General features: G+C 36.0%; 170 protein-coding genes, 7 tRNA genes, 1 pseudogene, 3 riboswitches and 2 other annotated features (2 of these 183 cut by a window edge). Of the genes and pseudogenes, 139 read left to right on the top strand and 39 right to left on the bottom strand.

What is annotated here, in order from left to right; all coding sequences use genetic code 11:
- The 7 genes from AB3U99_RS01450 to AB3U99_RS01480 all read left to right on the top strand — a co-directional run.
- Positions 1-86, top strand: the end of a protein-coding gene (locus tag AB3U99_RS01450; RefSeq protein WP_400245020.1) for a GNAT family N-acetyltransferase. Its footprint begins 460 nt before the window's first position; 86 of the gene's 546 nt are visible here — the last part of the coding sequence; its start codon lies beyond the left edge, outside the window; the stop codon is at positions 84-86.
- Positions 83-562, top strand: coding sequence for a GNAT family N-acetyltransferase (locus AB3U99_RS01455; protein ID WP_400245021.1), 480 nt, complete (start codon positions 83-85; stop codon positions 560-562). The genes AB3U99_RS01450 and AB3U99_RS01455 overlap by 4 nt, the downstream gene beginning before the upstream one ends.
- Positions 563-567: 5 nt before the next feature.
- Positions 568-1041: a GNAT family N-acetyltransferase gene (locus AB3U99_RS01460; RefSeq protein ID WP_400245022.1), complete on the top strand. Its 474-nt coding sequence runs from the start codon at positions 568-570 to the stop codon at positions 1039-1041.
- A 107-nt stretch (positions 1042-1148) separates the two neighbouring features.
- Positions 1149-1595, top strand: coding sequence for a MarR family winged helix-turn-helix transcriptional regulator (locus AB3U99_RS01465; protein ID WP_400245024.1), 447 nt, complete (start codon positions 1149-1151; stop codon positions 1593-1595).
- A 90-nt stretch (positions 1596-1685) separates the two neighbouring features.
- A complete protein-coding gene (locus AB3U99_RS01470; RefSeq protein ID WP_400245025.1) occupies positions 1686-2552 on the top strand; it encodes a permease in 867 nt (288 codons plus the stop codon).
- A 32-nt stretch (positions 2553-2584) separates the two neighbouring features.
- Positions 2585-2719: a hypothetical protein gene (locus AB3U99_RS01475; protein WP_400245026.1), complete on the top strand. Its 135-nt coding sequence runs from the start codon at positions 2585-2587 to the stop codon at positions 2717-2719.
- Positions 2703-3197: a GNAT family N-acetyltransferase gene (locus AB3U99_RS01480; protein ID WP_400245028.1), complete on the top strand. Its 495-nt coding sequence runs from the start codon at positions 2703-2705 to the stop codon at positions 3195-3197. Before AB3U99_RS01475 ends, AB3U99_RS01480 begins: the two co-directional genes overlap by 17 nt.
- 47 nt (positions 3198-3244) lie before the next feature.
- Here the strand turns inward: AB3U99_RS01480 and AB3U99_RS01485 are convergent, their stop codons facing one another.
- On the bottom strand, positions 3245-3715 hold the full coding sequence (locus AB3U99_RS01485) for a GNAT family N-acetyltransferase (protein WP_400245029.1): 471 nt from the start codon (positions 3713-3715) through the stop codon (positions 3245-3247).
- Between the two features lie 193 nt (positions 3716-3908).
- On the opposite strand from AB3U99_RS01485, the gene AB3U99_RS01490 reads away from it, so the two are divergent.
- The 5 genes from AB3U99_RS01490 to AB3U99_RS01510 all read left to right on the top strand — a co-directional run bounded on the left by AB3U99_RS01490 (position 3909) and on the right by AB3U99_RS01510 (position 7149).
- A complete protein-coding gene (locus AB3U99_RS01490; protein WP_400245030.1) occupies positions 3909-4550 on the top strand; it encodes an FMN-dependent NADH-azoreductase in 642 nt (213 codons plus the stop codon).
- 178 nt (positions 4551-4728) lie between these two features.
- Positions 4729-5154: a DMT family transporter gene (locus AB3U99_RS01495; RefSeq protein WP_031535137.1), complete on the top strand. Its 426-nt coding sequence runs from the start codon at positions 4729-4731 to the stop codon at positions 5152-5154.
- Positions 5155-5166: 12 nt separating this feature from the next.
- Positions 5167-5880 (top strand): Crp/Fnr family transcriptional regulator, encoded by a 714-nt coding sequence (locus AB3U99_RS01500; RefSeq protein WP_400245031.1) that lies wholly within the window; start codon positions 5167-5169, stop codon positions 5878-5880.
- A gap of 3 nt (positions 5881-5883) precedes the next feature.
- Positions 5884-6360, top strand: a complete 477-nt coding sequence (locus AB3U99_RS01505; RefSeq protein WP_400245032.1) for a DMT family transporter — start codon at positions 5884-5886, stop codon at positions 6358-6360.
- A gap of 66 nt (positions 6361-6426) precedes the next feature.
- Positions 6427-7149, top strand: a complete 723-nt coding sequence (locus AB3U99_RS01510) for a YjjG family noncanonical pyrimidine nucleotidase (protein WP_400247928.1) — start codon at positions 6427-6429, stop codon at positions 7147-7149.
- A 191-nt stretch (positions 7150-7340) separates the two neighbouring features.
- Here AB3U99_RS01510 and AB3U99_RS01515 read toward each other — a convergent pair.
- Both AB3U99_RS01515 and AB3U99_RS01520 read right to left on the bottom strand, forming a co-directional pair.
- Positions 7341-7553: pseudogene (locus AB3U99_RS01515) on the bottom strand (hypothetical protein); the annotation flags it as partial.
- A 615-nt stretch (positions 7554-8168) separates the two neighbouring features.
- On the bottom strand, positions 8169-9161 hold the full coding sequence (locus tag AB3U99_RS01520) for a LacI family DNA-binding transcriptional regulator (RefSeq protein ID WP_400245033.1): 993 nt from the start codon (positions 9159-9161) through the stop codon (positions 8169-8171).
- Positions 9162-9439: 278 nt separating this feature from the next.
- Here AB3U99_RS01520 and AB3U99_RS01525 point away from each other — a divergent pair, with 278 nt between their 5' ends.
- The 4 genes from AB3U99_RS01525 (at position 9440) to AB3U99_RS01540 (ending at position 14993) form a co-directional block, all read left to right on the top strand.
- Positions 9440-10708, top strand: coding sequence for an extracellular solute-binding protein (locus AB3U99_RS01525; RefSeq protein ID WP_400245034.1), 1269 nt, complete (start codon positions 9440-9442; stop codon positions 10706-10708).
- 69 nt (positions 10709-10777) lie between these two features.
- Positions 10778-12067, top strand: a complete 1290-nt coding sequence (locus AB3U99_RS01530) for an ABC transporter permease subunit (RefSeq protein WP_400245035.1) — start codon at positions 10778-10780, stop codon at positions 12065-12067.
- Position 12068: 1 nt separating this feature from the next.
- The gene (locus tag AB3U99_RS01535) at positions 12069-12929 is read left to right on the top strand and encodes a sugar ABC transporter permease (RefSeq protein ID WP_400245036.1); all 861 of its coding nucleotides are present in this window, start codon (positions 12069-12071) and stop codon (positions 12927-12929) included.
- Positions 12930-12947: 18 nt separating this feature from the next.
- A complete protein-coding gene (locus AB3U99_RS01540; RefSeq protein ID WP_400245037.1) occupies positions 12948-14993 on the top strand; it encodes a beta-galactosidase in 2046 nt (681 codons plus the stop codon).
- Positions 14994-15046: 53 nt separating this feature from the next.
- Here the strand turns inward: AB3U99_RS01540 and AB3U99_RS01545 are convergent, their stop codons facing one another.
- The 4 genes from AB3U99_RS01545 to AB3U99_RS01560 all read right to left on the bottom strand — a co-directional run bounded on the left by AB3U99_RS01545 (position 15047) and on the right by AB3U99_RS01560 (position 20522).
- Entirely contained in the window at positions 15047-15943 is an 897-nt protein-coding gene (locus tag AB3U99_RS01545; protein ID WP_400245038.1) for an SDR family oxidoreductase, read from the bottom strand.
- Positions 15944-15991: 48 nt separating this feature from the next.
- A complete protein-coding gene (locus AB3U99_RS01550; protein WP_400245039.1) occupies positions 15992-16612 on the bottom strand; it encodes a cupin domain-containing protein in 621 nt (206 codons plus the stop codon).
- Between the two features lie 331 nt (positions 16613-16943).
- Entirely contained in the window at positions 16944-18668 is a 1725-nt protein-coding gene (gene cysI, locus AB3U99_RS01555) for an assimilatory sulfite reductase (NADPH) hemoprotein subunit (protein ID WP_400245040.1), read from the bottom strand.
- 30 nt (positions 18669-18698) lie between these two features.
- Positions 18699-20522 (bottom strand): assimilatory sulfite reductase (NADPH) flavoprotein subunit, encoded by a 1824-nt coding sequence (locus AB3U99_RS01560; protein WP_400245041.1) that lies wholly within the window; start codon positions 20520-20522, stop codon positions 18699-18701.
- 600 nt (positions 20523-21122) lie between these two features.
- Between AB3U99_RS01560 and AB3U99_RS01565 the strand changes: the two genes are divergently transcribed.
- The 13 genes from AB3U99_RS01565 to AB3U99_RS01625 all read left to right on the top strand — a co-directional run bounded on the left by AB3U99_RS01565 (position 21123) and on the right by AB3U99_RS01625 (position 35251).
- The gene (locus AB3U99_RS01565; protein ID WP_400245042.1) at positions 21123-22019 is read left to right on the top strand and encodes a LysR family transcriptional regulator; all 897 of its coding nucleotides are present in this window, start codon (positions 21123-21125) and stop codon (positions 22017-22019) included.
- 182 nt (positions 22020-22201) lie between these two features.
- Positions 22202-22789, top strand: coding sequence for an ECF transporter S component (locus AB3U99_RS01570; protein ID WP_400245043.1), 588 nt, complete (start codon positions 22202-22204; stop codon positions 22787-22789).
- Between the two features lie 218 nt (positions 22790-23007).
- A riboswitch (SAM riboswitch) is annotated at positions 23008-23114 on the top strand.
- A 211-nt stretch (positions 23115-23325) separates the two neighbouring features.
- Entirely contained in the window at positions 23326-23445 is a 120-nt protein-coding gene (locus AB3U99_RS01575) for a YezD family protein (protein WP_400247929.1), read from the top strand.
- Positions 23446-23604: 159 nt separating this feature from the next.
- Complete coding sequence (locus AB3U99_RS01580) at positions 23605-24321, top strand: phosphoadenylyl-sulfate reductase (protein WP_400245044.1); 717 nt, start codon at positions 23605-23607, stop codon at positions 24319-24321.
- Between the two features lie 19 nt (positions 24322-24340).
- The gene (locus AB3U99_RS01585) at positions 24341-25417 is read left to right on the top strand and encodes an anion permease (protein ID WP_400245045.1); all 1077 of its coding nucleotides are present in this window, start codon (positions 24341-24343) and stop codon (positions 25415-25417) included.
- Between the two features lie 108 nt (positions 25418-25525).
- Positions 25526-26674, top strand: a complete 1149-nt coding sequence (gene sat / locus AB3U99_RS01590) for a sulfate adenylyltransferase (RefSeq protein WP_400245046.1) — start codon at positions 25526-25528, stop codon at positions 26672-26674.
- Between the two features lie 14 nt (positions 26675-26688).
- Positions 26689-27294, top strand: a complete 606-nt coding sequence (gene cysC / locus AB3U99_RS01595; protein ID WP_400245047.1) for an adenylyl-sulfate kinase — start codon at positions 26689-26691, stop codon at positions 27292-27294.
- A gap of 113 nt (positions 27295-27407) precedes the next feature.
- The gene (cobA, locus tag AB3U99_RS01600; protein WP_400245048.1) at positions 27408-28181 is read left to right on the top strand and encodes a uroporphyrinogen-III C-methyltransferase; all 774 of its coding nucleotides are present in this window, start codon (positions 27408-27410) and stop codon (positions 28179-28181) included.
- Complete coding sequence (locus tag AB3U99_RS01605) at positions 28181-28948, top strand: sirohydrochlorin chelatase (RefSeq protein ID WP_400245049.1); 768 nt, start codon at positions 28181-28183, stop codon at positions 28946-28948. The genes cobA and AB3U99_RS01605 overlap by 1 nt, the downstream gene beginning before the upstream one ends.
- Positions 28923-29534 (top strand): bifunctional precorrin-2 dehydrogenase/sirohydrochlorin ferrochelatase, encoded by a 612-nt coding sequence (locus tag AB3U99_RS01610; protein ID WP_400245050.1) that lies wholly within the window; start codon positions 28923-28925, stop codon positions 29532-29534. The genes AB3U99_RS01605 and AB3U99_RS01610 overlap by 26 nt, the downstream gene beginning before the upstream one ends.
- A gap of 281 nt (positions 29535-29815) precedes the next feature.
- Positions 29816-32521, top strand: coding sequence for an ATP-binding protein (locus AB3U99_RS01615; protein ID WP_400245051.1), 2706 nt, complete (start codon positions 29816-29818; stop codon positions 32519-32521).
- Between the two features lie 69 nt (positions 32522-32590).
- Positions 32591-34648 carry a PAS domain S-box protein gene (locus AB3U99_RS01620; protein WP_400245052.1) on the top strand — a complete coding sequence of 686 codons (2058 nt, stop codon included), beginning with the start codon at positions 32591-32593 and terminating at the stop codon, positions 34646-34648.
- A gap of 171 nt (positions 34649-34819) precedes the next feature.
- Entirely contained in the window at positions 34820-35251 is a 432-nt protein-coding gene (locus AB3U99_RS01625) for a VOC family protein (protein WP_400245053.1), read from the top strand.
- Between the two features lie 390 nt (positions 35252-35641).
- On the opposite strand, the gene AB3U99_RS01630 is transcribed toward AB3U99_RS01625, so the two are convergent.
- Positions 35642-36820: a DHH family phosphoesterase gene (locus AB3U99_RS01630; RefSeq protein ID WP_400245054.1), complete on the bottom strand. Its 1179-nt coding sequence runs from the start codon at positions 36818-36820 to the stop codon at positions 35642-35644.
- A 145-nt stretch (positions 36821-36965) separates the two neighbouring features.
- Complete coding sequence (ileS, locus tag AB3U99_RS01635; protein WP_400245055.1) at positions 36966-40064, bottom strand: isoleucine--tRNA ligase; 3099 nt, start codon at positions 40062-40064, stop codon at positions 36966-36968.
- Between the two features lie 79 nt (positions 40065-40143).
- Positions 40144-40392: a binding site (T-box leader), on the bottom strand.
- A gap of 187 nt (positions 40393-40579) precedes the next feature.
- Between ileS and AB3U99_RS01640 the strand changes: the two genes are divergently transcribed.
- The gene (locus AB3U99_RS01640; protein WP_400245056.1) at positions 40580-41008 is read left to right on the top strand and encodes a DUF2871 domain-containing protein; all 429 of its coding nucleotides are present in this window, start codon (positions 40580-40582) and stop codon (positions 41006-41008) included.
- 71 nt (positions 41009-41079) lie between these two features.
- On the opposite strand, the gene shc is transcribed toward AB3U99_RS01640, so the two are convergent.
- Complete coding sequence (gene shc, locus AB3U99_RS01645) at positions 41080-42984, bottom strand: squalene--hopene cyclase (RefSeq protein ID WP_400245057.1); 1905 nt, start codon at positions 42982-42984, stop codon at positions 41080-41082.
- Positions 42985-43124: 140 nt separating this feature from the next.
- Positions 43125-43340 (top strand) — a binding site (T-box leader).
- Positions 43341-43787: 447 nt separating this feature from the next.
- On the opposite strand from shc, the gene aspS reads away from it, so the two are divergent.
- Together aspS and AB3U99_RS01655 are read left to right on the top strand one after the other, a co-directional pair.
- On the top strand, positions 43788-45083 hold the full coding sequence (gene aspS / locus AB3U99_RS01650) for an aspartate--tRNA(Asn) ligase (RefSeq protein ID WP_400245058.1): 1296 nt from the start codon (positions 43788-43790) through the stop codon (positions 45081-45083).
- A gap of 268 nt (positions 45084-45351) precedes the next feature.
- Positions 45352-46236, top strand: coding sequence for an SMP-30/gluconolactonase/LRE family protein (locus AB3U99_RS01655; RefSeq protein WP_400245059.1), 885 nt, complete (start codon positions 45352-45354; stop codon positions 46234-46236).
- 94 nt (positions 46237-46330) lie between these two features.
- On the opposite strand, the gene AB3U99_RS01660 is transcribed toward AB3U99_RS01655, so the two are convergent.
- On the bottom strand, positions 46331-46750 hold the full coding sequence (locus tag AB3U99_RS01660) for a universal stress protein (RefSeq protein WP_400245060.1): 420 nt from the start codon (positions 46748-46750) through the stop codon (positions 46331-46333).
- Between the two features lie 22 nt (positions 46751-46772).
- Positions 46773-48236 (bottom strand): SulP family inorganic anion transporter, encoded by a 1464-nt coding sequence (locus AB3U99_RS01665; protein WP_400245061.1) that lies wholly within the window; start codon positions 48234-48236, stop codon positions 46773-46775.
- Positions 48237-48380: 144 nt separating this feature from the next.
- Between AB3U99_RS01665 and AB3U99_RS01670 the strand changes: the two genes are divergently transcribed.
- On the top strand, positions 48381-48920 hold the full coding sequence (locus AB3U99_RS01670) for a recombinase family protein (RefSeq protein ID WP_400245062.1): 540 nt from the start codon (positions 48381-48383) through the stop codon (positions 48918-48920).
- Positions 48920-49078 carry a hypothetical protein gene (locus tag AB3U99_RS01675; protein WP_400245063.1) on the top strand — a complete coding sequence of 53 codons (159 nt, stop codon included), beginning with the start codon at positions 48920-48922 and terminating at the stop codon, positions 49076-49078. Before AB3U99_RS01670 ends, AB3U99_RS01675 begins: the two co-directional genes overlap by 1 nt.
- On the opposite strand, the gene AB3U99_RS01680 is transcribed toward AB3U99_RS01675, so the two are convergent.
- From AB3U99_RS01680 to AB3U99_RS01695, 4 genes are all read right to left on the bottom strand, one after another.
- Entirely contained in the window at positions 49065-50153 is a 1089-nt protein-coding gene (locus tag AB3U99_RS01680; protein WP_400245064.1) for a helix-turn-helix domain-containing protein, read from the bottom strand. The two genes, AB3U99_RS01675 and AB3U99_RS01680, sit on opposite strands and share 14 nt — an antisense overlap.
- Positions 50154-50371: 218 nt before the next feature.
- On the bottom strand, positions 50372-51727 hold the full coding sequence (locus AB3U99_RS01685) for a 6-phospho-alpha-glucosidase (RefSeq protein ID WP_400245065.1): 1356 nt from the start codon (positions 51725-51727) through the stop codon (positions 50372-50374).
- A gap of 1 nt (position 51728) precedes the next feature.
- Entirely contained in the window at positions 51729-53303 is a 1575-nt protein-coding gene (locus tag AB3U99_RS01690) for a PTS transporter subunit EIIC (protein ID WP_400245066.1), read from the bottom strand.
- 720 nt (positions 53304-54023) lie between these two features.
- Positions 54024-54824 carry a MurR/RpiR family transcriptional regulator gene (locus AB3U99_RS01695; RefSeq protein WP_400245067.1) on the bottom strand — a complete coding sequence of 267 codons (801 nt, stop codon included), beginning with the start codon at positions 54822-54824 and terminating at the stop codon, positions 54024-54026.
- Positions 54825-54984: 160 nt separating this feature from the next.
- Here AB3U99_RS01695 and AB3U99_RS01700 point away from each other — a divergent pair, with 160 nt between their 5' ends.
- Entirely contained in the window at positions 54985-55974 is a 990-nt protein-coding gene (locus tag AB3U99_RS01700) for a DUF3231 family protein (RefSeq protein WP_400245068.1), read from the top strand.
- A 65-nt stretch (positions 55975-56039) separates the two neighbouring features.
- Here AB3U99_RS01700 and AB3U99_RS01705 read toward each other — a convergent pair whose 3' ends face one another.
- Positions 56040-56789 carry a MurR/RpiR family transcriptional regulator gene (locus AB3U99_RS01705; protein WP_400245069.1) on the bottom strand — a complete coding sequence of 250 codons (750 nt, stop codon included), beginning with the start codon at positions 56787-56789 and terminating at the stop codon, positions 56040-56042.
- Positions 56790-56960: 171 nt separating this feature from the next.
- Here AB3U99_RS01705 and AB3U99_RS01710 point away from each other — a divergent pair, with 171 nt between their 5' ends.
- The 4 genes from AB3U99_RS01710 to AB3U99_RS01725 all read left to right on the top strand — a co-directional run bounded on the left by AB3U99_RS01710 (position 56961) and on the right by AB3U99_RS01725 (position 60409).
- Positions 56961-58391: a glycoside hydrolase family 1 protein gene (locus tag AB3U99_RS01710; RefSeq protein WP_400245070.1), complete on the top strand. Its 1431-nt coding sequence runs from the start codon at positions 56961-56963 to the stop codon at positions 58389-58391.
- 31 nt (positions 58392-58422) lie between these two features.
- Positions 58423-58725: a PTS sugar transporter subunit IIB gene (locus tag AB3U99_RS01715; protein ID WP_400245071.1), complete on the top strand. Its 303-nt coding sequence runs from the start codon at positions 58423-58425 to the stop codon at positions 58723-58725.
- 90 nt (positions 58726-58815) lie between these two features.
- Positions 58816-60162, top strand: a complete 1347-nt coding sequence (locus AB3U99_RS01720; RefSeq protein WP_400245072.1) for a PTS sugar transporter subunit IIC — start codon at positions 58816-58818, stop codon at positions 60160-60162.
- A gap of 13 nt (positions 60163-60175) precedes the next feature.
- A complete protein-coding gene (locus AB3U99_RS01725) occupies positions 60176-60409 on the top strand; it encodes a hypothetical protein (RefSeq protein WP_400245073.1) in 234 nt (77 codons plus the stop codon).
- Between the two features lie 78 nt (positions 60410-60487).
- Here the strand turns inward: AB3U99_RS01725 and ptsG are convergent, their stop codons facing one another.
- Positions 60488-62071 (bottom strand): glucose-specific PTS transporter subunit IIBC, encoded by a 1584-nt coding sequence (gene ptsG / locus AB3U99_RS01730; RefSeq protein WP_400245074.1) that lies wholly within the window; start codon positions 62069-62071, stop codon positions 60488-60490.
- A gap of 316 nt (positions 62072-62387) precedes the next feature.
- Positions 62388-63713, bottom strand: coding sequence for a 6-phospho-alpha-glucosidase (locus AB3U99_RS01735; protein ID WP_400245075.1), 1326 nt, complete (start codon positions 63711-63713; stop codon positions 62388-62390).
- A gap of 157 nt (positions 63714-63870) precedes the next feature.
- On the opposite strand from AB3U99_RS01735, the gene AB3U99_RS01740 reads away from it, so the two are divergent.
- From AB3U99_RS01740 to AB3U99_RS01750, 3 genes are all read left to right on the top strand, one after another.
- Positions 63871-64692, top strand: coding sequence for a MurR/RpiR family transcriptional regulator (locus AB3U99_RS01740; RefSeq protein ID WP_400245076.1), 822 nt, complete (start codon positions 63871-63873; stop codon positions 64690-64692).
- A gap of 2 nt (positions 64693-64694) precedes the next feature.
- Positions 64695-65813 (top strand): glycerate kinase, encoded by a 1119-nt coding sequence (locus AB3U99_RS01745; RefSeq protein ID WP_400245077.1) that lies wholly within the window; start codon positions 64695-64697, stop codon positions 65811-65813.
- A 322-nt stretch (positions 65814-66135) separates the two neighbouring features.
- Positions 66136-67110 (top strand): rhodanese-related sulfurtransferase, encoded by a 975-nt coding sequence (locus tag AB3U99_RS01750; protein WP_400245078.1) that lies wholly within the window; start codon positions 66136-66138, stop codon positions 67108-67110.
- Between the two features lie 178 nt (positions 67111-67288).
- Here the strand turns inward: AB3U99_RS01750 and AB3U99_RS01755 are convergent, their stop codons facing one another.
- Entirely contained in the window at positions 67289-67894 is a 606-nt protein-coding gene (locus AB3U99_RS01755; RefSeq protein WP_400245079.1) for a TetR/AcrR family transcriptional regulator, read from the bottom strand.
- A gap of 196 nt (positions 67895-68090) precedes the next feature.
- On the opposite strand from AB3U99_RS01755, the gene AB3U99_RS01760 reads away from it, so the two are divergent.
- Complete coding sequence (locus tag AB3U99_RS01760; protein WP_400245080.1) at positions 68091-68849, top strand: SDR family oxidoreductase; 759 nt, start codon at positions 68091-68093, stop codon at positions 68847-68849.
- 412 nt (positions 68850-69261) lie between these two features.
- Here the strand turns inward: AB3U99_RS01760 and AB3U99_RS01765 are convergent, their stop codons facing one another.
- The 4 genes from AB3U99_RS01765 to AB3U99_RS01780 all read right to left on the bottom strand — a co-directional run bounded on the left by AB3U99_RS01765 (position 69262) and on the right by AB3U99_RS01780 (position 72463).
- Entirely contained in the window at positions 69262-69951 is a 690-nt protein-coding gene (locus AB3U99_RS01765) for a metal-dependent hydrolase (protein WP_400245081.1), read from the bottom strand.
- A 172-nt stretch (positions 69952-70123) separates the two neighbouring features.
- A complete protein-coding gene (gene modB, locus AB3U99_RS01770) occupies positions 70124-70804 on the bottom strand; it encodes a molybdate ABC transporter permease subunit (protein WP_400245082.1) in 681 nt (226 codons plus the stop codon).
- Positions 70785-71576, bottom strand: coding sequence for a molybdate ABC transporter substrate-binding protein (gene modA / locus AB3U99_RS01775; protein WP_400245083.1), 792 nt, complete (start codon positions 71574-71576; stop codon positions 70785-70787). Before modA ends, modB begins: the two co-directional genes overlap by 20 nt.
- Positions 71573-72463 carry a dihydrodipicolinate synthase family protein gene (locus AB3U99_RS01780; RefSeq protein WP_400245084.1) on the bottom strand — a complete coding sequence of 297 codons (891 nt, stop codon included), beginning with the start codon at positions 72461-72463 and terminating at the stop codon, positions 71573-71575. The genes modA and AB3U99_RS01780 overlap by 4 nt, the downstream gene beginning before the upstream one ends.
- Before the next feature lie 142 nt (positions 72464-72605).
- On the opposite strand from AB3U99_RS01780, the gene AB3U99_RS01785 reads away from it, so the two are divergent.
- The 4 genes from AB3U99_RS01785 (at position 72606) to AB3U99_RS01800 (ending at position 74198) form a co-directional block, all read left to right on the top strand.
- Positions 72606-73043: a hypothetical protein gene (locus AB3U99_RS01785; RefSeq protein WP_400245085.1), complete on the top strand. Its 438-nt coding sequence runs from the start codon at positions 72606-72608 to the stop codon at positions 73041-73043.
- Positions 73044-73202: 159 nt separating this feature from the next.
- A complete protein-coding gene (locus AB3U99_RS01790; RefSeq protein ID WP_400245086.1) occupies positions 73203-73850 on the top strand; it encodes a sigma factor-like helix-turn-helix DNA-binding protein in 648 nt (215 codons plus the stop codon).
- Entirely contained in the window at positions 73807-73971 is a 165-nt protein-coding gene (locus AB3U99_RS01795; protein WP_400245087.1) for a YvrJ family protein, read from the top strand. The genes AB3U99_RS01790 and AB3U99_RS01795 overlap by 44 nt, the downstream gene beginning before the upstream one ends.
- Positions 73968-74198 carry a hypothetical protein gene (locus AB3U99_RS01800; protein ID WP_400245088.1) on the top strand — a complete coding sequence of 77 codons (231 nt, stop codon included), beginning with the start codon at positions 73968-73970 and terminating at the stop codon, positions 74196-74198. Before AB3U99_RS01795 ends, AB3U99_RS01800 begins: the two co-directional genes overlap by 4 nt.
- A gap of 83 nt (positions 74199-74281) precedes the next feature.
- On the opposite strand, the gene AB3U99_RS01805 is transcribed toward AB3U99_RS01800, so the two are convergent.
- From AB3U99_RS01805 to AB3U99_RS01815, 3 genes are all read right to left on the bottom strand, one after another.
- Entirely contained in the window at positions 74282-75262 is a 981-nt protein-coding gene (locus AB3U99_RS01805; protein ID WP_400245089.1) for a polyprenyl synthetase family protein, read from the bottom strand.
- 3 nt (positions 75263-75265) lie between these two features.
- A complete protein-coding gene (locus tag AB3U99_RS01810; RefSeq protein WP_400245090.1) occupies positions 75266-75817 on the bottom strand; it encodes a Gx transporter family protein in 552 nt (183 codons plus the stop codon).
- A gap of 315 nt (positions 75818-76132) precedes the next feature.
- Positions 76133-78004, bottom strand: coding sequence for an FAD-dependent oxidoreductase (locus AB3U99_RS01815; RefSeq protein ID WP_400245091.1), 1872 nt, complete (start codon positions 78002-78004; stop codon positions 76133-76135).
- Between the two features lie 409 nt (positions 78005-78413).
- Between AB3U99_RS01815 and AB3U99_RS01820 the strand changes: the two genes are divergently transcribed.
- The 13 genes from AB3U99_RS01820 to tuaH all read left to right on the top strand — a co-directional run bounded on the left by AB3U99_RS01820 (position 78414) and on the right by tuaH (position 91878).
- A complete protein-coding gene (locus tag AB3U99_RS01820; RefSeq protein WP_400245092.1) occupies positions 78414-79463 on the top strand; it encodes an FAD:protein FMN transferase in 1050 nt (349 codons plus the stop codon).
- 19 nt (positions 79464-79482) lie between these two features.
- Positions 79483-80424 (top strand): 1,4-dihydroxy-2-naphthoate polyprenyltransferase, encoded by a 942-nt coding sequence (gene menA, locus AB3U99_RS01825; protein WP_400245093.1) that lies wholly within the window; start codon positions 79483-79485, stop codon positions 80422-80424.
- Positions 80425-80479: 55 nt separating this feature from the next.
- Positions 80480-81283 carry an energy-coupling factor transporter ATPase gene (locus tag AB3U99_RS01830; protein WP_400245095.1) on the top strand — a complete coding sequence of 268 codons (804 nt, stop codon included), beginning with the start codon at positions 80480-80482 and terminating at the stop codon, positions 81281-81283.
- Complete coding sequence (locus tag AB3U99_RS01835; protein WP_400245096.1) at positions 81268-82125, top strand: energy-coupling factor transporter ATPase; 858 nt, start codon at positions 81268-81270, stop codon at positions 82123-82125. The genes AB3U99_RS01830 and AB3U99_RS01835 overlap by 16 nt, the downstream gene beginning before the upstream one ends.
- Positions 82122-82913 (top strand): energy-coupling factor transporter transmembrane component T family protein, encoded by a 792-nt coding sequence (locus AB3U99_RS01840; protein ID WP_400245097.1) that lies wholly within the window; start codon positions 82122-82124, stop codon positions 82911-82913. Before AB3U99_RS01835 ends, AB3U99_RS01840 begins: the two co-directional genes overlap by 4 nt.
- Before the next feature lie 547 nt (positions 82914-83460).
- Positions 83461-84120 (top strand): sugar transferase, encoded by a 660-nt coding sequence (locus AB3U99_RS01845; protein WP_400245098.1) that lies wholly within the window; start codon positions 83461-83463, stop codon positions 84118-84120.
- Positions 84121-85563: a teichuronic acid biosynthesis protein TuaB gene (tuaB, locus tag AB3U99_RS01850; RefSeq protein WP_400245099.1), complete on the top strand. Its 1443-nt coding sequence runs from the start codon at positions 84121-84123 to the stop codon at positions 85561-85563.
- Between the two features lie 35 nt (positions 85564-85598).
- A complete protein-coding gene (gene tuaC, locus AB3U99_RS01855) occupies positions 85599-86828 on the top strand; it encodes a teichuronic acid biosynthesis protein TuaC (protein WP_400245100.1) in 1230 nt (409 codons plus the stop codon).
- The gene (locus AB3U99_RS01860) at positions 86825-87754 is read left to right on the top strand and encodes an NAD-dependent epimerase/dehydratase family protein (RefSeq protein ID WP_400245101.1); all 930 of its coding nucleotides are present in this window, start codon (positions 86825-86827) and stop codon (positions 87752-87754) included. The genes tuaC and AB3U99_RS01860 overlap by 4 nt, the downstream gene beginning before the upstream one ends.
- A 30-nt stretch (positions 87755-87784) precedes the next feature.
- A complete protein-coding gene (tuaE, locus tag AB3U99_RS01865) occupies positions 87785-89224 on the top strand; it encodes a teichuronic acid biosynthesis protein TuaE (RefSeq protein ID WP_400245102.1) in 1440 nt (479 codons plus the stop codon).
- A 29-nt stretch (positions 89225-89253) separates the two neighbouring features.
- Positions 89254-89919, top strand: coding sequence for a hypothetical protein (locus AB3U99_RS01870; protein ID WP_400245103.1), 666 nt, complete (start codon positions 89254-89256; stop codon positions 89917-89919).
- Between the two features lie 15 nt (positions 89920-89934).
- A complete protein-coding gene (gene tuaG, locus AB3U99_RS01875) occupies positions 89935-90684 on the top strand; it encodes a teichuronic acid biosynthesis protein TuaG (RefSeq protein ID WP_400245104.1) in 750 nt (249 codons plus the stop codon).
- 21 nt (positions 90685-90705) lie between these two features.
- Positions 90706-91878 carry a teichuronic acid biosynthesis protein TuaH gene (tuaH, locus tag AB3U99_RS01880; protein WP_400245105.1) on the top strand — a complete coding sequence of 391 codons (1173 nt, stop codon included), beginning with the start codon at positions 90706-90708 and terminating at the stop codon, positions 91876-91878.
- 57 nt (positions 91879-91935) lie between these two features.
- On the opposite strand, the gene AB3U99_RS01885 is transcribed toward tuaH, so the two are convergent.
- Positions 91936-92358, bottom strand: coding sequence for an Rrf2 family transcriptional regulator (locus AB3U99_RS01885; protein ID WP_400245106.1), 423 nt, complete (start codon positions 92356-92358; stop codon positions 91936-91938).
- A gap of 304 nt (positions 92359-92662) precedes the next feature.
- Between AB3U99_RS01885 and AB3U99_RS01890 the strand changes: the two genes are divergently transcribed.
- From AB3U99_RS01890 to murB, 4 genes are all read left to right on the top strand, one after another.
- Positions 92663-94051, top strand: coding sequence for a protoporphyrinogen oxidase (locus tag AB3U99_RS01890; protein ID WP_400245107.1), 1389 nt, complete (start codon positions 92663-92665; stop codon positions 94049-94051).
- Positions 94052-94274: 223 nt separating this feature from the next.
- Positions 94275-95855 (top strand): histidine kinase N-terminal 7TM domain-containing protein, encoded by a 1581-nt coding sequence (locus tag AB3U99_RS01895; protein WP_400245108.1) that lies wholly within the window; start codon positions 94275-94277, stop codon positions 95853-95855.
- 255 nt (positions 95856-96110) lie between these two features.
- Positions 96111-96929, top strand: coding sequence for an ABC transporter ATP-binding protein (locus AB3U99_RS01900; RefSeq protein ID WP_400245109.1), 819 nt, complete (start codon positions 96111-96113; stop codon positions 96927-96929).
- Positions 96930-97217: 288 nt separating this feature from the next.
- Positions 97218-98114: a UDP-N-acetylmuramate dehydrogenase gene (gene murB, locus AB3U99_RS01905; RefSeq protein ID WP_400247930.1), complete on the top strand. Its 897-nt coding sequence runs from the start codon at positions 97218-97220 to the stop codon at positions 98112-98114.
- A 112-nt stretch (positions 98115-98226) separates the two neighbouring features.
- Here murB and AB3U99_RS01910 read toward each other — a convergent pair whose 3' ends face one another.
- Positions 98227-98838 carry a VanZ family protein gene (locus AB3U99_RS01910; RefSeq protein WP_400245110.1) on the bottom strand — a complete coding sequence of 204 codons (612 nt, stop codon included), beginning with the start codon at positions 98836-98838 and terminating at the stop codon, positions 98227-98229.
- A gap of 161 nt (positions 98839-98999) precedes the next feature.
- Between AB3U99_RS01910 and AB3U99_RS01915 the strand changes: the two genes are divergently transcribed.
- Positions 99000-99932 (top strand): aldo/keto reductase, encoded by a 933-nt coding sequence (locus tag AB3U99_RS01915; RefSeq protein WP_400245111.1) that lies wholly within the window; start codon positions 99000-99002, stop codon positions 99930-99932.
- 422 nt (positions 99933-100354) lie between these two features.
- Complete coding sequence (gene ilvD / locus AB3U99_RS01920; protein WP_400245112.1) at positions 100355-102031, top strand: dihydroxy-acid dehydratase; 1677 nt, start codon at positions 100355-100357, stop codon at positions 102029-102031.
- Positions 102032-102117: 86 nt separating this feature from the next.
- Here the strand turns inward: ilvD and AB3U99_RS01925 are convergent, their stop codons facing one another.
- Positions 102118-103149, bottom strand: coding sequence for an AI-2E family transporter (locus AB3U99_RS01925; protein WP_400245113.1), 1032 nt, complete (start codon positions 103147-103149; stop codon positions 102118-102120).
- A gap of 446 nt (positions 103150-103595) precedes the next feature.
- Between AB3U99_RS01925 and AB3U99_RS01930 the strand changes: the two genes are divergently transcribed.
- The 7 genes from AB3U99_RS01930 to AB3U99_RS01960 all read left to right on the top strand — a co-directional run bounded on the left by AB3U99_RS01930 (position 103596) and on the right by AB3U99_RS01960 (position 111131).
- On the top strand, positions 103596-103727 hold the full coding sequence (locus AB3U99_RS01930) for a MerR family transcriptional regulator (RefSeq protein WP_400245114.1): 132 nt from the start codon (positions 103596-103598) through the stop codon (positions 103725-103727).
- 69 nt (positions 103728-103796) lie between these two features.
- Entirely contained in the window at positions 103797-103925 is a 129-nt protein-coding gene (locus AB3U99_RS01935) for a hypothetical protein (protein ID WP_400245115.1), read from the top strand.
- 202 nt (positions 103926-104127) lie between these two features.
- Positions 104128-105432 (top strand): hemolysin family protein, encoded by a 1305-nt coding sequence (locus AB3U99_RS01940; RefSeq protein ID WP_400245116.1) that lies wholly within the window; start codon positions 104128-104130, stop codon positions 105430-105432.
- A 229-nt stretch (positions 105433-105661) separates the two neighbouring features.
- A complete protein-coding gene (locus AB3U99_RS01945; protein WP_400245117.1) occupies positions 105662-107083 on the top strand; it encodes a PTS mannitol transporter subunit IICB in 1422 nt (473 codons plus the stop codon).
- A 363-nt stretch (positions 107084-107446) separates the two neighbouring features.
- Positions 107447-109531, top strand: coding sequence for a PRD domain-containing protein (locus AB3U99_RS01950; RefSeq protein WP_400245118.1), 2085 nt, complete (start codon positions 107447-107449; stop codon positions 109529-109531).
- 15 nt (positions 109532-109546) lie between these two features.
- On the top strand, positions 109547-109975 hold the full coding sequence (locus AB3U99_RS01955; RefSeq protein WP_400245119.1) for a PTS sugar transporter subunit IIA: 429 nt from the start codon (positions 109547-109549) through the stop codon (positions 109973-109975).
- Positions 109976-109979: 4 nt separating this feature from the next.
- Positions 109980-111131 carry a mannitol-1-phosphate 5-dehydrogenase gene (locus tag AB3U99_RS01960; RefSeq protein ID WP_400245120.1) on the top strand — a complete coding sequence of 384 codons (1152 nt, stop codon included), beginning with the start codon at positions 109980-109982 and terminating at the stop codon, positions 111129-111131.
- A gap of 67 nt (positions 111132-111198) precedes the next feature.
- Here AB3U99_RS01960 and AB3U99_RS01965 read toward each other — a convergent pair whose 3' ends face one another.
- Positions 111199-111363, bottom strand: coding sequence for a hypothetical protein (locus AB3U99_RS01965; protein WP_400245121.1), 165 nt, complete (start codon positions 111361-111363; stop codon positions 111199-111201).
- Positions 111364-111548: 185 nt separating this feature from the next.
- Here AB3U99_RS01965 and AB3U99_RS01970 point away from each other — a divergent pair, with 185 nt between their 5' ends.
- From AB3U99_RS01970 to AB3U99_RS02040, 15 genes are all read left to right on the top strand, one after another.
- Positions 111549-113648, top strand: a complete 2100-nt coding sequence (locus AB3U99_RS01970) for a transglycosylase domain-containing protein (RefSeq protein WP_400245122.1) — start codon at positions 111549-111551, stop codon at positions 113646-113648.
- A 634-nt stretch (positions 113649-114282) separates the two neighbouring features.
- Complete coding sequence (gene qoxA / locus AB3U99_RS01975) at positions 114283-115212, top strand: cytochrome aa3 quinol oxidase subunit II (RefSeq protein ID WP_400245123.1); 930 nt, start codon at positions 114283-114285, stop codon at positions 115210-115212.
- A complete protein-coding gene (gene qoxB / locus AB3U99_RS01980; RefSeq protein WP_400245124.1) occupies positions 115202-117154 on the top strand; it encodes a cytochrome aa3 quinol oxidase subunit I in 1953 nt (650 codons plus the stop codon). Before qoxA ends, qoxB begins: the two co-directional genes overlap by 11 nt.
- Complete coding sequence (qoxC, locus tag AB3U99_RS01985) at positions 117154-117756, top strand: cytochrome aa3 quinol oxidase subunit III (protein ID WP_400245126.1); 603 nt, start codon at positions 117154-117156, stop codon at positions 117754-117756. Before qoxB ends, qoxC begins: the two co-directional genes overlap by 1 nt.
- A 6-nt stretch (positions 117757-117762) precedes the next feature.
- Entirely contained in the window at positions 117763-118068 is a 306-nt protein-coding gene (gene qoxD / locus AB3U99_RS01990) for a cytochrome aa3 quinol oxidase subunit IV (RefSeq protein ID WP_031536248.1), read from the top strand.
- A 404-nt stretch (positions 118069-118472) separates the two neighbouring features.
- Entirely contained in the window at positions 118473-119429 is a 957-nt protein-coding gene (locus AB3U99_RS01995; RefSeq protein WP_400245128.1) for an ABC transporter permease, read from the top strand.
- Positions 119416-120372, top strand: a complete 957-nt coding sequence (locus tag AB3U99_RS02000; protein ID WP_400245129.1) for an iron chelate uptake ABC transporter family permease subunit — start codon at positions 119416-119418, stop codon at positions 120370-120372. Before AB3U99_RS01995 ends, AB3U99_RS02000 begins: the two co-directional genes overlap by 14 nt.
- Positions 120366-121124, top strand: coding sequence for an ABC transporter ATP-binding protein (locus AB3U99_RS02005; RefSeq protein ID WP_400245130.1), 759 nt, complete (start codon positions 120366-120368; stop codon positions 121122-121124). The genes AB3U99_RS02000 and AB3U99_RS02005 overlap by 7 nt, the downstream gene beginning before the upstream one ends.
- A 288-nt stretch (positions 121125-121412) precedes the next feature.
- Positions 121413-122369 (top strand): siderophore ABC transporter substrate-binding protein, encoded by a 957-nt coding sequence (locus AB3U99_RS02010; RefSeq protein WP_400245131.1) that lies wholly within the window; start codon positions 121413-121415, stop codon positions 122367-122369.
- A gap of 188 nt (positions 122370-122557) precedes the next feature.
- Positions 122558-123547 carry a Gfo/Idh/MocA family protein gene (locus tag AB3U99_RS02015; protein WP_400245132.1) on the top strand — a complete coding sequence of 330 codons (990 nt, stop codon included), beginning with the start codon at positions 122558-122560 and terminating at the stop codon, positions 123545-123547.
- Between the two features lie 41 nt (positions 123548-123588).
- Positions 123589-124485 (top strand): ROK family protein, encoded by an 897-nt coding sequence (locus tag AB3U99_RS02020; protein ID WP_400245133.1) that lies wholly within the window; start codon positions 123589-123591, stop codon positions 124483-124485.
- 202 nt (positions 124486-124687) lie between these two features.
- Positions 124688-125374 (top strand): response regulator, encoded by a 687-nt coding sequence (locus AB3U99_RS02025; protein WP_400245134.1) that lies wholly within the window; start codon positions 124688-124690, stop codon positions 125372-125374.
- Positions 125364-126785 carry a sensor histidine kinase gene (locus AB3U99_RS02030; protein WP_400245135.1) on the top strand — a complete coding sequence of 474 codons (1422 nt, stop codon included), beginning with the start codon at positions 125364-125366 and terminating at the stop codon, positions 126783-126785. Before AB3U99_RS02025 ends, AB3U99_RS02030 begins: the two co-directional genes overlap by 11 nt.
- A gap of 273 nt (positions 126786-127058) precedes the next feature.
- Positions 127059-128555, top strand: a complete 1497-nt coding sequence (locus tag AB3U99_RS02035) for a S1C family serine protease (RefSeq protein WP_400245136.1) — start codon at positions 127059-127061, stop codon at positions 128553-128555.
- A gap of 187 nt (positions 128556-128742) precedes the next feature.
- Positions 128743-129627 (top strand): peptidylprolyl isomerase, encoded by an 885-nt coding sequence (locus AB3U99_RS02040; protein ID WP_400245137.1) that lies wholly within the window; start codon positions 128743-128745, stop codon positions 129625-129627.
- 96 nt (positions 129628-129723) lie between these two features.
- Here AB3U99_RS02040 and def read toward each other — a convergent pair whose 3' ends face one another.
- The gene (def, locus tag AB3U99_RS02045) at positions 129724-130305 is read right to left on the bottom strand and encodes a peptide deformylase (RefSeq protein WP_400245138.1); all 582 of its coding nucleotides are present in this window, start codon (positions 130303-130305) and stop codon (positions 129724-129726) included.
- 224 nt (positions 130306-130529) lie between these two features.
- On the opposite strand from def, the gene AB3U99_RS02050 reads away from it, so the two are divergent.
- The 8 genes from AB3U99_RS02050 (at position 130530) to AB3U99_RS02085 (ending at position 137705) form a co-directional block, all read left to right on the top strand.
- Complete coding sequence (locus AB3U99_RS02050) at positions 130530-131252, top strand: hypothetical protein (RefSeq protein WP_400245139.1); 723 nt, start codon at positions 130530-130532, stop codon at positions 131250-131252.
- Positions 131253-131698: 446 nt separating this feature from the next.
- Positions 131699-131935, top strand: a complete 237-nt coding sequence (locus AB3U99_RS02055; protein ID WP_400245140.1) for a hypothetical protein — start codon at positions 131699-131701, stop codon at positions 131933-131935.
- Between the two features lie 352 nt (positions 131936-132287).
- Positions 132288-132830: a helix-turn-helix domain-containing protein gene (locus AB3U99_RS02060; RefSeq protein WP_400245141.1), complete on the top strand. Its 543-nt coding sequence runs from the start codon at positions 132288-132290 to the stop codon at positions 132828-132830.
- Between the two features lie 145 nt (positions 132831-132975).
- Complete coding sequence (locus AB3U99_RS02065; protein ID WP_400245142.1) at positions 132976-134082, top strand: ABC transporter ATP-binding protein; 1107 nt, start codon at positions 132976-132978, stop codon at positions 134080-134082.
- Positions 134072-134872, top strand: coding sequence for an ABC transporter permease (locus AB3U99_RS02070; RefSeq protein ID WP_400245143.1), 801 nt, complete (start codon positions 134072-134074; stop codon positions 134870-134872). Before AB3U99_RS02065 ends, AB3U99_RS02070 begins: the two co-directional genes overlap by 11 nt.
- Positions 134869-135672 carry an ABC transporter permease gene (locus AB3U99_RS02075; protein ID WP_400245144.1) on the top strand — a complete coding sequence of 268 codons (804 nt, stop codon included), beginning with the start codon at positions 134869-134871 and terminating at the stop codon, positions 135670-135672. Before AB3U99_RS02070 ends, AB3U99_RS02075 begins: the two co-directional genes overlap by 4 nt.
- Positions 135669-136742 carry a PotD/PotF family extracellular solute-binding protein gene (locus AB3U99_RS02080; RefSeq protein WP_400245145.1) on the top strand — a complete coding sequence of 358 codons (1074 nt, stop codon included), beginning with the start codon at positions 135669-135671 and terminating at the stop codon, positions 136740-136742. The genes AB3U99_RS02075 and AB3U99_RS02080 overlap by 4 nt, the downstream gene beginning before the upstream one ends.
- 177 nt (positions 136743-136919) lie before the next feature.
- On the top strand, positions 136920-137705 hold the full coding sequence (locus AB3U99_RS02085; protein WP_400245146.1) for a divergent polysaccharide deacetylase family protein: 786 nt from the start codon (positions 136920-136922) through the stop codon (positions 137703-137705).
- A gap of 213 nt (positions 137706-137918) precedes the next feature.
- Here the strand turns inward: AB3U99_RS02085 and AB3U99_RS02090 are convergent, their stop codons facing one another.
- From AB3U99_RS02090 to mgtE, 5 genes are all read right to left on the bottom strand, one after another.
- Entirely contained in the window at positions 137919-139424 is a 1506-nt protein-coding gene (locus AB3U99_RS02090) for a mechanosensitive ion channel (protein WP_400245147.1), read from the bottom strand.
- Between the two features lie 179 nt (positions 139425-139603).
- The gene (locus tag AB3U99_RS02095) at positions 139604-140263 is read right to left on the bottom strand and encodes a potassium channel family protein (RefSeq protein WP_400245148.1); all 660 of its coding nucleotides are present in this window, start codon (positions 140261-140263) and stop codon (positions 139604-139606) included.
- 189 nt (positions 140264-140452) lie between these two features.
- Complete coding sequence (locus tag AB3U99_RS02100) at positions 140453-140905, bottom strand: Dps family protein (protein WP_400245149.1); 453 nt, start codon at positions 140903-140905, stop codon at positions 140453-140455.
- A gap of 280 nt (positions 140906-141185) precedes the next feature.
- Positions 141186-142355, bottom strand: a complete 1170-nt coding sequence (locus AB3U99_RS02105; protein ID WP_400245150.1) for an FtsW/RodA/SpoVE family cell cycle protein — start codon at positions 142353-142355, stop codon at positions 141186-141188.
- Between the two features lie 645 nt (positions 142356-143000).
- On the bottom strand, positions 143001-144359 hold the full coding sequence (gene mgtE / locus AB3U99_RS02110) for a magnesium transporter (protein WP_400245151.1): 1359 nt from the start codon (positions 144357-144359) through the stop codon (positions 143001-143003).
- 233 nt (positions 144360-144592) lie between these two features.
- Positions 144593-144691: riboswitch (purine riboswitch) on the top strand.
- 62 nt (positions 144692-144753) lie between these two features.
- On the opposite strand from mgtE, the gene AB3U99_RS02115 reads away from it, so the two are divergent.
- The 22 genes from AB3U99_RS02115 to AB3U99_RS02220 all read left to right on the top strand — a co-directional run bounded on the left by AB3U99_RS02115 (position 144754) and on the right by AB3U99_RS02220 (position 168306).
- The gene (locus tag AB3U99_RS02115; RefSeq protein WP_400245152.1) at positions 144754-146088 is read left to right on the top strand and encodes a 5'-deoxyadenosine deaminase; all 1335 of its coding nucleotides are present in this window, start codon (positions 144754-144756) and stop codon (positions 146086-146088) included.
- A 464-nt stretch (positions 146089-146552) separates the two neighbouring features.
- Positions 146553-147329, top strand: a complete 777-nt coding sequence (locus tag AB3U99_RS02120) for a hypothetical protein (RefSeq protein ID WP_400245154.1) — start codon at positions 146553-146555, stop codon at positions 147327-147329.
- Between the two features lie 12 nt (positions 147330-147341).
- Positions 147342-148076 carry a DNA/RNA nuclease SfsA gene (gene sfsA / locus AB3U99_RS02125; RefSeq protein ID WP_400245155.1) on the top strand — a complete coding sequence of 245 codons (735 nt, stop codon included), beginning with the start codon at positions 147342-147344 and terminating at the stop codon, positions 148074-148076.
- Positions 148077-148160: 84 nt separating this feature from the next.
- A riboswitch (cobalamin riboswitch) is annotated at positions 148161-148359 on the top strand.
- 129 nt (positions 148360-148488) lie between these two features.
- Positions 148489-149448: an ABC transporter substrate-binding protein gene (locus AB3U99_RS02130; protein WP_400245157.1), complete on the top strand. Its 960-nt coding sequence runs from the start codon at positions 148489-148491 to the stop codon at positions 149446-149448.
- Positions 149435-150469, top strand: a complete 1035-nt coding sequence (locus AB3U99_RS02135; protein WP_400247932.1) for a FecCD family ABC transporter permease — start codon at positions 149435-149437, stop codon at positions 150467-150469. The genes AB3U99_RS02130 and AB3U99_RS02135 overlap by 14 nt, the downstream gene beginning before the upstream one ends.
- A 2-nt stretch (positions 150470-150471) precedes the next feature.
- Positions 150472-151938 carry a heme ABC transporter ATP-binding protein gene (locus AB3U99_RS02140; RefSeq protein ID WP_400245158.1) on the top strand — a complete coding sequence of 489 codons (1467 nt, stop codon included), beginning with the start codon at positions 150472-150474 and terminating at the stop codon, positions 151936-151938.
- Entirely contained in the window at positions 151935-152897 is a 963-nt protein-coding gene (cbiB, locus tag AB3U99_RS02145; protein ID WP_400245159.1) for an adenosylcobinamide-phosphate synthase CbiB, read from the top strand. Before AB3U99_RS02140 ends, cbiB begins: the two co-directional genes overlap by 4 nt.
- Positions 152872-153963, top strand: a complete 1092-nt coding sequence (cobD, locus tag AB3U99_RS02150; protein ID WP_400245160.1) for a threonine-phosphate decarboxylase CobD — start codon at positions 152872-152874, stop codon at positions 153961-153963. The genes cbiB and cobD overlap by 26 nt, the downstream gene beginning before the upstream one ends.
- A complete protein-coding gene (locus AB3U99_RS02155) occupies positions 153933-154490 on the top strand; it encodes a bifunctional adenosylcobinamide kinase/adenosylcobinamide-phosphate guanylyltransferase (protein ID WP_400245161.1) in 558 nt (185 codons plus the stop codon). Before cobD ends, AB3U99_RS02155 begins: the two co-directional genes overlap by 31 nt.
- The gene (locus tag AB3U99_RS02160) at positions 154487-155995 is read left to right on the top strand and encodes a cobyric acid synthase (RefSeq protein WP_400245162.1); all 1509 of its coding nucleotides are present in this window, start codon (positions 154487-154489) and stop codon (positions 155993-155995) included. Before AB3U99_RS02155 ends, AB3U99_RS02160 begins: the two co-directional genes overlap by 4 nt.
- Positions 155992-156786: an adenosylcobinamide-GDP ribazoletransferase gene (gene cobS / locus AB3U99_RS02165; RefSeq protein WP_400245163.1), complete on the top strand. Its 795-nt coding sequence runs from the start codon at positions 155992-155994 to the stop codon at positions 156784-156786. Before AB3U99_RS02160 ends, cobS begins: the two co-directional genes overlap by 4 nt.
- Complete coding sequence (locus AB3U99_RS02170) at positions 156756-157370, top strand: histidine phosphatase family protein (protein ID WP_400245164.1); 615 nt, start codon at positions 156756-156758, stop codon at positions 157368-157370. The genes cobS and AB3U99_RS02170 overlap by 31 nt, the downstream gene beginning before the upstream one ends.
- Positions 157319-157756 carry a bifunctional adenosylcobinamide kinase/adenosylcobinamide-phosphate guanylyltransferase gene (locus tag AB3U99_RS02175; protein WP_400245165.1) on the top strand — a complete coding sequence of 146 codons (438 nt, stop codon included), beginning with the start codon at positions 157319-157321 and terminating at the stop codon, positions 157754-157756. Before AB3U99_RS02170 ends, AB3U99_RS02175 begins: the two co-directional genes overlap by 52 nt.
- 214 nt (positions 157757-157970) lie before the next feature.
- Complete coding sequence (locus AB3U99_RS02180; protein ID WP_400245166.1) at positions 157971-158570, top strand: cob(I)yrinic acid a,c-diamide adenosyltransferase; 600 nt, start codon at positions 157971-157973, stop codon at positions 158568-158570.
- Positions 158551-159033, top strand: coding sequence for an ECF transporter S component (locus AB3U99_RS02185; protein ID WP_400245167.1), 483 nt, complete (start codon positions 158551-158553; stop codon positions 159031-159033). The genes AB3U99_RS02180 and AB3U99_RS02185 overlap by 20 nt, the downstream gene beginning before the upstream one ends.
- Complete coding sequence (locus tag AB3U99_RS02190) at positions 159033-159746, top strand: ATP-binding protein (RefSeq protein WP_400245168.1); 714 nt, start codon at positions 159033-159035, stop codon at positions 159744-159746. The genes AB3U99_RS02185 and AB3U99_RS02190 overlap by 1 nt, the downstream gene beginning before the upstream one ends.
- A gap of 249 nt (positions 159747-159995) precedes the next feature.
- A complete protein-coding gene (locus tag AB3U99_RS02195; protein ID WP_400245169.1) occupies positions 159996-161069 on the top strand; it encodes a D-alanine--D-alanine ligase in 1074 nt (357 codons plus the stop codon).
- 261 nt (positions 161070-161330) lie between these two features.
- A complete protein-coding gene (locus AB3U99_RS02200) occupies positions 161331-162692 on the top strand; it encodes a UDP-N-acetylmuramoyl-tripeptide--D-alanyl-D-alanine ligase (protein ID WP_400245170.1) in 1362 nt (453 codons plus the stop codon).
- A 214-nt stretch (positions 162693-162906) separates the two neighbouring features.
- Positions 162907-163599 (top strand): alpha/beta hydrolase, encoded by a 693-nt coding sequence (locus tag AB3U99_RS02205; protein ID WP_400245171.1) that lies wholly within the window; start codon positions 162907-162909, stop codon positions 163597-163599.
- 1074 nt (positions 163600-164673) lie between these two features.
- Positions 164674-166140: a DEAD/DEAH box helicase gene (locus tag AB3U99_RS02210; RefSeq protein ID WP_400245172.1), complete on the top strand. Its 1467-nt coding sequence runs from the start codon at positions 164674-164676 to the stop codon at positions 166138-166140.
- A 266-nt stretch (positions 166141-166406) separates the two neighbouring features.
- Positions 166407-166886, top strand: a complete 480-nt coding sequence (locus AB3U99_RS02215; RefSeq protein ID WP_400245173.1) for a PH domain-containing protein — start codon at positions 166407-166409, stop codon at positions 166884-166886.
- Complete coding sequence (locus tag AB3U99_RS02220) at positions 166879-168306, top strand: PH domain-containing protein (protein WP_400245174.1); 1428 nt, start codon at positions 166879-166881, stop codon at positions 168304-168306. Before AB3U99_RS02215 ends, AB3U99_RS02220 begins: the two co-directional genes overlap by 8 nt.
- Positions 168307-168369: 63 nt before the next feature.
- Here the strand turns inward: AB3U99_RS02220 and AB3U99_RS02225 are convergent, their stop codons facing one another.
- Entirely contained in the window at positions 168370-169095 is a 726-nt protein-coding gene (locus AB3U99_RS02225; protein ID WP_400245176.1) for a rhomboid family intramembrane serine protease, read from the bottom strand.
- A 109-nt stretch (positions 169096-169204) separates the two neighbouring features.
- Here AB3U99_RS02225 and acpS point away from each other — a divergent pair, with 109 nt between their 5' ends.
- The 13 genes from acpS to AB3U99_RS02290 all read left to right on the top strand — a co-directional run bounded on the left by acpS (position 169205) and on the right by AB3U99_RS02290 (position 180142).
- Positions 169205-169552 carry a holo-ACP synthase gene (gene acpS, locus AB3U99_RS02230; RefSeq protein ID WP_400245177.1) on the top strand — a complete coding sequence of 116 codons (348 nt, stop codon included), beginning with the start codon at positions 169205-169207 and terminating at the stop codon, positions 169550-169552.
- 237 nt (positions 169553-169789) lie between these two features.
- On the top strand, positions 169790-170800 hold the full coding sequence (locus AB3U99_RS02235) for an outer membrane lipoprotein carrier protein LolA (RefSeq protein WP_400245178.1): 1011 nt from the start codon (positions 169790-169792) through the stop codon (positions 170798-170800).
- Between the two features lie 157 nt (positions 170801-170957).
- Positions 170958-172127, top strand: a complete 1170-nt coding sequence (gene alr, locus AB3U99_RS02240; protein ID WP_400245179.1) for an alanine racemase — start codon at positions 170958-170960, stop codon at positions 172125-172127.
- Between the two features lie 346 nt (positions 172128-172473).
- Positions 172474-172755, top strand: a complete 282-nt coding sequence (locus AB3U99_RS02245; RefSeq protein ID WP_016201247.1) for a CopG family ribbon-helix-helix protein — start codon at positions 172474-172476, stop codon at positions 172753-172755.
- A 4-nt stretch (positions 172756-172759) separates the two neighbouring features.
- A complete protein-coding gene (gene ndoA, locus AB3U99_RS02250; protein WP_016201246.1) occupies positions 172760-173110 on the top strand; it encodes a type II toxin-antitoxin system endoribonuclease NdoA in 351 nt (116 codons plus the stop codon).
- 549 nt (positions 173111-173659) lie between these two features.
- On the top strand, positions 173660-174016 hold the full coding sequence (locus tag AB3U99_RS02255; RefSeq protein ID WP_031540168.1) for an STAS domain-containing protein: 357 nt from the start codon (positions 173660-173662) through the stop codon (positions 174014-174016).
- Positions 174017-174019: 3 nt separating this feature from the next.
- A complete protein-coding gene (locus tag AB3U99_RS02260; RefSeq protein ID WP_400245180.1) occupies positions 174020-174421 on the top strand; it encodes an anti-sigma regulatory factor in 402 nt (133 codons plus the stop codon).
- Positions 174422-174432: 11 nt separating this feature from the next.
- Positions 174433-175443, top strand: a complete 1011-nt coding sequence (locus AB3U99_RS02265) for a PP2C family protein-serine/threonine phosphatase (RefSeq protein ID WP_400245182.1) — start codon at positions 174433-174435, stop codon at positions 175441-175443.
- A 55-nt stretch (positions 175444-175498) separates the two neighbouring features.
- Positions 175499-175831, top strand: a complete 333-nt coding sequence (locus AB3U99_RS02270; RefSeq protein ID WP_400245183.1) for an anti-sigma factor antagonist — start codon at positions 175499-175501, stop codon at positions 175829-175831.
- Positions 175828-176298, top strand: coding sequence for an anti-sigma B factor RsbW (gene rsbW / locus AB3U99_RS02275; protein ID WP_341191555.1), 471 nt, complete (start codon positions 175828-175830; stop codon positions 176296-176298). The genes AB3U99_RS02270 and rsbW overlap by 4 nt, the downstream gene beginning before the upstream one ends.
- Positions 176276-177073 (top strand): RNA polymerase sigma factor SigB, encoded by a 798-nt coding sequence (gene sigB, locus AB3U99_RS02280; protein ID WP_400245184.1) that lies wholly within the window; start codon positions 176276-176278, stop codon positions 177071-177073. The genes rsbW and sigB overlap by 23 nt, the downstream gene beginning before the upstream one ends.
- Positions 177070-177666 (top strand): PP2C family serine/threonine-protein phosphatase, encoded by a 597-nt coding sequence (locus AB3U99_RS02285; protein ID WP_400245185.1) that lies wholly within the window; start codon positions 177070-177072, stop codon positions 177664-177666. The genes sigB and AB3U99_RS02285 overlap by 4 nt, the downstream gene beginning before the upstream one ends.
- 286 nt (positions 177667-177952) lie before the next feature.
- Positions 177953-180142, top strand: a complete 2190-nt coding sequence (locus tag AB3U99_RS02290; RefSeq protein ID WP_400247934.1) for a Tex family protein — start codon at positions 177953-177955, stop codon at positions 180140-180142.
- 103 nt (positions 180143-180245) lie between these two features.
- Here AB3U99_RS02290 and cmpA read toward each other — a convergent pair whose 3' ends face one another.
- The gene (gene cmpA / locus AB3U99_RS02295) at positions 180246-180362 is read right to left on the bottom strand and encodes a cortex morphogenetic protein CmpA (protein ID WP_109767903.1); all 117 of its coding nucleotides are present in this window, start codon (positions 180360-180362) and stop codon (positions 180246-180248) included.
- Between the two features lie 226 nt (positions 180363-180588).
- Here cmpA and AB3U99_RS02300 point away from each other — a divergent pair, with 226 nt between their 5' ends.
- From AB3U99_RS02300 to AB3U99_RS02335, 8 genes are all read left to right on the top strand, one after another.
- On the top strand, positions 180589-181065 hold the full coding sequence (locus AB3U99_RS02300) for a SprT family protein (RefSeq protein WP_400245186.1): 477 nt from the start codon (positions 180589-180591) through the stop codon (positions 181063-181065).
- 159 nt (positions 181066-181224) lie between these two features.
- A tRNA-Asn gene (locus AB3U99_RS02305) sits at positions 181225-181299 on the top strand.
- A gap of 4 nt (positions 181300-181303) precedes the next feature.
- A tRNA-Ser gene (locus AB3U99_RS02310) sits at positions 181304-181394 on the top strand.
- Between the two features lie 19 nt (positions 181395-181413).
- Positions 181414-181485 (top strand) — tRNA-Glu (locus AB3U99_RS02315).
- 26 nt (positions 181486-181511) lie between these two features.
- A tRNA-Asp gene (locus tag AB3U99_RS02320) sits at positions 181512-181588 on the top strand.
- 16 nt (positions 181589-181604) lie between these two features.
- Positions 181605-181679: transfer RNA gene (locus AB3U99_RS02325), tRNA-Gln, on the top strand.
- A 1-nt stretch (position 181680) separates the two neighbouring features.
- Positions 181681-181756 (top strand) — tRNA-Lys (locus AB3U99_RS02330).
- Positions 181757-181774: 18 nt separating this feature from the next.
- Positions 181775-181816: transfer RNA gene (locus tag AB3U99_RS02335), tRNA-Leu, on the top strand (it continues 43 nt past the right edge of the window).

The raw sequence follows: 181816 nt of genomic DNA on the forward strand, positions 1-181816 counted from the left end.
GATATATAGAAAAAGGGGAGGTTTTCTTTGCCTCTAAGCCTGTTGGACATCAAAAATATCTTTGTATGGAGAAGGAATTAATATGAATATTACCGCTATTACCGAAACGAACCGTGAAAATGTAAGATCATTTTTCCAATCTCATTGGGGAAGCACTGAAATGGTACTTTCTACAGGTATTTATGATTGCAGTGCTTTAGATGGATGTATTGCCTGGAATAAAGAAGGAGAAATGATTGGTTTAATAACCTACATTTTAAGAGATACAGAGTGTGAAATTATCTCTTTAGACAGTGTCGATGAAGGAAAGGGCGTTGGGACAAGGCTTTTACACACGGTTGAACAAACAGCCAAACAAGTCCCATGCAATCAGGTCAAAATAATTACCACAAATGATAATGTACTCGCATTAAAGTTTTACCAAAAAAGAGGCTATTACTTATCGGAATTGTTAGTGGACGCAGTAAAAAAAGCTAGAAAGATTAAACCAGAAATACCTTTGCTTGGGAACCATGGTATTCCTATTAGAGATGAAGTGGTGCTTGTAAAGACGCTGAGGTGATTAATTTGGCTATAACATTGGAACTTTATCAAGAAAAATATAAGCAGGAACTAGAAGAATATTTTTTATCGGAGGAGCAGTTATACTATACTAGTATGCCACTTGATGCTTTAGAGAAATGTATAACAGAAGAAGATCGTCATCCCATCGTCATTTTAAAGGACGGTGCGGTTGCTGGTTTCTTTGTCCTACATGGATGGGAGGGAGTAAGGGCGTATAGTGAGAATAAAGAGGCTATTCTAATGCGGGCTTATTCTATCCAGCATTCTTTTCAGGGACAAGGGGTAGGAAGGAAATCTATGGAGTTATTAATCCCCTTTGTGAAAGAATATTATCCAGCAAAAAAAGAAGTAATTTTGGCTGTTAATGTGAAAAATACTAGAGCGAAATATGTTTATCAGAAAGCAGGGTTTGAAGATACTGGAGGAAGAGTGGTGGGAAGAAAAGGAGAACTAATTATTTTCAATCGGAAAGTATAGATAGGACTGTTCTTAAAGAACAGTAAAAAATAAATAGTTGCAAAATGCAAATAATTAGCTATAATAAAAATAGCTTCAATATTTTAACAAAGGAAGGAGGCGGTATGATGGAAAATCTTCGTGAGATTTTACAAATTACTATGAGAAGATTTGGTGTGCTTGATAAGAATTGTTGTTCTATTGGGAATACGGAAATATCTCTTGTTCAAAGCCATATTTTATATGAAATTGATAAAAGAAATAATCCGTCTATGCAAGAAATAGCAGAGATTATTGGAATGGACATTACAACCTTTAGCCGGCAAATTCAATCTTTAGCAAAAATGGAATTAGTAAATAAACAACAGTCAATGACAGATAAAAGAGTATATGTACTCCAATTAACAACGCAAGGAAAAGCAATTGCAACTTCCATTGATACGCAAATGAATCAATATTTAGAGGAAGTTTTCTCCTTTATGTCAGACTTTGAAAAAGAAACCGTTATTCGATCATTAAAGTTATTAAATAGTTCCATGGCAAAAAGCAGTATGTGCTGTCATCCAGTTAAGTAATGAGGAAAATAAGTGGCTGTGTTAGACATCATTCCTAATATAGCCTGGATATAATACTTGTGTTTTACAAATAAAAAGGAGGGATGTTAGATGTGGTACGAAGTGCTGAAAAACTTCGCATGGTTAGTAATGGAATTAACTGTTCTTTTTGTGGTTGTATCTTTTGTTGTTAATTTGCTACAAGGCTTTGTTCGCTATGACAAAGTGGAGATATGGATGAAAAAGACTCCACCCATTGTTAGTGCGCTTATTGCAGTTGTTTTTGCTTTTATCACCCCTTTTTGTTCCTGTTCTACCATACCAGTTGTGGTGAATTTATTGAAAAATAAAATCCGTTTTAGCACCGTTATGATTTTTCTATTTACTTCACCAGTGCTAGATCCAACTATCTTAACCGTAATGGCTGTTCTAATGGGATGGAAAGTAGCTCTCTATTATACAGTAATCACGACGATTCTTTCGATTGTCCTTGGCTTTGCGCTAGAGAGATGGGGATTTGAAAAAGAAGTGAAAAATGTCATTATAAAAAATGCGCATCAAGAAGAGAAGGGGTTTAGTTTAAAAAATACGGTTTCTGAAATTTTAACCTTAATGAAAACTGTTTATCCCTTTTTGTTAATAGGGGCAGGTATTGGAGCGGTGATAGGAGGAATCGTACCAACAGAGTTTGTGGCAACCTACTTAGGCGGAGAGAATTGGTGGTTGATTCCGCTTGCTGCAATAATCGGTATTCCTTTATATATTCGGCTATCGTCGATGATTCCGATTTCCCAAATTCTGATTGCCAAAGGGATGGCACTTGGACCGGTAATGGCAATGATGATTAGCTCAGCAGGAGCAAGTCTCCCGGAATTAAGCTTATTAAATAGCATTTTTAAGCGAAAATTAGTGTTTGCGTTTGTATTATCCGTTTTCTCGATGTCCACGATTTCAGGCTTTTTGTTTTATTTTATATAAGGGAAACCAATTCGTAGGAGGAATGATTTATCATGAACATTTTTAAAAAAATAATCAAAAAAGAGCAGAAAAATGATTGCTGTAACATTATGATAGAAGAAGTAGGAGAAAAGCAAGAGAACTGCTGTGAGGTGAAGGAGGAGAGAAAGGATGAGCGTAAAGCTTGAGAAGATTTTGAAGGAGTATTGGGAAGAGATAGCAACTATCTATAGATTGGGCATTCAATCCAGACAAGCCACTTTTGAGACTAATGTTCCAGATTGGGAGAAATGGAGCAGTAGTAAAGATTTGTCTACCAGTTTTGTTTTAATAGATGAAGAGGCGAATAGAGTGATTGGTTGGGCTGCTATCAGTAAAGTATCGAATCGCTGTGTATATCAAGGAGTTGGGGAGCATAGTGTTTATTTACATCCTGATTATCATCACAAAGGTTATGGGAAATTCTTATTGAGTAAATTAATTGAACATTCTGAATCGAATGGCTACTGGACACTACAATCAGGTATTTTTCCAGAAAATATTGCGAGTATCCAGCTTCATAAAAGCTGCGGATTTAGAAGTGTTGGGATTCGTGAGAAAATTGGAAAGCTAGACGGTGAGTGGAGAGATGTTGTATTGATGGAAAGAAGAAGTACGAAATATTGAATTTTTAAGTCGAGAAGATGGATGGATACCTTCTCGACTTTTTCAAATTATACGGAAGGCTGCTCTAAATCCAACGTCATAAACACACTATTCGGATCTTCCTCATAATCCGAAAATGGCCCGCAATACTCAAATCCTAATCTTTCATACAGTCTTTTGGCAGGAAGGAAAGCATCCATGGAACCTGTCTCTAAACTTAATCGGCTATAGCCGCGATTTTTGGCTTCTGCGATAATATGAAGAAGTAGCTTTTTTGCTATGCCTTTACGCAAATGATGAGGAGATGTCTTCATAGACTTTATTTCGCCGTGCTTATTATCTAGTTCTTTTAATGCACCGCAGCCGGTTAGCTCCGCGTCCTCCCACGCACTCCAAAAGGTTACTTCTGGTTTTCTCAATCCTTCCACATCAAGAGCATGTATGCTTTCAGGAGGTGAATGGAGGGTCATGCTATGTAAGTGATCTTCCAATAAAGCAATGACTTCTTTTGAGGTAACATGATCGATAATAATTTTCATCCCATCAATCCTTCTAATTATTTATTTCTATTTTACTTTTTTCCTTATTAGAGTGGAATGGATTATGCATAATTTAACTGGAAATATTTAATGAAATATCTTTATTTAAAAATATTTGCCTTAGAGGTATTTTGTTTGTTATGATATTCACATTAGTTTTAAATTTGTAAGAGGGAAAGGAAAATGCAATAAAATGAATGTATTAGTAGTAAAAGCAAACAATCGCCCAGCTTCTGAAGCTGTATCAAGCAAAATGTATGAAACGTTTATGGAGTCTATCAAAGGTGCTGAAAACCTTAATGTAAATGTATATGATGTATATGCAGAAGATACTCCTTACTTTGGTCAAGAATTATTCGATGCTTTCGGTAAAGTACAAAGCGGAACAGAATTAACAGATATAGAGCAACGTTTATTAGCTGCAAAACAAAAAGCAATGGATGCTTTAACTGCTGCTGATTTAGTAGTATTCGCATTCCCGCTTTGGAACTTAACCATTCCAGCTAAATTACAAACATTTATTGATTATGTATATGCTGCAGGTTTTGCATTTAAATTTGATGCAGAAGGTAACATGATTCAATTAATGACAGATAAAAAAGCGATCCTTTTAAATGCTCGTGGCGGCATTTATTCTACTCCAGAAGCTGCTTCTTCTGAAATGGCTGTTACCTATATGCGTGCAGTATTTGGCGGCGTATTTGGAATGGAAATCATTGAAGAGGTTATTATCGAAGGTCATAACGCAATGCCTGATAAAGCTGCTTCTATCATTGAAGAAGGTCTACAAAAAGTTGCTGCTGCTGCAAATAAATTAGTAGCACAACCTGTTTAATAGATAATTATCTAGATTTAATAGATAAACTCCGTCTGAAATTAAGTTTTCAAACGGAGTTTTTTTATGGGAAAAAGTTTATACTAGGATAAGTGAATATTTAGGACATATGTCCTTTTCCTATTTTTAGAAATCGATTATCTTTAAAAAGGAAATTAAATAGCAAGGAGTCGAACAAATGAGAGGTATTTTATTTGCGTTTATGGGTGGTGCATTTATTACCCTGCAAGGAGTGGCGAATGCAAGGATTAGCCAGGATATTGGTTCATGGCAGGCAGCTACCATTACTCAGTTTACTGGATTTGTGCTAGCACTTTTAATTTTACTAGTAGTGAAAGAAGAAGCCTTTTCAAAATATAAACAAGTAAAGCCATTATATTTAGCCGGGGGATCCTTTGCATCGGTCGTTATTTTCAGCACAATTACAGCGATGCACTTAGTGGGAGCTACACTAACCATCTCCACTGCTTTAATTGCACAGCTGTTTATTACCTTTATTATAGATAGCAATGGTTGGTTCGGTTTGGAAAAGCAACAGATGAAAACGCCGCAGTTTATAGGGATTGGCATGATGATATTAGGTGTTCTTTTATTAAAAATGTAAGGAGAACGATCCGTGAAAGAAATTGGAAACCTAGAGCAGATAGAAGAATATATGCGTAAATTTCAATTAGAAGCCATTTTTCCGGAAAAGTTGAAAGTGCATTTACACCTTTATGCTTTTAACCAAGGGGAATTTATTTGTACACAAGGGCAGGCATCTGAATATCTTTACATTCTGGTAGATGGGAAGATGAAAATATACACAACGACAGCAGAAGGAAAAACGTTAATTCTTTCCTTTAAAACACCAATAGAAATGGTTGGAGACGTTGAATATGTACGAAATACAGATATTCTTAATACAGTTGAAGCGATAACAGATGTAGTAGTAATAGGTGTCCATAAACGACATTTAAAGCAATATGCGAGTGACTATGCACCATTCCTACAGTTTTTGCTGGATATCATTACAAAGAAATTCTATATCAAATCAAGCTCAATGCGATTCAATTTGTTCTATCCAGTAGAAGTAAGATTGGCTAGTTATTTATTGTCTGTTTCTTTTGATAAAGAGGATCCTTTATACAATAAGGAACGAAATGAAATTAATTTAAAGGATACAGCGAACTTAATTGGCACTAGTTATCGACATTTAAATAGAGTGATACAGCAATTTTGTCAGGATGGTCTGATTGAACGGAAAAAGGGATTTATTGTTGTGAAAAATCGGGATGGTTTAACAAGCTTAGCTGGAAAAAGTATTTATGAAGAAGGATTGGGTGAATAAAACATGATATATGGCTTACTTATTGCGTTTATTAGCGGTAGTCTTGTTGGGGTACAAAACATCTTTAATAATCGTGTCAATCAAAAGGCAGGTCTTTGGGCTACGACTACTTTAGTATTAGCGCTAGGATTTATTGCTTCCTTTATTCTTGGCTTTATTACAGAAGGAACGGGGCTTTTCCATCTGGAAAATATGCAGACGTGGTACTGGTTCAGCGGGATTATCGGTGTTGGTGTTGTTGTTTGTATGACAAAAGGGATTAGGAATTTGGGAGCAACGTATGCTGTTTCGATTTCCTTGTCCTCTCAACTTGTTTTTGCTTTACTATTCGATTCTTTAGGCTTATTGGGATTAGAGAAGGTTCCATTTACCCCACAGCAGTTAATAGGGGTCCTAGTCATTATCGGTGGAATTCTTGTTTTCAAAATGGGAGGAGCATCAGAAAAGAAACAGCCTGTGAAAGAACTGGCGAAACGATAGGAGAGTATTTGTATGCAGGGGATAAGGAAAGATGATGGCAAAGCAATCGCGAAGAATAATCAAGCAATGGAGGAAGTAAGGGACGTAAAGAAGTATCAAACTTTGCTTTTCGATGTAGATGATACACTGCTGGACTTTGCAGCTACGGAAGACCAAGCTTTTCGGTTATTGCTGCAGGAGCAAGGAGTCTCATATAGTGAAGAATGGAAAAGACAGTATCAACAGCTAAATCAAGGACTTTGGAAAGCATTTGAAGAAGGGGAAATTACGCGTGATGAGGTAGTTAATACAAGATTCACCTTATTCTTTGAGAAGATGGGCAAACAAGTAGATGGAGCTTTATTAGAGCAAAGCTATCGCGAATATTTAGGAGAAGGAAAACAGTTGCTAGATGGAGCGATGGACTTAATCGTGAAGGTTTCAAACCACTTTGATTTATATATTGTGACGAATGGCATGTCGATAACGCAAGAAAAGCGATTAAAGTCTTCTGGACTATATTCATTTTTTAAAGCCATTTTTGTATCGGAGGATACGGGCTATCAAAAACCAATGAAGGAGTTCTTTGATTACTGCTTTGACCGAATTCCTCAATTTAACAAGGAAACAGCTTTAATTATTGGTGATTCATTAAGCGCGGACATCCAAGGTGGGTACAATGCGGGAATCGATACTTGCTGGATCAATCCACTAAAGAGGGATAATAACATAGATGTGCAGCCAACATATGAAATCGCAAAATTAGAAGAGCTTCTGCTTCTTTTAGGCTTTAGCCAAGAACCCTCGTGACTTCAGTCGTGGGTTGTTGACAGAGAGAAAGACAATCGAACCATTAATGGAACGATTGTTTTTTATTATCTTTGTCTAATTATCTAAAAATGCCAATACAGGTTATAGAAAGTAGAAAAATGAGGTTTCTGTCAGCAAGTATCATACCAATGCCAGCTTTTTTTAAAACCTTATCAATTTTGTGTTTTTTTCTAATAGAACTTATACATTGTCATCGGAATACTAAAATAAAATGATTTGAGTATAATTCCAGGGAATTCGGAATGTTGGCGTATTTGATTATAAGCAACGCAAGTGATTGGGAATAATAAATAATCAAATAAGATATAAATTTGAAAAGGCTTTAGTAGAAACCAATCAGGGGAATTCCTCCATTTTTCAGGAGTAACAATGCTATCCACAAAACTGGATAAATATCCTTTCTAAAGATAACTGGTAAAAGTCCAATTCCCAAAAAGAAAAGGAATCTTAATATTTTCCGTTCCACTTTCATCACCTGTCTAATTAGCAATATTTCCGTCCTTATGGTAGGGATAGTTTTTTAATAGTTTATCCAAAGGGAGAGAAAAGAAAATATGAAAGAGGCTGGGACAAAACAAAATAGCCAACCTGTAAAGACGAACCATCCTTAATTTAGCTCTTAAATAAAGGCTACTTTTTCATGCTAGTTATTTATGATTTTAAATATAGTCAGTGTAAAAACTAATTCGTTATTAAAGATTGTTTTTCTATAAACTATTATGGAAATAGAAAAAATTAATTAATTGGAAAAACGGAGCAGCCTGAATACACGTAGACAAAGTCCGAGACCCTGCAGGAGCGTGAGCGACGAAGCGGCTCGGCGCTCGCCCCATGGAAAGCAAAGTGTATTCAGGCTGCGGATAATAACACCATCTTTACTGAAACAGCCTTTTATAAACCGATATAAACCCGAACAATCATATGGAACTACCGTATAGTTGTTCGGGTTTATCTATGGCTGGAATACTTATGGCCCAGCCTCAAGAAAATCTTCTTTTTTATAATGCGCTTTTCCGTTTAATTAATTCCGATTGAAGCAAAACAGTCTTTGGAATTTTCCGTTGATCTAGAATCTGTTCGAGGAGTAAAGAAACACCTGTTTTGCATAGTTCCGGTATATCAATATGAAAGGTAGTCAAAGGCGGTGATACATACTTCGCAACACTGATATTATTCACGCTTATGATACTAACTCTGTTTGGAATGGATATATTATATTCGTTAAAAGCCTGAAGACTGCCAACTGCAATCGGATCAGAAGCAATAAAGAAGGCTGTTGGCAATTCCTCTTTTAAGTCATCAATTACTTTTTTTGTAACCGTGTAGCCATCATTTACGGAAAAATGTCTTTCGCCAAAAATATACCTTTCATCGTGTATTCCTAAATCCTTCACATACTTCCGAAAAGTTATTTCGCGAATATCCATTTCATCCTCATTTGTATCAGGGTTATGATAGGTTCCACCAATAAATCCGATTTTTTGATGCCCTTTTTCAACGAAATAATCAATTGCTTTTTTAGTTATTCTTACAGTATCTGGCAATACAGCATCATATAGGTCTGGAACGGGATTTGTATCAATGAAAACCCCTTTCTTTGTTTTCTTTCTTAGTTTCTGTATCTCTTCTGTTGAAAATGCGCCAACAGCAATAAAGCCAGAAATATCGTTGGGAATACTTTTTATGCCGTCCCCGTGTTTAAATAAATGCAATTCGATATTATGATTAATCGCATTTTTCTCTAGCTCCAATCGCATTTGTTTAAAATAAACATCCTCTAACTCCTCTTTTTCTGTAATCCAGTATAGGAGTGCTACTTTTTCTATTAATGGTTGAATACTTTTTCTTTCATATCCTAATTCAAGCGCTGTATCTAAAATTTTCTTTTTCGTTTCTGGTGAAATGGAGAGGGTTGAATCATTGTTTAATAATCTTGAAACGGTCGATGGAGAAAAACCTGCTTTTTTTGCAATATCTTTTATGGTGACCATGTAAACCTCCTAAAAGCACTGTTCTACAATACTCTCATTATAAGCCATTTGTTGATAAATTAGTAATGTTTTTTAGTAAATTATTTTCCTTGGGTTTTTTCCTGTTAAGTAAATGTTTAATCCGTTATTTTATATGTTGTTAAATTTATTTGGTATTGAATGATTACTTATTAGATAAAAAATATTACTAAATATATTTACAAAAAAATCGATGTGTAGTATTATTTTTTTAGAAAACGTTTTCAGAACAATATAAAAAGCAAAGGGTGGAAAAAAAGATGAAAAAAAGGCTTACAACATTACTTTTGAGTAGTTCTTTAGCTTTGGCGTTAGCAGGTTGTGGACCATCTGATGATACAAGTAACGATACATCTTCAAAGAAAAATAAAAATGACTATGACCTTCTTGTGTGGGAAGATCAAAGTAAATCTGATGGAATTGCAGATGCAATTAAAAAATTTGAAGAAGAAAATAATGTAAAAATTAAAGTGGAAGAAAAAGCTTATGCCGATCAATTAGAGGATTTGCGATTAGACGGACCTGCGGGTACAGGAGCTGATGTCATTACAATTCCAGCTGATCAGATTGGAACAGCTGTAACAGAAGGCATTTTAAAAGAAATCACAGTGGATGATTCCCTAAAGTCAATGTATACAGAGGCAGCGATGGATTCTCAAATTGTAGATGGCAAAGTGTACGGACTTCCTAAAGCGGTAGAAACAACTATTTTGTATTATAACAAGGATTTAGTTAGTGAAGAACAATTACCTAAAACAACAGAAGAATGGTATGAATTCTCTAAAGGAGTAACGAAGGACGGAAATTATGGACTATTAGCCTTATGGGATCAAATCTATTATGCGAACGGTGTTTTAAGTGGATATGGTGGTTATGTATTCGGGCAGGATAGTGCAGGAGCATATAATTCAGAGGATATCGGTTTAGCGAATGAAGGTGCCATTGAAGGAGCAGGATATATTTCTAAATTTTATAAAGATGGATTATTCCCATCAGGTATTATTGGAGAGCAAGGTATAAATGTTCTTGACTCCCTATTTACAGAAGGGAAAGCAGCAGCTGTTATTTCTGGTCCATGGAATCTAGAACCATATGCAAAAGCAGGCATCAATTATGGAGTAACAGAGCTTCCAATGTTGGCTAATGGAGAGCATATGGGCTCATTTATTGGGGTTAAAAGTTATAACGTAAGCACTTATAGTAAAAACGCAGAATTAGCGGAAGAATTAGTTGAATTCTTAGCAAATGAAGAAAATTCTAAATCGCGTTATGGAATTACGAAAGAAGTACCAGCAGTAAAGGCATTAGCAGAGGATCCAGCTGTAACTGAGAGCGAAAATGCCAAAGCGGTTGCGAATCAATCGCAGTATTCTCAATTAACACCAGGCATAACAGCAATGGATGCAGTTTGGCAGCCAGTTGACTCTGCACTTCAAACGATTGCTACTGGAAAAGCAAAACCAGAAGAAGCTTTATCAACGGCTGTAGAGACAATCAAAGGTTCGATTGCTGCAAATAGTGGAAACTAACTAGGGACAATAAGGGGCAGTATTAAAAAATACTTGTCCCTTTTAATAGGAGAGAGGTGAAGTTTAGGTATGAGCTTCCAAGCAAATCCAGTTGATAAGGATACAAAGTTAGCAAAAAAGGCTGCATTATTATCGATTATTCCGGGATTTGGCCAGTTTTATAATAAGCAGTGGGGTAAGGGGGCATTCTTCCTTGTCTTTTCGGTCGCCTTTATTCTTGTTTTTAAGGATTTATTTAATATGGGATTATGGGGAATTGTTACCCTTGGTGAACAGGTGCCCCGCGATAATTCTATTTTCTTACTTGCAGAAGGTATCATCGCTTTAATTGTTATTCTTTTCGGATTAGCTTTTTACTATTTAAATATAAAAGATGCGTATGCGATTGGAAAGAGGAGAGAAGAAGGCTTTGATATTCCGTCTATAAAAGAGCAGTATCAAGTTCTTTTGGCAGAAGGATATCCATATATCATCACAAGTCCAGCCTTTATTTTACTTGTGTTCTCTGTTATTTTTCCTATTCTATTTTGTTTTGCGCTTGCTTTTACTAATTACGACTTATATCACTCAGCACCAGCTAACTTAGTAGATTGGGTAGGGCTTGCGACATTTAAGAAGATTTTTACAGTAGATATATGGCGCGCTACTTTCTTTGATGTTTTAGGATGGACGTTAATTTGGACATTAATTGCGTCCACGCTTCAAGTAGCAATCGGGATTTTCTTAGCAGTAGTAGTTCATCAAAAGGAATTGCGCTTTAAGAAATTCTTCCGAACAATTTTAGTATTACCATGGGCAGTTCCGGGATTTGTAACAATTTTAGTTTTTGCAGGGATGTTTAATGATAGCTTTGGAGCTATTAATAATTCTATCTTGGCATTCCTAGGAATAGATGCGATTCCTTGGCTGACAAGTCCGAATTGGACGCGACTTGCATTGTTGCTTATTCAAGGATGGTTAGGGTTCCCGTATATATTTATTGTAACGACAGGGGTACTTCAATCCATTTCAGATGATCTTTATGAAGCAGCTACTATCGATGGGGCATCGCCAATTCAAAAGTTTAAAAATATAACATTGCCACTTATTTTATACTCAATGGCCCCGATTATTATTACGCAATACACGTTCAATTTTAATAACTTTAATATTATCTATTTGTTCAATGCTGGAGGACCAGCAGTTCCAGGCTCTACTGCAGGAGGTACAGATATTCTTGTTTCTTGGATATATAAATTGACGATGCAGAACAGTCAATATGCCCTTGCTGCTGCATTAACCATTCTACTAAGTATTTTTGTTATTACCATTGCTCTATGGCAGTTTAGAAGAACGAATTCGTTTAAGGAGGTAAAATAAGATGGCGAAAAAAACAGTCAGTATCCAAAAACAGCGAACTATTCGAATGACGCTAACTTACCTTCTTTTACTCTTTGTATGTGCCATTATCATTTATCCGTTAGTATGGACGATTGGGGCAAGCTTTAATCCAGGTAATAGCTTGGTCAGCACGAGTATTGTCCCTGATAATCCTACTGTTGTTCATTATAAAGATCTCTTTCAACAGGATGGGACACTTTATTATGGAAAATGGTATATGAACTCAATGAAAATTAGTATTCTAACAATGGTATTTTCCATTCTATGTGTATCCTATACGGCATACGCTTTCTCCCGTTTCCGGTTTAGAGGAAGAAAAAATGGTTTAATGCTATTCTTGCTATTACAAATGATTCCACAATTTTCGGCGTTAATTGCAATCTTTGTTTTAGCACAAATGCTTGGATTGATCAATAGTCATTGGCTGTTAATATTTATTTATGTTGGTGGCCAAATCCCGATGAATACGTATTTAATGAAGGGATATATTGATTCTATTCCACTCGACCTTGATGAAAGTGCGAAAATTGATGGAGCTAGCAACACAAGAATCTTTTGGAGAATACTCATGCCTTTATCTAGACCGATGCTTGCAGTAGTTGCCATGAATGGATTCACTGCTCCATTGGGTGATTTTGCCATATCTTCAGTAATATTGAGAAATCCAGAGTATTATACACTTCCGATAGGATTATATAAATTAGTCAGCGACAAAATGGGTGCAAGCTACACCACCTTTGCAGCTGGAGCTATTCTTATAAGTATCCCGGTTGCGATTGTATTTGTAGCTTTACAGAAGCATTTCGTATCTGGATTAACAGCAGGCGGAACAAAAGGATAAATATCGGAGGGCATAAAGATGACAGATAGAACAGTAGCAGATAATCGCTTATTACATGGTGGGGATTACAATCCGGATCAATGGCTTGATTATCCGGAAATTTTGAAAGATGATTTACGACTGATGAAATTAGCCAAAGCAAATACATTTACTTTAGGTGTATTTGCATGGAGTGCGCTTGAACCAACTGAGGGGAAGTTTCAGTTTGACTGGCTTGATGAAAGGATCGATTCCATTCATCAAATGGGCGGAAAAGTAATTTTAGCTACTCCAAGTGGGGCGAGACCTGCTTGGATGTCTAAAAAATATCCAGAGGTATTAAGAACCTCTGAAAACCGTACCAAAATGCTACATGGGGGACGTCATAACCATTGCTTTTCTTCCCCTATTTACCGTGAAAAAGTAGCAATAATCAATAGAAAGCTGGCAGAGCGCTATGGAAATCATCCTGCGCTATTAATGTGGCATATTTCCAATGAATATAGTGGTGATTGCCATTGTGAGCTTTGTCAAGATAACTTTCGTAAGTGGTTGAAAACAAAGTATGAATCGTTAGATAAACTAAATCATGCTTGGTGGGGCCCTTTTTGGAGCCATACTATTACAGACTGGTCAGAAATTGAATCACCGTCTTCCATTGGAGAAAGCATGGTTCATGGATTGAATTTAGATTGGAAACGTTTTGTTACTGATCAAACAATTGATTTTTACAAGCATGAAATTGTGCCATTAAGAGAAATTTCACCAACTATCCCAATTACAACAAACTTTATGGCAGACACACACGATTTAATCCCATTTCAAAGTTTGAATTACAGTGAGTTTGCGAAGTATGTAGATATTGTCAGCTGGGATTGCTATCCAGCATGGCATAATGATTGGGAAGAAACGAAGGACTTAGCTTCAAAGGTTGGTTTTATCAATGATTTGTATCGCTCTTTAAAACAACAGCCATTTCTCATTATGGAATGTACACCAAGTGGCGTAAACTGGCATGATGTAAATAAAACGAAAAGACCAGGTATGCATTTACTTTCCTCCATGCAATTTGTCGCTCATGGCTCAGATAGTGTTCTGTATTTCCAATGGAGAAAATCAAGAGGCTCATCAGAGAAATTTCATGGTGCGGTAGTGGATCATGACAATAGTGAAAGCAATCGCGTTTTTCAAGATGTTTCATCAGTTGGAGAAGCACTAGAGAAGATAGGGGAGGTACAGGGCACGCAGAAACAAGCGAAAGTGGCCATTGTTTATGATTGGGAAAATAACTGGGCCTTAAATGATGCACAAGGATTCTCCAATGCAACCAAGCAATATCCGCAAACGCTCCAAAAGCATTATCATAGTTTCTGGAAGAAGGATGTTAGTGTAGACATTGTTACGCTAAACCAAGAGCTTACTTCCTATGATTTGGTGATTGCACCAATGCTATATATGATGTCTAATGAAACCATTTCTAAGTTAGAAAACTATGTTGCAAATGGCGGAACGCTTGTAAGTTCTTATATTAGTGGGCTTGTTAATGAGACGGACCTCGCATATTTGTCAGGCTGGCCAACGTCATTAAAACGTATATTTGGGATGGGAGTAAATGAAACAGATACACTTTATCCAAAAGATCGAAATGGGCTTACTTATAACGGAAAGCAATATGAAATAAAGGATTACTGTACTATTTTAGAAAATGAAGAAGCTGAAGTGTTAGGCACTTATATGGAAGACTTTTATCAAGGAACTCCTGCTGTTGTAAAAAATAGCTATGGGAATGGAAAAGCTTATTTTATAGGTGCTAGAACGGAACAAGCATTTTTAGATGATTTTTATGAGGATATCCAAAAAGAAATAAATCTTCAAGTGGAAAACAAAATTGTCCATGAAGATGGTGTATCGGTCCAAAGAAGGGAATCAGATGAGCATTGCTATTTATTTGTCATGAATTTTACAGAACAACAGCAATTGATTACGGTAAAAGAGCCTTTATTTGATCTGCTTACAGAGGAAACAAAGCAGGAAAAAGTAGAACTTTTACCTTATGAAGTAATGGTATTGAGAAAAGAAAAGTAATTAGCGAGAACAAAAAGACGACAGGGGAGATGCTGTCGTCTTATTTGTATGGTTTAGGTAGTAACCATAGCACCGCCATTTACATGAATCGTTTGCCCCGTCATAAAAGAGCCATCATCAGAGGCAAGCAGTACGTATACTGGGGCAATTTCGTATGGCTGGCCAGCACGTTTCATCGGCACATCCGAACCTAACGTAGCAATACTTTCAGCTGGTTGCGATGAAGGCTGGATGGGTGTCCAGAATGGGCCAGGTGCGACAGCGTTCACTCGGATTCCTTTACTGACAAGGCTGTTAGCTAGTGCTCGTGTATAACTAACAATGGCCCCTTTTGTTGTTGTATAATCAATCAATTGGCTTACGCCGATATAGGCAACGAGTGATGTTGTATTAACAATACTAGCTCCTTTTTTTAAATGAGGTAAGGTTGCCTTTGTTAAGTGAAAATAAGCGTGGATGTTGACATCAAATGTTAATTCCCATTGTTCATCTGATATCGCTGTTAAGTCATCCTGGAAAAATTGAACAGCTGCATTATTAACCAAAATATCAATTCCCCCAAATGTTTCTAGCGTTTTTTGGACAATGAATTCACAATGTTCTTTTCTTCTCAGATCTCCTGGAATAAGTAAGCAAGAGCTTCCATAATGCTCGATTGCCTGTTTGGTTGTTTTGGCATCTGTATGCTCATCGTAATAGGCAATAATAATCTTTGCTCCTTCCTTCGCAAATGCCACTGCAACAGCTCTGCCGATTCCACTATCTCCACCAGTGATAATGGCGGTTCGTCCTTTTAATTTTCCGGTTCCGATATATTTAGGATTATCAAAAATGGGCTGGGGATCCATCAAGTATTCAGAACCAGGCTGCCTTGATTGGTGTTGAGGCGGAAAAGTCCATTCAATTTCTTCACATTTTGTTTCAGTTCCATAATACTTCTTATTCGTCACAGAATTAACCTCCATGTGCTTTTTTAGGCTACTTAGTAAACCTTGGCTTTAATATGGGTAAGGTGGGGAGGAAAGGTCGAGATAAGGATGGGTTGTAGGTGAAGGCTGCGTGGAATGATAAGGCTGGTTCGTTATTCCTCCGTTTTGATCACACCCTGGTGGTGGCCCAAGAATAGTAGATTGATTAATTGGTGTTATTGCATTTGCATAGGCTGATTCATTTACACAATAAGCTCTGTTAGCAATCTCTTTCGGTAAAAAACGTAAAAAATCGGAACCAAACACAATATCCGGTTTCGGTTGATCAAAGATAGTAAGGAAATGCGTATTGTTTCGCAATGCTACTATCCAGTGGAACCAACCTTTTGGAAATTGGGATGCTTGCCCGGGCTTCAGATGGTAAGTCATAATGCTCTGAGTAAAGGGATTGAAGACAGACGTCATAGCTTCCCCACTAATGACAAAAACAAGTTCATTCACATTTGTGTGCCAGTGCGGCTGAACAATGATTCCCTGATTTAGATGTACATTGAATAATCCAGTATGTATAGCCGGCATTTGATCAGAAAATAACTGCGTAATGTAATTATAAGGATCTCTTCTATAATTAACAGACTGGGTTGAATCACCAAAGAGCTGAAAGGAAGGAGAAGCTGGGTTAACAGACATGACATAGCCTCCTATTTTTAAAATGAAAATTTAACATGGATTACTAGCTTAAATATATACAAATCTAGGTTGGCCTATGAGTGGAAAATTAGTTTGTTTTGTACGGAGGCGAGTTTGAGTAGTAAAGTTGGGTAAAAAGTGTGGAGAAATGTAGTGGCAGGAAGAAAAATGGAGTGGAAATAAGAAGAGGAGTGAATGGGTAATTGAAAAATCAGCCGAAGCTACCAGTATATGATCCAAACTTCGGATATATAATCAAACCCACCACCCCACAAAAAAAAACACCACCCAATCAAAAATGATTAAGTGGTGCCATCTATTTATCTATCTATCAATCATGGAAATTAGTACCATCCGTTACTTCTTGTACAATCCCTGCACGAATAACGAAATCGCCAAAGTGTTCATTTTCTATACGTTCTTTTGCGTAACGAGGGAGCAATACACGAAGCTCAGAAAGGATTTCTTCCTCGCCAACATTTTCACGATATAATTTACTTAAACGGCTTCCGTTAAAGGCAGCGCCTAAGTACATATTGTATTTTCCAGGACCTTTCCCAATAAAACCAATTTCACCTAAAGCATGGCGAGCACAGCCATTAGGACATCCAGTCATACGAATGGTAATCTCTTCTTCACGCAACCCGTTTTCATCGACAATTTCCTCAATTTTATCAATTAAGACTGGTAAATATCTTTCTGCTTCTGCCATCGCTAAACCACATGTTGGAAGAGAGACACAAGCGATTGAATTACGGCGCAGTGCGGAGAAGCGTTTGCCATCCATGATGCCGTATTGCTCAATTAAATTAGTAATATGCTTTTTATTGCGGCTTGACACATTCGCAATGACTAAATTTTGATTGGCTGTTAATCGGAAATCGCCAGTATGTACTTTAGCAATTTCGCGTAACCCGGTCATTAAAGGATAGTTTTCATAGTCTTTAATACGGCCGCCTTCCACAAATAAAGTGAAGTGCCATTTTCCTTTGATTCCTTTTTCCCAGCCATAGCGGTCTCCGTTATGATTGAAGTGGAATTCTCTCGCTTCTTGCAGCTTCCAGCCTAAACGATTCTCTAATTCTTCAACAACATTCTCTAAGCCGAGGCGATCTACGGTATATTTGAAACGTGCATTTTTACGAACAGAGCGATTTCCGTAATCACGTTGAATGGTAATTACTTTTTCAGCTAGCTCTAAAATTTGTTCTGGTGTACAGAAACCAATTACTTTTGCTAGCTGAGGATAAGTTGCTTTATCTCCATGAGTCATCCCCATTCCGCCGCCGATTGCCACATTGAATCCAACCAATTTTTCATTTTCCGTAATAGCGATAAGCCCAAGATCTTGGGAAAATACATCAATATCATTGGAAGGAGGTACCGCAATTCCAATTTTAAATTTTCTAGGTAAATAAAGTTTTCCATACATTGGCTCTACTTCCGTTTCCTCCACACTTGGAGAGAAGGCCACTTTTTCCTGATCTAACCAAAGCTCATGATAGGCTTGTGTACGAGGTAATAAATGGTCGCTTAACTTTTGGGACCATTCATAAACCTCTCCATGGAGCTCGGACTGATATGGGTTCGGGTTACACATAACATTACGGTTTACGTCTCCACAAGCTGCAATCGTATCTAGTAAGGATTGATGGATATCTTGAATAGTTTGTTTCATATTCCATTTTAAAATGCCGTGCATTTGGAAAGCTTGGCGCGTAGTTAATTTTAAGGTGTTATTTCCATATTTCTGTGCCAAATCATCCATTGTCAGCCATTGATCAGGAGTCGCCACTCCACCAGGAGTTCGAACGCGGAGCATAAATTGATAGGCGGGCTCCAATTTTTGTTTTGCTCGCTCATTTCGAATATCGCGATCATCCTGTAAATAACTTCCGTGAAATTTCATCAAACGGTTATCATCTTCTGAAATACCTGAGCTTAATTCTTCTTCCATCGATTCTTTCAAAGTGCCACGTAAATAGTTACTTTCTTCTTTAATTCGTTCCACATCACTAGGTGGTCCATCTGGAGCTTTCAATACTTGTTTCGCCATTTTAGTAAACTCCTTTCCTGCAAAAATTAATTAATAAACATCACGTTGATAACGTTTGTTTTGATTCATCGCTGCTACATATTCCTCTGCTTGTTCTAATGACATTTGGCCTTCTTTTTGAATAATAGTAAGAAGTGTTTGATGCACATCATGTGCCATATGCTTTTCATCTCCACAAATATAGAGAACCGCTCCTTCTTCTAGCCAGTCGAATAGTTCTTTACTATGTTCAAGCATACGATGCTGCACATAGACCTTTTCTGCAGTATCTCGAGAAAAAGCAATATTCATCTTTGTTAATACGCCATCTTTAAGCCAATTTTGCCATTCTGTTTGATAAAGAAAATCTGTCACAAAATGCTGGTCTCCAAAGAAGAGCCATGATTTTCCTTTTGCGCCGATTTCTTCTCTTTCTTGTAAGAACGAACGGAATGGTGCAACCCCTGTTCCTGGACCAACCATAATAATAGGTGTGTCTGGATTGGCAGGAAGCTTGAAATTTTCATTGTTTTGTACATAAATTGGTAGTTTGTCACCAGGTTGAATACGTTCAGCAATTTGAACGGAGCAAACACCATTGCGGTCTCGACCGTTTGCATGATAACGAACTGCACCAATGGTTAAATGTACTTCATCCGGATTTGCTTGGTAACTGCTAGCGATCGAATAAAGACGTGTCGGCAGTTTGCGAAGCAAGGATACAAATGTTTGTGCCTCTATTTTTAACGGTCCAAAATCTTGGATAAGGTCTAATAAGTCACGACCATTCATATATGCTTTTAATTTATCCTCGTTCCCTTTAGCTAGCAGTTCATCTAGAGATGGATTTGATGCTATTTCGGAAAACTTTTGCAATAGTGGCTTTGTTAAAACAGTAATTTCATAGTATGTTAATAAAGCTTCACGAAAAGCAAGAACTTCTCCTTGTTTGTTTATTGTTACACTCTCTGTTGGAGAGAAACCTAATTCTTTTATTAAAAGCTCTACTAGCTCTGGATCGTTATTCGGGAATATTCCTAGGCTGTCACCTGGTTCAAAGGTAATTCCAGCATCCTCAATAGAAAGCTCTACATGCAAGGTCTCTTTATTTGAACCACGACCATTTAGCTTGATAATGTCTAATACTTCAGCATAATAAGGATTACTGCGAGAATAGCCAGAATCTTGAATGGAAAGTGGTGTCGAGCTTATTGCATTAGAGACTGTTGATTCTAATTGGAGATTTAACCCACTAACCACACCTTCAAACCATTCACTTGCTGGTTCATCAAAATCGAGATCACAATCCACACGTGGGTATAGTCTTGTTCCGCCTAACTCTTCTAAACGCTCATCAAATTGCTTTCCTGTTTCACAAAAGAATTCATACGAACTATCGCCGAGCGCCAAAACAGAGTAATGGAAATCCTCTAACTTCGGTGCTCTTTTGCCAAGCAGGAATTCATGGAAAGCTATTGCTGTATCTGGTGGGTCACCCTCGCCATGTGTACTTACAATAATAAGAAGATTTTGTATCTTCTTGAGATTATTGGGCTTAAAGTCACTCATTGATTGCACAGTAACATTAAATCCTAATTCTTTTAAGCGGTTGCCGTGATTTTTGGCAAGGTTTTGGGTATTACCAGTTTGAGATCCAAAAAGAATCGTAATGTCTTTTGTAATTGGATTTGCTGCTTTTTTTTCAGCTATTTCAGTAGTTAAGCTAGGTTCTCCTGCTGTTGTGACTGCCGTCGCGGAAGCAGATAAATAGCCACTTAGCCAAATTTTTTGTGATTCTGTTAAATTTGGTAAAAGGCGGTTTAATAATTCTGTTTGTTCTTGATTAAACGGACTGTTTATTACTTGAAGCTGCAACACTTTCACCTCACAAGGATAATAACATTTCATGTCGAAGTTTGATTAGTAAGATAATTCTAGAGATTCATTTTATAATGAAAAAGGAGGATTGTCACTGTATTTTTATTAATCCCATCAGACAAATCGGATTAGAAAAACAAAAGTGCCTGTTTCTTTTTGGAACAAGCTGGGGGATGATGTTTTTCTAAAAGATTTTTCACTTTTTCTATTAACCTGCACGCAGGCGTCTACGTATAATCTGGCTGTTTCGTATGTTTAAGCTTTTTTTATTGAAAAATTAAAAACCAGCCTTTTACAAAGATAATCTAATAGTGGATTAACAAACTTGTGACTGAAAGTTGGATAGGCGCCAAGACAGTTATACAAGCCAAACAAAGGAAAAACGCCTAAACCATCCTCATATTACACGTATATTAATTGTACTTTACTGCAAATAAAAGAATTAGTAAAATACATATTAATTATTGTAACTATTAGGATTATTAATAGCTGAACCACTATAGCTCTTTGTTACTTATCAGGAAGGAAAATTCATTGAGAAGAAGTAACAAAAGAATCCATTAAACAAATAAAGGCTAATCGTAGGAGGAGAAAACCATGCAGTACGATGCATTAAAAACATTTGTGACGCTTGTGGAAGTGAAAAATTTTACAAAGACAGCAGAAATGCTACTTATGTCTCAGCCAAGTGTTAGTTTACATATAAAAAATCTCGAAAAAGAATTTCAAACAAAATTACTGGAACGGTCGCCGAAGTATTTAAAGGTAACGCCAACAGGACAAATGTTATATGACTGTGCGGTTCAGATGATTCGCCTCTATGAACAGACAAGACAGCATATTATGGAGCACCATCATGCAATCAAAGGGGAGTTGAAAATAGGGGCAAGCTTTACGATTGGCGAATATATTCTCCCATTCTTATTACTTGATTTGCAAAAGCAGCATCCAGAATTGCAAATACAAGCTACGATTGGAAATACAGAAGAAATTGTTCAAGCAGTTAGATTATATGAAGTAGATATTGGCTTAATTGAAGGCCAGACAAATGATAAGGAATTGGACGTTATTCCCTTTATGGAGGATGAGTTATTTATTGTTTCATCTGTTCACCATCCGTTGGCTAATCGAGAAGAAGTTTCGATTTCAGAACTTCATGATCAAGCTTGGATAACAAGAGAGGTTGGCTCTGGGACAAGGGAATATTTAAATCATGTTATCCGTTCCAATGGCTTAAGAGCAGAATCATTTCTTACGATCAGTAGTAATCAAGGTATTAAAGAAACACTTATTAATGGAAAAGGTCTTTCTCTTTTATCTAAAAGTGTGATTGAAAGAGATGTAAAAAGCGGGAACCTATCTGTTATTCCGGTAGTAAACACTCGATTTACAAGAAGACTGTCCTATTTATTTGCTCCTATTATGAAGGAGAAACAAAATGTTCTTACATTTATTGATACGCTTAAAAAGACTTTTCCTTATTCAGAAAAATAATAGGCTATAGGCGAGATGCATAACTACAAGTAATTAGCATCATCCTAAGAAAAAAAGCAGAATAATCCTTCTATATACATAGAAAAATAGCTGGTTTTTGTAGTATGATAACAAAGGAATTTTATTAATAGAAGGAAAAGCGAAGCAGCAGCTTTTTCTAGAATAAGGAGAACTACTTGCCTATGAAGAAAAGAAACAAAACAACTCGCTTGGTTCTACTAGGGCTACTTACCGCAATTATTATTATTCAAACTTTTGTTCCACTATTAGGATATATTCCGATTGGCCCACTCAGTTTAACTATTATTCAGGTTACGGTAATTATAGCCGCTATTGTATTAGGGACATTAGATGGTGCGATAATAGGGGGAGTCTGGGGATTAATAACCTTCATTCGCGCTTTCATCTATCCAACAAGCATTCTAGCTCCGATTATTTTTACCAATCCATTAATATCTGTTTTTCCAAGAATAATGATTGGAGTAGTGGCAGGACTTTTATTCTATAAGGTATTGAAGGGTAGAATGAATGAGACGCTAGCAATGAGCATTTCTGGTGTTGTCGGATCTTTAACTAATACGATTCTTGTTATGGGCTTTGTCTATTTATTTGTGCGAGAGCCGTATGCAAATGCAATTGGAGTAAATGTAGAGGATTTGCTTCCAGCAATATTAGCTATAGTAGGAACAAATGGAATTCCAGAAGCAATATTTTCTGGTATCATTACACCGATTATTGCAAAGCCGTTACTAAAAATAAGAAAAAGATAAGGTATCGAAAAATAGCGGATTGCTAATCGGCTATTTTTTTTTGAAAAAAAGGAATTATTTTTAATATTGGTCCATGCACAAAGTGAAATAATTTTTATATACATAAAGAAGGAGTATTCCTCCTAAAAAGGTGGGGAATAAACTTGTAATTCCGACTAAACAACTAGAAAAACTTATTGACAATAATAGCAATTATGATAAAATTTAGAAAATAACGATGCTTATCAAGAGAGACTGAGGGAATTGGCCCAAAGATGTCCGGCAACCTACTAAAACGCAAGGTGCTAAATCCAACAAAATGGATTGCCATTTTGAAAGATAAGGTAAGGAATAATTACCTGATATCTTTCCAAATGGAAGGATTTTTTTATCTTTAAGGCGTTTCGTTTACGGAACATAAATATTTTTATAAAGTCATCTGGAAAGCGTTTATGTGATTCTAGAAATATCTAGCATGCGCTATTTATGGATTTACAAAAGGTTCACCTTTTTTAAGGAGGGATTTGTTGGTGGGGGAAACAAATCAGCTGGACAAAGTGAAAGCTCAATTAGAAGAAATTCTTCGAACAATGAAATATGGATCTGTCACTTTAGTGGTGCAAGATGGAAGAATCATCCAAATTGAGAAAAATGAAAAAATACGCTTAGGAAAATAACAGGAAGCATCCAGTAAGGAGCATTCTGATAATGGCGGATTATAAAGAAGCTGACTAGATAAACTAGAGGCAACTTTAACTAAGGAAGTGGGTTAAAGCTGCCTTTTTATATAAAATGGCATATAATCTACATTCCATTATGGTATTGGAGGTTTGTTTATGAGTGAGTTATTAACCTATGAAACAATTGATACGTATCCTCCTGTTGACTTTTCTAGTGAAACGGAGACAAAGGGAGCTTTAGAGGTTTTAAAGTGGGCCTATGATACGTACAAAGATGATATTGTCTATGCTTGTAGCTTTGGAATTGAAGGAATTGTGCTAATCGATTTAATCTCGAAAATAAAAAAAGATGCTCATATTGTCTTTTTAGACACAGATGTACATTTTGATGAAACCTATGAATTAATAGAAAAAGTGAAAAAGCGGTATCCAGATTTGCAAATAGAAATGAAAAAACCAGCTATTACATTGGAAGAACAAGCTGCTCAATATGGAGAGGAGCTTTGGTTATCCAATCCAAATAAATGCTGTGAAATTCGGAAGGTTATTCCTTTAAATGAAGTGCTATCTGAGCCGATTGCTTGGATATCTGGACTTAGAAGAGAACAATCCGAAACAAGAAAAAACACACAATACCTTAATAAGGATAATAAATTTAAGTCGATTAAAGTTTGTCCACTTATTCATTGGACATGGAAGGATGTTTGGAGATACGCCCATAAGAATTCGTTAGATTACAATATTCTTCATGATAAAGGCTATCCTAGCATTGGCTGTAGAACATGTACACAGCCAGCCATTAATATGGATGATTTACGTTCTGGAAGATGGACAGGAAAAGGAAAAACAGAATGCGGGTTACACTTACAATAATGAGTAGAGGTACAGGGGTATGATCGTTATTTTAGCAGGTATTATGTCATTGTTTTTTGCAATGAACATTGGCGCTAGTGGTGCAGCAGCAAGTCTTGGTGTTGCATATGGATCAGGCGCTATTCCCAAAAAGAGAGTAGCTTTGCTTATATGTGCAGTTGCAATCTTTTTAGGGGCAGTTATTGGAGGAAGTGAAGTAGTAAAAACAGTTGGAGAAGGGTTAATTCCAAGTAATATCCTTGATGCCAAAATCGTCTTAATCATTTTATCTTCCGCTGCGCTCTCCTTATTTATTGCTAATATAATGGGGATTCCCCTATCAACAAGTGAAATTACAGTTGGTAGTGTAGTAGGAGTAGGTGTAGCTTTTAAAAGCTTATATATTGCGAATATATTGTGGATTGTCTTCTTTTGGATTCTTGTTCCAATCGTTTCTTTTTTAATTGCTTTAGGAGCTGGGAAATATATAAGAAAGCTAGAAAGTCAAAATGAATGGATTCGAAATCCAGGCAATGAAAAATATTTATCTATTTTTGTCATTATTGTTGGATGCTTTGAAGCTTTCTCTGCAGGGATGAACAATGTCGCAAACTCTATTGGACCATTAGTAGGTGCTGACATGATATCTATGCAGACGGGAGTAATTGTTGGTGGGTTTTTTATTGCAATTGGAGCCTTTTTGTTAGGCGGAAGAGTACTGCAGACGAATGGAAAGAAAATTGTCCAATTTAGCAAGCTTGAGGGAGGACTAATTTCAGGAACAGGTGCAACATTAGTAATGATTGCTTCTATATTCGGAATGCCAGTGCCGTTAACACAGGTTACAAGTTCTGCAATTATAGGAATAGGTGTATCGAAGAATGGATTTGGAATGTTGAAAAAGAAATTGGTGCTCAGAATATTTAAGGTATGGATTGTTTCGCCAGTCTTATCATTAGTTATTTCTTATAGTCTAGTTCAATTATTTATAGAAGCAGATATCTATAATGTGCTTATTATTCTCAGTGTATGTATTGCTACACTTGGAATTATAAGCTTAATGAAAACCATTCGAGAAGATAACAGCACCATTTATGAAGACGGCGGCGGGATTTAATATTACGAACTCCGTAATAGCAAAAATGTCTTATTAAAGGTTTACTCTCGATAATCAAATATGATTATTTTTACTATAAACAGCAAAAAAAGAAAGGTGTGCTAAAAAATGTCATTGAGTCAACCACATGGTGGAAAATTAATTAATTTATACGATCCTAAATTTGATGTATCTGAACTAAAGGTAGAACTAGAAATTGACACTATTGCACTTAGTGATCTGGAGCTGATTGGAAACGGAGCATATAGCCCGCTAACAGGATTTCTATCACAAAAAGATTATGAAACAGTTGTAGAAAATATGCACTTATCTACTGGAGAAGTGTGGAGTATTCCTATTACATTACCTATTTCAAAGGAACAATCAGAAACGATTGAACTTCACGATACAGTAAAACTAGTACATCAAGGAGAAGTCTATGGTGTACTTACAGTAGAGGACATTTACATTCCAGACAAAGATAAAGAGGCAGTGTCTGTTTATCGTACAGATGATTTAGCACATCCTGGTGTGAAGAAAATGTTTGACCGAGGAAATATTTATCTAGGCGGACCAATTAAACTAGTAAAGAAAGTAGAAAAAACAGATTTTAGTAGTTTTTACTTGGAACCAGCAGAAACAAGAGCAGTGTTTGCGGAAAAGGGTTGGAAAACAGTAGTAGGATTCCAAACAAGAAATCCAGTTCATCGTGCCCATGAATATATCCAAAAATCAGCGCTTGAAATTGTTGATGGTCTATTTTTAAACCCATTGGTAGGAGAAACAAAGTCTGATGATATTCCAGCAGATGTTCGTATGGAAAGCTACCAAGTGCTATTGAAAAATTACTATCCAGAAGATCGGGTTTTTCTAGCTGTATTCCCAGCTGCAATGCGCTATGCAGGCCCAAGAGAAGCGATATTCCATGCGATGGTAAGAAAAAATTATGGCTGTACTCATTTTATCGTAGGTCGTGATCATGCTGGAGTTGGAAGTTACTATGGAACCTATGATGCACAAAAAATCTTTGATCAATTTACCCAAGATGAGCTAGGCATTAATCTTTTATTCTTTGAACATAGTTTCTATTGTAAGAAATGTGAAAACATGGCTTCTACAAAGACTTGCCCACACGGCAGCGAGCATCATGAGATTTTATCTGGCACAAAGGTTCGTGAGCTTTTAAGAAATGGAGAAATTCCACCAAGTACATTTAGCCGTAAAGAAGTAGTGGAAGTGTTAATCAAAGGATTACAAAAACAAGAAATCCATTCTTAAAGGAGCGAGAAGTTTTGAGCCAAAGTACAAATATCACATGGCATGATCATGCTGTAACAAAAAAGGATAGAAGAGAAAAGAATAAGCATCATAGCTATGTCCTATGGTTTACAGGGTTATCTGGCTCTGGAAAATCAACGGTTGCAAATGCTGTCGCCAAAAAATTATTTGACGATCAGACAAATAGCTATGTCCTAGATGGAGATAATATTCGTTTCGGAATTAATAAAGACTTAGGATTTTCTGATGAGGATCGAAAAGAAAACATCAGAAGAATTGGTGAAGTAAGTAAACTTTTTGTAGATAGTGGGCATGTAGTACTAACTGCCTTTATTTCTCCATTTCGAGAAGATCGTGATAGGGTAAGAGCTTTATTAGAAGAAAACGAGTTTATTGAAGTATATATAAAGTGTTCCATAGAGGCTTGTGAAGCAAGGGATCCGAAAGGCTTGTACGAGAAGGCAAGAAAAGGGATCATTAAAGATTTTACGGGGATTAGTTCCCCATATGAGGAGCCGCTCCATCCAGAAATAGTAGTGGACACAGAAAAATATTCTATTGATGAGTGTGTGGAACAAATCGTACAATATTTAAAAGAAAAAGAATATTACATCTCTTAATGTAGGGAAAAGGAGAAACCTGGGCGTGGTCTGTGGAATTACTATCCGTTCATCGGTATTTCCTTTCCCCTCTTTTAATTAACCTAAGAGAAACAACGAGAAGGGTGGATAAAATGGGGAAAGTATATCTAGTTGGTGCAGGACCAGGAGATCCAGATTTAATAACGGTAAAAGGACTAAAATGTATCAAAAATGCAGATGTTATCTTATACGATCGCTTAGTAAATCGTGAGTTATTAGAATACGCCAAGCCCAAGGCCGAATTGATTTATTGTGGCAAGCTTCCCCATCACCACGCCATGAAGCAGGAACTGATCAATCAAACGCTAGTTAAGCATGCCAAAAAAGGAAAGACAGTGACAAGGCTAAAGGGTGGTGATCCATTTGTATTTGGAAGGGGAGGAGAAGAAGCGGAAGAATTAGCAAAAAATCAGATTCCCTTTGAAATTGTGCCAGGAATTACAGCAGGCATTGCTGCCCCAAGCTATGCTGGTATCCCGGTGACGCACCGTGATTATGGATCCTCCTTTGCCTTTGTAACCGGGCATATGAAAAATGGGGAGGAAGACCATATTAAATGGGAAGCACTTTCGCAAATTGATACCCTTGCTATCTATATGGGAGTAAAAAATCTTCCATATATTCAGTCGAAGCTGCTCTCTTTTGGAAAAAATAGCACTACCCCAGTTGCCTTAATAAATTGGGGAACAACTTTTAATCAAAAGACGATTATAACGGATTTACAGCATGTGATAGAAGATGCGAAAAAAGGAAAAATTGAAAATCCATGTATGATTGTAATTGGAGAGGTAGTAAAAATGCGAGAGAAAATCCAATGGTTTGAAGAAAGCTTTGGAGAAACCATGCCAAAAGAGGTGGTTTTATAATGGAAGCAGTATTATTCATCTGTCATGGAAGCAGGGTGAAGGAAGCCAGCGCACAGGCTATCTCCTTTGTGAAGAAGTGCATGGAGAGCAATGGATTTAAAGGGATACAAGAATATTCCTTTTTAGAATTGTCGGATCCTTCCATAGAAGAGGGGTTTCGAAATTGTATAGAAAAAGGTGCCACTATTGTTCATATCATACCTGTTTTGCTTCTCACGGCAGCTCATGCTAAAAAAGATATTCCGGAAGTATTAGAAAAGCTTTCGACAGAATATCCCCATGTTCAAATAAAATATGGCAAACCAATTGGTGTTCATCCTCAAATGGTTGATATTGTTGCAGATAAAATTAAAAGTACATCACTATATAAGAAAACAAAGGAGAAAGTACTTGTTATTCTTGTTGGACGTGGCAGCAGTGATCCAGATGTAAAACGGGATCTTTGCAAAATCGCTTCCCTAATCGAAAAGCAAGTAGACAGAATTGTTGTACAGGATTGCTATTTAACTGCTGCACAGCCTAGCTTTGAAGAAGCGCTTCAAATGGCAGAGCTGTCTATCTATCGCCATGTATTAGTAATTCCATATCTTCTGTTTACCGGAATTTTAATGAAGTCGATGGAAAAAACAATAAATAAAATAAAAAGTAGCGATAAAGAATACGACCTCGCTCCTTATCTAGGCTATGATCCATTAATAGCAGGGATATTAAAAGAGAGAATAGATGAAATGATGGTAGGTAATGAATATGCTCTCATTACTAGTTGATATAAAAGATAAACATTGTGTGGTAGTTGGTGGCGGCAAGATTGCCTATCGAAAGGTAATGATGCTTTTAGAGGAAGAAGCGAATGTAACAGTAATCAGTCCTAAAGCATGCACCGAAATAGAAGAACTTTCAAAGGATGAGAAAATAAAGCTGATTCGAAGAAAAGCAGCTGAAGAAGATTTTTCCCATGCTTTTCTAACCGTTGCTGCAACCAATGATCTGCAAGAAAATCGTCGTATCACGCAAAGGCTTAAATCAATTAGCTTAGTAAATGATGCTTCTGCCTATGAAAAGGGAAATTGTCAAATCCCAGCTAGCTTTAAAAAAGGACGGCTACATTTAAGTGTTTCTACGAATGGAGCAAGTCCAAAACTGGCTAAGAGGATGAAAGAAGAATGGCAGCAGACATATGACGATAACTATATTGCGTATATGGACTTTTTATACGAAGTTCGAAACCTTTTAAAGCAAAAATCACTTCCTTCTGAAGTATCCCATGCTATCTTAGATGAAATATTAGATAATGCCTATAAAGATTCAGGTGAATTACGACATATTTATTATGAAAAGCTCTTAAACCTCTAAAACAAATGAAATGGTTTAGGGGCTTTTATGTATGCTTCCTTTTGGACTGCAGTTATAATGTTTGAACTACTATCCCCTTACTAGGAAGTAGACTTTACTTCGCTCCTAACATTTGTTTGTTCTCATATTGGCTTCAAGTTTCATCCAATTATCATATTGTATCCTTGTCATGTTTAACATATAATTTTTGTATAATGGTATTATTTTCATAACTTTTAAATAAATCGCAACCAGTTTAAACATGCCTTTCCTTTTAAATTGGTAGATTGATAGGAGGATACATGAGATTTAGTACAAAGCTTTATTTTGGTTTAGGAATTATCTTTGTTTTAATTACCATCCTAATTATTGTACTTATGGGTATGCTTCGGCAGCAAAATGACAACATGCATGTACTTGTTAATGACAAAACAGAAAGAATAAATGCTGCTTATATTTTAAAAAATGAAATTAATAACTTAAGTAGAGAGATCTATGAATTGTCCTCGCAATCTTCTAAAGATTTAAATGGTATAACAATTAGTCATATGGAAGAAACACGAAAGGAAATAAATAAAGCGTATAATTTCTTAACGGATAAAGACAAAAGAGAAGAAACGCAGGAATTATTATTACAGTTTTCGACAATTTATGATGCCTTTGAAGAAAAGGGTCAGCAAATAGTGGAAGCAGAAGACAAAAAAATGGATTCGAATTTTTGGACCAGAGAAAATGATGAAAAAAATAGTCTATTAAAAATTGCTAGCTCCCTTTATTCTATACAGCTAAAAGAAATGCAAGATAATCTAGTAAGTTCAAAGAAAACCTACGATATTGTTGTATTGATGACATATATTTATATAATTGTCGGAGTTGTCTGCAGCATTGCCATTGCCCTTTATTTAATAAGAGGATTAACAAGAAACTTAAATAAAGTTACTACTGTCATGTCTGGTGTCTCTTATAAAAAGGGAATAAAATTTCCCCGACTAGAAATTGATTCAAAGGATGAAATAGGAGCAATTGCGCATGCTTTTAATGAAATGGTAACGACTTTGGAAAAGTATTCTCGTGATGAAATGGAAAGCAGGGCAAAAGCAGAAGAAAAAAGCTGGCTTGATTCACGTTTGGCAGAAATTACAACTAGTTTTTCGATGGCAGAAACAATGGAGTCGCTTGCAGATTATTTTATTAGTCAGATTACACCAGCAGTAGGAGCTCAATATGGCATTTTTTATTTAGTAAATAAACAGGGACAGTCGTGCTATCTAGAGGAAATAGCTCAATATGCTTTCCATCATCAAGGAAGGTCGTCTATTATTCAGCTTGGAGAAGGGTTAGTAGGACAAGCTGCGAAGGAAAATAAAAGTATCAGTCTTATAGACATTCCTAAAGAATACATAAAGATTAAATCTGGTTCAGGAGAGGCGGAACCAAAACAAGTTCTTATTTATCCTATTTCCTATGAAGGGAAAGTATTAGCCATTGTGGAACTTGCCTCCCTACAATATTTTAGACCTGTTCAACAAAGCTTACTTAAAGAGGTGGTGGAATATTTAGGTATATCCATTCACGGGATTTTCAATCGACTGGAAGTAAAGCGATTATTGGAGGATGAGCAACGTTTAACAGAGGAGCTACAAAGTCAATCAGAAGAGTTGCAGGCTCAGCAGCAGGAGTTAATGGCAATTAACGAGGAGCTACAGGCACAATATCGAGTTTCAGAGGAGAAAAATGCGGAACTTGAAAATATAGGGAAGGAATTAGAGGAAAAAGCGAAACAGTTAGTCTATAGTTCCCAATATAAATCTGAGTTTTTGGCAAATATGTCTCATGAACTTAGAACTCCTTTAAATAGCATGCTAATTTTATCACAAATGTTAGTGGAAAAAGAGAATGAAAATTTAAATGCAAAACAAATCCAATACTTGCAAACAATTTATTACTCGGGCAATGAATTATTAAGGTTAATTAATGAAATATTAGATTTGGAAAAAATTGAGACTGGTATGATGGAAATAATAGAGGAGCCAGTGATGATGGAGGAGATTCAAAATTGTTTGAAAAACCAATTTTCTCCTATTGCCAATCAGAAAAAACTCGATTTTCTCATAAAAATTGAGAAAGAGGTTCCTGCTTTTATTGAAACAGATGCACATCGGTTAAATCAGGTATTAAAAAATTTATTGTCAAATGCCTTTAAATTTACGGAAAGGGGAAGAGTGGAATTGTCTGTTCGAATGGAGGAGTCTTCCAAGTTGACTATAGCTAATGATGCTGTACTATCCTTCACCGTGAAGGATACAGGGATTGGTATCCCAGAGGACAAAATGAAGATTATTTTTGAGCCTTTTAAACAAGCGGATGGAACAATCAGCAGAAGATACGGGGGAACAGGTCTCGGTTTATCAATCTGTAAGGAAATTTCTCACTTGCTTGGAGGGAGACTAGAGGCAACTAGTATTGAAGGAATGGGAAGTTCTTTTTCTATCTATTTGCCTATTAAGGGACAGAAGCATAAAGATACTGTATTAGCCAATGAGAGATTACGGAAGGAAGAGAGTTTCCGACAGGCTGCATCAGCCACTGAGGAAGTAAAAGAGACAATTCAATCTAATGAGAATGCTAATTTGACGGGAAAAAAGGTACTGATTATAGATGATGATATCCGGAATATTTTTTCCATCCATGCAGCATTGGAAGAGTACAATATTGAGATACTTTTTGCGGAAAATGGCAGGGATGGCATAAGTCTTTTAGAAGCAAATCCGGACGTTGATCTTGTGTTAATGGATATTATGATGCCAGAAATGAGTGGCTTAGAAGCTATTTCCATCATAAGGGAAAAGGAGGATTTTAAAACATTGCCCATTATTGCATTAACTGCAAAAGCGATGAAACATAATCGAGAACAATGTATAGAAGCAGGTGCATCTGATTACATTAGTAAACCAGTTAATTTAGAACAATTATATTCGCTTATTCAAGTTTGGCTTTATAAAGAATAGAAGGACGATACTGGTATTTAAGTAACGTTGGTAAATGGATTGTTAATAGATAGGAGGCACCATATAATTATGCAGTATTCGGCTCAATCTATAGAACAAAAGAAAAATCTAACTTCTTCAGTATCGGAACCAATCTATATTTTAATGGTAGATGATTTACAAGAAAACCTGTTGGCGTTAGAAGCAGTGTTAAATAATCCTCGTTATCAGTTAGTTTTTGCTAAATCAGGGGAAGAAGCATTGAAATTCATTTTGACATATGATTTTGCTGTTATTTTGCTTGATGTCCAAATGCCAGGGCTGAATGGATTTGAAACAGCAAAATTGATTAAAGAGCGAAAAAAGTCACGTCATATTCCTATTATTTTCATTACCGCTATCAGCCAAGATATTCAACATATTATGCAAGGATATCAAGTAGGTGCAATTGATTATATTGTAAAGCCATTTAATCCAGAAGCCTTGAAAAGCAAAGTAGCCCAGTTTGTGCAAATCTATGAAAGTCATACGAAAAGCCTTCATGAGATGAATTGGCAAACAACGTCTGAATTGGAAAAAATGAATAAGGAACTTAGAATAACCAAAATGGGTTTGACTAAAAATGCAGTATTCTCTTCTATCTTACAAAAAGCATTGCAGGATACGATTGTCACTTTTGATGAAGAAGGAACCATTATTAGCGTAAATCCAAGTGTAAGAAGAATGTTTGGCTATGTAGAAGAAGATTTACTAGGTTCTTCTATTGAAGTGCTTTTACATTCGATTGAATCGGAAGTTTCTTTAGAGACGCCTATTACCTTTAATATGTTAGTTCCTAATTTTATTGGTAGAATGATAGAAGCAAAAGCTAAACGAAAGAATAATATTGTTTTCCCTGTTGATATATACATTGGGGACGCAATGGTTGAGGATTACCAACTATTTGTTTGTACGATTCGAGATATTTCCGAAAGAAAAGAGGTAGAGCTCTTAAGAAAGCAACAAGTCGACCAACTAGAACATGTCGTGGAAGAAAGAACGCTAGAGCTACTATCAATGAATCATAAGCTACATAGAGAAAGAGAAGAAAAATCAAAGGTAACAGATGACCTAATGCTTTCAGAAGGACGGTTTCGGCAAATATTTGAAGCAAGCCCATGCTTGATGGCAATTCGTTCCCTGCAAGATCCAACTTTTATTGCTGTTAATAAAAATTGGGTGAAAAGCACAGGATATTCGATCGAGGAGCTAAAGGAAGACGGCTATCATTGGGAGATTTTCAAAGATGTAAATGGTATAGAAGAGAACTTTTATGAAGAAGACTGGCAGGTCCCTTTAAAAAATCAAAGAGTCTTTTTCACGATAAAAAATGGGGAACAGAAGCAAGGGTTATTATCCACTGAAATTATAACAATTAAGAATAAAAATTGTATGTTGATTTTATTAAATGATATAACAGAGAGAGTGGCTTTTGAAAAAGAAATGGCGAGATTAGATCAATTAAATCTAGTTGGAGAAATGGCCGCTGGAATCGCACATGAAATTAGAAATCCGATGACAACCGTCCATGGATTCCTGCAAATTGGAAAATCTAATCCGTCCAACCTATCATTGGAGCATATGGATTTAATGATTGATGAATTGGATCGGGCGAATAAGATTATTAAGGAATTTCTTACGTTAGCTAAAAATAAGACGAGCGATAAGAGAAGGCATTCGTTGAATAGAATTATTGAAATTATTTATCCATTAATTAATGCAGAGGCTTTATTAACCGGGAAAAAAGTAAATCTTCAATTGGAAGATTGTCCTGAACTCTATTTGGATGAAAAAGAGATAAGGCAGCTTTTACTTAATCTGGCTTTAAACGGATTAGAGGCAATGGAGGCAGAAGGAATTCTTACAATAAGAACATTCTGCAAAGAAAAGCATCTTGTGTTGGAAATCATCGATAGCGGAAATGGTATAGATGAGGAAATATTAAAGAAGCTAGGTACACCTTTTTTTACAACGAAGGACAATGGTACAGGACTGGGACTTGCAGTGTGTTATCGAATAGCGGAACGTCATATGGCAAGAATGAATGTTCAGACAAGCGAGAAGGGGACGAAATTCTCTGTATACTTTGAAATATCGGAAGGAAAATAGGGATTTGCTTAGCTTAGCTAGCAGTTCTTCTATTTTTCTTTTTTTGTCGGAGAATTTCCGTTCTGTTGAGTAATAAGTAGCCTTTTTTTATTTTAGAGCAATATTTTTACAAGGAAATATTGCGTAACCATCGAATTAATAAGTATAAAGAGTAAGAAGGTGGGGATTTGTATGGTTCTACAAAGGGTTTCATTACTTACATTAGGGGCTATGAGATTACCAGAATTGCGTAAGTTTTATCAACTTCTGGGATGGGAGGAAACGGAAGCTAGCTCAGACGATTATGCTGTCTTTAAGACCGCTGGCGTTTTCTTAACATTGTTTCCTCTAGAGGAATTAGCGAAGGATGCTGGGATAGAGCTTCAAAATCCGATGGAAGGCTTTAGAGGGGTTACCTTTGCGATCAATGTAAATGCACCTGAAGAAGTAGATAGTGTTATGGAAAAGGTGAAAGTGGCAGGCGGAAAAATTCTCAGAGAGCCAAGTGACGCCTTCTGGGGCGGCAGAACCTCTTATTTCGCAGATCCAGAAAATAATCTTTGGGAAGTAGCTTGGAATCCGAGCTCCGTTTTTGATGAAAGAGGAGCAATGATTGATTTTTAAGAAGGAAAGCAGAGGGCAGCCGTTTAGGATTAGCCCCTGGATGCCAGGAGTAGTTGCTAAATGGACTTGAGAAATTTAATTAACAGGAGGCTGGGCCAAAACGAAATAACTAATCTTTAAAGACGAACAATCTCTAATTTAGCTCTTAAATAAAGCTTCTCATGATGGTTATTTATGTTTTTAAATATAGTCAAGTGTAAAAACGAAGTCGTTCCATTGCGCTACAGACGCACGATGCGCAGGGGAGGAAGCTGAGCCTCCTCCGCTCCATTTCACTTCGTTTTTAAACCTTTTTCTAAAACGATAAAAACGATTATTTATGAGTATTAATTGTACAAATGTTCGTGCATATTGTTAGTTGAAATGCTTATGTCCCAACCTCTTTACCTATTATTTATGTTTTACAAAATCCATCACGTAACGAATATATTTATCGTCTCTTGCCAGCCATACTCCATAGTTTCTGCGTAGGAAGATTTCTCCTTGCAAGAAAGTGGAGAATGTTTGTTGGAGCTTTGTTTTTTTATGGTTAATTGCCCACTGGTTTTTACTCACTTGATAAAGGAAGAACACTTCGTCCTGCTTGTTTTCAAACAGAGTACCAAGTGGAGAATCCTTCTTATTGTATTCATTCTTTTTCGGATCTTCACGTAGTGGTTCTAATGCAAAAGTATCTAAGCAGTAATTTTGGTAGGCCTTATCGGTTAAGTTGCAGCCAGATGCCTTTACATGACCGCCACCTCCATAGGTGCCTGCTACTTTTGATACATCTACATGATCGTGAATCGTACGGAAACCAAGTTTTTTCCCGCCAATATTAACAATTGCTATGTAATCTAAATGAGGATATTCCTTTCCAAGCTCATTCCCTAATTCAGAATGGTATTGTTCGGCATAAACCACGCCAGCATATAAACCGTCAATCTCTTTTTGGACAAGTTCCCTTCTTTTGCGGCGAATGTAACGCTCAATTTTCTTTTCTTCCATGTCTAGTATTTGTACTTCTAGCTCATCAAAAAAGAAATGCTCATTTGCCTTTAAGCGTGTTACCATTTTTTCAACAAATTCGTCAAAAGAAATAAGATAAAAAAGTGCATTTAAACGTTGTGCTGCTAGATTATTGTTCTTTTCCCAATCCCATGTGTCATATTGTCTTACTAACTCAACAAATTCTGCAACTGCTGGAGTGGGAGCCATGTATTCATTTTTGACAAGGTATTCATATAATAAAGAAGTGGCACTAGTTAACGTTCCTTCTTCATCTTGAACAGATACATATCCCCATTCAAAATCATTTAAATGAAGAGCTGTCTTATGATGGTCGATAAGCTGTACTTTCCCGCCCTTTTTATAATAGTCATCTAGTCGAATCGTATTTTCTTCATTGACAGAAAGATCGGTAATAAAGAGAAAGGTATCTTCTATTTTTTGATCTAAGAACTTTTCTACTTCTTGATTCAGAAAGGAAACGGAATTATAACGAACTTCTACGTCTTCGCCGAAAGCAAGTTTTGCAATAATGCCGCAGCCGACCCCATCAAGGTCATTATGCGATAATAGTTTGTACATTTTTTTCACCCCTGCCCAATAGTATAATCTAATATGGAAAAAATAGAACAGCTAACAGCTAATTTCTTTTAGAAAAACTACTAAAAGAAAAGAAAAAAGGTGTCTCAAGTAGGTTTTACCTAGCTTTGAGACAGCCTTGATATGGTTATTTCAAGCCAATGTATACAATTTCACCGTCTATTTGAATTTCTTTCATATTCTTTATTCTTTTAAAGAAAAGCTGATGGATAATAACTCCTTTATGGATAAGAAAATCATATTCCATCATCGTTTTGATAAACGTTGTAGAACCATCAATAAATAAATCGATTTTTTTATCAATGGGCAGATTTCTTTCTTTCCGCAAATCCTGAATAGACCGAATGAGTTCCCGAATGTTGCCCTCCTTTTTTAATGCTTCTGAAATGGTAGTGTCGAGCATCACGGTGAAATGTTTATTAGAGGCCTCTTCATAACCGGGCAAATTCGTCTTTCTTTGAAGTATTATTTCTTCATCTGTTAAGGTAATGCTTTCTTTACTTTCTAGTTTAACAGATAAATATCCTTTATTTATAAAGAAATTTATCTGTTCTTCTGTAGCATTCTGTAATGTATCTTTTGCACTCTTTACGTTTTTTCCTAGCTTCGGTCCTGCTTTTTTAAAGTCAAGCTTTAAGGAATATTGAACGTAATCATCTGCAGAATCTACCCAGTTAATGTGTTTCACATTCAGTTCATCTTTTATAATCGGTTCAAACTGTAAAAACTCGATATCCTCGGTAGTGTTTGCCGAAACAATCAGTAAAGTTGCTAACGGTTGTTTTGTTTTTATTTGATATCGGTGGCGTAGGCTTCTCCCTAGTTCAACCAGCTCTTTAACTTTTTCCATTTGCTCCTCTAAACGCTTATCCATCAACCCTGAAATGCTAGCAGGGAAATTAGTTAAATGAACGCTTTTCCCTGTTAAGGCAAGATGAATACTTTCAGAAGTGAAAGGAATAAAGGGAGCTAGCAATTGTGATAAGTGAATTAATACGGTATAAAGCGTTTGAAAGGCAGAAACTTTGTCTTCTGACATTCCTTCTGTCCAAAAGCGTTCTCGATTTCTGCGAATATACCAATTGCTTACATCATCCATTAATTCGCCGATTTTTCTGGCTGCGTTGGTAACTTGATATTGCTCCATCTCGGTATGTGCAATCAGTGTTGTTGTTGCTAATCGAGAGAGAATCCACCGATCCATAATAGGAATCGTCTGAATCTGGATCCTTGGTAAATTAGGGTCAAAGTGATCTATTTCAGCGTATAAAGAGTAGAAATGAAATAAACTTAGGAATGTATCAATGATTTTTGATTTTGCCTCTTGGACATTTTTTTCCGAGAACCTCTTTTGGTTCCATGGGGCGCTATCTGCCACAAGCGCCCATCGCAGGGCATCCGCACCATATGTTTGGATAAGTTCGACTGGATTTAGCGCATTGCCCTTGCTTTTGGACATTTTTTGTCCATGTTTATCTAATACATGCCCTGTAGCAAGGACATTTTTATACGGAGCTTCTCCCGAATAAAGGACGGAAACTGCTAAAAGGGAATAAAACCATCCTCTTGTTTGATCAATCCCTTCTACTACGACATCTGCTGGAAACTGTTGTTGAAACAATTCGCTATTTTCAAATGGGGTATGATATTGAGCAAAGGGCATGGAGCCACTATCGAACCATACATCAATTACCTCTGGTGTCCGGTACATATCTCCACTGCAGGATGGACAGGTAAAGACAACCTCATCTACATATGGTTTGTGCAATTCTAAATCATCAAAGGGAGCTTTGCTATATTGTTTTACTTCAGCCATACTTTTTGGAGCAAGCTCCATGTGACAGGAAGTACATTGCCAAACATTTAATGGAGTTCCCCAATATCGGTTACGGCTAATATTCCAATCGACTAAACCATCAAGGAAGTTTCCAAAGCGACCATCCTTTATATGCTCAGGGTACCAAGTTACTTCTTGATTTTTAGCAATCAGCATTTCTTTTGCTGCAGTTGTTTTAATAAACCAGCTTTCTGTAGCATAATACAAAAGCGGTGTGTCGCAGCGCCAACAATGCGGGTAAGAATGTTCAAATTTCTCTTTATGAAATAACAATCCTTTTTGATGGAGCAGCTTGATTATCTCTACATCAACCTTCCCGTCTTTTACAAAGGAACCGGCTAATGGTGTAATGCTTTCCTTATATCTTCCCCTTTCATCCACTACATGGACAAAAGAAAGATTGTTTGTTTGCACAAGACGATAGTCATCTTCTCCGTACGCCGGAGCGATATGGACAATTCCTGTTCCGCTATCGTTTGTGACGAAATCGCCATGATGAATGGTATGCCCTTGTTCTACATGAACGTATGAAAAAGGTGCTGTATAGGAAAGCCCAACTAATGCTGAACCCTTCAAAGTTTCGAGGACTTCCCCTTCTAATCCAATTACCGGCTGTAATCTATCTTTTGCAACGATGAATATTTCTTCCCCTACTTTTACCCTAACGTAGTCTAAATCTTTGTGAACCGCTAAGGCGACATTTGCTGGCAATGTCCAAGGAGTCGTTGTCCAACCGAGTACATATTCGTTTTCTTTTGTGGCGAGCTTAAATTTAACCGTTGCGCTCAAATCCTTTACATCTTTATAGCCTTGGGCTACCTCATGGGAGCTCAAGGAAGTTTGGCAGCTTGGGCAGTATGGAGAGACGCGATGCCCTTTATATAACCAGCCTTTATCATGAATAGTGCCAAGAATATTCCAAACCGATTCGATATATTCATTACTCATGGTCATGTATGGCTGATCCATATCAACCCAATATCCTAATTCTTTCGTAAAGGTTCGCCATTGTTTTTCATAGGAAAATACACTTTCTTTACATTGTTCAATAAATGGAATGATGCCGTACTTTTCGATTTCTTGTTTTCCAGAAATACCGAGTGCTTTTTCGACCCCTAATTCAACAGGGAGTCCGTGTGTATCCCAGCCGGCTTTACGAATGACTTTTTTACCGTTCATTGTTTGAAATCGGGCGATAATATCTTTGATGGTTCTGCCAAGCGCATGACCGACGTGTGGAAGACCGTTGGCGGTTGGTGGTCCTTCGTAAAATACAAAAGAATCATTGTTTTTGCGCTGTTCGATGGATTGTTGAAAAATCTGTTCCTTTTCCCAAAAATCAAGTATTCTTTTTTCTCGATCTCTGTCTGATTCTCTTTGATTTTCCATGAATATCCCTCCATTTAATAAGTAAACATTCCAGTATAGAAAGATATTTTTAGGAAATAAAAAAACACCCGTCCCTTAAGTAAGGGACGAGTGTATTATTCATAACCCGCGTTACCACCCAAATTCTGTTTGGCAAAAAGCAAACAGCGCTTAGTCAACGTACTAACATACGTGTTCCTTTTAACGGTGGAAATCCGTCAAGACTTACTAATTGTTCAGCCTTGCATCTCAGAGATGATTTTTCTGTTTCGTTTACCTTACTGGCTTTCACCATACCCAGCTCGCTAAAAGGGACACAAAACGTACTTTTTCTCTTCATCGATTTCTATAAATTGGAATGTTTTGTATAGGATAGCACTTTTGAATGGGAATTTCAAGTGACATTTGCCTATATTTAGCAAAGGAGGAAAGCTCGATAAATAGGATATTTTAGCCACAAAACTGTCATAGTATCACGATTGGGATTTTGTTAGAATGATAGGTAGTGATTATTAGGTTTGAAAGGAAGTAGAGAGATGAAGAAAGTATTAAATATAGCCTTCTTTTATGCAATTTTAGGTTTAGTTAGTGGTGTTTACTATAGAGAGTTTACGAAAATGAGAGATTTCGCAGGGGAAACGCAGCTCTCTGTTGTTCATACTCACTCATTTGCTTTAGGAATGATGATCATGCTAATCGTCTATTTATTCTGTTATACGATGAAAATACATACACTCAAAAATTTTGACGTATTCTTTTATTTTTATAATATTGGTGTTCTATCAACGATTGCGTTAATGGTTATTAGAGGAACACTTCAAGTGCTTGAATTTGATTTATCCAGCGGTTTAGATTCTGCCATCTCTGGAATTGCCGGATTAGGGCATATTTCTGTTACGATTGGTTTAATTATGTTTTTCCTTCTTTTGAGAAAGAATCATAATGAGAATATTCGAACGAAATAGGGAAAAAGTGTTTTTCCGAAGTTTAAACGAACTACAAGATAACTTCGGAAAAAACATTCTAGATTCTTTGATCAAACATTTGCCTCTTTGTTTACTACATTGTTTATATAATGGGAAAGAGCCAATAAAGGAAAAATCTTATTATAGCTATGATAATAAATGTAGAATTGTTTTGGTAAACCAATACCTGTAGGATAAGTAAGGGCCCGTTCTTCTTTCTTTTCTTCCAATAAATAACTGATCCCCCTTTTCACTTCTGTGCTTTCCCTTTCCCCAGCCGCAATTAAGGCATCAACAGCCCAAGCAGTTTGAGATTCCGTGCTAAATGGTAGAGGAACATAGGTTGAGATTTCACAGCTCCTGCACGACTCTCCCCACCCACCATCTGAGTGTTGGATTTTTTTCAGCCAAGCAATTGCTTTCTTGATTGCTGGGTGATTTTCTTTAATACCAACTGCTGTTAACCCCGTTATTGCTGCCCAAGTACCGTAAATATAGCAAACACCCCATCTGCCATACCAAGAGCCGGTCTTTTCCTGATTATCAATTAACCAACTGACGGCCAGCTTTACATGAGGGTGTGTGTAGTTTAGATGGGCAAAGTTTCCTAAGTATTCTAGTACTCTTCCAGTTAAATCAGCAGTAGAAGGATCCACGGCAGCATCCTTTGCATTGTCGATCGGCACCATTTTGAGAATTTCCCAATCGGTATTCTTTTCGAAGGCTCCCCAACCTCCATCTTTATTTTGCATGGATAATAAATAGTTTGTGCCTTTTTGCCAAGCGTGATGAACAGTCTTGTTTGTTGAGGCTGTAGCGGTTAAGGCCCGTAGAACGGCCGATGTATCATCATTGTCTGGGTTATTCGTGTTAATATCAGAAAAGCCCCATCCTCCTGGTTCCGTATTCGGGTTATGAACCTGCCAATCCCCTTTTTTTGTATGTTGTTTTGCTAGCAAATAATTGGTTGCTTTTTTTATTGGAATAGAATCAGTAGATATACCAGCTTGCTGTAAAGTATAGCTAATTAATCCTGTGTCCCAAACCGTACTGGTGGAATTCTCTAGGTGACTTTGCTCGCCCTTTTTATCGATAAGGGATGTGAGACCAGCTATTGCTTTTTGAATAACAGGGGAATTCTTTTTATAGCCAAGGGCAAGCAAAGCATAAATCATAAAGAAAGTTGCGCTTGCATAACTGTAGAGTGTTCCATCCTCTTCTAATCGATCCAGCATATATTTTTCTGCATATTGAAAGCCTAAGTGATGAAGATAGGCTGGAAACTTTCCAATTCGTTTCATTTCTTTCCAAAGGAATGAAAGGGGAGATCGCTCGTCTTCTAGGTGAGTATAGAATGGATAAAGGGATATATCTCTTGCAAATAGGTCATCTAACTGTGGCTTGTTTTTTGTTTGGATAGTGAATTTTTTATTAGCTGCTATTAACATCGGAATGAAGTGAATCCGAGCATAGGCACTAAATTGATAGAAATTAATAGGCTGAAAGGTTGGCAATAGTAAAAAAGTCATCGGAATGTATATCATATGGGACCATGGAAAAAGACCATTTACCGAAAGCATCCATTTTATCATAAAATGAGCCTTCGCCAGGCCGCCATTTTTTAAAATAAATGCTTTTGCCTTCTTCATTTGGTTGTCTTCCTTCGAATAAAGGCCAGAATATAATAGAGCGGTGTAAGCAATAATGGTTGCAGACAGATGGCCGTTTGGTTCATCGCTATATGCCTTCCAATAGCCTTCCTTATACTGGGTAGCACGCAATGTCTTTGCTAAAAAATGGATGTGTTCTTCCTCTGTGTGAATGTTTAATGCCCGAATGGTGATGATATAAAAAGCATCGGTCATTAAGCTTCCTTGAAACCGAAAATGAAAAGAACCGTCAGGCTGCTGTAGTTTGACAAGCTCTTGGATGCGTTTTTGTTGCTCTTTTTCAACAGAATGTAGAAATGTATTCAATAAGATCACCTCAAATGTAACGTCGTATTAGTAAACTTTATGCTTCCTAAGGAAAGTCATATTCAGAAATATTTATATTTTCTTTTTTTTGTGGTTGAAATTGGAAAGAGAGAGGTCTATAATAAACATAATTTAATCGAGCGAACATGTTGATCAGAAGGAGTATCCTAAGAAGCTTTTTCGAAAGAGAGCAGTCGGTAGCTGAAAAGATTGTGCAAAAGTCTTAGGAGAAGACATCTGTGAGTGTTACTTTGAACGTTTTACTACTAGTAGAGGTAACCGGCTATCACCGTTATGATACAAGTGGTTTCTGAATGGAACAATTTGGGTGGTACCGCGGATAATCCGTCCCTTTTATAGGGGCGGATTTTTGTGTTTTTTGGAATAAATTTAACTAGCGCAGGCATAACATAATTGTCTAGCTCCGGGCACCCAGGGGCTGATGGGCTTCCCAACCGTTCCCTACGATAAGTCAACATCGAATCGCTATCGCTCTTCGTGACCCGTTATCTCAGGAAAGGTCGCTCCACCCCACACGCCCCTAAACGTGTGCCCTGCGCTTTTCTAATTGTCTAGCTCCGGGCACCCAGGGGCTGATGGGCTTCCCGACCGTTCCCTACGATAAGTCAACATCGAATCGCTATCGCTCTTCGTGACCCGTTATCTCAGGAAAGGTCGCTCCACCCCACACGCCCCTAAACGTGTGCCCTGCGCTTTTCTAATAAGGAGGTGAGTACCGTGGATGATGATGATGATAACGATATGAATCGAAATAATTTACTAATTTTAGGAGGAATAATTATATGGAATCTTCCAAAAGGGTACTTATCTCTGAGTGTGAGCTATTTATTGGGAAAGAGGTTGTTTTAAAGGGCTGGGTGAAGAAGATACGCCAGCTAGGAAAAGTAGGCTTCTTGTTATTGAGAGACCGCACTGGGTTGCTGCAATGTGTATTAGAGCAAGAGCAGAATCAGGTGAAAATAGAGACAGAAAGTGTTGTTCAAGTAACTGGAATTCTTGTAAAAACAGATAAAACAGCAAATGGAGTGGAACTTCAAGTTAGTGAAATTCTCGTACTAGCTGAAGCTGATTTATTGCCATTTGAAATTAATAAGAAAAAACTGAATGTAGGCTTAGATCATCTACTGAATCATCGAGTTCTATCATTAAGACATGAACAAATAAACGCAATATTTACGATTCAATCCATGTTCGTAAAAGGTTTTACAGATTTTCTCATGCAAGAAGGTTTTACCAGAATTTTCACTCCAAAAATAGTTTCACAAGGAGCAGAAGGTGGGGCCAATGTTTTTACCTTTAACTATTTTGATAAAAGTGCCTATTTAGCACAATCCCCTCAATTTTATAAACAAATGATGGTAGGTGCGGGCTTTGAACGGGTGTTTGAAATTGCCCCTGTATATAGGGCGGAAGAGCATAATTCGTCTAGACATTTAAATGAATATATTTCGTTAGATGTAGAAATCGGATTCATTGAAAATGTGGAGGAAGTAATGGAGATGGAGGAGCGAGTTCTTCAATATGTTTTCCAATATGTGAAGGAGCATTGTCAGAAGCAGCTGGACGAACTTCAGGTCGACATACCAGTATGGAACGAAATCCCTAAAATGACATTAGCAGAAGCACAGGCTATATTAAAAGAGATATATCAAAAAGACTCTCCAGAAGGAGATTTAAATACAGAAGGGGAAAAATGCATCGGAAACTATGTTAAGGATAAATATGGAAGTGATTTTGTGTTTATAACAAACTATCCGAGAGCAACAAGACCGATGTATACCATGCCAAATAAGGAAAATCCTGAGCTGACAGATTCTTTTGACCTTTTATATAAAGGGAGTGAAATTACCTCTGGCGGACAAAGAATTCATCGTAAAGGAGAGCTAATCGCTTCTTTTCAAGAAAAGGGTCTAAATCCGAATGAATTTAAGGCTTATATCGATTCCTTTGCATATGCCATTCCCCCTCATGGAGGGTTCGGGATTGGTTTAGAACGGATTATGATGAAGTTCCTAAACCTTGGGAATATTCGCGAAGCAAGCGCATTTCCGAGAGATTGTGATAGGCTTATTCCATAAAAGATTATTTAAGTCTAGTACCCATAAATAAAAACTAGCGCCTTACTCGTAAATTCGTAGGTTAATTTGGTTATGTTTTCTAGAAAACATAACCAAAGCAGAGCTACATTACGAAAGGAGCTAGTTTTATTATAATATCCCGAATTTGATTGATTGAAACATAGAAACGAGCATATTTTTATAAAAATTTAATAATATGGGTTTCTTTTCTATCTAGAAAAGGTATAGGACAAGGAGATAGATTATACATAGTTGGAGGGGGAAACATATGATAGAGGATCTAGAACTAGTGCTTGATGCAAAAGCAATGCTTGGAGAAGGACCATGCTGGGATTTTAGAAACAATATTTTATATTGGGTAGATATTGAAGGAAAAAAAGTACATATGTATAACCATATTTCTGGTGAGCACAAACAGGTTCAACTAGAACGCGAAGTATCGGCTATTATCCCGTGTATAAAAAAAGATACAGAATTTATTGTTACCTTAGATAATGGCTTTCATTTCTTAAATATAGAAACGGAGCAACTAGACTTTATTGCCGATCCAGAGCAAAATTTAGAATATAACCGCTTTAATGATGGAAAATGCGATGCTTACGGTCGTTTATGGGCAGGAACGATGTGCCGAGATGGTAAGACGAAAGATGCCGCACTTTATTGTCTGGACAATGCTGGGAAACTGACGAAAAAAATAAGCCATTTAAGTATTTCGAATGGCATGGCATGGACAAGTAATAATAAATATTTATACCATATTGATACACCTGCTCAAACAGTAACTCGATATGAATATGATGTGGAAACAGGAAATTTAGGAAAAGCAAAACGGATTATTGATTTTTTAGAGGAAGAAGGATTCCCTGATGGCATGACGATCGATAGCCAAGGAATGCTATGGATTGCTCATTATGGTGGGGGAAGAGTGTCTAGGTGGAATCCAGAGAGCGGAGAGAAATTAACGGAAATTCTCTTGCCAGCCCCAAATGTTACTTCTTGTACATTTGGAGGAAAAAAACTAAATGAATTATATATAACCACTGCAAGATCTGGTTTGGATGAAGAGAAGTTAAAACAGTATCCTCAATCAGGAGGATTATATAAGGTAAAGCTAGATATAACAGGAATAAAAACTTATTTGTATCAAAATTAATGCTTAATGTTTGATAATCGGACATGAAGTATTGCTATGGAAATAAAAAAAGAGCTAATCAAAAAGGATTAACTTTTTGATTAGCTCTCTTTTCTTATTTAACAACTAATACTGGACATTTTACTCGTTTGATCACTTTATGGCTAACACTTCCCAATACCATTTCTTGCAAGGAATTTAATCCGCGGCTGCCAATGACAAGTAAGTCAAAGCTATTTTGATTTGCATACTCGACAATTGTAGGGCCTGGCTCTCCATGAAGAAATAGTAGTTTATAAGCGATATTATTGGATTGTAAGTATTCTTCCATTGATACGAATTTTTTCCGCCTAGTAAGTTCTAAATCAGCCTTCCCTTGAGCGTGCAATACATCATATTTCGTTTGAGTGATATCTAGGACATGAACAACTGTAATTACAGCATTCTCCTGAAGGGAAGCTAATTTCACTGCTTCTGTTGTTGCTCTTAACGAGTTTTTTGAACCATCAATTGCTAAAAGAATAGTAGAATACATGATTTACGCTCCTTTTTCTGATTTAGTGATCAGATAGTTTCGCATTTTGTTTTGGAAATACAGCAAGTTTATCTACAATCTTTTTACTTGCAGAATCTAAGCCGGTAATGGTAACTGTATTTTGATTTTCCTTTAGCTTTAACGCAATTTTATCAATGGCACCGACTGCAGAATCATCCCATACATGAGAATTAGTAAAATCAATGGAAATCTGTTTATTTTTAATCGTTGTATCAAATGCTTGAACAAAGCTATCAACAGAAGCAAAAAATAGTTGTCCTTCCACTGCATAGTTGTAGCCTTGCGACGTTTCCTGTTTATGCATCTTCACATGGGAGATCTTCGCAGCAAATAAGACTGCACTTAAAATAACTCCAGCAATTACTCCTATTGATAAATTATCGGTTGCGACAACAATTATCACGGTTACGAGCATAACGATTGCATCTCCTTTTGGAGCAGTAACTAAATATTTGAAGGAAGACCAGTCAAAGGTACCGATACAAACCATAATCATGATTCCAACTAGGACAGGCATAGGAATTTGTACAACGAGACTTCCTAATACCATTATCAAAAACATAAGAAAGGCACCTGCGATAAATGTGGAAAGTCTGCCTCTTCCGCCAGACTTTACATTGATAACTGATTGACCAATCATCGCACAGCCAGCCATTCCGCCGAAGAATCCTGTAACGATATTAGCAATTCCTTGTCCTCTTGCTTCTCTGTTTTTATTGCTATCTGTATCTGTTGCGTCATCCACGATAGAAGCCGTTAATAAGGATTCCAATAGACCAACAATCGATAAAGCTAGCGCATATGGAAAAATAATCGCTAACGTTTCAAAGGAAAACGGTACATTTGGAATAAAGAAAGATGGCAATGATTGCGTAATTTTTCCCAAATCACCGACAGTAGCTACATTTACATTTCCAAAAATAGCAACAGCGGTTAAAATAACAATAGCAATTAGCGGTGCTGGAATGACTTTTATAAATCGCGGCAAGATATACACAATTAATAACGTGATGATTACAAATAAATAAGTAATATTTGTTACGTTAATAAGATGTGGCACTTGAGCCAAAAAAATTAAGATCGCTAAAGCATTAACAAATCCAATCATCACTGCTCTCGGGATAAACTTCATGAGTTTCGCAATTTTTAATACGCCGAAAAGAATCTGAATTATCCCTGTAAGGATTGTAGCAGCAAATAAATATTCTAAACCGTAATCTCTAACTAAAGGACCCATCAACAGTGCCATTGCTCCTGTTGCTGCCGAAATCATACCAGGTCTTCCACCTGTAAACGAAATAACTACAGCCATCGTAAAGGAAGCATACAATCCGATCATCGGATCTACCCCTGCAATGATAGAAAATGCAATCGCCTCTGGTATTAATGCAAGGGCAACGACCATTCCTGATAAAATATCCCCACGGATATTTGAAAACCAATCCCTTTTTATTTTTTCAATCAAATGATTCACCTCAATATCTTTCTGTTTGATACAAAGTAGTCTACCATGATTTTTCCCAAAAAGGAATATGTTTTGGGAAAGTTTTTACAAGAAGAGAATTTCTATCTATAATAATGAGAATAGATAATGTTGGAGGCAATTAAGATGAAATATGGTTATATGCGACCTACTATTGCAGATACTAGCTGCGAGCAGCAGTTAAAAACACTTAAACCTATATGCGAGCAAGTGTATCAAGAAGAACATGATTCGGCAAAAAATAGATCAAAGCTATCGGAAGTAGTATCCTCTTTAATAAAAGGAGACAAGATTGTTGTAGCACAGTTATTTACAATAGCAGATTCGAGTAGGCACTTGATGGAGTTATTAGAGATACTTGAGAACAAAGGTGCTTATCTGCAGTCTATAAAGGAAGACATTGATACAGAAAGAAAGAATGAATATTCATTAACTGAAATGCTGTCCTATTTAATAGAGTTCCAGAATGAGATTATTCGGGAAAGAACAAAAAAAGGCATGGAATATGCGAGAAAGCATGGGAAAGCAAGTGGTAGACCCAGAAAAGCTGATGAAAATGTAAAAAAAGCAATGGAGATGTATCAGTCTAAAAAATATACATTGAAAGAAATAAAAGAAGAAACAGGAATTAGTAAATCTACATTATATAGGTATTTAGAGCATTAATGGTGGATTTCATTTTTAAAGAGTGGAAGGAAGAAGCGGAGTTTATCAAAGGAACGAAAGCAAGAAATAAGTCGTTCATCCTAGGAATGAACGACCAAGTCGAAGTGAAAACGAGTTTCTTTTTAGAAAGATATAATACTGCATTTATTTTGACTTAAGTAACTGTTTTACGATTCTACCTAAAGAATTTTCCTCCATAAAAGGAGCTAGCTTTGCTAGTGATTGTGGAGACAGTCTATCAGCATCCATATTGGATAATAATTGATCAATAGCATCCTCTTCTAAAAAAGGAGCAAGTTCAATCAGCTGTTCTAATTCTATTTCTCCATTCACTGCTTTATCCACTAGTTCATTAAAGGAAGCTTCTCCTATAAAAGGAGCCATTTTTTGTATGAAAGACCATTCCCCCTTACTTGATGCGATTGAAACTAAGTGTTCAATCGTATCTTCTTCTAAAAAGGGAGCCAAACTAATTATATGTTCCTCATTATACATGTCATCTATTCCTTGCAAGACAAGATTATTTAAAGCTGTATCACTAATAAAAGGAGCCATATTTGTGATGAACTTCCAAGTTAATTGCCCATTTTGCACTTTCCATATTAAGTTGTCCAGATATTCTTCATCTAAGAAGGGGGCAAGCTGGACTAATTCTATAGGTTCAATCGAGTCACTAATCACTTGATTTGCGATTGACTGTAGGGTGCTAGAAGATACAAAAGGGGCAATTCGCTGAACAATCTTCCAATCTATTGTTTCTTTTGTTGCTTGTATGACGATTTCATCTAATGCTTCTGTTGACAAAAAAGGAGCTAGATGAACAATTGTGTCTAGATCCCAAGCGGTTCCATCCATTTTTTCAGATACTTTACTTAATTGACTAGTTTTAATAAGAGGGGCGATATCAATCAGCTCCTTTATGTCGGCAGCTCCTGAATTAATTAAATCCGCTACTTCCTCGGTTTGGTCGGCCGATAAATGCTCAACCATTTTTCCAATTTGCTTAGAAGGTTTTGGTTGTTTATTTCCAGCGTTCATTAAGAGATCAATAGATACCTCCAATTCATTCGCAATAATGGGAATGGTCATAATATCAGGAAGGGATTCTCCTCTTTCCCATTTGGATACCGCTTGGTGACTGATATTTAATTTATCTGCTAATTCAACCTGTGTTAGGTCTTTTTCTTTTCTCAATTTTGATATATATGCCCCAATTTTTCGTGAATCAACCATACTTCTCATCTCCTCTACTTTTCCAGTGCGCACTGTCTAATTCGATACTAGCATACTTGCCAAAACATGCCTATCAACGGTTAGTTGAATAGCTGAAAGATAGTGATTCTACTGGTGGTAGAATTGTTTTTGCATGATGGTTTCTAGTGGAAAGCAATACAACATTAGAACATAAAAAATCCACAAAGAGTCTCAACTCCTTGTGGACTTTTATAATCTTACACTAGTACGCCTTCTTTATATTCTTTTGTTAATGTTGGCCAGAATTCTTTATTTGCTTCAATCAAATCATCAAGGACTGCTTTCGCGACTTTAGCAGAAGGTAAGGTCTTATTTAAAGTGAATGCTTGTAACGCTTTTTCATAAGAACCTTCCACAATTGCTTCCACTAAGATTTTTTCAGATGCTAATTGCTGGTCAATCATTGCTTTGTAAAAGTAAGGAATGTCTCCAACAAACTCAGGTTTAGGACCATCACTTGTAATAAGCGCAGGCACTTCAATCATCGCATCCGCAGGTAAGTTTGGAATTGTTCCATTGTTTTCTACCATTACTAAATATCTTTTTCCTAGATTTTGTGCAAGAGATACTGTTACATCTACTATAAATGTTCCATGAACACCAACTGCAAAGGAATCCTCTAAAATACCAGTCTCTTCATATTTATCTACTGTTTCAAACAATGTTTTTTCACGGCCATCCATTACTTCGTTCGCACGTGTGTATTCCTTATTTGAAGTTTCCACAATATAATCTGGGAACAGATAGTATTGTAGATATGGATTTGGCAGATATTCTGGAAAATGATCCATGATTAGTTTAATATTCTTAAAGGTTTTAATCCAAGAAGAATCAGCATGACGATAGTCAATTTTTGAAACATCTTCTGTTAGTAATCCATGTTTATATACATGCTCACGAATTTCTGGCAATCTTTCTACCCCATCAACTTTAATGCTTGTAAACCAGCCAAAGTGATTTAAACCAAAGTAGTCAACATCTAATTCTTCTCTTTCGACACCGAGGATTGCTGCGATATTACGCATTGTTGCAACAGGCATATCACAAATGTTTAAGACTCTTGAATTTGGTCGAAGCTTACGAACGCCTTCTGCCACAATGGATGCTGGATTGGAGTAGTTTACAATCCATGCTGTTTCTTTAGCATATTTTTCTACATAATCGATCAGCTCAATCATTGGAGAGATGGTTCTTAGCCCATATGCTAATCCGCCTGGTCCACAAGTTTCTTGTCCAACTACATGATGAGAAAGAGGGATTTTTTCATCGAGTTCACGCATTGCATATTTTCCAACTCTCATTTGGGCAAATACAAAGTCTACATCTTCAAAGGCTGTTTGTGGATCTGTTGTATCAATGACTTTAATTTTATCTGTATATTCTTCAATAACGGCCTTTGCAGCTACAACCACTTTCGATTGTCTTTCTCCATCAATATCGTAGAAGCGAATTTCAGAAAGTGGTAGATCTTCTAATCGGTCCATTAAGCTACGAATAATTCCTGGTGTATAAGTGCTTCCTCCGCCTGCAACTGCTAATTTATATGTTTTCATCTTAAATTCCTCCTAATTGTTGGTCTACTTGGTCTCGAACAGATTTAACATTTAAACCATATACTACTTGGACATTATTTCCTGATTTGATAATTCCTTTGGATCCTGTTTGTTTCAATGTTAGTTCATCTACTGCATTTGGATCTTTTAAAATCAAGCGTAATCTTGTATAGCAATTATCAACATTTTCAATATTTGCTTTTCCGCCTAATGCATGAACAATAGTTGCCCCTAAAGCTGATGGCGAATCATTTGTCGTTACACCAGATACAGCTGCTTCTGCATTAGCTAATCCATTTGTTTCAGCTGCTACTGTATCATCTTCTCTACCTGGTGTTTTTAAATTCAATTTAAGAATCAGGAAGCGGAAAAGGATAAAATAGATAGTTGCCATTAATAATCCTACTAAGATAAACATTGGCCAGTTGGACTTGGTTGTTCCAAGCGGTAAATTATATAGTAAGAAATCAATAAATCCATTTGCGCCAATTGCATGTACGTTAAAGATACTTAAGAGCATCATCCCCACACCAGAAAGAACAGCGTGTATGACAAACAAGATTGGTGCGGTGAAAAGGAAAGCGAATTCTAAAGGCTCTGTAACTCCTAGTAAGAAGGAGGTAAAGGCTGCTGGAAGTAGAATCGCTTTGGCGATCGTTTTCTTCTTTTTATCTGCAGTTACGTACATTGCTAGTGCTGCTCCCATAAGTCCAAACATTTTACTTAACCCGCGAGCGTCCCAGTTAACCGTACTGCTTAAAACTTTAATGCTTGAATCTGCCATTTCGGCAAAATAGATATTTCTAGCTCCATAAATAATTTCGTTTCCGATATTTGCAACTCCACCTAATTCTGTGTAAAGGAATGGAGTATAAACTAAGTGATGTAAACCAGTTGGGATGAGAATTCTTTCTAAGAATCCATAAATAAGTAAGCCAACTACCCCCAAATTTTTAATGCCGCTCGCAATAGCTGTAATACCATCTTGTACGAATGGCCAAAATTCTGCGGCAAGTGCTCCTAAAATCATGGCACTAGGAATGGCTAAAATAGCAACGAAGCGATGTCCAGAGTAAATAGCCATAACACCTTTGAATTCTGTGTCACAGTATTTATTGTGCAAAATTCCAACTAGGGCACCTAGAAGAATTCCAGAAAAAACACCCATTTCCAATACTTGAACATTTAATACCATTGCTTGACCAGATAATTGCATTTGCTCTGGAGCTACTAAGCTACCAGTCAAACTTAATATTTGATGCATTGCATTTATGAAAATAACGAAGGTAACTAACCCAGTTAAGGCAGCGTACCCCTTATCTTTTTTAGCTAAGCCAATCGGGATACCGACAGCAAAGATTAAAGCTAGGTTTTGCAAAATCGATACAGCGGAGGAAGAAATAAATTTCCCTGTATTTTGGATTAGTGGGTTTTCTAAAAATGGAATATATTGTGCTAAGTTTCCGTTTCCGAAAACATTCCCAAATGCGATAAATAGACCGATAATTGGTAGAATGAGAATTGGTGCAAATAAAGATTTCCCGAAGAGCTGCAGACCATTTACGACCTTTTTCATCTATAAAACCTCCCTTTGTTAGTAAGCGTTGTCATATCTTTTTAATAACCAAAGTATATAATTGAATAGGTAATTTTGAAAGGGGTTGCAAGTATTGTGTACAATGTCTTTCAATCCTGTAACATGTTACAAAGTTTTAAGGAAAGAGGCTGGGACATAAGCATTTCAATTAGTAATAAACACGAATATCTATGTAGACGCATTATTGTTCGTGTTTTTTGTTTTAGAAAGAAGGTTTCAAAAAAGTCTGTTGCTATTATCCGCAGCCTAAAATACACTTCGCTTTCCATGGGGCGAGCGCCAAGCCTCCTCGTCGCTAGCTCCTGCGGGGTCTCGGACTTTCTCGCAGCTCCCATAGGAGTCTGCGTGTATTCAGACTGCTCAGTTCTTCCATATAATTAAATTTTTCTATTAAAAAATTTTTTAGAATAGACTTTAAAAAACGAAGTGGAATGGAGCGGAAGACACTCGACTCCTGCGGGAAGTAGAGCAATCTTTATCCTCACAGGCTTTGCCGAGGAGGCTTAGGTTGTTCCTCTGCGCATCGAGTGTTTGTAGCGCAATGGAACGACTTCGTTTTTACATGTGACTATATTTAAAAACATAGATAACCATCATGAGAAAGTAGCTTTATTTAAGAGCTACATTAGAGATTGTTCGTCTTTACAGATGGGCTATTTAGTTTTGTTCCAGCCTCAACTATATAATAAGTAAAGGCCATTAATATTCTTTAATAATCCCTCTTTTAATCGCTACGATTAAAAGTAAATCAATGAGCATAAACATATTGGATTCAAAGGAGGTTACTTCGAATTCTTGTTGAGACTCAATGGTAGGGTCGAGGACGGTAAAGACAATATCAGCAATTTTGGCGGTTGAGCTTTTATTATTTCCGGTAAAAAGGATTGTTTTTACTCCTTTATCCTTTGCGATTTGCACTTTCTCTAGTACTTTAGCAGTTTCACCTGAGCGAGAAAAGGCAATTAGTAATTTGTATTTTTGAATATTATTGAGGAAAATCGCTCTACTGTCACTTGTAGTTGAATTGGAAACATAATAACCAAAGAGCTCTAATTTTTTTGCAAAATAGCTAGAAAAAAGCGTAGAAAAGCCTGCACCATAAAAGTAAATCATTTTATTTTCATTAATTTGCGCAAGAAATAGTTCAATGCTTGTTTCATCTAGAGAATCGATTGTTTGTTTATAATTTTGTTTAAAGGAAGAAACAGCATCTATCAGTGGTTGATGAATACTATCTACGTATTCTACTTCTTGATCAAGCATTTTTGTTACTTTTAAATTTAGGTTGTAAATAAATTCACTATAGCCACTAAAACCAAGTTTTTTGCAAAGTCGGATAATCGTTGCTGTGGATACAAATAGATCATTAGCAGCTGCTCGAATGCTTAGTGTCTCTCCTGCTAATTTCTTCTGGATGAGGAAATGGGTGATCACCTTCTCTGCTTCGGTTAGGTTTTTATCATTTGCATAATCAAGAAACAGCATATCTATATTTTTCAAGCTTCTCATCATTCCTTGTTCGTATTTTCGTCATGTATGTATTCTCTTATTATAATGAATATGTAGGGCATTATGTTTTACTTTTTTGATTGGGTAAGCATATTTTCAAAAAGGATGCCAATACTACTAAACACACTGTAAATTCTGGAGGTTTTACTTCGTGGCCCAATCAAATATAAAATTAACATCCTCAGAAATCGCTTCTCTGTGGACATCTTATCTGAATAATTGTATGTCAAAACAGGTTCTAACGCATATGCTTCAGCATGTAAAGGATCGAGAGATATCTAATGCGATTCGTTTTTCTTTTCAATTTGCCCAAAAACAAGAAAAGCGTTTTATAAAGATTTTTCAAAAGGATAATTTTTCTATCCCTCAAGGGTTTACAGAAGCAGATGTTAATACAAATGCTCCTGCATTATTTACAGAAACCTTTTGTTTAGCATATATTAACCAAATGGCGAAAGTAGGTTTAGTGGCTTACGGAGGATTTCTTGCGATGAGTACAAGGGAAGACTTGATTGCTTTTTTTCATCATGGATTACATAATACTTCAAAGTTATATCATTTAACGAACTCCATTTTAGAAAAAAAAGGCTTGTTAATTAGAGCACCTTATATTTCTATTCCAAAGAAAATTGATTATATAGTTAACAAAAAATATTTAAGTGGTTTCTCCTTATTTCATAAAAAAAGACCCTTAAATGCCGTGGAGGTTTCGCATCTTTTTATGAATTCTCAGACGAACAATATGGGGTTGAAGATTGCATTAGCCTTTGCGCAAACCACTACTAATGGAGATGTAAGTGCATACATGTTAAGAGGAAGAGCTATTTCCCAAAAGCATTTAAAATTGTTTATGGATGCTTTAGTGGATGAGGGGATTCAAAGTCCGAGTTCTTCGGATAAAGGGATTACTGATTCTACCGTACGTACATTTTCGGATAAGTTAATGATGTTTCATATTAGTTTATTGAGCGCTTCTGGAGTTGGAAATTATGCATTAGCAGGAGGAGCTAGTCAAAGAAGTGACCTTTTGCTCAATTATGAAAGACTGTCGATGGAAATTGCTCAATATGCAAAAGATGGGGCAGATTTGATGATCGAAAATAATTGGATAGAACAGCCGCCACCAACTATGCAAACATAATTAATGAGTGGTCTCGAGAATTTCAAAAGGGAAATCCTTAAATATGGAATTTCCCTTTTCCTATTTTATGCTTCTAGTTCAGTTGTACGGTTTTTACTGTTCTTTTTAACAGTGTGAGCGCTTTCCTCGAGTATATACATTACCGGTAATTGGGATGTAATATTCGATTCTCCTATATAAACTTCTGTAACATAATAGGCAATGTTGATATCGGAAATTTTTGCTAATTGGCAGTTTTTGCTGTTGGTAATACTGATGATGTTGCAGCCTTCTAATTTTAATTGATTTGCAAGATGTAGCGTATGATCCGTTTCACCAGAAACAGATAATATAATTGCTGTACTATTTTTCAATTCTTTACTGTTAATCGGATAAAAGGGATCTTTGATAAAAGTAGAAAATTTTCCTAAGCTGGAAAAGTATCTTGCTCCATACTCTGCTAAAATTCCTGAACTGCCTGTTCCTACGAATATGACTTTATTTGATTGAATTACCATTTCAGCTGTTTCTTGTATGTACGTTTCGAAATTCCCCTTCATAGTCCGTTCCAAAAACTCAGAAAGATAGTATTTCGTCGATTTTAAGTTTTCTTGTTCATTTCTATCTAAATATAATTTTAATTTAATCTTAAACTCGGAAAAGCCATCACAGTTCAGTTTTCGGCAAAACCTTAGAATACTAGATGTGGAGACGTGTGTTTCATCAGATAATTCTCTAATACGCATGTAAATAACCTTATCGATATTTTTTGTAACATAGTTATAGAGTAGCATTTCCAAATCATTAAAGGATTGGATCATTTCATTTGTGAACAAATTTTTTTCCTCCTACTCTAATTATTAGTCTTCCTATATTCTCCATTTATTATAAAACAGGTTGTGACTAAAATGTAACAAATTCCTTCTGAAGAAAAAAGATACTAAGTGTTTATTTTTTCTTGTATTATATTTGAAAGCGTATACAATTTAGAAGAAAGGAGGAATAAGATGTCTGAGAAAGAGTGCTTTCCAGAAAATTTTCTGTGGGGATCAGCGTCTGCAGCCTATCAAGTAGAGGGAGCATGGAATGAAGAGGGAAAAGGTCCATCTGTCTGGGATAATTTTACGAAAATTCCAGGAACAACTTTTCAAGGAACAAATGGCGATGTGGCAGTCGATCATTACCATCGTTACAAAGAAGATGTCGCATTGATGGCTGAAATGGGGTTGAAAGCTTATCGATTCTCTATTGCTTGGAGCCGAATTTTACCTGATGGAAGAGGGAAAGTGAATAAAGCTGGGCTACAATTTTACAATCAGTTAATTAATGAACTTATAAAATACAATATTCAGCCCATTATCACTATCTATCATTGGGATGTTCCGCAAAAGTTGATGGATCTGTATGGTGCTTGGGAATCGAGAGAAATCATCCATGATTTCAATGAATATTGCATCCTCCTTTATAAGCATTTTGGTGACCGAGTAAAGTATTGGGTTACACTTAATGAACAAAATGTCTTTATTTCTTTAGGGTATGATCAGGGATTGCATCCGCCAGCTGTGAAGGATAAGAAAAGAATGTTTGCTGCAAATCATATTGCCAATTTGGCAAATGCAAAGGCGATTCAATCTTTTAGAAGATATGTGCCAGATGGAAAAATAGGTCCCAGCTTTGCCTATGGTCCTGTTTATCCGTTTGACTGTCATCCTGATAATATCCTCGCCTATGAAAATGCAGAAGAGCTTAATAATCACTGGTGGCTAGATATTTATGTTTGGGGAAGGTATCCAAAGACGATGTGGAAGCTATTAAGTGAGGCGGGAATTGCGCCAACGATGGAGGAAGGTGACAGTGAATTATTAGCGTTTGGACGTCCTGATTTTCTCGGAATTAATTACTATCGTACAGGGACGGTAGAAAGGAATCCTGTAGACAGAGCGGTAGAAGGGGGAGAGATGAATACAACAGGACAAAAGGGGACTACAAAGGAGCATGGAATTCCAGGTTTGTTTAAATCCAAAAAAAATCCTTATTTAAACACAACTAACTGGGATTGGGAGATTGATCCTCAAGGTCTACGGATTGGACTTCGGAGATTGACGAATAGATACCATTTACCATTATTGATTACGGAAAATGGTCTTGGTGAATTTGATCAATTAGAAGAAGGAGAGATTAATGACGAGTACCGTATTGATTATCTTCGTTCCCATATACAGGCATGCCAAAGTGCGATAAATGAGGGTGTTGACTTAATTGGATATTGTACTTGGTCCTTCACTGATCTATTAAGCTGGCTTAATGGCTATCAGAAAAGATATGGCTTTGTTTATGTTGATCGAGAGGAACAGGACGAAAAGGAATTAAAAAGAATAAAAAAGAAAAGCTTTTATTGGTATAAGAAAGTGATGGAAACAGAAGGAAGAGAACTATAGTTTTTGGTTTGAAAAATAAGGAGGGAATAAAATGAAGAAATTACTTTTAGTATGTGCAGCAGGGATGTCCACAAGTTTATTAGTAAATAAAATGAAGGATGCGGCAAAAGAAAAAGGAATGGAACTGGAAATTTTTGCGTTGCCAGTGTCGGAGTGCCAAAAAGTGGCTCATGAAGTGGATGTTGTTTTATTAGGGCCACAGGTTCGCTACCAAAAACCACAAGTAGAAGAAATTATAGCTGGAAGAGTACCAGTGGAAGTAATTGATATGAGAGCATATGGAACGATGAATGGAAAGGCTGTCTTAGAAAGAGCATTAGAATTAATGGCATAGCGGATAAGCAACTTGCAACTAGAGAAACCTGCAAAATAAACCATTTTTTCACTGTGAAAATAACGATAATTATTTAGGGGGAGTTATATAATGGGTTTTATGGCGGCTTTTGAAAAGTTTGCGGAGAAAACATTAGTGCCAGTTGCAGCAAAATTAAACTCACAGAGGCATATAGTTGCAATCCGTGATGCATTTATTCTATCTTTTCCAATTACACTTGCAGGTTCATTAATTGTCTTACTAAACTTTGCCGTTTTAGCTCCAGATGGCTTTATTGCAAAAATCTTATTTTTGCATAAACTATTTCCAAATTTAGCAGATTTGCAAGCGGTTTTCTCACCAGTTTTAAATGGATCTGTTAATATTTTGTCCATGTTTATCGTCTTCCTCGTTGCCAGAAATATGGCGATTTCACTCAAAGCTGATGAATTATTAAGCGGACTTACAGGTCTTTCTGTATTTTTCATTATTTATCCACCGTATACAAATGTAGATGGGGCAAATTTCTTAACGACTCAATGGGTCGGTGCTCAAGGATTATTTGTTGCATTAATTGTTGGGCTATTAGTCGGAGAGCTTTTCAGCAGATTATCTAAGTCGAAAAAGTTGCAAATTAATATGCCTGATTCTGTACCTCCAGCTGTTTCTCGTTCCTTTAAGGTATTATTCCCAATTATTATTATTACGGTTTTATTCGCTATTGTAAACGCTTTAATAAATGCTGTTTATCCAGATGGTCTGCACGGATTTATTTATGCAGCGATTCAAACACCATTAAAAAGTCTAGGTACAAATATCGTTTCTCTTGTTATATTAGCGATTGTTTCCAACCTTTTATGGGTATTCGGTATTCATGGTCCAAATACGATTGCTGCTATTCGTGAAGCGATGTTTGCAGAGGCAAACTTAGAAAATCTTAACTTTGTTGCGGAGCATGGAACAGCTTGGGGAGCTCCATATCCTGTTACTTGGGCGATTAACGATGCTTTTGCGAATTATGGTGGCTCTGGAATGACGCTAGGATTACTTATTGCTATCTTTATCGTTGCGAAAAGGCAGGATTACAGAGATATTGGTAAATTATCAATTGCGCCAGGAATATTTAATATTAATGAACCAGTAATTTTTGGTTTACCAGTAGTATTGAATCCGATTTTAATCGTGCCGTTTATTCTTGTCCCTGCCATTAATATTATTATCGGATATGTTGCCATTGTATCTGGATTAATTCCGCCAATTGCCTATTCTGTACCGTGGACTACTCCAGGACCTCTAATTGCCTTCCTTGGCACAGGTGGAAACTATATTGCGCTATTACTTGGATTTGTTTGTTTAGCTGTCTCGACTCTTGTGTATTTACCATTTGTTATAGCAGCAAACAAAGCCAATGCAGTAAGCTATGGAGGACAAAAAAGTGATTCGGATGTCTCCGCATAAAGTGTGAGAAAAAATGAATCAATATACTATCCAGTTTCTATGTGGACAAATAAACTATGTCCGTGCTTTTTTTGAAAATTATCAGGATGATTATATCACAGCTAGAATAAAGGTTATTAATAAGATTAAAGCTGATCTAGTAGTTGATACAACCTTGTCCCCTGAACTTGCCATATGTTATGTAGAGAAAACATTCCAGCAGTCAAAATACGGTTGTGCCCTGCACTTTAATGTATCTATGAAATAATATAAAAATGATCGAAAAAAGGTTTTCTCAAAGCATAGAACTTTGGGAAAGCCTTTTTCGATAAAGTAAGATAAAAATTTATGCTGTTTCGTTTTGATCAATGATATCAATAATTTGGTTTTTTAGTACTTCAGATGTAGGACCAAAAATAGCCTGAATTCCGTTTCCTACATCTAGGACACCCTTTGCTCCAAGTAGCTTTAGTTGTTCATGATTTACTTGTGACTTATCAATTATGCCAACGCGAAGTCTTGTAATGCAGGCATCTAAATTGTTGATGTTTTCTTTTCCACCAAGAGCTTGCAATACTAGAAAGGCTTTTTCTTCTTTAGAAGCGTTTGTTTTTCCTCTATTTTTATAATCTTCTTTTGAGTAGAGTTTATTAGAGCTTTCATCTCCACGGCCTGGTGTCAAAAGATTCCACTTTCCGATTGCAAACCTAAATACAAAATAATAGATAATGGCCATAATTAAACCTACTATTATTACATACCACCATGGTTCACCTACCCCTGGAAGTATTCCAAATAAGGTAAAGTCAATAACTCCTGCTCCTCCAGCATATCCAATGTTTACGTCTAAAATATACATTAACATAAAGGAAAGGCCAGCCATTAAAGTATGGAAGACATAAAGTAATGGAGCAACAAATAAGAAAGTGAATTCTAATGGTTCTGTAATACCAGTTAGGAAAGCTGTTCCTGCAGCAGTCAATAATAATCCGCTTACAGCTTTCTTATTTTCTGGTTTAGCCATATGATACATTGCTAAGGCAATAGCAGGTATTCCAAATAAAATAAATGGGAATTTTCCAGCCATAAATCGTCCAGCTGTAATTTCCACAGCAGCATTTACTTGTTTATCAGCTAATTGAGCCATATACATTGCTGTATCTCCTGAGACAATTTGACCAGCAAGAGTTGTGTAGCTTCCGCCAACTTCTGAAAAGCGAATAGGAATATAGAATATATGATGTAACCCAAATGGAATTAACCCACGCTCTACAACTCCGTAGATAAACATATAGAATGGTGGTGTGTGTTCACCAGATAGAGCTTTTCCTAAAGTAAAGATTCCATCTTGAATATATGGCCAAATAAAAGCTAATAGGCTTGCAATGACAATGGAAACTGCAGCAGTAACGATAGGGACAAATCTTGCTCCAGCAAAAAAGGATAACATTTCTGGTAGTTCAAAATCATGGAATTTCTGATATAACGTAGCAGCAACAAAACCCATAATAATTCCACTAAATACACCAATTTGGAGGGTTGGGATACCTAGCTCTGTTGTATAGCCAGGAACAGAAGCTGCAGATTCTGGTGTAATACCAAGAATGATACCAATCACCGTGTGCATTACTAGATAGCCAACAAATGCAGACATTCCAGCGGCTGCTTTACCACCGGTCCAACTACCGGCAATTCCTACTGCAAATAAAACACCGAGATTAGAAAAAACAGCATTCCCAGCTCCTTTCATTAAAGAAGCGAAAGTTTGCCATCCAGAAGCTTCTAGAAAAGGTAGGTATTCCATTAGATAAGGAGATTGTAAACTTATACCGATACCCATTAACAAACCAGCAGCAGGCAATAAGGATATAACAACCATAAATGATTTTCCCACTCGTTGGAAAAAATCGAAAGAAAAGATTTTTTTCATGGTAAGACTCCCTTCAAATAATTAATTATAAGTTAATTTAATGACTCTAATAAAAATCGTGTTAATCAGTATAAAAACGCTACTCTTTTAGCAATAAATATCGAAGTAAGCTTAGTGCAAGTTTGTCTTGGCATGCCACTTAGAATTCTAATAAAACTAACAGAAAAATATAGAAAAGACTAAAAAAGATATTAATATTAAATAATTGTAAGCGCATTCCATCACGTGATAAGAGGAACTAGAGAGAAATTGCTCTCTAGTTTAAATTGTTTTTTGTGAAAGTTAAAAATAAAATTAATTAATCTTACATATTGAATTATTTTAGTTCAGGCCAATATTCTTTATTTGCCTCGATTAGAGCATCTAAGATTTCTCTAGCTTTTAGAGCTGATACAACCGTTCTATTTAAAGTTAAGGCTTGTAATGCTTTTTGATAAGATCCCTCTATATAAGCTTCAGCCGTTAGTCTTTCATATGCATATTGTCCTTCGATTAATCCTTTATAGAAGGTTGGAATCGTTCCGACAGCATAAGGTCTTGGTCCATTGGCTGTTAAGCTTGCAGCCACTTCAACCATTGCATCATGTGGCAAGTTCTCGATTATGCCATCATTTTTCAAGATTACTACAAAATTATCTCCTTTATTAAAAGCAATAGATTCTGCAACAATTAAGATGAATTCCCCATGTGCATCATTATGAACAACATGGGAATCCTTGGCAGTACCAACAGAAATAATTCGATTACATTCTTCAAATACGCGTTTTTCCCTGCCGTCCATTACTTCGTTTGCTCTCGTATAGGATGGGTTAAGCTTATTTAAAACCTTATCTGGATATAGATAATATTGCAAATAAGTATTAGGTAAATAATCTGGAAAATCTCTTACCATTTGTTCAACCATTGCATATGTTTCTAACCATGATTTATCCCGTTGCTCGTAATCAACTGGGCGAAAACCACCTTCTAAAATCATTTCTCTTAATTCAGGGAGTAGGTCATTTCCTTGTTGATCATATAGATGGGTAAACCAGCCAAAATGGTTAAGACCAAAATATATTGGATCAAATTCTCTTGGATCTCTATCTAACAAACGTCCATAAGAACGAAGCAGGTTCTCAGGCTGATCGCAGATATTTAGAATTTTATTATCTTCAGGAAAAATGCGTTGTAGGGCATCGGCAACAATTGCAGCAGGATTCGTATAGTTTAGTATCCATGCATTTTTATTCTTTTCACGAACATCCTTAACTAACTGAACCATATCGCTGATAGATCGCATTCCATATGCAAATCCTCCAGGACCGCATGTTTCTTGTCCGATTAGGCCTAGGCTTAAAGGGATTTTCTCATCTTTTTCTCTCATTGTATAGCCGCCAGTTCTCATTTGGACAAAGACAAAGTCAATGTCTTCAGCGAATGCCTTTTCTTTATCAACTGTATAATCAAATTTAATTTCTGGATATTCTTCTTGAAATAAAATCTTTGCAAATTCACCGATTGTTTTTTGGCGATTTTCATTTACATCAAACATTACTAATCTATTGATAGGAAATGTTTTTTGGCGAGCGCAAATTCCTTTTAAAAGTCCAGGTGTCCAAGTACTTCCACCACCGACAACTAGTACATTGAATTTTTTCATAAATTCCACTCCTAAGTTTCGAATTTATTTTTGTTTTCGTTTTCATAAGTTATACTAACAAGATGTCATAGTAAGTTTTAAAAAGTTTCATAATATGAAATTTTTTTGAGAAGAGTAGATAATTAAGGTATATATATAGTAGAAGAGGGTTGATCAAATGTATAATTTTATAGCAAAGCTGTTAAACTTTATTGAATCCTCCACTGATCAGTCAAATTCAGATATTGTTATCGCGGAGTACATTTTGAGAAATACGTATGAACTCCCAAATAAATCGATATATGAAGTAGCAGATGCGTGTCATACATCTCCAGCCACTATTACACGTTTCTGTAAACGTTTTGATGATATATCTTTTAAGGAATTAAAGGAATATGCAAGGACATTTATTGAGTTTAATCATACAGAGCTTAATTTAGATAAGATGAAGGATAATTTCTATCCAGAAAAACTGAATGAGTACTTTAATGATTTAACTAATTCCTTAGAACAAACAAAAGAATTAATGAAGTCTAAAAACTTAATGGGTGTTATAAAAAGGATTCATGAAGCAGAAAAACTTGCTTTTTTTGGAGTAACTTTTTCTCATCTTTTAGCTCGTAATGCACAGTTTAAATTTATAAGATTAGGAAAATATGTAACGGCATATAGTAATCATGAGAATCAAATCTCGGACGCTCTTTCTCTCAGAAAAGGAGATTTCGCTTTGGTTATTTCTTTTTCAGGTGATACAAGATTTATCGTTCGCTTGGTGAAAGTACTAAAAGGACAGGGAATCCCTATAATGGCGATAACAGGGAGAGAAGATTCTTTTTTGGCAAGAAATGCAGAAGAAATCATTCTTGTGAGTGATAAAAGTGATTCTGATTTTAAATCACCAATAATCGAAGAGATTAGCATGTTAAGTGTTATTAATTCTATTTACTTAGTATACTCGTTATTTTTAAATAGCTTAGAGGACCATAGAATGGAGGAATAAAAATGAAGATCATTTTGGCGCCAGATTCCTATAAGGGCAGTGCAACAGCAGTTCAAGTAGTATCTTCCATGAAAAAGGCTATTGAAGACATTTCGCTAACAGATATAATTGTTGAAAAACCAATGGCAGATGGTGGAGAAGGAACGGTAGATGCCTTATTAACCTCAGTAGGAGGAGAAAAAATACAGATATCATGTACTGGTCCATTGGGGGAAAAAATAGAAACATATTATGCGATAACAGAGGATAATACAGCAGTCATTGAAGTTGCCAATATAGCAGGTTTAGTTCAAGTTCCTCTTCCGTTAAGAAATATCAATCATACTACAACTTATGGTGTTGGTGAGGTTCTGTTAAATGCTATAGATAAAGGATGTAATCGGATTATTATTGGTTTAGGCGGTAGCGCCACGAATGATGGCGGATTAGGAATGCTACAAGCTTTAGGGATAAGAGTATGGGATGAAAAGGGTGATTCCCTAAGTATCTATGGAAAAGACTTGCTTTCCATTGCAAAAGTTGATGAATCTGGTTTAGATAAGAGGTTAAAAGATATTGATATTATTATTGCCAGTGACGTAGAAAATCCTCTTTGTGGGAGAGAGGGAGCTAGTTTTATATATGGATTACAAAAAGGAGCAACCAAGGAAGAAATCTTATCCTATGATAACGCATTAGCAAACTTTATAGAGCTGTTAAGCTGTAGTAATGAATTATCCCAGAAAAAAGGTGCTGGAGCTGCTGGCGGTCTAGGGTTTGCCTTGTTATATCTAGGAGGGAAAATGGAATCAGGAGCAAAACTTGTAGGGGAAATATCTCGTTTAGAAGAAGCTATTAGAGATGCAGATTTAATTATTACGGGTGAAGGGCAGAGTGATGAACAAACATTATATGGAAAGGCTCCTGGATATGTTGCTAATTTGGGAGTGAAATATGAAGTTCCTACTATCTTAATTTCAGGTAGTATTGGAAGAAATGCTGACGCATTAAGAAATGTTTTCTTAGGTTGCTTTTCTATCATTAATCGTCCATTAACATTGGAAGAGTGTATAGAGCAAGTTGATTATTTAATTATGCAACAAACGAAAAATATAATACATCTAGTTAAAGGGTTACAATAGGTTCTTGTAGGAAGATTTCCTTAGAAGGTAAAATGTGCTTCTTTCTTTTTACATTTTATTATATTATAATTACTATTATAAATCTAAGCAGGAAGGGATTTCGATTTTATGAAGTCTCTTTTTGTTTGTGTATCTACATTTTATATATCAGTTGTGTTAAATTTATATAACTGCTAAGTTTGTTGTGTTTTATCAATTTAATCGATGTAATTGGTTGTTGGAAGTCCAATGAATAAACTGGAGCAATGAGTTTTTACTGTTGTCACATTTGTTGTATAGTTAAGTATAGAATGATAAATTGTTTAGAATAGGGTGTTGAATTATGAGTGGAAATGCATATCGAGTATTACTTTATTATAAATATGTAACGATTGAAAATCCGGAAGAATTTACAAAGGAGCATTTAGCTTTCTGTAAAGAGCTTGGATTATTAGGTCGTATTCTTATTTCGCATGAAGGGATTAATGGAACAGTTTCTGGTACAGTAGAACAAACTGAAAAGTACATGGAAGCATTCAGACAGGATCCTCGTTTTAGCGATACAATTTTTAAAATTGATGAAGCAGATGGACATGCTTTTAAGAAAATGCATGTGCGCCATAAAAAAGAATTAGTTAACTTAAGCTTAGAAGATGATGTAAATCCACTTGAGTTAACTGGTAAGCACTTAAAGCCAACAGAATTTTATGAGAAAATGCAAGATCCAGATACAATTGTAATTGATGCTCGTAACGATTATGAATATGATCTTGGTCATTTCAGAGGTGCTATTAAGCCTGAAATTGAAACATTTAGAGAACTGCCACAATGGATTAAAGAAAATAAAGATATGCTAGAAGGCAAGAAAATTCTTACCTATTGTACTGGTGGGGTAAGATGTGAGAAATTCTCTGGATGGTTAATGAAAGAAGGCTTTGAAGATGTAAGTCAATTAGATGGTGGAATTGTCACTTACGGAAAAGACCCAGAAGTCCAAGGTGAACTATGGGACGGTCAATGCTATGTGTTCGACCAAAGAATCAGTGTGCCGGTTAACCAAAAAGAGCATGTTGTTGTAGGTCGTGACTTCTTTACAGGTGAGCCATGTGAAAGATATGTAAACTGTGCCAACCCTGAGTGTAACCGCAAAATGCTATGCAGTGAAGAAAATGAAGAGAAGTATATGAGAAGCTGCAGCCATGAGTGCCGCACGCATCCAAGAAACTTCTATGTGAAACATAATGGTCTTACTCCAGAGCAAGTGGAAGCAAGAGTAAAAGAAATTGCTCAATGGGAAGAAGAAAGTAAAGTAATGTAATAAATAATAGGGGGCTGTCCTTTATGGACGGCCTTTTTGTTATTTCTGGATTGGTTTGGCTGATAAAATGAAGCAATGGCTGATAATGCAATAGTTTTGGATAATAAAAGCAAAACTTAGGCTGATATCCCATTTATTTGCACGATATCAGCCTTCTTTGGTGTCAAATCTAATAAAATTAGTTTAATATCTTTATTTTTGATGGGGGTGACTGGGTACTATGAATAAATGCTAATAACTGTTCTGCCATATATTCACAAGGATAACAAAAATCCTCCTTGACCCACTCCATAATCATGCCGACAATTGCATTAGCCTGATAACTGATATGAAGATTTCGGTTGATGTGTGGATCTATTAGTGCATACTCAAAATCTTCTTTATTCACATCCTTTAAAGTCTGATAAATACGCTGGTGGTAATCATATAGGAAGTCAGAAGAGAAAACTAGCTTATAAAACAAGGCATGTCTTTGTACATGTTCAAATATTTTAATTGATTTCGCTGTTAATGTGGAGACATCAAAGGTTTCTAGATGTACATAGGGAAAGCGATAAGCCCAAATTAAATCAGCAAGCACATCATTTGTCAGATCCTCTAGCAAATCTTCTTTGTATTGGTAATGCCGATAAAAAGTTCCCCGATTGACATCAGCAAGCTCTACAATGTTTGTAATAGTAATATCTTTAAAGTCCTTTTGATCCATTAAAGTGATAAGGGCATTTTTTAGTGCTTTTTTTGATTTTTTCACTCTTCTATCAGAGCTAGTTTCGTTCGTTTGCATATAAATAAGCCTCCCTATTACTTCAGAAGAATTAGAGTTATGGAACAAAAACCTACTCTATTGTTCCATAAGAAACATATCTTGTTTTTTTGCTGATTGAATAGTTTATTTTAATAAAATTATACTATAAGAGTAGTGAATACGTTAAATAATTCAACTATTTTTGATAGCGATTTCAGTAGAAGGGGTTGGTTATATGAAATTACAAGATAAAGTTGCGGTTATTACAGGGGCAGCATCTGGAATGGGGAAAGAGATTGCTTTACTTTACGCAAAAGAAGGTGCAAGCGTTGTTGTTTCTGATTTAAATGTAGAAGGAGCAGAGGCAACAGTTAAGGAGATTGAAGCGAATGGAGGAAAAGCATTTGCTATCAAAACAAATGTAGCAGTGGAAGAGGATATTCAACTATTAATTGATTCAACTGTCGACACTTTTGGAAAAGTAGATATCTTAGTTAACAATGCTGGTATTATGGACAATATGGAGCCAGCAGCTGATATTGAAGATAAGGCGTGGGAGAGAATCTTTGCTGTTAATACAACGAGTGTAATGCGTTCTACTAGAAAAGTATTGCCATTATTTTTAGAACAGCATGGCGGTATCATCGTAAATATCGCTTCTGCTGGAGGTTTATATGGGGCTCGTGCTGGTGCAGCCTATACGGCTTCTAAGCATGCGGTTGTTGGATTTACGAAAAATACTGGCTTTATGTATGCGGATAAGGGAATCCGATGTAATGCGATTGCTCCAGGAGCGGTGATTACCAATATCAGTTCTACCATGACAAATATTAATCAATACGGTGCGTCTAAACAGCAGCTAGGTATGGCTATTAACCCAAGAGCTGGCAGTGCAGAAGAAATTGCAAAGGTTGCCCTGTTCTTAGCATCTGATGATTCAAGCTTTTTAAATGGAACAGTTATTACAGCTGATGGAGGCTGGACTGCTTACTAAAATAGCTAAAAAAATATTGCCGACAAACGAAGTTCGTCGGCAATATTTTTATTAACTGTTAAGAAAGTAGAAGTTTTCTGAAAGCCGGGTGCTCTCCGCTTTTCTAATTGTCTAGCTCCAGCGCCTACCGCCTAGCAAACTTCAGGTCATCTCCCTACGATAAGTCAACATCGAATCGCTAGAGCTCATCGTGTAGCCTATATCTCAGTCGATGCCCCTACAGTTTGTACGGCGGTGAGCAAGGCACTTGCGCTTTTCTAATTGTCTAGCTCCGGGCACCCAGGGGCTGATGGGCTTCCCGCCCGTTCCCTACGATAAGTCAACATCGATTCACTAACGTTCATCGTGTTTCCTATATCTCAGGAAAGGTCGCTCCACCCCACATGCCCCTAACCGGGTGCCTCCGCTTTTCTCATAATTCGAAGGTCTCACCTAACTCTAATACTTTCCCTTTAAATCCAAGTTCTTCAAGCTTGTTTACAAACGCTTTTGCGTCTTGCTCAATAACAGGGAATGTATTGTAATGAATAGGAATGATTAGTTTTGCTTGATACCATTCGGCTGCTTGTAGTGCATCTTCAGGTCCCATTGTATAGTGGTCTCCGATTGGTAGGAAAACAACGTCTAAATCATGTCGATCTCCAATCATTTTCATATCGCCGAATAGTCCAGTGTCTCCAGCATGATGCAACACTTTTTCCTCTGCTTCAATAATATATCCAGCTGGCATTCCGCCATATAAGATGTTTTTATTTTCTTCATCAATAATCCCTGAACTGTGGAATGCATGTGTCATTTTCACTTTGGTAAATCCTAAATCAATTGTTCCTCCAATATTCATCCCGATTGTTTCGACGCCCTTCCATGACATATAGGCAGCTAATTCTGGATTAGCGACAACCGGAGCATTATTTGCTTTAGCGATTGGTGCAGCGTCGAGAATATGATCCATGTGAGCATGTGTCAATAGAACAGCATCTACTTTCATTTCCTCCACTTTAGAAACTGCCGCAGGGTTTCCGCTAATAAACGGATCAATAACCAATGATTTTCCTTCTATACTAATTTCAATAGTGGATTGACCATGATACGTAATTTTCATGCAAAATCATCTCCTTAATTTCACAAAAATGTGGATTATTGTCCATTTTAGATTAAAGCAGAGAGAGGGAAAGTGCCAAATGATATGCTTGTCTGTTGCTTTCATTATAAATCCTCTGCAGTAAGAAGTATTAACACTACTTTATAAGGAAATACGTTGCCAAAGGAAAAGATTATCGTTGCTTCGGCTGGCATAAAGCTAGCATTATAAAAGAAATAATCGTGATGGATAGTACCCAAATCCAAGCCATTCGCATATTTCCATTATCGATAGCAACATAAATAGCGGTAGGCAAGGTTTGTGTTTTTCCAGGAATATTACCTGCAAACATTAAGGTAGCTCCAAATTCCCCGAGTCCTCTGGCGAAACTAAGAATACTTCCAGAAAGGATAGAGTGGGAAGCAAGTGGAATGGAAATGGATGTGAGTACTTTCCATTCATTTGCACCATCGACTCGTGCTGCCTCCTCGATTGAGCGATCAATTTGAATAAATCCTGCTTTAGCTGATTGATACATTAAAGGAAAGGATACGATAAATGCAGCAATTACTGCAGCCCACCATGTAAAAATGACAGGCTGATGAAAGATCCATTCGATTACTTTGCCGAGGATACTATTTCTACCAAACAGAACGAGTAGTAGGAAACCAGTAACAGTTGGAGGAAGAACGATTGGTAAAAGTATACAGGTTTCAAGCAATGACTTTCCTTTAAATTTTTTTCTGGCTAATTTGGCAGCAAGTATCGTGCCACTGGCAATGACGACAATAGTGGCAACTAGAGAAACTTGTAAGGATAGGGAGAGCGGTGACCAAAAATTTGACCATTCCTCTTTAGTTAACAATAAATCCATCTTCTTCGAAAACCTTTAAACTAGTTGGAGTTTGCAGATAGTCATAAAACGTTTTTGCTGCCTCGTAATTTTTGCTGTCCTTGAGGATGCCGATCGGATAGACAATCGGGGAATGATTTGATTCCTCTGCAATTGCAACTATCTCAACAGAATCAGATGTCTTTGCATCGGTTCCATAAACTATTCCAGCTGCCACATTGTTTGTTTCTACATAAGACAATACTTGACGGACGTCTTTTGCAGTAATGATATTCTCCTGTACTTTTCCCCATATATGGAGAGTTTGAAGCGTCTCTTTCGCATAATTTCCTGCTGGGACAGACTCGGGTATACCAATGGCGATTTTTTCCTTATCTAATGTTTCGAGATCAGAGAAGCTATTAATCGTTGTATTGGATTGTTTATTAGTGATCAGAACTAAATTATTTTTTACTAAGTCTATATGATCTGATTCTCTAATAAATCCATCCTCTATCAAAAGATCTAATTTATCCTGTGCTGCTGAGAAAAATAAATCAACTGGTGCTCCTTGAGCGATCTGTTGCTGCAAAGCTCCTGATGAGCCAAAATTAAAGGTTAATGTAATGTCTGGATGATCCTCTTCGAAGTTCTTTTTTATCGTATTTAATGAATCTTGCATGCTTGCCGCAGCAGAGACAGTTAAAGAAATCGGTTCTTTCTTAGAGGAAGAAGCCTGCTCCCCGTTATTGCTACAAGAGGTTAAAAGTAATAAAACTAATAATAAAAGGATGTGTTTGATGTTCTTTCTCATAGTACCTCTCCTTTATTAAAAATATTTCTTAATGTTCCCTTTTCTTGTGTACTCAAAGTAGATAATGGCTCTCTGCATATTCCTACTTCCATGCCGTTTTCTGTTAGTACATATTTGATGGCTCGCAGTATTCCTATTTCTAAGATGGTATGTATGGTTGGGAGTAGTTTAGAGAATTGTTCTTCTGCACGTTTCCATTCATTTGCTTTTACCAATTGAACAATTTGTTGCATTTCTTTTGGGAAAATATTTCCTATTATACTAGTGATTCCGTCATAACCATTTTGCATATTATCTAAAAGCTGCAAATCGAATCCAGTTAAAACGGAGAAGGAAGGACCGAGCTTACTTTTGACTAGAGGTGCATTGCTAGGATCACCTGCCTCTTTTAAGGCTTGGATTTGCGGATAGTACTCTACTAAATCATATAAAGTAGTTAGTTCCAGATTAAATCCAGTACGTGATGGATTATTATAGAGCATAATTGGTAAATCAGTCACAGCACACACTTTTTTCACGTATTCAGCTGCTTCTCTTTGGCTCATTCGTAAATAAGGTGGGAATCCTAGCATAATTCCATCCAAATTTTCTCGTTGGGCAGCCTCCGCCAATCGAATTGCGTCAGATGTTCTTACAGCAGCTACTCCTCCGATGAGAAGGAGATCTTCTTTTCCAGCTAATCTTGCTTCTCGATAGAGGGTTATGCGTTCTTCGATTGACATCGAATGCTGCTCCCCTGTTGAACCACTGATAAGCAGAGCAGGAACATGATTCTTTTTATAGTAATCTATTAAAGAATAGATGCCACTCAGCCAGAGATTTTCCTTATCATCAAACGGGGTAACCATTGCAATACTATATGGAACAAATGGATTTTGTTTAATCATTCTCCCTCACTCCTTTTTAAATAGATTATACTTAAACTATTCAGATAATAGTAAAAGAAAGCTGTTTAATAAAAGTCTTTCTACCAATTTATCTTTTTCTTGTTATGAAATCAATATGAAATGCGAAGGGAGTAGGATTTTTGTGGTAAGAGTGGCGTTGAATTTTGCGATAATGCTGGAACAAGTGAAAAGTAATGGATACAAGGAAGAAGAGATTATACAGGCTTTGGAAAGGAAGGATCTTGTTTTCTTTCAAAGTTGTGGAAATGGTTTGCCGGATTGGGAAACACTTTTCTCTTATTATGAAAAAAATAAGCCAGGAGTAAAAGAGATTATTGCAGATGAATATGAAATAACCTTTTTAACAAAGGGAACGTTAAAAAGACTGTTATCACTAAAATATCAATTAGTAGAGGGAAGAGACTTTGAGGATCGAGGAGAAGTATTGGGGACAATAACTTTATCGCAGGAATCCTTTCATTCATTTACATCGATTTTAGCAAAAAATTGGACTATTGTCGTATTGGAAGAGAATACATACAATGTTATCTTTGATATTAAGTTATTCGCAATCGAGTAAATGAAATTAGGACAAGTGGTTGTTATTTTTACGATAAATCTTTCTTTATATTATAGAAGGAGGTAGAAATAACATATATGAAGAGAAAGAGGCTAATGAAGATTAGTCCCTTTTTTTACAACAAAAACAGAACATACGTTCCTTTTGGGAGGCGTGAATATGAAGGAATTCCGTTCTTTTCAATCAGAGGCTTTTACCACGTTCTTGCAAGAAAATAAATCATTATTAAGTAATCCAATTGTAAAGAGTTTTTTGGAAAAAAAGATACATTTTCTTCTATTAAAAAAAGCGATAGAATTTCCAACAAAGGAAAATAAAGAAAAGCTGGACGAATCCTTTAAAAAGCATTTCTTTACCATTCGGTTTACTGCGTATATTACTTCTTCAATGGAGTATAGCACCATTAATTTTAATAAAAACCTAACAATGTATCAGACAAGATTTCCTTTAATGCTGGCTGCAAAGGAAGAAGGAGGAGAGAAGGACATTACTCTACATGATAAAGAGGCTGAAATAGAAAGGATAGTGGAGAAGGAGGTCTTGCGAGCAAGTGTAGAGGAATATATTGCAGACAAAATGATTTATTCAGCCATTCTTAGCCTAACCACTTCACAACGAGCCGTTCTAACCTATGCATACCTATATAAATTAACGGATACAGAAATTGCTCGAACAATTGGTACATCACAACAATATGTTTCAAAAACGCGAAAAGTAGCTTTGCAACGTATTCTTTCATTTATGAATGGAAGGAGGAAGGTAGATGGAATTGATAGACATGACTCAATGGATGACAATAATCAGTAACTTTGGCTTTCCACTAACTTTATCTTTATTTGTTCTGCTTCGATTAGACAAAAAAATGGATCAGCTCCTTAAGGAATGGAAGGAAATGCAACCAAATCAACGAAAGGAAAATGGCAAATGACAGATATGTATACAATCGTGAAAAGAGCAAAGGTAGATCCTGAAATGTTAACAGAATTAATTAAGATGTTTGAGCCAAAGGTCAATCAATTAATGAAAAGAACAAATCCAAATGATATGGCGGACCTTTCACAAGAGCTAAAAATCATGCTAATAGAGTCTGCTTATCAATATGATTTAGATAGTATTCCGGGGTTTTGGGAGTTTAAGGATAAGTATAAAAGTTAATAGGCGCTTTTATACAGAAAAAATCCGAGCCCGATCTGTACAATCAAACTGCATGGATGGGCTCGGATTTTTTTATAAGGATACTATACTTTTCGCTTTAATAAGCTATTTGTAATCGCATAAAGATGATTTTTATAATCTCCTTCAGGTAATTTATTAAGTTGTTTGATTGCTTTTTCTGTATATTTTTTAGCAAGGAGTTCCGCTTTTTCTACCCCTTTATATTTAGAAATAAGTTCAGAAATCTGCTGCATATCCTCATTAGTCAAAGCGTCTTTTTTATCTAAAATAGGAATCAGCTCTTTAGGATTGGCTTGAATAGCATAAATGAGAGGCAAATTATAATGACCTTGTTTAATATCCGCCATCACAGGCTTTCCTAATGTTAGGCTATCTCCTTTATAATCCAGAATATCGTCCATTATTTGAAAGGCCATGCCGATATAATGCCCCATATTCCAAGCATTCATAGCTAGTGGTCTACTCGCTTCACTTTCAATCGCACCGGAATAGCAGCTTACAGCAAAAAGCTGGGCAGTTTTTCCTGAGATTCTTGTTAAATAATTTTTAACCGTAACTTTAGATTGATATCGGGCATTTAATTGATCTAATTCTCCGCTTAAAATTTTTTCCATGCTGCGAGCATTAAATTCTAAATGAGATAGAGATGTTGCGTGTTTAGATAAAATCGTAAAACAAACGCAGAATAGATAATCACCTGCATAGATGGCAAACTTATTTCCATTATGAGCATGGATAGTTGGAATATTATGCCGTGTAGGTGATTCATCAATAACGTCGTCATGGATTAATGTAGCCATATGCAATGTTTCCAATGCAGCTGAGACTGCAATCGCACGGTTTTTGTCTTTAGAAGGACCTATTTGTGAACAAAGCAGGGAGTAAGCAGGTCTAAGTAACTTGCCGCCGGAATAGATTAAATCCTTAATCGTTTTTTCTACTACTTTGTCACGAACGCGAATATTGCTTTCAATTAATTGAAGTACTTTAGACAAGTCATTCTTTAATTCTGGATACGTATCCCACATTTGATGTACACGCATAGTCTACCCTCTTTCATTACTAGATTCGTTTATTTCCGATAAATCTCTATAATATTGTAGTTTTTCTACATGTGTGATTAGATAGTTGGCAAGTATTCCTATGGCTATTCCTGATAAGATGCCGATAAAGGATAAAACAGGCAGATATAAAAATACAGTCCATGTTTGTGCAACAAAGCTTGCAACAGCCAATTGACCAATATTATGGAGAATTGCACCGGTGGTACTTACTCCAATTAAGCTAATTCGTTTAGTGCCAAGTTGCTTTACACTCCACATGCCAATAAAGCTTAAGAGAGCCCCGCTTGCACTATACATAAAGGTAGAAAGCGTTCCTCCTAATAGTGTCGCTAAGCAAAGGCGAATCGCAACTACTTTAAAGGCATCTTTCGTAGGAAGTGTGTATAGAGCTAAGCATGTAATAATATTTGATAATCCAAGCTTTGCTCCAGGTGCAAAGGCAAAGGGAAATGGGATAGCCCGTTCTAATAAGCTTATTATTACAGCTTGTGACGCAAGCAGTGCTATATATACAAGGCGTTGATTTTTCGTCATCTTCTCAACTTCCATTCTTGCGGATGTAATTATTCCTATAAATAAGTTGGTTGTAGGTTAAATAAATACTGATACCTATTAATCAGTATAGGACAAAAAAGAATAGGATCTTAGTTGAAGCTTTATTCTGTGGCTACACTTTAGTGTTTAACAGGTTAATTGGAGCGAAAAATAACCAACTAATTTGAGAGCATAGCTTTTAACAACATCAAAGAATAAAATCAAATAGCTTCTTTTTTCTCCTTTGCTGATTCAAAGGATTGCTAGAAACACGGAGAACGTTGCATTCTCTATGTTTCTAGCATATTTTTCCCATTACTTATAGTCTTTATATATCGCTCGTTCTTTTCCGTACCACCAGTCACCTAATTTTCTTTGAAGGAAAGGAATAACCCAATAATCTAATCCAAATGTACGACCAGATCCATTCATTAAGGCGATTGAAGCTGGTAATGCCCAAACTTTATCCCATCCAAGCATTGCAGTTAGTGTAAACATTACTAGGAATGCGGCACTTGCAGCATTTGCTAACCATGTGAATAAACCAGCAAGAATTGCTAAACCGATTGCTAATTCAATGAAAATCATCATTTTTTGCATAAATAGTGCAATTTCTGGTGTAGGCAGCATGATTTTTATAATCCATTCGAACCAGAAAGGCATTTTGCTTAAAATTGGTGTTGCAAAGTCAGTAGAAGTAGCTGCTTCACTTGCCCCGCTTGTTGCTGTTTGCAGCCATTCGAAAGGCATTTTCACACTTGTAGCGGTTAGCCAAGAATCTTCACCTAGACCATTGAATAGGTTTGGAACCTTTGACCAACTAGAGATAGAATCTTTCCATGTAGATTCACCCCAAAGTTTTGCACATGCTTCTACTATCCAGAAACCGGCAACAAATACACGTAAAGGTAAACTCCAAAGGACATTGCCGTAGCGTGTTAAGAAATCACGGAAAATATTACGTTTATCTTTTGTGTGGAAAAACTCATGCATCACATATTGGTACATATAATAGCCGCTTCCGATGCCAAAGAAATAATATAGATTAACCATATGTTTCATGAAGTTTGCAAACCAGCCACTTAAATGCATACCACTTAAATTCGCAACACCATATCTTGCTCCTATTGATACCATTACTCCGTGGTATTTACCTTTATATGCTTCTTTTTCGCCACCGCTAATTTCTGCAATAATATTCTTTGCAGCTGTCAGAGCAGTTTGTTCAGCAGCTTCAACAATTTGAGGAGTAGGCTTTCCAGGCTCTTCTTCAAAATATGCTAAGTCACCAACTACATATACATCTTTATAATCTTCTGATTCCATATGAGCATTAACTTTTAATCGTCCTGCTCTTCCAGCAGACATGCCATAATCTTTTGTATCAGAATTTGCACGAACACCTGCAGTCCAAATTAGGGTGTAGGTTGGAAGCTCTTCGCCGGATTTTAAGACGATGGCATCCTCTTTTACTTCAACGATTGGAGAGCTTTTTAGAATCTTGACGCCTTGTTTTACCATATAGCTTTCTGCTTTATCTGCATCTCTGCGCTCAAGCATATTTAATATAGTAGGAGCAGCTTCTACAACATATAAAGTAATATCTTCTGCGTCTAATTTATAGTCTTTCGCCAATCTTTCTTTCCATTCAATAAGTTCCCCAACCATTTCTATTCCTGTGAATCCAGAACCACAGACAGTAAAGGTTAGCATTGCTTTTCTTGTAGCTTCGTCGTGAACGCTAGCTGCTTTACGAACGATTTTCTCAATATGTTCTCTTAGTCTAACAGCATCTTCCCAAGACCAAAGGGTAAATCCATTTTCTTGTACTCCAGGTGTGCCAAAATCATTTGGTTCGCCACCCATTCCTAAGATTAGATAATCAAATGAAAACTGTCCGTGTTCTGTTGTTACTAATTTACTTTGATAATCAACATGTTTAACATTGTCTGTAACTAATTTCACCTTTGTACGATTAAATAAACGACGTAAATCGAATTGAATAGCATCTGGCTCTACTCTATGTGCAGCGACCTCATGTAATTCAGTCATCATTGTATGATAGGAATGTCTATCTATAAGTGTAATGGAAACCGAATCATCTTTTTTATACTTTTTAGCAAGCTTTTTTGCCGCGTGTACGCCAGCATAACCTGCTCCGATAATGACAATATTTTTTTTGTCCATTCTTCCTATTCACTCCCTTATTTGTTAATTACTTTTTGTGAAGTTTTGAACAATACTAATATAACAATGTGGTTTTTATCTGTCTATGGACTTCATAGAATGTATACAATTTAAAATTTCTGTTGTTCACATTTTCGAAACATTTAATCATCAATGATTTTTGTCATAAATTCTCCATATTTTAAGAGGGAACTGATAAACACTATTACGACAATGATTAATCCGGAAATCAGCTGTTTTACAGGGTTTTGTACACTGAAAAGTCGATAGACAGTTAGAGAATGCAATGATAAAATGACGATGTTATAAATGTGAAAAAATTCACATTGTGAATAGGATAACAAATTATATGATGTATAGAAAAGATAAAACGACCATAATGTGATATTCATAGAAGGGAATGAGTTTAATGAAAAAAATAAAAAAGGCGGCGATTTTGTTACTTTCCCTCTTTTTATTAGTAGGCTGTGGCAAACAAAAGGATACAGACACAGGGGTAACTAGTACCCCCTCTAAAAGAACGGAATTTTTAATGGGAACGGTAGTAACTATTAAAATTTTTGATAAGGATAAGGAAGGAGTATTGGATCAAGTGTTTGATCGAATAGAGCTGCTTGCGAGTCAAATTACAGTCAATGAAGAAGGGTCGATTGTTGATGAAATCAACGAAAATGCTGGTCTTAAACCAGTACAGGTACCAGATGATATCTATCGTTTAGTGAAAGCGGGAAAAGATTATAGTGGATACTCAGGAGGAGACTTTGATATCACAATTGGTCCACTTACTAATTTGTGGCATATCGGATTCCCTGATGAGAAAAAGCCGACTCAATCTGAAATAGATGCGGTTCTACCTTCTATCGACTATGCAAAGATAGAATTAAATGAAGAAAAGCACTCCGTCTATTTGCCAGAACAAGGAATGATGTTGGATTTAGGTGGAATTGCAAAAGGGTTTATTACAGACGAAGTTGTCAAAGTATTAGATGATAATGGGGTTAAATCTGCAATTGTCGATTTAGGTGGGAACATTTATGTAAAAGGAAAGAATGCATCAGGTCATCCTTGGGAAGTTGGTGTTCAGGATCCCTTTTCAGACAGAGGAGAAATGGTAGGGAAAATGGAAGAAACAGATACTTCGATTGTAACATCTGGGATATATGAACGTTATTTGGAAGTAGATGGAGTAAAGTACCATCATATTCTTAGTCCCAAAACTGGCTATTCAGTAAATAATGATGTTGCTGGTATAACGATTGTTTCCGATAAGTCATTTGACGGAGACGGGTACTCCACAACGATATTCGTAAAAGGAGTTGAGGAAGGATTAGTAGCAGTGGAAAAAATGGATGGAATGGAAGCTATTTTTGTAACGAAAGATAAGAAGGTTTACTTAACATCAGGATTACAAGATAAATTTACATTAACGAATGATAAATTTGAATTAGCAAACGAATAAATAAGAGGGGGCATTAGGGATGTCTATTCGTTCATTTTTAAAGTTAGTAGAAATACAAACGAAAATAGCTAGTGTTTTTCCGTTTTTCATCGGGATATTATTCGTATTATACCGATACAATGCGTTTCATTTGAAAAATACACTTATATTCTTTAGCTCTATGCTAATCTTTGATTTAACAACAACGGCAATAAATAATTATATGGATTATCGAAAAGCGAATAGTGATAAATATAGGAAAGAAAAAAATGTGATTGGGCAGGAAGGGATAAAAGAAAGCACCGTTATCGCAACGATACTTACTCTCTTTTTGATTGCAACAGGGTTGGGGATCTGGCTTACTATCGAGACGGGCTTATTAGTGCTTTTGATTGGTTTTATATGCTTTTGCATTGGAATTCTATATACATTTGGACCAATTCCATTATCAAGAATGCCTTTAGGAGAGGTGTTTTCTGGAGTTACGATGGGGTTTGGAATAGTTTTTCTAACGGTATATGTAAATGCGTTTGATGTTGGTATTGCAGCTTTAGCATGGGAAAAGGAAATGATTTTTCTCCAAGTTAACATTATAAAAATAATAGAAATCATTATTGTATCCCTACCTTGTATGTTTACGATTGCAAACCTTATGCTTGCAAATAATATTTGTGACGTGGAAGAAGATATTAAGAATCATCGCTTCACTTTGCCGTTTTATCTAGGAAAAAAATATTCTTTATGGCTGTATAACGGGCTTTATGTTGGATCTTTTATTGCAATACTGTTCTCTGTCTTTCTACATTTACTACCAGCAATTGCGTTATTAAGCTTGATTGCTATTTTACCAGTATATAAGCATATTCGGATTTTTAACGAACTACAGGTTAAATCAAAAACATTTAGTTTAGCAGTAAAAAATTTGATCATTGTTAATGGATTTCTAGTAGTGTCTTTGGCAATGTCTTTCATTATTAGATAAGAAATTTACCGATAATCAATGCGCTTGTGCTTTTCGAATAATAGGGGGGATTGGTTTGGGTGTTGTTTTGGAAGTGGATGGATTAAGCTTTCGGTATGATAAAAAGCAGGATAGGGGCAATGTGTCAGATGTTTCCTTTCCATTAAGAGAGGGAGAATGGACCGCGCTTATTGGTCATAATGGAAGTGGTAAGTCTACCTTAGCCCATTTACTTGTTGGATTGCTTCAACCTGATACAGGACAATTGAAGATAAATGGTACTATTTTAATAAAAGAGGCAGTGTCTCGTGATATCGGCATCGTTTTTCAAAATCCTGAAAATCAATTTATTGGAACAACGGTAGAGGATGATGTTGCTTTCGGACTGGAAAATATAAATATGCCTTATAAAGAAATGACAGAAAGAGTAAATAAGGCATTAGAAGATGTAGGAATGACTGATTATCGTATGGCGGATCCTTCGCAATTATCAGGTGGACAAAAACAAAGAGTGGCAATTGCGGGAATGCTGGCATTGCAGCCAAAGGTACTTATATTAGACGAAGCTTTTGTTATGTTGGATCCAAGAAGCAGAAAGGAATTAATGGGTACAATACGTGAGTTAACAAACAAGGGAATGACAATCCTATCGATTACTCATGATATGGAGGAAGCAGCCCATGCGGATAAAGTAATGGTTATGCAACGAGGGAGACTAATGAAAGTAGAAAGCCCCTCTCAGTTGTTTTTCACTGATTCGTCACTTGAAAAACCATTTGCAGAAAAACTAAGAAATACGTTAAAAAATAGAGGGTGTAGTGTCCCAGAAAAATATATGACAGAAGAAGAAATGGTGTTATGGATATGCAAATCGAATTAAAGGATGTATCAGCAAATTATCAGATCGGACCAATTCGCAAACCCAATGTATTAAATGATGTAAATCTTACAATTGAATCAGGGACTTTTACCGCGCTTATTGGAAGAACTGGTGCTGGAAAATCAAGTTTATTAAAAACGTTAAATGGATTGCTTTTACCAACAAAAGGTAGTGTTCGTATAGGAGAAACAATTATAAAACCTCCTTATTCTAAAGAAGCAATCCGGATTATTCGAAAACAAGTAGGGATGGTATTTCAATTTCCAGAGTCTCAATTATTCGCTGAAACAGTTGAAAAAGATATTTGCTTTGGTCCTCTAAATTTCGGCGTCCCATTAAAAGAAGCGAAAGAAATTGCTAAAAGGGTGATTGCATTAGTTGGATTAAAGCCAGACATTTTATCCAAATCTCCCTTTTCTCTATCTGGTGGGCAAAAAAGGCGAGTTGCGATTGCTGGGATATTAGCAATGGAGCCGTCTGTGCTTGTATTAGACGAACCAGGAGCCGGGCTAGATCCACAGGGGAAAAAAGAAATAATGTCGCTCATTTCTACTTGGCACCAGCAAGAAGGCTTGACTACTATTCTAGTTACACATGATATGGAGGATGTAGCTTTATACGCAGATCGAGTTATTTTAATGGATCAAGGAAAAATTATAAAATCTGAAAAAACAAAAACGATTTTTTCAGATTCCGATTTATTAGAGAGTTGGGGGCTTGAAATGCCCCAGGCTCGGCGCTATCAAATAAAAATCGAACAGGAAACAGGAATAAAATTACCAAGTATTTGCCTAACGATAGAAGAGCTAGCAGATGCTTTAGTTTCGGTGGGATTGGTATGAATAAATTAATATTAGGGAGATATTTCCCTGGGGAATCATGGCTTCATCGGTTAGATGCTCGGGCAAAAATGATTTCAGTCATTTTACTTATAGTTATGCTATTTATAGCAGATAGTTGGCAAGCCTATTTATTTTTATGGCTCATCACACTTTATATTATGCATTTATCGCAAGTTCCTTTTCGTACTTATGTACGAGGAGTAAAACCAATGATTTGGCTCATTTTATTCACAGTAGTGCTACAAGTTCTGTTTACTTCTGGAAGCAATGTATATGTAACATGGGGACCCATTGCCATTTCAGAGTACGGCTTAATAAATGGAATATTTATCTTTAGTCGTTTTATTATGATCGTCTTTTTATCTACTGTCTTAACATTAACAACAAAACCAATCGATTTGACAGATGGAATAAATAAACTATTATCACCCTTGCGTTTAGTAAAAGTTCCTGTTGATGATATTAGTATCATGCTATCTATCTCCTTACGTTTCATTCCTAATTTACTAGATGAAACCCAAAAGGTGATGGATGCCCAAAGAGCAAGAGGTACGGAATTTGGTGAAGGTTCTTTATTTCAGCAAATGAAAACGTTAGTACCAATTTTTCTTCCTTTGTTTGTTAGTTCTCTAAATAGAGCAGAGGACATGGCTAATATGATGGATGTAAAAGGATATCGTTCTGGAATAAAAAGATCTACTTTTCGGAGAGTCTATTGGAAAAAACAAGATTCATGGTGTTTATGCAGTGTATTGTTCATTGGACTAGTCACATTATTATTAAGCTGATTACGATTATTGAGTAAGGATTGTCTATTAACCGATAAAGGGTGGTGGGCAATCCTATTTTATTTTAGGTAACAGAGGGGCGTCCTCTGTGCCCGAGAGCGAGAAAAACAGCCGGGAAAGGAAACAGAGGGGCGTCCTCTGTGCCCGAGAACGAGAAAAACAGCCGGGAAAGGAAACAGAGAAACGTCCTCTGTGACCGAGAGCAAGACAAAAGCAGGAGAAGGCAAAAGAGAAACGTCCTCTGTAAAAGAGAATCTCCCTCCCCCCCTCTTATCACAAATAAGAAGCCAAAAAGGGAACCGACGAATTATTGTTTTTTAGGATATCCTTTATTCTCACAATCTTCTATTCCACCATCAAGCAAGCCGCCAAATTCCACTAACAGACCACTTAATTCCATTAAAAAAAACATCCATTTTTACTGAAATAAACGGGAAATTTACAATCCTTTACCATTCTTTAAAATAGATTCAACGATTTATTAACAAAAGAACCATATACTAAATTTGTAAATAGCCCAGATAGATAAAACTTTGAGGTGAAAAAAATGCAGGCTAACAGGAGTATCCATATTTTAAAAGAGATATCAATTGTACAAGCAAATAACCTTAAGTCTTCTAAAAAAGTTTCCTCTTATCAATTTTTTAAAAGAATGATGGATCTCTTTATAGCAAGTATTGGTATTGTTATTACTCTCCCGTTGATGTTATTTTTTGCTGTTCTTATTCGCATAGATTCGCCAGGTACCCCTTTCTATGTTCAAAGCAGGGTTGGAAAGAATGGCAAATGCTTTAATTTGATTAAATTGCGTTCGATGAGAATAGATGCAGAAAAAGATGGTGAAAAATGGGCAGAGGTAAATGATCCGCGAATTACGAAAATAGGTGCATTTATTAGAAAAACAAGAATTGATGAGTTACCACAATTATTTTCTGTTTTGAAAGGTGATATGTCGATTATAGGACCTAGACCAGAGAGACCATCCTTTACTGCGCAATTCAGCAAAGAAATAAAAGGGTTCTCTAATAGGCTGCTTGTGAAACCTGGATTAACAGGACTAGCACAGGTGAATGGTGGTTATGACATCACACCAAAGGAAAAGTTAAAATACGATCTTCAATATATTAATAATCTAACGTTTTCTTTAGAGATGATAATTTTATTAAAGACAATAAAGGTTGTGTTAACAGGAGAAGGTGCTAGGTAATTGGACTCCATTAAAAGCAAAATTAACAGTGGAGCAAAATGGACCAGTATATCGACGTTAGTCATTACTTTATTGCAAATTGGGCAGTTTGTAATACTGGGAAATGCAATGAGTGCAAGGGAATTTGGCATGATAGGCATGTTAACAACCATTATTATCTTTGCACAAATTTTTGTCGAACTTGGACTAGGAGCAGCTGTTATTCAGAAGCATCATGCAACAGATAGACAGTTGTCCACTTTATTTTGGATAAATATTCTTCTTGGGATTCTTATCTGTATTCTTATGCAGGCTGCTAGTCCTATTATTGCAGATTACTTTCAAACCAACGAGCTTGAGGGAAAAATCCGTCTGTTATCTATTGTTTTCTTGATTGCGCCAATCGGGCAGCAATCCCAGTATTTAATGCAGCGCGACTTATCCTTTCAGCTATTAGGAAAAATAGAGACGATAGCAACTATTTTTAGTTTTGGTCTCTTAATTGGTTTTATTGTTTTCACGAAGCAAAATCCAATAAATGCGTATGTATGGTCGCAGATTTGTCTCTATTCCTTGAAAGGAGTTCTTTTTTATATTTGTTATCTTCCAAAGTGGAAACCAAGCTTTGTGCTAGATATCAAAGACTGTAAAGAATTCTTTTCTTTTGGAGTGTATCAGCTTTTATCTCGCCTTGTAAATCGTCTAGGCAGCAATGTTGATATGCTATTAATTGGGAGATTTATTGGAATGGAGGCATTGGGGATATATAGCTTAGTTTATCAAATAGTGACCATTCCTGTTCTTAAATTAAATCCCATCATAACAAGAGTTGCATTTCCGGTGTTTTCGAAAGATAAAAATAATAATCAGGCATTAGAGACTGGTTATTTGTACATGACCAAATTATTGGCGCTTGTTTCTTTCCCGCTTCTACTAGGGCTTTATGCTGTTGCGGATTTAGTTATTCCTCTATTTTTTGGTGAGCAATGGGCAGAGGCTATTCCGATTTTGCAAATTATGATTATTGTCGGGATTTTAAGGGTCCTTATGAATCCAAATGGCAGCATCATTTTAGCAAAGGGAAAGGCGAATATTTCATTTTATTGGGATTCAGGAGTATTAATTTGCTATGGTTTAGCATTGCTAGCAGCAGTTCAAAGTAATCAGCTCGAAATTGTGGCATGGACATATGTAGCTGTTAGCATTCTAAATTTTATAGGTGGAAGAATGCTATTAACTAGAATGATAGGGCTTCAACTGAAAAGATATATCAAAGTGTTGCTGCTGCCATTTATACTTGCAGGAGTAAGTAGTGGAATTGCATTTCTACTAAAAAATCAAATGATTTCTATTTACAATAATTTGGTTTGGACACTAATATGGTCTGTTTTGATAAGTGGGATAAGCTATTTATTGTTATTACTTGTAATGAAAAAGCTAGAGCTTAGAGAAGAGTATCAATAATCGCAGATAAGCCTAAAGAAAGAAGGTTACGTAGCATGAAGATATTGTGGATAACCAGTGTTTACCCAAGTGAGGAGAACCCTGGAAATGGGGTGTTTCATGAAACACAGGTAAAGGCACTAACTTCTTTAGGAGTAGAAGTAACGGTAATTAATCCTATTCCCTTAAACGCAGCCATTATTAGAGTATGGAAGAAAAGATATCGAGAAAAGAAGCTACCATATTTGGAGATGAGGAATGGAGTAAATGTATACAGACCAGTGTATAGAGCAACCCCAGGTCAACTTCGCTGGTTTCAGCCGGATAAACGTATCGCAGGCAGCATTCTTAAAACCTTGAAGAAAGAAAAACTGAATTTCGATTTTATTCATGCTCACTTTGCAATGCCCTCTGGAGGTGCGACAAGAATTGTTGCTGCTGAATGTCAAAAGCCATGGCTTTTAACGTTGCATGGAAGTGATGTTCATATTTATCCTTCCTTCAGTCGGAGTTCAGAGCGGATTTTTCAAAAAACGGTAAAATCTGCAGATGAAGTAATTGCAGTAGGGGAGCATCTTGCGGCGACGGCAGAATTAAAAACAGGAAGAAAATGTACCCCGCTGCCAATAGGGATTGATTTAACCACATTCAAGCTAACGGCAACTTCCTTATTGAAAGCAAAGCATAAAGAGGAGTTAGCGTTACCTAAGAGTAAAAAAATCATTCTGTATATTGGACGCCTTGTGAAAGAAAAGGGGATTTTTGAATTAGCAGAAGCATTGCCTTATCTTCCAGAGGAATATGTAGTCGTTTATGTAGGCGATGGACCAGAAAAGGAAAGGCTGCAAAGACAGGAAATGTATAATGAACGACTATTTTTAGTGGGGCAAATTCCTAATGATAAGGTGCGAGAGTATTTACTCGCAAGTGATATCTTTATTTTACCGTCCTATTCAGAGGGATTGCCTACCGTTGTGATAGAGGCGATGGCTTTGAAAATCCCAATTATTTGTACAAATGTAGGTGGGGTACCAGATTTATTTGGTGAATATTCTAATCTATTAATCCAACCTCGATCAGTACAAGAAATTGTAACAAAAGTGAAAGAGTTTTCAGATGATCCATCGTTATATGAAAAGGTAACAGACCTGTTATATCAGCGGGTTCATACGAATTATTCGGCAGATGATAATGCCAAAAGGTTAATAGAAAAATATCAGGAAGTAGCATATAAGTCTATTAATTCTACTCACAAATTAAATTACTTTTGGGAGGCATCAAAATGACCAAGGTTCTTGTTACAGGTGGAGCAGGTTTTATTGGATCACATATTGTAGAAGCTCTATTAGAAGAAGGTTATGAAGTAGTTGTTATCGATAATTTTTCATCAGGGAAATTTGAAAATATTAAAGATTTGCCTATTAAAATTTGTCCATTTGATATAACGGATCCAAGAGTAATCGATGTGATTGTCGACTTAAATCCTTCTTTTATTATTCACCAGGCTGCCCAAGTAAGTGTGGCAGAATCGGTTCATGATATATTGCATGATGAAAATGTAAATGTAAAAGGATCTTTGCATGTGATTAAAGCAGCTATTCGTGCCTCTGTGGAGAAATTATTATTTGCCTCCTCTGCAGCTGTATACGGAAATCCTGTGGAGCTTCCTGTTAAGACTGATCATCCAACCTTACCTGAATCACCGTACGGATTGACTAAATTAACAGTCGAAAAATACCTAAAGCTAGCGTATAAATTTTATGGGCTATCCTATGGGATTCTAAGATATAGCAATGTTTTTGGACCAAGGCAGGATGGCAAGGGAGAAGGCGGTGTTATTTCCATTTTTGCTGATCGTATTCTTGAAAATGAGGCACCTATCATTTACGGTTCTGGAGAACAAACTCGGGACTTTATCTTTGTTAAAGATGTAGCAAATGCAAATGTACAGGCATTAAAGCAACAAGATAATGTTTGTTTAAATATTTCATCTAATAATCGAATTTCTATCAATCAGCTTTGGGAAAAGATGGGGAATATTGGCGGAGTTTCCTTTGATCCAATATATAAAGCAGAAAGAGATGGAGATATTTTACATAGCATCCTTTGTAATGAGGAGACAATGGCAGAATTAGAATGGATGCCTCGAACCAATTTAGAAAATGGATTAAGAGAGACCCTTTTCTCATCAAAAAAAGTTTTACAAAAGTAAGCGTAGAATAGGGAGGAAGGATTGTAGAAGTTGGGAAATAATCGTACAGTAAGCAAAACCATAGGATTCGCAGTCTTATTTGTCGGTTGTCTTACGGTTTTATATGTGACAACGATGTATAAATTAACCTGGATACTTCCCTTTGTATGCATATGGATTGCTATACAATTAGGCGTTTATTTGAAATCAATCATTACACTTGACCAATTATTTCGAAATGTTATGTATGCCTTGCTGCTTTCCACCTTTTTGAACCAGTCCGTCATTAGTGTAAATGTCGGTGCCTTTTCTCTTTTTTTGTACAGAATATTGCTATTATTGGCAATTGTTTTGTACGTGTGCACTGCTTTATACAATAAAAGGCTGGTGGTGGACTTTACTCGTAGTGGTCTGTCATTTATTTGGTTATTTTTTGGTGGGTGGATACTTTATGGAATGATATCTGTTCTTTGGTCCATCTCCATTATTGCATCCCTTAAATATCTGTCCTTATTGATTATGGGGATAGCATTCGTTTATTTAGCAAGTATGACATTTAAAACAAGGCAGCAATTGAAGTTCTTTTTGGCGGGCTGGCTTGGAATGACTGTTTTATTAGTGGGAATAGGTTTTGTGAATTATTTCTTCTCGATTCAATTGCCAAGTTCAGGATTGTATGGAGCTTCCATTCATAAACTGTCCTATCCTACAGCTGTTTTTTTTAACCAAAATGATTTTGCTGTTTATCTAGGAATTTCCTTTTTCTTCTTCTTAGCTGTTGCAAAAAATGCTAAAAAAACCATGCTGAAAGGTTCCATGCTTGTTTTAAGTGTAATGGTACTTATTCTTCTATATTTAACGGAATCACGTGCTGCCATGCTTGCGGTAATAGGAGGAGGGTTAGTATATCTATTCTTATTGATACCGAAAAGATGGAAGAAATTAATATTGCTAACCCTCATTGGTTTATTTCTATTAGGAAGTCTCTTATTTGCAAACAGAGGGATTGCCAAAGTTCAGTTACTTATGGATTCAGCAGGAGAATATGGATTTGATGAAGTGCTGCCATCAAACCTGGCAAGAATCAATCTTTTAAGGAATACCTTCTATTATTTACTAGATTCATATGGATTTGGTATCGGAGCGGGAAATATCCCTTATTATTTGGAGCACAATAGCTACTTTCCAACTGGAAATGTCTATCAAGTGCATAATTGGTTTGCAGAAATTGCAGGAAACTTTGGTTTAGTCATTCTGCTTGGTTATTTACTTGTGTGGATCTATGCATTTATAGGATTCTATCAAATCTATCAAAGAATTAACAGTAGGACAGATAAAATGCTGTTAGAAGCATGCATGATTGGAATGATCTCTTTCCTCATTTCTAGTATCAGCCCAAGTTCAGTGATGAATTTATATTTCCATTGGGTGTTTTTAGGGTTTATTTTATCTACATTGTCTGTTTATAAAAATAGAAAGCTAGAATCTTAACTTTCATAGTAGAAAGGGAGAGTTCGTTCGTGAAGTTCGGTTTATCACTTATTACAGCTAGATTGAAAAGATATATTTTGTCCTTATTAATACTCAGCATCCTTCTCGGAGCAATTGGATGGTTCGCACCAGCAGGAAAAGATAACACAACGGTAAAAGCAGAGGCAACGATTTTACTTGGAAATTATGAAAATGAGTATTTGAACAATAGTGAAGTGATCGCGTCATTATTAAGAAATGAAACCACTTTTAAAGAATATTTACCAGATGTGGAGATCGATAGGAAGCAACTCCTTATTTCTACTGATACACCTAAAAAAATAAGCTTTGCTTTGACTGCATCAAATGAACAAGAAGCATTGAATTCATTATCAGAATTAGTAACTGCTTTTTTAGAAATGGATCAGCGCTATTATCAAGAAAAGGATGAAATTATTTCAGAAAGCATTAATCAGCTTCAGGAAAAGACTGTTTCAGAAGAATTAGTTGTAGAGCAACAACGATTTTTATACGAGCTAAAAACGAAAGAATTAACTCTTCAGCCTGCGATGCTAGTAAAAGATATTATGGCAATCAAGGCAGATAACCGAGTAGTTTCTCAACAAGATCGAGCCCTAATGGGAGTTATGATTGGAATCATGCTCAGTTGTTTATGGATAATCTATCCATTGTTTTTAAAATCTGAATCTGATTAAAGAGGTGAATGTAGAGTGTCTCTATCTGTATCCATTATCATGCCTTCATACAATTGTAAAGAGTATATATCTTTTAGCATCGAGTCTGTCATAGAGCAAACATACAAAGATTGGGAACTATTAATTGTTGATGATCATTCAACGGACGGAACTGTCGAATTATTAAAGGGATGGGAAAAGGCAGATGGACGAATTCGCGTTTTTTATGGGACAGTTAATGGAGGAGCTGCTGTTGCCCGGAACATGGCACTTGACCATGCCTGTGGAAAATACATCGCTTTTTTAGACAGTGATGATAGATGGAAGAAAGACAAGCTTGAAGCACAATTAGCCTATATGAAGGAAAATAATTATGCATTCACCTTTACTGCCTATGAGTGTATCGATCAAAAAGGCGAGCGTTTAAAAAAGTATATTCGGGCTCCTAAGCAAGTAGATTATCAAACAATGTTAAAAAATACAATTGTCGGTTGCCTTACTGTGCTAATTGATCGTGACCAAGTGGGGGATTTTCGTATGCCTAATATCCGTACTCGGCAAGACTTGGCAACATGGCTAATGATTTTAAAGAGAGGATTCCATGCGTTTGGCTTAAATGAAATACTAGCAGAATACAGGGTAGGGAATGAATCTATCTCCAAAAATAAATGGAAGGCAGCCAAAAATAATTGGCATGTGTATCGTCAAATAGAGCAGTTAAATTTCTTGCAGTCGTCCTGGTATTTTTCTCATTATGCCTATAATGCTATCCGGAAAAGACTGTAGAAGGTAGAGGGATTTTTTAAAATGAGAACAATCCATGTTATTGTGGCGACTGGTATTTGGAATATAGATCATTTAACATACCGCAGACATCGATTTGCAGAGTTTCTGCAAAAACAGCAGGAAACAGAGGAAATAATTTGGCTATGTCCAGGGCAAAAGCAAACGCCGGAAGTAACGAAATTAGAAAATGGTATTTATCAATGGATAATCAGTGACTTGGGAAATCATAAAGTACAACGATTCGCTCGATTTATTCCCTTGTTCTATCAAAAGAAGCTTCGCAGTTTAAGTAACTATTTAGCAGAAAAAAAAGGGAGCTGCTTGGTAAAATTATGGTATACCTACCCTGCATTTCCGACATTGCATAAGATATACGATTGGGATCAAATTGTTTATGATTGTAGTGATCTATGGGCAGAACAGTTAAGTGGAAAATTCTCTTTTCTTGCCTATTTAAAACAAAGGGTCATTTTGAAAAGTGAACAAAGAATTGTAGAGAAAGCGAGTTATATTACCTGTACTTCTAGCTTTTTAAAAGAGGAATTAGTAAATCGAACGCCTCTCTATCAAAATAAGATTTACACGTTTGAAAATGGAGTGGAATATGGGATTTTTCAAAAACGGGAGAAAGATGTTCCTCGGATAGAGAAAGAGCAAATAACGATTGGGTATATTGGAGGAATCAAGCCAAAGCTTGATTTTAATCTTATACAGCAAATAGCACAGAGGAGGAAGGATTGGCGGATTCTGTTGGTGGGACCTGACGGCACTAATTCTAGCCAAGAATTTATGCAATTGTTGGAGGAACCAAATATTTATTGGGCTGGAAGTGTACCGAGAGACCAGGTTTCGGAATATATGCATACGCTTGACATTGGGATGATGCCATATAAGGATACCCAATATAATAAAGCTATTTTTCCACTAAAGCTTTTTGAATTTCTTGCTGCTGGAAAACCAGTGATAGGGATGAACTTACCCTCAACAAATGAATATGCAGAAGAGGGTGTTTATGAGCTTTTCCAAGGTGGCGTGAAAGTGGATCAATTTATTCAAGCGTGTGACAAAATGATGAACACTGCTAGAAATCAAGAGTGGGAGAAAAAAAGAAAGCAACTTGCCAAAACAAAAGATTGGGAGACAATTTTCCAAGAAATCATCCATATCAATAAAGATAAAGAAACTAGCATATGAGGGATAACCTAGCTGCTAGTTTCTTTGTTGTCTATTTAAAAACTGTTTAAACGAACGTTATATCTTACTGTATAATTCCATTTCTTCCATTACATCCAGTAAGGAAATTTGTGCTAATTCCATTTCCATTGATTTCTGGATAGTAGAAAAGGTCTTCTCTAGTGTAGTGTGAATTTTACAGCCAATTGGACAATCGTGATTTGGGTGATCGTGTAGGGCAAACCATTCACTTTTTGATTGAACAGCTAAATAAATGTCCAAAAGAGAGAGGTCGGCAGGAGATTTTAATAGAATAGCCCCAGAAATCCCTGCTCTACTCGTTAATATTCCACCTTTTTTCAAGAGTCCACACATTCTTCTTATCACTACAGGGTTTGTATTAACGCTTTCTGCAATAGAGTCAGAGGTTATTTGTTCATAAGGTTTCGAGGCAATTAAAGATAGGATATGAATAGCAACAGATAGTCGACTGTTAGCCATAATAGATAGACACCACCAATCAAATTTTTTGTCATTCATCAGGAATACGTTATAATTGTTGCGTTGATAAAAAGAATAGCGATTAGTTGAAAAGCGCTTACATTTTTGTGGTTAACACTATTATACAATGGATTTTACTACCATAAGCAGCTAATTTCCTGTTAAATTGTGAACAAATAGACACAAAAAAAGCGTTGATAAATAGAAAGAAAATGGTGAACATGTTTTATAATAAAAACAGCTAATAAATCGTAGAGAAAACAAGTTTTTAGATATTGTCATTAGTAAATGAGGTGTAAGAATTGTGAAAACAGTTTTAGTCGTAGGTGGTGGAATAACTGGGTTATCTGCCATGTATTATTTGCAAAAACAAAACAGGGAAAGAAATTTAGGGCTCCGTTTAGTGCTAGTAGAATCGAATGACTATCTAGGTGGGAAAATTCATACCGCAATAAAAGATGATTTTATTATGGAAACTGGAGCAGATTCTATTGTCGCGCGGAATAAAAATGTTCTACCCTTTGTAAAGGAACTGAATTTAGAAGAGGAACTCGTTTTTAATGCAACGGGAACATCCTATATTCATACTCAAAACAAGTTGTTAGAAATTCCTAAGGATTCTATATTCGGTATTCCGATGACGCTGGAAGCACTTTTTACGAGTGAGCTTATATCCACGCGAGGGAAGCTAGAAGCTTTAAAGGATCTTTTTCCAACAAATAGAAGCTTTACGAAAGAATCCTCTATTGGTGAGTTTTTAGAGTATTATTTCGGAAAAGAAATTGTGAAAAAACAGATTGCGCCAGTTCTTGCTGGTGTATATTCTGGTAACATTTATTCGTTAACAATGGGATCTACATTACCTTATCTATTGGATTACAAAGAAAAGTATGGAAGCATTATCCGTGGTCTTGGAAAGAATAAAGAAATATTTCAGTCTGCTGCGAATAAGAAATTTATCTCTTTTAAAAAAGGGTTATCCACTATTATCAATCGACTGGAAGAAGTGCTAACAGATGTAACGATTTTAAAGGGAATTGCTGTTGCTGGCATGGAAAAAGTAGATGATCAATATAAAATCCAGTTATCAAATGGGGAACAGCAAATAGTAGACACAGTTGTATTATCGACACCTCATGATGTAACGCAAAGAATTTTAAACAAAGAAGAGTTGAATCCGATATTCGGGAAATTAAAGAATTCATCGAATATTACCCTCTATTTATCCTATGACATACCAGATGAAGAGCTGCCTAAAGATGGAACTGGATTTATTGTTGCAGAAGATAGTGACATTGTTTGCAATGCATGTACGTGGACAAGCAGGAAGTGGAAACATACGTCAAAGAATAATCAGCTACTACTACGGCTTTTTTATAAAAAGACAAACCCTGCCTATGAACGATTAAATGCACTTTCTGATGAGGAATTGGTCGAAGAAGCTAAGAAGGATATTGAAAGCAGCTTAGGCATTACCTCAGAGCCTAAAAGATATGAAGTGACAAAATGGACGGATGCGATGCCAGTTTACGCTTTAGAGCATAAACAAGCGGTGGAAACGCTTACTCGAAATTTAGCTGATTTGTATCCAAATGTGTATCTTGCAGGTTGTTCTTACTTTGGAGTAGGGATTGCGGCATGTATGGAAAATGGGGAAGTAATAGCAGGGAAAGTGGTAAATTTAATAGAATAACCGAAAAAGCAGAGCCGCTTTTGCAATGGATAGGCTCTGTTTTTTTCGTGCGAATTTGATAAGCGAGGGTTATTGAAATCGTATGGCTATGTATTAAGAGGGAATATTTCACTTCTTACTAGTAACCACTTTTTACAAGATTTATAATAGATGAAAAGAATATAAAGAAATGGGGAAACAAAATGAAAAAGAGAAAGATGACAAAAAAACAGGGGTAAACTAAATGGATCAAACAGTAATGGTATATATTGTTTTAATAACAATGTCTGGTGCATTGCATGTCATATTAGCAATTATTGCCTATATGAATAGACATGCGTTTGAAGGCATGAGGACCTTTTTATGGTTTTCATGTTTTATAGCTATTTATGCGTTTGGATATGCATTAAGTCTTGCTAGTACAACGATAAAAGGAATGGAATTCTGGACAGCCATTCAATATTTAGGCATGCCGTTTTCAGCGCCTGCTACATTAATTCTTGTTTTACAATATATTGGCTACGATAGACATTTAAATAAAAAAACGTACTTTCTCTATTATTTAATCCCGTCTATATCCTTTTTGCTCCTTGTGACAAATGATTATCATCATTTATTCTATCAATCCGTCTATTTAGAATATCGCAACGCAACTCCTATTATGCAAATTACAGTAGGACAATGGTATTTAATACATGGTGCGTATACATTCGGGACGCTTGCGATTGCTTTTGTGCTCCTATCTATCTATTGGTTTAAAGGGGAATCTAGACAAACGAAACAAGTAGTCATTCTGTTAACAGGAATCCTTGTTCCTATCGTCGCTTCTTTTTCTTATTTAATAGGATTAACTCCAAGTAGCTTAGATACTGTTCCAATTGCCATGTTATTTTCTAGTTCTCTTTATTTATATTCGATCATATCGACGAAGTTTTTATTGGTTCCGCCCATAGAAAAGGACTATATATTTGAAAGCATGGGAGATGCTGTTCTTGTATTAGATCAAACTTATCACATTAAAGATTTTAATAAGGCTGCTTATACTATATTTACAAATGTGAATATAGGGGAGCATATAGCAGCTGTATTAGGAGTGGATAATCAGATCCTCCCTCTATTGAAAAAAGTCCATGCAGAATCAGTAATATTGGAATCAGAGATGGGTAATGGACCTTCGAAAGAATATTATCAAGTAAAGATTTCCTCGATAAAAAGAGGAGAGTCAACAATTGTCGGTACTACTATAATTTTCACTAATATTACGGAGCAAAAAAAGGAACAGTTGAATTTAACGAAACTAGCATATACAGATGTGTTAACTCAAATATATAATCGGGCTTATGTTCTATCAATAGGCGAAAAGATGTTTGCCTCTCATGATAAGATGGCTGTTGTTTTGTTTGATATTGATCATTTTAAGAAAATAAATGATACTTTTGGACATTTAGGTGGAGACGAGGCGCTGAAGCATATAGCAAATCTTTGTAAAAGTATGGTTCGGGAGAATGGAATATTTGGACGATATGGTGGGGAGGAATTTATTCTCTTTTTATTTGGTACAGAAATGAAAGGCGCTGTTGTCATTGCTGGAAAGTTAAGAAGATTAATAGAAGAGTCGCCATTACATTATAATGAAAAAGTGATAAATATAACTGCAAGCTTTGGTGTTGCGGTAAAGGAAAAAGATATCGCGCTTTCTCCGTTGATTCATGAGGCAGATAAAGCATTATATGCTTCCAAAAGAGAAGGGAGAAACACTGTTAGGTTGGCAGCTAATGGGGAATATATTACATTATCATCTGTGATAGCAGCGGGAAAATATTGAGTATTACTAACTATTTCTATGTTTGCAATGGAAGTAAATAATACCCTAAATATTTTAAATAGTATTGAATGTAAGCTTTATTCAACCTATAATAAATAATGAAAATCATTATCAATCAGATTTTTGAATAAAGATATCCAATAAATGAGAAAATAGGTTAAGTGTAAAAAGGATTATTTTAACAGGTGTTTAAATCAACAGAAAAATGTTATAGACAATTAATAATAGAAATACAAACGAAGGAGGGGAGAACAAATGGATATACTGTCTACAGATCAACTTAAAATTGGTTACGAAGATAAAATTATCGTCAATGACTTAAATTTACATGTCCAAGAGGGAAAAATCACTACTATTATTGGACCAAATGGTTGTGGGAAATCAACGATATTAAAAACACTTGCGCGGATTCACAAGGCGAAAGCAGGATATGTTTATCTTGATGGAGAAATGATTCACAAAATACCAACAAAAAAAATTGCGCAAAGAATGGCAGTGCTTCCTCAATCTCCAGAAGCTCCTAATGGATTAACGATATTTGATTTAGTATCCTATGGTCGATCTCCTCATCAAAAAGGCTTTGGACGCTTAGGGGAGAAAGACAAAGAAGTAATAAATTGGGCGTTGGATGTCACGGGGTTAACTGAACTGAAAAACCAGGAAGTGGATACGTTATCAGGTGGGCAGCGACAAAGAGCATGGATTGCCATGGCAATTGCACAGGAAACAAATCTTCTTCTTCTAGATGAGCCAACAACCTATTTGGATATGGCTCATCAATTGGAAGTTTTGAAATTATTAAAGAAATTAAATGAAGAAGAAAATCGAACTATTGTGATGGTTATTCACGACCTTAATCACGCAGCAAGATTTTCGGATCATATGGTTGCAATGAGAAATGGTCAATTAATGAAAGAAGGAACAGCAGAAGAAGTAATGACAGAAGAGGTATTAAAAGAAGTCTTCCAAATAGATGCTGTCGTAGTAAAAGACCCGAGAACAAATAAACCAGCATGCCTTTCCTATGATTTATTGCACCAAAAGGAAAAAGAATTAGTAATGGCCGCTAAGTAATCAATAAAAAGAGATTGCTTAGCTTTTTTTGTATTATCCAACCTGTTAATAGCTTGTTTACCATCCAGCATGAGTACAATTCGCTTTCCGTTCAGTAGGGAAGGAAAATCAAGTTGGTCTTCCCCTTTTCTTAGCATGAAGAGAAGGGTATTTTCATATAATGGGATTGAGTATGGTTTCACATAAATTTGCTTATTAGCGTCGTACCATTTTATAATTTTGGTATACTATTAGAATAGTGTAGTCAGAAATACGTACAGAAGGTTGAGATTAATGGATAAAAACATAATGATTAAAAAATTTCTAGAAATTTTGCCTAACGAAAGTGTAAAGGTTGATGAGGCCTTAAATAAATATACGTATACTAAAATTGGTGGAAAGGCTGATTTCTTGCTTTTTCCTCTTACGTACGAGCAATTACAGTCTGCGTATAAATTGGCATTAAGCGAAAATGTACCAATCACAATTTTAGGAAATGGTTCGAATGTATTAATTAGAGATGGCGGAATTCGTGGAGTCGTATTTAATTTAACAAGGCTTGATGCTATTTCCCTTGAAGGCAATAAAGTGATTGCTCAAAGTGGTGCTCCAATTATTGAGACATCTAGATTTGCGCTAGAGCATTCTTTAACAGGACTGGAGTTTGCTTGTGGTATTCCTGGTTCAGTAGGTGGAGCGTTGTATATGAACGCAGGTGCTTATGGTGGAGAAGTTTCTGACGTATTGGAAACGGCAAAAGTTTTAACTAGCACTGGTGATATTTGCACGGTAACAAAAGCAGAATTAGAGCTTGGCTACCGTACAAGTAGTATCGAGAAAAATGGCTGGGTAGCGTTAGAAGGAACTTTTTCTCTTGAAAAAGGAACTTATGCAGATATCAAAGCGAAAATGGATGAGCTTACTTTCTTAAGAGAATCAAAACAACCATTGGAATATCCTTCATGTGGAAGTGTGTTTAAAAGACCACCTAACCACTTTGCTGGAAAGCTTATTCAAGACAGTGGACTCCAAGGCACAAAAATTGGCGGTGCACAAGTATCTACAAAGCATGCTGGTTTTATTGTGAACGTAGAAGAGGCAACAGCAAATGACTATCTATCTTTAATAAAGCATGTGCAAAAGACGGTAAAAGAAAATTTTAACGTAGACCTTGAAACAGAAGTAAGAATCATTGGGGAAGAATAGAAAAGCTGCCCATAAAAGGTATTAATGTTGGAGGATAGGAGCATCTGAAAAAGAAGGATTCTTTTTCAGATGCTCCTTTTTATCTAAAGCTAGCATTTTTAAATGGTTAGTGTTAACGCCTTTGTAACAATCTTCGCGCGAATTGCCTCATAATTAAAAAGAGAAAATAGCCAACCATTGCTCCAAAGATATTTAGAATGAAATCATCTATATCAGCAGCTCTATCTACAGTGAAGAAAAATTGAATAATCTCAATAGAAAGGGAGCAGAGAATAGCAAGTCCTAGTATAACGAAGGCTCTAAGTCGCTTTTTATACAAAAAAGGTAGTAGAAGACCGAATGGGATAAATAAAAGGATGTTCCCAAGAGTATATAGCATCCAAAAAAAGGGCGGTTTATATTTGTATTGATATAGAATTTGAACATAAGGAATTAGATTCATTTTTCCGTCAGTTAGACTTGGGGGAGTAAAGTGAAAAGGCTCTAATGTTACATAGATCACTGTCAGCATATATAAGAAAAATAGATTGAGCGGAAATTCTCTTGAAATTAGAATCTTTTTTCGCTGATTGTTTTGTTGAATTCGAAAATATATCCATAATGGAACGATAAGAAGAAGAATAAAAGGAAAATTTAATTGCAGCTGAACGCCGCTCATCGACCATAGTGTAATAAAGAGAAGGAGAAAAATGATAAAAAAAATTCCACTTTTTAATACATGCACAGATAATCGAAGTCCTTTCTTTTGTTTGTTCTCCTAAAAGTATATGATGCTTGTTCAAAAATAGAATACTAAGCGAATTACTTTACTCTTATTACAGAAATACGCATACTAGGAGTGAAAGAAAATAGTTGTCTATATACTAATGAAGGAGATGAATCTTTTTGAGTAGTAAAGTTCAAATAGGTCAAACGGCTATGCATGTTACGAAGCTAGGATATGGTGCGAACTCTGTCGGTGGTCATAATTTATTTCCGAATTTAAATGATGAAACGGGAAAAAATGTAGTAAGAAATGCATTGGATACTGGGGTTGATTTTCTTGATACAGCTTATGTATACGGATTAGGAAGATCAGAGGAGTTAATTGGAGAGGTGCTAAAGGAAAGAGGTAACCGCCAAGATATCGTCATTGCAAGCAAGGCTGCTCATAAGTTAGTGGATGGCAAAATCCAACTTGATAATAGTAGAGAGTTTTTACGTAAATCTGTAGAAGACAGCTTAAAACGACTGCAAACAGATTATATTGATTTGTTCTATGTTCATTTTCCAGATGATGTCACTCCAATGGCTGAAGTGGCAGGGACGCTACAAGAGTTAAAGGAGGAAGGGAAGATTCTCGCAGTTGGAGCTTCAAATTTGGATGCTGAACAACTAAAGGCATTTAATCAGGATGGCTATTTAGAAGTATTCCAAGCAGAATACTCTTTATTTAAAAGACAAGCAGAGGAAATGTACTTACCATATTGTGTCGAGCATAACATTAGCTTTGTTCCATATTTTCCTTTAGCTTCTGGACTATTGACAGGAAAGTATTCAAAGGATTCCACTATTAGTGATGGCAGAAAAAATAATCCTCTATTTCAAGGAGAGGCATTTATTCAAAATGTAGAAAAGGTGGACCAATTAAAGCAAATGGCGGAAGAAAAAGGCTTTGATGCAACACATTTTGCATTAGCGTGGTTATTAGAACAGCCTGCAGTTGATGTGATTATTCCAGGAGCGAAATCAACTAGTCAGCTCAAGAATAATCTTAGAACCTTAGAAGTGACGTTAACGGATGAAGAAGTGAAGCAAATTAGTGAAATATTTTCATGAAAGTTATGAACATATGGCAATATTTATTAAATAGAGAATAATGAAATCAATAAAAAAGCGATGAAGGGATAGTAGAGACTTCATTGCTTTTATTTGCATATAGAGCTTTTTTACAGCAGCATTAAATGAATTCACCAACAGGAAAAATTATTCTTATATAATATTAAACTGGTTGGGAATTCATCGAGAAGCAAAGGGTAATAAGAATACAAAGGTGATAGTGTGAGAAGTTCTAACATTATTCGTCAAAAAAATCCTAATTTAACAATGTTTTTGTCTTTTGGTAAGACTGCTAGCCAAAATCGATTTCTATACATAATCAAAAGAAGAAATTATACCAATTTTGCTTTTATAGTGTTACAATAAATAAAAGTTTAAATATACAGATTTTTCGCTTTAGTCGGATAATTGGAGGGGTAGAAGTGACACAATTGAGAAGTAATATGATAAAGAAGGGATTCGATCGTGCGCCACATCGAAGCTTATTGCGAGCTGCTGGTGTGAAAGAGGAGGATTTTGATAAACCATTTATTGCTGTAGTCAATTCATATATTGATATTGTTCCAGGACATGTTCATTTACAGGAATTTGGAAAAATTGTAAAGGATGCAATAAGAGAAGCTGGTGGCGTTCCATTTGAAATGAATACGATTGGTGTGGATGATGGAATTGCAATGGGGCATATTGGTATGCGTTATTCTTTGCCAAGCCGTGAAATTATTGCAGATTCCATTGAAACGGTAGTTGCAGCACACTGGTTTGATGGAATGGTTTGTATTCCGAACTGTGACAAAATTACACCAGGAATGATGATGGCCTCCCTGCGATTAAATATTCCTACTATCTTTGTAAGTGGTGGCCCGATGAAGGCTGGGGTTACTAGTGATGGCAGAAAGATTTCCTTATCATCTGTGTTTGAAGGAGTAGGAGCTTTCCAGTCAGGTAAAATTGATGAAAGTGGCCTAAGAGAATTAGAGCAATTTGGTTGTCCGACCTGTGGTTCTTGTTCCGGTATGTTCACTGCAAATTCAATGAACTGTCTTGCTGAAGCATTAGGTCTTGCGTTGCCTGGAAATGGGACAATTCTTGCGGTAGCTCCTGAGAGAAAAGAATTTGTAAAGAAATCTGCTAAACAGCTGATGCAATTAATAAAAGATGATATTAAACCTAGAGATATTGTGACAGAAAAAGCGATCGATAATGCATTTGCATTAGATATGGCATTAGGAGGATCAACGAATACTGTTCTTCATACATTGGCATTAGCACATGAAGCAGGTGTGGATTATCCGCTTGAAAGAATCAATGAAGTAGCATCAAGAGTACCTCATTTGTCTAAGCTTGCTCCTTCTTCTGATGTACATATTGAAGATTTACACGAAGCTGGAGGAGTTTCAGCGGCTCTTTATGAGCTATCCAAAAAAGAAGGGGCTCTCCATTTAGATACATTAACTGTTTCTGGGAAAACACTCGGAGAGAATATCGCTGGATGCAAAGTGAAGGATTATCGTGTTATTCGTCCAATCGATGATCCTCATACATCAACAGGAGGATTAGCAGTCTTGTTTGGTAATCTTGCTCCTCAAGGTGCAATCATTAAGACAGGTGGGGTTCAAAACGGAATTCAACGTCATGAAGGGCCAGCTATTGTGTTTGACTCACAGGATGATGTATTAGAGGGATTAGTGAAAGGAAAAGTGAAGGAAGGGCATGTTGTTATCATTCGCTATGAGGGACCAAAAGGAGGACCGGGAATGCCGGAAATGCTAGCACCTACTTCACAAATTGTTGGAATGGGTCTTGGTCCAAAAGTTGCGCTTGTAACAGATGGGCGTTTTTCGGGTGCCTCTCGCGGTATTTCTATCGGTCATGCTTCACCAGAGGCGGCAGAAGGAGGACCGTTGGCATTTGTTAAAGATGGCGATCATATTGTGATTGATATTGAAAATCGTACAATGGATGTTGTCGTACCTGAGGAAGAATGGGAACAAAGGAAAGCAGAATGGAAAGGTTTTGAATCAAAAGTAAAAAGCGGCTATTTAGCACGTTATTCCAAGCTTGTGACATCTGCGAATACAGGAGCAGTATTGAAGTATTAGTTTGGTAATGTTTATTAATGAAAAAGCAGGTTGGATACACGGTATAAAGTGTATCCAACCTGCTTTATTGCTCATTAAAAGCTTGTCTATTCCTTTATTATTTCTTTTTTTCTAATAGGATCCATACTTTGTACCTGTAGGATATCTAAAAGGAAAACAAACACAGGTATCCCAATAATTAAGCCCCATACTCCAAAGAAATGCTCAGAGAAGATAAGGACAATAAAAGTGAAAAACACAGGTAAATTTGTTTTCGAGGACATTAACTTCGGATTAAGTATATAGGCCTCAATAGCATGGATAATACAAATAAATATAACCAATATAATAATATAGGTGTAGCCGCCTATGGTGTATCCAATTGTTAACAATGGTATTAGGGAAATAATAACCCCTGCAACTGGGATAAGACCGAAGACAAATATCATCAGAGATAAGCCGAGTAATTGAGGGAAATCAAGAATCCATAATCCGATAGTCGTTAAAATACAATTCACTAAAGCTATAATTACTTGAGCCTCTAGTACTTTCCCAAATGTTAATACAAATTTTTTGCCGAAAAACTCAATTTCGTTATAAAAAGGTGCTATTTTACTTGTACGAAAGTTTTCTTTATATTTAATTAAACGCGGCTTCTCCAAAAGGAAGAAGAAGCTTAGGATAATAGCTAGTATAAATTGAATACTGATAGAGCTGATGCTGGAAAAATATTTGACGACAATGCCAAGTCCTTGTTCCAAATAGTTGTTAATTTGTCTTTCTTGAATGATGGAAACAATATAATTTAAGACCGCATTATCATGTGGACGGGAATAAAAATCCATTACCTGTCTACCTAATGCCGTTATTTCTTCCACTAGCATTGGCAAATATTTAATAAAGCTATAGGAAAGAATTCCGATGGTTATAAGATAGAGGATGCTAACTATAACATTTCGTTTAACGTGAATTCGCTTGGAGATAATCTTTTCCATGCGATCCATTAAAAATGAAAGAATAAAGGTAAAAAGCATTAAATTTATCATGCTTCTAAGAGCATAGATGCCCAAAATGATTAAAGCAAAGATAAAAAACCTTTTTACGCTTTTATTAGTAAGAAAATTGATAATTGTTTCCACTCCATTTCCCCTTTTTTGATATATTTTCTCTTTCTATCTATCTTCCTATATTTTAACCTAAATTGTATTTTAATAATATAAAAAAGGCGACATTTTGCGAAAAATTAGCAGCTGCAAAAAGAGGTATACTATATAGGAAGTTTTTGTGCTTGAATCTTCTCTCCTTCCACTTATATAATTAATAAATAGGCGGTTTTCTAAAGGTTGTTGTTTTTTAATAGGTAAAATTAATAGATAGAAATACTGAGCAGCCTGAATACACGTAGACTCTTAGGGGAGCTAGGAGAAAGTCCGAGACTCTATAGGTGGGAGTAGACCGCGGCTCGGCGCTCGCCCCATGGAAAACGGAGTGTATTTAGGCTATGGGTTCATAGCAACAAACTTTACGAAAACATGCTAATTAGTAAAACTAAAACGTTATGGTAAGGAGGAGAAGCGATGGGGATGTGAAATTAAGAATTGGTGATTTAGCAAAAGTTACTGGTGTAATAAAAAGAATCATTGATTATTATACAAACCTTGGTCTTCTTCAAGCAGAACGCTCTCAAATAAATTATCGTTACTATAGGGAAGAGTAGATAGAACAAATTATAGCTATTGAGGAATTTAAAAAGAGAAAGCTAACACTCGAGGAAATTAAGGAACAATTGAATAATCATAAAATGGATTCCTTAGACATTGAGGAACTGAAAGCAAATATGAAGAATCTGAATGGAAAAATTCATCAGATGCTTACAACAGTAGATATTCAGGACCAACATAAAAAAAGGGATTAAAGAAATACTATATCACATGAAAGTATTTCTTTAATCCAAGCGCTGTTGCTATTGCTAAATTAACTGTTATTTTATAAGAAGCATTTATTTATATAATTAAGTAGTAACTTTACAAGCAACAGGGTCTCTCCTTTTGTACGGGAGAAATGCCACGTGTGGCTTTTATTAATCAGGAGGTGTAAGCCCCTTTACGGGCTACTTATTGGAAATTTTTAATTTGATTTTATTTGTGATATTAATTGCATTAACTGCTTTTTTCGTTGCAACAGAGTTTGCGATTGTGAAAGTCAGGAGTTCTAGAATTGATCAGCTAGTTGCTGAAGGGAAAAACGGTGCATTAGCAGCAAAAAAAGTAACGACACATTTAGATGAGTATTTATCAGCATGTCAATTAGGGATAACAGTTACAGCCTTAGGATTAGGTTGGATTGGGGAATCTACTTTTGCAGGAATTCTAGAGCCTCTATTTGTTAAGTTATCTATTGGGAACGCATTATCGCACTTGATTGCCTTTATTATTTCCTTTTTACTTGTAACCTTTTTGCATGTCGTTGTTGGAGAACTTGCTCCAAAGACGGTTGCAATTCAAAAAGCAGAATTAATAGCATTAACCTTTGCTACACCAATTATTTGGTTCTATCGAATATTATATCCTTTTATTTGGTTGTTAAATGGATCTGCACGACTTTTGACAAGTATCTTTGGATTAAAGCCAGCATCAGAACATGAACTTGCCCACTCGGAAGAAGAGTTAAGAATCTTAATGTCAGAAAGCTATAAAAGCGGTGAAATCAATAAAAATGAACTAGCATATGTAAATAATATTTTTGAATTTGACGAACGGATTGCCAAAGAAATTATGGTACCAAGAACGGAAATGGTTACCATCAGTGTGGACAATACGTTTGATGAAATAATGAATATATTAGAAGAAGAGAATTATACTCGTTATCCATTAGTGAACGGGGATAAGGACAATGTAATCGGATTAATTAATATTCGGGAATTTCTAACGGCAAGCATTCAAAACAAACAAGAGATTCAATTAGAGGAATATATGAAACCGATTATTCGCGTGATTGAAACGGTTCCAATTCGAGAATTATTAATTAAAATGCAAAAAGAACGCACACATATGGCGATTCTGCTTGATGAATATGGTGGTACTTCAGGTATTGTGACAGCAGAGGACATATTAGAGGAAATTGTTGGGGACATCAGAGATGAGTTTGATGAGGACGAAATTTCTGACATTCGCAGAATTAAAGAGGATCATTATATTCTTAATGGGAAAGTATTGATTAGTGAAGTAAATGACCTTTTAGGTACGAATTTATCTGAGGATGAAGTGGACACGATTGGCGGATGGTTTTTAACTAATAATTTTGAAGCGGTTGAAGGCGATATCTTGGAAGAAGAAGGATATATCTTTAAAATTAAAAATATTGAAGAACATCATATCCACTTTATCGAAGTGATGAAAGATACAAGTGTAGTGGAAGTTTAAACGAAATCGTTTATTTAAGGAGAAGGGGAAACCCTTCTCTTTTTTGTTGCAGATTTGTATAAATTAGTGTTTTTTTGGAATCTTAAATAGAGCTTAATGCTGATTTTATTGAATTTTATCAATTTAATTGTGTCAGCATTGTGTCTGTCAAAAGTGTATTTAGTTTAAATTGTTATTAAGCTGTAAACGCTTTATTATTAAGATATGAAATATAAGGGGGTTAAACAAAATGTCAAACGAAAATAAAAATGGTTTTCGTGTAAAAATACAGCGTTTTGGTAGTCATTTAAGTGGTATGATTATGCCTAATATAGGAGCGTTTATCGCATGGGGGTTAATTACAGCATTGTTCATCCCAACAGGTTGGACTCCTAATGAAGAGCTAGCTAAACTAGTTAGTCCAATGATCACTTATTTATTACCGTTATTAATTGGTTATACTGGCGGTAAAATGGTTTACGGAGAACGTGGTGGTGTTGTTGGTGCGATTGCTACAATGGGAGTTGTCGTTGGAGCGGATATTCCGATGTTCCTTGGAGCAATGGTAATGGGTCCACTTGGTGGATTTTTAATCAAAAAAGTGGATGACTTATTTAGAGGTAAAATTAAAGCTGGATTTGAAATGCTAGTCAATAACTTCTCAGCGGGAATTCTTGGGGCAATTATTGCTATTATTGGTTTTCTATATGTAGGCCCAATTGTTGAGGGTATTAGTAGTCTTTTATCAAGTGGAGTACAATGGATTGTAGATGCAAAATTATTGCCTCTTGCAAGTATTTTCATTGAGCCAGCAAAAGTATTGTTCTTAAATAATGCAATTAACCAAGGTGTTTTAGGTCCAATTGGAGTAGAACAAGCCAAAGAAGTAGGAAAATCGATACTATTCTTATTAGAAACAAACCCAGGACCTGGTCTAGGTGTTCTATTAGCTTACTGTCTATTTGGTAAAGGTACTTCCAAGCAAACAGCTCCAGGTGCAGTTATTATTCATTTCTTAGGGGGGATTCATGAAATATACTTCCCATATATCCTAATGAAGCCAGCCTTACTATTAGCTGTAATCGGTGGTGGAATGGGTGGAGTATTCACCTTTACATTATTTGATGCTGGTTTAGTAGCAACTCCATCTCCTGGTAGTATCATTGCATTAATGGCGATGGCACCAAAAGGACAACATTTAGGGGTTATTGCTGGTGTTGTAGTTGCGACTATTATTTCTTTCGTAATCGCAGCAATTATCTTGAGAACAAGCAAAGATAAAGAAGAAGATATTAGTGCAGCAACAGAAAAAATGGAAGCTTTAAAAGGGAAAAAGAGCTCAGTAGCAGGTGCTTTGACTACTGCAACTTCTGAAACAACAGAATTTGATTACAAATCAGTGAAGAAAGTCATCTTCGCTTGTGATGCTGGTATGGGATCTAGCGCGATGGGCGCATCTATTATGCGAAATAAAGTGAAAAAAGCAGGAATTGAAGGAGTAGATGTTACAAATACTTCTATTGCAAACCTTCCAAATGATGCAGATCTTGTTATTACACATAAGGATTTAACAGATAGAGCAGTAGCTAAATTACCAAATGCACATCATGTTTCTGTTGAGAATTTCATGAACAGTCCTAAATATGATGAAATTATTGAGAAATTAAAATAAGCTTATGCTTTAATCAGAGACTGTCGGCTAAATTTTGGTCGGCAGTTTTTGTTTTTTGGATCCTTTTTTCTAAAAATGTTTTTTTTCAATAGGGAAAATAATTATTAGAAATAATGAGCAGATTGAAAACGCGTAGACTTGGGAGGGAATTAGAGAGAAGGGGAGAAACGAGGCATCTGAAATTAAATCGATGCTTAATGGAAAAGGAATGTAGTAAATTTTCAGTATTTATAGATAAAAACAGGGGATTCTAAATTAGAATTGGCAACAATGAACTTGAAAAAAATATGTTTAAAACTATTTGAATAAGTGTATATAGTAGTTCTATAATTAAATTATGTCAGGTGATTAAGGAGATAAGCTATGATTATTTCCGCTCGAGAAAGAATTATTTTGCAGATACTATTAGAAAATATAGAAGAAGAAATGACGATTAAAGGAATTGCTGAACATGTAAATGTTAGTGAACGAACAATACATCGTGATTTGAAGAATGTAGAAGATATATTAGAAGGCTTTCATCTTAAATTAAACAAAAAAGCTGGAGTTGGGGTAAATATTATTGGAAATCCTAATGATATCTATCAATTAAGGGTATCGATATTAAAGCAAGACTATATAGAATACACTCCTGATGAACGTATACTCGTTGCTTTGTGTACCTTGTTAGATCATCAAGAACCGATAAAGCTTTTTTCTTTAGCAAAAGAGCTTGGGGTAACAACTGCTACAGTAAGCCATGATCTGGATAAACTTGAGCCAACTATCGAAAAGTATAATCTGCGCTTAATGAGAAAAAGAGGCTATGGTATTGAATTAGTTGGAACGGAAGAAGATAAAAGAAAGGCAATTCGCAGTCTAATATCCGACCGCTTCGATGTGCCAGAGTTTCTTAAAATGGTAAAGGAAAATATCCAGAAAAAGTCCAGCAATAAAATTGATTCGATTTCTGAACGTCTTTTGGGACTTGTTCAAAAGGAAAAATTATTGCGCATTGAAAACATTATTGAAGATATTAATGAGCAATTACCTTACCCGTTAGCAGATAGTTCTTATGTCGGTTTAGTAGTTCATATCGCTCTTGCTATGGAAAGAATACAGAGGGGAGAAAATATCTCGTTTAAAGAAGATTATTTAAGCGAGCTTTCCCAAACAAAAGAATTTGATTTTGCAAAGCAAATTGTAGAGAGACTGGAACGCACTTTTGATATTTTGATTCCTGAAGAGGAAGTCGGCTATATTACGATGCATTTAAGAGGTGCTAAGATACGCTACGATAATAAAGTTGGTATCAAGGATGAAAATGTGGAAGTAGCTATGGTGGTAAGGACTTTAATTGCTAATGTAGAGAAATTGTTACATACGACATTGGCAGATGATTCTTTATTTCAAGGGTTACTAGCCCATCTGCAACCAACCTTATATCGCTTAGATCAAAAGATGAGAATTTCCAATCCTTTATTGGAAAATATTAAAGAAGATTATGCGGAGCTATTTGAGGTAGTACAACAAGCAGTAAAGCAAACACTAGTCAATAGAGATGTTCCAGAAGAAGAAATTGGCTATTTAGTCTTGCACTTTGGTTCAGCGCTTAATGATAAAAAAATCACAAAGAATATAAGGCTATTGATTATTTGTTCGAGTGGAATTGGAACATCAAAAATGCTTGCGGCAAAAATTATTAATCAAATTCCAAGTCTGTCAGAAGTCAAAACAGCTTCAGTGTTTGAGTTAAAGAATATCTCCATCGATGATTACGATGCAATTCTTTCGACAATTCCATTAGAGGATATTTCAAGAGACTATCTGGTAGTCAATCCGATTCTAAATGATAAGGACTTAGAGGAAGTCAAAAACTATCTCAAGAAGAATAGTGGTCATGTAATAGAGGAACAAAAGTATGTGGAAAGTCCAAAGTATAAGCAGCCATGTATAGATTTTCAGTCATTTCTTGTGTTTACAGAGCAGTCACAGCTTCTATCTTCTATTTTAAAAGAATTGCATATATGGAATAAAGGGACATGCCTTAGTGAGAGCTTAAAAAATGGATTAAAGGTATTGAAACAGCAAGGTTCCATTTTAAAGGAAAAAGAAGTTTTTGCTGCGTTAGAAGCGAGGGCTGAAATAGGCGGGCTTGCCATTCCTGAAACAACATTAGCTCTTTATCACACAAGTAATAATCAAATTGAAAAACCATCTTTCAATATCATTGACTTGCCCGAGATGGTTAGTTTGAGGGCAATGAATGGTGCTAATGAAATGGTCAAACGAGTACTGCTTTTACTCGCGCCATTAAATGCGAATTCTAATGTAATGGAAGTATTGAGTTTTCTAAGTGCATCTATTATTGAATCCGAGAAGAGTATCGATATATTCAATAATGGTAATAAAGAGGAACTATTAGATTTTATTAGCAGCCAGTTTTTAAGACATCATATGAGAAAATAATAGGAGGAATAAAAAATGAGTATTTTAAAGAAAGAAAATATTATTTTAAACAGCAGTGTAGCAAATAAAGAGGAAGCAATCAAAAAAGCAGGTCAAATTTTAGTGGAACAAGGTTATGTTTCAGAGGATTATATTCCAGCTATGTTACAAAGAGAAGAAATCTCATCTACATACATGGGTAACTTCTTAGCAATTCCTCATGGTACAGATGAAGCAAAAACAGCTGTATTGAACTCTGGTCTATCTGTTATTCAAGCGCCAAATGGTGTTGATTTTGGTGGTAACGTTGTAAAACTTATCATTGGGATTGCTGGGAAAGATGGCGAGCATTTAGAGCTATTATCTCAAATCGCAATTGTATGTTCTGAAATGGAAAATGTAGAAAAATTAGTTGCAGCAAAATCAGAAGAGGAAATAATCCAAATTTTAAGCGAGGTAGAATAATACTATGAATGCTATTCATTTTGGAGCTGGAAATATAGGTAGAGGATTTATCGGCCTATTATTGCATCAGTCAAATTATGCTATTACCTTTGTGGACGTTAACGAACAAATTATCGATGAATTAAATCGTGTTGGTCAATACAATGTGTTGCTTGCAAATGAAGTAAAAGAGCAATTCACAGTAAAAAATGTAAAAGGGATTAATAGTAAAATTAATCCTGAACAAGTAGTAGAAGAGTTTATCCATGCAGATATCGTGACTACAGCAATCGGACCAAATATTTTAAAATTCATCGCGCCACTAATTGCAGACGGAATCAAAGCGCGTATGAAAAGTAATCAATCACCTGTCAATGTGATTGCTTGTGAAAATATGATTGGCGGAAGCAGTGCCCTTAAACAGTTTGTTTTAGAGCACTTAAATGCAGAGGAAGCAGCATGGGTTGAGGAGTACGTTGGGTTCCCTGATTCAGCCGTGGACAGAATTGTGCCAAACCAAAAGAATGAGAATTTATTAGACGTTTTAGTAGAGCCTTTCCATGAGTGGGTAGTTGATGAAACAGCTATTAAAGGGGCTAAACCAGAAATTGCAGAAGCTCATTTTGTAGAGAACTTACAAGCATATATTGAACGAAAACTATTTACTGTAAATACTGGACATGCTGCAACAGCGTACTTGGGTAATATTAAGAACTATGAAACCATTTCAGAAACAATCGATCATGAAGATGTGAAAGAAAAAGTACTGAATGTTTTACAGGAAACTGGAAAAGTCCTTGTAGCAAGATATAGCTTTAATGTAGAGGATCATCAAAAATATATCAACAAAATTTTAGGCCGTTTTGCGAATGCTTATATCATTGACGACGTAAAACGAGTTGGCAGATCACCATTAAGAAAATTAGGTGGCAAGGATCGATTAGTTGCTCCTGCGTTAGCATATTATAAGGAGTTTAACGAAATTCCTTCTCACTTAGTTGAAGTGATGGCATCAGCACTTCACTTTTACACACCGGAAGATCAAGAGTCTGTTGAGTTGAAAAACTTAATTGATGAAAATGGAGTTCAAACGGCTTTCAGCAAAGTATCAGGTTTAAACGAAGACCATGCTTTAGTGAAAGAAGTTGTGCTTGCTTATAACAATATTAATGCATAAAAAAATCCAATGTGGCCAAAGGTGATTAGGCTGCATTGGATTTTTTTACTTTTAGTGTGTAGCAGTACTAGAGTTTATCTTGGACTGTTTGCGCTTGTCCCACATTTTTTTTGCGAAGGGATAAATGATAGGTCCCCACATAATCAATCGTCTGAACATTTTTTTCATTATCTCTCACATCCTTTTTATTCTCTAATAGGTCTTTTTCCCAAAAGTGCGATAGAATAAACAACAGAGCTCGATCCTTGATAATTTTGGTAATAAGAGAGGGAAGTGCCTTCTTGTAATTTACAAAAAAAGAGAATATAGTTTTGATAGATACTTGCAACAAAAAATTGGAAAATAACGTCTAATGGTTGGATAGGAAAGAGAGAAAAATGTAGTATTCCATGAGTAAAAGTAAAGGATAGGTATTGAATGGAAAGATTAAAACCGTATTGGGAAGGATTTCGAAGCTTTTGGAAGAAGAGACATCTTACTCAAATTATACTTTTGGCTGGGTTATTATTTGTTTTGTTGGCGATATTATATTTTACGTATTTAGCGACACAAGCAAATGTTAGTACCCTAAAGGCCGGTTTAAGCCAGGCAACGATTATTTACGACAAAGATGGGGACGAAGCAACCCAAATAAGAACGGAAAGAACAGAAGGAATAGAATTGACGGATGTACCTAAATACGTTCCGGCGGCTGTTGTTTCCATTGAAGATGAGCGTTTTTATCAACATAATGGATTTGATATCAAAGGGATTAGTCGGGCCTTTTTTAAAAATATCTTTGCGGGTAGAATTACAGGCGGAGGTAGTACCATTACTCAGCAATTAACAAAAAATGCCTTGTTAACTTCCGAACAGACGTATAAACGTAAAGCAGAGGAATTATTTTTAGCAGTAGAAATAGAGAAGCATTATAAAAAAGAAGAAATTCTGCAAATGTATTTGAATCATGTTTATTTTGGTAGTGGAGCATGGGGGATTAGCCAAGCTTCCTTAAAATACTTTAATAAAGATATTAGAGAAGTATCAATAAGTGAAGCTGCTTTGCTTGCAGGGATATTACAGGCTCCCTCTGCATTAGATCCCTATAACCATTATGATGGGGCAATTTCTCGCCGTAATGTTGTTTTAAAGAAAATGGTAGATTTAAACCAAATAACAGAGAATGAGTATCAAAAGGCAGTAAAAGAAAAAATTGAATTAGAAAATGGGGGAGGCTCTTTTATTGAAAGAGATTATCCTTACTTTGTAGATGCGGTTATCGATGAAGCGATAAATAAATATGGTCTTACCCAGGAAGAAATTTTGAAAAGAGGCTATAAAATATATACAGAGATGGACCAAAATCTTCAATCCACATTAGAAAAAACCTTTGCACGCGATTCCCTTTTTCCAAGCAGTGCTGACGGGACATTAGTGCAAGGTGGAGCAGTCTTGCTTGACCCAGAAACAGGCGGAGTAAGAGGGCTAATTGGAGGAAGAGGAGAGCAGGTTTTCAGAGGATTTAATCGAGCTACTCAAATTAAAGTGCAACCAGGGTCTACAATGAAGCCACTTGCGGTTTATACACCAGCTTTAGAAAAAGGTTATAAAATAGACTCGATGCTTGAGGATAAACCTTTTAAGAAGGGGAAATATGAACCGCAAAACTTTACCAAAACATTTAAGGGAGAAGTCCCAATGTATGAAGCTATAGAAGAATCCCTAAATGTACCTGCAGTCTGGCTATTAGATCAAATTGGATTAGAAAATGGTCTTAAATCTCTTGATAGATTCGGAATTCCTTATGAAAAGGATGATGAATATTTAGGAATTGCCTTAGGTGGGATGACCACAGGTGTTTCGCCTTTACAAATGGCTAGTGCTTATTCTACGTTCCCAAATGGTGGAGTCCGAATGGAGAAACATTTAATTACAAAAATTATTGGGCCTACAGGAAATGTTATTGCAGAATATGAACCTGAATCAACAAGAGTAACATCTAAATCGGTCACGGACGATATGACTTCCATGCTACTAGATGTTATCAAATCAGGTACAGGTCAAGGTGCAAAGGTGACTGGATTCCAAATTGCCGGAAAAACGGGATCTACTCAATTAGAAAACAGTAATATTTCAGGTACAAAGGATCAATGGTTTGTGGGCTATACCCCAAATCTAGTTGGTGCAATGTGGCTCGGCTATGATAAAACAGATGATCAACATTATCTTCCAAGTAAAAGCTCGGGGGATGTAGTACCAATCTTTAAAACAATTATGGATCAGGCTGTACAATATGTAGAACCAGAAAATTTTAAAGTATTATCGGTTAGTGAAAGACTTGCAAATAAAGATAATGGAAATGTTAATCAAAAAGTAGAAGAAACAAAAAAAGTGATTAAAGAAAAAGCAGAGGAATTAGAAACAACCATAAAAGAGAATTCTTCTAAATGGAGCCAAGTTGTTGACGAAATTAAAAAAGATGTGAAAAAGGTAAATGACAAGGTAAAAGGGAAATTACAAGAAATACTAGAAAATTAGTATTTTTAACAAGGTAGAAATATATACGGATACTAGTGCTTTTGTTACTAGAGACTGTATATATTTCTGCCTATTTTCATTCTGTGTTAAAGGGGAATATATCCATATTTTTTTTAAAGAAAGCTTTTGGTAAAAAGTATAATTAAATATAGATAATGTTTAAAATAGGAAAGATACTCTAGTTTAATAGAGTGAAATATGTGATAAATATAACAGAATAAAATAAAAGGAAGAAAGGTGAGAATAGAGGGATAAAATAATGGAAAAACCAACCAAAATATTCTATAATAATTGTAAGCGTTTAAATTGATTGCGAGTGAAGGGGAACAATAAAATGCTAGTTTGAAAAAATGTTTGTGACAAGATTGTGGACATAGATTTTAATAATAGCATCTGCTATAATAAAAAGGTTGATAAAATCTTGAATATACGGAAAACATAAGAATAAAAAAAGTGGAAATTGGTAAAATTATACTTACGTTTTTTGTCACAAATAATAGGTTCGAGATGTGATATCATCATACAGGTAGTAATAATCGTTATTTTACCTATGTAATATGAATGTTCTGTGTCTAACTATCGAACATTCTGTGAATAATTTAACATTTGAACTTAAACGGAAGGAGCTGTACAAATGAAAAAGGGAGTGTTAGTTTCGCTTTTAGCAATTGTACCACTATTCATTTTAAGCGGTTGTGAATCTATGGTTGTATTTGATCCACAGGGACCAGTTGCTAGAAGTATTACAGACTTGATTAACTGGTCTATTGTATTAATGGCTTTTGTTTGTCTAGTAGTTTTTGTACTATTTGGCTACATAGTTTGGAAGTATCGTGCAACGAAAGACAATGCAGATTATGAGCCAGAAGAACATGGAAGTACAAAGCTTGAGATTGTTTGGACTGTAATCCCATTCTTAATTATTATTGCCTTAACAATTCCAACTGTAAAAACAATTTATGCATTAGAGGATATACCTGAAGATTATAAAGATCATGATCCTGTTGTGATTAATGTAACATCTGCAGACTGGAAGTGGATTTTTAGCTATCCAGAAGAAGGAATTGAAACAGTCAATTATGTAAATATTCCTGCTGGTGTACCTGTTGAGTTTAAATTAACTTCTGCTGGTACAATGCAATCATTCTGGATTCCTGCATTAGCTGGTCAGAAGTACACAATGTATGGGGCTGAAACAGATCTTTATGTTGTTGCTGATAACCCAGGTAACTATGAAGGACAAAATACAAGCTTTAACGGTAAAGGTTATGCGGAGATGAAGTTTGATGTCGAAGCAAAAACTTTAGCGGACTATGATAAATGGGTAGATGAAGTAAAAGAAACTGCCCCTGAGTTAACGGAAGAAAAATATAAAGAAATTATTAAGCCTACACATTTAGGCCGTATGACTTTCTCTAATACTCATTTAGAGTGGATTGATCACGGTAAAGGTGGAGACTCAAACTATTATTTAAACCCTGAGTTATATCGAGTTCATGGATATCCAGGTAGAACTTTTGAAAAGAACCAAGAGTCAGACGGGGGTGAAAAGGATGCACATTGAGTGGAAAGATATCGTTATTACTGGTGATCCCCTAATATTATCTGCCCAAATCGGTATTACTTTAACAATGCTTGCGATTGTTGTTGGTGTTACTTATTTTAAGAAGTGGAAATATTTATGGGATGAATGGATAACAACGGTTGATCACAAAAAAATCGGTATTATGTATATTATCGTAGCCGTATTAATGTTCTTCCGTGGAGGAGTAGACGGTTTGATGATGAAATATCAAACAGCAGCTCCTGAAATGGATTTCTTAGATCCACAGCATTATAATGAAGTATTCACAACGCATGGTGTTATTATGATTCTTTTCATGGCGATGCCAGCGTTGATTGGATTAATGAACGTAGTAATTCCTTTACAAATTGGTGCACGTGATGTTGCGTTCCCACAATTGAATGCATTAAGCTTCTGGTTAACATTTAGTGGGGCAATGTTATTCAATATTTCTTTCGTAATTGGTGGATCTCCTGATGCAGGATGGACATCTTATTTTCCTCTTGCTGGGAAAGAATTTACACCAGGGGTTGGGAACAACTTCTATGCAATTTCTCTGCAAATTGCGGGTATTGGTACGCTGATGACAGGTATTAACTTTATTGTTACCATCCTTAAGATGCGTGCTAAAGGGATGACATTAATGAAAATGCCAATGTTTACTTGGACTGCTTTAATTACAAACGTTATTATTGTGTTTGCATTCCCTATTTTAACTGTTGCATTAGCATTGATGACATTTGACCGTTTATTCGGTACACATTTCTTCACGATTTCCGGTGGAGGAAATGCGATGTTATGGAATAACTTATTCTGGTTATGGGGACACCCTGAGGTTTATATCGTAATCTTGCCTGCTTTTGGGATGTTCTCTGAAATTATTGCGACTTTCTCTAGAAAACGTCTATATGGTTATAATTCAATGATTATATCTATTGTAGGGATTGCTATCTTAAGTATGGTTGTATGGGTTCACCATTTTTACACGATGGGATCTGGACCAGTTGTAAACTCTGTATTCTCAATCACAACGATGTTAATCGCGGTTCCGACTGGGGTTAAAATCTTCAACTGGCTATTTACAATGAGAAAAGGTCGTATTCAATTTACTACGGCTATGCTATGGTCACTTGCATTTATTCCAACCTTTACTATTGGTGGGGTAACAGGAGTTATGCTTGCAATGGCAGCAGCAGACTATCAATATCATAATACGTTATTCTTAGTAGCCCACTTCCACTATGTATTAATACCAGGTGTTGTATATGCAGTATTTGCTGGTTTCTATTACTGGTGGCCAAAAATGTTCGGTTATGCTTTAAACGAACGTTTAGGAAAATGGCATTTCTGGTTGTTTAATATTGGTTTTAACGTAACCTTTATGCCGATGTTCTTCTTAGGTTTAAAAGGAGCAGTAAGACGTTCTTATACTTTCTCTGCGGAATCTGGATTTGCACCATTGTTCATGCTATCAGCAATCGGATCTCTTATTCTTGCTGCAGGTTTCGCTGTACTTGTTTATAACATTTACTATAGTACTCGTTATGCAGATAGAAAGATTTCTACAGATCCATGGGATGCAAGAACATTAGAATGGCATACAGCTTCTCCAGTTCAGCCATATAACTTCGCTATCACTCCAGAAGTAAAAGCATTAGATGCATTCTGGTATATGAAGAAAAATAAAGAAGGTTTAGTTCTAAAAGAAGAAGAATTAGAAGAAATACACATGCCGAGCAACTCTTGGCTTCCATTCTATATGTGTGCTGTATTTGGTGTAGTTGGATTCTTCCTAGTATTTGAATGGTTTATTCCAGCTGCTATCTGTAGTTTAGGTATTTTTGTTGGCTTAATAATTCGTTCCTTTGATTATGACGAAGGTTTCCATATTAAACTAGATGTTATTAAGAAAACGGAACGCGCATGGAGAGGTGAGAAATAATGGCAAAAGTCGATAAGTCTTTACCGCTAGAATATCAGACAGAGCAAAGTCGTTTAAATATTCTAGGCTTCTGGATCTTCCTTGGTGCGGAGGTTGTACTATTCGCTACCTTGTTCGCAGCCTATGGTTCTTTAAAGGATAACTTTGCAGGCGGACCTACTCCAGCTGAATTATTTAAATTAAAAGATGTAATGATAGAAACACTTTTACTATTAACAAGTAGTTTTACTTGTGGTATTGCTATATGGAATATGCGTCGCCATAATTTAAAGGGATTATTAACTTGGTTAATTATCACTTTAGCATTAGGTGCAGGCTTCGTCTTTGTGGAAGTAAATGAATTTATTCATTATGTACATGAAGGGGCAACAATGCAGACAAGTGCATTCCTTTCCTCGTTCTTTGTTTTGCTTGGAACGCATGGATTGCACGTATCTCTAGGTATAGGCTGGGCAATTTTAATTATTATTCAATTAATTAAGCACGGTTTAACACCAACAACTGCTCGTAAGACATTTATTATAAGTTTATACTGGCACTTCTTAGACGTTGTGTGGATTTTCATCTTCACTTTCGTTTATCTTGCTAGAATGGGAGGGTAATAAAAGATGGCAAAAAATCATGAAAATGAAAAATTTCCAATTGGTCATATTGCAGGTTTTATTGTTTCTTTATTACTTACCTTCGCAGCTGTAGGAGCTAAGTTATATACAGATCTTCCAATGATCACTGTTATGTGGATTATCGGTGCATTGGCTGTTATTCAAGCCATTCTTCAACTGTTTATGTTTATGCATCTTACAGAAGGAGAAGGGCAAGTACAAACCATTAATATCGTTTATGCTTTCTTCTGTGCGATTGTAGTAGCAGGGGGAACTATTTGGGTAATGACATCAGGACATGTGCATTATTAATAAAGCGTTATGTGAAAGAAGTCTCCATTGGGGGCTTCTTTTTGTGCATTAAAGCAGAAGAAAAAGGTCGTTCAAGAAGGAAGGGGAAGTCCGTTTTACTTATGGCTTACCTTTGTTGTTCCGTTCTTATTGGGTTATGTTAGGGGGATTGTTAGCGTGCCGACAACACTCTTAATTAATCAATTTGTATGGTCCTACGCTTTTTGAATAATAAATCATGACAAAATAACTAGGTAATCAGCATCATTCTTTTTTAAATTTTGTGATAAATCTATCAGGTCTTTAAAAAAGCATTGACGGGCTGGAAAAAGATGATAAAATAAAAGAAGAATCTAAATGATAATGAAAATCATTTACGACTAAGTTGGGAGTGAGGGAAGAGAGTAGTATTACTCAATAACACTATGAAAATAAGACACTTAAATATATTGTTAATAGTATTATCCATCATCTCCCTATTTGTTGGAGTCATTGATATTCACCCGAAAAATATTTTTCATTTAACAGCAGACCAAAAAGAAATTTTATTGATTAGCAGATTTCCACGCTTAATCAGCATTATCATTGCCGGCGTTAGCTTAAGCATTTGTGGACTCATTATGCAGCAAATATCGAGAAATAAATTTGTTTCTCCTACGACAGCTGGTACGATGGACTGGGCCAGACTAGGGATATTGGTGGCCTTAATGCTTTTTACAGGAGAAAGCCCGATTGTAAAAATGTTAATCGCATTCGTATTTGCGCTTGGCGGAACATTTCTGTTTATGCGAATACTGAATATGATCAAATTCAAAGATGCCATTTTTATTCCTTTAATTGGTCTAATGCTTGGAAATATTGTAAGTTCCATTACTACTTTTTTTGCGATGAAATATGATTTAATACAAAATATGTCTTCATGGTTGCAAGGAGATTTTTCCTTAATCATGGAAGGAAGATACGAGCTTCTTTACATAAGTATTCCGGTAGTAATTATTGCATATTTATACGCCAATAAATTCACTATTGCTGGAATGGGTGAAGACTTTTCGATTAATCTTGGACTAAATCACAAAAGGGTGGTGAATATAGGATTAATCATCGTTGCATTAGTATCTTCTGTTGTATTGCTGACAGTAGGAATGATTCCTTTTCTTGGATTGATTATTCCCAATATTGTTTCTTTATATCGGGGAGATAATTTAAAAAACAGCTTAACACATACTGCATTACTTGGCGCAGTATTTGTATTATTCTGTGATATTCTCGGAAGAGTGATTATTTATCCATATGAAATTTCAATTGGTGTGATGGTGGGAGTCATCGGAAGTGGCATCTTCCTGTATTTACTTTTAAGGAGAAAGTCTTATGAAGCAGCCTAAGATAAAACTTATTGTATTGGCAGTTCTGGCGATACTTCTAATTGCGATATTTATGCTAATCAAAGTTAGTGGCAATAATTGGGAATACGTCATTCCGCGCAGGGCCATAAAAATTGTTGCAATTCTTTTAACTGGTGGCTGCATTGCCTTTACTTCGATGGTATTCCAAACCATTACAAATAACCGAATTTTGACGCCGAGCATTTTAGGATTAGATTCCCTTTATCTATTTATTCAAACCATTGTTGTTTTCATTTTTGGCTCAAGCACGATGACTATTATGAATAGCAACATAAACTTCTTGGTGTCCGTAGTATTAATGGTTCTTTTTTCAAGTATTCTTTACAAGCTTTTCTTTAATAGAGAAGACCAGAACATTTTACTATTACTGCTAATTGGGATTGTAATGGGGAGCTTTTTCTCTAGTGTTTCATCCTTTATGCAAGTATTAATTGATCCAAATGAGTTTCTTATTATTCAAGATAAAATGTTTGCAAGTTTTAATAATGTGAATACTAATATTTTAACGATTAGTATTATTATTGTAGCAGTAGTGTCTATCTATGTAACAAGATATAACCGCTTCTTTGATGTCATGTCTTTAGGAAGAGATCAGGCCATTAACTTAGGAATTGACTATGAGAAGGTAGTGCGCAATATGTTAATTGTGGTATCCATCCTTGTATCTGTTGCGACGGCATTAGTTGGCCCAATTACCTTTCTCGGGTTACTAGTTGTCAATTTAGCTCGTGAGTTTTTGAAAACATATAAGCACAGTACATTGATTACTGGATCTATTCTATTGAGTATTATTTCTTTAGTTGGTGGTTTACTGATTGTAGAACGCGTATTTACTTTTTCAACGACTATCAGTGTGATAATTAACTTTGTAGGTGGAGTGTATTTTATCTATCTATTACTAAAGGAGAGAAAAGCATGGTAGAGGTAAAGAATATTACGAAACAATATGGTGGTAAAAAAGTGCTTGATAATGTTTCTCTTTCTGTAGAGAAAGGAAAAATTACTTCTTTTATTGGACCGAATGGTGCTGGGAAAAGTACATTGCTTTCTATTATTAGTCGCTTAATTAAAGCGGACAGTGGAGATGTCATTATTGATGGCCTGCATATTGATAAGGCAAAAAGCAATAATCTTGCAAAGAAAATTTCTATTTTGAAACAAGCAAACCATATAAATCTTCGCTTAACAATAAGAGAGCTTGTAGGCTTTGGAAGATTTCCTTATTCACAAGGAAAGCTGACAGATTTAGATGAAAAAATGGTGGATGAAGCAATAAAATATATGGAATTAGAGGATATGCAGCATAAATACTTAGATCAGCTAAGCGGTGGACAAAAGCAAAGGGCCTATATTGCAATGGTAATTGCCCAAGATACTGAATATATCCTTTTGGATGAACCGCTAAATAATTTAGATATGAAGCACTCTGTGCAAATTATGAAAGTGCTAAGAAGATTAGTAGAAGAGCTAGGAAAAACAGTAGTAATTGTTATCCATGATATTAACTTTGCCTCTGTTTACTCAGATAATATCGTAGCATTAAAGAATGGCAAAATCGTGAATGATGGACCAGCTAAAAAAATTATCAATCGAAAAGTATTAAAAAACATTTATGAAATGGATATGCAAATTGAGGAAATTAATAATCAACGAATATGTGTTTATTTTGCATAGAAAGTGATATTTTGACTATTGATAAATGATTGGTTCATTGTAGAAAAGAAGCTAATGGTGGAAGAAAAATAGAAAGGGAGCAGTGTGATTATGGCTGACTTAACTAAGTCCCTTCGCCAGAAGAAACCATAATAACACTACCATTAGTATTAGCAAACGTCCTGAAACATTCTAGGAAAATGAAGAAGGAAAGATGCTTAATAATACCTTATCATAGGGTATTATGTCTTTAAATGCAATGTATTCAATTTAATTTATATATATTAAATTTATAGAGGTGTTTATCAGATGAAGAAAAAGCTTTCCCTATTATTATTAACATTCGTTCTTGCAGTATTAGCTGCATGTGGCAATACAGAAAAATCAAATACAGAAGCAAATTCTAGTAAAGATAGCGAGAAGCCAGCAGAAATTAAAGTAATCCATGAATTAGGGGAAGACACAGTTCCAGTTAATCCTAAGAAGGTTGTAGTTTTTGATTTTGGCGTTTTAGATACATTGGATGAATTAGGAATAGAAGTAGCTGGTGTACCACAAGCTAATATTCCGCCATATCTTTCTAAATATGAAGATTCAAAATATGCAAATGTAGGAAGCTTGAAAGAACCAGATTTTGAAGCAATTAGTGAATTGGCACCAGATGTTATTTTTATCTCTGGAAGACAGTCGGAAGCATATGAAGAATTGAAAAAAATCGCTCCAACTGTATATGTGGGTGTTGATACAACAGACTACATGAACTCATTTAAGCATAATATGAATCTTATAGGCGACATTTTTGATAAGAAACAAGAAGTGACAGATGAACTAGCAAAAATTGATGAAGATATTGCTACTATTAATGAAAAAGCAAAAACGATAGATGGTAAATCATTGATCGTATTAGTAAATGACGGAAGCTTAAGTGCTTATGGTAAAAACTCTCGTTTCGGAATTATTCATGATGTATTTGGCTTAGCTCCAGCAGATGAAAAAATTGAAGCTTCTACACATGGACAAAAGGTTACATTTGAATATCTAGCAGAAAAAAATCCAGCTTATTTATTTGTCATTGATAGAGGAGCAGTTGTCGGTGGAGAATCTTCAGGGGAGAAAACACTTGATAATAAATTAGTAAACGGCATTGATGCAGCTAAAAATGATCATATTATCAATCTAGATCCAAGCTACTGGTACCTATCAGGCGGAGGGCTGTTATCAACAAGTGAAATGGTAAAAGAAATTTCAGAAGCAATTTCAGAATAAAGAAGGAGAATCCAGTAAGTTATGCTACTTGCTGGATTCTTTTTTGTGTAAGGATAAAACAATTTTGCAAGGATATAGAACCATTTTCAAAAGATAAAAATGCTAGCTGATAGTTGCTTTTTTAGCGACTTCCATCCAAAATAAAAGAAAGATGGGAAGATTTCATCGAATAGGAGGATCTATATTTTATGACGATTAGATTTGGAATCATCGGCACTAATTGGATTACAGAATCTTTTATTGAGGCGGCTAGTGAAATAGCAGACTTTCAATTAACAGCAGTATACTCAAGAACAGCGGACAAAGCGAAAGCGTTTGCGGATAAATATAATGCAGAATATATATTTACAGATTTAGAAGAAATGGCAAAAAGCGATACAATCGATGCTGTATATATTGCTAGTCCTAATGCTTATCATGCAGAACAGGCTATCATTTTCTTGCAAAATAAAAAGCATGTTTTAACAGAGAAAGCGATGGCTTCTAATGCACGAGAAATGAGACAGATGATGGAGGCTGCGAAGGAAAATAATGTCTTATTAATGGAAGCGTTAAAAACAACTTTCCTTCCTAACTTTCAAGTTATTCAAGAGAATTTACATAAAGTCGGAAAAATCCGTCGTGCTTTTGTAAGCTATTGTCAGTATTCTTCCCGGTATGATGCTTATAAGGAAGGTACTATATTAAATGCATTTAAGCCAGAATTGTCAAATGGAGCACTAATGGATATTGGTGTTTATTGTCTTTATCCAATGGTACATCTTTTTGGAAAACCAGAGAAAGTAAAAGCGAATAGTTTCTTATTGGAATCTGGAGTTGACGGAGAAGGAAGTATTATCCTAGGTTATCCGGATATGGATGTGATCCTAATGTATTCCAAAATAACAAATTCTTATATTCCGTCTGAAATCCAAGGAGAAGAAGGAAATTTATTAATCAATCAAATGAACACTCCTACAAAAGTAGAATTTATTCCTCGGAAAGGGGAAGTTGAGAATCTAACCCTCCCTCAAAAGGAAGCTTCTATGTTTTATGAGGCGCAAGAATTTATTGAATTGATTAAGGCAGGAGAAGTAGAATCTACCGTAAACTCCTATAACGTTTCTTTAACTGTAATGGAAATTATGGACGAGGTAAGAAAGCAAACAGGAGTTGTTTTTCCAGCAGATAAACAGTAAATAAGCAAATAAATCTAGTCATTCATAAGGAGAGAAGATTCATGACATTATATGGTGCGATTGAAGCAGGCGGAACAAAATTTGTCTGTGCAGTGGGAGATGCAAAAGGAAACATTCAAGAAAGAATTTCTATTCCAACGACAACCCCTGAAGAAACAATGCCAGAGGTTATTGCTTTTTTTAAGAAGTTTCCAATCGAAGCAATTGGAATTGGATCATTTGGTCCGATCGATGTGGATAAAAATAGTCCTACGTATGGAAATGTAACAACCACTCCAAAATTAGCTTGGAAGGACTATCCATTATTAAAAGCAATTGAAGATGAATTTTCTGTTCCAACTGGTTTTAACACAGATGTAAATGTAGCTGCTCTAGGAGAGGCGAAGCTAGGCGCTGCTAAAGGCGTAGATAATTGCTTATATATTACGGTTGGTACAGGCATTGGTGCGGGCGCTTATATTAATGGGGAATTGTTGCAAGGATTAACCCATCCAGAAATGGGCCATATTTTAGTAAGAAGGCATGCAGAAGATACGTATAAAGGGAGATGCCCATACCACGCTGATTGTTTAGAAGGCTTAGCTGCTGGACCAGCAATTGAAGAACGCTGGGGAGAAAAAGCTTTTCATTTAAGTGATAAAGAGGAAGTATGGGAAATGGAAGGTTATTATATTGCACAAGCTCTTATGCAATATATTTTAATTCTATCTCCTAAAAAAATTATTCTTGGCGGAGGCGTAATGAATCAGGAGCATGTGTTGACACATGTTTACCGCCATTTAAGCGATCTATTAAATGGTTATGTTTCGTATCCTGAAGTACAAGACAAGATGAATGAATACATTGTTAGACCAGGATTAGGGGATAATGCCGGCATCACAGGAGGACTTCTCCTTGCGGAAAAAGTATTGGAAGAAAGTAAGGCAGAAGTTAACTAATAAGTTGATATAGTAGACCATTTAAAGGAGGATAATCTTTTAGATGGTCTTTTTTGTGTGCATTTGCAAATATCTCTTTTAAAAAATATGAACAAACTATTTCCTAACCTTTAACAATCCATTAAATAGGAAGGTAACCTATTGCTTCTATTAGTAAAAGTGGCTTTAATTAGTAAAAAGCAGATAAAATAGGAGAGTATTTATGGATATTTTAGTGATAGAGGATAATAAAAGTGTTTGTTCCATGCTGGAAATGTTTTTTATGAAGGAGGGCTTTCAGGTAACCTTTATTCATAACGGCATGGAAGGATATAAACATTTGAAGCAAAATAAATATGATATGATTATTTTAGATTGGATGCTTCCAGATTTAGATGGTATAACAGTTTGTCGCAAAATAAGAGAAACAGATAAAGGGACACCAATTATTATGTTAACAGCAAAGGATGGGGAATCAGATCAAGTACTTGGTCTAGAAATGGGAGCAGATGATTATGTTACAAAGCCCTTTAGTCCACTAGCCTTAATTGCAAGAATAAAGGCAATTTGGAGAAGAAAATCTAATGAAGAAGATGGAAGCGGAAATGCAATTATTAAAGTAAATAAAGAAACGAGAGAAGTATTGATTAATGATCGACCAGTATTGGGATTAACACCAAAAGAATTTGATTTACTTTCATTCTTTGTTCAGCACCCAAAACAAGTATTTTCTAGAGAACAAATCTTACAGCAAGTATGGGGATTTCAGTTTTATGGAGATGATCGGACGGTTGATGTCCATATTAAAAGGCTCAGAAGAAAAATAGGAAGAGATAGTCACCCCTTTTTACATACAGTATGGGGTGTAGGATATAAATTCGATGAAACGGTGGTAGTACATGAGAATTAAATACATCTATCAGCAGCTAATAAGTCATTTAAGTGTCATTCTGGTGGCCCTATTAGTATTAAGCTTGGTTTTTTCCCATTATATAGAGAAATTAGTATTCTCGATGAAAGCAGATGAATTACAGGGCTATGGATATAATATTGTTCAAGATGTTCAAGGGGCGGATCTATGGTCTGCTTCCACGTATTCAACTTTATTACGTTATTCCGAAGAACTAAAGGGGACAGGGATAACGATAGGCATATTTAATACACAAAGAAACCGGATATGGTCTTTCGGAAAAGATTTGGATATCAATATTACTACAGCAGAGTGGGACGAAATAAAGGACGGAAGTAGTACGGTTATTAAGCCTAGTACTAGAAGAGGAGATCAAGAGGTAGCCCTAGTTGCAATTCCATACTCTGTCAATAATGTTGTTGTGGGAGGAATTATCTTAACATCTCCACTTGTAGAATCGAAAGAAATGATTCAAGAAATTAATCGCTATTTGATTTATATTCTCTTTTTAGTATTTGCAATTGCGTTATTAATGAGTTTTATTTTTTCAAGGGTGCATGTAAATCGGATAAAAAAGCTTCAGGAAGCTACAAGTCATGTTGCAGACGGGGATTACACTGTAAAAGTATCATCCTCTACTTTTGATGAAATAGGAGAGTTAGGTCAAGATTTTAATCAGATGGTAGATAGACTAAGAGAATCAAAAGAAGCGATTGATGCGTTAGAAAATCGGCGAAGACAATTTATGTCTGATGTTTCGCATGAATTAAAGACTCCTCTAACAACGATTAGTGGCGTGATTGAGGGATTAAATAATAATATGATACCAGAAAATGAACGGGAAAAAGGCCTCAAATTAATTAGTAAAGAAGCGAAAAGACTTATTCGGCTAGTAAATGAGAATCTCGATTATGACAAAATCCGTTCCAATCAGATTGTCCTAATGAAGGAGTTCATTTCCCTTGAGGAAGTATTGGAGATTATTTATGAGCAGCTATCCTTCCTAGCGGAGGAAAAGGATGTCAAAATCTATGTAGAGGTCGATCACGATGCGGTAATTTATGCAGATTATGATCGTTTAATCCAAATCATTATGAACATTACCAAAAATAGCATTCAGTTTACTGAAAATGGAAGTGTTTGGTTAACTGGTCGAATGGAGTCCAGCAGAACAATCATTGAGGTAAAGGATACTGGTATTGGTATAGAGGCGCATGAAATAGAAAATATTTGGAAGAGATTTTATAAAGCGGATCTCTCAAGAACGAATAACCCATATGGAGAATTTGGACTCGGTTTATCCATTGTTAAGCAATTAGTTCAGTTCCATGAAGGGGATATTCAAGTAACGAGTGAAAAAGGAAAAGGGACAACCTTCACAATTTCCTTCCCTCTTTCTAGAGAAAAGTAACAGAGTCGAATTCATTTGTATAAAATAGGTCTTAATGGGGGGAATTGTTAGGACTTTTTGAGGTGTAATATTCACTTCATTCCGCAGAAAGCTAATGTTAACAGAAATCCAAGGATTAATTTGTTCCAAAATTCTTCTATGTCTTTTCAAACTTTGTTCATAATTTATTCATATATAATGGTTACTATGTATGTATAAACAAATTATTAGAGATGTAAACAATGATAATTTACTGAAATAAATGTTCGAAATTAGAAATAGGAGGAACCGAAAATGAGTGATTTTGAAAAAAGAAATGAATGGGAGAAAGATCAACCAGAGGAAAAACAGGAGACCATCGGTGGAGATGATTTTTCAGAAAAGCAAGCAGTAGAACAAGCGGTATCAAATAATGATGTGCAGACAGCTGAGGAAGACATGTATGTATCACAAGAAACAGCACAAACTATTTTTCCTGCTATAGAAAAAGAGCAAGTTCGCCTTGATAAAGAAGAGATCGATGAAATTAAAGAAACAGAACAATCGGTAGCAAGTTCCTTTGAAGAAGGAAGAGGAGAAAGAGCACAAATGAATAGTCAAAAAGGAAATACTAAAGCCAAAGGATTCTTATCCTTATTAGCTGCAGGTGTTGTCGGTTCAGCCCTTACCTTTTTTACAATTCCACATACTGATTTATACAATGATTCTTATGATAAGCTAGAAAAACAAGTAGCGGAACTTACCGATAAATTGGAAAATAATCAATCAGGTGCCATTACAGCAAACACAACATCTAATACTTCAACTAGTGATGGGACAGTAGTTATTGCTGATATGGTGGAGTCATCTTCTAAAGCAATCGTGGGGATTGAAAACCTTCAACAACAAACAAATCCTTTTTCACAGGACTCCAGTGATGTGGAATCTGGATCAGGTTCGGGGATTATTTTTAAGAAAGATAATCAATATGCATATATTGTGACGAATAACCATGTAATAGAAGGTGCGAATACGTTAGAAATCTCTCTATATAATGGGGATAAAACAGAAGCTAAATTAATTGGAGCAGATGCTTTAACTGATTTAGCTGTAGTAAGAATTGACGCTAAATATGCGACGAATATTATTAATTTTGGTGATTCCTCTACGTTAAGACCGGGGGATCAAGTGTGGGCGATTGGTAATCCACTTGGCTTAAAACTATCTAGAACAGTAACACAGGGAATTGTTAGTGCTGTGGAAAGAAGTATAACGGTTAATACATCTGCTGGTGATTGGGAATTTAATGTTATCCAAACAGATGCAGCAATCAATCCTGGAAATAGCGGCGGTGCACTTATTAATTCTTCTGGAGAGGTAATTGGGATTAATAGCTTGAAAATCGCTGATTCTGGAGTGGAAGGCTTAGGCTTTGCCATCCCAAGTAATGATCTTATCCCAATTGTAAATGAGATTATCGAAAAAGGAAAAGTAGAACGACCATACCTTGGAGTAGGTTTAGCAAGCTTAGAAGAAGTGCCTCGCATGTATTTGCAGGACCTTCCAAATGAGGTTTCAGCAGGAGTAATGATTACAAATATTGATTCGAATTCTGCGGCGGCTGAGGCGGGATTAAAAGTCCAAGATGTGATTGTTTCCATTGATGGAAAGAAAATAGCTAATTCCACGGATTTACGAAAATACCTTTATTCAGAAGTGAAAATTGGAGATAAAGTAGAATTAGAAATCTATAGAGATGGTAAATCTCAAAAAGTGGAATTAACGTTAAAAAGCAATAACACGATCAATTAATCGACACGTTTCATGTGAAACATACAAAAATTGTCGAAAAAATTCCATCTTATATCGATAGTAGGATGGAATTTTTTTAAATCTGTTAATAATTTCGTCATAATTATATGATAATATAGTGTAAGAGTTATAATGGGGATATGCTCGTTATATCCAAAATTTTGTGCAGAGAGGATTTTAGCTTAATATGAAAAATAAAAAGGTTCTTATTCCTATTCTAGCGGTAGTACTAGTAGCGTTAATAATAGGAGCGGTTTATCTAACACAACGAAGTGAAACGGTTGCAGCAGTGGACAAGGAAAAAATTACGCAAGAACAATTAAATGAAGAGCTAAATAAGCAATATGGCGCAAGCGTATTAAATATGATGATTTCTAATAAAGTTGTAGATCTTGAAGCTGATAAGGAAAAAGTAAAGGTTACAGATAAAGAAATCAAAGCAGAATTGGACAAGATGGTCCAACAATATGGTGGACAAGATACCTTTAATACATTATTAGCTCAAAATGGATTAACAGAAGATGTATTTAAAGAGCAAATTGAGCAAAATCTAAAAGTAACAAAAATTCTTGAGCCGTCTATCGAAATTACAGATGACGAAATTAAAACATATTTTGAAGATAATAAGGCAAGCTTTGACACACCAGAACAAGTAGAAGCAAGTCATATCTTAGTAGAAGATGAAAAGACTGCTAAAGATGTGAAGAAGAAGCTAGATGAAGGCGGAGACTTTGCTGAATTAGCGAAAGAATATTCAACAGATACACAAACAAAAGAGAATGGTGGAGAATTAGGCTATTTCTCTACAGGTCAAATGGTTGAAGAATTTGATAAAGCTGCATTCGCTATGAATGTAGATGAGATTAGTGATCCAGTAAAAACAGATTATGGATACCACATTATTAAAGTAACTGGCAAAAAAGAAGCAAAAGAAGCAACATTAGAAGAGTCAAAAGAGCAAATTAAAGAAACGTTATTAGCTCAAAAAGTACAAGAGCAAGCTAGCACTTGGTTATCTGAAGCAACTGCAAAATATAAGATTGAAAATAAATTAGAAAAAGATGCTAAGTAAAAAAAAGCGGATGGCAAATGCCATCTGCTTTTTTTTAACAGTGATAAGCTATGCTCCAATTTGTACAACGATAAACAGGTGCTTCCGCTTTTCTTATTAATAAAGTGGGTTAATGTCTACATTGTCAGGCAGTTCGAATGGGTTTTTACTATTGATATGATCATAAAATAATATCCCATTTAAATGATCTATTTCATGCTGAAAGACAATTGCTTCATAATCCTTCAATTTAATTTTAACTTCTTCCCCATTAATAGTATAAGCCCGAACCGTTATTCTTCGATAACGAGGAACATAGCCTACGATTGGTCGGTCAATGGAAAGGCAGCCTTCACTTTCTGGTATAAAGGTCATTGCAGTAGAATGACTAATTATTTTTGGATTTATTAGCATACATTCCAAAGCTTCTCCATTTTCCTGTTTCATATAGGCAGCAAACATTCGCTTATTTAGTCCAATTTGGTTTGCGGATAGTCCTACTCCAGCACGTAGTTGATATTTTTCTGATAGGATAGGATCCTGACTATTTTTCAAGTATTGCAGCATGCACTCGAGCTCTTCTTGATCCTCTTTCGTAGGAGGAATCGATACTTCTTTTGTTTTTTCACGAAGGATGGGATCCCCTTCTCTCACGATATCCTCCATTTTTATCATATAATCTTTTGTAAATTTACTCATGTAATAACTCATCTCCAGCAAATATTGTATATAAGTAAAATAGCAGAAGGTGGTTAGTATGTCTAATCGTAAAGCGTATAAGTGGATAATTTAGTTTTTGGTAGGAAACGTTCTAGCAAACGAAATAGTGATAAATTTTAGTAGAAACCTTACATATAAAACAAAGAACAGGAGAGGATATAAAAGATATAAAATATTTATCTAAGATGGAAAGGAAGAATAAGATGAAAAAAATGATGCTATTAATGCTAGCTTTTGTAGTAGCATTAACAAGCTTTGGTTCTTTAACTAGTGCAGCTCCATCCCCAGCAACACCAGAAAATAAGGAAATATCTCAAGAAGATACACAGTTTTTAAAAGAAATGGCAAAAAGCCTTGGCATTAAAACGGAAGGAAAAGATCCTATTGCTATAAAAAAAGAAATTCATGAGGTATTAATAAAGAAAGAAGCAGAAAAATTAGGAATCAAAACAGAAGGAAAAGATATACAAAAGATTGCGATGGAAGTACATACTGCTCACTTAAAGGAAGAAGCAAAATCGCTTGGAATTAAAACAGAGGGTAAAGATGCCAAAACATTGATGAAAGAAGTATTTGAGGCGAAAATTTCGAAAAAGGCAAAAGAGCTTGGAATAGATACAAAAGGAAAGACCATGCAGCAACTGGGAAAAGAGGTTCAAGAAAAAATGATTATGGTCGAAGCGCAGAAGCTGAAGATCAAAACAGAAGGAAAAGATTTTAAGCAAATTGCTGATGAGATAAGAGATACACAAATTATGAGTAAAGCGAAAGAGTTAGGGATAGATACAAAAAATAAGGAGCCAAAAGAATTATTAAAGGAAATGATGATTAAACACCCCGAGGAAGTGAAAAAATTAAAGCTATTTCCATCATATGGGCAACATTTCATGTTTAAAAAGCACCATAAGATGAAAAGAGAAGACTAAAAAACAAACGGAAAAACCACTTGGAATTGACAGGTGGTTTTTCTTTTTTATTAATTTGTTCAATATATTGAACAAATTAATAGGTTACAATATTTAGGTATTTGGGAAAAGGATAGAAAAAACTAATAAAATTCAATCTTTTTGCAAAAGGATATTTCATCCAAAAAATTAGGAAGGGTGACTAAGTGTTCAATATATTGAAATGATTCTTTTGGCCTATTAACAAATGAAGTTTTGAAACGTTTTATCTATTTTTCGAAAAAAAAACATAAATACATGTTATTTTCCTGAAGGATTAGTATGCTTAAATTAGCAGACTTAGACAGTAATAATTTATATATTGAAAATTTACACAAAAATTTTCTTGGGAATAAGAAAGAATTATTTAAGGGAAAGAAATCTGTTAAGTACCTGCATTAAACTGGGAGTAATAGGAGGAATAAAGATTGAAACAATATTCCAAACTACGAATTACGGAAAAAGATGAAAATATTTATAAAGCACTGTGTGATTTGTATAAGGAAAAAGGGGAAAAAGTAGGGATTGGACCTACTGAGATTGGAATAAGAGTTGGAAGAGATTCCTACGATGCTTCTGCGTATTGCAATGCATCTTTAAAAAAGCTAATTCATTTTAAAAAAATAGAAAAAGTAGATAGTGGAAAATACATACCAATCGATTAAAAAGGAATGTTGAAAACAAATCAGAGGGAATTTTTCTTAAAAGAGTACCATGGGATAATTGGTGGAGTTATTATTCATAATAATGGATAATCTCATCAATCATTATCCTAGAAGGGTAACTTAATTAAGGAAAATTCTTTTTGTTTTTCAAGCCAATCTTACTAGGAAAGTGTTAGAAAGTCGATAGGGATGTAGTTTTTTGGAAAATAGAATGGTGAAAAACGATAAAAAAAAGATTGCATGTTATACAAAGTATTGTATAATAATTGGGTAAAAGTAAACTTTAAGTTTATTAATACCAAACTTCTGCGTCTTCAAGTTTACTATTTCTAAACAAAAAGTAGGTTAGAGCATGGAAATAGGGAAAAAAATAAAGAATTTACGATTGAAAAAAGGACTCACACAAGAAGAATTAGGGGAACGAACTGATTTAAGTAAAGGATATATATCCCAGCTAGAGAGAGATTTAAGTTCTCCTTCCATTGAAACGTTTTTTACTATTTTAGAAGTATTAGGATGTACACCAAAAGAATTCTTTGATGATGAAGAACAAAAGCAAAAAGTTGTATATACAGAGGACGATATCACCGATTTTTTTGATGAGGAAAAAGGGTATCGCATTCAATGGCTAGTACCAGAATCAAATGAAAAGGAAATGGAACCAATCCGGCTATTCTTTTATAAGAATGGAGAGTTTAAACAATTTGAGCCATCTTTATCGGAAACATTTGCTTATGTAGTGGAAGGGGAGATATTGCTTAAATTAGGAAAGCAAGAGTATAAGGCAAAAAAAGGGGAATCTATTTATTATCATGCAACAGAGGAACATCAACTAGTTAATTTAGCAGACGGTGTAACAGAATTGATTCTCGTAGTTACCGATTCTTACTTATAAGGAGAGAAATTTTTTTGCTTATAAAATACTGTTTGCTTTAAATTCAGCTACTTTATAAACATAAGATGCTTCAAAAGTGATAAACGGGCTTTATATATGGCGTCACCAGCAATCTTTAACAAAAATAGATAAAGAGGGGGATATTATGTCCGAGCAGCATATTATTCGATTTGAGAATGTAACAAAAAGCTATGATCAAGATACAACTGTTCTAGAGAACGTAAGCTTTGATATTGAACGAGGTAAGTTTTATACCCTGCTTGGGCCATCTGGCTGTGGGAAAACGACTGTTTTAAGATTAATAGCCGGATTTATGGAGCCTACAGAAGGAAATATTTACTTTAATGGGAAGCAAATTAATAAAATACCAGCAAATAAGAGACAAGTAAATACAGTTTTTCAGGACTATGCGCTTTTTCCCCATTTAAATGTATTTGAAAATGTAGCCTTTGGACTTCGCATAAAAAAATGGAAAAAGCAAGTAATTGAAGAGAAAGTAAAAGAAGCACTTCGTTTCGTCAATTTAGAAGGCTATGAGAATAGAGAAATCAGTGAAATGTCTGGTGGCCAGAAACAACGTGTTGCTATCGCTAGAGCAATTGTAAATGAACCAGAGATTATTCTCCTAGATGAACCATTATCTGCATTGGATTTGAAGCTTCGCACGGAAATGCAGTATGAGCTTAGGGAATTACAAAGAAGATTAGGGATTACCTTCATCTTTGTTACACATGATCAGGAAGAAGCATTGGCGATGTCGGATGAAATCTTCGTTTTAAACAAAGGACGAATCGAACAAAGTGGAACACCGATAGATATTTATGATGAACCAATTAATCGCTTCGTTGCAGATTTTATCGGTGAATCCAATATTGTTCCTGGATTGATGAAAAAAGATTTTATTGTCCATTTTGGAAGCAAAGCTTTTGATTGTGTGGATGGTGGATTTAATGAAAATGAAGCAGTAGAAGTAGTAATTCGTCCCGAGGATTTAGAAATTACATCCGTTGAGGCAGGGAAATTAAAGGTGAAAGTGGACTCTCAATTATTTAGAGGGGTTCATTATGAAATTTGTGGCTATGATGAAGACGGAAATGAGTGGCTTGTCCATTCAACGAAGAAAGCTACTGTTGGAACCGAAATTGGTCTTTATTTTGAACCAGAAGCCATTCATGTTATGCGATTAGGAGAAACAGAGGAAGAATTTGATAAACGACTAGAAGCATATGAGGGTGCAGTCAATGAAAAGTAGTACAAAATGGTATACTGTCCCTTATTATCTTTGGATTGCGCTCTTTGTCATTGCCCCAGTTGCACTTGTTGTCTATTATTCATTCTTTGATATTGAAGGGGCATTTACGTTTGAAAATTATCAGAAGTTCTTTACACCTGTCTATTTAAAGATGACACTAAGTTCCTTTTGGTACGCTTTTTTAATCACTTTCTTTTCCTTGCTTATTGCGTATCCTACTGCTTATTTATTGACGAAAACAAAGCATAAGCAATTATGGCTGTTATTAATTATATTGCCCTCCTGGATTAATCTATTATTAAAAGCGTATGCGTTTTTAGGGATATTTGGTACACATGGTGCAGCAAATCAAATCCTGGACTTTCTGGGGATAGGCAAGCAACAGCTGTTATTTACAGACTTTAGTTTCCTATTTGTAAGTGTATATATATTTATTCCCTTTATGATTCTTCCTATCTTTAATGCGTTAGAGAAGTTAAATCCTAGCTTAGTTGATGCTTCTCAGGATTTAGGAGGATCATCTTGGACGACGTTTAAAAAGGTTATATTCCCACTTACAATAAATGGGGTGAAATCAGGGTGCCAAGCTGTATTTATTCCGGCTTTATCACTATTTATGATTACACGCCTAATTGCAGGTAACCGTGTGATCACGTTAGGAACTGCAATAGAACAGCATTTCCTTATTACACAAGACTGGGGAATGGGTTCAACAATAGCTGTATTTTTGATTATTAGCATGATTATCATCATGGTTCTTACAGGGAACAGAAAGAGAGGGATAAAATGAAAAAGCTATCAAAATGGTCTGTTCTCTATTTATGTATTGTTTTTGTCATTTTATATGCGCCGATCTTTTATTTAATCTTCTACTCCTTTAATAGTGGAGGAACCATGCATGATTTCGATTCCTTTACATTTGATTGGTATAAAGAATTATTCCAAGATACAAGATTACTAGTGATCGTTTTAAATACGATTATAATTGCCCTTTTATCTGCAGCAATTTCAACCATTATTGGGGTGCTTGGCGCAATAAGCATTTCCATGATGAGAAGGAAGGGCATTAGGAATTCTATTTTATCTTTAAATAATGTTCTGATTGTAAGTCCAGATGTTATTATTGGTGCGTCTTTCTTAATTTTCTTTACAATCATTGGGATTAAACTAGGTTTCTTTTCCGTTCTATTATCTCATATTGCTTTCTCGATTCCGATTGTTGTCATTATGGTATTACCAAAGCTAGAGGAAATGAGTCCAACTTTAGTGGACGCAGCATTGGATCTTGGAGCTAGCTGGAAGGATGTACTAACAAAAGTTATCATTCCTTATATTTCATCCGGGATATTTGCCGGATTCTTTATGGCATTGACATACTCCTTAGATGATTTTGCTGTAACATTCTTTGTAACGGGCAATGGATTTACAACACTGTCTGTGGAAATCTACTCTTTAGCAAGACGAGGTATTTCTTTAAATATTAATGCGTTATCAACCTTGTTATTCTTATTTACGCTACTTCTTGTAATTGGTTATTATTTCATTACACAGCGTGTCAATAAAGCATCACAAGCGGGGGTGAGAAAATGAAGTCTCTAATTCGCGGATTAATCGTTATCTTTGCACTGTCTTTCATTCTCTTATTTATTGTCAATCAATTAAATTCAAGCAGAGGGTATACAAGTGGGAATACATTAACTGTATATAACTGGGGAGATTATATCGATGCAGATTTAATTACTAAATTTGAGGAGGAAACAGGAATTAAGGTTATCTATGAAACCTTTGATTCAAATGAGGCGATGATGACAAAAATTCAGCAGGGAGGAACAAGCTATGATATCGCGATTCCCTCTGAATATATGATTGATAAAATGAAGGAAGAGAATTTATTAATTCCGATTGATCATACTAAAGTTCCTAATTTGAAAAACATAGATAGTCGCTTTATGAATCTATCCTTTGATCCAGACAATAAATATTCGATTCCATATTTCTGGGGTACAGTTGGAATTGTCTATAACTCAGCGATGCTTGATGGGAAGGAAATTACTTCCTGGAATGATTTATGGGATAAAGATTTAAAAAATGAAATTATGCTTATAGATGGTGCCCGTGAAATTATGGGGATGAGCTTAAATAGCTTGCATTACTCTTTAAATGATAAAGATCATGAGCACTTGAAGGAAGCAAAGGAAAAATTAGATACTTTAACTCCAAATGTTAAAGCGATTGTTGGAGACGAAATTCGGATGCTCATTGAAAATGGAGAAGCGTCTATCGGTGTTTTATGGTCTGGAATGGCTGCTGAGATTATGTGGGAAAATGAAGATGTGGAATATGTTGTCCCGGAAGAGGGATCTAATCTTTGGTTCGATAATATGGTTATTCCGAAAACGGCTAAGAATATCGACGGAGCACATCAGTTTATTGATTTTATGCTAGACGCGGAAAATGCTGCGCAAAATACAGAATATGTTGGCTATTCTACCCCAAACAAGGCAGCGATGGAATTTTTGCCAGAAGACATTACTGGGGATGAGCGCTTCTATCCCGATGAAGAAATGACTTCGAAATTAGAAGTATATGAAAACCTTGGTCATCGTTCATTAGCGGAGTATAATGATTTATTCCTAGAGTTTAAAATGCATCGAAAGTAAAGAACGGAAAGAAAACAGTTTGCTAAAATGTAGCGAACTGTTTTTTTATCTTCTAAAGAGATGTTAATATCCGCATTTAACTTTATGTGAAAACAGCCTAATAAACAATTTCTCTATATTCTTGTATGCAACCTGGCTATACGGAAAATACTAACGGAAAACAAGGTGGGTCATAAAATGAAAAAAATAATATGCTTCTTCTGTTTTCTTTCATTTCCGTTAGGGATTTCCGCACAGGAGGTGGATTCGGCTAAGACTCAAGTGAGAAAAGAGCTTGCAATCGTTATTGATGATTTTGGTAATAATATGAAAGGAACAGATGAGATGCTCAACTTACCTGTTCCTATTACGGTTGCAATTATGCCTTTTCTCTCTACAAGTAAAGAAGACGCTATTCGTGCACATAAAAAAGGACATGAAGTAATCGTTCATCTGCCGCTAGAACCGAAAAAGGGAAAAAAGAGCTGGCTTGGACCGGGTGCAATTACAACAGATCTATCAAATGAGGAAATTAGAAAACGAGTTAAAGGTGCCATTGAAAGTATTCCTTATGCAGTTGGAATGAATCATCATATGGGTTCAAAGGCAACGGAAGATAAAAGGGTGATGAGAATTATCCTAGAGGAGTGTCATAAGCATCATCTTTACTATTTAGACAGTAAGACGACAAATAAAAGTGTTATAAAGGAACTAGCAGAGGAACTCAATGTACCTTATTTAGAAAATGATCTCTTTTTTGACCATATTTACACAAATCAGCATATTGCTAAACAAGCCAGTAGGTTAGCCAAAAAACTGGATACAGAGCAGGAATTTATCGCAATTGGCCATGTAGGAGTTTCGGGGCCTTCTGTAGTAAGTGTTCTAAAACAATATATTCCCGTTTATCAAAGAGATGCAGATATTGTACCACTATCTACACTAATAGAAGGCTATGAGCTGCTGGATACTGATTTACCATGATATAAGCTTTAGAAAAAATCTCGGGAAAAAGAGCAAAACCATCACGCTATACCGAAAAGGGTACATGACGCTGGTCTGTGCTCTCTTAATTAGATTAAACTATGAAATGGGTTTCATAACAATAGCTGTTATTGAAAAATATGACAAAATGTTTTTATGCCTTATAGAAAAGGAGACAGACCATTTTTTCTAGTCTGTCTCCTTTTCTATTTATTAATTATTTAGAGGATTATCATCATTTGGTTTTTGGATAGATGTTTGATCGATTTTTGTATCTAGTGTATCTAGTCGTTTTTTGGCAAAGTCTTTGCCTCCGAGACCAAATGCTAATCCAAATGCTAAGCAAAGTCCACCTAAGGTTAGAATAAAGGCGGAATTCACAATAGAAGATGCTACTCCTAATTGGTCAAGCGCCATAAAAACAGTAATGGTGATAATCGCATATTTTGCGATAACCGGTAAAAGCTTGAAGTGAGCGCCCTGTAAAATATTGCTTAACAATTGCTGAACAAGATAGCCTAACCATAAGCCTACGCCAATAATTACAATTGCAGCGAGAACCATGGGTAAATAAGCAATAACAGCAGTTGATAAGGTTACTAAAAATTCTAGTCCTACTAAATTTAAGGCCTGTACAGCTAATAAGAAAACGATCAGGATTTGTACGATAGAACCAATAATATTTGAAATACTAGTGTTAGGGCTAATTCCCATTTTTCGTACATAAGTATCTAGACTAAGCTTTACTAATAAGGTAACAACCATTTGTTTTACCCATTTACCTATCCAAATACCTATTAAGATGAGGATAATGGCAATAGCGATATTTGGAATCATTGCTAGCATATCATTTAACATGTTAATAGCCGGCTGGGAGATTCCTTGAATATCTAATTTCTCAAGCGCTGATATAACAGTTGGGATGAGAATGAAAATAAAGACAATGTTGCCAATAACAGAAGATAAACGTACATTATCTAGAAGCTTGTTTATGCCTAATCGATTAGCTAAAGAATCTGTACCAATTGTTTGTAAGAAGTTTGTTAGAATGGTACGAACAATCTTTGCAACAAACCAACCGACTAAGACGATTAGTGTAGCTGCTAAAAGCTTTGGTAAAAAGGCAAGCATGTTTTGAAGCATATTGGCAAATGGTTCGGAAACACCGTATAAATTTAGTGCATCTAATACAGCAGGTAGGAATAACAACAGCACTAAGTAGAAAACGATATTTGCGACTTTATCCATAATATTTTGTGGGTTATTTTTTTCTGTAAGATTCCATTTTTGCAGTTTCTCATGAACCTTTAAGGTAGATCCGGTTTTTTTGATAAGGAATTTTAATCCAGATGCGATGATCCATGCTATAACAAGAATCAATGCGGCTTTTAAAATATTAGGAATAGCTCCAAGGATAGAGGAAAGCATATTCACTAAAGGAGAAGTAATAGCCGTTAAATTCAATATATTAAAGAATAGGGAAAAGACGAAAACTAATAATAAGTAAAAAACAATTTTGCTTATTATTTTTTCAGATGAATATTTTCGTGGTTTTCCTTCCGGGAAAATTTTATCATCCAGATTTGTTTTCTGCAGTCCTTTATATAGGGCTTTTTCGATAATTTTAGCAATAATCCACCCTACGATTAAAACAACCACAGCTAAAATAAAATCGGGTAGCTTGTCCCAAAAAGAATTCCAGTTCCAGTAATAATTCATTTCCTTCACTCCTTGTTTTTCATTTATACTACTAATACCCAGCGAGTGAAGGATTAAACGTTGTACATAATGGAGCTCGTAGATTGAAGTTAATTGAAAAAAAGAGAAGGTATTCATGAAAAACCTTCTCATTTAACTTATTAATTTTTTTGTAAGTTACTTTTTTTCTTATTATTAGCTTATCTTAATGCCTTTTCTTCAAAATCATATAGGCAATCATTACTGCCTACCATGATTAGAATGTCTCCTTGAAGGATTATTTCATTTGCAGATGGAGAGACGATTGTTTCTCCTGCTCGCTGGATGCCGATAATCGTACAGCCGTATTTTGCACGTACGTCTAGGTCTAAAATGGATTTGTTATGTATTTTAGCTGAAGCTACCATTTCGACAATTCCATGTTCTTTTGAAAGCTGAATATAATCAATCATACTGTCGGAAATAACATGATGGGCAATTCTTTTTGCCATATCCTGTTCTGGATGAATCACACGGTCAGCACCGATTTTCTCTAAAACACGTTTATGATATACATCGGCTGCTTTTACCCAAACTTGGCTAAGCCCCATTTCTTTTAAAAGCATAGTAGTAAGGGTGCTAGACTCTACATCGTCTCCAAACGAAACAAAAGCATGATCAAAGTTTCGTATACCGATTTGTGTGAGTGATGCTTCGGTAATATTCGTCATTTGCACACAGAGTGTAGCGAATGCTCGGTATTTTTCCACTTTCTCCAAAGATTGATCAATTGCTAATACTTCTGCTCCCATTTTATGGAACTCTTCTACTAAACTGCCACCAAAGCTTCCTAGTCCTATCACTACAAATTGTTTTTTCATACTTATCCTCCTAGGGATGAAAAATACATACTTTTGCCATCATTATACTTTTTTATAGAAAAGAAAGAAAATAATTTTTCTTTTTTGGACAGGGAAAATAGTTAGGAAGGGGAAAGGTTTTTATCCAAAATAAAAACCACTTTTTCGATAGGAGAAGAAAAAGTGGTTTTATCCATTCTAAAATGAAGTTTATTCAGATAGATACGCAGTTAGCATCCATAAATGTTTCTCGATTTTACCAATTAGATCGACTGCTAAATCATTTGTAATAACATCTTCTAATTCATCTGCATGCGCTGCTAGTTCTTTTAATTGTGTATTAATATGACTGTAATCCTCTACTAAAGATTTTACCATTTCGTTTGCAGTTAATTTCTCTGTGCTTTCTTGTAATGTTGATGTTTCAATGAATTCTTTTAATGTAGAAACAGGTTTTCCGCCAATAGCAAGCAGGCGTTCTGCGATTTCATCCACTGCTTCAGAAGCCTCGTCATATAACTCTTCAAATTTTTCATGTAGTGTGAAGAAAAATGGCCCTTTTACATACCAGTGGTGTTGATGAAGTTTTGTGTATAAAACGCTCCAGTTAGCAATTTGTACGTTTAGTTCTTTTTGTAATTCTACTTTTGTTTGTAATCCCATGTTAACAAACTCCCTTCGACTGTTTATATATTAATTATAACAAGTTTTAATTTAAAATCAATACTTATTTATAATTATTATAATTTAATTTTTATTACAATTGAAAAACAATAGTCATCTCGATAGGTTAGAGGGGAAGAATTTACTTTTTATTTTTTGTTGTCCTATTAAAATATATACCCCAATTTCACAGGAAAGGAAACAATAGGAAGAAAGAATTCATTAAATGGACAAATTTAAAAAGACTCAGCATATGACTGAGTCTAATTGATAATTACGATTAAAAGGAAAGAGAGCTGGAAGAAAACATATAGGATTTATGGTGATAGCGAATGCTAAACATAAGTCCCATTGCCATCATATTTGTCATTAATGCACTACCTCCATAACTAATAAATGGAAGGGGTATGCCTGTTATTGGTAACAACTGTATTGTCATCCCAATGTTTTCAAATACATGGAAGGTTATCATGCTAATCACTCCAACAGTAATATAAATACTGTAGGGATCAGCTGTTTTTAATGCGGTTCTTACAAGGTGATAGATTAAGAAAAAATAAAGAATGATAACAATACTCCCACCAATAAAACCGTATTCTTCCCCTATTATGGTGAAAATAAAATCTGTATGCCTTTCTGGGATATATACTTCTTCGTTTCCTACTCCTTTTCCACTAATAAGTCCTGAGCCTATCGCCATTAAGGACTTAACTAGCTGGAATCCTGAATCGCCCGCATTATGGGGATCAAGCCAAGAGTTAATGCGATCGAACTGATATGGATCGACCCCTAAATATTTTTCTAACAGTTCTCGTCCAAAGATAGCTAAGTATAAAACAATAGATCCAAAGGCTGCCGCTGTTCCATATAAAGGAATAAGTATTTTCCATGAAATTTCTGATACTAACATCATGCCAATTAAGATTGCCATTAACACGAGTGTTGTACCAAAATCCTGTGCAATGACTAAGCCAATCGGAATTCCAGCCACAACTCCAAGTTTACACATTAAAATAAAGTCAGTTAAGAGTGACTTATAGATTGTTTTCTTATGGTGATTAGTTATAACTTTGGCAATCGCTAAAATATAAAAAACCTTCATATATTCAGATGGTTGGATACTACCAATGTGAGGAATGACATACCAGCTTTGCGCTCCACCCCTTTTAGGAGTAAAATCTGTTACCGGCGCAAGTAATAGACCAATTAGTAATATGGCTCCTACTCCGTAAAGAAGCCAAGTTATTTGTTGAATCTGTTCGTTATCAAAATACATAATAATGGCGATGGTAATGGAGCCGATGACATACCACATAATTTGTGATTGCAAGTAAGAATCTTTTGGCCCCTGTGCACTGTAAATAGCTATGCAGCTTACTAAGCAAAATAACATAAGTAAGAGACATAGTGTCCAATCGAATCTTTCGGAAAATCCTTTTTTTGTTCTCATTCTAGCAAACCCCTAGTTCAAATTTCTTACATTTATATAGACGGAAAAGAAGGAGAATTTGTTTCCTTATTTTTTATAATCCCTGTAAAAATATTGGTTAGTTCTAAATTTGATTCAAAACACAGGCATATGGTCAAAGGTAGAATCGATATGATCCAAAGCCGGATGGATATGATCCAAAAACCAAATATATGGTCCAAATCCGGATGGATATGATCCAAAAATCAAGTATATGGTCCAACTCAGGATGGATATGATCCAAAAACCAAATATATGGTCCAACTCAGGATGGATATGATCCAAAAACCAAGTATATGGTCCAACTCAGGATGGATATGATCCAAAAACCAAATATATGGTCCAACTCAGGATGGATATGATCCAAAAACCAAGTATATGGTCCAACTCAGGATGGATATGATCCAAAAACCAAATATATGGTCCAACTCAGGATGGATATGATCCAAAAACCAGATATATGGTCCAAATCCGGATGGATATGATCCAAAAACCAGTTATATGATCCAAATCCGGATGGATATGATCCAAAAACCAAGTATATAATCCAACCCCAATATATGCGCCAAGCATAAAATAAATTACCAAACGCAAAAAGAGACTGTCCTTATTAGACAGCCTCTTCTTTCACATTAAATGAGTCAGAAAAATTTGCGCGATTCCGAAGTAAATAAATAACGAAAAGATATCATTAAGGGTAGTGATTAACGGCCCAGATGCAACTGCTGGGTCAATATTTAACTTATAAAGAATGATTGGAATAATAGTACCAGATAATGTTCCAATTATAAGTGTACAAATTAATGAAAGGCCAACAACTAAGCCAAGCATGAGATCGCTTTGCCAAACATAGGCGATGATCGTAATAATAACCCCACATGTAATCCCAATAATCAAGCCAACTAATAGTTCCCTAAATATCAGCTTCGTTACAACTGTTTTATTAATCGTATTAGAAATAAGTCCACGTACAACAACTGCTAATGATTGCGTTCCTGTATTACCAGTCATCCCGGAAATCATTGGCATGAAAAAGGATAAAGCCACAACTTTAGTTAGAACATCTTCATAATTGCTTATAATGCTTCCAGATACGACGCCGATAAATAAAAGTAAGATTAGCCAGGGGAGTCTTCGATAGGCAGCGACCGATGCTTTTGTATCAAAATCAATCGATTTCCCAGAGGCAGAAAGTTTTTCGATATCTTCATTTGCTTCTTGGAAAACGACGTCAATCATATCATCGATGGTAACGATCCCCATCAATATATTTTCATGATTTACAACCGGAATAGCCAAAAAATCGTATTTCTGGATGGTTTGTGCTACTTCCTCTTGGTCTTGATCCACTGTAACACTAATGACCCGTTCATACATAATGTCACGAATTTTATCCTGTGGTTCAGCAATCAAAAGGTCACGATAGGAAACAACACCAACTAATTTTCTATTTTGATTAATTACGTATAGATAGCTTAATGTTTCTGCGAAATCTGCAAAAGACTTTAGCTTATCAACTGCTTCGCGAGTAGTGTAATAATCACGTATCCAAACAAAACGGTTCGTCATGAGACGTCCAGCAGTTTCGTCTGGGTAGTTCATTAAGTTTTGTACAATGATAGACTCTTCTTTTTTCATTTCAGAAAGAAGTTCGTCAATTCTATCTGGTGCAAGTTCATTTAAAAGGGAAGCTAGGTCATCATTATCCATTAAATCTAGGACTTTCCCGGTCTTGTCCATTCCTAATGTGTTTAGGACCTCAAGTTGTTCTTCTTTATCTAGTTCTTCTAAAAGATGGGCTAATAAGTCGACTTTTAGAAAAAGCAAAAAACGAGCCCTATGCTTTTCAGGGAGACTCTCATAAATTTGAGCTATATCATATGGTTGTAGCTCATCAACGATGGATTCAAATTCAGATTTTTTATTGTCTTTTAGTGTCTGAATGATGTGAAGTGTGATTTGATTTTCTGTCATTTGGTGTATCATACTTCTCACTCTCCCTTCCGAGGTTTTAGGCAATTATTCGACATATACCCTGTTTTATTATATGTAAATTAACGAAAGAATGAAATGGATAATTCTTTGCAAAAAAGGAGATTTTGAGAAAATATTTAATAAAACTTGCAAAAAAAAACAGTGTTAAATATTCTGACAATTGACTTGAAAAGATTAGATTCTGAATTAAAATAAGAATATAACATGAATGACCGCAGGCAGCTGCCAATATTGCGACTTTTTTTCGTATATCCTTAATAATTGGGTTAAGGGTCTCTACTGGAAACCGTAAATTTCTTGCTACGAAAAAATATGCTTAACTAGCATATTTTTCGTAGTTTTTTTGTGTTTATTCCGAAATTTAAACAAGCACGGGGGGATTGGAATGGGAAATATCTTAATCAAAAATGCGCAAATAGTTACGATGAATCAAGCAGAAGAAATTATTATAGGAGATATTTATATAGAAGAGAATGTTATTAAAGTAATTGGGGGAAATCTTCCAATAAATCATGTGGACAAAATTATCGATGCGACAAACAGAACGGTAATCCCTGGGTTTATTCAAACCCATATTCATTTATGTCAAACATTGTTTCGGGGGAAGGGAGATGATTTAGAACTGATGGATTGGCTTAGAAAAAGAATTTGGCCACTCGAGGCTGCACATGATGAAGAGTCTATATATTATTCAGCCATGCTTGGCATAGGAGAGCTGCTGGAAAGTGGAACAACTACGATTGTGGATATGGAAACTGTCCATCATACAGAGCATGCTTTTCGTGCTATTGCGGAAAGTGGAATACGAGCTGTTTCCGGGAAAGTGATGATGGATAAAGGCGATGAAGTTCCTTTGGCATTACAGGAAAACACAGCAGAGTCTATTCAGCAAAGTGTTGACTTGTTGGAGAAATGGAATGGGTTTGATGATGGAAGAATTCAGTATGCGTTTTCGCCACGCTTTGTAGTCTCGTGTACAGAGGAGTTATTGAAGGAGGTAAAGATTCTTTCCGACCAATATAGGGTGAAGGTACACACCCATGCCTCAGAAAACAAGGGAGAAATTCAGATTGTACAAGAAGAAACGGGGATGAGGAACGTTGTGTACCTAGATCATCTTGGCTTAGCAAATGACCGTTTGATCTTGGCGCATTGTATTTGGTTAGATGAAGAAGAGAAAAGAATTATTCAAGATAAAGGGGTTCATGTTAGCCATTGTCCAGGCTCTAATCTAAAGCTCGCATCAGGAATAGCCGATACACACCATCTCCTTTGTAATCATGCTTCTGTTAGCTTAGGAGCGGACGGTGCTCCATGTAATAATAATTTAGATATGTTTAATGAAATGAGATTGGCTGCACTTATTCAAAAGCCCATTCACGGTCCAACTGCAATGGATGCAAAAACAGTCTTTAGAATGGCGACTATCGGTGGAGCAAAAGCGGTTGGTTTGGAAAAAGAAATTGGCAGTCTGGAAATTGGCAAGAGAGCAGATTTGGCTATTTTAAATCTGCATAATTTTCATACATTCCCTTCCTATGATGTGGACCCCATTTCGAGAATAGTCTATTCCGCAACAAGAGCAGATGTAGAAACAACCATAGTGGACGGTAAAATAGTGATGGAAAATAAAATAATGAAAACGGTGGATAAACCTATTGTATTAAATGAAGCGGATAAAAGTATAAAGAGGCTGTTGAGCAAAACAAATATAAGTTAGTGATAGCGATTTACTGTGCTTTAGGGAGTGGTATGAACCATTTGCCTAAAGCACGGTATTTTTTTGTTTGGAATGAGTGGGTTGGTTGATAAATGAAAAATTTTAGCCGGATTTCCTATTTTAGATGAGATCGACTGTCCGTAAAGGTCCGATTGTTCAACTAACCATCAGTGGGAGTGGAAGGAAGGAACCCCCACTGATGGAAGTTTCACTCTATTCCTTTTTTCTAAATTGAAGATTATGTAAGCTATTTTGCCTAATTTTTGTTAAACTAAAATGGTTACAATAAGCACAACTAGATGTATGATGGAAAGTATGTATAAGTGGACTGTTCATTAAAGTCTAATAATATAGAACAAGGGAAAAATTTCTTGTAATCAGATAAATAAAATGGAGTAAAAGCAATTTCAGTAGTAAGCTAAAGCTATCCGTTTACAAGCTAATAATGTTTGGAGGTTTACTTGATGAAAAAAGGTAATAATGATATTCGAGATGTGGTTTATATCCATTTAAACGAGAAAGAACGCTTTGTTCTTTCTTACGGTATAGAGTTTAGAGAGTTCTATAGAATTTTGGCGGAGACTCTTTCCTCTGTTTTGTTGTTAAAGCATCAGTTTGAAGATGGAGAATTTCATATACATACACAGTTCGAATATGTTCCAAACAATAAATTAGCACAGTTATCAATGGAAGATGTTTACGGATATGGAGATTTTGTATGGGTCGATTTTGATGAGATAGAGATATTAGATATTTTAGAAGGTCAAACGATTGCCGAGCTTCTTTATTTGGGACATAAGCTGGAGCCGCTTAGAAAGCCATTTTTTCAGCAGTTGAATAACCAATATGCTTATTTGGCGCATGATGATGGCTGGTTTAATAAAATCTATTATAAAAACATGGACTCTTTTTATCAATTATTTGGGGATATTATTGCAAATAAAGTGACAGAACTTAAATTAGAGAAGGCACTGCTTGGACTTAAAAAGAAGAGGCTATATCCTCCACTTCCTAAGAAAATAGTAATGGAGCTAAAACACTATATGAGTGAAGGAATGGTTTTATCTATTGAAAAGGCCAATCAAACCCGATTGAAAATAGAAATTCCCATTTGGATTTTAGGCGATTTTGATAATATGGATGATATGTACGAAGAATATGAGAAGAACAGCAAACAAAAAACGGATGCGATGCTTATTTTTGATAAAAAATTAAGAGAGTGGCAATTAACAAAGGTTTAATTGGTGACGGATATGAGTAAAAAAGTATGTGTGGGTTTTCCAGCGGAATTAAAGAAAATGACATTTGTGGAGCGGCCGAATCGGTTTATATTGGATTGTTTTAATGAAGAGACAAAGCAAGTTGAAAAGGTGCATTTGGCCGATCCGGGAAGACTAATTGAGCTTTTAATAGAGGGGGTAACTATTTATGTTCTCCCCAGTGCAAATCCTAATCGAAAAACGAAATGGACGGCTGTTTATGTCGAAACAAATGGTCTTCTTGTGTCTATCAATACAACCTATCCTAATAAGCTAGTTGAATTAATGCTGAAAAAAGCAATCATTGATGAGCTTGCTCTTTATCGATGGGTAAAATCGGAATATACGTATGGTAACTCCAGATGGGATTTTTTATTAGAGGATGAGGAAAAAAATCAGCTGCTTCTTGAAGTGAAAAGCGTTACATTAGCCAAAAAAGGAATAGGGATGTTTCCTGATGCCATCACGAAAAGAGGCTCTAAGCATGTGCAAGAATTAACTGCTATTGCTAAGGTAGGAACATTTCAAACAGCCATTTTATTTGTTGTGCAAAGAGGAGATGTTGAAATAGTAACAAGTGCAGCTGAAATTGACCCAGTCTTTGCAAAAAACTTAGAGGAAGCAGCAAAAGCAGGGGTGCAATTACTAAGCTATACTTGTGTTTTAACTGAGCAAGGAATCGAATGGGGTAATGCTATACCAGTAGATCCATTTTTAAAAATTCAATAAAAGGACATTTATTTCTGCTTCTGTTGAATGTATAATCAAAAAGGACGAAAAATGAAATAGATAGACGATGGTGAGACTTTTTGTAAAAGGCTGATGAGGAATGTCGAAAGACTTTCTCTTTTTTCAAGAAGACTCTTAAAAGGGAAGTTGGTGAAAATCCAACACGGTCCCGCCACTGTAAATGATTGCACATAGAGAAGTGCCACTGTACTTCCATGTATGGGAAGGTTCTATGCTGCGACAATCATGAGTCAGGAGACCTGCCATTTTCTATACACCTAATAAGCCTACGAGGATAGGGAGGTGTGGAGCGCGCTTTGAAAATATTTTTAAAGTCATCCCAACATCTCTATGGACGGTAATAGAGATGTTTTTTATTTTTCACATATTTATTTTAGGAAGGTGAAGGATAATGAAAAAGTTTTATTCCTTATTTTTAGCAATGCTGCTCGTTGTTGGTGTGCTCGCTGGATGTGGAGAAACGAAGACGGAAAGCAATAACAAAGAGCAATCGACACAACAAGAGGCAGCCTTTCCAGTAACGATTAAGGATGCACTGGATCAAGATGTAGTAATTGAGAAAAAACCGGAAAAAATTGTCTCTTTAATGCCTAGTAATACGGAAATTGTATTTGCGCTAGGGCTAGGAGAGGAGCTAGTTGGGGTTAGTGATTATGATAACTATCCGAAAGAAGCCGCCGAAAAAGAGAAGGTTGGCGGGATGGAATTTAATGTAGAGAAAATAATCGCTCTAAATCCAGATGTAGTGTTAGCACATGCATCTAGTGCCCATAATTCTACAGAAGGACTGCAGCAAATTCGCGATGCTGGTATTGAAGTTGTAGTCGTGAATGATGCAGCTTCTTTTGAGGACGTCTATAAAAGCATGGAAATGATTGGACAAGCTACGGGTACAGAAACAGAAGCAGATAAGCTTGTTGCTGATATGAAAGAGAAGTTAGCTGCCATCAAGGATAAAGCAGCAGCGATTTCTGATAGTGACCAAAAATCTGTTTATATAGAAGTAAGCGGAGAACCAAGTATATTTACGACTGGTAAAAATACATTTATGCAAGAAATGTTAGATACCATTAATGCGAAAAATATTATTTCGGAAGAAGGCTGGGTTCAAGTAGATCAAGAGGCAGTGATTGCAGCAAACCCAGATGTTATTATTACTACTTATGGTGCTTACTCAGAAACAAGCCCGATCGATCAAATTAGTTCGAGAAAAGGTTGGGAAGAGATAAAAGCAGTAAAAGAAAAGCATATAGTAGATGTTGATTCTGACATGGTAACTCGTTCTGGTCCTCGTTTAGTTGAAGGAGTAGAAGCTGTTGCAGAAGCGGTGTATCCTGATGTTTTTAAATAAAAAAAAAGCGGCTTATGTTTATGCCGCTTTTTTTCTCCTTTTTGCGATTGTGATTGGAATATCCGTTGGAACTATCTCTGTTCCTATTTTATCTGTGGTAAAAATACTAGCAAGTTATGTTGGTCCAGAAAGCATATTAACTAATGTCGATCCAATGCATATCAATATAGTCCAAAATATTCGTCTCCCTAGAGTGCTGTTGGCAGGATTAGTCGGTGCGAGCCTATCCATTTCGGGAGCTGCTTTCCAAGGGCTATTGAGAAATCCATTGGCAGATCCTTATACACTTGGGGTTTCATCTGGTGCATCTGTTGGAGCTGTTATTACATTGTTTTTCCAATTTAGCATTCCGTTTCTTGGCGCACTGACTTTGCCATTTATGAGTGTCTTATTTTCCTTCTTTACGATTTTATTTGTAGTCTTTTTTGCGAAAAAAATGGATCCAGCGATGCGAGTGGAAACGATTATTTTAACAGGAATTATTATTGGTTCTTTTTTAAGCGCATTTATTTCTCTCATGATCGCATTAACAGGAAATGAGCTTCGCCAAATTATTGGCTGGTTGCTTGGAAGTGTCTCCATGAGAGGATGGGAATATATAAAAATTATTCTCCCTTTCTTTGTAGTTGGCTCCGGTCTTCTTCTTTCGCAAGGAAAGGAATTAAATGCTTTAGCATTTGGCGAAGAAAGAGCACAGCATTTAGGCATTCATGTACAAAGAAGAAAAATGATTATTTTGCTGGCTGGCTCTATGTTAACAGGTGCAGCTGTTGCGGTATCTGGGACAATTGGATTTGTTGGTCTTGTGATTCCGCACTTTGTTCGAATCATTGTGGGGCCTGATCACCGGCATTTAATGGGGGTATCCCTTTTTGCAGGCAGTGGCTTTATGATTTTGGCTGACTTATTAGCTAGAACAATTATTTCTCCGACGGAACTACCGATAGGGGTCATTACAGCTTTAGTAGGTGCTCCAGTGTTTGCGGGATTATTACTGAGAAGAAGGAAGAGGAGTTTATAATAATGCTAAATGTACAGAATCTCTTTTTTCAATATGAAACAAAACAGATTTTACAGGATATTTCTTTTACGGTGAATAAAGGAGAAATGGTTGGTATCCTTGGACCCAATGGCAGTGGGAAAACGACGTTAATGAAAATTATTAGCGGCATTTTAACTCCACAAGAGGGACAGGTTGAGATAAAAGGCAAACCAATTGAGCAGTATAAAACGAAAGAATTAGCGAAGGTTGTCGCAGTCCTGTCTCAGCATGTGAATGAATCTTTTTCCTATACGGTTCGAGAAATCGTCTCACTCGGGAGATATGCGCATCAATCAGGGCTGTTTCAGTCCTGGAGTTCACAAGATGAAGATGTAGTTACGAAAGTGATGAAACAAACGGGAGTCTTTCCTTTTCAAGAGAAATCTATTCATGAATTATCTGGAGGCGAAAAGCAGCGTGTTTATTTGGCACAGGCACTCGCACAAGAGCCAGAAATTCTCCTATTAGATGAACCTACAAACCATTTGGATTTATCTTATCAGAAGGAATTATTGGATAATTTAAGAGAATGGAGCAGGGAAAGAGATTTAACGATTGTCTGTATTTTTCATGATTTAAACTTGGCAGGATTATATTGTGATCGGCTGCTTTTATTACATGATGGGGAGGTAGAAGTGGATGCCACTCCTTCTAATGTATTGCAAGAAGAGAGGGTGAAAAGAATCTATCAAACTGATGTGAAAAGTACTTTTCATCCAAGTAGACCGGCTCCTCAAATAGCGCTTGTACCAAGAAATACAGAGAGAAATGGCATGAAAATAGATACAAAAGCTATTACTATTACTTCAGAAAGAATAGAGGTGAAGGTTCCCTTTCCACTATACACCCTTTCATCTGGTGTCATTGGTGCAGGAAGGGGATGGTATAAGAGCTTTGTAAACCGGCATGTAGATAAAACGTATCGCTGTGATGATTATCGAAAGGAAATGGAGGATTATTTGCTTCAAAATGGCTTTAATCCATCGGAGACAGTGGGAATGATGACAGCTGTTTACACAGAGGATGTAGCATATCAGCTTATCGAGCAGCCAGATTTTTCTGTGATGATTGTCGTAACAGGCGGAGTAGGAAATGCTGTTGATGCCGCAAAGACTAACGAGCATTCTTCCTTCTTAAATCCTGGAACAATTAATATTTGGATTTTTGTTAACGGGACATTATCAGAGCAAGCCTTCGTGCAAAGTGTCATTACGGCCACAGAAGCAAAAGCAGCGGTCTTGCGAGATCGGAAGATAAAAGATTTGGAAACAGGAACCATTGCAACAGGTACGTCAACAGATAGTATATTGATGGCTGCTACCCAAGAAGGAGCCTACCTCGAATTTGGTGGTACGATTACGGCGCTTGGAAAGTGTGTAGCACAAGGCGTCTATCAGTGTTTAACCAAGTCATTAGATAAAAGGGATAGGAGGATGGCACCTAAATGATCGGCCATTTGATTAGCATGACACTTGCGATTATTTTAGATAAGCTCATTGGGGATCCTCCAAGCTGGCCACATCCTGTAAAAGGGATGGGGAAGTTGATTTCCTATTTAGATCAAAGATTAAATAACAGGCAAAATCGGAGAATAAAAGGATTATGGATGCTCATCATTGTTTTAGTGATCACCTTTTTGCTTAGCTATTTCCTTGTTTATATTAGCTATCAGCTTCATTGGTGGATCGGGGTAATCATAGAAGCTCTTCTTATCGCAACAACGATAGCCCAAAAGAGTCTAAAGGATGCTGCGATAGAGGTTTATGAACCATTGCAGGCTAATGATTTAGAGAAGGCGCGAAGGCAGCTGTCTTATATTGTAGGGAGAGATACAGAGCGATTAGAGGAAGAAGAAATTGTACGGGCGACAGTAGAGACAGTTGCAGAAAATACAAGTGATGGTATTACTGCTCCACTGTTTTGGGCATTTATTGGTGGTGCTCCGTTAAGTCTTGTCTATAGGGCCATTAATACATGTGATAGTATGGTTGGTTATAAGAATGATAAATATGGAGAATTTGGGTATTATGCTGCGAAATGTGATGATATCGTCAACTATTTGCCTAGTCGAATAACAGCAATTCTCGTGCTGTTAGTTTGTCGTAGTCCTTTCTATCGCAAAAAGGATGCCTGGAAGCTGTTATTTCAAGATGCAAAGAAGCACCCTTCTCCAAACAGTGGCTGGGGCGAAGCAGTAACAGCGATTATCCTTGGCATACAGCTCGGGGGGATAAACTATTACGGAGGAAAGAAGTCAGATCGGGCACGAATGGGAAGAGCGCTGCAGCCTTTAGGAACTAGACATATTATCGAGTCGACTAAAATTGCTGATAAAGCAGTTGTTTGCTTTTATCTTTTTTTATGTATAGGAGGAATTGGATTTGAAATGGCCAATGCATGGAGCTAATCCCCAGTATATTTATGAAAAGACAAATTTAGAAATGCCAGTGGATGCGATTGATTTTAGTGCTAATATCAACCCTTTAGGACCTCCGCCTATTCTATTGGAAATGTGGAATGACTTATTTCAGACAGTCCATCTTTATCCAGATCCTTTTGCAAGTCGCTTAAAGGAGAAAATTTCAAACAAGTATGGACTTCATCCAAAGCAGCTCTTAATTGGCAATGGCGCTGCGGAAATCATTTCTTTATTAGGGAGAATACTTGCGGGAAAAAAGGTATTACTTCTTCAGCCTGCTTTTTCTGAATACGAAGAAGTGTGCAGAATTAATCAATGTGATATCCATCATCATTACTTATCAGCGGAAACAGGTTGGGAGCTAATTCCATCTAAATTGGAAAAGGATATCCGTCATGTAGATGCTATATTTTTATGTAATCCTAATAATCCAACTGGTATATATTATCCGAAACAAATAGTAGAAGAGTTGTTGGCTATTTGTAAAAAAAACAATTGTTATGTCATCTTGGATGAAGCTTTCTATGATTTTGTGATTGGATATGAGGATATGCTTCCTCTCTTAAAAAAATTCTCCAACCTCATTGTTATCCGTTCCATGACAAAGATGTACAGTATTCCAGGGATACGTCTTGGCTATGTAGTCGCATCAGAGGAACTGATTGTACAATTACAACAGTTTCAATCTCAATGGAGTATTAATGGAATTGCTTTAAGGGTTGGCGAATTATTAATGGGACAAGAGACATTTCAGAATAAAACGCAAAGCTATATAGAAGAGGAAAAGGAAAGGTTATTTTCCTTTTTTAGGAAAGCGCAATTTGCGTATTCCAACTCTGCTGCTAATTATTACTTATTAAGAGATACTAGGTTAACAGATCAAAAAGACTTCCTTACTTTCTTGTTAAACAATGGCATCATTGCAAGACATACATATAATTATCCGAGTTTAGAAGGTGAATGGCTGCGGTTTGCGATTAAAAGCAGGCTAGAGAATCAGCAATTGCAAGGAGTGGTAGCTAAATGGAAACAAAGTCATCCATTATCTTTGTAACGGGAGGCGTGAGAAGCGGCAAATCTTCTTTTGCTGAGAGTTTGGCAATAGAATATGCAAGAAAGGAAAAAGCAGATTTGCATTATATAGCCACAGCTGTTAATACAGATACAGAAATGCAAGAAAGAATTACAAGACATCAGCAAATAAGAAAAACACAAAAAGTAAAATGGAATAGCCATGAACAGGCAGTAGATATTGGCGAATTGGCCGGAGTTTTTTCGGAAAAGGATGTTATTTTGCTCGATTGTTTAACAGTGTTAGTCAATAATGAACTTTTTTTAAAAGATCAACGGCAAGAAATGATAGAGGTTAAGCTGAAAAAGGATCTAGTAGAGTTAAGTCGAAGCTGCAGATATCTTATTCTTGTGAGTAATGAAGTTACATATGAGCCGTCAACAGATCCATTTGTACAGAACTACAGCAGGATTTTAAATCGACTCCATTATTTCCTCGTGCAGCATGCAAAGGAAGCTTATTTGGTAGAATTAGGAATAGCGCAAAGGAAGAAGGGAGGAGAAGAATGAAGGGTGTGATGATACAGGGGACTTCATCTGATGTTGGGAAAAGTCTGATTGCTACTGCTTTATGCCGAATGGTGGCAAATGAGGGAATAAAGGTAGCCCCATTTAAATCACAAAATATGTCTAATAATTCTTATGTCACAGTAGATGGAAAAGAGATTGGCAGGGCGCAAGGAATTCAGGCGGAAGCAGCAAGGACGGAGGCAACCGTTTGGATGAACCCGATTCTCTTAAAGCCAAGATCTGATTTACAATCAGAGGTTGTCCTGCTTGGAGAAGCAAATACGACTCTTTCTGGCAGAAGGTATCGTGAACAGTTTTATGATGAGGGAATTCGTGTTATTCAAAAAAGTCTTGATTACCTCCAAAGCCACTATGAGATGGTCATCATGGAAGGTGCGGGAAGCCCAGTAGAAATAAATTTGAAAGACAGAGAGCTCGTAAACATGAAGGTTGCCGAAATGGCTAATATTCCCGTCATTCTTGTTGCAGATATTGATCGTGGAGGCGTGTTTGCGAGTATTATTGGAACCCTTTCTCTATTTTCAGAAGAGGAACGGATCAGAGTTAAGGGAATTATAATTAATAAGTTTCGCGGGGATCCAACTCTTTTTGAAGATGGGGTTCAATGGCTGAAGGAAAAGACAGGCATTCCTGTCCTCGGAGTCCTTCCTTTTATTCATAACCATATGATTGAAGGAGAGGACTCATTATCTATCCGGGAGAAAAGATTAACAACTTCAAAAGATGTTATCGATTTGGCAGTAGTAAACAATCGATATATGTCCAATTTCACAGATATAGAACCATTTTTTCTAGAAGAAGACGTTAGTATCCGCCTGATTGATAAAGGCGAAGATTTAGGGAATCCAGATGCGGTCATTATCCCAGGTACGAAAAGTACGATAGATGATTTGAAAGAAATGAAAAGGAACGGATTAGCAGCCCAGCTTAAAAGCTATTATAAGCAAGGTGGCAGAGTAATAGGATTATGCGGAGGCTATCAAATGCTTTGTACTACTTTGAAGGATCCACAGGGTGTTGATACTGGAAGCGGAGGCGAAGAAATAGAGGGACTTGGACTTATCCCTGCAAGCACGACCTTTGAAAAGAAAAAAGCGACTATTCGAGTGGAAGGCAGTTATCATCCTTCTACGAAGTTAGCAACAGAAAGAATAGAGGGGTATGAGATTCATTTAGGAAAAACAGAATATGCTTCTTTAGACGAAAGATGCCCGTTTTTATTGCTTCATAACAGCAGGGAAGAAGGGTATTATCGAGAAGATGGAAGATTGATAGGTACTTATATGCATCATCTATTTTATAATGATGTTTTTCGCCATACATGGTTAAATCAAATCCGTTTGCAAAAGGGACTGGAGAAAAGAAAGCGGCTGTTTATACAAGAACAGAAGGATAAACGCTTTGATGCTCTCGCTGATGAAATGAAAAAACATCTAGATTGGGAGAGAATATTGGATATCCTTCAGGCTGGTGATAGACAATGAAGAGTTGGTTTGTTGGTTTTCTATTAAATATGCAGTTCTTTACGGCGATACCAGTGAGAAAAGTACTGCCGATGGAGGGAGAGTTTCTTCAGAAAAGTATAAAGACATTCCCTTTGCTAGGACTTTTTCAAGGCTTTATTTATATGAGCCTCTTCTTTTTGCTAAAAGAATATACTCCGTTTACAGCTCTTGCAATTGCTTTTTTTGTCTGGCTCAGTACAATTTTGTTAACTGGAGGGCTTCATTTAGATGGGTGGATGGATGCAAGTGATGCTTATTTTTCTTATCAGGATAGGAAGAAAAGATTAGAGATTATGAAGGATCCTCATGTTGGCGCCTTTGGTCTTTTATCGGTCATGCTGTTATTAAGTACGAAGTTTCTTTTTATCTATGAAATCGTGACACGTATGCAAGACTTCACCTACCTTTTTGTGATGCTCCTGCCGTTTTTTTCTAAAGCAGTAATGGGATGGATTTTGCTATTTGTTCAAGAGGCAAAGAAAGACGGGCTTGGCGCATACTTTAAAAGGTCTGTTGAAGGGCAGCAAACGTTTTTTTATAGTGGCTATTTTGTACTTGTTTTTCTATTTTTCTTCTTTTTGTATTCACAATGGCTGCCACTGTTCTTACTATTTCTCTCTGTTAGCATCGGCTGCTATTTTTTATTAAGCCGATTTATGAAGCGAGCTTTTGGGGGATTAACAGGCGACTTATTAGGAGCAAGCGTAGAAGGGACGGAATTGGCACTATGGGCAACACTATGGTTATTGCATTATTTCGTCATGGGTTAACTGCCGAAAATGAACGGAAAGCATACATTGGCTGGACGGATGCTCCTTTAAGTGAAAACGGGAGAGAGCAGCTTTATGAAAAAGGAAGGCCAGTGTCTAAATATGAATGGATAAGTGCAAGTGATTTATTGCGAGCGAAAGAGACAGCAGCGTATTGGTTTCCTGAACAGAGTTTGTGCATTACTTCTTATTTTCGAGAAATAAATTTTGGAGATTGGGAAGGAAAAACATACGAACAATTAAAAGAGCTCCCTGACTATTGCAAATGGCTAAATGCTCCATTTGCGGTTTCTGCAACAAATGGAGAATCCTTTGAAGCGATGGCTGAGAGAGTAGATACGGGCTGGGATCGTTTAATCAAGCAGAGTAAGCAAAGCAATCGAATCGCAGTTGTCACACATGGTGGCGTGATTCGTTATTTACTTAGTAAATATGGTGTAACAGAAAAGAATTTTTGGGACTACATCATTTCGCCAGGAGAGGGAATCGAGCTAATATGGTCCAATAAAGAAAGCTTTAGGAGGAAGGAAAGATGCACTTTATTACAGGAGGTAGCTTTCACGGGAAAAAAAGCTGGACAGTAGCCTTTGCAAAGGAGCAGGGATTTACAGTAGAAAAGGTCCTCCGTTTATTTGATGAAAAGGAAATAAATATTGCAAATGATGAGAAGCATTCCTTTTATATGATTGAAGGACTGGAGTGGATGATTAGAAATCGCCTGCAAGAAGAAACGTTGGAGCAAACAATCAATTATATAGAAAAACAAGTGGGGGCTTTGCTTCAATGGGAAAGAGAAGAGAAGAATCGCTATGTGTTTATAATTGGCAGTGATATTACGAAAGGCATCGTTCCGATTGATAAAGAAGATCGCTTGTGGCGGGATGCTACAGGACTGATTTTTCAACGGATTGCAGCAGAGGCAGACAGAGTGGATGTTATTTGGTATGGGTTGAATGAGCGATTGAAGTAGTTGGTGGTTGAGCGATTGGTCGGAATATATAGGAAAACTGGAGGAGTTTCATAGGAAGAATGAACGCTGCTGAAACGGGAAGCTTTAATAAGAAAAGTGGTTTTCACAAGCGAGATGAACGCCAAAATCCGCAGCCAAAACAATAAAGTGGTGTTCATAATCAAGACGAAGCCCAAAGCAACAAAAAACAAAAAAACAGAAAGAAGGATAGCATATGCGAATTTATACAAAAACAGGTGATAAAGGGGAAACCAGTATAATCGGGGGGAGAGTATTAAAGGATGATATTCGTGTAGAAGCCTACGGAACAGTAGATGAGTTAAATTCTTTTGTTGGATTGGCAGTTGCGCAATTAGTGGGAGAACAATTTGCTGATATCAAAGAAGACTTAGAGAAAATCCAGCATGAATTATTTGACTGTGGGGGAGATTTAGCGAGTATTTCAGCAAGAAGACAATTGAAGTTAACAGAAGATGCTATTGCCTATTTAGAGGAACGAATTGATGTTTTTATGGATGAGACACCGGATTTGGAGCGCTTTATCTTGCCAGGAGGCATAGAGGCGGCAGCGACTGTGCATCTTGCACGTACAGTGACAAGAAGAGCGGAACGATTAGTGGTGACATTGGTGAAAACAAATGAGGATATTCCAGAATTGCCATTAAAATACTTAAATAGACTTTCCGATTACTTTTTTGCGCTTGCAAGGGTGATTAATTACAGAAGCAATGTGGCAGATGTCGAGTATGTTCGTAGTGCAAAGGTATTTCGAACAACTAAAAAGGGAGAGAGAAATGAACGTAAAGAAGATTAATATACTTGCCATTTTTATTGCGATATCAGTTATTGGTGCTTTTATAAAAATCCCAAGCTTCATCGGAAGTGTTGCACTTGATAGTTTTCCAAGCCTCATTGCTGGTGTGCTTTTAGGTGGGGTAGCAGGAGGAATAGTAGCGGCTTTTGGTCATCTTGTGTCCGCTTTGATAGGAGGACTCCCGCTCGGAATTTTTCATTTATTTATTGCGGTAGAAATGTGTCTGCTTGTTTTTGTTTTTACAAAAATCTATCAGACTGGAAATCGAATTGTCTCCTATTTGTGGTTTGTGTTAGGAAATGGAATTATACTACCCCTTCCCTTCTTAGTGCTTTTGGGAAAAGGTTTTTACGTTTCTATGGTTCCAGTATTGTTGATAGGTGCTGTATTAAACGGCATTATTGCCCAGCTGTTAATGCCAAGGCTGGAAGCTTTCCTTAAAGGGTGGAGAGAGGCGAAGTAATGAGAGATGTACAAATTGTTCCCTGGAATCAAGAAGATGTGTTGGTTATTAGTGCAGATAATAGCGGAGGAATTGGGCAGAAAGAAGAGGATCACGTTTCCGTTCCATATGATATCGTTTCTTATTTTTCCTTTCGCGTAGCAGTTATGGAATGTATGGCAGCAGGAGGAATCCCATTTTCGGTAATCTTGCAGAATTTTTGTGGAGACGATGCTTGGAATCCTCTTGTGGCAGGTATACATAAAGGAGTGCAGGAGCTTGGATTAGACGCGGAGCTTGGAATAACAGGAAGTACGGAAAGCAATTTTTCCTTCCATCAATCAGCTGTAGGTCTAACGATTCTTGGAAAAAGACGAGCAGATTTCAAGGAGACAACCATTGTAAATGGAAGAATAGCCGTTATTGGGAGTCCTCTTGTTGGGGAAGAAGTAATGTTACAAGAAGAAAAAGTAGTTCCCTTAGTGGTGTTTTCCCATTTTACAAAGGAAATAAAATGTCGACTACAGCCTGTTGGCTCCAAGGGGGTTCTTTATGAATTAGGCCAGTTAAAGGGAAAGTTTTTTCAAGAGGAAGAAGTGTCAAGCTCTGTTAATCTTTTAAAATCTTCAGGTCCAGCTACATGCTTTATTGTCGAGTATGAAAAGGAAGCAGAATCAGAAATAAAGAGGTTGGCGGGTGGCTATTTTCATGAAGTGCTAATTTCTTCTAGATAAATGAAAGAAGCGAAGTAGCTTTTTCTTTCTTTAGGGAGAAATTTTATATAAATAAGCTCCATTTTAGCCCTTTTTTCATATGGTAATAAGAGTTAAGATGGAAAAGGATTATTAGAGTCTAGACTATATCTATTACAAGAATATGTGTTTTTGATTAAATTGTTATTTGACTTACATGTTTTATTTTTAAAGGTATGGTTCTAGTGGTAGAATAAACAAGTGCATTGATTAAATGGAGGTAAACTCATAATGAAAAAGAAACTTGGATTATTATATGGCGGAAAATCTGCTGAACATAAAGTTAGTATGCAAACAGCAATGGCAGTAATTAAAGCATTAGATACAGATAAATATGATATTCATCCAATTTACATATTTGAGAGTGGTGAATGGGTGCGCGGACCACAATTAATGGGGCCTGTTGAAAATGTAAAAGAGCTTGCGTTTAACTCACAGGAGCAAATCGGCTCAAATGCGCTTTCTACTACTCTCTTCCAAGCAAATGATGAGGCTTCCTTAGATGTTATTTTTCCATTGCTTCATGGACCAAATGGCGAAGATGGAACCGTACAAGGATTACTAGAACTTTTGAATCTTCCGTATGTTGGTAATGGTGTTTTGGCATCATCAGCAGGAATGGATAAAGTAATCATGAAGAATATTTTTGAAGTAGCTGGATTAAACCAAGTAAAATATAATTCTTTTATCCGCAGTGACTGGCAAAGTGATAAAGAAGCAGCGTATGATTGCGTGGAAAAGGAATTAGGTTTTCCTTGTTTTGTAAAGCCCGCCAATCTTGGATCAAGTGTAGGAATTAGTAAATGTACGACAAGAGAAGAATTAGAGACTGCATTTATCGAGGCATTCCAATTTGACCGCAAAATAATTGTCGAAGAAGGCTTAACAGCTAGAGAAATTGAAGTAGGGGTATTAGGAAATGATTACCCAGAAGTTTCTGTAGCAGGAGAAATTGTTCCGAAAAAAGATTTTTACGATTATAAAGCAAAGTATGAGGATGGAGATACAGCTTTAATTATCCCAGCAGAGGTTACAGAATCTGAATATGCTGCAATTAAAGCAGATGCGATTAAAGCATTTAAAGCACTTGATTGTTCTGGTCTTGTACGTGCAGATTTCTTCCTTACAAAAGAAGGTAAAGTTTATATTAATGAAGTAAATACAATGCCTGGATTTACACCGTTCAGCATGTTCCCATTATTATGGAAGCACACAGGTTTAGAATATGATGCTCTAATCAATAAATTAGTGGATCTTGCAGTGGAAAGACATACAGAAAAACAAAATATTAAATATACGATTTAATAGAGAATAAGAAAAGCGGAGAGCCCCTGGGAGCTCGGAGCTAGACAATAAGAAAAGTGGAAGCATCTGTTTATCGGAAGTTTGCTAACCGATAGGCTGCTTGCTCCAGACAGCAAATGGACTTCAGAAAATGTATATTTTTATCACTATTAAAAGGAGAGGTGAGAATAATACCTCTTCTTTTGTTCCATCAAATATTGGTTTTCAGTGGAGAATAATAAGTTAGTTTATATTAAACCATTGAATAAAGGAGGTTTTTTCGTGATTAAACGTACATATGCAGAAATAGCAAAAATGGCAGGCAGTGTGGGTTCTTTTACGCAATTTGCAGATGTTCAAATTAATGGGGTAACCATTGATTCTAGAAAAATTGAAGCAGGGCAATTATTTATTCCGTTTAAAGGAGAAAGAACGGATGGACATCAATACGTCGCAGATGCGATAGAACAAGGAGCAGCTGCAGCATTTTGGCAAAAGGATGTTCCGAATCCACCAGAGAATCTACCACTTATCTTTGTTGACGATTCCTTAACAGCTATTCAAGCTCTTGCTAAAAGCTATCTTCAGCAATTAAGTGTTAAAGTAGTAGGAATTACAGGAAGTAATGGGAAAACATCTACAAAGGATATGACAACTAGTCTCCTTTCCTTAAAATATAAGGTGCAAAAAACAGAAGGTAATTATAATAATCATCTTGGTCTTCCGTTAACTGTTCTTGGCTTAGAAGAGGATACAGATATTGCTGTGCTGGAAATGGGAATGAGTGGCAGGGGAGAAATTGACTTTTTGAGCAGACTAGCAGAACCCGACATTACTGTTATCACCAATATCGGCGAATCTCATATGCAGGATTTAGGCTCAAGAGAAGGAATCGCGGAGGCGAAGTTGGAAATATTAAATGGATTAAAAGACAACGGCAGATTCATTTATTTTGGTGATGAACCACTTCTTTCAAGTCGTATGAAAAGTAGTACCATTGATAAGAAAACCTTCGGGATGAATCCTTCTAATGATTTATACCCTCTTCATATCCAGGCACAAGACAATGGAAGTGCTTTTCATATTAACAAAATAACTGATCAATTTGAATTGCCTGTTTTAGGGGATCACAATATTTTAAATGCTTTAGCGGCAATGCTTGTGGCAGAGTATTTTAATATTCCTTTTGAAGAAATGAATAAAGGGCTTCAATCATTAAAGCTTACTAATATGCGTATGGAATTAGTGGAAGGACAATCTGGTGTTAAAATTATTAATGATGCCTACAATGCCAGTCCAACTTCGATGCTTGCTGCTATTGATGTTCTAAAAAAGCTACCAGGCTATAAACAGAAAATCGCTGTTCTCGGTGATATGTTAGAGCTGGGGGATAAAGAAGAGGCATTTCATTATGAAATGGGCGAAAACCTAGAGGGAATTGATTACGTTTTGACATATGGAAAGCTGGGAAGTTTCATTGCAAGAGGTGCGAAAACCGTTCTCCCAGAAGATCGTGTATTCACTTTCCAGGAAAAAGAACCGCTAATAGAAACATTAACGAATTATATAAATAAAGAAACAGTAGTTTTAGTTAAAGCCTCTAGAGGAATGAAGCTAGAGGATATCGTTAAGGCTATTCAATAATTGAAGGAGGCCAGCCGATTAGATAAGCGAAAAATCGTTTTCTTGTAGGGTTGGCTTTTTTAATGTAGTGAATATTTGTCTAATCTGACTTTTGACTGTAAAAATTCTGAGTTGATGGAAGAGGAAATCTGCGGGTGTCAATATAAAGGGAAGTTTGATTGTTGGAAAAATTACTTTTATAGTGTAAAATATCCCTAAAGGGAGCGGGGGTAAAATGACAGCTTGTTTGTGTATACATGGATTTACAGGTTCCCCGATGGAAGTGGAACCACTGGCTAAATATATTCAGCAACATACCAATTGGGAATGTGTAATCCCAACTCTACCTGGGCACGGCGATGAACTGAGATTAAAAGGCATTATGTATAATGAATGGCTTTTGTATGCAGAAGATACGTTAAGGGATTTATTAAAAAGACATGACACCGTATATGTTGTCGGATTTTCCATGGGAGGATTAATAGCAAGCTATTTAGCAACAAAATATCCTATTAAGAAATTGATCCTGTTGAGCGCAGCAGCCTATTATGTGAATTTTGCCCAGCTTCAAAAGGATATAAGAATAATCTGTGCTGATTTTTTTCAAGGACGGATCAGAGAAAATGAGCAATTTACTCGCTATATGACCAAAATTAAAAGTACCCCGTTAGCTGCTACCATCCAGTTCCAAAAGCTTGTTCAATATGTGAAACCGTTGTTATCTAACATCCATGTACCAACACTGATTGCCCAAGGGGAGAAAGATGGCATTGTGCCATTGAAAAGTGCAAGCTATTTATACAATACCATTCGTGCTGCAAATAAGAAGATGATTTATGTAGAAGATTCCAAGCATTTAATTTGTCATTGCGAGAGAAAAGAAACATTATTTCAAGAAATAATAACATTCCTCAAGGAGTCCTCATAAGTTAGAAGTGACGACATAACAATTCTGATGTATAGAAGTATGCTTGATTGGAAAGAGTAGGATAGGCAAGCTCTGCCCTTCTAATTCTCTCCAAGCATTGGTTAGAAAGAAGAGTAGGAAAAAGATACTATTTCTATAAGGAATTTATAAACGAAGATTGCAGACTCTCTTTTTCGTAAAACGTTTACATGGTAGAAGTGGGAAAAACATGCATAAAACCTAGATTTTCGAATACCCAATTTATTGCAAAGCGTATTTCTTAGTGATAAGATTATTTTAAAAAGTAACGTGAAGAAACTTAACATTTGGGGCATAATGTTAGTACAGTATAACACCTTATTTAAACGATAAATTAGTCAAATAGAGAGAAATGATTTGGATCCCACTCTTAAACTTCAGTAAGACTCTCACTTCTTTTCTTATAAAGAATTCGCGGAAAATAGGTGGGGGATTAACTGTCCGTAAAGATTCGAATGGTTTAACTAACAATTAGTGGGGAGAGGAAGGAAAACCCTCACTGATGGAATTCATATTATAAGAAGTGCTTCTGTAATGAATGGGTAGATTTCCTTTTTTTAAAGGAAGGTAAGTATTATTTCTTTGTATTTGGCTAACTTTTCTCAAATTAGCTAATTTGTTTAAAGCTCCGTGAAAAGATCATGTTGTTTTCGAACGTGAATTTTGAAGATTCTCTATAAGGGAATAGACATAATCACAAATTGGTAACAGAGCTATTATTAAAATAATAAATAGAAGTCATTTGAAATTTCCTCCTATTTAGAACTTGGTTAAATAGTATCTCATAACTAATAAGACTTAAATAGTAGCATATACCTCATCATTCTCCTGATAAAGGTTGTAAGGCTATTGAAACCAACAATAACTTTCATCATTTATATAATAACGAGTATCGTTTCTTTTTAATTGTATGGGGAAAGGCATAATGTGATGAATACGATATGCCATTTTAATATGTTTTCATTTAGAAAGTGAGGTACATACGAATGGTTGACATGATGGAGTTAATCCATCTGTTTATGGATATTTTTAATGACTAGAAGGAGATTGGATATATTGGTAAAGTTTCAAGATTTAGGCATTAGTCCTGCTACAATGAAATCATTAAAAAAAATGGGGTTTGAAGAAGCTACACCTATTCAGGCAGAAACTATTCCGTTAAGTCTTCAAAATAAAGACTTAATTGGTCAAGCGCAAACAGGAACTGGGAAAACAGCTGCTTTTGGAGTGCCTTTAGTGGATAAGGTTGATGTTGCAAAGGAAGTAATCCAAGGGATTATTATTGCACCGACAAGAGAGCTTGCTATTCAAGTATCAGAAGAATTATACAAAATCGGCTACGGCAAACGTGCAAGAGTCTTATCTATTTTCGGCGGACAGGATATAAATCGCCAAATCCGTGCATTAAAGAAAAATCCTCATATTATTGTTGGTACTCCTGGACGTATTTTAGATCATATTAATCGTAAAACACTTCGTTTGGATAGTGTTAAAACAGTTATATTGGATGAAGCGGATGAGATGCTGAATATGGGATTCATTGATGATATTGAATCTATCCTTTCAAAAATTCCGACAGAAAGACAAACTTTATTATTCTCAGCTACTATGCCAGCACCGATTAGAAAAATGGCTGAGCGCTTCATGAAGGATCCAGAAGTAGTAAAAGTGAAAGCGAAGGAAATGACAGTACCATTAATTGAACAGTATTATATTGAAACACAGGAGAAAACGAAATTTGATATTCTAACAAGATTATTGGATATTCAATCTCCTGAGCTTGCCATTATTTTTGGTCGCACAAAACGTCGTGTTGATGAGCTTTCTGAAGCATTAAATCTGCGTGGCTATACAGCAGAAGGAATTCATGGAGATTTAAGTCAGGCAAAACGTATGTCTGTGCTTCGCAAATTTAAAGAAGGAACCATTGATGTACTTGTTGCAACAGATGTAGCTGCACGTGGACTTGATATTTCTGGTGTAACGCATGTATATAATTTCGATATTCCTCAAGATCCAGAAAGCTATGTACACCGTATTGGCCGTACTGGCCGTGCTGGTAAAGAAGGTGTCGCTATTACGTTCATTACGTATAGAGAAAGATCTTATCTTCAAGTTGTAGAAAAAACAACAAAGAGAAAAATGGAAAAGATGGTTCCGCCAACAGTGGATCAAGCAATCGAAGGTCAGCAAAAAGCAGTCATCGAAAAAATTTCGCAAATTATTGATGAAAACAATTTAGATTCTTACCGAAATGTAGCAGATGAGTTATTAGAGCAAAAAGATGCGTCTACAATCGTAGCGGCAGTCCTAAAAATGCTCACGAAAGAACCGGATACAACACCTGTTAAGTTAACAGAAGAGAAGCCATTACCGTCGAAACGTGACCGCAAGCCATATGATAAAAATAATGATCGTGGTGGCAGAAAAAATTATAATCCACGCCAACCTCAAGGTTATAGCAGTAACAAACGTCAAGGTCAATCAAGTGGCGGATACAATAAATCTAAGTCTTATCGTTAATCTTAGCACTCAAAACCTTAATGAAGAACTGCTTCATTGAGGTTTTTTATGTAGGCTTTTTCTAAAAGATTGGACGCTAATGGGATTAGCTTGCTATGGAAAGCGAAATGTGTGTAATGACAGCAATAGCTAAAAACTTTACGAACAGCCTTTATTTAAAATGCAGAGGCTATGCGAAAGCTCACAGAAAAATTTGAAACCACTTTCTATTATTTTCGTATATAGTTAGTATAAATAGACAAAATGTAAAAAAAGGGGGAATGTAATTGATAGCGATACCTCAAAATAGACTATCGAAAAAAGGGATAACAGTTTGGCGCTTAACAGGGGTGATATCCTCCCTGATTATGATGGTTATTGGTGGTGTTTTAATCACGCTAGCTATTCTGTTTGATTGGCATGTACTTGTAAGTATAGCTACAATTGTTTATCTGCTTATTCACGTGGCTCTTACGATTGGAATCATACCACCTGTGAAGTGGAAAAGGTGGAGATACGAAGTAAGAGGAGATGAAATTGAAATACAACAAGGGGTTATCGTCATTAAACGAACGTTAATTCCGATGATTCGGGTTCAACACGTAGACATGAAGCAAGGACCATTGCTAAGAAAGTACGGGCTTGCGACCATTTCTATTTCAACTGCTGCCACCATACATGAAATCCCTGTTCTCGAAGTAGAGGAAGCAGAAGAAATAAGGCATTATATTTCTAGCAAAACGAAGGTGGCGGAAGAGGATGTTTGAAAAAAGAAGACTTCATCCTATTTCGATTGTTTATGTGATATTAAAGCGGTTAAAGGAATTTATTTTCCCTTTTATTGGAATAATTGTACTTGGAGGAAAGCCTTCAGAATGGGGATTGTATACGATTCTAGGAGCAGCCCTTTTGCTGGTAGCTATTTTAATCAGCAGTTTTTTACATTGGCATTATTTTACCTATTATGTGGATGGAAAAGAATTACGTGTAGAGAATGGTGTATTGGTCAAGAAAAAACGTTATATCCCATTTGAGCGAATTCAAAGCATCGATTTCACCGAAGGAATTTTTCATCGTCCGTTCAGCCTAGTAAAAGTGAAGATAGAAACGGCCGGGGGCGTGGAAGCGGAAGGCGAACTTACGGCCATTTCTAAAAAGGTTGCCGAAGATTTAAAACGATATATTGTTCAAAAGAAGAATGAACAGATGGAATCAGAAGAAATAATAGCAGAGATGGAACCTGTTCAACAAGAAATCTATCGTATTACAAATAAGCAATTAGCTATTTTGGCATCTACTTCTGGTGGAGTAGGGGTTATTATCTCAGCAATTTTCGCTTTTCTTTCACAGTTTGAAGATTTAATTCCATATAATAGGATTTACGAGCATATTCACCAATTCGTTACAAGTAGTTTCGCATTAATTTCTATTATCATCTTTGTGCTGTTTGTACTATTATGGATTCTTTCATTGTTTATAACGTTGCTGAAATACGCAAATTTTACATTATCGAAGACGAACGATGATATAATTATTACCCGTGGGTTAATTGAAAAAAAGCAGATTACAATCCCATTGCAACGTATTCAGGCGGTTAAAATAACGGAAGCGATGCTGAGACAGCCGTTTCACTTAGTTAGCGTTTCTTTAATTAGTGCGGGAGGCTCTTTTAATGACGTGGAGGCTGCAAGTGTATTGGCGATTCCATTATTGAAGAAAAAGGATTTACCGCATTTATTAATAGAGATGGTTCCTGAATATGAATGGAGTGAGCAGCTTACACCACCACCAAAACAGTCTGTTTGGCGATATATTATTAAAAACAGTTGGATTGCACTGCCTGTTATTATTGCACTCATCTACTTTTTCCATGGATGGGGGATGTTATCACTATTACTATTATTGATTTTACCATCATGGGGCTACTGGAATTATCGCTCAGCAGGCTACTGTATCTCGGGTAAACAACTAACCTTATCCTTCCGTCAATTCCATAAAACGACTTTTATTATGAAACGTAATCGTATTCAAGCCCTTTATTACACAGAGGGATGGTGGCAAAGAAAGGGAGAACTTGCCTCGATTGAAGGAGTAGTTCTTTCTGGTGCCGGGGGAGCAACTGGCGTGGTTACAGACCTCGCGAAAGACGATGTAGAGAAAGTATATGAGTGGTATTCACTTAGATAATTAGATAAGAAAAGAAGGCTGCTTCAAGGGCAGCCTTCTTTCGTGATAAGATAGATAAATCGCTTATTGGCTAAGAAAGCCAATGATTGCAAGACCGAAGATAATAATCCAAATTATAACCGATTTTGCTTCTGGTTTTTTTGTGCGCTGAAGCTGTTGTTTTAAATGGTACCATTCCTCTTTATAGCTGGAGATAATCTTCTTTCCCTTTGATTCAGAAAAATTCCCAATGATTACACCAGTTAGAAAACCAAAAATATGGGCAACAATATTTATATTTGGCTGTAAAAATGTCATGATTAAACTAAGAACAGCAATGGTAGTAATAATTTGTGCATTGCTTTGAGAAATGATATCTTTTCGAAAAACGACGAGACTAATATAATAGCCAAATAGGCCAAAAATTGCCCCGCTAGAACCTAGATGGACATAAGTAAGAGGTTCAATCAGGAGAGTTATTATATTTGCCACAATACCGGTAACTAAGTAAATAAAGAGAAATTTAAATTTGCCCAGTATTCTTTCTAAAGCTGGACCAAATAAGAAAATACTGAAGCTGTTAAATAAAAGATGAGCAAACCCCCCATGGATGAAGATGGGAGTTATTAGTCGCCACCATTCTCCTTCTACTATATATAGATTGACACCAATCATCGTTTCTAATAAATATTTATTTGGGAAAATAGGAAGATTGGTTAATAAATATAGTATGAGATGAATGAGTAAAATCAGAGAAACGATAGGATAATACGTAATATACTCTTTAAAGCTTTCTCTTCTGGTAAACAATTTGTTTTTGATACCTCCTAAATAAGCTTCTATCTACAATAATAGCCAAACAATAGGAAAAGATACAATATATTATGCTCACTTAGGACGAAATAGAAGGAGTTGTCTTATGATTAAAGGGACAGGAATTGATATAACGGAAATAGAAAGAATAGAAACGTTGATTCAAAGAAAACCGAATTTTGCCAAGCGGATTCTTACTGATAAGGAAATGGAAAAATATCAGCAGCTTTCCGGTCATCGTAAAAGTGAGTTTTTAGCAGGAAGATTTGCAGCGAAAGAAGCTTTTTCAAAAGCACTAGGAACAGGGATAGGAGCAAGCTTAAGCTTTTTAGATATTGAAATTGGCTATGAGGAACAAGGAAGACCTTGCATTATAAAGCCTTTTTCTCGAGGAGTTCATTTATCCATAACCCATAGCAAGCATTATGCCTTTGCCCAAGTGATTATTGAATAATAAGGAAACGGAATGAATTTCATCGTTTTCCTTATTTTTTTGCTTATTGAACCAAATAGCATATTCCTGAAGGTTGTCTCATATATTCATAGAGAAATAGGAGAGACAAGTATGGGGATTCATGTTTCTAATAGAAATTCCAAATAAGGGTATGGGATATTGGATTTTTTACTAGAAATGCTGTTTGCTTATTTTTCTCTCTTTCTACGTGAAATGAGAATAGGGGAGTTGAAAAAAATGAACAAGAAGATTTGGTTGCTATTTGTAGGGCTAACGGTCATGCTTTTGTTAACTGCCTGTGGAACAAAATCGAAAGAAGATGTTCTGACTGATTTAAAAGAAAAGGTCGAGACAAAGGGGTATAAAGCAGACGCCGAAATGACTCTTAAAATGGGAACAGAGCCGCAAACATACGAAGTAGAAGTCTGGCATAAGGATCCAGATTTTTATCGAGTAAATCTAAAGAATTCGACAAAGAATCAGAGTCAAATGATCCTAAAAAATGAAGAAGGCGTGTATGTATTAACTCCGGCTTTAAACAAAAGCTTTAAGTTTCAAAGCGAGTGGCCAGAAAATAGTAGTCAGGCTTATCTCTATGAGTCTTTAGTAAAAGATATTGAAGAAGATAAAGATGTGAAATTTTCTGCTACAGATAAGTATTATGTGTTTGAAACAAAAACACGCTATCAGAATAGCAAAATGCTTCCAACACAGGAAATTGCTTTTAGTAAAAAAGATCTTTCTCCTGTAAGTGTAAAGGTTAAGGATGTAGAGGGAGTAGCGCTTGTTACGGTTAAATTCTCGAATGTAAAGTTTGACGTTTCCTTTGATAAGAAGGATTTTGATTTACAAAAAAGTATGACAGCAGCTAAGATGGTTATTCCGGTTATGGGAGAAATAGAAGATAAAGAATTTGCCGTAAAATATCCTGAAGAACCGTTAGAAGGAGTTAGCTTGGTAGAAGAGAAGAAATTAGCTACAGAAAACGGAAATCGTGTTATTTTAACCTACGATGGGGAAAAGTCGTATACGATTATTCAGGAAAAAGCGGAGGTAGCACCAGCTACAGCAGGACCAATTGTTAGTAAGGGAGATCCAGTGGATTTAGGCTTTACCATTGGGGAAGTTACGGATTCAAAAGTATCATGGACGTTCGAAGGCGTCGATTATACAATTGCATCAAGCGACTTAACTCGTGATGAATTAGTTACCGTTGCGCGCTCCGTTCAAGGGGAAGCGATTAAATAAGCATTTTTGAGCAGCTTCTATATAGAAGCTGTTTTTTATTTGAAATATAAATGAAACAATACATACAAACTTATAAGGATTAGAATTGACAAGCGATAAAAACAGTAGAATAATTTAGGATACAAGTTTGTTATTTCATGAAGGACGTGTGAGGATTTTGATTCAAGAAGATACCTTTTATCGAGATACATGGGTGGAAATTGATCTTGATGCGATTGCATATAATGTTAGGGAATTAAGGAAAAGAGTACATTCTGACAATAAAATAATAGCAGTAGTGAAAGCAAATGGATATGGTCATGGAGCTCTGCAAATTGCAAAAGCAGCATTGCAGTCTGGTGCAGACTCTTTAGCTGTTGCCTTTTTAGACGAAGCGATTAATTTAAGAAAAAATGGTATTATTGCACCGATACTTGTTCTTGGGGCAAGCAGACCACGTGATGTAGCGATAGCTATAAAATATAAGGTGACTTTAACGGTTTATCATATGGACTGGTTAGAAGATGCTGTCCAATTTTTAAACAAAGATGCTCTCTTAACGATTCATTTAAAATTAGACACAGGCATGGGTAGAATTGGTTTGAGAAAGGAACAAGAGATTACGCAGGTGGAAGAATTGCTGGTAAATCATCCAAATATTGTGGTGGAAGGAGTTTTTACTCATTTTGCAACAGCAGATGAAAAAAATTCTTCTTACTTTGAGAAACAAATTCAGCGTTTTAAGGAACTACTTGCTGCATTCTCAAAGCTGCCAGCAATCATTCATTGTAGTAATAGTGCAGCGAGTCTTTTGTATCCAGATTTACAATATAATGCTGTTCGTATGGGGATTTCTATGTATGGATTGACACCATCCCTTGAGATTGAGCCGGTTTTGCCTTATTCATTAAAAGAAGCTTTTTCCTTGCGAACAAAATTGGTCCAAGTGAAAAAATTAAACAAGGGCGATAAAGTAAGTTATGGTGCTACGTATGAGGCAGAAAAAGAGGAGTGGATTGGAACTTTACCTATTGGTTATGCGGACGGATGGTTACGCAAGCTGCAAGGGCAAGAGGTTCTCGTCGATGGAATGAGAGTCCCTATTGTTGGGAGAATTTGCATGGACCAATGTATGATAAGGCTGCCGTTCTATTTAGAACCAGGAACAGAAATAACACTGATCGGAAAACAAAAGAATGAGGTTATCTCAGTAAATGAAATTGCGGTTAAAATAGAAACAATCAATTATGAGGTCACGTGTATGATTTCCTCAAGAGTCCCACGTGTATATAAAAAAAATGGCATCTTTGATGAAATTGTAAATCCTTTAATCAGTGAGATGAATTAAAGAATGGTAATGGAGACGTATAGCAGTAATGGTTTTGGGCGATTATTGTAAAAAGAATAATTTTACTCCAAAATTAAATAAAAGTAATGGATGACCAATATAATGAATACATTAATTATGGTCACATATACCATCTAGAAATAATGTTATTTGGAAAATATGGAAAAACCTCTATTGGTTTTGAGGAACTTTTTCGTTTTTTCATTCTTTAATGCATAAAAGGGATAATTTTTGGTGGATAATACTGTAGAATTGCTGAATGGACTTTGCAGAAACAATTATTAGTGGTATGATTAAAAAAAGCAGAGCTAAAAATGGTGTGTAGTGATGGTGGAGGTGTGTGTTTGTGTCTGAATCTAGCGCAACGACAGAGATCATGATAAAATTACCAAAGCATTTGTTAACTGAATTGGACGGCTTCGTTAAGCAAGAAAATGTAAATCGTAGTGAATTTATTTATCAAGCAACGAAAATGTATCTTCGCGAACGGAAAAAGAGACATATCCGCGAATCGATGAGACGAGGATATATGGAGATGGCTAAACTAAATTTATCCATTGCATCAGAAAGCTTTCTCGCAGAATACGAGGCAGAGCATACAGTAGAACGTCTTGTAAGCGGAGGGTAATCCTTTGATTGTCAAACGTGGTGACGTTTATTTTGCAGACCTATCCCCAGTTGTTGGTTCAGAGCAAGGCGGCGTCCGTCCTGTACTTGTCATTCAAAACGACATCGGGAATCGGTTCAGTCCCACAGTCATTATTGCAGCAATTACAGCTCAAATTCAAAAGGCTAAATTGCCGACTCATGTGGAAATTGATGCGAAGCGATATGGTTTTGAAAGAGATTCAGTAATTCTTTTGGAACAAATTCGTACGATAGATAAACAGAGGCTAACGGACAAAATTACTCATCTCGATGAGGAAATGATGGAAAAAGTCGATGAAGCTCTACAAATTAGTTTAGGTCTCATTGAATTTTAATGATAGAATGTGCTCGTTTTGAGCGCTTTTTTTGTTGGTTTCCCGCTCAGTATATATAAGATTGTAAACCTCCTTGCTAGTATAAGGAGGTTATTTTTTTTATTTGAAGAATCAATATGTAAGGGGAAAGGATACGAGAGTCTCAAAATTAGTAAAATATTTCTTAATAAACGGTTTTAAATATAACCAGAAAGGGAATATAGAAAAGTCAACACCTATATACATATATGATTAGTTAATTTTCAAGCGAAAAATAATGCCCAAGAGTACCGCTTGTTTTTTCAATATATTAGTTTTCGAAAATAGAAAGTATCTCTTTATGTGATAAAATGGAAGAAAGCTGCCTTAAAAATATGGAGAATCAAATCGGTGGAAATGAATGTTCAGGATATGTATCTTTCCTTAGAAAGATAGTTTTATTTTGTTATGAATAATTGTCAAAGGAACATTTGTTTTGGCCTTCATCCATTTAGAGAAATCCTTATAAAAGAAAATGGGAAGTACGTAAAAATATAATAAAAGAAAGTTGGTTGGTTTTGGGTGAATAGAGTGAGAATACCAATATTAAAACTTTATGACTATTTGCTAGTATCCATTCAATGGGAATTAGATGACCAAACAGCCCTTCAGTTTCAAGAAGATTTATTAAATAAAATCCATGAAACGAGTGCAAGTGGAGTAGTTATTGATTTAACATCCATTGATTTTATAGATTCATTTATTGCCAAAGTATTAGGTGATGTTATCGGTATGTCGAAGCTAATGGGGGCTAAGGTGGTACTGACGGGGATTCAGCCTGCTGTTGCCATCACCTTAGTAGAGCTGGGTATCAGTTTGAACGATGTTTTAACTGCCTTAGATCTAGAAAAAGGTTTGGAGAAATTACAACAGGAATTGGAGGATTGACCTATGGGAGACCAATCCTGTGTAAAAATCGTAAATGAATGGGACATCGTTGCAGCTCGGCAATTAGGTAGAAATATTGCAAGAGAGCTTGGCTTCGGTATCGTAGATCAAGCTCGTATTACTACTGCGGTTAGTGAACTTGCAAGAAATATCTATTTGTATGCTGGACAAGGGCAAATTTGTATAGAGAAGCTTTTTGATAATGGGAAAGCGGGCTTGAAGCTAATTGCGAAAGACAGTGGTCCTGGAATAAAAGATATAAGACAAGTAATGCAAGATGGTTTTTCTACCTCGGGTGGGCTAGGTGCTGGATTACCAGGAGTAAAACGGTTGATGGATGAGTTTGATATCAAAACCTCTATAGGCGAGGGGACAGAAATTCAGGCAGTGAAGTGGCTAAGATAGGGGGAGAGATAATGGATTTCCGAGAAATGATGGAGTCTAAGTATCGAGATCTTCTTGTGAACTATATTAAAGATGAATCTGAACAGGCGCTTTATCAAGGGCAAAAGTTTAGCAGGAAATCGATTGAACAAAAAATATCACCAGAAGATATAATCAGTTTACATAAATCTATTCTAATGGATTTATATCCAGATATGCCTGAATATGTAACAAAATCCTTTGATATTCTTTTAGAGGTCATGATAGGCTATGGATTTGCTTATAGAGAACATCAAAGTCTTCGCCATGTGCAACAAGAATTAAGAAGTGAAATGGAAATCGCTGCTAATGTACAACAAACACTATTAAGTACGGATATTCCAAAAGCAGAAGGCTTAGATATTGGCGCAATCAGTGTTCCGGCTAAAATGATGAATGGAGATTATTATCATTTCGTTCATGATGATGATCAGGTTATTAATATTGCCATTGCAGATGTAATTGGAAAAGGAATTCCTGCAGCTATGTGCATGTCGATGATTAAGTATGCAATGGACAGTCTCCCAGAAAACAGGAATAAACCAAGCAATGTATTAGAAAATTTAAATAGGGTAGTAGAGCAGAATGTAGATCCTAGTATGTTCATTACGATGTTTTACGGAGCGTATGATATGCTGTCGCATGTATTTCATTATGCATCTGCTGGTCATGAACCAGGTCTTTATTATGAAGCGAAAACAAAACAGTTTAGTGAGCTTAAAACAAAGGGCTTATTACTAGGCGTAGATAAAAAGACAAAATATCAACAATTTGAAAAGCAAATTTACCCAGGTGACATGATTGTTTTAATGTCAGATGGAGTAACAGAAAGTAGAACGAAAGAAGGTTTTATTGATAAAGAAATTCTTCTTGGATACATAAGAAAACATATGCACTTAGATGCACAAGATATTGTCAAAAATGTTTATAAGGAATTAGAAAAAATTCAAGATTTTTATTTGCGTGATGATTTTACTTTAATTATTTTCAAAAGAAAAGTTTAACGTCGTGACTGATGGGGTAAAAGACAATATCGTAATAATGTAAAGGTGGGTCGGGATGAATATCATAATAGATGTGAAGGAAAAAGAATTGGATGTAGAAGTTAAAGTTTCTGGTGAAATTGATGCGTATACCGCTCCGAAATTAAGAGAGCGTATTTATTCCTTTTCCGAAAAAGAAGGAATAAAAATGGTAATAGATTTATCAGATGTTAACTATATGGACAGTACTGGTTTAGGAGTGTTTGTGGGCATATTTAAGAATGTCCGCGCAAACAATGGCGAATTCAAGCTAATTGGTCTATCAAGCCGCTTAATCAGGCTATTTGAAATAACAGGATTGGCAGATATTATAGACATAAATAGTAAGATAGAAGGTGGAATCCAATGAGTCATTTTGAGTACATCGAAATGAAAATTCCTTCTAAACCAGAGTATGTCGGCATTATTCGCTTAACTTTATCCGGGATCGCAAGCAGAATGGGCTTTAGCTATGATGAAATTGAGGATTTAAAGATAGCTACTAGTGAAGCATGTACAAATGCTGTGCAACATGCGTATAAGAATAAGGACGCAGGAGAAGTTTTAATTGGATTTCGATTATATAACGATCGTTTAGAGGTTATTGTCGCCGATAATGGAAAGAGCTTTGACTTTCATTCTACGACAAAAGATTTAGGTCCGTATGAACAGGATGAGTCAGTGGAATTTCTTCGTGAAGGGGGACTTGGCCTATACTTGATCGAAACATTAATGGATGAAGTAAAGATTCACCATAATAACGGGGTAACTGTTTTCATGACTAAATACCTCGAAGGAGAGCAGGTGGAGAGGGATGCAGAAACAATCTCAACCTAATCGCCATTTATCAAAGGAAAAAGTAAATGAATTAATTAAAGAGTTTCAACTCACGCAAAATGAGAAAGCACAGGAAGCGCTTGTCATCAATTATCGTGATTTAGTAGAAATGCTAGCAAGAAAATATTCAAAGGGAAAAATGTTTCACGAAGATATTGCGCAAGTTGGAATCATTGGATTGATAGGAGCCATCCAACGTTACGATGAAAGCTTTGGTAAAAGTTTTGAGGCTTTTGCTGTACCTACTATAATTGGCGAAATTAAACGATTTTTAAGAGACAAAACGTGGAGCGTTCATGTACCAAGACGAATCAAAGAGCTTGGTCCCAAAATAAAGAAAACAGTTGAACAGCTTACAACTGATTTACAGCGTTCTCCCAAGGTAAATGAAATTGCTGATTATTTAGATGTATCCGAAGAAGAAGTGCTAGAAGCAATGGAAATGGGCAGAAGCTATCAGGCTTTGTCTGTCGATCATTCGATTGAAGCAGATTCAGAAGGCGGAACAGTTACCCTCTTAGATATTGTAGGAGATGTGGATCAAGGCTTTGAAAAAGTAAACCAAAAGTTAGTGCTAGAAAAAGTGCTGCATGTATTAACTGAAAGAGAAAAAAGTATTATTCAATATACATATTTGGATAATCTTAGTCAGAAGGAAGCTGGAGAAAAGCTGGGGATATCTCAAATGCATGTTTCTAGACTTCAAAGAAGAGCGATCAAAAAGCTCCAAGAAGCAATACAGGCAGAGTCCAATAATTCGGAGTTTATCTTATGAATGAATGGAAAGATAATAATGTTCATGTACTTTCCTATCAGACTAGCAAGAAAGGGAAAACCCTTTGTGGGGATAGTTTTTATTATACATCAACGGATGAATACTTTGTTTGTGTATTAGCAGATGGTCTTGGAAGTGGCGAATACGCAAATGAAGCATCCGTTGCAGTTACTGAGATGATTAAAGAAAATCATGCGAAATCAGTAGAGGAATTAATGGAGCTATCCAACAATGTTCTTATAAAGAAAAGAGGAGCGGCAGTTTGTGTTTTCAAAATAAACTATGCTTCAAAGACAGTTGTTTATAGCTGTGTAGGTAATATTCGATTCTTTCTTTATTCTCCTTCAGGCAAATTGACTTATCCACTCCCAGTAACCGGTTACTTATCAGGAAGACCTCAACATTATCATACGCAACGTTTTACCTTTGAAAGTCATGCGAAATTCCTTGTTTTTTCCGATGGATTTAATATTCAAGGAGTAAAAAATTTGCTAAAAGGATATTTGCCTCTTAGCTCCATAGCAGTTAGCATTGTTGGAAAATATAATAATTCAGATGATGATTCTACTTTTATATTGGGAAGCTTGCTTTAAAGTAAGCTTTTTTTGCTGTTTTAGTATATTTAGGCTGCAGGTTATAGCAACAACTTTTCCGAACAATAGCCTTCCTTTTTATTTAAATAGGTACATGTTTGAGAGCTATTAAGACATGCCGAACGAGGAACGTAAATTCCTTTCTGTCGATAATAGGCTTTCATAGGACCTTTTGATAAAATAGAAGTAGGTTAAAAATAAAAGGTCTAACTTTTAGTGTCTAAAGAGAATGGATATAATATTTTTTTAGTGATTGTTCGATGGAGTAGAAAGGATCGTGAGTGGTGTGGAGAAAGTTTTGGAACAGGAAAAAGGGCAGGATTATTTAGCTATTATTGCAAAAGAACAGAATGTATCGATTAAACAGGTGAAAAGTGTTATTACGCTAATAGAAGATGGAAATACAGTTCCTTTTATTGCTAGATACAGAAAGGAACAAACAGGAGCACTAGATGAAGTGCAAATTAAGGATATTATCGATCGCTATACATATATTCAAAACCTAGCCCAAAGAAAAGAAGAAGTTATTCGTTTAATCGAAGAGCAGGGCAAGCTGACAGATGAATTGCATAAAAATATTATAAAGGCAATCAAGCTACAGGAAGTAGAAGATTTATATCGTCCATATAAACAAAAGCGTCGTACGAAAGCTACTATTGCAAAAGAAAAAGGATTAGAACCTTTTGCTGAATGGTTATTAAGTATGAAAAAGGAAAGCTCGTTGGAAGAGGAAGCACGTAAATATATATCCGAAGAAAAAGAAGTGCTAACAATCGAAGATGTGATCAATGGTGCGAAAGATATATTAGCAGAGCGCATATCGGATGATGCAGAAAGTAGAAAATGGATCAGAAGCAAGACGATGCTTACTGGGAAAATTCAAACTAGTTCAAAAAAAGTAGAGAAGGACGAGAAAAATATTTATGAAATGTATTATGAATATGAAGAGCCAGTAAATAAGATTGTTCCTCATCGGACATTAGCTTTAAATCGAGGGGAAAAAGAAGATGTTTTAAAAGTAGCCATTATTGTTCCAATTGAAGTGATTACAGCATACTTGGAGAAAAAGTGGATTGCAAATGAGCAGTCTCCTGCAGGAATAATTATCAAAGAGGCGATAGAAGATGGCTATAAACGTCTTATTCAGCCATCCATTGAAAGAGAAATAAGAAACGAGTTAACCGAAAAGGCTGAGGAGCAGGCAATACATATTTTCTCGGAAAATCTTAGGAATCTATTATTGCAACCACCCCTTAAAGGGAAAGTGGTTCTCGGAGTAGATCCAGCCTATCGGACAGGCTGTAAATTAGCAGTAGTTGATGAAACGGGGAAAGTATTAGAAATTGGTGTGATTTATCCTCACCCACCTGCTTCCAAAAGAGCAGAGGCGGCTACTAAATTTCAGAGTATTCTTGATCGCTATGAAATTGAAATGGTTGCAGTGGGTAATGGTACCGCTTCTAGAGAGACGGAACAATTTGTTGCTGAGATGCTAAATAAGCAGAATAAAGAGATCTATTATTTAATAGTAAATGAAGCTGGAGCAAGTGTTTATTCAGCTTCCGAAATTGCAAGAGAAGAATTTCCTGATTTCCAAGTGGAAGAAAGAAGCGCAGTGTCGATTGCGAGAAGATTACAAGACCCATTAGCAGAGCTAGTGAAAATTGATCCGAAATCTGTAGGTGTTGGTCAATATCAACATGATGTATCACAAAAGAAATTAGCAGAATCATTACATTTCGTCGTAGAAACAGCAGTTAACCAAGTTGGGGTTAATGTAAACACGGCGTCGTCTTCTTTATTACAGTATGTTGCCGGTCTTTCCAAGGCTGTTGCCAATAATATCGTAAAGAAGCGAGAAGAAGAAGGGAAATTTAGCAATCGCAAACAATTAAAGAAGATACCACGTTTAGGGGCTAAAACATACGAGCAAGCAATCGGCTTCTTGCGCGTGTTAGATGGAGAAGAGGCTTTAGATCGAACAGGAATCCATCCCGAGCATTACGATGAAGTAAAGAAACTTCTATCTAAATTAGGATTTAAGTCACAAGATATCGGCACTCCCGAATTAAAAGAAGTACTAACGAAAGTCGAAATGAAGGAAGTTGCAGAAGAGCTTAATATTGGAGAACTTACGTTAAAGGATATTATTGATGCATTGGTTCGGCCATCTAGAGATCCACGCGAAGATCTTCCTGCGCCGTTATTGCGTAAAGATGTATTGAAGCTAGAAGATTTACAAACTGGAATGGAATTACAAGGTACGGTTCGAAATGTAGTCGATTTTGGTGCGTTCGTAGATATAGGAGTAAAACAAGATGGTTTAGTTCATATTTCTAAGCTGAGCAATAAGTTTGTTAAGCATCCGCTTGATATAGTAAGTGTAGGAGATGTTGTTACTGTTTGGGTAGACAGCGTAGACCACAATAAAGGAAGAGTTGCGCTTACCATGTTAAGTCCAAAAGACGAGAAATAATAATAAAGAAGGATTGCCTGCGTTTTTTTTAGGATGGAAATGCAGGCAATCCTAATTTTTAGGAGTAAAGGAATCGTAAGCATAATCGAGCAATAAAGGGCAGTTAACTAGGAGTATTTTTACGGCAATAGTAATACCAGCATTGATTTAATAGCTTTACTTGATAGCTGTTTTTTTCAAAGAAAGCTTTTTTAATTTGGTTTTGTAACCAATTAGGCATTATATTCACTCCTTGTCGTGATGGTTATAGCTAGGTTAAGAACGAAAAATCGTTCCTTCCACTTCCTTGGAAATATCCATTAATGATTTGCGCTTTTCTATATAATATAATGGATAAGAAAGTATTTTGATTTAGACGGTATTATATAATTGTGTTAGATTTAGTAAGTTATAAGATTATTGTATGCTATAATAGTTTGTCTTGTTGAGGAGGGATAAGCGGATCGATGACAAATGAGGAATTACAAAGGTTAGTTGAGGATATTTCATGGGAGTATTTTAAAAGAAAGTTTGAGCATAAAGCATCTTTTAATCCTAGATTAAGAACTACTGGGGGAAGATATTTATTAAGCACTCATAATATCGAAATTAATAAAACGTATTATGAGGTGATGGGATTAGAGGAGTTAATAGGTATTATTAAGCATGAATTATGCCATTATCATCTTCATTTATTAAACAGAGGATATCAACATAAGGATGCTGATTTTAAGATTCTTCTTAAAAGAGTAGGTGGTCCCAGATTTTGTTCTTCCTTACCAGCTGAAATGAAGAAGGGGAAATCAAAGAGAGTTCTTATTTATTCTTGTGTTTCATGTAAACAAAAATATACTAGGAAAAAAAGAATGGATATAAAAAAGTATGTTTGTGGAAAATGTAGAGGAAGATTAAAATTAGAAGAAATAATTAGTATTGATAAGTGATTTTTAATGAGGGATTTTATTTTTAAAAAAAGTTTTGAAAGGTGCTTGACTTATTATTTATATGTCCTTATAATGTAAAGAGTCGACAAGAGAGCAGCTGATTAACACAACTGCTGATAACTATCTCGTTTGATAGTTGGACAAGTCGATGGATATTATTCCGCAGTAGCTCAGTGGTAGAGCATTCGGCTGTTAACCGAACGGTCGTAGGTTCGAGTCCTACCTGCGGAGCCATTTCGGGGAAGTACTCAAGAGGCTGAAGAGGCGCCCCTGCTAAGGGTGTAGGTCGCGTGAGCGGCGCGAGGGTTCAAATCCCTCCTTCTCCGCCAGAAAGCAATTTAAAATTATGGCCCGTTGGTCAAGCGGTTAAGACACCGCCCTTTCACGGCGGTAACACGGGTTCGAATCCCGTACGGGTCATTTGTTATTTATAATTTTGAAAGTTTGGTCCGGTAGTTCAGTTGGTTAGAATGCCTGCCTGTCACGCAGGAGGTCGCGGGTTCGAGTCCCGTCCGGACCGCCATTTAAATTTCAATTATTGGGCTATAGCCAAGCGGTAAGGCAACGGACTTTGACTCCGTCACTCGTTGGTTCGAATCCAGCTAGCCCAGCCACGAGCCATTAGCTCAGTCGGTAGAGCATCTGACTTTTAATCAGAGGGTCGGAGGTTCGAATCCTCCATGGCTCACCATTATATATATTAGAATAAGCGGGTGTGGCGGAATTGGCAGACGCACTAGACTTAGGATCT

Origin of the sequence: Niallia tiangongensis, assembly GCF_044704065.1 — a bacterium.
Classification (GTDB): domain Bacteria; phylum Bacillota; class Bacilli; order Bacillales; family Cytobacillaceae; genus Niallia; species Niallia tiangongensis.

What these genes read in the sequence shown, in the direction of transcription:
- AB3U99_RS02235 (WP_400245178.1), top strand. Translation starts at nt 169,790, where the DNA reads ATGAACAAGAAGATTTGGTTGCTATTTGTAGGGCTAACGGTCATGCTT.
- AB3U99_RS01660 (WP_400245060.1), bottom strand. Translation starts at nt 46,750, where the DNA reads ATGTATTCTACTATTCTTTTAGCAATTGATGGTTCAAAAAACTCGTTA.
- sigB (WP_400245184.1), top strand. Translation starts at nt 176,276, where the DNA reads ATGCAGAAACAATCTCAACCTAATCGCCATTTATCAAAGGAAAAAGTA.
- AB3U99_RS01485 (WP_400245029.1), bottom strand. Translation starts at nt 3,715, where the DNA reads ATGAAAATTATTATCGATCATGTTACCTCAAAAGAAGTCATTGCTTTA.
- AB3U99_RS01810 (WP_400245090.1), bottom strand. Translation starts at nt 75,817, where the DNA reads ATGACGAAAAATCAACGCCTTGTATATATAGCACTGCTTGCGTCACAA.
- AB3U99_RS01540 (WP_400245037.1), top strand. Translation starts at nt 12,948, where the DNA reads ATGACAGATAGAACAGTAGCAGATAATCGCTTATTACATGGTGGGGAT.
- cobS (WP_400245163.1), top strand. Translation starts at nt 155,992, where the DNA reads ATGAAGAGTTGGTTTGTTGGTTTTCTATTAAATATGCAGTTCTTTACG.
- tuaC (WP_400245100.1), top strand. Translation starts at nt 85,599, where the DNA reads ATGAAGATATTGTGGATAACCAGTGTTTACCCAAGTGAGGAGAACCCT.
- AB3U99_RS02220 (WP_400245174.1), top strand. Translation starts at nt 166,879, where the DNA reads ATGTTTGAAAAAAGAAGACTTCATCCTATTTCGATTGTTTATGTGATA.
- AB3U99_RS01895 (WP_400245108.1), top strand. Translation starts at nt 94,275, where the DNA reads ATGGATCAAACAGTAATGGTATATATTGTTTTAATAACAATGTCTGGT.
- AB3U99_RS02075 (WP_400245144.1), top strand. Translation starts at nt 134,869, where the DNA reads ATGAAAAAGCTATCAAAATGGTCTGTTCTCTATTTATGTATTGTTTTT.
- AB3U99_RS01535 (WP_400245036.1), top strand. Translation starts at nt 12,069, where the DNA reads ATGGCGAAAAAAACAGTCAGTATCCAAAAACAGCGAACTATTCGAATG.
- AB3U99_RS02020 (WP_400245133.1), top strand. Translation starts at nt 123,589, where the DNA reads ATGACATTATATGGTGCGATTGAAGCAGGCGGAACAAAATTTGTCTGT.
- AB3U99_RS01815 (WP_400245091.1), bottom strand. Translation starts at nt 78,004, where the DNA reads ATGGACAAAAAAAATATTGTCATTATCGGAGCAGGTTATGCTGGCGTA.
- AB3U99_RS01835 (WP_400245096.1), top strand. Translation starts at nt 81,268, where the DNA reads ATGCAAATCGAATTAAAGGATGTATCAGCAAATTATCAGATCGGACCA.
- AB3U99_RS01845 (WP_400245098.1), top strand. Translation starts at nt 83,461, where the DNA reads ATGCAGGCTAACAGGAGTATCCATATTTTAAAAGAGATATCAATTGTA.
- AB3U99_RS01945 (WP_400245117.1), top strand. Translation starts at nt 105,662, where the DNA reads ATGTCAAACGAAAATAAAAATGGTTTTCGTGTAAAAATACAGCGTTTT.
- AB3U99_RS01685 (WP_400245065.1), bottom strand. Translation starts at nt 51,727, where the DNA reads ATGAAAACATATAAATTAGCAGTTGCAGGCGGAGGAAGCACTTATACA.
- AB3U99_RS02285 (WP_400245185.1), top strand. Translation starts at nt 177,070, where the DNA reads ATGAATGAATGGAAAGATAATAATGTTCATGTACTTTCCTATCAGACT.
- AB3U99_RS01950 (WP_400245118.1), top strand. Translation starts at nt 107,447, where the DNA reads ATGATTATTTCCGCTCGAGAAAGAATTATTTTGCAGATACTATTAGAA.
- AB3U99_RS01610 (WP_400245050.1), top strand. Translation starts at nt 28,923, where the DNA reads ATGAATATGCTCTCATTACTAGTTGATATAAAAGATAAACATTGTGTG.
- murB (WP_400247930.1), top strand. Translation starts at nt 97,218, where the DNA reads ATGATTAAAAAATTTCTAGAAATTTTGCCTAACGAAAGTGTAAAGGTT.
- AB3U99_RS01720 (WP_400245072.1), top strand. Translation starts at nt 58,816, where the DNA reads ATGGGTTTTATGGCGGCTTTTGAAAAGTTTGCGGAGAAAACATTAGTG.
- AB3U99_RS01995 (WP_400245128.1), top strand. Translation starts at nt 118,473, where the DNA reads ATGAAAATAAGACACTTAAATATATTGTTAATAGTATTATCCATCATC.
- AB3U99_RS01565 (WP_400245042.1), top strand. Translation starts at nt 21,123, where the DNA reads ATGCAGTACGATGCATTAAAAACATTTGTGACGCTTGTGGAAGTGAAA.
- AB3U99_RS01580 (WP_400245044.1), top strand. Translation starts at nt 23,605, where the DNA reads ATGAGTGAGTTATTAACCTATGAAACAATTGATACGTATCCTCCTGTT.
- menA (WP_400245093.1), top strand. Translation starts at nt 79,483, where the DNA reads ATGTCTATTCGTTCATTTTTAAAGTTAGTAGAAATACAAACGAAAATA.
- AB3U99_RS01795 (WP_400245087.1), top strand. Translation starts at nt 73,807, where the DNA reads ATGGAATTGATAGACATGACTCAATGGATGACAATAATCAGTAACTTT.
- AB3U99_RS02010 (WP_400245131.1), top strand. Translation starts at nt 121,413, where the DNA reads ATGAAGAAAAAGCTTTCCCTATTATTATTAACATTCGTTCTTGCAGTA.
- AB3U99_RS02085 (WP_400245146.1), top strand. Translation starts at nt 136,920, where the DNA reads ATGAAAAAAATAATATGCTTCTTCTGTTTTCTTTCATTTCCGTTAGGG.
- AB3U99_RS01755 (WP_400245079.1), bottom strand. Translation starts at nt 67,894, where the DNA reads ATGCAAACGAACGAAACTAGCTCTGATAGAAGAGTGAAAAAATCAAAA.
- AB3U99_RS02270 (WP_400245183.1), top strand. Translation starts at nt 175,499, where the DNA reads ATGAATATCATAATAGATGTGAAGGAAAAAGAATTGGATGTAGAAGTT.
- AB3U99_RS01710 (WP_400245070.1), top strand. Translation starts at nt 56,961, where the DNA reads ATGTCTGAGAAAGAGTGCTTTCCAGAAAATTTTCTGTGGGGATCAGCG.
- AB3U99_RS01525 (WP_400245034.1), top strand. Translation starts at nt 9,440, where the DNA reads ATGAAAAAAAGGCTTACAACATTACTTTTGAGTAGTTCTTTAGCTTTG.
- rsbW (WP_341191555.1), top strand. Translation starts at nt 175,828, where the DNA reads ATGAGTCATTTTGAGTACATCGAAATGAAAATTCCTTCTAAACCAGAG.
- AB3U99_RS02260 (WP_400245180.1), top strand. Translation starts at nt 174,020, where the DNA reads ATGGGAGACCAATCCTGTGTAAAAATCGTAAATGAATGGGACATCGTT.
- modB (WP_400245082.1), bottom strand. Translation starts at nt 70,804, where the DNA reads ATGGATTTATTGTTAACTAAAGAGGAATGGTCAAATTTTTGGTCACCG.
- AB3U99_RS02035 (WP_400245136.1), top strand. Translation starts at nt 127,059, where the DNA reads ATGAGTGATTTTGAAAAAAGAAATGAATGGGAGAAAGATCAACCAGAG.
- cysI (WP_400245040.1), bottom strand. Translation starts at nt 18,668, where the DNA reads ATGGCGAAACAAGTATTGAAAGCTCCAGATGGACCACCTAGTGATGTG.
- AB3U99_RS02170 (WP_400245164.1), top strand. Translation starts at nt 156,756, where the DNA reads ATGGTTATTGCATTATTTCGTCATGGGTTAACTGCCGAAAATGAACGG.
- ileS (WP_400245055.1), bottom strand. Translation starts at nt 40,064, where the DNA reads ATGGAAAATCAAAGAGAATCAGACAGAGATCGAGAAAAAAGAATACTT.
- AB3U99_RS02100 (WP_400245149.1), bottom strand. Translation starts at nt 140,905, where the DNA reads ATGGGATTACAAACAAAAGTAGAATTACAAAAAGAACTAAACGTACAA.
- AB3U99_RS01495 (WP_031535137.1), top strand. Translation starts at nt 4,729, where the DNA reads ATGAGAGGTATTTTATTTGCGTTTATGGGTGGTGCATTTATTACCCTG.
- AB3U99_RS01640 (WP_400245056.1), top strand. Translation starts at nt 40,580, where the DNA reads ATGAAGAAAGTATTAAATATAGCCTTCTTTTATGCAATTTTAGGTTTA.
- AB3U99_RS01620 (WP_400245052.1), top strand. Translation starts at nt 32,591, where the DNA reads ATGCAGTATTCGGCTCAATCTATAGAACAAAAGAAAAATCTAACTTCT.
- def (WP_400245138.1), bottom strand. Translation starts at nt 130,305, where the DNA reads ATGAGTAAATTTACAAAAGATTATATGATAAAAATGGAGGATATCGTG.
- AB3U99_RS02005 (WP_400245130.1), top strand. Translation starts at nt 120,366, where the DNA reads ATGGTAGAGGTAAAGAATATTACGAAACAATATGGTGGTAAAAAAGTG.
- AB3U99_RS01745 (WP_400245077.1), top strand. Translation starts at nt 64,695, where the DNA reads ATGAAGATCATTTTGGCGCCAGATTCCTATAAGGGCAGTGCAACAGCA.
- AB3U99_RS01740 (WP_400245076.1), top strand. Translation starts at nt 63,871, where the DNA reads ATGTATAATTTTATAGCAAAGCTGTTAAACTTTATTGAATCCTCCACT.
- AB3U99_RS01780 (WP_400245084.1), bottom strand. Translation starts at nt 72,463, where the DNA reads ATGATTAAACAAAATCCATTTGTTCCATATAGTATTGCAATGGTTACC.
- cbiB (WP_400245159.1), top strand. Translation starts at nt 151,935, where the DNA reads ATGATCGGCCATTTGATTAGCATGACACTTGCGATTATTTTAGATAAG.
- acpS (WP_400245177.1), top strand. Translation starts at nt 169,205, where the DNA reads ATGATTAAAGGGACAGGAATTGATATAACGGAAATAGAAAGAATAGAA.
- AB3U99_RS01570 (WP_400245043.1), top strand. Translation starts at nt 22,202, where the DNA reads ATGAAGAAAAGAAACAAAACAACTCGCTTGGTTCTACTAGGGCTACTT.
- AB3U99_RS01490 (WP_400245030.1), top strand. Translation starts at nt 3,909, where the DNA reads ATGAATGTATTAGTAGTAAAAGCAAACAATCGCCCAGCTTCTGAAGCT.
- AB3U99_RS02065 (WP_400245142.1), top strand. Translation starts at nt 132,976, where the DNA reads ATGTCCGAGCAGCATATTATTCGATTTGAGAATGTAACAAAAAGCTAT.
- AB3U99_RS01465 (WP_400245024.1), top strand. Translation starts at nt 1,149, where the DNA reads ATGGAAAATCTTCGTGAGATTTTACAAATTACTATGAGAAGATTTGGT.
- AB3U99_RS01530 (WP_400245035.1), top strand. Translation starts at nt 10,778, where the DNA reads ATGAGCTTCCAAGCAAATCCAGTTGATAAGGATACAAAGTTAGCAAAA.
- AB3U99_RS01675 (WP_400245063.1), top strand. Translation starts at nt 48,920, where the DNA reads ATGGTGGATTTCATTTTTAAAGAGTGGAAGGAAGAAGCGGAGTTTATC.
- AB3U99_RS01550 (WP_400245039.1), bottom strand. Translation starts at nt 16,612, where the DNA reads ATGTCTGTTAACCCAGCTTCTCCTTCCTTTCAGCTCTTTGGTGATTCA.
- AB3U99_RS02050 (WP_400245139.1), top strand. Translation starts at nt 130,530, where the DNA reads ATGAAAAAAATGATGCTATTAATGCTAGCTTTTGTAGTAGCATTAACA.
- AB3U99_RS02135 (WP_400247932.1), top strand. Translation starts at nt 149,435, where the DNA reads ATGTTTTTAAATAAAAAAAAAGCGGCTTATGTTTATGCCGCTTTTTTT.
- AB3U99_RS02120 (WP_400245154.1), top strand. Translation starts at nt 146,553, where the DNA reads ATGAAAAAAGGTAATAATGATATTCGAGATGTGGTTTATATCCATTTA.
- AB3U99_RS01690 (WP_400245066.1), bottom strand. Translation starts at nt 53,303, where the DNA reads ATGAAAAAGGTCGTAAATGGTCTGCAGCTCTTCGGGAAATCTTTATTT.
- AB3U99_RS02195 (WP_400245169.1), top strand. Translation starts at nt 159,996, where the DNA reads ATGAAAAAGAAACTTGGATTATTATATGGCGGAAAATCTGCTGAACAT.
- ptsG (WP_400245074.1), bottom strand. Translation starts at nt 62,071, where the DNA reads ATGAAAAAAATCTTTTCTTTCGATTTTTTCCAACGAGTGGGAAAATCA.
- AB3U99_RS01900 (WP_400245109.1), top strand. Translation starts at nt 96,111, where the DNA reads ATGGATATACTGTCTACAGATCAACTTAAAATTGGTTACGAAGATAAA.
- AB3U99_RS01680 (WP_400245064.1), bottom strand. Translation starts at nt 50,153, where the DNA reads ATGGTTGATTCACGAAAAATTGGGGCATATATATCAAAATTGAGAAAA.
- AB3U99_RS01800 (WP_400245088.1), top strand. Translation starts at nt 73,968, where the DNA reads ATGACAGATATGTATACAATCGTGAAAAGAGCAAAGGTAGATCCTGAA.
- AB3U99_RS01715 (WP_400245071.1), top strand. Translation starts at nt 58,423, where the DNA reads ATGAAGAAATTACTTTTAGTATGTGCAGCAGGGATGTCCACAAGTTTA.
- AB3U99_RS01805 (WP_400245089.1), bottom strand. Translation starts at nt 75,262, where the DNA reads ATGCGTGTACATCAAATGTGGGATACGTATCCAGAATTAAAGAATGAC.
- AB3U99_RS01765 (WP_400245081.1), bottom strand. Translation starts at nt 69,951, where the DNA reads ATGAAAATTACGTATCATGGTCAATCCACTATTGAAATTAGTATAGAA.
- AB3U99_RS01470 (WP_400245025.1), top strand. Translation starts at nt 1,686, where the DNA reads ATGTGGTACGAAGTGCTGAAAAACTTCGCATGGTTAGTAATGGAATTA.
- AB3U99_RS02080 (WP_400245145.1), top strand. Translation starts at nt 135,669, where the DNA reads ATGAAGTCTCTAATTCGCGGATTAATCGTTATCTTTGCACTGTCTTTC.
- AB3U99_RS01760 (WP_400245080.1), top strand. Translation starts at nt 68,091, where the DNA reads ATGAAATTACAAGATAAAGTTGCGGTTATTACAGGGGCAGCATCTGGA.
- AB3U99_RS01960 (WP_400245120.1), top strand. Translation starts at nt 109,980, where the DNA reads ATGAATGCTATTCATTTTGGAGCTGGAAATATAGGTAGAGGATTTATC.
- AB3U99_RS01625 (WP_400245053.1), top strand. Translation starts at nt 34,820, where the DNA reads ATGGTTCTACAAAGGGTTTCATTACTTACATTAGGGGCTATGAGATTA.
- AB3U99_RS01970 (WP_400245122.1), top strand. Translation starts at nt 111,549, where the DNA reads ATGGAAAGATTAAAACCGTATTGGGAAGGATTTCGAAGCTTTTGGAAG.
- AB3U99_RS02015 (WP_400245132.1), top strand. Translation starts at nt 122,558, where the DNA reads ATGACGATTAGATTTGGAATCATCGGCACTAATTGGATTACAGAATCT.
- AB3U99_RS01655 (WP_400245059.1), top strand. Translation starts at nt 45,352, where the DNA reads ATGATAGAGGATCTAGAACTAGTGCTTGATGCAAAAGCAATGCTTGGA.
- AB3U99_RS01860 (WP_400245101.1), top strand. Translation starts at nt 86,825, where the DNA reads ATGACCAAGGTTCTTGTTACAGGTGGAGCAGGTTTTATTGGATCACAT.
- AB3U99_RS01615 (WP_400245051.1), top strand. Translation starts at nt 29,816, where the DNA reads ATGAGATTTAGTACAAAGCTTTATTTTGGTTTAGGAATTATCTTTGTT.
- AB3U99_RS01790 (WP_400245086.1), top strand. Translation starts at nt 73,203, where the DNA reads ATGAAGGAATTCCGTTCTTTTCAATCAGAGGCTTTTACCACGTTCTTG.
- AB3U99_RS01605 (WP_400245049.1), top strand. Translation starts at nt 28,181, where the DNA reads ATGGAAGCAGTATTATTCATCTGTCATGGAAGCAGGGTGAAGGAAGCC.
- AB3U99_RS01670 (WP_400245062.1), top strand. Translation starts at nt 48,381, where the DNA reads ATGAAATATGGTTATATGCGACCTACTATTGCAGATACTAGCTGCGAG.
- AB3U99_RS01455 (WP_400245021.1), top strand. Translation starts at nt 83, where the DNA reads ATGAATATTACCGCTATTACCGAAACGAACCGTGAAAATGTAAGATCA.
- AB3U99_RS02095 (WP_400245148.1), bottom strand. Translation starts at nt 140,263, where the DNA reads ATGAAAAAACAATTTGTAGTGATAGGACTAGGAAGCTTTGGTGGCAGT.
- sat (WP_400245046.1), top strand. Translation starts at nt 25,526, where the DNA reads ATGTCATTGAGTCAACCACATGGTGGAAAATTAATTAATTTATACGAT.
- AB3U99_RS02000 (WP_400245129.1), top strand. Translation starts at nt 119,416, where the DNA reads ATGAAGCAGCCTAAGATAAAACTTATTGTATTGGCAGTTCTGGCGATA.
- AB3U99_RS02105 (WP_400245150.1), bottom strand. Translation starts at nt 142,355, where the DNA reads ATGAGAACAAAAAAAGGATTTTCCGAAAGATTCGATTGGACACTATGT.
- AB3U99_RS02030 (WP_400245135.1), top strand. Translation starts at nt 125,364, where the DNA reads ATGAGAATTAAATACATCTATCAGCAGCTAATAAGTCATTTAAGTGTC.
- AB3U99_RS02190 (WP_400245168.1), top strand. Translation starts at nt 159,033, where the DNA reads ATGAGAGATGTACAAATTGTTCCCTGGAATCAAGAAGATGTGTTGGTT.
- AB3U99_RS02205 (WP_400245171.1), top strand. Translation starts at nt 162,907, where the DNA reads ATGACAGCTTGTTTGTGTATACATGGATTTACAGGTTCCCCGATGGAA.
- AB3U99_RS01480 (WP_400245028.1), top strand. Translation starts at nt 2,703, where the DNA reads ATGAGCGTAAAGCTTGAGAAGATTTTGAAGGAGTATTGGGAAGAGATA.
- cmpA (WP_109767903.1), bottom strand. Translation starts at nt 180,362, where the DNA reads ATGCCTAATTGGTTACAAAACCAAATTAAAAAAGCTTTCTTTGAAAAA.
- AB3U99_RS02140 (WP_400245158.1), top strand. Translation starts at nt 150,472, where the DNA reads ATGCTAAATGTACAGAATCTCTTTTTTCAATATGAAACAAAACAGATT.
- AB3U99_RS02040 (WP_400245137.1), top strand. Translation starts at nt 128,743, where the DNA reads ATGAAAAATAAAAAGGTTCTTATTCCTATTCTAGCGGTAGTACTAGTA.
- AB3U99_RS02070 (WP_400245143.1), top strand. Translation starts at nt 134,072, where the DNA reads ATGAAAAGTAGTACAAAATGGTATACTGTCCCTTATTATCTTTGGATT.
- modA (WP_400245083.1), bottom strand. Translation starts at nt 71,576, where the DNA reads ATGAGAAAGAACATCAAACACATCCTTTTATTATTAGTTTTATTACTT.
- mgtE (WP_400245151.1), bottom strand. Translation starts at nt 144,359, where the DNA reads ATGATACACCAAATGACAGAAAATCAAATCACACTTCACATCATTCAG.
- AB3U99_RS02185 (WP_400245167.1), top strand. Translation starts at nt 158,551, where the DNA reads ATGAACGTAAAGAAGATTAATATACTTGCCATTTTTATTGCGATATCA.
- sfsA (WP_400245155.1), top strand. Translation starts at nt 147,342, where the DNA reads ATGAGTAAAAAAGTATGTGTGGGTTTTCCAGCGGAATTAAAGAAAATG.
- aspS (WP_400245058.1), top strand. Translation starts at nt 43,788, where the DNA reads ATGGAATCTTCCAAAAGGGTACTTATCTCTGAGTGTGAGCTATTTATT.
- AB3U99_RS01840 (WP_400245097.1), top strand. Translation starts at nt 82,122, where the DNA reads ATGAATAAATTAATATTAGGGAGATATTTCCCTGGGGAATCATGGCTT.
- AB3U99_RS01505 (WP_400245032.1), top strand. Translation starts at nt 5,884, where the DNA reads ATGATATATGGCTTACTTATTGCGTTTATTAGCGGTAGTCTTGTTGGG.
- qoxD (WP_031536248.1), top strand. Translation starts at nt 117,763, where the DNA reads ATGGCAAAAAATCATGAAAATGAAAAATTTCCAATTGGTCATATTGCA.
- cobA (WP_400245048.1), top strand. Translation starts at nt 27,408, where the DNA reads ATGGGGAAAGTATATCTAGTTGGTGCAGGACCAGGAGATCCAGATTTA.
- AB3U99_RS02265 (WP_400245182.1), top strand. Translation starts at nt 174,433, where the DNA reads ATGGATTTCCGAGAAATGATGGAGTCTAAGTATCGAGATCTTCTTGTG.
- qoxA (WP_400245123.1), top strand. Translation starts at nt 114,283, where the DNA reads ATGAAAAAGGGAGTGTTAGTTTCGCTTTTAGCAATTGTACCACTATTC.
- tuaH (WP_400245105.1), top strand. Translation starts at nt 90,706, where the DNA reads ATGAGAACAATCCATGTTATTGTGGCGACTGGTATTTGGAATATAGAT.
- AB3U99_RS01585 (WP_400245045.1), top strand. Translation starts at nt 24,341, where the DNA reads ATGATCGTTATTTTAGCAGGTATTATGTCATTGTTTTTTGCAATGAAC.
- AB3U99_RS01735 (WP_400245075.1), bottom strand. Translation starts at nt 63,713, where the DNA reads ATGAAAAAATTCAATGTACTAGTTGTCGGTGGTGGAAGTACTTGGACA.
- AB3U99_RS02155 (WP_400245161.1), top strand. Translation starts at nt 153,933, where the DNA reads ATGGAAACAAAGTCATCCATTATCTTTGTAACGGGAGGCGTGAGAAGC.
- AB3U99_RS01510 (WP_400247928.1), top strand. Translation starts at nt 6,427, where the DNA reads ATGGAGGAAGTAAGGGACGTAAAGAAGTATCAAACTTTGCTTTTCGAT.
- AB3U99_RS01475 (WP_400245026.1), top strand. Translation starts at nt 2,585, where the DNA reads ATGAACATTTTTAAAAAAATAATCAAAAAAGAGCAGAAAAATGATTGC.
- AB3U99_RS01885 (WP_400245106.1), bottom strand. Translation starts at nt 92,358, where the DNA reads ATGGCTAACAGTCGACTATCTGTTGCTATTCATATCCTATCTTTAATT.
- qoxB (WP_400245124.1), top strand. Translation starts at nt 115,202, where the DNA reads ATGCACATTGAGTGGAAAGATATCGTTATTACTGGTGATCCCCTAATA.
- AB3U99_RS02130 (WP_400245157.1), top strand. Translation starts at nt 148,489, where the DNA reads ATGAAAAAGTTTTATTCCTTATTTTTAGCAATGCTGCTCGTTGTTGGT.
- qoxC (WP_400245126.1), top strand. Translation starts at nt 117,154, where the DNA reads ATGGCAAAAGTCGATAAGTCTTTACCGCTAGAATATCAGACAGAGCAA.
- AB3U99_RS01750 (WP_400245078.1), top strand. Translation starts at nt 66,136, where the DNA reads ATGAGTGGAAATGCATATCGAGTATTACTTTATTATAAATATGTAACG.
- AB3U99_RS02160 (WP_400245162.1), top strand. Translation starts at nt 154,487, where the DNA reads ATGAAGGGTGTGATGATACAGGGGACTTCATCTGATGTTGGGAAAAGT.
- AB3U99_RS02180 (WP_400245166.1), top strand. Translation starts at nt 157,971, where the DNA reads ATGCGAATTTATACAAAAACAGGTGATAAAGGGGAAACCAGTATAATC.
- AB3U99_RS02175 (WP_400245165.1), top strand. Translation starts at nt 157,319, where the DNA reads ATGCACTTTATTACAGGAGGTAGCTTTCACGGGAAAAAAAGCTGGACA.
- AB3U99_RS01630 (WP_400245054.1), bottom strand. Translation starts at nt 36,820, where the DNA reads ATGTACAAACTATTATCGCATAATGACCTTGATGGGGTCGGCTGCGGC.
- AB3U99_RS01820 (WP_400245092.1), top strand. Translation starts at nt 78,414, where the DNA reads ATGAAAAAAATAAAAAAGGCGGCGATTTTGTTACTTTCCCTCTTTTTA.
- AB3U99_RS02115 (WP_400245152.1), top strand. Translation starts at nt 144,754, where the DNA reads ATGGGAAATATCTTAATCAAAAATGCGCAAATAGTTACGATGAATCAA.
- AB3U99_RS02025 (WP_400245134.1), top strand. Translation starts at nt 124,688, where the DNA reads ATGGATATTTTAGTGATAGAGGATAATAAAAGTGTTTGTTCCATGCTG.
- AB3U99_RS01955 (WP_400245119.1), top strand. Translation starts at nt 109,547, where the DNA reads ATGAGTATTTTAAAGAAAGAAAATATTATTTTAAACAGCAGTGTAGCA.
- AB3U99_RS02060 (WP_400245141.1), top strand. Translation starts at nt 132,288, where the DNA reads ATGGAAATAGGGAAAAAAATAAAGAATTTACGATTGAAAAAAGGACTC.
- AB3U99_RS01520 (WP_400245033.1), bottom strand. Translation starts at nt 9,161, where the DNA reads ATGGTCACCATAAAAGATATTGCAAAAAAAGCAGGTTTTTCTCCATCG.
- AB3U99_RS01725 (WP_400245073.1), top strand. Translation starts at nt 60,176, where the DNA reads ATGAATCAATATACTATCCAGTTTCTATGTGGACAAATAAACTATGTC.
- AB3U99_RS02090 (WP_400245147.1), bottom strand. Translation starts at nt 139,424, where the DNA reads ATGAATTATTACTGGAACTGGAATTCTTTTTGGGACAAGCTACCCGAT.
- AB3U99_RS02300 (WP_400245186.1), top strand. Translation starts at nt 180,589, where the DNA reads ATGACAAATGAGGAATTACAAAGGTTAGTTGAGGATATTTCATGGGAG.